The organism is Deinococcus puniceus (genome assembly GCF_001644565.1).
Taxonomy (GTDB): Bacteria; Deinococcota; Deinococci; order Deinococcales; family Deinococcaceae; genus Deinococcus; species Deinococcus puniceus.
In genome coordinates this window covers 2,525,001-2,700,000 of the sequence record NZ_CP011387.1, presented here as the reverse complement: position 1 = coordinate 2,700,000, position 175,000 = coordinate 2,525,001, and the positions used below count along the sequence as shown (strand labels likewise).

The following is a 175,000-nucleotide window of genomic DNA, read 5'->3' as shown; positions in this document are numbered from 1 at the left end:
GCGGCCTGGGTGCATCACCACGCCATACCGCGCGATCAGCTCCGCATCCATTGCGTCGGTTTTCCCCCGGCGCAGGACGGAACGGGCAAAATACTTGATCTGCGCGGGATTCACCACACTGACGACACAGCATAAAGATTGAAAATAGTGTGCACAACGTTCCCAGTAGACATTGGTGGCCTCCATCACCACGTGAAGCTCTGCAAGTTCAGTCCACTTGCGAACCCAGTCGCTCACCTGTTGAAGGCCCGCGGGTGTGTTGGCCACAGGGCCGCGCTGACCGAGCGAACGTCCTGTGGCGTCCTGCAGCTGAACAAATAATTCTCGTTTTCCAACATCAATGCCAAGCACCAACATGCTGTACCTCCTGAGGTGGGCCAAGCGTGTCAGGCACAGTCTTTCTCGGCACTGTTCTTGTGGTGCAGGCTCTTCGGCCTCAGATAGGGTTCAGCGTTGCAGAGAAAGAGCCCAGGTCGGCCAGATCTAAAATGCGGCCTTGGAAGGCTGGAAAAAATCACTGGCTTATTGACCTGGGAGAGACCTGACCATCCAGAGTGTGACGGATCTGGCCCAACACACAAAAAAATCGTTGGCGACGTACCGCTCGAAACACGGCACCAAATGATTATGGATGCGCGCAGCGCGCATCCCACGGTGTCGGTACGTCGCTTGTGTGAGCTGCATGCGGTCAGCCGGTCGTGGTATCTGGGTCAGCAGACTCGGACACCGGTAGACCCGGATCTTGGGCTGGCCAAAGAGATTGAGGCCATCGCGCTGAAGTGGAGTGGCTACGGGTACCGTCGCGTCACCCATGAACTGGCCCGTCGGGGACACCCAACCAATCACAAACGCGTGCTCCGGGTGATGAGAGCTGGGGGGTTGTTATGCCGTCCCAAACGGCGATTTCAGGCCACGACGGACTCAACGCACAGCGAACGTCGTTTTCCGAATCTGTTGCCCACGGTGGTGCCGACTCAACCCAACCAAGTCTGGCAAGTCGATCTCACCTACGTCCGGGTCAAGAGTGGTTTTGTCTACCTCGCCTGCGTCTTGGACAGTTTCACCCGAGAAATCGTGGGCTGGGCCATGTCCAGATGCATAGACGCAGCGCTGGCGTTGACAGCGCTGGGCAACGCGCTGCGAGCGCGTCGCCCAGCTCCAGGCTTACTGCACCATTCTGACCAGGGGTCTCAATACGCCAGTCGCGTCTACGTGGATCGGCTTCGGGAGGCCGGGTTGATTCCCAGTATGTCCAGAAAGGGCACTCCCTACGACAACGCCCGGATGGAAAGCTTTTACAAGACCCTGAAAACGGAGGAAGTTGATCTCCAGGACTATCTTGACTTCGACGACGCACAGCGCCACATCAACCATTTCATCGGGCAGCTGTATAACGAGGAACGTCTGCATTCCAGTTTGGGCTATGTCCCACCGACCGAGTTCGCTACCCGGTATCATTCCGCCTAGAAGTGACTTGCCTGCTGGCCCGGTACTTTGGGTTCATTCCACTGTACGACGCGGTGTATGGACAGCTCGGGTACGGGAAGCGGTGGCCGCGTGGGTGAGCGTGTGGGGTGAGACGTTCCCCCGCCCTGATCTGGGCGAGCAGTTCCGGCACATGGCCGAAGTGTCCGACGAAGAAGAGGAGGCCGCACAGCTTGAGGCGCACACACTCACCCGGCAGACTCAGGCCGCCCCCCTGACGCATGCTCAGCGCCCTGCTAAGCATCGAAGAGACGTTCGCCGCTCCACTACTCGCCCAGCTTGCCCGCCTAGAGGCGACTGAGGCAGGCTACCGCGCCGGCCTAAAAGAATGCGCCTAAGCCCATGAACTAAACCAAACGTCAACCGCCCAGCCCGCTTCCAGTTGGGGCGGGCGTTTCGTTTGCCGATCCGTTGCCGGAAGTTGTAACAGAGTGTTACAAGATTGCCCGCTGGAGGTCGTGATGTTTTGCCACATCCTGAGAGGTTGTCGGTATTCTTAAAAATTTAGCCGGACTGGGGGCATGGTGAATGTTCCTAACAGAGGGCAGGCGTCAAAGCCATAAGCAATTCGTAACCGTTGCAATCTATGTCATTGCGGCACACTTTGAGGAAACTTGAGGAGCAATCTGCAGATACGTCATATCTGCTTGCACATCTGAGATTGCTGTGAGAACCTCTACACAGGTCACTCACAGCAGATTCAAGACCGCTCTCAAAGAGCGGATCTGATTGTCTGTTGTATTGCCTAAATCTCTTGCTTCAGAGGAGTTCATTATGAAACCGAAGATCAAAGCTGTGCTGTTCCCCCTGACTGCTGCTCTCACCATCGCTGGTGGAAGCATGAGCGCCAACCTGACGGCTGAGAAAGCACCGACCCAAGACGGCAGCAGGGGCAGTTGGATTAGCTCGACTGCGCCCGACAAAGCACCGACCCAAGACGGTAGTCGCGGCGCTTGGGCAGGCTGAGCTTTTAATCGATCAAATCTGTTTCCAGAGAGCGGATCTGATTATCTGTTGTATTGCCTAAATCTCTTGCTTCAGAGGAGTTCATTATGAAACCGAAGATCAAAGCTGTGCTGTTCCTCCTGACTGCTGCTCTCACCATCGCTGGTGGAAGCATGAGCGCCAACCTGACGGCCAATACTGCGCCCGACAAAGCACCGACCCAAGACGGTAGCCGGGGCACTTGGGCAAGCTGAGCTTTTAACCTACTCAATTGAGGGTGCGCTTCTGCTGTTGTGGAGGCGCACCCTTTTCATATGCCCAGCGCCCCGGCTTGAGTGACGCTCGGTAACGCTTGCCCGTGTGGATTTATCATGGGGCCGCCTTCGCACTCAGTGTGGATGAGTCATGGGGGCGTTTCGATCAGCCACACCCTTGCAGCGGGCCTCCGATGCACGTGGGCCACGTCTTCAGGACTCAAGGGAGCGCACCGCTGGAGTACCCCGCGTACTGCCCGGAGCGGGTCGGACGGCTCAGGGGTGGGCGGTGAAGGGCTGGGCGTCCACAAGTTCAGCGATACCCCCGCATGATGGGCCAACTCTTCGTGGGCATGTTCTGGGCGGTAGCCGATGGCCTCCAGAAAGGTCAGGGCGTCCCCGCTCGCCCCGTCCCCACCGTGCCGCTTCCATCTCCAACAGCGTCAGCAGGGCTTCCATGAGCTTCATTCCGCCGCCCGCGTTGCCGGGGCGCTGGGCGTCTTGCTGGGCAAGGTGGAACAGGTGCGCTAGTTTGTGGGAAGTGCTCACCGGGGACGCGGTGGGCCGCTTCATTTTGCGCCGTCGTTCAGAAAGTCTTCGATGGCGGTCAGCGGAATGAGAATCCTGCGGCCTACGCAGATGCTGCGAAGCTCTCCGGAGCGGATCAGGTCATAGACGCTTTGCAGGGGCATACACCCGGCGCAGCCAGCTGTTTACATCCTGTTGCAGCCACTAAAGAAAGGATGAACTGAACAAGATGCTCGTTATCCGGCTCGCCTGCTGACGAAATTAGGTGAGAATAGGGATCATGCCATGGGAGGAAACGCTGCAGGAGCTGACCCGGTGCCTGCCGGAGCGTGTTCGGCTGTCCTCTTCCCGCGACGCTCCGGCTGTCGAGGTGCGCTACAGCGATTACCCTTTCAATGACGGCTGGATCACGGTGGGCCTGATTACGGACACCTTCCACCCCCTGACCTCCAGTGGGCTGCTGTTTTTTGAAGCGGCGCTGAGGGAAGCCTGCGAGGAACGCGGCTGGCCTTGGCAGGTCGGTGGCCGACGGCTGCAACTGGCCCACGCCCGCGTGACCTGTGCAGCCCCGCCACGCCCCGTGACGTATGGAGCAGACGCGGCTACACCCGTCGAAGCCTTGGCGCTGGCCTTGCTTCAGGCAGTTGTCACCAGTGGGGCCGACATAGACCGAACAGAGTGAGGCGTTGGGAGAATGGTGGCGTTAAAAGACTTCCGGCGTTTGCATGCAAGCAAGACGGCCTGCTGATCAGTCCAGCCGTATTCATTGCGTCGCCAAGAGTGAATATGGAACAATGGACTATGGCGCGATTCCAAGATGTTGTGAACGCACGCATGGATCAACAGGTCGATCAAGTCGGCACTCAGGACGAACTCCGGTCTTTTCTTCAGTCTATGACCAGTGGCATAGAGGCCGAAGTTGAACAACTGCGGGGCAGTGCGACTGTTATCCAGCAGCCGATCTGGCAAGATGGCCGCCTTCTCAGCAGTCTTCAACTCCAGTTCGAGGGCAGCACCCGCCTGCCCGCCGAGACGGTGTATCTGAGCTTAGGCAAAAACGCCGACACGTCTTACACCCTGTTCGTGAACCGCTCGGCAGACAACGTTCATACAGCGCAAGAAGGCATAGAAGCCTTTTTTGAGGCGCTGATTCCCAAGCCGAACTGAGCCAGACGGCCCTGCTCCAGCAGCTCCTCTGGTGGCCCTACACTGGCCGCATGAACAAAAGAGTGTTGATCCGCTTCGTTCCGCCTGCTCCGATTAAAATTGCGGTCAGCAAGGGCGTGAGCCGCACGCGCGACTGGAACACGGAAAAACTGGTGGGCTTTTTGCAAGAAGGGCTGGAAATTTGGGCTGCCGACGCCTATCCCGAACTGGAACTGAACGTGGTCGACTCGCGGCAGGCCGAGATCCGCTTTGAGGGATGGAAGCCCGACAAAGAGCTGGCCGCCGAGATGCGGGAAGCCATCGGGCAGCAGATGGGAGTGGTGCTGGAAGGCATCGAACCCGACGAGTACCTGAGCGAGTAAGGCATCAGCGCGGGTCAGGCACTGGCGGGGTGCGGCGGAAACTGTGCCATGCTGAGGTTCCATGTCACATATGCAATTGGTGCAGGAACACGTCGGTTCGGGCCTCACGTTGCGGGTTCATGCCCTGACGCGCGTGACCCGGTTTTCGCGCACGCCGGACGGCGAACTCGGTGAAACGCGCGAAATGGATGGGCGCTTTACCGTAGAAGCCGAGCTGAACGGTTCGGGCGTGTTGCTGGAACCCGGAGCCTTTCAGTATTCGGTGGGACAAATCGAGGCCAACGTGCAGCAACAGCAGCAGGGCGGCTTCCTGCGCCGCGCGATGGCCACCGCTGGGTCGGGCGAGAGTGCCTTTGCCACGCGCTTTACCGGGCAGGGCAAGGTCTGGACGGAACCCAGCCGCAAGCATTTCGTCATTGCCGAGATGTCGGGTGATCCCAGCGACGCCATGCTGCTCGATGACCGCGCTTTTTATCTGGCGCAGGACACCATGCAGCTCGGCACGCACACGCATTCCAGCATTTCCGGCATCCTGTCGGGCAACGGACTGCGCCAGCCCAAACTGTCGGGCCGGGGCGTGTTTGCCGTAGAAAGTCCTGTGCCCGTCAGTGAAATTGAGGTGATCGAACTGGAAGGCCGCCAAACGCTGACCGTAGACGGCGATTTGGCCTTGATGTACAGCGCCTCGCTGAACGTAGAACTGCGCCCGTTGGTGCGCGGGATGAGGAACGCTATGCGAACCGGAGAAGGCTTCGTGTACGTGTTTTCGGGCAAGGGGACGGTCTACCTCACGCCCACGCACCGCACGATTTCGGGCGCGTCGTTGTAGGCGGGGAGGCCGTTGGCCGAGTCTTGATCTCCACTTGAGACGACCTTAAACGCTTTGCCACACTGCAAAAATCGTTACAAAGCTAGGGCGTTGGCAGCAGCAGCATAGCGGCGGTGCGCCCTGTTCCATATGACGCCGTGAGCCTCTGGCGGAACCGCGCACCCTAACCTCACACTTTTTCAGCCTCCTCCTCATGGGTGAGGCTGTTTTGCTGCCCTACAGCAGCACTTCTACTGTCACCACGTCGCGCCAGAGGCCGTCAAGCTGGGCATGGCGCTGATGAATGCCCACCTCGCGGAAGCCGCAATGGACGTGCAGGCGGCGACTGGGGGTGTTTTCGGTCAGGATTCGGCTGGTGAGCTTGTGCAGGCCCGCAGCTTTGGCCGCTTCCATCAGCGCCCGGAGTGCCGCCGCCCCGTGCCCCTGACCGCGTGCTGCCCGCGCCACATACACCCCGTGATCTCCGATGCCCGCATAGACCTCACGGGCGCTGTAGGGGGCGCTCCACGCGAACGCCAGCACCTCGCCCGCCTCCACGATCACCACCGCCGGATGCTGGGCCGCCTGCGGGCTGCTGAGGCGTTCCCGAAGATCGTCGGCTGTGCGTTCACGGGTTTCGAAGGTGGCGATCCGGTCTGCTATGCCTTCGTTATAAATCCGGGCAATGGCGGGGGCGTCGGCAAGGGTGGCGGCACGGGCAGGCATGGGCTCAGTGTGAATCATCGGCATCCACGAAATGGCGACCAAAAAAAACAGGGAAACCCGGCCTGAAGCGGAGTTTCCCTGTGCGGTGTCGTGTGGTATCTGAGCGAAGAAAAAAAGCATTGCCGGTGAGCAACGGCACCCGCGAATCATCCCTTATGGCTGCTGCCTTCCGGCCCTGACCAGGTTCAGGCGTTCACGCTGCGCTGCGCCAGCAATGCGTCCGGGAGTGTAGCACAGGCGTGGGGAACCGCAAGAGGGCCAGAGAAAGCAGCAACACACAGACCCAAAATGAACGCCGCCGAAATCCCGTGAAGGACTTCGGCAGTGCGTTGGTGCTGGAGATGGGACTTGAACCCACACGCCTCGCGGCGCTAGCACCTCAAGCTAGTGCGTCTACCAATTCCGCCACCCCAGCAGGTGATGAAGCGGTAGCAATGATAGGGGCGGTAGGCAGCCATGTCAAGTTTGGCCGCATTTTTGGGGCTGTGCGGAGGCTGTGCAGCGTGCCCCCGCCTGTGCTACCCTAACGTTTGCCGCCGCGAGCGGTGGGGCCGCTGAAGCCAGGTCAACACCTGTTTCAGTCTTTACTCCAACTGCTGCGTGCGGGACTCCATAACACGAGAGGTTCACTATGATCGACAAGAAACAGACCATTCAGGACAACGCCAAGAGCGACAAAGACACCGGCAGCACCACCGTGCAGATCGCCCTGCTCAGCGCCCGCATCAGCAACCTGAGCGCCCACCTGACCGCCAACAAGAAAGACAAGCACGGTCAGCGCGGCCTGCAACTCATGAACGGCCAGCGCCGCCGCCTGCTGAAGTACCTTGAGCGTACCAACTACGACGAGTACATCACCCTGACGGACAAACTCGGCATTCGCCGGGGCCAGCGCATCGTTCGCTGATCTCCGTTTCACCAAGCGCCGCCTCCCTGTGAGGCGGCGCTTTTTTGGTTCTCTGCTGCTATTCGTCGTCTGGATCGGTTTCTATCTCAATAGCCCCCGATTTCACGGCCTGCTCCAGTACCGCGTGATCGCGTTCGGCCTGATCCGCGTAGAGGGTGGCGAAGCGGGCAATGGCTCCGTCGAACTTCTCTTTTTTGCCCAGATAGGTGCCGATGGTGGCGGCGTCTCCGGTACGGGCGTGGGCGCGGGCCAGTGCCCAACCGCACAGTTCCGCGATTTCTTCCAGAGAACGCGGCGTCACCTCTTCCAGATCGAAGCGGCCCTTCATGTCGCGCAGTTGGCGCACATAAAAACAGTGTTCGCCGCGTGTGGCCCACCCCAGAAAGGGATCGCTGGCGGCCTGCATGAGCTGTTGCCCCCGCACGATCCGGTGCGCCGAGTTGCGGGCCACCGTTTTGCCCGCAAAGGGTTCCAGTACGCTGGGCCGCGCTTCCTTCACCTGCAAAAAAATCACGTCGTCGCCGTCGGCGGCCAGCAGGAGCACCAGCACCCGCCGCCCGCAACTGCCCACGCCCGTCACTTTCAACGCCCAGTCCGTCAGGTGGTAGCGAGAGAGGAGGGCGCGGCGGTCTGCGGGCACGCTGTCGAAATAGCCGCTCCGCACTTCATCCAGCCAAGAGGCGGCTTCGGGGTCGTCGGTGTGGGTCAGCAGCGGCGGATCATCGCGCAGCATCCACTGTTTGCCTTCCTTGTGGGCCAGTTTGCTCAGCGTGTGCAGTTGCGTGCGCCCCTGCGCCTTGCGGAACATTTCTTGGCCCTGTTCGCGGGCGTCGGCGGCCATGTCCTCTAGGGCTTCGGTGGCGTCTATGCGGTCATACCACACGTCCAGATGGGTCATGCAGGCATAGTCGCGAAGGTGCAGGCGGTAGGCCCGCGCCGCGCTCTGGGCCGCAAAACAGGCGTCGGGTTCGCTGTGCCCGGCCCCCCGCGCCGCCAAGACCACGCTGGCCGCCAACCGCTTGATGTCCCATTCCCACGGCGCACGCAGCGTTTCATCGAAGTCGTTCAGATCGAAGACCAGGTTGCGCTCTCCGGTGGCGAAGGCCCCGAAGTTGGCGCAGTGGGCGTCGCCGCTGGCCTGCACGCGCTCCCCGGTGGTGGGCGTGTGTGCCAAATCTGCCGCCATGATGCCCGCCGTGCCCCGGAAAAACGCGAACGGAGACGCCACCATGCGCCCGTACCGCAGCGGAATCAGGCCCGGAATGCAGCCTTTTGCCCCCGCTTGCAGTACGTCCAGCACATTGACCCGGTCTGCGGCGGGCGTAAACGTGGCGTGGCTTTCACGGGGTACCTCGGCACGGTGGGCGCGTCCCTTCTCACGGCGCTCGGCACGCGACGGCAGGGCGTGGGCAGATAACGGCTGCGCTTGGATGTGGGCCATACCTGTAGCGTGACACATCAGGCGCTCATGTGTGCACTGCCCCGCAGCTCTCCCGCAGTTAGGCCCGCAGTGAGATTAGACCAGCGTCAGCCGCCGCTTACCTGTCGCTGGGCCGGGGGCGCATCCGGTCAGGGGCTTCTCGCCAGTCGCCGCTGGCAATGGCGTCGGCTCCGGGCTGCTCTAGGCGGTCTGAGCGGGCGTACAGATACACCCACGCGGGTAAGGGTTGGCCGCCTTGCACCTCCAGTTCCACACGTTCGCGGGTGTACAGCGGCGGCGTTTCTTCGGTGCCCTCCAGCGCGTCCAAAAAGGGCAGGGCGGCGTGCCAGTCGGCGGGGGCGTAGGTCAGGGCGTGCCCCAACACGAAGGTTTCGGGGCCGCCGGGAATGACGGCGGGGTAGGCTTCCGGCGTCAGGTGCAGCAGTCGGTAACCGCGCAAGGTGGCGGGCTGGGCCTTGAATGTGCCGCCCCGCGCCGCGACTCCCGCGTTGCGTTCACCGGGCATCAGGGTGCCGTACACGAAAACGGTGGTCAGCAGTTCGGGCGTGGGAACAGTCATGGGGCACATGCTAGCGGCGCGGCCCAGCAGGGGCCTAACTCCATCTATCTCTGGCTCATTTTAATCATGAAGATCAACTGTAATTCTATGCGGTCAGGAACGAAAGCAACCCCACACACCGGGGCTCGCTCGCCGTCCAAACTGACTTATGACCTCTCAGAACGCACGCGTCCGTCCTCTAGCTTTGGCCCTCTCTGCCGCGCTGGTTGGCGGCTCTGTGCTGTTCTCCGAGAGTATGGCGCTTCAGGCCGTGCCGAAGTTTGCCCAAGCGACTCCAGCTCAGGCGACTCCGGCTCAGGCCAGCCCCGCGCAAAACGCCACCCCTGCCGAACGCCGGGCCGCCAACACGCCCGCCCCCCTGACCACCACCGAAAAAGCGGCCCTGAACGCCCTGTTCACCAAGAGCCGCGCCGCCACCCTGCGGATAGAGCAGTGCCCGCCCAACAACTGCGCCGATTCGGACGGTGTGGGTACGGCCTTCCTGATCAGTGCCGATGGCTTGGCGCTCACCGCCTACCACGTGGTGTTTCAGGCCAAGAACCTGAGCGCCCAGACGTTAGACAAAAAGCGCTACGGCGTAGAAGTGATCGGGTACGACGATCAGTTCGATCTGGCCCTGTTGCGCGTGAATGTGCCCAAGGGCACGCCCTTTTTGCCGCTGGCCGCCGCTCGTCCGGCGGTAGGAGATTCGGTGCTGGCCATCGGCAACGGCGGGGGAGCGTTCCTGACCGCCAAAACGGGCCGCCTGACGGCGCTGGACGCCGCGGCAGGCCGCGCAGACTTTCCGGCGGGCACGCTGGAACTGAACGCCCAACTGATTCCCGGCGACAGCGGCGGCCCCATTCTGAACGCCAAGGGAGAGGCGACGGGTGTGGTCAGCTATATCAGCGTGCAGGGACAGGGCGGCCTGCGCCGGATTCAGTCTTACGCCGTGCCCGTGACCACCACCGACGCCCGCGTGGCGGCCCTGAAGCGCGGCGAGAAGCGTGACGCCCCGATCATCGGTATCGGTATCGGCGGCACGCTGGCGGCCCTGACCGATCTCAGCGAGAGCGACTTTGCCGAGGCCAACCGCGTGCTGGAACTGGATTTGGGCAACACGCCCGGCGCGTTCTTTACCAGCGTCTCGGCGGGCAGTCCGGCAGCCAAAGCGGGGCTGCAACCTCTCCAGTACAACGATGAAGGCAAGCGTGTACGCGGCGACATCGTGACCGCCGTGAACGGCAAACGCATCGTCAATTTCTTGGAATTTCAGTTCGCAGTGCGCTCGTATGCCCCCGGCGATACGGTCACGCTGAGCGTGCTGCGGGCGGGCAAACCCATTGAAGTGAAGCTGGTACTGACAGGCCGCAGCACGGTGGCCGCGAACTGATCGGCACACGACTCGGCAGGCAAGAGGGGTCAGCGCAACTGGCCCCTTCTTGACGCCCGGTATTCTGCTAGGTACAGAACTATTAACCTATAATTAAGCTTGACAATTCTGTGCAGAGCAGAATACTGTGACGTATGGACTCCGCACTCAAGAAAGCAGGCGCGATGCTGGCCCACCTCGACCTCTTTCACCACATGCTGCACCTGCGCGGGCTGCTGCAACTGGCCGCACACATGGAAGAGCGGGGAGACCGCGTGACCCTCATCAGCCCCGACACCATCACGCTGATCGGCAGTGAGCAGAGCGCCGCGCCGAACGTGACGACCACCAAGGGCGCGACCATCGCTTCGGCCAACGCCTACGCCGTGCTGCGTACCCTGAAAGGCCACGACGCCCCCGAATACGCCGTGACCCGCGAGGAATTGGGCGCACTGAACGCCCGCGCGGTGGCCGACATAGAGGCCGGAGACGCGCTGCGAGCCTTCACGGACACGCTGACCCGGATCACGGCTGGTACGGCGGCTGCGGCCCCGGTTGCCTCTGCGCCAACTAACGAAACGGCCCCCGCTCCCACGCAGAACGCCGAACGCGCTGCCCGCCCCCGCCGCACCGCCGAAGCAGACGCAGGCAACAGCGATCAGCCTGCCGCCTAAGCCACTTTCAAGCATCGAAACAAATGAGCCGTCCTGTATGGGGCGGCTTTCTTGGGTTGTGGGTGTGGAGGAGTTGTCAGGCTACGGAAGCGGCTGCTCTAGCTGTCATGACTCTCCCCGCGTTCCCGCCAATACGACGACGTTTCCGTGGCGGGCAACAGGCGCAAGCTCTCCCCGTCCGCCCGGTCTGCCAACGCTTGGGCTTCCTGTGCGGCGCGTTTTTGGCCCAGCCAGCCCTTCCAGTAGGCTTGCAAGGTCTGTGTTACCAAGTCCAGCGGCACGGTGTCCGAGCCATCTAGCGGCTGATACAGCAAATCCAAGTCGGTGAGTGGGCCACCGTTCGGGCCGCCTACAGGTTGCCAATACGGAATGTCTACGGTACGCAGGCCCCAAGCGTGCAGCGCGGCGCGGCGGGCAACGGCGCTGCTGCCAGCTTTTGCCTCGGCCTCCCGGTCTTCTGCATCCTGCCGCCCCGCATATACGCTGTCGGCAAAGATGCCCGCCAAGCCTGCCGCCCGCACTTCTTCCAGCTTGGCGGCGTGCAGCGCCCAGCCCACGCCCCGGCCTTGTGCCTGCCGTGCCACACCCGTAAACGACGTGAACCCAGCCCCCGCCATCAGATGAAACACTGTGCCGCCCAGCACTTGCCCGTGCTCATCCTCGGCCACCAGCACGCGGTTTCGCTCTGCTGTCACCAGTCGCGGAAACATCTGCGGCGGCATCAGCGTGTCGGGATCGTAGTAACTCTCGTCCTGCACGCGCCCAAAGGCAGGCAGGGCCGGGTCTGCCGGGTCAAGCACGCGGCGCACGGTCACGGGGAGGGGAGAGGACATAGGGGCAGGATAGCCGGGGCTTATACGGACTTGCTCTGATTCCCGAACATCCGCAACCCCACCGGATGTTCGTCCATCGCCGCCAGCCCGTACTTTTTGCCACTCGCTCTGCTCGGATGATTTTCGCAAATCATCGCAATTTGGTATTAGTTTCGCGTGCCGACCAAGCGCAGGGTGCGGTCTAGGCGCAGGTAGTTTCTAAGGGTGCCCCGAAAATAGACGAGACAGATCAGGGGATACACGATGGTCATAGGCATATCCGGTGTACCTTGACCGATCCACCACTCCATCATCCAACTCAACCATTGCGCGACATAGATGGCAGACACTGTCCAAGTCGAGCGCAGCAATTGACGTTTGGCAAGGGGCAGGCGGGATGTCCATCCCCAAATGACTCCTGAAAAAAGCAGCACCATCAATGGGCCTAGCAACTGGCCCATATTTTCTCCTTCTGAGTGCCACACTCTCCAGCCGCCCAGTAGGGTCATTCCTGCGAGGAAGATATGGACAAAGAGCGTCCAATTCCGTTGTGGCTGCTGCCATTTGCTCCAGAGTTCGGCGCTCCCATACAGCTTGCTCAACTGGGCATTGACCTCCGCCGGATCGCCCAACACGCCCCGCACGTCGTCTGGAGTGTCGGAATCCAGTAGGTGGGCGCGGTATTCGGTTTCTAAGCGCAGTTGTACCGGCTGCGGCAAGTCGGACAGGGCCAAGTACAGCCAACTGTTCAGGGTCATCTTGGAAGTCATGATTGTGCCTCCTGCTGCGGTAAGCCCAGCACGGCCTGAACGGCCCGGATTTGTGCTTGCCAGTCGGTGCGCGTGCGGGCCAGTGCCCCCAGCCCCGCTTCGGTCAGACGGTACTCGCGGCGCAGGCGTCCGCCCACCTCGCGCTCCTCGCTCACAATCAGCCCCTCACCTTCCAGCGCGTGCAGGGCCGGATACAGCGTGCCTTCGCGGGCCGTCAAGAGTCCCTCACTGCGGGCGTGAATGGCCTGCGCGATGGCGTAGCCGTGTTCGGGCTGACGCTCCAGCACCGCCAGAATCAGCAGGCGCAACCGCTCGCGGGTGTTCATGTGGTCAGTATGCCTCTAAAGTGGATGTATCGGAAGCCGAGGCATTCGAACTTGCCCCCTGAATCCTGCGATACTGCGTGCATGACAGCCTCGCCGCACCCAGATCAGTTGGCAGACCAATTGGCAGATCAGTACCCCATCGGGCCGATTCCTACCCTGCCGGGCCATGACCGGGCCACGCTGGAGGCAGTGGCGGCACGGATGCTGGGGGCGGCTCAGGCATGGCGCACGTTGCTGTCTGGCCTGACCGAAGCCGACTTGGGCCAACGCTACCGCCCCGGCAGTTGGACGGTGCACCAACTGGCCCACCACGCCGCCGACGCCCATCTGCACGGGCTGGTGCGCCTCAGCTACGGGTTGGCCGAGCAGCCCTACACCATCCAGCCCATGAATGAGCAGGCTTGGCTGGCCCTGCCCACGACTGCCGCGCCCGTGCAGGACGCCCTGACGCTGCTAGACGGCCTGAATCTGCGCTGGACTGCCTTGCTGCTGGGCACCGATCCGGGCGCTTTGGATGTGCAGATTATTCACCCGCAAGAAGGGCAGCAAACCCTCTGGCGCTTGATTGCCAAGCACGACTGGCACCTTCGCCATCACCTTGCACACGCCCAACTGGCGCTGGGGTTGGAGGTGGCCCGATGAAACGCACCCCGTGGATGGGCGTGGCCCTGATGGTGGTGGCGGGGCTGGCCCTGTCGGTGTTGTTGGCAGCCACACGAAACACGCCGCTGCTGTATGCGGGCCTCAATATCCTGATCTACGGCGGCTTGGGCTACTGGGCCTACACCCAATGGCGGCGGGTGCGCCACGCCCGCACCGGGCAAATGGGGCAGGCCCGCTGGCTGTATATGGGCCTGATGGGATTTAGTGCGCTGGTGATCGTGGTGCGCTTGCTGGAAGCCTTTTCGGGGGCAGGGGCAACCACCGGGGCAGGCGTTTGAGCGGAGGCATCTTGGAATCAGAACCTTTGCTGGGGCCGCTGCTGGTGCAAGATTCCCGCCTGCCCGCCGTGTGGGAGTGGGTGCAGGACAGCATGACCTTCGATGCCGCCCACGACACCGCCCACCTCGCACGGGTGGCCCGCTGGACGCTGCGCTGCGCCCCAGCCTTGGCCCCCGGCCTTGCGGTGGCCGCCGCCCTCACGCACGATGTCGTCAACCTGCCCAAAAACCATCCCCAGCGGGCACAGGCCAGCACCTTAGCCGCCGATGCGGTGCGGGCCGAACTGCCCAGCCTCGGTTTTGATAGGGCGGAAGCCGAAGCGGTGGCCGCCGCCGTGCGCGATCATTCCTATTCTCGCGGGGCCACACCGGAGACGCTGCTGGGGGCCGCCCTGCAAGACGCAGACCGCCTAGACGCGCTGGGCGCACTGGGCATTTTGCGGGCCGCAGCGGCAGGCGGCAGCATGGGCCGCGCTCTCCTGCACGCCACCGATCCCTTTTGCACCGCCCGCACGCCAGACGACGCCGCCTACACCGTAGATCACTTTTTTACCAAGCTGCTCAGGTTGGAAACGACTTTTCAGACCGCTGTGGGCAAGGCAGAAGCGGCGCGGCGCACAGCGGTCATGCGGGCATTCTTGGCGAATTTGGGGGAAGAAGTGGGGGCAGAGTTTTTGGGGTAATCGCTGACGCTCACTCACCCCCTCCCAACCTCCCCCCTCAAGGGGGAGGAGCAAACAGCCCTAGATTCTTGTTTTGCCCTTTGCCCTCGTCCCCTGTGGGAGAGGGGCGCTGCGCCAGCAGCGGGGTGGTGAGCAAAGAGGGTTGCCCTCCTTAGACCCTAGACCTTTAGACCCTTAGACCAAGCCCCTTCCAGCCCAGCCCCCTCATCCCTCCAAATGCGCGGCGTCGTTGTAGCCCACCAGCGTCCAGCGCCCGCCTTTGCGACTTAGACGGGTCAGGCCCGTGTGCGCCAACTGGTACGGAAAAGGCAGTACGTAGCCCGGTTGGGGCAGGGCGGGCCACCCGAACAAGCCGCACAGCAGAGCGCGAATGGCGGCCCCGTGCGAAAAGGCGATCACGCGCTCGCCCTCCAAGCCTTCGGCCCAGTCCTGCATGCGGTCAGCCACCACGCGCAGGCTTTCGCCGCCGCCGGGTGCAGGGAGCAGCCAAGGGTCGCGCTGCCAGTCGGCGTAGTCGGAGTCATGGGTCACAGCGCCCGTCGTCACGCCCTCGTATTGCCCAAAGTGCATTTCGCGCAGGCGCACGTCTAGGTGCAGGGGTGCGCCCGGCAAACTCAGCTCGGCGGTGCGGGCGGCGCGGCTCAGGTCGCTGCTGTACACGGTGTCGAAGGTCTGGCGGCTCAGGCGGGCGGCCAGCTTTTCTGCCTGAGACTCGCCCAGCGTGCCCAGCGGCGTATCTGTCCAGCCCTGCCAGCGGCCTATGCCGTTCCAGTCGGTGGCCCCGTGCCGCACCAGCGTCAGATGCAGGGCGTCGCCGGTCATGGGCGCTCCTCGAAGTCGGGATCGTTCTGGGCCAAATCTGCGCCGTCGTGCAAGGCGGGCACAGGGCGCGGCTTGCCCTGTTCGTCCAGCGCCACGAACACGAAATGCCCAGTGGTGGCCAGTTGCACCTCGCCGCTGGCCATCGTTTCGCGGTACACGTCCACCCGGATGGTCATGGACGTGCGGCCCACGCGCACCACGCGGGCGTCCAGCGCCACGGCGTCGCCCACCCGGATCGGCACATGAAAATCCACGCCGTCCATGCGGGCGGTGACCACACTGCCTCTGGAATGGCGCACGGCGGCCACGCTGGCGGCCTTGTCCATCAGAGACAGCACGAATCCGCCGAAGGCCGTGCCGTGGTAGTTGCTGTCTTTGGGAAACACCAGTTCCAGCATGCGGGCGCGGCTGCGCGGGGCGGGGGCAATCGGAGCGGGCTGATCGTTCATCGGGGTGCAGTATCGCGCCTAAAGCATTTGACAGAAGAAGCAGGTGCCATTTTCCTGTTCTTCTGTCCGAACAGAGTGAGTGAATTTGACGGAGCAGTGCAGACTTGAAAAGCTGCGACGCAGAGAATGGAGTGGACAGGGGTGGTGTTCCCCTGCACACGTAATTCGGAGAACTGCTCTACACGGGCCAGAATCACCCTGCCCTGCCCCAGATGAGCCATTTATGAGATTTGGGGGGCCAGTTCAAACATTGGGGGCAAAGGGGCCGATTGAAACAGAATGAATTGACACCCCTATTCTTGCGTGCCAGCATAGACATTACACACAACGCTTAACAAGAGTCTGGAGCAGCCAGTGCTACGTCGGTCAATTTTTTGCCCCACGACTGTCTGTACCCGGCAGGAGGATCACCTATGAAGCAACTTTCAGGCAACAGCAGTCGTCGGCGTCTCGGCCTCAAACTCGCTTCCCTCGCCGTGGCCCTCCTCGGCGCGTCGGCCCTCGGCCAGAAAGTGGTCAGCATCGGCTTCAGCGCTCCCCTCTCCGGCGGCGCGGCGTTTTACGGCAAAGACGTGCAGTCGGGCATCGAAATGGCCATCAACGAAATGAACAAGGCGGGCGGCATCACCGTGAAGGGCGAGAAAGTGACCTTCAAGCTCGTGAGCCTCGATGACCGCTACCTGCCCAACGAAACGGCCACCAACGTGCGCCGCCTCACCTCTCAGGGCATCGACTTTATTTTCGTGCCGCACGCCGGGGGCATTCTGACGGTGCAGCCGCTGGCCGTGCGTGACCCCGAATTCCTGCTGGTGGCCTACTCCAGCGAACCCGCCATTCTGGAAGCCAAGAACGCCATGACGTTCATGCTGCCTCCCCGCTACGACAACTACCTCCAGCCTTTCGTGTCCACCCAGATGAAGGCCTTCGGCAAGAAGCTGGGCATGATCGGCACCACCAGCGCCTACGGCAAGCAGTGGGGCGAAGCGATTATGGGCGAGTGGAAAAAGCAGGGCGGAACGGTGGGCACCAACAACGGCGTGGATTACAACACCACCGTGGATTACTCCTCCGCCGTGACCAAGGCGCTGGCCGACAAGCCCGACGTGCTGTTTATCGGCGGCCCCAGCCAGCCCACCGCGCTGGTGGTCAAGGCAGCCCGCGAGCAGGGCTTCAAGGGCGGCTTCATCGTCATGGATCAGGCCAAGTTCGAGCAGATGGACACCATCGTGCCCCGCTCCTACCTTGACGGCTCTGTGGGCGTGATGCCCACCAAGGAATTCCCCGGCACACAGGTCTTCGTGAACCAGTACCAGCGGGCCTACAAAAAGATTCCTACCAGCGAAGCGGGCCTGAATTACATGGGCATGAACGTGCTGGCCAAGGCCATGGAACTGGCCGGAACCACCGAAGACCCCAAAGCCGTGCGTGCCCAGCTGAACGCGGCGGCCAAGGCCCTGCCCCTCGGCAAAACCGTGTACAAGCTGCTGGGCGTCACAGCGGGCGGCCACGTAGACGCCGAGTTCATCATCGCCAGCGTGAAAGACGGCAAATACACCAAGCTGCGCGTGACCAAGGTCTACAAGTAAAGCCGGAGTAGAGGCGCACTGAGCAACCAAGTTCGGTGGGCAGCTGTGCCTCTGCCCGCTTGACCCAGAATCCATCGCCCGCGCCCTACATCCGTGTTGGGGCGCGGGTTATTTGATGAGCTTGCCTCCCTTTCACCGCGTCTTACGGATGAGAAGCTGAGTCGTTTGGGCTTCCCATCGGAATCTGCATCAGGAGAATCTGCCCTTGTCTACATTCTTGCAACAACTGTTCAATGCGCTGGCGCTGGGCGGCGTGTACGCGCTGGTGGCGCTCGGCCTCACGCTGGTCTACGGCGTGATGCGCGTGCCCAATTTCGCTCACGGCGGGCTGTACATGCTGGGCGCGTACCTCAGTTACGCCGTCCTGACGGGGCTGGGCTGGGGCTACGTGCCCGCGCTGATCATTTCGGCGCTGGGGGTGGCACTCTTGGCCGCCTTCATGGAGCGCGTGATCTTTTATCCGATGAGAAACGCGCCGCACGTGCATTCCATGATTGCCGCGCTGGGCATGTTGTTCTTCCTAGAAGCCGCCGTGCAGTTGGTGTGGGGGCCGGATTTCAAGCAGATTACCGAGCCGGTGCCGGGCATCGTGAACGTGGGCAGCGTCATCATCACTTGGCAGCGTCTGCTGGTCATCGGCGCGTCGGTGCTGACCATGATCGGCCTGAACTACTTCCTGAAACGCACGCTGACCGGAGCCACCATCGAGGCCATGAGCCAAAACCGCGAGGGTGCGCGGCTGGTGGGCGTGAATACCAACCGCGTCGGCATGCTCACCTTCGCCATTTCGGGGGCGTTGGCGGCGGCGGCGGCCACCCTGATCGCGCCTATCATTTCGGTATCTCCCAGCATGGGCGAGGTCATGAACCTGAAAGTCTTCGCCATCATCATTCTGGGCGGCATGGGCAGCGTACCGGGGGCCATCGTGGGGGCGTTCCTGCTGGCGCTAGCCGAAGTCTTCGGCGGCTACTACATCAGCCTCGATTTCTCCGATGTGATCGGGTTCGCCATGCTGGTACTCGTGCTGGCGCTGAGGCCGCAGGGTCTGTTTAAGAGGGGAAATTGATGCTCAGCAACACACAACCGGGAAGCGCGGGAGCGGGCCGCTTCAAAGTGGGCAGATGGGGCTGGGTGGCCGTATTCGCGGTGGCCGCGCTGGTGCCGCTGTTCGGGCCATCGGGATATCTGCTCGACATCGGCATCAACATCATGATTTACGCGATGCTGGCCTACGGCATGAACGTGCTGCTGGGCTACACCGGGCAGTTGCCGCTGGCCCACGCGGGCTTTTTCGGCATCGGCGCGTACACGGTGGGCATCCTGACCCTCAAGGCGGGCTGGAGTTTCTGGCTGGCATGGCCGGTGGCGGTGGCGCTGTGCGCCGTGCTGGGGCTGCTGCTGGGGCTGGTGGCCTTCCGCACCAAGGGCGACGCCTTTTCCATTTTTACCCTCGGCGTGGGCGTCATCATCATGCTGGTCATCAACAAATGGGACACGCTCACAGGCGGCAACGAGGGCCTGAACGGCATCAATCCGCCTGCTGGCCTAGAGGCCTTGTCTCAGGGCGTGGGCATCAAGCTGTCGGCTGGGTTTTACTATCTGGCCCTGATTTCCCTGATTCTGACGGTGCTGGCAGTAGCGCGGGCGCGGGGCAGCGTGTTCGGGCGTTCGCTGATCGCCATTCGCGGCGGCGAGGATTTGGCGCGGAGTGCGGGCATAGACGTGTTCACGCACAAGCTGCGGGCCATGATGCTGTCTACGGCCATCGCAGGCTTTGCGGGCGGTGTTTATGCCGTGTACGTGGGCTTTCTGGGTTCGGCGTCGGCTGGCCCGGTCATGACCTTCACGGTGCTGCTGTACCTGTTGGTGGGCGGGCTGGGCACGCTGGCCGGGCCACTCATCGGGCCTGCACTGATGTACACGCTGACCCAGAGCCTCAAGGGGCTGCAAGACTACCAATACATCGTGTTCGGGCCGCTGCTCATTCTGCTGATCATGTTCGCGCCGCAGGGCTTGGCGGGCCTGTGGATGAAGGCGCGGGCCAAACGCGCCATGTCGGCAGTGACGGGCAACAAGGGGGCCAAGCGTGCCTGAAGTCGTCCAATCTAAAGTCGTGCAGGCCGGTTCCGAACTGCTGCGCGTGGAAGGGCTGGGGATTCGTTTTGGCGGCCTGCACGCCGTCAAGGACGTGACCGCCACCATCCCCGCAGGCCAAATTACGGCCATCATCGGCCCCAACGGTGCGGGCAAAAGCACTTTCTTCAACCTGATTTCCGGGTTTTACCAGCCCACCACAGGCCGGATCATCTTTCAGGGCCAAGACATCACGCGCCTGAAAACGCATGAAGTGGTGGCGAGTGGCATGGCCCGCACCTTTCAGACCACCACCATCTACAAGGAACTGAGCGTGCTGGAAAACGCCATGATCGGCCACCGCGTGCGTACCCGCGCCGGGCTGCTGGACGCGCTGCTACGTACAGGCCGCGAGCGCCGCGACGAACAGGAAAGCCGCGACGCCGCCATGACCGCCCTGACCCGCGTGGGCATTGCCGCACATGCCGCCCGCCCCGCCGGAGCCATGACGCAGGAGGGCCAGAAGCGCGTGGGCATTGCTATGGCGCTCGCCAGCAACCCCAAATTGCTGCTGCTGGACGAACCCGCCGCCGGAATGAACCCCGAAGAAACCGTGAGCCTGATGGCCCTGATCCGCGAACTGGTGGCGGGCGGCCTGACCGTGATTCTGGTGGAACACAAAATGAGCCTCGTGATGAGCCTCGCCGATCATATTCTGGTGCTGCATCACGGCCAGAAAATCAGCGAGGGCGTGCCTGCACAGGTCAGCCGTGATCCGGCGGTCATCGAGGCCTACTTAGGCTCTCACGCGCACGGCGGGCAGATGGGCCAAGCGACCGCAGCCTCCGCAGGAGAAACGCCCCATGCTTGAAATCCGTGATCTGAGCGTGAATTACGGCCACTTTACGGCCCTGCACAGCCTGAACCTGACCGTCAGCCCCGGCGAAATCGTGGTGATGCTGGGGGCCAACGGCGCAGGCAAAAGCACCCTGTTTCGCACGTTGTCGGGTTTGCAGCGGCCTTCGGGCGGCACGGCCACTTGGAACGGGGTGTCTCTGACGGGGGGCAAGCCAGAATTCAACGTTGCCAACGGGGTGGCGCAGTGTCCGGAAGGCCGCCTGCTCTTTCCCGAACTGAGCGTAGAAAAGAATCTGCGGCTGGGAGCCTTCGTACACCGCAAAGACCCGGCAGGCACGGCCCGCGAACTGGAGCGCGTCTACGAACTGTTTCCGGCGCTCGTGGAAAAGCGCAACGTTCAGGCAGGCAGCTTGTCGGGCGGGCAGCAACAAATGGTGGCTATTGCCCGCTCCCTGATGGCCCGCCCCAAACTCCTGCTGTTGGATGAGCCGTCGCTGGGCCTCGCGCCACTGGTGGTCGAGCAGGTCTTTGAGGCCGTGCAGCGCGTAAACGCGGCGGGCGTGGGCGTGCTGCTGGCCGAGCAAAACGCTTACGCCGCACTGGGGATCGCCCACCGGGGCTATGTGCTGGAGGGAGGCCGCGTGAGCTTGCAGGGCAGCCAGCACGAACTCATGACCGATGACCGGGTGCGGAGTGCGTACTTGGGGGTGTGAGGGGGCAGGGGGGTTCTGAGGTGGAAGGTGAACCCCCAGTCTGCTGCGCAGCCAGCCCCCCTTAAAGGGGAGCGCAAGAGCTGTTAAGTCCCCACCTCTAAGGGGGGCATTGCAAAGCAATGGGGGGATTCCCCTTCCAAGCCGGAGTGTAAGCACAGCCTTACGCTCCGCTCCCTTTTTGCCTATCCAGTGCTGACCGTCTGCCACTACACTGGGTTCAGTTGCCCTCCTATTGGGGAGAACTCCGGACGAGAGAACCGCCGTACCCGGTCAGGACAAGACGGCGCACCTGCGGAGGTGTTGGAACATGGCATGGATACTGCTTGTCTTGGCTGGACTGTTGGAAGTGGGCTGGGCCATTGGCCTGAAATACACCGAGGGCTTTACGCGCCCGCTGCCCACTGCGCTCACATTGGCCAGCATGATTGCCAGCATCACGCTGCTGGGTCTGGCGGTCAAAACGCTGCCGATTGGTACGGCATACGGCGTGTGGGTGGGCATTGGCGCGGTGGGTGCGGCCATTCTGGGCATCGTGCTGTTCAAGGAGCCTGCCACCGCTGCTCGCCTCGGCTTTATGGCGCTTATGGTGGTGGCGATTATTGGGTTGAAGGTGACGAGTGGGCACTGAGGGAAGGGATTACAGCTAGGTTTTCTAGTTGCTCCCACGTTTTCCCCCACCCCCCAGCCCCCGCCCCCAAAGGGGTCAGGGGAGTTGGTCGCTCCGCTCGGGAGGATTGATCTTGCCGCGTCCAGACTCGGCTAAATCGTTCATCTGAAGCGGAATCGCTAGTCGTCTTTGATCTGGAATTGGCCCACCCGCTGCGCGGATGACGGCCTCACACGGAGAGGGGCGGGGACGGTATGGGTTTGCTGTTGGCCCTCTCCCCTTGCGGGGGAGGGCGCTGCAAAGCAGCGGGAGGGGGGAAGTGAGCGCCAGCGATTGCCCTTCTGCCCTTCCTTAGACCCCCCTCCCTTAGACTGCCCTTCCCGCCCCTCACTTGAACCCGGTGCAACCCCTAGACCAAGTGGCGTCTAGAATGGGGAGCAAGGAGTGTTCCCTGAATGGCGTTAGATCGTTTTTTTCGCAGACGCCGCCCGCAGCAGCAAGCGGGCAGCGACATGCCAGACCTGTGGACGCAGTGTCCTGCGTGCAAGGAAAGTGTCTATAACCGCGACTTAGAGGCCAGCCTTTGGGTGTGCCCCAAATGCAGCCACCACCTGCGCCTAGAGGCGGGGCGGCGTGTGGAGGTGCTGCTCGATGAAGGCTCGTTCGTGCAGTTGTCGGGCCGCGTGCATCCCACCGACCCCCTGACCTTTCAGGATACCGAAGCTTACGTAGACCGCCTGAGCCGCGCCCAGAAGAAGACGGGCCGCCCAGACGCGATTCTGACGGGTACAGGCAGCATTCTGGGCTTGCCCGTAACCTTGGCGGTCATGGATTTCGCCTTCAGTGGCGGCAGCATGGGCAGCGTGGTGGGCGAGGAAATCAGCCGCGCCGCCGAACATTCTGCCGAAATAGGCACGCCGTTTGTGCTGGTGGCGGCCAGTGGCGGGGCCAGAATGCAGGAAAGCGCGTTGTCGCTGATGCAGATGGCAAAAACGACGGTGGCCCTAGAGAGCCTGACGGCGCGGGGCTTGCCCTACGTCAGCATTCTGACCGACCCGACCACCGGGGGCGTGACGGCCAGTTTTGCCACCATTGCCGATGTGATCATGGCCGAACCCGGAGCCTTGATCGGCTTTGCGGGGCCGCGTGTGATTCAGCAGACCATCCGCCAGAGCCTGCCCGAAGGCTTTCAGCGGGCCGAATTTTTGCTGGAACACGGCATGATCGACGATGTGGTAGACCGCCGCACCCACCGCAGCTTTCTGGCCGGACTGCTGGGCGTGCTGACCCGCCGCGCTCCCGACGCCCCTCCCGCCGAACAGCCCGCCCCACCCTCCACCGAGGCCCCCGCGTAATGACGATCCCATCCATCGACCTCAAAGCCACCCTGAAAAAACTGGAAGCCCGCGTACACGACCTAGAAGTGACGGCGCGGGAAACCGGGCAGAATCTGGATTCCACGATTCATACCTTGCGGGCCGAAGTGGAGCGGCTGAGAATGGCCCCGGCAAACGCCGTGATGACGCGCTGGGAGCGGGTGCAACTGGCCCGTGCACCGGGAAGGCCCACCGCGCATGATTACACCGAGCGCCTCGTCACAGACTTTACCGAGCTGCACGGAGACCGCAATTTTGCCGACGACCACGCCCTGATCGGCGGGCCAGGGCGCTGGCAGGGCCGCCCCGTGATGCTCCTTATGCAGCAAAAAGGCCGCGACACCAAAAGCCGCGTGCGGAGGCGCTTTGGCATGAGCAACCCCGAAGGCTACCGCAAGGCCATGCGCCTGATGGATTTGGCCGACAAATTTGGCCTGCCGGTGGTGTGCCTGATCGACACTCCCGGCGCGTACCCCGGCATAGAGGCCGAGGAGCGCGGCCAAGCGTGGGCCATTGCCGAAAGCATTCAGCGGATGGTGCGCCTGAAAGTGCCTGCCGTGTGCGCCGTGATTGGCGAGGGCGGCAGCGGCGGGGCACTGGCGATTGGCGTGGGCAACCGCGTGCTGATTCAGGAAAATGCGTGGTACAGCGTCATTTCCCCCGAATCCTGCGCGGCGATCCTGTGGCGCGATTCGGCACAGGCCCCCAAAGCCGCCGAAGCCCTGAAGCTGACGGCCCCCGACTTGCTGGAACTGGGCATCGTGGAAGAAGTGATCCCCGAACCTGTAGGCGGCGCACATCTGGATTTGGACGCCGCTGCCGCCGCACTGGGCGAGGCGGTGGGCCGTCATCTGGACGAACTGGGCCTGCTGAACGAGGGGGAGCTGAAAGCGCAACGGGCCGCACGGTTCCGGGCGTTGGGAGCGTTTACCGAGAGTTGAGGCGCTTAGACAAAGCCTCTGCTTTAGTCGCAGTGAGTTTGGCGATAGAGCGGAGGCGATCTCTTTGTACCACAGACCTTGCTTTCCGATGCCCCTTGCCTTACGATGTCACCACAACATCGGAAAGCGATGGCTGCCCAAGCAGACGCCGAGGCAGAGAGGAGCCGTATGGACGCCCAACAATTGAAAGGCCACTTGGATTTGCTGCTGCTCGCTACCCTAGAGCAAGGCTCGCGCTACGGCGGGCAGATCATTGCCGACGTACAGGCCGCTACTGACGGCTATTTCAGCCTGCGCGAAGGCACGCTGTATCCGGCCCTGCACCGCCTAGAAAAAGCCGGGTGGATCAGCGGCGCATTCGAGCAGTTGCCGCGTGGGGGCAGCCCAGTCAAGTTTTACACCCTCACCCCCAGCGGCCAGCAGGAACTGAAAGCCCAACGCGAACGCTACGAACAGTTTCGCCGCGCTGTGCAGGGCGTCATCGGGGGGACGGTATGAAGGACGTGGAGCGCCAACTTGAAGGTTATGTTCGGCAGGCCACACGGGGATTACGCGGCCCGCGCCGTCAGGATGCCCAATTGGAACTTCGCGGCGCACTGGAAGACAAGATTCACCGTCACCGCTTGCTGGGGCTGGATGAACACGCGGCGCTGACTACTGCCCTGCGCGACTTTGGCAGCGCCTCCGCCGTCGCCCGTGACCTGAACGCCGTGCATACCTTGCCTACCGTGTACCGGGGGTTGTTGCTGGCTGGAATTGGCACGCTGTTGGGCTGGCAGGCCGTCGCACAAGTGCCGATGGTGCGGGCTATTCCTGATCCGCAGGAGTTAGCCCAGACTTGCCAACATGACGAAGCGATGTTGAGCCGAATGAGCCTGTCAGATGCAGCGGCACTGCGGCTCAAGCTGGCACAGCCGGGTGCGCGGGCAAAATTGGAAGCCGACTGCCGCGCCATGATTCCAGCGCCAGTCAACACCCTCTTGTCTCTGGCCGATCTGCTAGCCGCCTTGCGTAAAGGCGGAATTATCGTCAATACAATTCCCGGCTTTGACGGCTATCTTCAGTTGACGTTTCCGGGCCGGAAAGATATTCAGGGGCTAGACCTGAGCGGAAGTACCAAGATGATCGGTGGGCAAGCTTATCTTCAGGCGGCCCCACTGGTGAGCTTGCTCAGGCACATGTTGCCCTCTGATGTCACGCTGCGTCTCAGCGGCATTGACAATCCGGTGCTGGAAATTGGCCCCGCCCGCGTGCAACTGGGAACAGCAGCCACGCCTGTGAAGGCCACAGACTTCTATCTGTTCTTGCTGCTTGAAGTGGTGGAAACGCAACTCAAAAACTTGTCCCAAACGTCTGTAGAACTGGCCTTCGTTTTTGATAACAACGATCCTCAATCCCCAAAGCTCAAGCTTGGTGCCCCGGATCAAGCCTTGTTTGCCACCATCAGCAATGCGCGTCTGGTTGCCAAGTCCAATGCCACAGCCAAGGAGTACTACTTGCTGCGGGTGCGGGCAGTATCGGGGGGCCTGCTGGCTGCCCCTAAAGGCCGAATCGTCAACACACCCGCCGAACTGATTGCGGCCACCGCCAAAGGCCAAGAAGCACTGCTGGTCTACCGCCTCAACGCCGCCGACCTGCGGAACCTCAAGCTGACCCCAGTTCCGGCCAAGAGCCTTCAACCTGTTCCCTAAATCATCTTCCCCCGCCCTATCTTGTACTCACTACAAAGTAGGCAAGTGTGGCCCTCGCTCTCTCGCTGGGGCCACCAAAGGGGTGAATGGGTGAGAATTTTAGGACGGTTGGGAAGGGGTCTGCTGTGGCTGATTCTGGTCATTCTGGTGCTGGCGTTGGCGGCGGTGCTGTGGCTGCGGAGTACGTCCAACCCGCGTACTTCGGGCAGTGTGACGCTGCCGGGGGTATCGGGCCAAGTGACCATTACCCGCGATGCTTGGGGCGTGCCGCATATCCGGGCCACCGCCAGCGATGAGGACGCCGTGTTCGCGCTGGGGTTCGTGCATGCCCAAGACCGGGCGTGGCAACTGGATTTCCAGCGGCGTGTGACTCAGGGCCGTCTGTCTGAAGTGTTGGGCGCACCCGCACTGGGGCAGGATAAATTCCTCAGAACGTGGGGCTTTTACCGGACGGCTCAGTCGGCCCTGCCCGCCCTGTCGGAGCGCAGCAAGCGCATGGTAGCCGCGTACACGGCGGGCGTGAATGCTGGCTTCAAGCAGGGCAAAATGGCCCCCGAATTCCGCATTTTGGGCTACACCCCCGAACCGTGGACAGACGTAGACAGCATCGCGTGGAGCAAGCTGATGGCCTACGATCTGGGCGGCAACTACGAGGATGAAGTGCTGGGCGCACGCACGGTGAAGCGGCTGGGCCAGAGCGGGCTAGGCGAGATCATGCCGCCGTACCCCGAAAACGGCCCCACCATCCTGAGTGCTGACGAGTTGCCCGCGGGAACCACCGCGCAGACTCGCGCCCCAGCATTGGCGGCGGCCCCCACCTTGCCAGATTCAACTCTTGCCGCCCTGCACTCTCACCTGTTGGCGGCGCGGGAACTAGGTTTGCAGGCCGTACCGGGCAAAGGCAGCAACGACTGGGTGATGGCCGGAAGCCGCACGGCCAGCGGCAAACCCATTTTGGCCGACGATCCGCACCTGTCTCTGACCAGCCCGATGCTGTGGTATCTGGCCGACCTTCAGGGGCCGACGCTGAAATCCATCGGGGCCAGCATTCCCGGCCTGCCCGCCATCGTGATCGGGCGCAATGAGCGTGTGGCGTGGGGCGTGACCAACGTGAACCCCGACGTGCAGGATTTGTACATCGAACCCGCAGGAACCAAGCTGACCGAACGAACCGAGATCATCAAGGTCAAGGGTGCCGAAGACGTGCGACTCGTGGTGCGCGAGAGCAGTCACGGCCCGATCATCAGCGACGCGGGGGCCGCCGACGTGGGGCCGCGTGTGGCCCTGAAATGGACGGCGCTGCAACCCGGCGACACCACCATGGACGCCTTTCTGGGCCTGAATTACGCGCAGAACTGGGCCGAGTTCACGGCGGCCCTGAGGAGTTACGTGGGGCCAAGTCAGAACTTCGTGTACGCCGACACCGACGGCAATACCGGCTACTACGCACCGGGCCGCGTGCCGATCCGCAGCGGCTGGGACGGCTCCCTGCCCGTGTCGGGCGACGGTTCCCGCGAGTGGGCGGGCTACCTGCCGTTCGAGCAGTTGCCGCATACCTACAACCCCGCCGACGGTCTGGTGGTCACGGCCAACAACCGCGTCACACCCGACGAGTACCGCTTCGACCTTGCCAACGAGCGCAACTGGGCCGAGCCGTACCGCGCCCAGCGGATTACCGACCTGCTGACCGCCAAAGCGCAGGGCTGGACGGTGGATGAGGTGCGGAAGGTGCAACTGGACACCCAGAGTCTGGTGTGGCAAGACCTGAAACCGCTGCTGCTGGCCGCCCGCCCTGACGGCGACCTCAGCACGCGGGCGCTGGAGCAATTGCGCGGCTGGGACGGCAACCAAACGGTATCCAGCGTGCCTAGCCTGATCTTCGAAGCTTGGCTGATGAAACTGCAAAGCATGGCCCGTGACGAACTCGGTAACGAGACCCAGATCAACAGTCTGGCCGTGCTGAACCAACTGAAAACGGACGGCGAGCTGTGCCAAAGCGAGAGCGCGGGCTTAAGCACCTGCGCCGCCACGCTGACGGCCACCCTCAAACAAGCGGTAGACGACCTCAGCACCCGCCTCGGCTCCGATCTGGGCGGCTGGAGCTACGGCAAGCTGCACACGGTGGCCAGCAAGCACCGCGCTTTTGGCGATGTGGCCGAAGTATCTTGGCTGTTCAACCACAGTGCCCCCACCCCCGGCGGCACCAACACAGTCAATGTGGCCCGCCCCGAAGTCGGCACTTACCGCCAGACGCACGGGGCCAGTTACCGCCAGATCGTCGACCTCAGCGCCCCCAACCGCAGCCTGTACGTGGGCAGCCTCGGCCAAAGCGGCAACCCGCTGGGCAACCATGTCTCCGACCAGCAAAAAATGTGGGTGGCGGGCGAATATCTGCCCATGAGTACGGACGCGAAGGACTGGGGAAAAACGGTGACGTTGACGCTAGAAGCGGGGAAATAGCGGGCAGATTTCGAGTAAACCCCCCACTCTGCTTCGCAGCCAGCCCCCCTTAAAGGGGAGCGCAAATGCTGTTGTCCTCCCCTCAAGGGGGGGCGTTGCAAAGCAACGGGGGGGTTCACCCAGAATCTTAGCCTCATTGGAATTCACATCCCAAGTCAAACAAAAAGCGCGGCCCTGTCACTCCCGGCAGGGCTTGCGCTTTTGCTTGAGTTGTCTCTTGCCTGTTGCCCCAATCCGCGCACCTCGTCACCAACTGGGGCGGCTGCTCAACTCCGAGCGCCCAAACCTAGCGCCGGAACACTTCCCGATTGGCGTAGTTCTGGCGGCCACTCTTGTCTACAAACTGCGTCATGCTCTGCACGCTCATGGTTTTGTTCGGAAACAGGTTCATGACCAGCATGGTGTTGGAAAAACCCTTGTTGTACACCGCGCTGCCCAGCCAGTGATCGGTGTCGGCAACGCTGGTGCCGTAGGTCAGCACGCCCGCTTTGCCCCAGTCGCAGTCGGTGGGGCTGCACTTGCCGAACACCTGCACATTCAGCGTGCCGTCGCCGTTGGGGGTAAAAATTAGGCGCGTAATCCCGCGTGTGGCGGCGTTGGTGTTCGTCCACGTGCCCACAAAGTCGGAGGTGGCGGCTTGGGCCGAAGAAGCGAGCGTCAGGGCGGCGAGGGCGGTCAGGGCGAAACGGGGCAAGTTGGTCATGGTGAAACTCCTTTGGCCGTGTGGGGCCGGGCGCGGAAGAAGGTAGGTTTTGGCCGTCCCAGCGGGCGCTTATGCGTTGCTCCTTCTGGTAAATCAAGCGTACTCAGGCCCCCGTGAACGGCCCATGATCGGCAGGCGGCGCGGCGTGATCAGAGGTTGTGGCGGCGTCAGAGGGGCGTCAGAGAAGCCGCCGTGTTGACGACACTGGAACCGTTCCCACCCGGCGCGTCGTATGCTGTGAGGCGTGCTAAAGACGGACTTGGCGGCGCGGCTGAGGCCCGCTTTTGATGATGACCGCGATGCGGAAACCTTTCTGCTGCGGCTGGAACGCTACGGCGCTGACCTAGAGGGCAGTTTGCGGGCGGTGTACGGCGACGCCACCGACACGCTGATGGCTGAACTGTTGGAAGTGCTGATTCACGCGCACCACACCCGCGCCCCCGACCTGAAGCGGCTGGACGAGGCCCGCCTGCTGCGCCCCGACTGGCTGCAAGCGCCCGACATGATCGGGTACGTGGCCTACACAGACCGCTTTGCCGGAACCCTGCGCGGCGTGCAGGAGCGGCTGGAGTATCTGGAGGGCTTGGGCGTCAAATACTTTCACCTGATGCCGCTCCTCAAGCCCCGTGAGGGCGAAAACGATGGCGGCTACGCGGTGCAGGACTACCGCGCCGTGCGCCCCGATCTCGGCGACATGGACGATCTGTCGGCGCTGGCCTCCAAACTGCGCGGGCGCGGCATCAGTCTGGTGCTGGATCTGGTGTTGAACCACGTGGCCCGCGAACACGAGTGGGCCGCCAAAGCGCGGGCGGGCGATCCCGTCTACCGCGACTATTTCCATATCTACCCGGATCGCACCCAGCCCGACGCCTACGAGCGCACCTTGCCTGAAGTGTTTCCCGACTTTGCCCCCGGCAACTTTACTTGGGATACAGAAACGAGTGGCTGGGTCTGGACGACTTTCAATGCCTACCAGTGGGATCTGAATTGGGGCAATCCGGCAGTGTTCCGCGAGTTCACCGACCTGATCCTGCACCTCGCCAACCGGGGTGTAGAGGTGTTCCGACTGGACGCCATCGCCTTTATGTGGAAGCGCCTCGGCACGGCCAGCCAGAATCAGCCCGAAGTGCATCACCTGACGCGGGCGCTGCGGGCGGCCATCCGGATCGTGGCCCCGGCTGTGGCGTTCAAGGCCGAAGCCATCGTGGCCCCCGCCGACCTGATTCATTACCTCGGCACGCGGGATCATCACGGCAAGGTCAGCGACATGGCCTACCAGAACAGCCTGATGGTGCAGATTTGGAGCAGCCTCGCCAGCCGTGATACCCGCCTGTTCGAGACGGCGCTGTTGGCCTTTCCGCCCAAGCCCACCAACACCACTTGGGGCATGTATGTGCGCTGCCACGACGATATTGGCTGGGCCATCAGCGACGAGGATGCGGGGCGCGTGGGCCTCAGCGGGCCGGGGCATCGCCATTTTCTCAGCGATTTTTACAGCGGCGAGCATCCCGGCAGCTTTGCGCGGGGGCTGGTATTTCAGCACAACCCCGCCACCGGAGATAGGCGAATTAGCGGCAGCGCGGCCAGCTTGGCGGGTCTGGAAGCCGCGCTGGACGCAGGACACGCCGGATGGACAGACCACGCGGTACGGCGCTTGCTGCTGGCCCACGCCGTGACGCTCGGCTTTGGCGGCGTGCCCCTGCTGTACATGGGCGACGAACTCGCGCTCCTGAACGACTACACCTTCGAGGCCGACCCCGCCCACGCGCCCGACAACCGCTGGGTTCACCGCCCCAAAATGGATTGGGCATTGGCCGAAGCCGTGCAGGATGATCCGGCCACGCCAGCCGCACGGGTCAACGCTGGAATTCGCGCCCTGATCGCTGCCCGCCAGCGCACGCCGCACCTGCACGCCAGCGTCGAATCCCGCGCCGTGCCCAGCCCAGATTCCCGCGTGCTGCTGCTGCGCCGCGATCATCCTTTGGGCGTCATGCTGTGCGTGTATAACTTCAGCGAACACGAGGTGGCCTTTCCCACCTACCTGCTGCGCGATCAGTTGGGCGAACACGCCACCGACGCTGTGGCGGGCACGCACTTTACTTTGCAGCGGGCCACCACGCGCCTTGCTCCCTTCCGCGCCCTGTGGCTTACCCAATCGGAGGCTCCACGATGACCCACACGCCCCCACCCGGTCAGCGCCCGTCCCGCATCAAAATTCCCACCGAGGCCCTGCTGAACGCCGCCCGCAGCGCCGCCGGAAAACTGGCCGACCTGAGCCGTGACCCACAGGTGCGCGAAGAAGCAGACAACGTGGCCCGTGCCATTGCGAGGCTGCTTCAGGCCGTGAAGAACGCCCCCAAACACCGGGGCGGGGCAGGGGAGAAGAAAGGCTAGAGCAGGAGTCATACTGAAACCGACTTGAATCCTGCGCTTTTTGGGATTCAATCCGAGCGGACTGGCACAGCACGAAGTGAGCGAGTAGGAAAGAATACGGGCTACGCGTTATGGAGCCGTATTCGGTGCGGTTCCGGGTATGGCGGAATGGAGCGGAGTCCGTATGAAAGGGGGGCAGACCAATCGCGCGTCTGCCCCCCTTTTACTTCCGGCTATTTCACATTGACCCGGAAACACACGGTTCCTGTCTCGCCGCTTGCGGCTGTGCCGACCACGTAACTGAGTGCGGTCTCCAGCGTGCCCGCATCGCTGTCTGCGGCGTTGCTGGGATGGAGGGCATCGGGCGTGGGCGTCCGCGCTGGCGTTCTGACAAAGCGGATGCTGCTGCCGGGAAGGTAAGTGGCGTTGGGAGACTCCGGCGTTGAGGCGGACATGACTTTCGTGCTGGGGGGCAGCGGATCGCTGAGGGTCAGATTGGGCAAGGGCGCACTGCCGATATTGGTGTAGGTGACGCAGTATTCCAGCGTTTCGCCGGGTTTGCCCGAACTGGTGGTGCCCACGCCCCCGCCCGCCGAGATGTTCTCCACGGTCTTGCTGAGGGTCAGGTTCACGGTGTCGGTGGTGGCGGCGGCAGAGTTGGTGAGGTTCACGAGGGTAGGATCGGTGCGGGTGCTGGGGGCGGTGGCCGTGGCCGTATTCACGATCTGACCACCGTTGGCCGCTGTACCACTCAGCGTAATGGTCAGTTTGCCCAGCGCCGGAAACACCGGAATGGTGGTGCCTGCCTGCAACGTGCCCACCGTCAGGCCCGCCGGACAGGTGGCGTTGCCGCTGGACACGCAAGAGACGCCCGTGGCCGTGAAGGCGGCAATCGCAGGGTCTTGCAGGGCCGCGCCGTCGGCATCGGCTGGGCCAGCGTTGGTCACGGTGATGGTATAGCTCAGAGGCCCGCCGCCGCGCACCACCGCCGGGGCAGTTTTGCTGATCTGCACGTCGGCGCTGACGTTCACGGTGGTACTGGCCTGCGATTCGGAGTTGGTGCCGTCGTTGTTGGCGCTGTTGGGATCGGACACCGGGCTGCTGGCGCGGGAGCCGTTGACCAGCGTGCCGGACGTATTGGGCGCACCCAGCACCACCGTGTAAGTCTGGGTGGCTCCGCTGGCCAATGCAGCCAGTGTCCAAGTGATCGTGCCGCCGCCGCCCGCGCCCGCCGTATACGTGCCGCCGCCCAGATTTTGCCGAGTGGCTCCGGCAGGCAAAAGATCGGTCACGGTCACAGCAGTCGCAGGACTCGGCCCCGCATTCAGCACGCTGATGGTGTAGCTGATGTCTCCGTTCGGCAGCACTGTCGCAGGCCCAGTTTTGCTGACCTGCACATCGGCCACCGGAACAATGGCGGTGTTGGCGGTGCTGGAATTGTTGCCGGGGGTGGGATCGGTGCCCACGCTGCTCACAGAGGCTATGTTGCTGAGAGTGCCCGTGGCAGGCGTCAGCACGGTCACGGTGTAAGTCAAGTTGCTGTTTGGCCCGGTCACGTCGAGGCCCGCCGCCGTCCAAGTCACGGTGCCGTTGACTGCGTTGTAGACCCCGCCCCCGGTGTTGCTGACGTAGGTACTGGTGGGCGGCAGGGTATCGGTTACAGTCACGCTTTCGGCGGCACTGGGGCCAAAGTTAGCCACCCGCACCGTGTAGGTCAGGTTGGCGAGGGGGGCGAAATTGGCCGCGCCCTCCTTGCGAATTTCCAGATTGGCGCGGGGCGTGACGGTCAGGGTAGAAGCCGCGCTGTTGTTGCCCGTATTGCTTTCGGGTGTGGTGGTGCTCACAGTGGCGGTATTCACGACGTTGCCGTTCAGGGGCGGCGTGACCGTGACGGTGCGAGCGACAGGCGTTCCCACATTGAGGGCGAAGGCGGGCCAGGTGACCGTGCGGGTAGCCGCGTTGTACGCGCCGCTGTTGCTGGAGCTGACATACGTGACGTTGCTGGGGAGCGGGTCAGAGACCGTGACGCCCGCCGCATTGCTGGGGCCAGCCGTAGAGGCCGTTAGGGTATACACGATGTTCGTGCCCGCTGTGACCGCCGTGTCTGTCGGCGTTTTGGTCAGTTGCACGTCGGTGAGGCTGCTGGTAGGGACGGTGACGCTGCTGCTGTTGTTGGCGGAAGCCGAATCGCCGCCGCCGGAGATGGTGGCCGAGTTGGACACGGTGGCTCCGGCACCTTGGCCTGTCAGCACGGTCAGGGTTATCGGGTTGCCACTCGCCCCGGCCGCGATGGCAGCAGTGCTGCTGCAGGTCACGTTCTGCCCGGCGGCGCTGCAAGTCCAGCCGGTGCCGGAGCCACTCACGAAGGTCAGGTTGGCATCCAGGGGGTCTGTGATGGTGACCGTGCCTGTGGTGGGCTGCAACCCGATATTGCGTGGCAGCAGACTAAAGGTGCCGTTCTGCCCACGAATCAGGGCCGTACCCGTTTTTTCTACCACTAAATCGGGGCCGTTGGTGGGCTGCACAGTGGTGGTCACGGTGCTGCTGCTGTTGCCCCCCACTAGATCGGTCTTGTTGCTGGTAAAGCTGGCCGTATTCACGCTGTTTCCCGCCGTGCTGCGTACCTTCGACACCACCGTGCGGGTCACGCTTTGCCCGTTGGCAAGGGTCACGGCGGGCCAAGTCACCACGCCGCCTGCCGCCGTTCCGCCGTCGCTGGCACTCACGAACGTAGAATCGCTGAAGGTGTCGCGGGGCGTAACAGTGGCGCTGGTTGGCCCGTTGTTGGTGAAGACCAGCGTATAGGTGATGTCCGAGAGCGGCGCGGCAGTCGTGAAGCCCGTTTTGACCACGCCCACATCGGCCACGTCTATCGGCGCGACATTGGTGGCGGTGTTGTTGCTGAGGTTGGGGTCGGTGGTGTCTCTGCCGCGTGCAACGGTGGCCGTATTGCTGATGGTGCTGCTGCCGTAAGTGCTGCTCAGGGTGCCCACAACCGTAAAGGTGGCGCTGGTGCTGGGCGGCAGATTCACGATGGTGCTGATGGCATTGCCGCTGCCGCTGACCGGAGCGCAGACGGCGGCTCCTGTCGGCACACATGTCCAAGTGACGCCTGTGATCGCGGCGGGCACAGTATCGGTGACCCGGACGCCGTTGGCCCGCGCGAGCGCCGAAGTGTTGGTTACGGTGATGGTGTAGGTCACGGGTTGCCCCGGCACCAGCACGGCGGGGCTGTGTGTTTTGGTCACCGACACATCCACGATGCCGGGCGTCGCCAGATCCTGAAATAGGGGCCGCCCGGAGGGATACAGCGCCCACGTGTCGATGCCCCGATTGTCGCCGTAATTGTTGGGGTACCGGTGTGACCCACCCACGCTGCTGGTGCCCTGTGTACCCAGCGGTATGGTTCCAGAAACAACCGGACTCAGAGAGGTATCGTCCCAGTACACGGTGTACTTGTTGGCATCCGAAAAAGTCAGGCGCTCGATGATCAGACCGTTGGTGTTGGTTTCACCGTCTATGTAAGGGAAATGCACGTCGCCCGCTGCGAGTTCGGCCCGCACGCGAATGGTGGCGGTGGTGGGGGCGGCCACACCCTGCGCGTCTTTTCCGTCCCAGATCAGGGTATTTGTGCCAATTTCTGCCGTGCCAAACAGCACCCGGTCATTGGCGTTGCCGTAAATCCCGTCGTTGTTGAGGTCGAGAGCAAACTGCACCGTCCCCGTGCCGAGGGCGTTGTAAGAGAACGTGCCGCCTGTGCCGGGCGCAAACTGGCCGGGCGTGCCGTCTTGCCCCGTAAAGGTCACGTTGTTGATATCGCCGGGCACGGCAGTCGGGGGATTGAGCCAGATGGTGCCGCCGGGGGCCGCCGCCGTGGTAGGCAAGCTGGGATTAGGCGGATTGAAGAAAATCTTGTGAAACGAATTCAGGTCGGTGACGTTTTCATTGCCCACCTTGTAGCCTGTGGGAATGGTCGCGCCGTTGTCGGCCAGTTGTAAGGATTGAAAAGTGGGCTTGCCGTTCAGGGTGAATCCGGTGCGGTTGGCGACCAGAATAAAGCCGAATGGGTCTACACCATTAAAATCCACGCGGTACTGGTAGCCGTCCCGCGTTTGTACGAAGACGTTGCTGCTGAGTGATTGCCCGGTGTTGCCCATATTGACCGACAGGTAGGGCGTGAAGACCCGTCCGGTGAAGGCGACGGCTCCACTTCGTACCGTCACGTCCCAGGCGGTCACGGTATTGCCAGCGGCAGCAGTGGTGATCTCGGCAGTCGCGGCTTGCGGCGTCGGGTTGCCGCCTGTCGCCCCATGAAATTCGATGAGGTACACACCCGTTTCGGTAGCGGTGACCACGCAGGGTGTGTACCCGCCCGCGTTCGGCAGCGGCCCGGCGAGTTCTTTGGCACGGGTATCGATCAGGCCGAATCCCCCAGCCAACACGTCGCACACGCCTGTCTGTGCCCCCGATGGGCTGGTATACACGATGTCTTTGCTGTCACTGCTGTTGCTGACGCTGGAGCCGAGATGGATGGTTTCGCCTGCTTGGGCATACACCAAGATTCGGGTGCGCCGTGCCAGATCACCCCCCAACAAGGCGTTGGGATTCCACTCCAGAAACACGCGGTTGCCGCCGCTGCTGTTCAGTTCTTTGCTGCCCTCGGCATGGGCGGCGGGAGAGGCCAGAAGCAGGCTGCACAGCGCCACTACACAGCACCATTGGCGTATCAGAAGGGGAAAAAGGTTCAACTTAGACTCCAAAAAATCAGAACTGGGAAGGTAGAACGGGTAGCTGAGGGGCCGAAGAGCAGCGTCTATAGATTGAAAGTGAGCGATACGCGGGGTTCGATATGTACGAAGTAATGAAATGAATTTTATTCTTAGTGCCCATACGGTCTTATGACGCTCATCTGATCTGCGCTTTCCCGGTCTGGTACCCGATTGGGGGTCTGCACGGCGACCAGCGAGTCATGGAAATGTACGGTGATGCCCTGCTAGATCGACCACCCAGTCAAAGCAACAAGCAGGCATCCACCGATACGGGGACGCCTGCTTCCCGAACTGACTGTATAGGTTTTATGATCTGACCGTAAAGTCATAACCGTCTGCTCCCCCAATATCCGATGGAGAGTGCCTGACTTGTCACAGAAATCTGACAACTGATCATGCAAATAGCCCGTCAGTCAGAAATGTGATGCTGAAATCAGACCAACAGAGAAATAATGGCAAGAGGAAGGCCGCCAGAAAACGGTTCCGAGGCGGCCTTCAAAACTTCAGTGAGAACAGCTTCAGCGTCTGCGCCGTCCCATCAGGAACCAGCCCGCGGCGGCGGCCAGGAAGCCGACCCCCGCGTAAGTCCAGAGGTTGGGGCCGCGCTGTGCCGGGATGGCCTGCACGTTTCCGGTCTGCACGTTGTTGACCACCACATCGGGGGTGGCCGCGTTGGCGATGCCGCTGACCGCCGTGTAGATCAGGGCGTATCTGAAGATGTCTGCACCGATATTTCGGCTCTTGTAATAGCTCTGGGGGTACGGGTAATAGCGCCCATTTTGCAACTGGTACGGGTAGGTGCTGCTTCTGGCAGGGCTGTAGGTCAGGGCGCTGCGGGGCACGCCTGCCGGAAGCCTGACATTCCTCCACGCGCTGAGTTGCGTGGCTGTGACTTTGGGTATGACGGCGGTGTTGGGTGTGCGCGTAGGCGTGGCAGTCGTGCTGCGCTGCGTGGGGGCGGGAGTGCGCGTGGCCGGAGCCGGGGCACGGTATTGGGGAGCCGTGTTTTGCGGGGCGCGGTACTGCGGTGTCGGTGCCCGGTACTGCGGCGTGGGAGCGCGGTAGGTGCTGCTGCCACTGCTGCGGCTGCCGCCAAAGCCGCCCCCAGAACGCCGGGCAGCGTCGGCCACGCCGGAAGCCAGCGTCAGCGTGATCAACAGGGCAGAAAAGACAGAACGGGACGACTTCATATGCTTTAAATACGGTTGATTTGGCCCGGAAGTTCCTGTAGTCGCAGTGATTATGCGCCAGATGAAGGCTCTGTACTTCCGTGCCCGACTAGACCGCCCCGGCCCACCCACACGCGGCGCGGCGTACACTGCCCGGCATGAAGTTTTGCCTTGCAGCGTTTTTTTATTGGTTCGGGAGTCGCCGGGCCTAGCGTTGCATCGAGTGTTTCCCAGACCGCCCGGTCAAGCCAAGAGCTTCCGGGCGGTTCTTCTTACCCTCTCATTTCTGTCCCTCAGTGTTTAGGAGAATCCATGACCCCCACCGATCAAGCGCCACATCCGATTATTCAAGCGGGCCGCACCGAAAACCTGAACGTCACGGGCTTTACGCCGCTCCTGACGCCGCGTGCGCTGAAGGCCGCCTTGCCGCTGAGTGCCGCCGCCGAGCGCGTGGTACTGGCAGGCCGCCGCGCTTCGCAAGACATTCTGCATGGCCGGGATGACCGCCTGCTGGTGGTAGTCGGCCCCTGTTCTATCCACGATTTTGATGAAGCCCTGGCCTACGCCCACAAGTTGGCTGCCCTGCGCGAGCGTGTGAAAGACCGCCTAGAAGTGCAGATGCGCGTGTACGTGGACAAACCCCGGACGACGGTAGGCTGGCGCGGCTACCTGATGGATCCCGAGATGACGGGCACCAACGACATCAACAAGGGGCTGCACCTTACCCGTGACCTGATGATCCGGGTGTCGGAATTGGGCCTGCCCGTCGCCACGGAACTGCTTGATCCCTTTGCGCCGCAGTACCTCTTCGACGCGGTGGCGTGGGCCTGCCTCGGCGCACGCACCACCGAATCCCAAACGCACCGGGTCATGGCAAGTGCGGTCAGCGCCCCGATGGGCTTCAAGAACGGCACGGGCGGCGGCCTGAAATTGGCGGTGGATGCCATCGTGGCCGCGCAGAATCCGCACGCCTTTTTTACCGTAGACGACGATGGGCAGGCCTGCATCGTGCATACGCGGGGCAACCCCGACGGCCACGTGATCTTGCGCGGTGGGCGCGGCGGCCCCAATTACGCGCCGCAATTCGTGAAAGAAGCCGAGGGCCTGATGCGGGCCGCAGGGCTGGAACCCGCCGTGATGGTGGACTGTTCTCATGCCAACAGCGGCTCGGATCATACCCGCCAAAGCCTCGTGTGGCGCGACGTGATGCAGCAGCGTTTGGCAGGTCAGACGGCCATTCGCGGCCTGATGATCGAGAGCAACATCAACCCCGGCAAGCAGAATATTCCCGCTGACCTGTCTGACCTCAAAGCGGGCGTCAGCGTGACAGATGCGTGCATCGGCTGGGCGGAAACCGAGGGGCTGTTGCTGGAAGCGCACGCCAACTTTAAGTTGAGCCGCGTGTAAACCCCCCAGTCCCTCCGGGCCAGCCCCCCTTAAGGGGAGCGCAAAAGAGCTTTTGTCCTCCCCTCTAAGGGGGGCGTTGCGGAGCAACGGGGGGGGTTACACGCCAACCCCAACGCCCAAAACCTACCCACTTCCTTCATTCGGGCAGCAACCCCACCTTCCCGCGCCGCGCCAGCCGTCATATTGGCCCTATGGCAAGGCGCACGAGCGGAGAAAAAACAGCAGAAAAGACAATGGGTGGGGGCCGCAAACCCAGTGAACGGCCTTCTAAAATCTGCGTGGCCTGCGGGCTGCCCTTCAGTTGGCGCAAAAAGTGGGAGCGCGACTGGGAAGGCGTCAAATATTGCTCGGATCGTTGCCGCATGTCAGCAAAAGGTGCGGGCGCGGGGGCCAAGGCATGAGCTTGCACACTCCCGCGTATGGCCTCGTGTGCATGACCATCGGGCCGGAAGTGCGCTTCCGCACCATTACCCTCACGCGCTACCGGATGCTGAAGCCCGAAGAACGTGAAAGTACGCTGCTGAACCTGTACGCCGACAACATTACGCGGGTGCGGGCAGCGGCGGCTTTTTGCGCGGCGCGGGGCATCCGGCTGTACCGCCTCAGTTCCAGCCTGTTTCCGATGTCCGATCTGGTGGGCGACGACACGGGCGCGGCGGTGCTGGATCATTTGAAGCCGCAACTGCTGGAAGCGGGCCACGCCTTCGAAGACGCTGGAATCCGTGTGCTGATGCACCCTGAGCAATTCATCGTGCTGAACAGTGACCGACCCGAAGTGCGGGTGTCCAGTTTGCGGGCGATAGAAGCCCACGCGGGCGTGATGGACAGAATGGGACTGGCCCGCAGCACATGGAATTTGCTGCTGCTGCACGGCGGCAAAGGCGGACGCGGTGCGGAACTGGCCGCCCTGATTCCCGATTTGCCCGATGGCGTGCGGCTCCGATTGGCCCTCGAAAATGATGAACACGCTTACGGGGTGGCTGACCTCTGGCCCGTCTGTCAGGCGACGGGTGTGCCGCTGGTGTTCGATGCCCACCACCACGTCGTTCACGACAAGCTGCCTGACCTTGATGACCCCAGTGTGCGCCAGTGGACATTGGCCGCCCGCGACACGTGGACGCCCCCCGAATGGCAGGTGGTTCACCTCAGCAACGGCATAGACGGCCCGCAAGACCGCCGCCACAGCCACCTGATTTCGCACCTGCCCAGCGCTTATTCGGATGTGCCGTGGATAGAAGTGGAGGCCAAAGGCAAAGAGGAAGCGGTGGCGGCCCTGATGCGGGGAGAGTTGGCGGAGTTGGCAAGCGTGATTCAGCCCGTTGCCGTGCCAGCGGGAGCGGAAGACCTGTCTGCCGAAGCTGCGGCACAGGCCAGCGCCACCAAAAAGCCTACCAAGAAACGGGCCAAGAAGGGCGCGGCGATTTCAGAGGCTGCGATTTCAGAGACGGGGCTGCTGGAGCCTGCGAACTAGCTTCGGGGAGTCTGTTCCATCTCACCCGGCGAGTCTCCCCCTCCCATTCCCCGCCGCCTAGCCCCCAACCGCGCTCCCACCCACGCGCCCGCCGTATCAAAAAACCAATCTATGATTCCGGCTTCCCGGCCCGGCACGAAGGCCTGATGCACCTCGTCAATTGCCCCGAACCACACGGCGATGACCCACGCCACTTGCCAGCGCCCCGTTGCGCGGCCCAACGCAAAGGCCAGCGCCAGATAGGCCAGAAAGTGAGCGATCCAGTCCAGCGGATGGCGCAGCGGCGGCCCCGGCGTGTCGCTGCTGGCACTCAGGAGCCAGATCACGGCCATGATGATCAGCGACAGCACCCACCACAGGCCGCGCCGCGCTGGGCGGGGGTTGGCGGTCATTCGGCTGCGGGGTGTGCCGGGTGTTCTACCAGTTCTATCAGCGTGCCCGCGCCCCATTTGGGATGAAGAAAGGCCACCCGCGTCCCTGCCCGCCCCGGTGTGGGTGCGTCCTGCAAAAAGCGTGCGCCTAAGCCCCGCAGCCGCGCCATTTCTGTGTCCAAGTCGGCCACGCGGTAGGCGGTGTGGTGCAGCCCCGGCCCGCGCCGCGCAAGGAAGGTGGCAATCGGGCTGTCCTCGCGGGTGGGAGCCAGCAGTTCTATCAGCGTCTGCCCCGCCCAAAAGGCCCGTACCCGCACCCCCTGAGAGCCTACGTCTTCGTCGGGGCCTTCTGGGATAAGGCCTAGCGCGAGGTAAGGCAGGCTGCCTTCATTCAGGTCAGGCGTGGCGATGGCGACATGATCGAGCGTCAGGTCAGCGGGTGAATGTGAAGGGGGCGCGTGTGACATAGAGCAGCAGACTAGACCATCAGGCGGGAGCAGCGGCTGGGGCGGGTGCGGTCAAGTACGTCGGCATTATCATTCCGCTTTATTCCAAACGACGGGATAAAGTTCGATTCCCACGACAACGCACTTTCTTCGATATTCGCTTCGCTCGGTTCAGCTAGAGGTGAATTTCGACTTCCTTAAGCGGATCTTCAGGGCGTCGGTGTGCACCCGGTTCCGAGTGGAGCCTGCTTCAGAAACTGATTGCCGATACCTGTTGATTGGCTCCCTCTTGGTTGGACACCTCTTGGTTGGCCACTTCCCGGCTGGCCTTGCGTTCGCGCTTGTGGGCGTACATGCGCTGATCGGCGGTTCGCAGGGCAGATGTGGCGTCGGCGGCGTCGTGGGGCACGCCCGCTACCCCGGTGCTGGCACTGGCCGGATACCCCGCCTTGCGCACATGGGCCGAGGCCCGCGCGACCAATTCCAGCAGCAATCCTGTGCCCGTTTCGGCCCCTTGCAGATACAGCAGCGCGTATTCGTCGCCGCCTAGGCGGTAGGCCCGGACGGCGGGAGAATGCAGTTGAAGGGCGAATTCGCGCAGCAGCATGTCGCCGCTGGCATGACCGAGGGTGTCGTTGACCCGTTTCATGCCGTCCAGATCAATGATCGCCACCGTGTACGGCTGCCCCGACTGTGTGGCCTCGTCCAGCGCCATATCCAGTGCGCGACGGTTGCCCAGCCCGGTCAGCGAGTCGGTCAGGGCGGCCCGCTCCAGCGTCTGCATGTGCCCGGTGCGCTCCAGCACCACATGAACGCTGTGGGCGGCGGCTTCCAGCAGGGTGCGTTCCTCGGTGGCCCACGCCCCGCGTTCTCCGAATCGCACCAGCGCCAGCACGAAGGCCTGTTGGTGGGAGGAATGAGACAGATGCAGCCACGCCGCCTGCTGCACGCCCGCCGCGATCAGTTCCGCCGAAGCGTGTTCGTAGACCGGATAGTCGTCTATAAACCGCACGGGCTGCGTCAGGATCGCCTGAAGGGCCAGCGGCTGTAGATTCATGATGCGCTGGTGCAGCAGTTCCAGATGCTGCTGCCCTTGGCTGCTGGTCAGTTCATGCAGGCTGGTGCTGCCGGTGGGGGTCAGGCACATCAGGGCAAACCAGTCGAAGGTCAGCCGGTCTTTCAGGATCAGCATGGCCTGATGCGCGGTGTCTTCGGGGGTCATGGGCCGCTGCATCAGCTGGGCCAAATCTCGCAGAGTGGAAGCCTGATCGCGGGCCAGAGTCAGGTCACGGGTGCTGGAGCGCAGGGCCAGTTCGTCCATCACCACTTCGGCCAGTGCCGCCATCACGTCCAGTTCCCTTTGCCCAAACTCGCGCACTTTATAATCCAGCACGCAGAGGGTGCCGAGGCTCAGGCCCTCCTGCGTTTTCAGGGGCACGCCCGCGTAGGTGTGCAGGCCGGGGCCAGCGGGGGGCGGGGCCGCCATCGTGTCTGCAAAGCGGGAATCCCCGGCCATATCGTCGATGATCAGGGCTTGGCCGCCCTCCACCACCCAGTCGCACGGAGCAAATCCACGGGGCACGCTTCCGCGCGGCATCCCGTGACAGGCCTTGGCCCACTGCCGCGTGGCGTCCATGAAATTAATCGCCGCGTAGGGCACGTCCAGCACCCGCGCCACCAGCGCCGTTATTCGGTCAAACCCCGCCTCTGGAGGCGTATCCATGATCTGCTGGCGGGCAAGCGCCGTCAGTCGTTCAGCTTCCGAAGCGGGGATGGGATGAGACACCTCAGCAGTGTATCCAATCCCTCCAACGTTCCTCTGACGGCGCGGCGCAGCTCGGTTTATAAAGATCCGGGCGGACAGATCGGCGTCCCGGTCGCTGGGCGGTTCCGTGATCTCTGCGGCCCGAGCTTCTCTGCTTCGCCCCGGCGTTAAGCGTCTTCCCAGTCCTCCTCATCCAAGGGCTTCAGCTTGGGCAGCGTGGTGTAAATGCCGGGATCGCTGGGATTGCTCGCGGCGATCAGGCGGCCCACTTCTCCGGCGTCCGGTTCCGCCAGCACGCGCACAAAGTCCGAGGAGTTGAGTACCGTTTCGCGCACGGGCCAGTCGCGCTCGTGTGCCCACTTCACCAGTTCGGCCAACGCTTCTGCGCCGGGGCGGCCATAACGCGGGCCGAACGCGGGGGCAGCGATGACGGCCTGCCCAGCCTGAACGATCAGGGCCGCATACGCCGCGTTCTGGCGGTCTCCCTGACGGTCTGTGACCAGAATGAGGCGGCCCCCGGCCCGCGCCGAGTCTGCGAGGTGGGCCTGCACCGCGCCCCACGTTTCCTGCGGCGCACCGGGCACGCCCAGCGGGTCAGAGACTTGCAGGTCTGTGGGTGAACGGTGGATGGGCTGCATAGGAGCAGTGTAGCGGTGCGGCAGCCAGCGGATGAGCCAGCATGCCTATGAACTGTACCTATGAACCGTGCTTATGGGCGGCCAGCCCACTGGGGCGCTATCTTGCCCTCATGAAGCAGAAACTTGGCACATTGGTGGCGCAGGCGCGGGGCGGGCGCGTGGTTCGCACGCCATTTATGGACGGCGACGAGATAGACCGCCGCCTGCTGCAAGACGACGAGGTACGCCACAAGATCGCGGGCGGCTTTCCCGATGCCCGCCGCGTGATCCTCACGATCTATCCGGCCCATATTCCCGATGTAGACAGCGGCATAAGCGTGCTGCGCCTGATGCCCGAGGAAGCCGCGCCCGTATGGGACGTGCAAGACCTGACCGTGCAACTGCGCAAGCTGGAGCTGAACGAAGACCAGATCGGGGATGTGAGAGAAGACCGGGGCGCGTTTCTGATCGCCGCGACTGGCAAAGCCGCGCAGGCCCTTGCTGCCCTGACCGAACTGGGCGGGCGCGGCCTAGACGTAGAAGACGTGGGCGAAAGCGCGGGCAAAAGCAGCCGCGTGCGTGAAGTGGTGGTGCCGTCTATGCGCGTAGACGTGGTGGGAGCCAAAGGCTTCGGCGTCAGCCGCGCCTATTTTCAGCAGGGCATAGAGGGCGGCAAAGTGCGCCTGAACGGTCAGCCTGCCCGCTCCAGCAGCGATATTCGGGAAGGAGACAGCCTGAGTGCCGAGGGCTTAGGCCGAATTGACTTCAAGCGCGTAGTGAACGAGACGCGGCGGGGCAATTACAAGGTGGAGCTGGATGTCCATAGGTGAGGGCGACAGGTGGAGTGCCAACCGCAGCAACCGCCCCCACAGGCTGAGCCTCTGCCGTGATTGATCTGCTGGCCCGCAACCCCAGCCTCTCGCCGGAGGCCCTCACGGCGGGCCTGACGCCCAGTGCCCGCTTTCAGGGCGTGCGCTTCGAAAACTACCGGCCCAATCCCGATTTTCCCAGTCAGGCACAGGCGCGGGCCAGTTTGCAGGCGTTTCTTCAGGGGGCACAGGTGCGGCCCGGCGGCTTCCGGCTCTTCCGGCGGGCCACACCCGAAGGCCGGGGGCTGTATTTGGACGGCGGCTTCGGCGTAGGCAAAACGCACCTGCTCGCCAGCACGTATCACGCGGCACACGGCATCCGCGCCCTGATGAGCTTTCAGGATTTGATGTACATCATCGGGTCTCTGGGTATGGTGCGGGCGGTGGAAGCCTTTCGGGGCCACCAACTGCTCCTGATAGACGAATTTGAATTGGACGATCCCGGCAATACCCACATGGCGAACACCTTTTTGGGCCAACTCATGCCTGCCGGAACCAGCGTCGTCGCCACCAGCAACACCGAACCCGGCGCACTCGGTCAGGGCCGCTTCAATGCCTCCGATTTTCAGCGCCAGATTCAGGGCATCGCCAGCCGCTTCGAGACCCACCGCGTCGACGGCCCCGATTACCGTCAACGCGGCACGGTGTCCGAAGGCCCGCTGTCGCCCGAAGAATTCGCCGTGTGGCAGGTCAAACAAGACCCGGCAACGTTTGCGCTGGTGTCTCACCGTGACCTGAACCGACACCTGCTAGAAGTGCATCCCAGCCGTTTTACCCCGATGCTGGCGGGCGTGGGCGCGGTGGGCCTACACGATCTTGCCCCCATGTCCGATCAGAACGTGGCGCTGCGCTTCGTGCATTTCATAGACAAGCTGTACGACTTGGGCCTGCCCGCCGCCCTGACCGGAGTGCCCCTGAACGCCCTGTTCAGCGACGAATACCGCCACGGCGCGTATGCCAAAAAGTATAGCCGCTGCCTAAGCCGGGTCAGCGAGTTGCTGCGGGAAGCGCGGGCGGGGTAGGGAACGTAGATCGTAGAACGTGGAAACATCTTTGACCACGATCCACGATCTACCCTCCACGATCAGATCACTTCAGCGCTTTCGCCTGAGCCTCGTCCAGCGCCGCTTTCGCCGTCATTTTGCCCGTCGTGGCCTTCAAAATCGCGTCTTCCAAATACGTGGCCCACTGGCCCGAATCCGGCGTACTCAGGCGGGGCACGGCGCGGGCCAACTGGTCATGGGCGGCGCGGAGTTGGGGATTTTTGGCGTACCAGTCGGCCAGCAGCGGAGTCACAGCGCGGCGGGGCGGGGCGTAGGCGGTGGTCTTGACCCAATCGGCCAGCCTCGGCGCTTCCATCAGGTAAGCCCAGAACGCCAAGGCTCCGGCCTGCTCAGTGGCAGGCGTACCACGCGGAACCGCCAAGTTCGCCCCGCCCAGTGGTACGGTGCAGTTGCCCACCTTCTCGCAGGGAAACGGAGCGATGCCCAGGTTGAAAAAGGGCAGTTTCTTGGCATCCACCCAGTTGGCGACACTCGCCAGCACGAAGGTATTCTGGCCGCGTGCAAAGTCGAAGGCGGCGCGGGTGGCCTCGCTGAGGGTACGGGGTTGGGCCAGTCCAGCGGCGCTCATGCGGGCCAGTTGGGTCAGGGCTTCTACCGCGTCGGGGCCGTTCAGCGTGGGCTGCGTGCCGTTACTCAGGCTGCCGCCGCGTGCCAGTACGTTGGCCTCGAATGTCCAAGCATCGGCGGCCACCACCAACGGACGCTTGCTACCGCCTGCCAGTTTGCGGCTCGCGCTTTCCAGTTGTGTCCACGTATCGGGGGCAGTAATTTTAACCCGGTTCAGTGCGCCCGCGTTGTACATCAGTACGGGCACGCTCACGTTCCACGGCAGGCCCAAGCGCCGCCCGCCTGCCTCGCCCGCCTTCCAGACGGCGGTGGCAAAGTCGCGGGTGAGTGCGTCGGGCAGCGCGTCTACGGGTCTGGTCAGGTCAGCCAGTTGCCCATCCTCGGCCATGCGCGAAAACTGGGTGTATTCCAGTTGCACCAACGCCGGAGCCTTGCCCGTTTTCAGGGCCGTTTGCAGGCGTGGCAGCAACTCACGGTAGTTGCCCAGCGATGTCGGTACTACCTCATATTCCGTCTGAGAGCGGTTGAATTCGCGGGCATAGTCACCGACTTTGGCCTGCACGCCGTCCATCGCGTGCCAGAATTCCACCCGAACGGGCGCGGCGTGGGCAGAAGCGGCGAGCAACACGGACAGGGGTAGGGCGAAACGCAGCATGAACCGAGTCTAGCGGGGCAATGTGACGGGGGGTTGATGCCAGGGCGTTCAGATTTGGGGGGTGTGGGCGGCGGAGTTTGGTGGGGTTTGGTCAAAGGGTCTGAGGGTCTAAGCAGGGCAACCCTTTTTGCTCCTCACCCTTGAGGGGGGAGGCTGGGAGGGGGTGAGTGAGCGTAGCGAATGCCCTTCCTTAGACCTTAGACCACTAGACCGCCCCAACCCTCACCCGTGCGAATGCAGCAGCGCCACACTGCCCAAAATGATGGCCAAGCCTGCCCAAGCTGTTGGCGTCAGGCGTGTGCCGTCTAGGCGGCGGCTCAGGAGGGCGGTGGTCACGATGCCCAGCCCGCCCCACGCGGCGTAGGCCACAGCTACAGGCACTTCCCGCACCGCCACGCCCAGCAGCGTGAAGGCCAGCAGCACCAGCGCCACCGCCGCCATGCCCAGCCCCTTGTGCCGGAATCCATCCGAACGCTTGAGCAGCAGATTCGCCAGCACGTCCAGCGCCACCGCGCCCACGATCAGCAGCAGGGCAAAGGGAGTCATGCGCCCTCTCCATTGAGAGTGGTCAGGCGGGGAATGTTGGCAGGCTGGGCCTCATGTCCAACGGTGCCCCGGTGCAGCAAGGTTGCGCCCAGCAGCAGGCCCACCAGTGCCAGCAGATGCGTCGGCGTCAGGTGTTCGCCCAACAGCAGCACGCCCAGTCCGCTGATGAGGACGAGGCCCACCGCTTCCCACACGGCAAACGCCACCGCCACCGGAATCTGCCGGAAGGCTTTGGAGAGCAGCACATACGACGCGGCGAGGAACGCATAAGTGATGATGAGTTCCAGCCCCGGCGTATGCATAGAGAACAGCTTTAAAGACAATGTGCCCGTCACTTCAAATGTGATGGCCGTAAAGAGCGCGATCCAAGACCGCATAACTACACCAATCCTTTGCCTGAATCCTCGGTTGATGGGATTCTAGGCGACTTCTAAAAACGTTTGATAATTTTGTGTGCCCGCCGATTATCGTTGCGGCAGGCTTGACTGCAAGGTTAAAAACCCGCTAAGTCCAAGAATGGACGTAGAGCCAGTCAATCAGTGCAGCCGGGAACAGTGGTTGAGAACACAGTGGAACCCGTTCGTTCTGCTCAAAAGAGATTGTTACCAACACGTACTTTCACGCTTCCTTGTAGGCCATACCCGCAAACAGGGGCTTGGGCTGGAGGGGAGAGCAGACTACACAGTCTCACCGCACGTATTTCGTGCAGGAACGGTCACGGGGCTGGGCGCTGTATTGGCGCGTGACCCACGTGCAGCAGTCCGACGCCCTTATTCTAGCCAGTTGGTGTCAGGGCGCGGTGAGCCGAAGCTGATTTGAAATACATGTTGAGCAGTGTGCCGGGTGGCCTTGTTGGGGGCAAGCGGCTGAGGCGTAACTTATACGCCCGCTGCCCCATACCGCCTTCTGGCCCGTATCCTGATCTGATGGCCGCGCCCGCCTCCCTGTATTCGCTTTGCTCGGTCATCAAGCAGGGCAGTCCATGACCGATGTTTTAGAAGGCTTCCGCACTATTTTTGCCGGAGATTATCCGCGCCTGCTGCTGTCTGGGCTGGGGATTACGCTGGCCGTCAGCCTGTGTGCGTTGGGCGTGTCGGTGGTGGTGGGCACGCTGTTGGGCGTGGTGCGCGTGTTCCGCGTTCCGGTCTTGGGCGTGCTGGGCAACATTTACGTCGAAGTGGTGCGCGGTATTCCGCTGATCGTGCTGCTGTCGGTGGTGTATTACGGCCTGCCCGCGCTGGGCCTCACGCTGGACGGCTTTCCGGCGGCAGTGGTAGCGCTGGGCCTGTATTCGGCGGCCTACACGTCCGAAATCGTGCGCGGCGGCCTGAACAGTGTGCCGCTGGGCCAACTGGAAGCCGCCCGCAGCTTGGGACTGTCGCGGGGGCTGTCGCTGCGCTTCGTGGTACTGCCGCAGGCGTGGCGCGTGGCCCTACCCGCCCTCGGCAACGAATTCATCAGCCTGATTCTGGGCAGCAGCTTGGCGAGCGCCGTGACCCTGCAAGAACTGTTCGCGCAGGGCAAATACATCACGGGCGTCACCTACCGCCAGTTCGAGGTGTACGCCGTGCTGGCGGTGGTGTATTTCCTCCTGACTTTCATTCTCACGCGCCTGATTCGGTTGCTGGAGCGGCGGGTGAGCCGGGGGCAAGTGCTGGCGTCGCGCCGGGTGATTTAGGGGTTGTGGGGTGTGGTCAGGAGGAAAGGCAAAAGAGCAGGGCTGCAACTTGATTCTCGTTGCAGCCCCGCTTTTCCCACTCACTACTCACCACTGACCACTTACAGCTTTTCAGCCCACGCCTGTACCGCCGCATACTGATAGGCCGCCAATCCCGCCCGCGCCTTGTCAATATTCTTCGTGAATCTCGGATCGTTGACCCACATTTCGCTGACGTTGGAGAACATTTCGGGTGAGGAATCGTAGTACCAGCGGCACTGGTGCGCGTGGTGCCGGGCAACCATAGCGCTGGCTTCGGGCGAATCGGGCGGCGTTCCGGCGTCCATCAGGCCGATGTAAGCGGCGTTAATGGCACCCATTTCTGCCTTGATGCTTTCCCAGTCCTGCTTGGTGTACCGCTTCACGCGCTCGGTACTCTGCTTGTAGGCGTCGGTGTCGCCCCAGCGGTCTTTGGCTTCCTGCTCGTACTCGGCGGGATCGAAGCCGTCGAACAGTTTGCTCAGGTCTTCTTTGTTCATGTCGGTCATGGTCTTTGCTCCTTCGGCGGCGGCCAGTAGGGTGTCTAGGGCGTCCAGCATGGCCTGATTGCGTCTGGCCCGTTCCTGCAACAAACTCCGCTGAAGCTTCAGCGTTTCTATTTCGTCGGCGTCAGGATCGTCCAGCACGGCGCGAATCTCGTGCAGGGGCAATCCCAGTTCTCGGAACATCAGAATGCGGTGCAGGCGTTCTATATCGCCCGCCGAATACAGGCGGTAATTGCCTTCCGTGCGGGCCGAGGGTTTCAGCAGCCCCAGTTCGTCGTAATGGTGCAGCGTGCGAATGCTGACGCGGGCCAATTTGGACAGTTCGCCCACTGTCCAGCTCGAATCCGTTTCTGTAGTCTGTTGCGTGCTGATGCTCGTTCACCTCCTGACCACAGCGTAGGGGCTGACCCCGCGTGAGGGTCAAGTGGGCCGAATGGCTGAGCCTTGATAATTCGTTTGTTGATAAGATCAAGACGAGTGGTGACAATTTTATCATTAGCCATAGTGAAAGAAAATTGCGGCAGCCGGTTAAGAAATAGCTTCTAAACCTTACTAAGCGGTCAACGCCTTGTTTTTTAGAGGATTTGATATTACATACTGCTCTATCCCCGGAAAACTTTAATAAAATAGTGAGGCGAGCTGTAGATGAGCGAGAATATATTACGTATTGAGCTGGGAAACTATAAAGAAGACCTTGAATTGTATGGTGCTTATCAAGTGCTACTTAGAGCATTGATTGAATCGAAGTTTTCGGCACGTTCTTTTGATGACATGATAATTGGTAGCTCTACCCTTGCAGAAATGGCAAGCGAGTTGGTAGTTAAGATGGATCTATTGGGTGACAAAATAGGGATAGGGACAAACGGAGCACAGCGGAAATGGTTAACCGTGAAAGGGAGGGGTGATAGGGCATACAATACAATGCTCAGAAAATTAATTCAGCCTACGGATGCAAATAAAAGTTTGCTGGAATGGTTTAGAAGTATGAATCATAGCGACAGAGTGTTACATTTAAGCATAATATTTTCACCTTATATTATTCAGGGTGCAGCCGCTGAGCTTTTCCTTGCGGATCTAGGCGTAGATCTGAAATCTCTGACTAATCCATCTTCAAGCTAAACAGAGAGTAAGGTGGCTCGGCCTATCCACCCAACAGACCGGCTTACACTCTCGGTCATGACCTTGCCCACCCCTCCCTTACCCGCCTTCTGGCCCCCGTTCTGGCGCGGCTTTCGTGCCTTGATGCCCCTGTGGTTGGGCATGGTTCCCTTTGCGGTGGCCTACGCGGTCACAGCGCGGGCGGCGGGCCTCAGCGTGCTGGAAACGCAACTGATGAGCGTCACCGTCTTCGCGGGCGCGTCCCAATTTGCAGCGGCGGGTCTGTTTGTCAGCGGAGCCAACGCGCTGGGCATCATCGCCACCACTGCCCTCCTCAATGCGCGGCATGTGTTGTACGGCCTCAGCCTCTCGCGCACGCTGCCGCTGACCCGGCCCCAGCGCGTGCTGGCCGCTCAATTTCTCACCGATGAAGCCTACGGGGTGGCGGTGGTGCGCGGCCCGCAGGAACCCGGTGGCCTCAGCTTCGCCTTCCTGCTGGGCGCGGAACTGAGCCTGTATTTCATCTGGAATCTGTCTACGCTGGTGGGTGCATTGGCAGGCGCGGTGCTGCCCGATCCGGCGGCGTTGGGTGTAGCCGTCGTCTTTCCGCTGGCCTTTCTGGGTCTGCTGGTGCCGCTCCTCAAAGACCGCCTGACCGTGCTGGTGGCGCTGGCTTCTGGACTGGGCGCCTGGGGCCTGTCGCGTGTGCTTCCGGGCGGCTTGGTCATTTTACTGGCCGGAATCGGCGGGGCATTGTTGGGGGCCTTCCTGTCTACCCGCAAGCAGAACACGGAAACCCCAGCATGAGCGTGCTGCTCGTTATTTTTCTGATGTGGGCCGTGACCTACCCGGTGCGCTGGCTGGGCCTGAGCCTAGGCCGCCTGCATTTGCCCCCGTTCTGGCTGTCGTTCCTGCAATTTGTGCCCGTCAGCGTGTTCGCCGCCCTCGTACTGCCTGAAGTGCTAAGCAGCCCCGAATGGCCGCGCCGCCTCGTGGCCTGCGTGGTGGGCGGCCTGCTGATGTGGCGCACCGGAAGTCTGGCCCCCGGAATCTTGGGCGGATTCGCGGCGTATTGGGGAGCGCGGTTGCTGGGGCTGTAGGGGCGGTGAATCGGAAGCGTGTGAATCGTGGAGATGTGGAATGAATCTTTAGGGCTGTTGCCCCACGCCCTTCCCACGTTCCACGCTCCCCTGTGTGCCCACTCACCCCACCCTACTGACCACTCACGGTTCCCTGCGCTATGCTATTCCCCGCATGACTGGCCCGGAAGCGCGTTCACAATCAGACCTTGGGGCGCTGCCGCCTGTCGCAGTCATTGACGGCAAATATGAAGTCGTGCGCGAACTGTCCCGTGAGGGCAACGTCACGGTCAATGAGGTGCGGGCGGGCGAGGGCGTGACCCGGCGTGTGGCGTGGTTCGATGTGACCACGCCCGCAGATCGGCAGGGCTTTCACGCGTACCGAACGGCGCTCCGGGCGGTTCAGCCTGCGGGCCTGACCGACGTGGTGGCGCGGCCCGGAGCGTATTACGCGGTGTGGCAACCGGTGGCCGGACTGCCATTGGCCGATCTGCTGGCCCAGCCCAAAAAGCAGGAAGAAACGGTGGAAGCCCTGCGCGAACTGACCGCGAACTTGGCCGAAAACGGCTTTGCCCTCAGCGACGCCGATGTGGTGCTGGACGGCCTAGAGCCGCGTGTGGCTTACCTGCGCCCCGCCCCGCCTACCCGCACACCCGAAGAAGTCATTGCGCTGAATCAGACGACGTTGGCCCCCTTGTTGGGCAGCAAAATCAAGCGCAAGCGGCAACCGGGGGCGTGGCTTACCTTCATTCCCGGCCTGCTGTTTCTGGGCGGCGCGGGCTACTTGGGAGCGCAGGCGGCGCAGGTGTACCTCAACCCGCCCGTGCGCGAGGTCTCGGCGGTGACGGGCCAGAATGCCCAGACCGCAGCCACCGCGCTCGCCAAAGCCGGATTTCAGGTGGAATACACCGACGGCGAGAGCGCGGGCCTGCCAGTGGGCGCAGTCATTCGTCAAGACCCGGCTGCTGGAACCAATCTGCCTGTGGGCCGCCAAGTCGTCCTGACGGTCAACAATCCGCCGCCGCTGACGGTGCCCCGGTTGGAAGAACTGACGCCCGATCAGGCCCGCGCCGCCCTGCGTGACCTGTCGCTGACGCTGGGCAAGGTGGTCAAGGTCGACGGCAGCCTCACCAATACCCCCGAAGGCCGGATTATCGCGCAGCTGCCTGAACCCGGCGCGACCATGCAGCGCGGTCAATCGGTGCAGATCATGGTGTCTACGGGCGTGAAAGGCAAACAGACGTGGATTGCCGACCTGACCGGCATGACCTACGCGCAGGCCCGCGAACACGCCCGCGCCGCCGGATTGGTGGTCACCAAGGTGACGCAGCAGCCCAGTGACCGCACCGAAAACACTGTGCTGGAGCAGACGCCTGCGCCTTATGTGCGCGTGTCGGCGGGCAGCCCGGTGACCCTGACCGTCGCCACCGCCCGCTATACCGCCCCTAGCCTGCCAGCGGGCAGTTTGCCCCTGCCCCCGCCTTACGTGCCGCCTGTGCCCGTACAGCCCGAACCCCCGGCAGAAGAGCCTGTGCAGCCGGAGCCGACGCCTGAACCCGTGCCCGATCCTGTGCCCGAAGCGACACCCGATCCGGTCACGCCCGACGCCGAACCCGTGACGCCCGACTCCATCCCCGCCACCCCGCCCACCAACGAAATTGCCCCGGATGCCAACGCCCCGGCTTCCCGCAGCATCAACTTCCAGTACACCTTCCCCGCCGATCTGCCCGCCGGAAGCTACACCATCGTCGTGCGCGATCAGGACGGCGAGCGCGAGGTGTTGTCGGCCACCGACAGCGGGCAACTGGCCGGAGCCACCGCCAGCAAAAGCGACCTAGCCGTGCGCGGCGACACCGTGTTCGTGATCCGCCGCGACGGACAGGAATTTGCCACCGTTGCGCCGTAAAGTTTGGCGCAGACTAAAGCCCAGATGATTTACCTCGATTACGCGGCCACCCACCCCATGACCCCGGAAGCGCTGGCGGCCTACGCGCAGGCGGCGGCGTTGCCGGGCAATCCGGCCAGCGTGCACGGCGCGGGGCAGGCGGCCCGTGAGCGGCTGGAAGAAGGCCGGGCGCGGGTGGCCGCCGTCCTGAACACCGATCCGCGCAACCTGATCGCCAACAGCGGTGGCACCGAGGGCGATAACCATGTGCTGCTGGGCATGGCGCGGGCGTGGCAGGAACAACATGGCAGCCCCGGCCACCTGATTACCACGCCCACCGAGCATTCGGCGGTGCTGGCCCCTTCCCGCGCCTTGGCCGCGCAGGGCTGGGCCGTGACTTGGCTGGCCCCCGATTCGCATGGCCGCTACACCCCAGACCAACTGGCCGAAGCACTGCGCCCCGACACCGCGCTGGTCAGCATTCACCACGCCAACAACGAGATCGGCACCGTGCAGGACACGCCCGCGCTGGCCGCCGTCGCCGCTGCAAGGGGCGTGCCCTACCACTCCGACGCGGTGCAGGCTCCCGGCGTGCTGAAGCTGGATGTGGCCGCGTGGGGCGTGACTTTTGCCACCATCAGCGCCCACAAATGGGGCGGGCCGCGTGGCGTGGGCTTCCTGTACGTGCGGCGCGGCACGGTGCTGCCTGCCATCACGTTGGGCGGCGGGCAGGAAGGCGGCCTGCGCCCCGGCACGCAGGACACGGCGGGCGTGTACGCGGCGGGTGTGGCTCTCACTCAGGCCGAGGCCGAGCGGGACGCCACGTTTGCCCACCTGTCGGCCCTGCAAGCGCGGTTCATGGGGCGTATTTCAGCCATTCCCAACCTGCGCGTCAACCATCCACCTGACGGCAGCCCCAAAGTCGTGTCGGTGACACTGCCGGGGGCCGATGGAGAAGCCCTGCTGATGAATCTGGACATGTTGGGCATCGCCGCGAGTGCCGGGAGTGCCTGCGCCGCCGGAACCATGCAGCCCAGCCATGTGCTGAGCGCTATTGGCCTGAGTGAACCCGACGCCCGCGCCAGCCTGCGCTTTTCTTTTGGGCGGGCCACCACCGATGCCGAAGTAGACCAAGCGGCAGACGCTTTGGCACAGGCGGCGGCATGGAGCCGGGGTTGACCCTTCCGAGTGCTGCGCTGCCGAGTCCTGAGGTAGCCGAGCAATTGTTGCTGGACGCCGAAGCTCTGAACCCCGGCGCGTGGGTGCCGCACTCGCGCTATGTGGCGCTGGCCGCCCAGTCCATTGCCGAGCGGCATCCCACCCTAGACCCGGAGCGGATGCATACGCTGGGGCTGCTGCACGACCTAGGCCGCCGCACCGGGCCGAATAAAGACCGTCATATTCTGGACGGCTACGACTTTTTAACGGCGCTGGGCTACACCGACGCGGCCCGAGTTGCCCTGACCCATTCCTTCGTGATTCCCGAACTGGACACCCTGCAAGGCGCGTGGGACGGCACGCCGGACGATTTTGCGCGGCTGGGGCAACTGCTGGCTTCCCTCACCCTGTCGGAAGAAGACCGCTTGCTGCAACTGTGCGACATGTTGGCGCTGGCCGACGGCTTTTGCACCATGCAGGAGCGGATGATAGATGTGGCGCTGCGCTATACCGTCAATGACCGCACGCCGGAGAGGTGGCAAGCTCAACTGGCCCTCAAAACCCATTTCGATGGGGTCTGCGGCGTCAACATCTACCGCCTGCTGCCGGGACTGGTAGAGCGGTTTCTGGGGTAAGCGGGAGCTTCAAAACGGCAGATAGCCATCCATCAAATAGATGCTGCCAGAACGTCCGGGCTCCCTTTGCAACTGGTTGAATCCCTCAATCTGGCCGTCAATGCGGCAAAACTGTGTTCCCTCTCTCTGACTGCACTGCACGTCATGTCCCTTGCCGTCTGCCGTCGCCAGTCGTCCGGTAGAGAGTGTAGGAGCGACAAATGTATTGGCGAGCGCAAATTTTCGGGCCTCCGGTGAACTCAGAAACGCCTCTATTCCTATCCCTTTGCTTGCCAGATCACGGGCCAACATCGCCTTGCTGTCAGCGTCGGATGCGTTGACCAGAACAAAGGTCAATTCTCCGCTGAGACTGCCTGAGACGTTGTTCAGAGCTTTGCAGGCTACGGCGTCGTAGCCACGCGCACAGGACGCCACAAAGTCTCTGGAGTCGGGTGGAGTGTACAAATCAAGGCCGAGGCTACAGGCTCCCAACAGCAGCAGGGCCGCAACCGCAATAGAAAGACGTTTCATCGTTGCCTACCAGTCTAGGGCACCGGTGATTCATAGATTGATAAAGAGACCGGCTTCAAACCAAACAACCCCCGACACCTTGCGGCGCGGGGGCGTATCTGTACTGAAAATGCTTAAGCGAACTGCGCCAGCACGCCTTCCAACCGTTCTTTCTGCACGCCGAAGTCTTGTACCCGGCGCTGTTCCTCTTCAATCACCTCGGCGGGGGCGCGGGCCACGAATCCGGCGTTGTCCAGCTTGGCCTGCGCCTGCTTGATCTGTTTGTCCAGTTCCGTCAGGCGTTTGCGCTGCTTGCCCAGCCAGTCCTGCACGTCCACGGTGCCTTCCAGCGGAGCGCGAACCAGCACGCCTTGCTCCACGGCACTCAGGGTGCGGCCTTCCAGCGAGGGCACGAGCGTTACGCGGGCGATGGTTTCCACCACACGGGCATTTTGCGTGACCAGCGCGGCCTGCTCGCCCTCCACCGTCATGCCGAGGCGGTCTTGCGGGGCCAGTCCCAATTCAGCTTTCAGGCTGCGGGCGGCGCTCACGGCTCCGCGTAGGGCGGCAAAGGCGCGGGTGGCTTCCGGGTCGTGCAGCGCGGCATTTTCCTTGGGCCACGAGTGCAGCGCCAGTTGGCGGCGGTGACCCAGCGCGGCGTACACCTCCGAGGTAATGAAGGGCATAAAGGGATGCAGCAGCTTCAGAATATGCTCCAGCACGGCCTTGAGGGTCGCCAGCGTGCCAAGGTTGCCGCTGCTCAATGTAGGCTTGGCGGCCTCGATGTACCAGTCGCAGAATTCATCCCACGTAAACGAGTACAGCGTGCGAATGGCCGCGCCGATGTCGAAGGCGTCCAAGTGTGCCGCCGTTTCGACTGTCACCGCGTTCAGGCGGCTGATGATCCAGCGGTCTGCCAGCGTGAGGTCGGCGCGGGCCTTCAGCTTGGTCAGGGCGTCGCCGGAGCGCAGCGGGTCGGAGCCGTGCAGGTCGTTCTGCTCTGTCGCGCTCCGCACGTAGCGGGTCAGGTCGTCAGAGCCGGTCAGCGCGGGCGCGGCTTCCCCAATTCGCATCAGCGCAAAGCGGGCCGCGTTCCACAGCTTGTTGGCAAAGTTGCGCCCCTGCTCGAAGCGGCGCGGATCGTGCTTGATGTCCTGCCCGCCCGTGCTGAGGCTGGCAAAGGCGAAGCGGCAAGCGTCCACGCCGTACTGGTCGAACAAATCCACCGGGTCGATGCCGTTGCCCTTGCTCTTGGACATCTTCTGACCCTTGCTGTCCAAATACAGGCCGTGCAGCATCACCGTGCTGAAGGGCGCTTGCCCGGTCAGGTGGTATCCGGCCATTTCCATGCGCGTGACCCAGAAAAATAGGATGTCGTAGCCCGTCACCAACACCTGCGTCGGGTAGAATTTGCGGAAATCCTCGCTGTCGGTGTCGGGCCAGCCCAGCGTCGAAAAGGGCCACAGGTTCGAGGAAAACCAAGTGTCGAACACGTCAGGGTCACGGCGCAACGTCAGGTGGGCGTAGCGGGGGTCTTTGTCGCAGTCCAGTTCCGGGTTTTCCGGGTCAGGCACGTACACCTTGCCTTCCTCGTCGTACCAAGCGGGAATCTGGTGGCCCCACCACAGTTGGCGGCTGATGTTCCAGTCGCGGATATTCTCCAGCCAGTCGCGGTTCACCTTGGCGTAGCGCTCCGGCGTCAGCTTGATTTCGCCCCGGTCTAAGCCCTCCAGCACTTTGGCGGCCATCGGTTTCACGTTCACGTACCACTGCGTACTGATGATCGGCTCCACCGGAACCTTGGTGCGCTCGCTCAGGCCAATGGCGGTCACGTGGTCGCGCTCTTCGATCAGATCACCGCTTTCGATCAGGGCAGCAGTCACCGCTTTTCTCGCCGCGAAGCGTTCCATGCCTCGGAAGGCTTCGGGAACCAAGTCGCTGGTCAGGTTGCCTTGCAAATCGATGACGCTGGGGCGGGGGAGACTGTGCCGCTCGCCCACCTCGAAGTCGGTGGCGTCGTGGGCGGGCGTGATTTTCAGTGCGCCGACGCCGAAGCCCATTTCCACGGCCTCGTCGGCAATAATCGGAATCAGGCGGCCCGTGAGGGGAATGCGGGCTTGCTGGCCCACCAGATGCCGGAAGCGTTCGTCTTCGGGATGCACGGCGATGGCCTGATCGGCAAAGATCGTTTCCGGGCGCACGGTGGCGATCCGGATTTCGCCTATTTCACCGTTGCTGGCGGGCTGGGTCGGGTCTTGCAGCTTGTAGGCCAGCGTGGTCATCTTGCCCTTGCGTTCCTCGCGGTCGACTTCCAGTTCGCTCAGGGTGGTCTGGGCCGCCGGATCCCAGTTCACAATCCGCTCGCCTCGGTACGCCAGCCCCTCGTGATACAGCCGCACAAATTGGGCACGCACGGCGCGGCTCAGGCCCTCATCCATCGTAAAGCGCTCTCGCGTCCAGTCCACGCTGACGCCCAAGCGGGTCAGTTGGCTCAGAATCACGCCGCCCGACTGCCCTTTCCAGTCCCACACGCGCTTCAAGAACTCCTCGCGCCCTAGGTCAAAGCGCGACTGCCCCGCTTCCCGCAACTGCTTTTCCACCACCACTTGCGTAGAAATGCCCGCGTGATCCATGCCCGGCAGATACAGCGCCTCGAAGCCCTGCATGCGTTTGTAGCGGATCAGCGTGTCAATCAGGGTGTTGTCTAGCGCGTGCCCCAAGTGCAGGTTTCCGGTCACGTTGGGCGGCGGAATCACGATGGTAAAGGGAGGTTTGCCGCTGTTGGCATCGGCCCGGAAGGGTTCGCTGCGCCAGCGTCCGGCCCATGCGGGTTCAATGGCGGCGGGGTCGAATTGCTTGGCAAGGGCAGACGTGTTTTCGGGGGCTTCGGCAGTAGTGTCGGGGGCGGTATCGGCGGGGGCAGTGTCAGCAAGCGTGGGGTCAGTCATGGGCAAGGCTCCTGTTGGGGCGGTTCGTTTTGGTAAGGAAGGAATATAAGTGCGGGAGCGCGGCGTCCATCTCCCAATCCAGTTCGGGGCGGTTCAGGTCAGCCCAGCGGAAGGCGAACCGGTGGCCGTCTGCGTGCTGAATCCAACTGTGGGGCAAGTCGTCGGGTGCGGTAAATGCGAAGGCGTAGCAGACTTGGCGGGTGAACCGTTCGGGCGTCTGGGCTTCCCAGCGGTAAGCAGCCAGAAAGTGCGGGTTGCTGAGCGTCAGGCCGGATTCTTCTCGCAGTTCCCGCACGGCGGCTTCGGCTGGGGTTTCGCCCGCTTCCACGCCGCCCGCAGGGACTTGTACACCTGCGTCGGGGACATCTGCATGATCGAAAACCAATAGCTTTTGGCCGTCATGCACAAAGCAGAGGACTTTCTCGCGCAGGCCCAGAGCTTGGGCGTCGGCCCGCGCCTGTGCTTCAGAAGATTGGCCTTCGGAATTGTAGAATGTGACCACCGATCCACCTCCATCCTTTTGGCCCTCACAGACAACAAAAAACGCCTCGTCCGCCGGAATTTCTCCCGGACGCGGACGAGACGTGAAGCTCTGTATCCCGTGGTACCACCGCACTTCCCTGCTGAATGCAGGGCGCTCTTGCTGCGCTGTAGCGGGCGCACCCGGACGGGTCTACTGTTTCCACCGCTAGAGTGGAAAGTTCTACCGTCTTGCTCGCGGGCGACGTTCTCTGGTGGCCTAACCGCCCCGGCTCTCAGTCTCGGCGGGGCTTCCTGTGGGGGCCGAACATTCAAACAACAGCCAGATACTCTTCCCGGTCACTGCTCCATCAGTATACGGCGTGGGGCGGGCGAAAGACGTGCCTTTATTCCCCAGCGGGCGCAGAGGACGAATCAGCACTCGGCAAAGCGGCACTAGGTAAATCAGCACTCGGCAAATCGGCAATCTCGAAGCGGTACAGCAGCGGCTTTTTCATAAATCCACGCGGCACGGCCACCGTGACGGTGCGGTACGGCACACCTGTTACGGCGGCCCCCACCGGAAAAGTCAGCACTTCGCCGCCTACGCGGGCGCTCCTGTCTCCGATGTCCAATACGCCTTCAGCACGGCTCAGCACGTCATACGGGTGCTGAATCATCACCGTCAGCTTGACCTGCTGGCCCACCAAGCTCCGCAGCGGATTGGCGTCTTGTTCAAAGGCCGTGCGGATTTCGTCGGGCAGGCGCTCACGGGTCACCTTCACGGCCAGCGCGTATTCACCGATGGGGAACACCACTTCGCGGATCAGGGTCACGCCGTCGCCCTCGGCCTCCCGGAAAGCTTGTAGCAAGGCGGCGCGGCGGTTCTTCATCAGGGTCACGGGGGCGGTGGTGCCGCCGGTGCTGCGCTGTCCCATCGGAAAATCGCCGCGTTGAATAAAGCGTTCGGCTTGCAACAAGGTTTCTTCGCGGGTGCGGAAGGTGCGTTGCAGCACGGGTTCATGGGGTTGCCAGTGGCCGCCCGAACCGCGCTGCATCCAGTCCACCCAGAGTTCAAAACGGTCTTGGTATTGCCAACTCGGATGCGCGCCAGCAGCTGGCGTTGCCGCGCGCTCCGTCATTTCCTGTTGGGTCTTCGGCTCTGAACTGTGCGTGCCGGGTCTAGACGTGATCGCGCTCATGCGTATCCTCCACTCCCCCCATCATGCCTGAGCTTGCGGGCGCGTGGGCAAGAGCGGTTACATAACAAGCTCATCTTGGGGGGGCGGCTTGGCCCAGCAATCAATTTTTCGCAGAGTTCGGCACATTCACACACAGGCGTGATGCCCAAGTTTATCGGCCACCACGCCTGTCTCGCGCCCTACACCCTCCAGCCCACCACCCTACCGTCAGCCGACTTCGATCAGGCCCGCCGTCATAAAGGGTTTGAGGGTATCCATCACCTGACGGGGAGGCAGGCCGCTGCGGTCAAGCAAGACCCTCAACGTCACGCCGTCGGGAATGAGGCTCAGGGCGCGGTATTGGTTGCGGGTCACAGGCTGGGTATCGTTCCAGCGGGCCGTAAAGCGCACAGGCTTTTCCCAATCCGGAAAGGAGCGTAGCAAGACGATCCACGCTTCATTGTCGTCCAGCATGCGCCTGAGGGTGGCGTCGCGCCGCAGGGCCAGCGTGCGCGAGGGCGGAATCAGGTTCGGCTCGAATTGAAACTGGCCGCCGTCCAAGCTCGCCAGCATTTGCAGGGCCGCCTCGCCGCTCAGGCTCCCCGCTTGGGCGTGAATAACCTCGCCGGGATCAAGCCACAGCGCCCCGCCGCGTGGGTGCTCGACGCTAAAACGGCCCGCCCGCCCGCTCGACAGCAGCATCTGCATAACCGACAACAGGGGAAAAATAGCCAGATCGCCACGTACCATGAGTAAACGCATTCTAAGGGCTGGGGACTTGAAAGGGCAGGGGTCAGCTTGGGGTGGTAGGGGGGGTGGGGCAGAGATGAGCAGTGGACTCGGCGTCGGCGTGTAAACCCCCCTTGAAGGGAGCGCAACAGCCTATGTCTCCACTTCTAATACGGGACTCATCTGATTCCCGAATATCCAGAACTGCGCCGGATATTCGTCCATCTCCTGAGTCCCGTATGTTCTCGTACTCGCGTTGCTCGAATGATTCCAGACACTGCACTGGAATCATCTGAGTTTGGTATAAGGGGGGCGTCGCGCCAGCAACGGGGGGGTTCACCCACAATCCCGGAACACAACAAAAAGCGGGGCACTGTGCCAACTCGACACAGCGCCCCGCTTCGTTCTAGTGAAAACCTGTTCTCAGTCGATGCTGGCGCGCCAACGCCACTCGCTGGCCCGCTTCATCACGTGGGCGAGGCCGCCCGTAATCGCCAGTTTCTGGTTCCACGGCAGTTTCATCCAGCCCACCGCCATCAAGCCGCCGAGGCTCACGAATTCGCCCAGAGTGGTGGGTTCGTAGGCTTCGGCTTCTTCCCCTTTGGCAAGGCGCATCAGGTTTTTGCCCGTCAGGCGGCCCTGCTGTCCAGCGTGCTGCGCGGTAGTGGGCACCGGCTTGCCTTCTTGGTTCAGCGCGAGGCTCATGTCACCGATGATGAATACGTCGGGGTAGCCTTTGGCCCGCAGTTGGGCGTCCACCGCAATGCGTCCGCCGGGGCCTTTTTCAACCTTGTTGCCCTTCACGATGTCGCGGGCCTGAATGCCGCCCGTCCAGATGATCTTGCCCGCCGGAATGACCTTCTGCTCGCCGTCGGCGGTCTGCACGGTCACGCTGTCGGCGGTGGCCTGCATCAATCGGTGGCCCACCAGAATGTTGATGCCGTACTCTTCCAGCGTTTTCTGGGCTTTCAGGCGCAGGGCTTCGTCCAGAATGGGCAGAATCTTGGGGCCAGCTTCCACGAGGTGAATCTTGAAGGGAGGGAGGCCGCGCTCTTTGCTCAGCAGTTCGGCCCGCTGCGCGAGTTCGGTGACGAGTTCTACACCCGTCAGGCCCGCGCCGCCCACCACGATGTCGCGGTTGCCGTGGTAATCGTTGGCGAACACGCGGTTCACGTAATTGAAGATTTCGTCGGCGTCGCTGAGCTGCTTCAGTTCGCTGGCGTTTTCAGCCAAGCCCGGAATGCGGTAGAAGTTGGTCACGCTGCCGAGGCCTACGACAAGGGTGTCGTAAGTCAGCACGCGCCCGTCTTTCAGGGTCACTTCCTTCTCATCTAGGTTCACGCCTTCCACCTGCGCCTGCTCCAGATGCACGCCTGTGCCTTTCAGCAGGGGCGCAAGCGGCATGGTCACGCGGGTGTTGTGCGCGGCGGCTTCGTGCAGGCGCGTCTCAAAGGTATGAAAGGCGTTTTGCTCCACGAGCAGCGTTTCCAGATCAGGAAGGGGTTTCATTTTGGTGGCGACTGCGAGGCCTGCGTAACCAGCGCCGAGGATTAGGGTCTTCATATGCTTGCTCCTGTGGGGGAACCGCTGGGGCAACCCCCAAGATTCCTGTGAATTGATTCACGAGGTGGGTTTCAGGCAGACTCCCGCCTGTCTAACGTTCCACAGTGTACACCTTACACCAACTCTCCGGGCCTCCCTGAGAGGGGTGTTTTGGTTGCCTCAAGGCGACACGCGGCCACATATTCAGGGCCAAAACACTGTGTGGATCGGCGTTGTTCTTCAGCGCCTTCGCCTCAGCCCAGTCTAGATGCTGTTACGGCCAGCGTTGCAACTTTTGATGCAGTCCGGGGCCACAGCGGCAGGCGGGCAACGTCCCCGGCTACCGGGGGTCGCCCTTCCTCCCGCTCACGTTCCGCCCCTCAGTACTGGCGTCCGAAAATCACCCGTTTGCCATAGGCCGCAGGCTTCCCGGTATGCACGCACACGCCTTCTTCAGCCTCGGCAAAAAATTCGGCGTCGTCCAGTGGAATGTTGCGGGCGGTGGCTTTGGTGTCATCCTTAATGGCCTTTTCGCTTTCCGGATCGCCGCAGTGGAAGGCCCGCACCCATTTGCCCGCTTCTATGGCAGCCTTGAATTCCTCGTAGGTGTCTACGTTCACGGTGTTGTCCAGCATGAAGTCGGTGGCCCGTTTCAGCAGCCAACCCTGAATTCCGGCCAAACGGTCTGTCATGCCGCCTACGGCTTCGGCGCGGGGCAAGGTTTCCTTCTCGGCGCTGTTACGGTTCTTGACCACCACCACACCCGATTCGAGGTCACGGGGGCCAAGTTCCACACGCACGGGCACCCCCTTCAGTTCCCAGTCGTTGTACTTGAAGCCGTTGCTCACGCCGTCGCGCTTGTCCACCTTCACGCGCAGGCCCGAGGCCCGCAACTCGGCGGCCAGTTTCTCGCCTTCGGCCACCATTTCATCAAAGTTGTCTTTGCGGCCTACGGGGATCACCACCACCTGAATGGGGGCAATGTTGGGCGGCATCATCAGGCCCTGATCGTCGCCGTGCGTCATGATCAGTGCGCCGATAATCCGGCTGGAAATGGCCCAACTGGTCGTGTGCGCCCAGTCTTCCTTCTGCTCGCGGGTCTGGAATTTCACGTCGAAGGCTTTAGAGAACTTCTGGCCCAAGTAATGCGACGTGCCCGATTGCAGCGCCTTGCCGTCGCGCATCATGCCCTCGATGGAGTACGTGGCGAGTGCGCCTGCAAAGCGTTCGGACGCCGTTTTTTCGCCGCGCACCACAGGTAGGGCCAGAATGTCGCGGCAGAACTCGTGGTAAATGTCCAGCATCTGCCGCACCTCCGCCCGCGCTTCCAGCTCATTCACATGCGCCGTGTGGCCTTCGTGCCAGTAAAACTCGGAGGTTCGCAGGAAGGCTTTGGTTCGCAGTTCGGCCCGGAACACGCTGCCCCACTGGTAGTGCAAAAAGGGCAGATCGCGGTAAGAGTTCAGCCAGCCGCTCCACATATGACCGATGATGGTTTCACTGGTGGGGCGCATGACATACGGCTCGGTCAGGTCTTCGGTGCCGATCTTGTTCACCGTAAACAATTCGGGCGCAAAGCCTTCCACGTGGTCGGCTTCCTTCATGATGAAGCTCATGGGAATCAGCGTGGGGAACACCAACGATTCGTGTCCGGTGGCCTTGAAACGGTCATCCAGCCAGCGCACGATGTTTTCCCACAGCGCCGAGCCGTAGGGCTTGATGACCATCGCGCCCGCGACGGGGCTGTTGTCGGCCAAGTCCGCCTTTTTCACGACTTCGTTGTACCAGTCGTTAAAATCCACGCTCTGGGGCGTCACGCCGTATTGCTGCGCCTTCTTGTCGTTGCCTTTGTCGCTGTTGCCCTTGCCGTCCTTAGTCATTGGCAGCAGGATAACGGGTTCGGGGCTGTTCTAGGCTTCCCAGCTTAGCGAGGCGGGAGGCCGGGTGGGAATGAGGGGGGGGGCGGGCTGAGCTATTCAGCGGGTGCGGTGGTAGAATCCGCCGTTCCCCATGACGCGCCCCCCACGCAATGACCCCCCCCCGCCTCCGCCGCCGGAAGGCTCCCGCGCTGGCTCCAGCCTGAACGGCTCTGGTCTGAGCAGTTCCGGGCTGGGCAGTTCCGGCATCGGCGGGGCAACGCCCGGCGGCATTAAAAAGCCGCTGCTCTCACGCATCAGCCCGCCGCAATTGATCGCGTTGTCGTTCGCGGCGGCCATTTTCGTGGGCGGCTGCCTGCTGTCGCTGCCGATCATGCATTCGCCGGGACGCAGCGTCAACTTTTTGCAGGCCCTGTTTACGGCCACCAGTGCGCTGTGTGTCACGGGCCTGAATGTCATCGATCCCAGCAAGGATTTCAACCGACTGGGGCAGGTGGTCATCATGCTGCTGATTCAGGTGGGCGGACTGGGGATCATCACCTTCGGTACGGTCTTTGCTCTGCTCATTGGCCGCCGCGTCAACTATTCGGAGCGTATTCGCTTGGCGCAACAGGTCAGTGCCTTCGATGTCGGCGGCGTTCTCAGTCTTATTCGCAACATCTTCTTGTTTACCTTCCTGATAGAACTCACGGGCGCGGTGTTGCTGTCGTTCCGCTTCGTTCCCCTAGAAGGGTGGGGGCCGGGCCTGTTCTATTCCGTCTTTCATTCGGTCAGCGCCTTCAACAATGCTGGATTTGCCCTGTATTCAGACAATCTGGTGCGTTTTGTGGGCGATCCGTTGGTCAGTATGACTATTGCAGGCCTGATTATTCTGGGCGGCATGGGCTTTTTGGTGCAATTGAATGTGGTGGCCCATCTGGTCAATCCGCGCCGCAACCGCATGTTGGTGCACAGCAAACTCGTCCTCACCATGATGGGCGTCTTGCTGGCGGTGGGTACAGCCACCTACCTGCTGATGGAATGGAGCAATCCCAAAACACTTGCACCGTTGGGCTTTGGCGACAAACTTCTGGCTTCTTTCTTTCAGAGTGTCACCACCCGTACCGCCGGATTCAATACGCTGGACTACGGGGTCATGAATTACGCCACCCTGTTCATGACCATCATCCTGATGTTTATCGGAGCCAACCCCGGCTCGACAGGCGGCGGGATTAAAACGAGCACCTTCTACGTCATGATGGCAAGTGCGTGGAGCATGGTGCGCGGGCGCGGAGAGATCAATCTGTTCCGCCGCCGCATAGACCAAGACACGGTTATCAGAGCCATGACGGTGGGCCTCCTCAGCATCGGCCTCGTCAATGGCATGTTCGTGCTGTTGCTTGTCTTCAACATCAATCCTGAGATCACGTTCGTGCAGATGTTTTTTGAGACGGTCAGCGCCTTTGCCACGGTGGGTCTCAGCATGAATGCCACCCCGATCATGTCGCCTGCTCAGCATGTCGTTCTTATTTTGCTGATGTATCTGGGCCGCATCGGGCCACTGACGTTTGCTGTGGCTTTCAACTCCAGCCGCCGCGCCGATCTGGTCAAATATCCGCCCGAAAAAGACATCATCATCGGCTGAAGCGTGCTAACAGGCTTTATTTGATCAAAGGAACCTTTCTGCTATGAAAACCAAACAATGCCTTGTCATTGGCTTAGGCCGGTTCGGAACCGCCGTTGCCACCACCCTCTACGAAATGGGCCATGAAGTCGTGGCCATTGACCAACACGAAGAAAACGTGGAGCGCGTGATGAACCTCGTGACCCACGCGGCAGTCGTAGACGCCAGCGACGAGCGGGCGTTGCGGGCCATCGGCGCATCCGATTTCGATGTGGTGGTGGTGGCCATCGGCACCGATGTGCAGGCCAACATTCTGGCCACCATGAATGCCAAGAGCCTTGGCGCACCCTACGTGGTCACCAAAGCGATTGACGAAATGGCCCGCCGCGTGCTGGAGCGCATCGGGGCCGATCTGGTCATCCGGCCCGAACACGATATGGGCGTGCGTTTGGCCCGCCAGATTGCCACCCCCAACATCGTAGATACGCTGGACTTGGGCGGCGATTACGCCATCGTGGAAATTGAGGCCAATGAACGGCTGCGCGGCACGCTGCGTGACCTGAACCTCACGGGCCGCTTTAATGTGCAGATTATTGCCATCAGCCGGGGCGGCAAGGTAGAAGTGACCCCCCGCGCCGAGGATGATCTGCGTCCACACGACAAATTGGTGGTCATCGGCACGGCACATAATTTGGACGATTTGCGGCGGTATTTGGGAGAATGAGACGAGTGGATCGTGGTCGGTGGATCGTGGAAATGTAAACTGAATCTCTAAGGTCTTCCCACGGCTCACCACGATCCCCTACCGCTGTTCCTCCCGGATGATCCCGCACCTCAAATCCCCCCGTATTTCCAGCGCCTCGGCGATGCTCTGCGGCGGCAACTGGCCCTCCAACTTGGTGGCCTGAGAGAGAGGAATAGGGGCCAAGCCCGGCACCTGAAGACTGGCCCGCGTGGTGGACGTCATCAGGCGCAGCGTTCGCTCCAAGCAGGCGGCGTCGTTGGTGTTCAGCGTCACCGGGCGGGCGTCGGTGCCCCCATCTGCCGGATTGACCAGCGTGACGGTCAGGGGTTGGCTGCTGAAACCGCTGAGGGTCTGGTTGGCCCGCGCCTGCCCGGTCAGGGCCGCCGATACTGCCGCCAGCACAGGCAGCAGCGCCGCTACCGCCCACACCACCCCTGCCCGCGCCGCGCCCGGACGCAGCAGCAGCGTGCCCAGTCCTGCGGCACAGATCAGGGTGAGCAGGAGGTAGAACAGAGGCAGCGCGGCAAACGACATGACCGTCAGTGTAAGGCGCGGCGGCCCCCTCATACGGATTCCGATTGAACAGTTATGAAATAACTGCGAAATCCGACTGGAAGGACTAGGAAAAGTACGGATTCCAGAATGGAGTTAGCTTTCGGCGCTGTTCTGAAAGATAACGGAATGGCCGGCATCCGTATCAGTGGTTCCGATCAGCGGGCGCGTTCCCAGCCCAGTGCCCCCTCCCGAGTGTCGTCGGTGTGGTCAGACAGTTGGGGGGCGGGTGGGGCCAACAGGGAAGCGCTGAGTGGTTGCGGCTGTGTCCACGGCACCGGCCCGCACACGAAGCCGCCTGCTTTGCCCAGATACACCACTTGGCTGCCCGCGTCCAGCCGCCCGGTGCAGCCTTCCAGCCGCCGCCCAGCCTCGGCCAGAACTCCGGCCATATAGAGTTCGGCCTGAACGTGCAGCTCCCCGGATTGCAGCGCGGGAAGGGCGTACAGCGCGGTACACACGCTGCTCAGCAAGTCGCTGACCCCCTCCGGCCAAGGTGGGAGCCGCCGCATGGAGTCGGTGCTCAGGAGGAGGCCGCCGCCCGCCGCATCTTCGAGCAAAAAGACTTGTTGCACAACGCCCGCTTCTTGTTCGCCTGTGAGAAAATCGGCCATGCGTGCAGCTTAGGCCAGCTGGATGATCGGCCCGTGATCGGCAGCGCCGTTACAGTTCGGCAGTTCAAAGGCCCGGCTGAGCGGCCTTTCCCCAAGTTACTTAGAAGTGAGGGTAAACGTCAGCAGCGGCTCGGAATTTCCACCGGGGCCAGTGTCCACAAAACTGACCGGGATGGCGAAGCGGGCCGTGCCCTGTGTCAGCGCCTTTTTCACGTAGTACACGTAGGTCAAGGTGGAGCCAGCGCCGCCCACTACCGGAGGCGAACCCGCGGGCCGGGCGGGAGGTGGCGTGTTGGTTTTGTCGATCAGCACCAGATACTGGGCTTCCACCTCTACCGCCCGCCAGCTATAGCCGGTGCCCGCCTGCGTCGGCAAATGAAAGCGCAGCACGTCGCCCGCCTGCACGGTCAGGGTACGGGTGGTCTGGGTGGCCGAGATATCCAATGTGCGCGTCATGGTGGCCTTTGCAGGGGCGCTGGCTGGCTGTGCGGCGGCCAACAACAGGGGAGAAGTGAGGGCGAACACAGACAGCGCGGCCAGCAAAGGTTTCACCCCTTCATCCTGCCTGAGTTTGTGGGTTTGGATGTGTCTATACAGCACAACACCCCCATAACATGAGGGGGCGCTGCAACAGAGGGCGTGTTTGTGGTGCCGAGAACGGGACTTGAACCCGTATGGTCAAAGACCGTCCGATTTTAAGTCGGGTGCGTCTACCGATTCCGCCATCCCGGCCCAGACGACTGCTGCGAAATACGGACGCAGTATACCAGCAAAAATCGAAATTTTTATCCAGAAAGCCAGCCATTCAGCAGGCCAGCACAAAAAAACCCTGCCGGGAGGGGCAGGGCGGGTGGTGGAGGTGGGCGGAGTCGAACCGCCGTCCAAAGGTTCGTTCAACGTGCGTCTACGTGTGTATCCCGCTGTTTAATTGTCGGGTCTTGGGCCACCAGCGGGCGGGTTTCCCTTGACCGTAGTCCCACTTATTTTCGCCGTCAGCTATGGAACCTCGCTTGGGCTAGCCTTCTTTTGTTTCAGTTCGCGCCTCGCCAAAGGCCGGGCTAGACGGTCACTGTCTCACTTAAGCAGCGAGAGCGTAGTTCTGGTTGCCAGTTAAAGGCTTTGCCGTTTTTTTACGAGGCCCACGGCACCTCGACACGCAGCAGCGCCTTCAGTTCCCCTGTCGAAACCGGGTCACCCCCAGCGGGTGTTCTCGCCTCGCAACTCTGTTCGGGCTGGCCGTGCAGAGTCCCTCAGCGACGGCAAGTATAGCACTTTGACGCTGATCTGGGGCTGACGATTCATAGGGGCCAGCACTCATGCAAATGGCCTACGCTGAGGCGTGCGTCTCACTGTTCTCACTTCCCTGCTTGCTCTGAGTTTCACTGCCTGCGCCGCGCCGTCTGTACCGTCTGGCACGGCCCGCACCGCCTTTTGGCTGCGGCCCCCCGCCACCGCTGCCGAGCTGGAGCGCACCCTGAATGCCGCTGGGGCCGCCGGATTTACCGATGTGCTGCTGGAGGGTTTTTATCATGGGCGCGTGGCGTGGAACAGCACGCAGTTTCCGCGCAAGCTGAACTATGACGCAGTAAAAACGGCGCTGAACGTGCAAGAAAGGGGTGGGCCGCGTGTGAACGTGTGGATAGAAACGCTGTACTGGCGGCCCGATGCGTCGTTTGGCATTCCAGTCACGCCGCTCTGGAAAGACAGCATGGCGACCCTGAGCTTGGAGGGCCGCCCCAGCCTGAGCTTCAGCAAACTGGGCTTCGTCGACCCTGCCGACGCCGAGGTGCAGGCCACCCTGACCGCCCTGACCCGTGAGGTGGCGACCCTGTATCCCAGCGCGGGCCTGCATCTGGACTACTTGCGCTACCCGCGCGAAACCGACTTCGGGTATCACCCCACTGCCCTCGCCGGATTCGCCGCCCAAACGGGCCTGGACGCCCGCACCCTGAAACGCCAGAACGAGGACGGCACGGCCACCGAGGGCTGGCGGCTCTGGACAGACTACCGGGCGGGCCTGATTACCAAACTGGCTGGAACCCTCAGCAGCACCTACCGGGCGGCGGGCGGGCGCGGCCTGATCAGCGCCGCCGTGTTCTATACGCACGATCCGCTGCAACGCTGGCAGGCGTGGCCGGGGCTGGAAGCCGCCATGCCGATGGTGTACCTGCCCTATACCGCCCTCACGCGGCTGGCCTTGTTGCAATTTCCGCAGCGGCAATTGGTGTGGCCGGGCTTGCAAGTCGGGGCAGGGTCGCCCACGCTGGCCGCGCAACTCCAAGCCGTGCGGGCCAGCGGCTACGGCAACGCGGCAGTGTTCGGCTGGACACCGGGGGTGAAGTAGAGCCTCGCTGTCTCGCCGCAGTTATCCACGCCCCAATTTCCCACGCAGCACGCGCCATTGCTTGATGCCGTAAGCCTGCACCGGATGCGTCCAGCGCCCGCCCACCGTGCCTTCAGCGAGTGCGGCCAACAAGTCGGCGGGGGTATGAATGGGCCTAAACGGAGCTTCCACCCACGCCTCCCCGATGTCTTGCAGGGTATGGGCGTCGCTGCCCGCGCACATGGGCAGGCCGCGCTCCTGTGCCCACGCCGCCGCCGCCCGGTTCCAGCGGGGCCGCGACACACGCGAGTTGAAGACTTCCACGAGATCGATGGAATCGGCAATGCGGGCGGTGGCCTCAGGCTTCAGGCGGTAGCGTTTAAGGGGATCGAAGCCGTGTTGAAGCATGACCAAGCCGCCCTGAGCGTGAATGGCCTGCACGGTGTCTTCGGGCGACAGCCGGGGTGGAATGCGTTCCGTCAAAAACAGCCCGATCAGTTCGCCCTCAGCAGTCGTAATTTCTTCTCCGGCAATGATATTCAGGCGCTCCGACAGGCCCATGTCGGCCACGATGGCGGCCAATTCCGGGCCGCCGCGCTGCTGGTCGTGATCGGTCACGGCAATGGTGCGTGTGCCCCCGCTCAGCATCCACGCCGGAATATCGCGCAGGCGGGTGCGGCAGTCGTGGCTGACCTCGGTGTGCATGTGCAGGTCTATTTTCATCTGTGGTCTGTTCATCTGCGGTCTTTAGGGCTGGCGCTGGGGCCGCAGCATCTGCAACGCGCCCGGCCACGCTTCGATGCTGACCCTGCCGCCGGGGGCCGCCTGCCGCGTCTCGCCGTCCACATGAAAAATCTGGCCCACATAACTGATTTCCGTCACGCGGGCGTCGTGGCTTTGCACGCTGGGACGGTCTTCGAAGGTGTCGGTCAGCAGCGAAGTCAGGTAGGCCAGCATGCTTTCGCGGTCAGAATGCGCCACCCGGATCACGTCCAGCGTGCCCTCGGTGGGGTCGGCGTGCGTCGAAAAGCGCAGCGTGGGGCCAGTGGCGCTGGTGTTCATCACTTCCAGAATGGTGTAGGCGTCGTCGGGAAAGGCCCGCCCGTCCAGCGTCAGTGACACGGTGGGCGGCGCGAAGCCCGGCATGGCCCGGATCATGGCCTGCACTGCCCGCAACACGCTTTTGCCCTCGTCGGGGCCGTATTCGGCCATCACGTCGGCAAACAGGCCGCAGCCGCACGCTTCCAAAAACAGGTCTTGGCCCCAAGGCCCACGCACCCGCCCGACATCAAAGGGCACGGCCTGAGCGCCCGCGTAGGCCCGAATCACTTCTAACGGGTCGCCCAAGACACCGAGCGTGCGGGCCACATTGTTGGCCGTGCCCATCGGGATCACGCCCACCCGCAAGGCTGCCCGTTCTTCTTCGGGGCGGGCCAGCAGATGCAGCGCCACCGCCCGCAACGTGCCGTCTCCGCCCGCCACGAACAGCGTGCCGCGTGCCCCTTCCAGAGCTTGGGCAATATCGTCTGGACTGGCGGTAGCGCGGTAAATCGGACGGTAGCCGATGGCCGCTAGTTCCTCGACCAGATGGTCAGGGCTGGCCCGCTCGCTGGTGCCCGCCTTGGCGTTGTAGATCAGGGTGGCTTCGGTGGACTGCGCCAAAGACTGAGATGTGGCCTGAGCTTGAGGCTGTGCCGGGACGCCTACGGTGTGTGGAACGGGGTGCAGCGTCATGCTGCGAGTGTATAGGTTCAGACCGGAACCAGAGGCACTTATCATTCCTCTACTCTCCGGTTTGGGTCAGCGCGTACTCCACCAAGAGCGGCAGATGGTCACTGCCCGCGTCGGGCAAGACTTGCACCCGCACAGGCTGTAGCCCGCGTGCCATCGCATGATCTATTCGTAGGTACAGGCTGGGAAATGTCCACCCCGGCCCCCGTCCGGCCTGATCGTGGGCGCTGGGGCCGTAAGCGCGGGTCAGGCGGCGGTACAGGCGGCCACGCGGTGGGGTGTTCAGGTCGCCTGCCAGCAGCAGTGGCCCGGATTCTGCGGCAGCAATCTGCTCTAGCGTTCGCACCTGCTCTTCCCGCACGTCGCGGGTGCGGCCCACGCTGTCCCAGTCGCCCGCCAATGCACGCGACAGCAGCACTGTATTCAGATGGACATTGACCACGCGCAGGCGTTGGCCCCGCCAGTTCAGGGTCGTCTGCAAGTACTGGCGGTTGCTGCCGGGGGCCGCGAATGCTTGTGTGCTGAGTACAGGTAACCGTGAGAGCGTCATCACTTCACCCGCCGAATGCACCGCATACCCCGGCAGGCCCGCGAGCAGGGCGGCGCGGTAGCCGGTATCCATGAAACGGGTTTCTTGCAGCAGCACTACATCGGCGTTCATGGCCCGCAGGTTGGCGGCCATTTTATCGGCGCTGATGCGGGTGCCGCGTGCCGTATTGAAAGTCACGACGCGCAAGGTGTCGGCGGAGTTGGCCGGAGCGAGGGCAAACGCGCCGTCTGCCAGCCCAGCGCCCCACGCGGCCAGCGCACTTGCCAGCACCGCAGTGGCCCACCCGCGCCGCCGCCCATCCCGCCGAAGTAGCGTCCAGCACAGCACGGGCAGCGCAGGCAACAGCCACACCACCGGGGGAAGGTAGGCCAGCAACAGCGTCGGCACACTGGCTTCGGCTGCCCACTCGCCCAAGGCCCAAGCGAGGGCCACCACTGCCAAATACAACCAAGCCAACCGCGAACGCCACATAGAGAACACGCAGCCTGACCGATGGGGCGGCAGGCTGCGACAGTCTAAAGATGGAGAGTGGTGGGTGGATCGTAGATCGTGGTTGAGCTGTTTCCACGATCAACACTCCAAGTTCTACGTTCGGTTTACTGCCACTCCGCCGCCCGTTCCCGGACTTCTTCTCTCGCTGCCAATTCCTCGCGCTGCACCCGGTTAATCGCGTCTGCGAGGGCTTCCCGCAGTTCAGTTAGGCCTCGGTTGTTCAGGGCGCTGGTGGGAATAGACGGGGTTTCTTCGCCCACCGTGTCCAGAATGCGGCCCTGCTCGCGGCGCAGGGTGTCTTCATCGGTGGCGTCGGCTTTATTCAGGGCCACCACAGTCGGCATATCGCGGAAGCCGAGGTCTTCCAGAATGCGGTTCACGGCGTCGAAGCGGGTGTCTGCGCCGGGGCTGGCGGCGTCCAGCACATGCAGCAGCACGTCGGCGTCTCCGATTTCTTCCAGCGTAGACCGGAAGGCCCGCGTCAGGTCTTTGGGCAGGTCGCGGATAAAGCCCACCGTGTCGGTCAGCACCACCGGGCCAATGCCCTCGATGAAGCCTTGACGGCTGGTGGGCCGCAGCGTGGCAAACAGTTTGTTTTCGGCCAGCACGCGGCGTGGTTCGTCGGTGGCGTGCGTAAAGGCGTTCAGCAGCGTAGATTTGCCCGCGTTGGTGTAGCCCACGATAGAGACCACCGGAACCTCGTTGCGCGAGCGTTGTTTGCGGCGTTCCTCGCGGCGCATGGCGACGTTTTCCAATTGTTTTTCCAAGAAGCTCAGGCGGTCATTGATCCGGCGGCGATCCAGCTCCAGCTTGGTTTCGCCGGGGCCGCGAGTGCCGATGGCCCCGCCCGCCGCGCTGCCCCCGCCCCCGCCGATACGTGAGAGCTGTGCACCCGCACCTAGGAGTCGGGGTTTCATGTAACGCAACTGCGCCAATTCCACTTGCAGGCGCGATTCCACGCCCTGTGCGTGCAGCGCGAAAATATCCAGAATCAATTGCGTGCGGTCAACGATCTTCAGGCCCGTGGCAGCCTCGATTTCGCGGGCCTGCGCTGGCCCCAACTCTTGCCCAAAAATCAGGAGTTCGGCGTCCAGATGGTAGGCGCGGCTGGTCAGTTCTTCCAGCTTGCCCGCGCCCACCAGCGTGCCGGGTTTCAGGTTGCGCCGAAACACCAGTTCTTTGTGAACCACGTCTGCGCCAGCGGTGCGGGCCAGTTCGGCCAGTTCGGTCAGGCGTTCGTCGGCGTCAAATTCGCCCTGATCTATTTGCACCAAAATGGCGCGTTCGCGGTCTTTGGTGGCCTGCCGGGTGCGGGCGGCCCGCGCAATTTCTTCTTCCAGCGCCGACACCTGCGCCCCCAGATCAAACTCGTCGATCTGAAAGGACGGCACAGGCGGCAGGATGCGCCAGTCTTCTTCCTCGCCCACCGTGCCGGGCGGGGTCAGGTGGGCCGTGTGAACGAGTCCGGGCTGGCCCTCGCCGTTGGCAGCGCGAACCTCGATGGCGCTCATGGCGTCCAGCCGTTTCAGAAACAGCGTGGACAGGTCGCCCTTGCTGAGGCCGCCGCCTTTGGGGTGCGCGTGCAGCAGATGGAATCCAGCGAGGCGGTTCTCGCCCATGCGGAGTTCGGGCAGTTCGGCGGCTTTGGCATCGGCCACCGACACGCTGATGACGCGGCCCCGGCGGTCAATGAGGACGCTCACTTCACGGCGAATATCGAAAGCCAATTCGGCCAAGTTGCGGGCCAATTCCGGCGAACCCACGCGCCCCGGCTCGATGCGGCGGCGGTACAGGTTGCTCAGCGATTTCAGTTGTGCAGGACGCAGGCCGGAGGTATTCCCTAGGACTTTATCTATGTGTGGTCACTTCCTTAAAAGTTCCGTTTGAATTCTAGATTCAAACCGAGCAGGGCGAGTGAGAAGAGGAAGGCTTTCACGGAATGGACGGCTTTCCGGCGTTCTTCTGGAAGGCTGGGCATGCAGTGGAAGCCTATGGGGGAGGGTGTGGGGGTGAGACGTGGGACATGCCCCGTTCGGCGCAGGTGGCAGCAATCATCGTGTTGTTCAAAGCTCATGACTCAAAGCCGCCTGAAGGCCACCGGAACAGCGTTCGCGGGGCGGGGCACAGCACACGTCCGGGCATCGCCTCAGAATATCCGAGGGAGCCGCAGGGAAACGTGTGCTTTCACTTCAGGAAGTTGATCATCGTGTGGGCAGTTTAGCGGCCAGCCGGGGCGGGGGCATCGGCAAAGTGGCGTAGTAGGAAGGGGCGGAGTGGGAAGGGCCGAGTGGGGAGGGAAAAGACAGAGTCGTAAGCGCAGCTCTGCCAACCGTTAAGCCTATTCGGGGCGGCCATGACACAGTCCGTCTTTCCACCTTTATTCTCAAGTCCTCCCACCCGCTTCCGTCTGTGCTTTGCCCCGGCCCGCTAGGAGGAAGATGATGAAATCGAGTTTGCTGCTGGCTGCTGGTGTGCTGCTGCTGTCTGGCTGCGCCGCCGTCAAGAACGACTACGGCTTTCAAGGCACGTTCAGAGAAAGCTGGGACGGGCAACGTTGGATGATAGAAGGCGTGGGCACCCGCTTTGCCCGCGAGGGCGACATAGAACGGGCGCTGGCTTTTCGGGGCGCAGAACTGACGCTGGGCAACGGCCAGAAGTACTTTTATATGACTGCGCCGTTCAGCTTTCAGCATATAGAAACCACCACCGTTGCGGGCAGTACCACCATTTCGGCCATGCCCTTCGGCGCACTGATCAGCACCACGCCATACAGAACCCAGTCTTACAACGCTGGAGCCTATTCGCGGGTAGTCGTGGAACCCATCCCAGACAATGAACTTGATCGCTGGCGCTCCCCCCAAGACAGCGCCGGGGTCTACAACGCCCTCACGGTCTACAACACGCTGGGGCCGCTGGTGCGCGGGCCAACCTTCGTTCGTCGGTAGAAGCAGTTTTACCCCGTCCCACTCTGCCCCCGGCCTCTGCCGCCTCGCGCTACGCTACCCCATGACCCTCTACGCGGTACTCACGGTGGTGGCGGCCCTCTGGCTGGGCTGGACAGGCTGGCAGGCGTCCGGCGCGGCGCGGGCGCAAGTCGTCATGATTGCAGCGGGCCTCTCCATTGCGGGCGCGTCCATGCTGATTTTGTCGTACACAGCGGCCTTTGCCGTCGGCGTAGGCACACTGCGCGGTGGGCCGTTCGGATGGCCCAATCTGGTCACTATCGTGCCGCCTGTCGCTTGGCTGGCCTTCGGTTTAGTGGCGTTGGTACTGGCCGAGTCGTGGGCGGTGCGCTTTCAAATTTTCGGGCTAGGGGTACTGGGATTTGTGCTGGGGCTGGGGTTAGGCGGCGGATTTATCGGCTTGGGGGGCCGTTAGCGGGTAAGTTTCACTGCGTCCCCGTTTGATTTCTCGGTCAATTGCCTCACGCTAGCTTAGGCCATGACCATTCTGGCTCTGCTGCTTCCCGTCATCGCCGCTTGTTGGCTTGGTTGGGTAGGCTGGCATTCATCCGGGGCAAAACGATTGCGAGTGTTTCGGTGGACTGCCGGACTCTCTATCGCAGCCGCTTCTATGGTGATTCCAACGTTTGTTGTAATAGTCGGTCTCGGGATGGGTGCAAGCGGTGCAGAAGGGGTGCCAGATTGGTTGCTGCTTTCGTTTTTCTTGTTTGTTGCCACTTGGATTGCCTTCGGTTTGGTGGCTCTTAGGTTGGCCGACTCTTGGAAAACTGGCCTTCAAATCATCGGCTGGGGCGTGTTATGTGCTGTGCTGTGTCTTGTGCCGGGGCTACTTCTGCTGTTTGGTGCTGCGTAATTGGCCGCCATCTGACCTTCTTCACTCCCCCTGCAACGTCAGCACCAGCCGTCTGCTTCCGCCCTGATCGCGGTGTTCGCACAAATAGATGCCTTGCCACGTGCCCAGTGCCAGCTTCCCCGCCCGCACAGGCAGTGTCAACGATGGCCCCAGCAAGCTGGCCTTGATGTGCGCAGCCATGTCGTCTGGCCCCTCCTGAGTGTGTTCAAAGTCTGCCCAAGCGTCAGGAACCGCGTGGTTGAAATACCGCTCGAAGTCGCGCCGCACATCGGGGCTGGCGTTCTCATTCAGGGTCAGGCTGGCTGAGGTGTGCTGAATAAAGACATGCAACAGGCCCGTGCGGATGCTTGCCAGTTCCGGCATGGCGGCCACCACCTCCCGCGTAATCAGGTGAAAGCCCCGGCGCATAGGACTCAGCGTCAGTTCGTGTTGCGTCCACATAGGCTTAGGGTACGGCTTCTCACGCGCCCGCTTTAGCCTGACCACAATGCGCCGCCTGCCTCTCACCCAACAAACAAGAACAGTTCTCATGCCCGCCGTGTTGACTGCGCTCATGAGTGCCGCCCCCGCCGAAGCTGTGTCTAGCCTGAGTTTGCCCATTACCGTGCCGCTGGCGGGCGTGCAGGGCGCGGCCAATGCGCGGGTGCCCGCCGAGTTTGCGCGGGTGCAGCAGACCCAGAGCTTTCTGGGCGGCCTGCTCAGCGTGGACTTGGCGGGCACGGTCACGCGGGCCGGACACGTCAGCGTGAAGCCTGCGCCGGAAGGAGACGCATTGATCGTCAGCGTGCCTATTCGCGCCGACTTCCGGGCCGCCCCAGCGGGTATCGGTTCGTTTCTAGCGCGTGACTTTGGGGGCGCGGCCACCGTCAGTCTGCGGGTGTCGCCCTTCGTGACCCCGGACTGGGAGGCAGGCGCAAAGATTTCGGGCGACTATGCGTGGACAGACCCGCTGAGTGTGGAACTGACGCAGGGTGTGCGGGTCAGCGTGCAGAGCCTTGTGGACGGTCAGGTGCGTGCCCAACTGGACAAAGTGGCGGCAGATGTGGCGCGGGCCGTGCGCGACGGCGCGAATCTTCGCACACGGGCCGGAACCCTCTGGGCGCGGGCGCAGCAGCCTTGGACACTGCCCACTTCAGACCCCGCCTACGCCCGTGTCACGCCGCGTAACCTCAGTGTGTCGCCCTTCCGCTTCACGCCTGACGCCCTGAAACTGACGGTGGGGGCGGCTTTCGACCTGACGGTTGGGTTGGGTCGTGCGCCTGCGGTGGCCTCTGCGCCGTTGCCCGCGCTGACAGTGGCCGCGCCGCCCACATCCGGCGTGCAACTGAGTGTGCCCGTGCGCCTGCCCTACGCGGAACTCTCGCAGGCGGCCACCCGCGCTGCCGCCGCACAAGTGTTGCCGCTCCCCGTGCCGCTCAGTCCCAAACTCAAAATCAACCGTGTGACTGTCCAGCCCAAAGGCTCCAAGTTGCTCGTTACCGCCGAACTGACCATCACCGCGCTGGGCCTGAACGTGAATGCCACCGCCGACATCTCTGGAACTCCTGTGTTGGACAGGACGGGCCGCATCGTGACCCTGAGCGGCGTAACCGTGCAGACCCGCCGCAACGGAGTCACAGGCCGCGTGCTGGGCTGGCTGGCCGACAGCCGCGCCGAGGCGTATCTGGCCCGCGCCGCCCGCTTTGACCTTGGGCCAAGGTTGGATCAGGCCCGCACCGAAGCTCAGGCCCGTTTGCCGTATGCGCCCACAGCGGGAATCAAGCTAAGTGGCACAGTCGGCCCGCTGAAGCTGATAGCGTTGACGGTAGCCCCCGACGCCTTGACGGTGACGGCGGCGGCATCGGGGGAACTGACGGCGGGCGTGGATGCGGGGGCGATTCGGTAAAACGGAATTCAGGCTGTAGGCGGTAGGAAAACCACTGCCCACTGCCTACGTCCTACACTCTTACTTCACCCCAGTCAGATTCCGCAGGGGTAAATACTGCGGCGTCCAGATGCGCGAGCGGATCAGGCTTTCGAGTTCAGCGTCGGTCAGGTTGCGAATCCGGCGTTCGGCACACACGCCGTCCGTGATGGTCTGGCGGGCCACGCGCACCGCCACTTTGACGCTCACTTCGCGGATATGGCTGATGGGCGGATAGACCCGGTTGCCGTGTGGAATGGTTTCATCGGCCAGCGTTTGCGCGGCTTCCATGACCATGCCGTCCGTAATCTCGCGGGCGCGGCTGATGATTGCGCCGAAGCCCAGGCCGGGGAAAATGAAGGCGTTGTTGCCCTGCCCCACCGGGTAAATCTGGTCGCCGTAATGAATGTCGGCAAAGGGGCTGCCCGTCGCCACAATCGCCGCGCCGTTCGTCCAGCGGATCACGTCGCCGGGCTGAGCTTCCACGTTGCTGGTGGGGTTGCTGAGCGGGAAAATAATGGGCCGGGGCGTATGCTCCAGCATGGCCTCGATGGTGGGCTGGCGAAACAGGCCGGGCACTCCGGTTAGGCCCAGCAGCGCGGTGGCGCGGGCATTTACGACCGTCTCATGCAGGGTCGGATACTCGCCCTCAATTTTCCAACCCAACAGGTCGGCGGAGTGGCGAGCAAAGCTGAATTGGTGGTCTTCTAAACCGGGTTGCCCGTGCATCAGCAGGCCGTGACGGTCTACCACGTACACATGCGCGTTGGCATCGGCAAAGCTCAGGCCACTTCTCATCAGGCCGCTGCGAATGGCGCTCGCCACGCCAATCCCGCCCGCGCCCGCGCCTACCACCACGAACCGCTGGTCTTGTAGGCGCTCTCCCTTCAGGCGGGCTGCGCTCATCAGTCCGGCCAAAGCCATCGCGCCGGTGCCCTGAATATCGTCGTTGAAGCTGGGCACCACCCGGCGGTAGCGTTCCAGCACCCGGAAAGCCGTGCCACGCGCAAAATCTTCCCACTGAATGATGGCTTTGGGGTAGCGGGCCGAGACGGCCTCCACAAACCGGTCTAGGAACTCGTCGTAGGCTGGCCCGGTCAGGCGCGTGTGATGCACGCCCAAATACAGCGGATCGTCGATCAGGTCTTGGCGGTCTGTGCCCACATCCAGCTCGACGGGCAGCGTCTTGTCTGGCCCCACGCCGCCCGCCGCCGTGTACAGGCTCAGCTTGCCGATAGAAATTGCCATGCCGCCAAAACCCTGATCCCCGATGCCCAAAATGGCGCTGGAATCGGTGGCCACGATCATCCGCACATCGTTCAGCGGCACGTTTTCCAGCAGTTCGTCGGCGCGGTCTATGTCCTCGGTGCTCACCGCGAAGCCGCGTGGGTAGCGGTAAATGTGCGAGAACACCCGCACCGCCTCGCCCACTGTCGGCGTGTACAGGATGGGCAGCATTTCCTCCAAGTGGTCTTCCAGCATGGCGTAAAATAAAACCTCGTTGCGGTCTTGCAGCGCCCGCAAATACTCGTGCTTGCCGAGGTCGGTGGTCTGCTGGAGGTAACGCAGATAGGTTCGGTCTTTTTGCTCCTGCAAGGTGCTGGTATGCGGCGGAATCAGGCCTTCGATGCCCAGTTCGCGCCGTTCATCACGGGTAAAGGCCGTGGTTTTGTTCAGCAGCGGATTTTGCAGCAGGGCCAGCCCAGTCACGCGCACATCCAGATAACGCTGGCCTTGTTCGTCGCGCTTGACATCGTAATAACGGGACACGGGAAGCGGTTCGGGCATATCGCCCCAGCATAGCGGGACAGGAGTGAACGCGGTTCAGCGTGTCTGACTTGCCTGTGCTCCGGCCCACCGCACCCGCAACGCTTCAAAGTTGGCATCTATGCGGGTCTGGGGCAGAGCCATCTGGGTCGTTGTGCCCGTGCCGATGGGGTCGCCTAGCGCGTTTGCGGCTTCCATCCGGCACACCACGCGGCGGCCTTCCATACGCTCGAAGGTAGCGGTAATCGTTACGGTCATACCGGGCAGGGCGGAGGCGGTGTGCTGCACGTCTACCTGCGTGCCAATGCCGCCCTCGCCCTCTTCCAAAAAAGGCAGGATGATTTTGCGCCCCGCTTCCTCGAAATGCCGCGCCATCCAGTAGGTCGCGTACACCGGATGCACTGCGCCGAGTTCTTCAAATTGTACGGTCATGGCGTCAGTGATCAGCACGGTCAGGGTCTGGGAAAAGCCGGGTGGAATGGGCCGCATGGGGGAAGGCTAGCAGGGGAGGAGCGTCTAAGGGTCTAGGGTCGAAGGGAGGGCAATCGCTTTGCTCACTCACCCCCTCCCCGGCCCTCCCCCCTCAAGGGTGAGGGAGCAAAGCCCACAATTTTTGCCCTTTCTTTTCGCCCTCGCCCCTTGCGGGACTGGAACAGCTCGCAGAGAGAGGGGCGTTACCTAGCAGCGGGGTGAGGGGTGGTGAGCGAAGCGATTGCCCTCCCTTAGACAAAGCCTCCCTTCAACTCAGCCTCCACCCCAAACTCCACAGCCAATCACCCCGGTCATGCTCTACCCTCAGGCCATGCGCCCACTGCTGTTGCTGTTGCCTGTGCTGTTGCTGGGTCAAACCTCTGCCCAGACCGTGACTCCACGCGGCGCGGTGCAGGTGACCGGGCACGCGGCGGGCACCTTTGGGGGGGCAGGCAATATCGGCGGGCCATCGGGCGGGGTGGCGTGGGGGCCGAATGGCACGGCCTACACACTGGACGGCGCACGGGTGCTGTACCGCTGGAATGTGTCTACGGGCCGTTCCCTGTTCCGGCAGGTGCTGTGGCCGCCTGCCACCTTGCCGGGGGCGCGTGATCCGGCCTTCGGCCCGCGCCTGTTTTTAAACGCAACAAGTGCGGGGACTCTGGGTGCAGCGGGCCTGCTGGTACGGGTTGAAGGGGTTCAGAACGCTCAGCCTTACCGCACCGCCTTCACCCTCACCCCTGACGGGCGGCGTGTGCTGGGCGATCCCTGCCCTTCATCGGAACGGGTACCGAGGGGATGTGTTCAGGTAGGCGGGAGCAAGGTGCAAGACCGGACGCAAGCAGGCGCGACGGCCCCCCAAACGCCGCCGCTGGAACTGACTTACAAAGACCCGGCGACGGGAAAAACGCTCACGACTCGGCCAGAACCGCCCCCGGATGGAGCGCGATTAATTTTGGGTGAGTTGGGCAGCGGAGCCAGCCGGATTCCTTCCAGCACCGTGACCCTGCCACGCGGCGAAGTCCTGCGCGTAGTGCCCTCTCCCGACGGTTCGCGCACGGCGGTGTTGCGGTTGGTGGGCGAGTCTGGTGGTGCAGGCACGGCGTATGTGGATGTGGTGCAGCGCAAAGGCGGCAAGCGCGTTTTTTGGGCGTTACCGGGAACCACGCTGGCCGAGGACGCCGCACCCGACTTGCGCTGGGTGGGCAATTCGCGCCTGCTGACTGCTACCGCCGAGCAAGACCCTGTAACGGGCGGCGCAATCGGTGGCGGTCAGGTGGTAGCCCTGCGCGACGCCCTCACAGGCCGCGCCCGCTGGAAACTTTCCGCCACTGCTGGCTTAGTCGGTGCAGTTCCTTCCCCCGATGGCCGCCTGTGGCTGACGGTGCGCGGCGGCAGCGTACCCGAGGTGCGCCGGGTCAGTGACGGACAGTTTGTGCGGGCGCTGGGGCGGGCGGTGGTGGCGTGGGTTCCACTGGCGGGCGGTGCCTCGGTGGGCGGCGCGTCCAGCAGCGGGCGGGCAGCGGTGGCCCTCAGCGTAGGCGGCGGAGCCGGGGCACTGAGCTTGCTAGACCGGGCAGGCCGAGAAGTGCCCTTGGCCGGGGGCGCGGCCCGCTGGCGTTTTGCCGTTCCCAGCGTGCCCGACGCCCTCGCCGCTACCTCCGACGGCGGGCGATTTGCATTGGCGGTACCGGGGGCGCTGTATCTGCTGGACAGCACGGGTAGGCTGCGGCAAGCGCTGCCTTTGCCGGGGCTGAGGGTCAGCACATTGAGTTTTGCTCTAGGCGGCGTGCTGTCGGCGCGGGCCACCGATGCCGCGCTGGGCGGCGAACGCACCCTCGTTTGGAAGCTGGACGGGGCGGGCCAACTCAAACCCCTCACCCTGCCTCCCTTGCCCGACGGAAGCCGATACAGCCTGCCCATTTCTGCCCTGCTGCTGCGCGAAGATGTGCGCCGCTCTGCCCAGAATACGGCCCAGACTGGCCCGCTTCAGTCGCGCCTGAGTGTGCTGAACCTTGGGGGCGGCCTGCGCTGGCAAGAGGCGTGGGGAGCAGAAGCTGCCGCCCTTGCCAGCGCCGATGGACAAACGGTGCTGCGGGCCAGAGGAATAGCCATTCCCGGTCAGGCAGAAGTGGGGGCCTTGAAGCTCTGGCTGGCCGACGCCCGCACCGGACAGGCCCGCCCACCGCTGACTCTTGCTCCGCGTGCCCTGCAAGTTTACCGGGGCCTTGCTGTGGCCGACTTTGCCCCTAACCGCCGCCATGTCCTGCTGACCGAAGGGCAAGGCGACGGCTGCGGCGGGGCGCTGTACGGCGTGCGCTTGGCCGATCTTCAGATTCGGCAGGAAGTGCCCTTGCCCGCCGCGTTCGGCACAGGCCTGACCCGCTTTTTCGGCTGCGGCCACCCGCGCCCGGTGCCCGAAACCGCCTTCGCGCCGGACGGTAAACACATCCTGATTCGGGACGGCAACGCGCTGAACTGGTGGGCGGGGGCGTTCGGGGGCGGGCGTTAGAAAAAAATAGTTCTGATCTCTCAAATCCAGTACGTGGCCCCTGCTCTACACTGCCCGCGTGAAACCTGCTCTCACGCTGGCCGACTTGCTTACCCTGATCCGCGAATCGGCGCTGGCGTTTGGGCAAGACAAAGCGCCCCGGCTGGCGGCTGCCATCGCCTACTACGCCATTTTTGCGGTGGCCCCGATGCTGTTTTTTGCGTTGGCCGTCGCCAGCCGTTTTCTGGCAAATGTGGACGTACAGGAGCAGTTGTTCAGCTTTCTGTCTCAAAACATAGGGGCAGACGCGGTGGATTTTGTTCGCACCCTGATTCCCACCGACGATAGCCTGCAAAAGTCCAGCACCGCCGCCACCATCATCGGCTTCGTCACGCTGTTCTTGGGGGCCACCGGGCTGTTCGTGCAGCTACAAGACGCTCTGAACAGCTTGTGGGGCGCGGAGCCGGGGCCACCGGTGGGGCCGCTGGCGATCATCGGCTCACGCCTGCTGTCGTTCGTGCTGGTGCTAAGTTTCGGCGTGCTGATCATCGCTTTTCTGGTGGGCAATACCTACCTGTCGGCGGTGGCCGAGCGCATCGGTGACCTGATCGGCGCGGGGGCCTTTTTCGTGCGCGTGGGCACGTTTTTGCTGTCTCTGCTGCTGCTGACGCCTGTGTTTGCCAGCGTCTACAAGCTGCTGCCCAGCGTCAAACTCCAGTGGAAAGACGTGTGGGTGGGCGGGGCCGTGACCGCGCTGATGTTTACGCTGGGGCAACTGCTGATCGGCCTGTATTTTGGCCGTGCCGCACCCGGCAGCGTGTTCGGGGCCGCCGGATCGCTGGTCATTTTGCTGCTGTGGATCTATTACTCCAGCATGATTTTCTTTTTTGGCGCAGAAGTCACGTGGGTCTACTCCCAGAAGTATGGCACGCGGGCAGGCGGGGCCGCCAACGTGGCTAAAAAGCAGCAATTGGCTGCACAGGGCGCAGAAATTGACGCTGCCCCCAGCACGCAAGAACTGGAAAGCGCTGCACAGAAAGCCGCCCGCCCGCCCCGCCGTGTGTTTGGCCGCCCGCTGCCGCAGTTGCCCCAGTTTTTATCCAAAGTCGTCCGGCCCAAACCAGCCACACCCGACGTGTTGCCCAGCATCAGCGCCGCCGTCTGGAACGCGGTCTTGGCCCTGCTGGCAATTCCCGCCGTGATTGTTCTGAAGCTGATCGGGTGGCGGGGGGGGCCGCGTCAATAGGGGAGAGGCAGATTTGAGCGCAGGGGGTTGCCTTTGACCTTCCTTAGACCCTATGATCCTAGACCCTTAGACAACTCTTTTAAGTACGGCGCATTTAACATCCGCTACCCTACCCCCATGTCTTCTGCTCAACCGCGTACTTTCCGGGCCATTGCCGTGCAGCCCAAATGGAGCGCCGACGATTTTGTCAGTGCCGAGGCCTTCCGGGCGTGGATGCGCTCGCAACTGGAGCTGGCCCGCCCGCATCTGCACCCCACGCGGCCCAATCTGGTGGTGCTGACCGAACTGAACGGCCTGCCGCTGGTGCTGCGCGGTTCGCCGTTGGCGGCGCGGGCCGGAACCTTCGAGCGGGCGGCGTTGCTGCTGTTCCTGAGCCGCTTGCCCAGTGTGCTGCCTGTGCTGTTGCGGGAACGGGTGTCGCCGATTCGGGCGCTGCAACTGGCGGCGTGGCCCATCAATACGCGCCTGTACCTGCATACCTGCCGTGATCTGGCGCGGGAATACGGCGTGTACCTCTGCTGCGGCTCCACGCCCATGCCGCGCCTGAGTCTCCGGGCGGGCCGGATAGTGCGGGAAGCGGGCACCCTAACCAACCAGACCGTCATCCTCGACCCCGAGGGCCGCCTGATCGGGGCCACCGACAAGGTTCACCTCACGCCCGCCGAGGGAGCGGGCGGGGTAGACCTGACCCCCGGCCCCCTCTCCGAACTGCGCGTGTTTCCCACCCCTGTCGGTGATTTGGGTGTGGGCATCAGCCTAGACGCCTTCCGCGCCGACGTGATCGGCAAGCTGGAAGCGCAGGGCTGCACGGTGCTGCTGCAACCCGATGCCAACGGCGCACCGTGGACGAGTTTGGAAGGTCTGCCGCCCGACCCAAACAATGTGCGTGACCAAACGGTGGCTTGGTTGGAATCGGCATGGACGGCCACCACGTCTGGGAAATCCATCCGCTACGCCGTGAATCCGATGGTGGTAGGGAATCTGCTTGATCTGTCCTTTGACGGCCAAAGTGCCATCACCGGACGAGCTGAAGACGCGCCCAAGCTGCAAAGCTACGTGCTGACCGATCCTCGCCCCGGCTTTCTGGCGCTGGCCCCGTGGGTACAAAATTCCGGCACGCCCGAAGAACTCCGCCAACTGGGGCTGAATCTCGCGGTCCGCAGCGGCCATCCCCGCGAGAATGCCTACCGCACCGACCTGCTGCACGCCGACCTGACCCTCTCCGCCATGACGCTTACTCCGCCGCCTCGTACCTCGCACGAACTGGCATTGGAAGCCCTGCTGGACGAAGCTTCTGCGCCTGTGATGACAGCTGGGCGCTGGCTGCCGCTGGCCATTGTGGCCGGATTGACGGCGCTGTTGCTGAGGCTCTGGCGGCGCAGACGTTGACAACCGGGGAGGGCGTCCGTATACTTCCTATCGCGCTCAGGACGCCCAAGCCTCTCACCGGGTAAGGACACGCCGAAAGTGCGCCCGCCGTAAGGGGGGTTGGCCGAGTGGTTGAAGGCAACGGTCTTGAAAACCGTAGTAGGGCAACCTACCGGGGGTTCGAATCCCTCACCCCTCGCCAAGACATGACAATCGGTGCCTCATGGAGAGGTGGGTGAGCGGCTTAAACCAAGCGTTTGCTAAACGCTCGTAGGCCAAAAGCCTACCGCGAGTTCGAATCTCGCCCTCTCCGCCACCGCACCGACTGTTCATGACCAGTTTCACCCTCATCACCAAACACCGTGTGCCTGTAGCTCAGCTGGATAGAGCGTCTGACTACGGATCAGAAGGCCAGGGGTTCGAATCCCTTCAGGCACACCACCACAAACCTCGTCTCCGGGCGGGGTTTTTCGTTGGCTGTACTGGCCTGCCTTCCTCACGATCCACTCTCAACAATCAAGGTTCCGTGCACCCTATTGATCCCCACTTCTCAACTGCCCAGCCCAAGTCTGCTAGCATTGGGGGATGATCGCCACCCGCACCACCCGTCAACGTGATGTGATTGCCCACGTGCTGGAGGGCGCGGAAGGCCCGTTGGCCGTAAACGACGTACATGGCCGGGCGCTGTCCGATTTGCCCGGATTAGGTATTGCCACGGTGTACCGTACCCTCAAACTGCTGACCGAACAGGGCCGGATTCACCCGGTTACGTTAGACGGCGAAACCCTGTACGAGGCCAGCGGCAAGGGGCACCACCATCATTTTTCCTGCACCCGCTGTGGGCGCGTGTTTACCCTGCACACCTGCCCGGTGGCCCTGCCGCGCGGCACGGTCTATCCGGGCGGATTTATCGTGGAGGCGCACGAGGTCACGCTGTATGGGCAGTGCCCGCAGTGTGCCGCCGCCCCCGCCTGAGCCACATGCTTGCCCATCCCCTTGTCAGCTCCGCCCCGACTTGATACCTTAAGTCAGCTTCCGCGTGAAGCTACCCCAATCCAGAGCGCCCGAGAGAACTGGCTCGTAGACGGCGCGGCAACCGGACTTCATTACGTCACGGTGCCAAGGCCAGCCCAACGGCGCGTTAACGATGACTGCGCCCGCCGGGAACGATCCGGGAAGGTCACGCGATGAATATTTTCGCCCCTTCTCTTTTTCCCCAAGAGAGGGGCGTCGCCTCTGTGTAGGCCGCCCCACCCATTTCAGACACTTGCTGTCTGGCCGGAGGGCCGCACAATGACTACCCCCAAAAAGCTGCACTTTGACACCCTGCAAGTTCACGCCGGACAGCGCCCAGACCCCACTACCGGCGCTCAGGCCGTGCCTATTTACGCCACCAATTCCTATGTGTTCGAGTCGCCGGAACACGCCGCCAACCTGTTCGGGCTGCGGGCCTTCGGCAACATCTACAGCCGGATCATGAACCCCACCAACGCGGTGTTGGAAGAACGGATCGCGGCGCTGGAAGGCGGTGTGGGCGCACTCGCGGTTGCCAGCGGGCACGCGGCCCAGTTCCTCGCCATCACGAATGTGGCGCAGGCCGGAGACAACATCGTTTCCACGCCCAACCTGTACGGCGGCACGGTGAACCAATTCCGGGTGACGCTGCGGCGATTGGGCATAGAGGTTCGCTTTACCGGCAAAGACGAGCGCCCCGAAGAATTTGCGGCCCTGATCGATGACCGCACCCGCGCCGTGTATCTGGAAACCATCGGGAATCCGGCGCTGAATATTCCCGATTTCGAGGCGATTGCGGCGGCGGCCCATGCTCAGGGTGTGGCGGTGTTCGTGGACAACACCTTCGGGGCCGGGGGGTACTACTGCCAGCCCCTCCAGCACGGCGCGGATATCGTGCTGCATTCCGCCAGCAAATGGATCGGCGGGCACGGCAACGGCATCGGCGGCCTGATCGTGGACGGCGGCAAATTCGACTGGGGCAATGGCCGCTACCCCCTGATGACCGAGCCGAGTCCCAGCTATCACGGCCTGAATTTCTGGGAAGCTTTTGGCGAAGGCAACGCGCTGGGGCTGCCCAACGTGGCCTTCATCACCCGCGCCCGCACTGAGGGCCTGCGCGATCTGGGGCCGACTCTGGCTCCTCAGCAGGCGTGGCAATTCCTGCAAGGCCTGGAAACCCTGAGCCTGCGGGCCGAGCGCCATGCCCAGAATGCCCACGCGCTGGCGGTGTGGCTGGCGGCCCACCCCGACGTGTCCCGCGTGACCTATCCCGGCCTCAGCAACCACCCGCACTATGACCGTGCCCAGACCTATCTGCCGCGTGGGGGCGGCGCAGTCCTCACCTTCGAGCTGCGCGGCGGGCGTGCGGCGGGCGAGGCCTTCATCAGTTCGGTGGGGTTGGCCCAACACGTCGCCAACGTCGGAGACACCCGCACGCTGGTCATTCATCCGGCCAGCACGACACATTCTCAGTTGGATGACCAACAGCGCACGGCGGCAGGCGTCACGCCGGGGCTGGTGCGTGTGTCGGTGGGCATCGAGCACATAGACGACATCCGCGAGGACTTCGCGCAGGCCTTGGCCGCCGCCCTCGTGGACGCGGAAGGCGTATGACCGCCGTGAGTTTTGGCCCGGAACTGTTGCCCCCGCCGGAAGCATTTCAGCCGGACGAGGCCGCCCCGGAGCGATGTCTGCCGCGCCGCCACACCGTCACTCTGTTTCGCAAAGAGCCGCTGTTGCTGGATTGCGGCCAGCCCATGAACCATGTGCGCGTGACCTATCACACCTACGGCGAGGCCCGCCCAGACGCTACTTTGGTGCTGCATGCCCTGACTGGAACCAGTGCGGTTCACGAGTGGTGGCCCGACTTTTTGGGTGAGGGCAAGCCGCTTGACCCCAGCCGCGACTTCGTGGTGTGCGCCAACGTGTTGGGTGGCTGTGCGGGCAGCAGTGGGCCGTCCGAATTGCCGACAGTGGGCGGCGAACCGGTGGCCCTGACCCTGCGCGATATGGCCCGCGTGGGCCGCGAACTCCTGCGGCATCTGGGCGTGGGCCGCGTGCGCGTGATCGGCGCGAGCATGGGCGGGATGCTGGCCTATGCGTGGCTGCTGGAGTGCCCCGATTTAGTCGAGCGGGCCGTGATTATCGGCGCACCCGCCCGCCATTCGCCGTGGGCCATCGGCCTGAACAGTGCCGCCCGCAGCGCTATTGCCGCTGCACCGGGCGGAGAGGGGCTGAAGGTGGCCCGCCAGATCGCCATGCTCAGCTACCGCAGCCCCGACAGCTTGGCGGCCACCCAGAGCGGCCCCAGCACGCGGCGGCCCGGCGTGCCTGCCATCACGTCCTACCTCAGTTATCAGGGCGAAAAGTTGGCCGAACGCTTTTGCGAGCGCACCTATGTCACCCTTACCCGCGCTATGGACGCCTTCCAGCCGGGCGACGCCGAACTGGCCTGCATCGGCGTGCCTGTGTTGGTAGTCGGTATCAGCAGCGATGTGCTGTACCCGGCGGCAGAAGTGCAGGCCCACGCGGCCCAGTTGCGGCGCGGCACCTACTGGCAACTCGATTCTATTCACGGCCACGACGCCTTCCTGATGGATGCGGGCGAATTGCCGGAGAAGGTTGGAGCGTTCTTGCGGGTGTAATCGGGCGTTTCGGGGGCTTTGTCTAAGGGTCTAAAGGTCTAGGGTCTAAGGTGCTGGGGCGGTTGGGGGTTTGGGACGGCAGAGATTGACCCCCCGGTTGCTTTGCAACGGCCCCCCTTAGAGAGGGGCGGGAGAAGATGGGTCTTGACGTTATTAGACCCTTCGACAGCCCCTCACTCCACCGCCTCCCCCCGCTGCATCTTCACGGCCCGCACCAAATTCTGATACATCAGGGCGCTGGTCAGTGGGCCGACGCCGCCCGGCACAGGTGTGAAGGCCCGCACCACCTCGGCCACTTCAGGCGCGGCGTCCCCGACTACGCCGTTGGGGGTCACGTTGATTCCCGCATCCACCACCACATGATGCGGCTGCACCTGCTCTGGGCGCAGCAATCCGGGTTTGCCCACCGCAACTACGATGGCGTCTTGCGGGGCCAGCACCGCCGCAAGGTCGCGGGTATGTTCGTTGCACACGGTCACGGTCATGCCCCGGTTGCCCAGCATCCACGTCAGTGGGCGGCCCACAGTGCGCCCCGGCCCGATCACGGCCACGCGCAGGCCGCGCAGGTCGTCGCCCAGCACCGAACGCAGCAAAAAGCGCACCGAGCGCGGCGTGGGCGGCAAGATCGCTTCAGGTTCGCGCCCCGCCGTCACGAGGGCGAGGTTGGCGGGCGTCAGGCCTTCTACGTCTTTGCGGTGGGCCAAGTGCAGCAAGCTCAGGTCAGGGTCTAGCCCCGCTGCCAGCGGCAATTCCAGCACGATGCCTTGCACGTCGTCCCGCTCCGACAGCGCCCGCAGTTCGGCATTCAGGGCGGCTTGCGTCAGCCCCGGCCCCAGCTCCGCGCCCAAGTCGCGCACCGTAAAACGCACGCCCAGTTGCCCCGCCCGCCGCGCCTTGCTCTGCACATACACCCGCGAGGCCGGGTCGTCGGAGGCCAACACACTGACCAGATGGGGCTGGAAGCCTTCTTGCTGCCAGATGGCGAGGGCCGACTTGACACCCTTGGTCACGGTGTCGGCCAGCGGTTTGCCGAGGATGAGGGTTGACATGGTGGCTCCTTATTCGCAGGGGTTGGAGGTGGAGGTTTTGGGGCTTCTCCCACGCTTTCCCCCACCCCCCCCAGCCCCCGCCCCCAAAGGGGTCAGGGGAGTTGGTCGCTCCGCTCGGGAGGATTGATCTTGTCGCATCCAGACTCGGCTGAACCGTTCACCTGAAGCGGAATCGCCAGTTGTCTTAACGCTGGAATTGGCCCGCGCGTTGCACGCACGACGGCCTCACACGCATTCGGGCGGGGACGATGTGGGGTGGCGGTGTCGTGGGTTTGCTCCCTCTCCCTTGAGGGGGACTCGCAGAGCTGCGCAGCAGAGGGGGTGAGTGAGCAACGCGATTGCCCGTCCTTAGACCCTCAGACCCTAGACCCTTAGACCTTCCGCCACCCAACTTAACCTAGTGCCGGAAGTGCCGCGATCCCGTGAATACCATGCTCAGGCCCAGTTCGTTGGCCGCCGCGATCACTTCCGGGTCACGTTTTGCGCCGCCGGGTTGCAGGATGCTCAGCACTCCCGCGCCCGCTGCCAGTCGCACCACATCGTCGAATGGGAAGAAGGCTTCCGAGGCCAGCACCGCGCCCGCCGAACGCTCCCCGGCATTGGCGACAGCGCGTTCAGCGGCCCAGATGCGGCTCACGGCTCCGGCCCCTAGGCCCACCGTCACGCCGCCGCGTGCCAGTACCACCGCGTTGCTGCGGGCATGCTTCACCACGCCCCAGGCAAAGCGCAGGTCGGCCCATTCGGTGTCGGTGGGTTGGCGGGCGGTGACCACTTCGGGGCAGAGGTCGGCCCAGGGGCGGGCGTCACGCTCCTGCACGGCGAATCCGCCTGCGATGGGGCGCAAATCCAGCACACTCACGGCGGCGGCGGAGGCCGCGATCAGCACGCGCAGGTCGGGCTTTTTGGCCGCGAACCATTCCACCGCTTCCGGCGTCACGTCGGGCGCGATCAGCACTTCCAAGAAGGTGCCGCGCATGGCCTGAGCTGCGGCCAGATCCACCGTGCCGCTGACGGCCACAACCCCGCCAAATACGCTGAGGGTATCGGCGTCGCGGGCCTGCTCCCACGCGGCCTGCACGCTGTCTGCCACCGCCACGCCGCAGGGGTTGCCGTGTTTGACGGCCACGCACACCAGCCGGGGGTCGCCCGCCTCGGTTTCCTGCGCGGCCAGTTCGCTGCACAGGGCGTAAGCGGCGTCTGCATCGGCGTAATTGTTGAAGCTCATGGGTTTCCCGGCCACCACGCGGGCATCCAGCACTGGCCCCCGCGCCGCGCCCCAGCGGTAAATCGCGCCCGGCTGGTGGGGGTTTTCGCCGTAGCGCACTTCGGCCACCCGCGAGAGTTCGAGGCTCAGCGTTTGCGGCAACCGAGTAGGAATCGCATCCGATGTGCCGTCCAGATAGGCCGTAATCGCCGCGTCGTATTCGCTGGTGTGGCGGTAGGCTTTGGCGGCGAGGCGGCGGCGGTCTGCCTCCGTCACGTCGTCCTGCAAGGCTAATTCGTAATCTGCCGGGTCAACCAAGATCAGCACGCCTGCATGGTTTTTGGCGGCGGCCCGGATCATGGCGGGGCCGCCGATGTCTATGTTTTCTATCGCTTCGGCAAACGCGGCCCCACGTGCCACCGTCTCGCGGAAGGGGTAGAGGTTCACGCACACCAGATCAATCGTGCCGATGCCGTGCGCCTCCAGTTCGGCCAGATGGCCCGCGTCGCGCCGCGCCAAAATACCGCCGTGAATGCTGGGGTGAAGGGTTTTGACCCGGCCATCCAGAATTTCCGGAAAGCCCGTGATGTCGCTGACGGCGGTGGCTGCCACGCCCGCACCCGTGAGGGCCGACAGCGTGCCGCCCGTGCTCAGCACCTCCCAGCCGCGCTCCACCAATGCCCGCGCAAAGTCCACCACGCCCGCCTTGTCGCTCACCGAAATCAAGGCCCGTCTCTTTGTCTGATTGTTCGCTTGTGCCGTCATGTCCAGCCTCCCGTTCCAGCAAAAATCGGACGCTCACTCGACTACACAGGTTCAACCCATGCAGCGGTGATGCGTCCGACCCAGGCGTGCGATCCAGTCTTGCGTGGGCGGCTTCCCCGTGGTAGACCCCACGTTCAGCGCCAGTTGCCGCCCGCTGTGGCCGCAGCATACAGGCTGCCTGCGGCGCGGCGAGAAGTCGTCCAGATCCCTTGGACAGACTTCAGCGTTCCAGCACGCTTACGATTTCGATGTGGCTGGTCTGCGGATAAAAGTCGTGTGGAATGACCGCGCCCAGTTTCCAGCCGCGCCGGGTCAGGTCGCCTACGTCGCGTGCCCACGTGGCCGGGTCACACGACACGTACACCAATCGGTCAGCGGTAGAGGCGTGAATATGCTCGCGGGCTTCGGGTTCCAGTCCGGCGCGGGGCGGATCGACCACGATCACGTCGGTGCCCAGTTCGCTGAAGCGGGCCGCGTCACCACTGCGGTAGGTCACGTTCTTTTCTCCGCTGAGGGCCACATCCTGACGGCCCCGCGACAAGGCTTCAGGCGAGGAATCCAGCACCGTGACCTTGCGGAAGCTGGGCGACAGGTGGCGGCCAATCGCGCCCGCGCCGCCGTACAAGTCCACGGCATGTTCCCCTTTTCCGGCCAGTTCTGCGGCCCGGATATAGGCCAAGCCCGCCGCTTCGGGGTTCACCTGTGCAAACCCGGTGGCGCTCACGCTGACCTGCACTAGCCCAAACTGCTCCCGAATCTCGGACTCGCCCGCAATCAGGCGCACGCCTGCGCTGAAGCGTTTTCCGGCAGGCTGGGCCAGAGACACGCCTACCACGCCCGCTTCCATCAAGTGATCGGAGGCCCGCAGGAAGGCCCGCGTTTCGCCCGCGCCGATCACGGCGGCCACCACTTCGCCGGTCAACAGGCTGGCGCGGAAGGCAATTTCGGTGGCGGGGGCCAGCCGACTGGTGTCCAGCTTGTCCATGATGGCCTGAATCTGCGGCATCACGAGGGGGTCAGCGCCCACCACCAACGGGCCAGTGCCCCGGCGTTCGCGGTAGGCAAACCCTTCGGGCGTCACCAGATACTGCGCGGTGTTGCGGTAAAACCACTCGCGGGGGCTGGGTACGGTGTCGTGCACGGTGTGGCGCACCTTGGCAATGCGGGTCAGGGCTTCTTCCACAAAGCCGCGTTTGAAGACCAGTTGGGCGGCATACGAAGCGTGGGCAAGGTCGGCGGTGGGCAGGGCAGTGGCCTCTACCCGGTCAGGGCTGGCCCGCAAGACTTCGCGGGTCACGCCTTGGCGCACGCCCCGGCCATCGCGCAGAGCGGCGGTGACTTGCTCTCCGGGCAGCGCTCCGCGTACCAGCACCACACCATCGGCGTCGCGGGCCAGTCCCAGCCCCCCGGCAACCAGTTTTTCTATTTCGAGTGTGACCAACCCAGTGTGTGCTGGGGTGGCGGGAGTGTGTGCGGCGTCAGACATAACCTACAGGGTAGCGCAGGGCGGCGCGGGGAAAAGGGAGCGAGCAAGGAACGGGCTGGAAAATGAAGAAGGGCGGCCCCTTCCCACTGGCCGCCCCACTCCCTTTTTCCCTCTTCAGCCCTCTTCCTCGTACTCCAAATACGTATAGCCCAGCAGTTCCTCGCCGTAGTCTTCCAGCAGCTCGGTTTCCTGCTCCGGCGTCAGCATTTTGGCTTTAATCGCGGCGTCGGCCTGATCTTCAATGGCGTCGCGCAGCATGGGTTCCTCGTAGCCCATCGACTCGATCATGCGGCGGGCTTTCTGGCCGCGCACGAACAGGTCGATGTGATAGCGCCCGCCCGGACGCACCGTAATGTGCGCCTCGCTGACCTTGCCGAACAGGTTGTGGGAGCTGCCCAGCACGTCCTGATACGCGCCCATCAGGAACACGCCGAGGTAGTACGGCTTGCCCCCCGGCTCGTGCAGAGGCAGCGTGGCTTTCACGTCGCGCAGGTCGATAAACTTCTCGATTTTGCCGTCGCTGTCGCAAGTGATGTCGACAATCGTGCCTTGCCGTGTGGGGCGCTCGTTCAGGCGGTCTACGGGCACAATCGGGAAGAGGGCTTGAATCGCCCAGTTGTCGGGCAAGCTCTGGAACAAAGAGAAGTTGCAGATGAACTTGTCGGCCAGCACTTTTTCGAGGTCTTCCAGTTCGTCCGGCACATACTTTTCGTGCTGAATCATTTTGGCGATCTTGCGGAGGATGGCGTTGAACAGCGCCTCGCCGCGTGCCCGGTCTGCCAGCGTCACGTAGCCGAGGTCAAACAGGTTGTGCAGCGTCTGCTTGTCGCCCACCGCGTCGTTGTACGTTTCGCGGTAGTTGCGGGCGGTGATATTCGCCAGCCCTTCTTCCAAATCCTTCACGATCTGGTGGCTGTCGCCTTCGGGCGGCGCGAGGTCTTCAAGGTCACGGGTTGGCCCGGTCACGTCCAGCACAGGCATCACCAAAACTGCGTGGTGGGCGGTCAGGGCGCGGCCCGATTCGCTGATGATCACGGGTTCGGGCACCTGACGGGCGCGGCAGACTTCCTGCACCGTGTACACGATGTCGGCGGCGTACTCGCGCACGGTGTAGTTCATGGAGGCGTAGAAAGTGGTCTTGGAGCCGTCGTAATCGACGCCGAGGCCGCCGCCCACGTTCAGGTATTTCAGTTGTGCGCCCGCAGCGATCAGGCCCGCGTAGGTCTGGGTGGCTTCCCGCACGGCCACCTTCACGCGGCGAATATCAGTGATTTGCGAGCCGATGTGGGTGTGCAGCATGACCAAGCTATCGAGCATGTTTTCGGCCCGCAGGCGCTCCACCACGCGCAGGAGCTCGTAGGCGTTCAGTCCGAATTTGGCCTGATCGCCGCCCGACTCTTCCCACTGCCCCGATCCGCGTGCATGCAGCTTGAAGCGCACGCCGATGGCAGGCTTCACGCCCAACGCTTTGGCCTGCTTCAGCACGCGGTCAAGTTCGCTGTACTTCTCCAGCGTGATGACCACGTTTTTGCCCAACGTGCGGCCCCACAAGGCCAGCTTGATAAACCCGTCGTCCTTGAAGCCGTTGCAGCACAGCAGGGCGTCGGGGTGCATCCGCTGGGCCAAACACAGCGCGAGTTCGGCTTTGCTGCCTGCCTCTAGGCCGTGCGCGTAGTCGTACCCGGCGGCGGCCACCGTTTCCACCACAGCGCGGCGTTGGTTCACCTTGATCGGGAATACGCCCTGATAATGTCCGCCGTAGCCGTATTCGGTGATGGCCGCGCCAAAGGCTTCATTGAGGTGCTTGACCCGTCCGGCCAGCACTTGCGGAAAGCGCAGGATCACGGGCAGGCTTTCGCCGCGCTCCACGATTTCGTCGATGATGGCCCGCAGCGGCGCGTGCAAACCGGGGCTGGGGGTGACTTCCATCTGGCCTTTGTCGGACACGCGGAACCAGCCGCCACTCCAGTTGGGCACCTGATAAAGTTCGGCGGCGTCGACGGTGGTAAAGGGTTGTCCGGGGTTCAGGGGCGTCGTAGTCAAGGGGCGTCCTCCTCCAAGGTGCAGTGGGGTAGGCTCGCCGTGCGCGGGGTTCGGAGTATCGGGCCTGCCGGGGGCAGATCAGCACTCAACGGACGCCGTGCGAAACCGGGGGGCATAATACGGCACAGCGCGGCCACAAGTAGGGGGAAGAATGGCATTTGCGGCGGGCTGACACAGGGCGGACATTCGTCTCACGCAGCTGGACATAAAAAAGAGCGAGGGCTTAAGCCTCACTCTCTTTGTCTTCTGGCGGTCCGGACGGGATTTGAACCCGCGACCTTCTGCGTGACAGGCAGATATGCTAACCGCTACACTACCGGACCAACTCTGACTGACATCAAGTGGCAGACCAGCGGACAAGAGATTAAAGGCCAGCGGGCGGGAAGTCAAGCGGCGGTGTGGGCGAGGAGGCTGAAAAGGCCGCCGCAGACAGCTTATACACGTATTCGTCGCTGACGCTGCCCTTGAAGTGATCGGCCCCCAAGATCAGGTCGGTCTGAACAAAACCCAGCCGCTGTGCCAGTCGCCGCGACGCCCCATTGCGCGTGTCGAGGTGCGCCACGAATTCTTCTACCCCCAGCCCAGCGTGCAAAAAGCCCAGCATGGCCCGCATCGCCTCTGCCGCGTGGCCTTTGCCCCACGCTCCCGGTGCGAACACGTAGGCCACATCTGCCGTGCGTTGGGCTACATGCACAGTGGCCTGCACGGTTCCCAGTACTGTTTGCCCGCTATACACGATCCAGTTCAGCCACAATTCCCGGCCATCCGGCGAGCGGCGAGATTCTTGGTGGGCGAAGCGCCGCCGCAGCGCCTCTGCATCGGTGGGCGGCGTGCCGGGAATGTAGAGGTAGATACGCGGATCGGACAGCGCCGCCAACACTGCGGGCGCGTGGGCCGCCACTTGCGGTTCCAGCCGCAGTGTGGGCGTGGTCAGGAGTGGGTTGACTTCAATTTCGGCGGGCATGGCAGGCAGTGTAAAGCCCAGTCTTTGTTCTCAGCCGTGATGGCCCGCGCTCATCCAGAGCCCCCATCATGTGGGGTGATGAACAGGCCGGGAACAAAGAGAATGGTGCGGGTGGGTGTGCTGGCGGGCATGCTGCTGGGGTTGACCTCGTGTGCGGGGGCTGAGGCCCTGAGCGTGCAGCGCGTGACTTCGGGCGGAATGTTGTACACGGTAGCGGTGGTGAACTTGGCCCAAGACCGCCTAGAACTGCACTGGAACAACCCCGCCACAGGCAAGCCGTACCAGACCTTCGACGCCGTGCAGCAGCGCCTTAACAGTCAGGGGAAGGCCATGCTCTTTGCCACCAACAGCGGCATCTACGCCCCCGGCCCGCGCCCGCTGGGGCTGCACGTTCAGGGCGGCAAGACGTTGGTGGGCCTCAACAATGCCCGCTCTGGCGGCAACTTTGCCCTGCTGCCCAACGGCGTGTTTTGGGTCAAGGGCAACCGCGCAGGCGTGACCGAAACGCAGGCTTACCGCCGCCTGAACGTGGCCCCCACTTACGCCACGCAGTCGGGGCCGCTGCTCGTGTCGGGCGGCACACTGCACCCCGCCTTCAACCGCAGCGGCACCAGTTTTAAAACCCGCAGCGGCGTCGGCGTATGCAGCGACGGGCGGGTGCGGTTTGCCGTCAGTGCTGGCCCGGTCAACTTCTACAGCTTCGCCGTCTTTTTCCGCGACACCCTCAAGTGCCCCGACGCCCTGTATCTGGACGGCAGCATCAGCGCTTACGCCACGCCCGAAGCCAATACGCAACTTGCAGAGTTTGGCGGGATTTGGACGGTTTCGCGGTAAGGGTCTAAGGGTCTAAGGGTCTAAGGGTCTAAGGGTCTAAGGGTCTAAGGGTCTAAGGGTCTAAGGGTCTAAGGGTCTAAGGGTCTAAGGGTCTAAGGGTCTAAGGGTCTAAGGGTCTAAGGGTCTAAGGGTCTAAGGGTCTAAGGGTCTAAGGGTCTAAGGGTCTAAGGGTCTAAGGGTCTAAGGGTCTAAGGGTCTAAGGGTCTAAGGGTCTAAGGGTCTAAGGGTCTAAGGGTCTAAGGGTCTAAGGGTCTAAGGGTCTAAGGGTCTAAGGGTCTAAGGGTCTAAGGGTCTAAGGGTCTAAGGGTCTAAGGGTCTAAGGGTCTAAGGGTGGCTCGTGAAACTTGGCGTTTGCTGCATGACTTTAGCTCCGGCTTTTGCTTTTCTTAGACCCTCGACCCTTAGACTGTTCCTGCACCACCGCCCACACGGCCCCGCTTGCCACCTGCACACGCGGTATTCTGAAGCCCATGACTTCCAGCACGCCGCCCACCCCGCCCGGTGCTCATCAAGCCAATGCGAATCAGGCCAATCCCAAGGGCGACCTGATTGCCCGTCTGATCACGCTGGGAGCGGGTGCGCCCACATTTCAGGTGTCGTCTGACGGCCCCGCACACGAGCGCACCTTCCGGGTACGGGTGCTGGTGGGCGGGCGAGAACTGGGCGAGGGTGGCGAGAGCCGCAGCAAAAAAGACGCCGAGCGGCTGGCCTCCGAGGCGGCTTTGAGGGTGCTGGACGGACGGCAGGAGGCAGGCAACGGGCCGGAAGTATCAGGGCCAGAAGCCGAGCGTGACGAAGACGCCCAAGGCCAGTGGCCTATTTACGCGGCGGTGCTGGCCGAAGCCTTAGATGTGGCGTTGGATTTGGCCGACGAAGACGCCAGCGTAGACGATGTGCGCCGGGAAGCGGGCCGACTCTACCGTGACCTCTTGGCCGACTTGGGGCACGGGCCGGAGTGAGTTCTAGCCATATGAACCTGACCCTGCCTACCCGTCCGGCGGGCGTGCTGTTCGATATGGACGGCGTGCTGACCGCCAATAATCTGTTTCACCGGCAGGCGTGGCAGGAAGTGGCGCTGGAGGTGCTGGGCCTGACCCTGTCCGAACACGACTTGGACACCAAAGTAGACGGGGGCCGCAATCCCGAAATTATCGAGCGGCTGACCGGAAGCTACCCTGACGACGCTCTGGCGCTGCGCTTTCATGACGCCAAAGAGGGCCGTTACCGCCAACTGGCCGCAGGCGCACTGACCGAAGTGGCGGGCCTGAGCGCTTACCTAGACGCGCTGGAGGGGCGCGGCATTCCCTTTGCTCTCGTGACCAGTGCCGACGCTGTGAACGTGGCGTTTGGCATGGAGGCGCTGGGCTTCGGCCACCGCTTTGGCCCGCGTGTGCTGGGCGAGGACGTGACGCGGGGCAAGCCGCACCCCGAACCGTTCCTGCTGGGCGCGGCGCGGTTGGGCCTAGAGGCAGCCGACTGCGTGGCCCACGAAGACGCCGTGAACGGGGTGCTGAGCGCGGCGGGCGCGGGCTGCACCGTCGTTGCCCTGACCACCACAGCCCCTGCCGAAGCGTTGGTGCGGGCCGGGGCGGCGCTCACGGTTCCAGACTTTAGGAACTTTGGACTCTGGCTTGACTAGCGTTATCCCCACGTGAAAGGAGCCGACGCCGAAGCCCGTGCCGCGCGGTATTTGCAAGGGCTGGGGCGAACGGTAGTGGCCCAGAATTACCGCATCCGGGGCGGCGAAATAGATCTGGTCACGCTGGACGGCCCGGTGCTGGTGTTTACCGAGGTGCGCCACCGCTCCAGCCTTCGCTACGGCGGGGCCGCCGCCAGCATCACGCCGCAGAAGCTGGCCCTGATGTCCCGCGCCGCCCAGACCTACCTGCTGCGCGAACATGGCCGCGAAGACCTGCCCTGCCGTCTGGAAGTGCTGACCATAGACGGCCCCGCCGAAACAGGGCTGGTCACGCTGATTCCGGTGGAATAGGAGTGGGTGGTGCTAAGAGACGCCTTGAACGCCAGCGCCCTTACTCTCCAGCCGGGGGCAATTCATTGAACACGCCCTCATCGGCAGGGAAGTCATTGAACGAGTCGTCGGGCAGGGGTTCGGGGTTTTCGGTGGGCAGCGGCTCGGGCTCTATCGGCGTTTCGGTCACGGTTCCGACAGCATCGGGCTGGACGGGTTCGGGCGTCGGCTCTGGCTCAGTGGGCAGCGGTTCGGGTTGGGTGGGTTCGCCGGGGACAGGCTGCGGCGTGACGACTTCACTGGGTACAGGCACGGTCACAGGTTCAGGCAAGGCTTCTTCGGGGACAGGTTCCACAGGCACGGTTTCGACTGGCAGCGTTTCTTCTGGCACGACTTCCGGCTCTGCTTCCTGCCCACCCTCTGGCACGGGTTCCGGTACGACTTCCGGCTCTGGAATGACGGCGGGCGTGGGGGTGGGCTGCTGCACCGGCTGGGGTTCGGGCTGTGGGGCAGGAGTCCGGCGCGAGAAAAAGCCGCCCCTGCTGCTGGTGCTTTCGCCGTCGCGGGCCACCGGTTCAGCGTCGGCGTTGCTGTCTAGGAAGGCCATATTCACCTGACGCACCACGCGGTAGGTGATGCCGCCCGGTTCGGCAAAAGGGGTGCTGGGTTTGCCCGCCACCGCTCCCGACACCGCCGCCTGCCAGATCGGGGTGGGAATCTCTCCGCTGTAGGCCCACGACGGCAGCGGCCCGCCTTCCTGCTTGCCCACCCACACGGCCCCGGCCACCGTGGGGGTCACGCCTGCAAACCACAAGTCTTTAATTTCGTTGGTGGTTCCGGTTTTGCCGCCCACCTGCACGCCGGGAATGCGGGCACGTACCGCCAGCCCGCCCTGCGAGGTATCCAGATCGTTGACCACGCCGCGCAGCATATCTAAGCCCAGCCACGCGGTTTGGGCGTCCCAGACACGCTTGGCTACAGGCGCAGGGCGGGTATACAGCACCTTATCGCGGGTGTCCTGCACGCGGCGTACCAGTGTGGGCGCGTAATACAAGCCGCCGTTGGCAAACGTGGCATAGGCGGCGGCCAGTTGCAGCGGGCTGGCTTCCAGCGTGCCGATGCTCAGGCTCAGGCCTGCGTTGGGCGGCGGCGTCAGGCCCAGTTCACGCAGTTTGGCCTCAAATTCCTTGATGCCGACGGCCTGAGCCGTGCGCACGGTGGTCAGGTTCAGGCTGTGATCCAGCGAATAGCGCATGGTCACGTAGCGGCCCGTCCAGCGCCCATCGTAGTTTTTGGGCTGATACTCGCCGCGAATGGGGGCGTCCAGCACGGTGTCGCTCTGTTTCCACCCTTGTTGCAGGGCCAGCGTATAGAGCAGCGGCTTCACCGAACTGCCCACCTGCCGCCGCGCCTGCGTGGCATTGTTCCAGTCGCTGGGGCGCTCTCCGGTCAGTTTTTGGCCCACCAGTGCCAGCACCTCGCCGTTTTTGGGGCTGACCAGCGCGATGCCCAGCGTGGCTCCGTCGGGCAACTCGGCAGTGCGGCTGGCACGTTCGGCAGATTGCTGCGCCTGCAAATCCATGCCCGTAAAAATCTTGCCGCCGCCGTACAGGGCTTTGCGGCCAATAATCGGCGTCAATTCCTTTTCTACGGCCTGCAAATAGGCCAGATATTGGTAGCGGTTGCCCCCGCGTGCGGCCTCGGCCTCGTTCAGGTTGGATTGCAGGCGGCCCGGATTTTCCAGCACGGCACTTCTCAGGCTGCCGTCTGTGTTCCAGCCGATGCGCCAGCCCGCCGGATAAATCGGCGTGCGCCACGCGGCGTCGGCTTGTGCCTGCGTAATCCGGGCGTCTTCCACCATGCGCGACAGCAGGTCTTTCATCAGGGGCCGGAATGCCTGAAAGCTTTTGTAACGGCGGTTGGGGGCCGGAATAATGGTCGCCAAGTACACGCTTTCGGCCAGATTCAGTTCGCTGGCCCCCTTGCGGAAATACGCCCGCGCCGCCGTTTCCGCGCCCACGATGTCGCTGCGGCCCCCGTCGCCCCAATAAATGACGTTCAGGTAGGCGTTCAGAATCTGCTTCTTGTCGAAACTGCGCTCCAGTTGGTAGGCCAGCACCGCTTCCTTGAATTTGCGCTCGGCGGTGCGGGCGCTGTTCAGCTCGGCCAGCAGCGTGTTTTTCACCACCTGCTGCGTAATGGAACTGCCGCCCTCCAAGTCGTTTTGCAGCACGCCCTTCACCAGACCCCGCGCAATGCCGATGTAATCCACGCCGTTGTGCTTGAAAAAGCGTCGGTCTTCGCTGGTCACCACGGCGTCTTGCAGCCAAGGACTGATCTGGTTCAGCTTGATCAGGTCGCGGTTCACGCCGCCCGAACTGCTCAGGCTGGGCGTCAGGGTGCCGATCAATGCATTGTTGCGGTCATAGACCCGCGTCTGGCCGCTGAATTCCAGTACGTCCAGATCGGACACGTTGGGCAGGTCGCGGCCCCACGCATACCACAGGCCGCCCGCCCCCGCCGCACCCACCAACAACAGCACCCCAACGCCCGTGAAAAACCTCATCAGGCCAACTCTAGCGGGATTTGGTGAGTGCGCCGGGAAGCCGGGTCACGGTCACGGGCGGGGGGCAGGTGCATAGCGGCAGCCTAACCCCCCAGCGGGGGCCGGGTCATCCACCCTTTGCATGAGGAAAGCTAGGAGAAAAACTTCATGTCTCGGGTGCATGTTGCCCCTGCCAGCGCGAATACAGCACAGACCCGGAGATGTTGGCCTGACCGAACGCGCCCAGCATCGGCCCATGAAGCTCTTCCGTTCTCTCTTGGCTTTAGGTCTGGTTCCCCTGATCTGCGGCCCTGCACAGGCCATCGGCATAGAGGGCAAAGTCAGCAACGCCCCCGCTCTGGCCCGCGCTTTCGGCTCCGACAACGTGCGAATCCTGCTGACCAGTCTGGCTCAGGGCCGCATCGTGGGCCTCGGCACACTGGCGGGCGACGGTTTTCAGATCCAGATTCCCAATTCCTTTAAGCCGCCCGTGCAGCCCGCCGCCTATTGCCCCGGCGTCCGCAGCGTGCCCAGCGAGCCGCGCACCTACACCGCCGAAAGCCTGATGGTCTATCACGCGGGCCGCAACACCGCCGCGCTACTCAGTCAGGCCGATCATCCCACCGAACCCACCCGCCGCAGCCAGTGGATGTACAGTGACCGCGCGGCCACCGTCAGCGGGCGCTGCACGGGCCTGAATACCAGCTACAACCTCACGCTCCGCAAGGGCTGGAACGCGGTGATGACCGTCAGCGAACCGGGAAGTTTCCTGATTCGCAATGCCACGCCGGGGCTGCCGTACTGGGTGCAGGGCACGCCGATTGCGGGGGCGCGGCAGGTGTTCCCAGCGGTGTTCGACGGGAAGTAAAGCGTTCTGTCAGTGGTGAGTGGTCAGCCGTCAGTGGGAAAAGCGTGCTGACTCCGAACTCTGTGCGCTGCCAAAGTGCTGGCTTGGACGCTGTTGGTGGTGGCCTTCCTGATCGTATCGGGCCTGAAAACTTGGGAAGGACGGAGAAGTGGGGCTAAGCCCTAAATCAGCTTCCCCAGCGCGGCGTAAAATGTGTTCCTGTCGGCCCGTTCGGGCAATCCGGCCACTTGTCCATCCCCCAATTCCATGATGCGCCACTGGCCGTCCGTGTGTTGGGCAATGTCCACCGTAAAAAATCGGCTCTGAATTTGCCGCCCTACAGCCTCAAACAGTTCGAGTGGCACGGCCCCGGCGGGGTAGTCGCCCTCTTCCCAATACTCGTCGGCGCTGATGATCTGTCCGTCGGCAACAAACAAGCGGTACTCGCGGGTCAGTGGCATCCCGCTCTTGGAATGCTGGGCGAGTGGCATGAAGGATTCAAATGCTCGCAGCACCACGCCGCCCTGAAATTCGCTGCCTTGTCTGCTCACGAACGTCTGGATAACCTTGAGCGCCGCCGCCGTCTCCGAGGCGTCTGGGATGAAACAGGCGTCGTTCCACTCGTGCTTGCGCGACTTGACGTAATCCTTGACGATCACGGCCCGCGCTCCAAAAGTTGCCAGCAACTCGTCTAAGGCGGCAGGGTCGATCTCTTCTCCCGACTGGGCCGGAAGCCAGCGCGTCAGCGGCGAGTGGGCGGCGATCAGTGGGTAAGATTCAGGCAAATAGTGCGTGTGGCGGTATTGCGCGGGTGTGTTGACAAGCTGCCAATTCTTGTCCAGCAAAGCTCCGTACAGCGCCGCGTACACCTCTGGCCGCAGCATCCAGCCCCGGTAAAGGGCGGGGGCCAAAGCTTCTGCCGCCTTCACCCCACGCAGGGCGCGGCTCAGGTGGCCTTCCAACAGGGCTTCTATGTCCAGCAGCGCAGTGGACAAACCCAAGCCTTGGGCCGCCGCTCGCTCATCCTCATAGGCCTCGTCTGACACGCGCTCTGCAAAAGGCTGGGCGGGGAAGAGCAGCATGGGGCGAGTATAGGGCGGCACTCACAGAACGGGTCTTAGAACAACGCCCCATCTTCCGCCGGGTCAGGCGTCTTCACTTCTATGCCGCGTGCGTTCAGAGCGTCGCGCAGCATCGGAATATTTTTCAGCGCATGGCCTTTCGTCGTATTTTCGAAAAACACCCACAGTTCCGACAAGTCCTCAGTCACTACGGCTATTTTCTCGGCCCATTCGTCCATTTCGGCGCGGTTGTACAGGTAGTCGTGGCGTTCGGCGGCGCTCTCGCCGTTCCACCAATTGCCGCTGTTGCGTCCGTGCAGGCGCAGATACCCCACGTCGGTGGTGGCGTGCAGTTGCGGTTCGGGCATCCCCCCCACCGGCGGGTAATCCGGGCTGACCCAAATCAGGCCATATTCGCCCATCGCCGCCCGCACTTCGGGTTTGTCCCAACTGGCGTGGCGCAACTCTACAGCCAATTCGTGTCCGGCAAAGCGTTCAGCCAGATTCAGCAGGTACTTGCGGTTCTCGGCAGTGCGGTGAAAGGAGTACGGAAACTGGGCCAGATACGGCCCCATCAGCCCAGCTTCCACCAGCGGCGCGGGGCTTTGCAGCATTCGGTCAAAATCGGTGTCGGTGGGGGCGCGGTCATGCGTGAAGACCTTGTTCACTTTCACGGCAAAGCGCGTGCGCCCGCCCGATTTGCGGGCCATGCCCTCGAACGCCTTCAGGCCCGGAATGCCGTAAAAGGGACTGTTCAGCTCCACCGCGTCGAAGTGCCGGGCATAGGCGTCGAGGTAGGCGTCCTTCTTCACGCCGTCATAGATCAGGCCGGGAGCCGCCCAATCGTCGTTGCTGTAGCCGCCGCATCCGATCCACACACGCATAGGGTCACGCTAGCGCACCGGGCCTGCCGTCATCTTTGGCTTGGGTTTAGATCAGGGGGTTGGGTTTAGATCAGGGCGATGTGCCGTGCAAGCCTTCCAGCACCGCCCGCAAGTTGGCAGGCAGAGGCACGGGCCGCCGCGTCTCCCGGTCTACGTACACATGCACAAAATGGCCCTGAGCGCAGGCCGTGTCGTTGTCTGCTTGAAAGACCGCCAGTTCGTAGCGCACGCTGCTGTTGCCCAACTGGGCCACACGCACGCCCACATGCAGCACTTCTGGGAAGCTGGCGGCGGCAAAATAAGTGCAGCCCGTTTCCACCACCAGCCCAATCGTGGCCCCCGAATGGATGTCCAGCACGCCCCGCGCCAGCAGCAGCGCATTCACCGCCGTATCGAAGTAGGCGTAATAAGTGACGTTGTTGATGTGCCCGTACACGTCGTTGTCGGCCCAGCGCGTGGGCGTGGGATGCAGGTAGGGAAAGCTCTGGCGCGGCCAAGGCTGGGGGCGGGTCATGGAGGTAGGGTAACGCGGGCGAACCCCCAGTCTGCGTTCGCAGCCAGCCCCCTTAAAGGGGAGCGCAACAGCTTTTGTCCCCACCTCTCCTGCGGAGCTTTTCAAGTCTAAGGGGGGGCGTTGCGCCAGCAACGGGGGGGTTGCTCTGCCCATCCCGCGTTACCCTACTCCCCATGACTGATTCAACTCCGCTGTTCGTCGCCATCCAGACGGGCGACGTGGACACCGTGCGGGCGCTGGTGCAGGCGACTCCGGGCCTGTTGTCGGCGGCCAGTCCGATGGGGGTTTCGCCGCTGCTGTTTGCCACCTATTACCGGAAAACGGAAGTGGCGCGTGCATTGGTTGAGCTACACACGGAATTGGGCGGCCCACCCCTGACCATCTTCGAGGCGGCGGCCACAGGCGAACTGAAGCCTTTGCAGGCGCTGCTGGACAGCGATTCTGCCCTTGTGAATGCCGTCAGTGCCGATGGATTTACTCCGCTGGGGCTGGCGGCTTTTTTTGGCCGGGAGGCGGTGGCCGCCGAACTCTTAGCACGTGGGGCCAACGTGAACGCGGTCAGCACCAACGCCATGAATGTTCAGCCTCTGCATTCCGCTGTAGCGGGCAACCACGCGGGATTGGCAGGTTTACTTCTGGCACACGGGGCCGACGCCAACGCCGCGCAGCAAGACGGATTCACGCCCCTGATGGCGGCAGCCCAGCACGGCAACGCAGAATTGGTACAAGACCTGCTGACCGCTGGAGCCGATGCCGCCGCCCAAACCCTTGATGGACGCAGCGCCGCCAGCATCGCGCAGGAGGAAGGACACTCGGAATTGGCGGACTTGCTCAGCCCTCCAGTCAACACCTTTCTAAGCACTTCAGAAGACAAGGCCCAAGAAACCCGGAATGCAGCGCCCGCCGCGCCGCGCCACACTGGAAGCATGACCACTCCCAAAAGCGACCATGACGACCTGCAGCGCCCGGTAGTTCGGGAAGCGGGGGCTGACAGGGCAGTAGCGCATGAGGATGGCCGCCCCGCCGACCACCGCACGGGATTTCAGATGCCTGACCCCAAAGACGACCACCAGCCGTTTTACACCACCACGCCCGCCGACAGCCGCGTGAGTAGTGCCGACCACAGCACCTACGAACCCGTTCACATGCAAGACCCGCACGAAATCACGGCGCAGTTCGATCACCTTGCCACCCGCGACCCCGCGCAGATGGAACACACGTTGCAGGCCCCCGAATTCGCCGGAGCGCAATCGGTGGCGGGTTTGGGCGGCGAGTTGCTGGATACGGTGGCTCCCTCAGCGGGCCTCGGCATGAACAACACCGCGCTGCTGGCAGGCGATTCTCAGCGCCTTGCCGCCGACCCCAACCCCGGCTACACGCCCCCCAGCGAGCAAGGCCCACCCCACGTCAGCCAGCGCCCCGGCGATTTGCCGCAGGGCATGACCGAGGAACTTCAGAGCGAAGTGTCGGGGGATGACCGGAGATAGGCTTGATTCAGCGGAAAGCCTGCGCCCCCGATGCTAGGGCGCAGGCTTTCTTTTGGAGACGGGTTTTATACGGGGTTGCTTTGATTCCCGTTCATCCGGGAAACCACCGGATGCCCGTCCATCGTCGCAACCCCGTATTTTCTTCTACTCGCTTCGCTCGAATTCGTCTTCGACTCATTTTAAGTTCGTATTACAGCGCCAGCACGTACACTTCTCCGTCTTCCACCAGCGTTTTGAAAATCTGCACGGCTTTCACGGCAGGCAGGGTTTTGGCCTTCCCCGTTGCCAACTCAAACTTTGCGCCGTGCTTGGCGCAGGTGATGCGGCCCATGCTCACGTCGCCGCCCAGCAGCGGGAAATCTTTGTGGGTGCAGTTGTTCCGCAGGGCGTAATACTGGCCCTCGTAGCTCACCACAACGACAGGCACGCCGCCCACCAGCACCTCGGTTTGGCTGCCGTCGGGGAGGGCGGTGACTGCGCCTACATGCACGCGCTCCGGCGGGGTGGGGGCAGATGGGGAAGAAGAAGACAGGCTCATACGGGCGAGTTTAGCGGGGCCGGGGCCGCCCGAATGCGGTCTGCGATTTCATCGGTGGTGGCGGCGTCTACCCAGTCCCAAAAATCTGGGCGGGCCGTGAATGCCTGCATGAACAGGCCCAAGAGTTTGCCGCTCAGTTCAGGACGCAGGGCCATGACGAGGCGGCCACTGAACTTGCCGCGCCGCACCCGGTCACGCCCGGCGGCAATAGCTTCGGCCCCCAAAAAGGCTGCCAAACCCGATTGGGGAAACAACTCGAACAGAACTTCGGGCGGCTGATTCGGCTCGCGTTCCAAGGGGGCCACCCAGCCTGCCCCCTCCAGATAGTCGGCAAAGCGTTGCAGGCCGGGGCGTTCCAGAATGCGCCGCCCAAAATCGCCTTCCGGCGACAGGTACGGGCGGGCGCTGAAGCGGGACGCCCCCGCCGCCCAGCCGAACATGGCCGCCTCCGTCTCAAATCCAGCGTGCCAGTGCGCGGCGTCCAGTCCGGCAGCCTGCATCACAGCGTCAATGCTCAGGCTCACCGTGTAGGTGCGGAGGTAGTGCGCCTCATCGGGGCGGCGGTACACGTACAGCAGGCCGCTTTCGCCCCATTTCAGCCCCAGCGGGCGCATCATGCGGCCCAGAATGTTGCCCAGATCGCCCCAGCTCATAAACTCGAATCTTGTTCGCAGTTCGGCGGGCGGTGTCGCCATCAGATCTACTTGAAAGCCACCGAAATCATGCGACTCGATGCCCTTGACGCGCCGCGTTTGCGTGATGCCCAAGCGGGCGCGGAACTCGGCCAGAAAGGGGGCCGTCAGGGCGTCACGGCTGACCAGCACATCTAAATCCCCAAAATCGGGCTTGTCGGCGTGAACATGCGGAATGAACCACTGCGGGCCAGCAGGCGTGGCGGGCAAAAATTCGTGTAGCACAGCCCGGACTTGCCCTTCGCGCTGCAAGTACTCGGCACGGGGTAAACGCGGAAAGTGAAAGAGGTGGCCGCCCATAGGGGCAGTCTAGAGAGTGCGGAGGGAAAGAGAATGCCCTGTTTGGCTTACTGCTGCGCCACTTCGCGCACGGTCAGGCGGTTGCCCCAAGGATCATGCAAAGTCAGGGCGTCGCCGCTGTCTTGCACGCCCTCCTGCCCGCTCAGGTGGGTTCGCAGGCCGCTCAGGTCAGGCGTCAGGATTTCCACGTCGCCCAGTCCGGTTTCTAGCGTGCTGGCCGCACTTTGCCCGCGTGAGTGCCACTCGTTCAGGCCAATGTGGTGATGGTAGCCGCCCCAAGACAGGAAGGCCGCGCTGCCCATGTCGGCCACCACATCCAGCCCCAAGGTTTGGGCATAAAACTGGGCCGCCTGTGCCGCGTTCCCCACTTTCAAATGCACGTGACTAACGGCGGTTCCGGCGGGTGCGCCCTCAAACATCGTGTCTCCGGCGGCGGCCAGCAGGTCTTCCACGTTTACGGCTTTGGTGTCCATTTTCACTTGTCCGTCTTCCCACGTCCACGCATCGCGGTTGCGGTCACGGTAGACCTCTATCCCGTTGCCTTCAGGGTCATTCAGGTAAATGGCCTCGCTGACCAGATGATCGCCTGTGCCGAGGCGCAGACCCATTCCAGCTGCGTTCAGGCCCGCCGCGTACCGCAGCCAGCGCCCCAAATCGGCGCGGCTGGGCAGCAAAAAGGCCGTGTGGTACAAGCCGGGGCGAGACAGGGGCGCGGGCGGCAGGCTGGCGTCGCCTTCCAGATGCAGCAGGGGCGTGCCGTGTGCGCCGAGTGTGATGCGGTTGTGGCCTTCGGCAAGGCGTGTGAGACCCAGCAGGGTGCCGTAAAACTCGGTCAGGCCGGGCAAATCGCGCACCCGCAGCGTCACGGCTCCGGTGTGGGTTTGGGGCGGCAAGATGGGGAAGGAGGCAGTCATACGTCATCATCCTCCTTATGCTTTAAAAAGTCAACTGATTTGCTATGTATTCCTGCTTCTCAACAAGAGGAAGGCTGGCCCTGTTTGTCCCGGTGCGCCCAAACCCGCGTAAGGCGCGTCGGCAAAGGCGATCACGTCTGGCACGTCTTCTTGGCCGTTTTCCCGCTGTTGCCCCAGGGCCTGCACCTCGGCAAAAAACAGGTTGGGAATGCCGCGCCTGCACACCCGAACGGTATGTGGCCCCCGCGCCGTATCGAGGGCAAAGACTTCGCACCCACCGTCTTCCCCGGCATACCGCACTGCCAAAATGCCTGTGCCCATCTGCATTTCCAGCAGCGGTTTAAGGGTTCCCGGCAGGGTTGGAAGGCGGGAAGACTGGGGCATGGGTCATCTTGACAGATGAGGTGTGTGGGCAGGGAAAGATCGTATTCGCCTTGCAACTTCACCGCCCTCCACCCAAAGGAGGATGAGTGTCATACACATGTTGAGGTATGACCTCAGGTAAGCTTCCTACTTCCCAACTCATCCCTACTGCTGCACCGCTCGCCCGGAGGTTTTCTCTATGGTTCAGACTGCCCTGAATGCCTTGCTGGACGCTCTTTCCTCTGTGTTGGCATTGGCGAGGCCGTTGGCGGTCATTGCCGCTGGCTTGCTCGTGGCCCTGCTGTTGGTGGGCCTGCTTGACCGCGAACGCTTTCGGGCGGGCCTGAGTTGGCTGGGGGCGCGGTTGCCCGTGCTGGGGCGTTGGGCATTGGTGGCCTTGGCCATCGGCACAGGTGCGCTGGCCCTCAACGTCACGCGCCGTGCGGTGGATGCCCGCTTGGGAGCGCAGCAATCGGCCCGCTACGCCAACGCCGCCGACCCGGACGGGGGCCAGACCACCCAGCAGGCTCCCCGCGCCAGCCTGCTGAAAAGCACGACTTACACGCGCTCTATCACGCTGCCCGCCGAAGTCTATGCCCGCCTTCAGGTCAACGGCGGTTGGGAAACATTGCTGCCCTACTTTGGCAACCCGGACGGCCAGACCGTGCAGGACTTCCGCGAAGGCTTTACGCGCCGGGGCCGCAACCTGACCTACACCCGCGATGTGACGTTGCAGACCGAAGAACCCGTGAATCTGGACACCAGCACAGTGCTGGCCGACCTGAAATTCGTAGACCCGGCGGGCGGGCGCAGCACGTACTACAACGCGGTTTTCAACGCCGATTACACCTTCACCAACCCGCAAGCGGAGGCAGCCACCCTGCGCTTCGCCTTCCCCCTGCCCGACGGAAGCGGCACCCTCAGCGGCTTCAAACTGACCGTGAATGGGCAGGCTTACCGCGCCTCCGATCTGGCGGGCGGAAGCGTCTGGACGGGCGAAGTAGCGGCGGGCCAAGCCGTGAAAGTGAATGTGACCTACCGCCATCAGGGGGCCAAAGGCTGGAGCTATCTGCTGGGCCAACGCCGCGAAAGCGTGAAGAATTTTGACCTGACCATCAACGCAGACCGGCCTGCCAAATTTCAGCGCTATACCCTGTTCCCCACCAGCCAGACGCGCACGGCACTGGGCATGGCACAGGTCTTGCGCTGGCAACTGGAGGATGTGATTACCGCGCAGGATGTGGCGGTGGTGTTCACGCAGGGCAGCATCCGCGAAACGCTGGGCAAACTGGGCCTCGTGGGGCCATTGGCCGTGCTACTTTCCGCGTTGCTGTGCGCGGGTTGGGCCATATCGCGCCGCCTGAAGCTGCTGCCTTTGCCGTTGGCGGGTGCGGTGCTGGGCCTCAGCCTCGGCTTGGTGTTGGGCGGCGTCCTGACCTTCTATCTGCCCGTAATCGTGGCGCAACTGCTAGGTGTGGTGGTTGGCCTCGCGCTGGCGGTGACTGCACTGGGACGGCCTTACCTCGTGCCGCTGGTGTTGGCCGCCGTGATTCCGCTGGTGTTCCTGAGTGGCGGTCATGCGTCGCTGTTGCTGGTGCTGCTGGCGGGGGCGACGTTGCTGCTGTTTGTGCGGCGGGAAGGGATGTCTAAGGGTCTAAAGGTCTAGGGTCTAAGGTACTGGGGCGGGAGCGTGGAGTGCGGGGAAGGTATTTCCGCCCACGCTCTTTCCGTCTTTTTGCTCCCCTTGAAGGGGGCCGTTGCGAAGCAACCGGGGGGTTTACCTTGAGGTAAAAAGGCAACCCCCCGCTTTTCCCACGTTCTACGATCTACCGACCACCTTCCGCTTGCGGTGCAGCACCGCCGCTCCCACCACCCCCGCCACGAATCCGAACAGGTGCGACTCCCACGAAATCTCTGGATTGCCCGGCAGCACGCCCCACAGCGCTCCACCGTACAGCAGCAAAGCGACGACAGCGGCGATGATGGCCGACGCCGAGCGTTCCCACCAGCCTGCGCCCAGCAAGTAGGCGAGGTAGCCGAACACTAGTTCGCTGGCCCCCAGATGTACGCTGCCGCCGCGTCCGAACAGCCAGACCAGAGCGCCGCCCAGCGCCACGATAATCAGCGTGGCAAGGGCAAAACGCCACAGCCCGCGCAGGGCCGACATGAAGGCGAGGACGGCCACTGGCACGGTATTCGCCAGCAGATGATCGAAGCCGCCGTGCAAAAACGGGGCGCTGAAGATGTGACTCAGGGCATCTGGATTGCGCGGCTGAATGCCGTACACGTCCAGTGCGCCGCCGAACGCGAATTGATCGGTGATTTCTTGCAGCCACAGCCCGGCCACCAACAGCGCCGTGACTACGCCAGCTTGCACCACAGGCGGGCGGCGGGTGGGGACAGGCGGTGCAGTCGGGGGATAAACGCTGGGCGGCGGGCGGGAGCGCATGGGGTCAGTCTAAAGACCCTGCCGCCTGACTACGCAGAGGGGGCTTTCATGCAGAATAATTTTGCTGAGTTGGCGCTGACGCGGCCCAGTTCCCCGCACATCATCTGATCCGTCCCTCACACACGTACACCCAATGGAACCGCTCCCAGCGCGGCTTTTTGGGTTCGGCATGTTACGGTCAAGGTATGACGACACACAAGCCGGGGCAACGTGGATCAGGTCAGGGTGGGGCGGCAGAAGCTCATTTTGAACATGCGCTGGTGCTGGAAACGGCCCGCGTGACCGAGGGAGCGGCGCTGGCGGCCAGCCGATGGGTGGGCATGGGCGACAAAAACGCCGTGGATGCGGCGGGCACCGAGGCCATGCGCGGGCTGCTGAACAGTCTGGATATTCGCGGTACGGTGGTGATCGGGGAAGGCGAGATGGACGAGGCCCCCATGCTGTACATCGGGGAACAGGTGGGGCAGGGCAAATACGAGGTGGACATCGCCGTAGACCCGGTGGAAGGCACGGTGGTCACGGCGAAGGGGCTGCCCAACGGGCTGGCAGTCATCGCCCTCAGCGAGCGCGGCGGCCTGATGCACGCGCCCGACTGCTACATGGACAAGTTGGTGGTGCCGCCCCCAGCAGCGGGCCGAGTCAACATCGACTGGCCGGTAGAGGCCAACCTCAGCGTGATTGCCCAGAGTCTGGAGCGCGATGTAGAAGACCTGCTGATTACGATTCTGGATCGGGAACGCCACGCCGACCTGATTGCGCGGGTACGCGGCGCGGGCGCACGGGTCAAGCTGATCGGGGACGGCGATGTGGTGGCGAGCCTTGCGGTAGGCGTGCGCGGCACGGGCGTTCACGCGCTGATGGGGTCAGGCGGCGCACCCGAAGGTGTCCTGAGTGCGGCGGCCCTGAAGTGTCTGGGAGCCGAGATTCAGGGCAAATTTATTGCCGAAGACGACGCCATGCGCGAACGCTTCAAGACGATGGGCGTGGAAGAAGGCCGCGTCTACAAGACCAACGACCTCGCCCCCGGCAACCAGATGGTGTTCAGCGCCACCGGAATCACCTACGGCGAATTGCTGAACGGTGTGCGGCGATTCGGCGGCGGGGCACGCACCCACACGCTGGTCATGGGCTACGCAACGCGTGTGGTGCGCTTCATAGACACGGTGCATCTGGAAGACGACGGAGCGCGGGTGACGATTCGGGTGTAGAGAGCAGTTGAAACGAAGAGTGTGGATCGTGGGCAAAAAACAAACCACGATCCACGATCTACCTCCCACTCACGGTTCTCCTCAGTTCAGGCGCATCCAGTAATAGTCGTATTTGCCCAGCGTCATCGGGTAAGCGGCCTCGGTGACAGGCGGGAAATGGCTGCCGCCTGCCAACGTGACTGGCATCCGGCCCACGTAATCGGTCAGATCGAGGGTGGCGGCCTGCGCGTTGCCTGCAAAGTTGCTCACGATCAGCAGGGTTTCGGACTCGTGCTGGCGGATGAAGGCCAACACTGCCGGGTTCGCCGTGTCCACGAAGGTCAGGTCGCCGTGTGCAAAAGCGGGGTGGGCGCGGCGCAGTTCCAGTTGGCGGGCCGTCCACTTCAGCAGGCTGCTGGGGTCGCGTTCCTGACTGTTCACGTTCACGCGCTGATAGCCGTACACCGGGTCGGCAATAGGCGGGAAAAAGCACTGGTCAGGCGTGGCCGTAGAAAAGCCGCCGCTCATGCCCGCGTTCCACTGCATGGGCGTGCGAACCCCGTTCCGGTCTGCCAACGTCAGGTCGTCGCCCATGCCGATCTCGTCGCCGTAGTACAAGATTGGGCTACCGGGCAGGGCCAGCAGTACGGTATTCAACAGCTCTATGCGGCGGCGGTCATTGTCCAGCAGGGGAGCTAGGCGGCGGCGAATGCCCACGTTGATTTTCATGCGCGTGTCGGGCGCGTAGGCGGCGTACATAAAGGCCCGCTCGTCGTCGGTGACCATTTCCAGCGTCAATTCGTCATGGTTGCGCAGGAAGGTGGCCCACTGCCCGAATTTGGGAATGGCGGGCAAGCGGCCCATGATCTCGCGGATGGAGGTCGTGTCTTCTTTCTTCAGGCTCATGTACAGGCGCGGCATGACCGGAAAGTTGAAGCACATGTGAAATTCGGGGTCGGCATCGGTGCCGAAGTACTCGGCCACTTCTTCGGGCCACTGGTTCGCCTCGGCCAGCAGCAGGCGTCCGGGGTATTCGGTGTCCACCATGCGCCGCATGCCCTTCAGGATGTCGTGCGTTTCGGGCAGGTTCTCGCAGTTGGTGCCCTCGCGCTCAATCAGGTAAGGCACGGCGTCGACCCGGAAGCCGTCCAGTCCCAAGTCCAGCCAGAAGCGGGCGGCGGTCAGCAACTCCTCCTGCACTTTGGGGTTGTCGTAGTTCAGGTCGGGCTGGTTGCCGAAAAAGCGGTGCCAGTAGTAGCGCCCACACTGCTCGTCTTTCGTCCAGTTGCTGGTTTCGGTATCGGTAAAAATGATGCGTGCGCCGCTGTATTCGGTGCCAGTGTCGCTCCAGACGTAGTAATCGTGGTACTCGTTGGGCGTGCCGTCGGGAAGCACCGGGCCGCGCCGCGCCGCCTGAAACCAAGCGTGGTCGGAACTGGTGTGGTTGGTCACGAGGTCGCCCACCACTTTCAGGCCGCGTGCATGGGCCTCACGCAGAAACACCTTGAAGTCGTCCATAGTGCCCAGATCGGGGTGAATGCCCACGTAATCGGCCACGTCATAACCGTCGTCGCGCAGCGGGCTGGGGTAAAAGGGCAGCAGCCACAAGCAGTCCACGCCCAGACTTTTCAGATAGTCCAGCTTCCCGGTCAGGCCCGGAAAATCGCCCTTGCCGTCGCCGTTGCCGTCTGCAAAGGTTCGCACAGACAGTTCATAAAAGACGGCGCTCTTGTACCATTCGGGTGTTGCTGGAGCTGAGGCTGGAGTTGGGGCGGGCTGCGTCATGTGCGCGAGTTTAACCGATTCAGAAGGGGGGGCTGGGGCGGGAGGATCGGCACTCGTCTGCACTGGCCGTTGAGGGTGCGCCGGTCTGCGGTCTGGGCAAGTGACCTACACGGCGTGAAATATTTAACTCTAAAAAATGTAAGAATTTACACATGGACAAGTCGTTGCCCGCTGCCCTGCGCCCCTTGCCCGCGACGTGCAAGCTGGTGTGGCTCTATATCCATCAATATCCCGGCTACCACAGCGTCCGCAGCTTGGAGGCCGCACTGGGCAGCACGGCGGGCCGCGCCCTTCCCAACCTGTTGCAAGCGGGCCTGTTGGTTCAGGAAGAAGCCCCGGTGGGCAGGCGCTCCGGCAAATACCGCACGGCCTATTTGCCGGAGCAGTCGCCACCGAGCGAGAGCAGCGTAGCCGTCGCTGACACGGTGCTTGCTTCTAATACGGTGACGCGTCCCAACACGGTGCTTGCTGAAATCGCGGTGGGTGCCCTCCACAGCGACAGCAATTTTTCCTATCTGCACCACCTGTGGCAACGTGCCAACGATTCGGGGGTACGGCGCGTGGTGTTGCAGTTGGAAGCGGAATCCCCGATCTATGCCGATGACGACAACAAGTTGAATGTTCGCGTGCTGGACACTGAACACTGGCCCAATTGGTCTAGTCTGGATGACGAACAGACGCGGGCTGTGGCCAAGGTGATCGCTCGGCGGGCAGAACTCGATACGTTCCTTACTGCCGCCCTTCAGAAGAAGATGGAGAGGGTGACGGAGCAGCGAAACCGGATGGGCTTCTGGTTTTTAGAGGACACGAAGCAGACGCCGGTGCCTGACCCAGAGCAGATGAACTGAAGTTGTGCAGATACACTGAAGTTGTTAAGCCTGTCTTGCCTGCCACATCTGCGCCTCCAGCCCCTGCATGTACGCCTGCCAGTGCGGCAGCGTGCGCCTGATCGGGGCGGGCAGGGCGTGGCTTCCGAGTTGAGATTCGCGCCAATGCGGGCCGTGCGTTCCCAGAATGCGGGCCTCGTGATCGTGCAGGAAGGGGCGGGCCAGTTCGCGGCCCCGCGCAGGCAAGATCGGTTGACCGTCTAGGGTAAACCGCCCGGTGCGCCGCTCGTAGTTCAGTTCGCCTTCCGGCAACGAGAGGGTCAGGCCCGTGCTGTGCAGCGTCAGGCTGTGGCGATCTATAAAATTGAGGGTGTAGGCGCTGCTGCCTGTGGGCATCGGCGTTTTGCGGTAGCCCAAGCGGGTCAGGTCGCCGCGCCGGGCGTCTAGGCCCAGCAGCCAGAACTGCACGGCGAGTGGGCAGCGGGGGAGAGTGTGGAACCTTGCCATAAACTTGATAATAGCTTATCATTATCAGCTATGACCAGTCTTGCCCCCATTGACCCGCGCCATCCCCCTACCGCCTCGGTGCCTATTACTGTGCTGTGCGGCTTCCTCGGCGCGGGCAAAACCACGCTGCTCAATCATCTGCTGACCCAAACGGAAGGCCGCAAGATCGCCGTGATCGTCAATGAATTTGGCGCAGTGAACATAGACGCGAGTCTGGTGGTCAAGACCGACGAGAAGACCATCGAACTCAGCAACGGCTGCATTTGCTGCACCCTGCGCGGCGACCTGCTGCACGCTGTTCATGACCTGCTGGAGACCCGCCAGCTCGATCATATTCTGATCGAATCCACCGGAATCGGTGAGCCATTGCCGATTGCCCAGAGCTTTTGCCTGACGCCCGAAGAACTGGAAATCGAGCCGGAACCCGGTCAAGCGCCGATTCCCAACCTGCTGGGCCGTGTACACGTGGACGCGATGATCACGGTGGTGGACGCCGCGCAGTTTTTCCCGCTCTGGAACCTCTCCGAGAGTATTCCGGGCGATGAGCAGGAACGCGGTTACGGCGAACTGTTGGCCGAACAGATCGAGTTTGCCGACCTGATCGTGCTGAACAAGCTGGATCTGGCCTCGGCGGACGATGTGCAAAGCCTGCGCGAACTCGTCGCCATTACCAATCCCCGCGCCCGTGTGCTGGAAGCGGTGCGGGGCAGGGTAGAGGCCGACGCCGTGCTGAACGTGAATCTGTTCGACTTCGACGCCGCCAGCCAACTCGATTCTTGGATGGAAGAACTGGAAAAGGAGCACACGCCGGAATCGGAGAGCTACGGTTTGGGTACGCATATCTACCGCCGCCAGCAACCCTTCAACGCCGACGCCTTTCACCGCGCACTGACCACCGGACTGCCGCACAACGTCATTCGCTCTAAGGGTTGGATCAATCTGGGCGACGGCGTGGCGACGTTGTGGAACCACACGGGCCGCCAACTGGCGCTGGAACAGGCCGGAGAGTGGCTGAGCGACGAAGGGGCCTTCAGCGAAATCGTGTTTATTGGCCGCGACTTGGACGGCGCGGCGCTGGACGCCCTGCTGGACGGCGCGTTGCAGGCCTGACCCGGACAACCCTTATCCGGACAACCTTGGGCCTCATCAGCCTGCACCTTACAAAGTGGCCCGCCTCTCCATTTCCTCCTCTCTGAATATGATAAGGATGTATCAATATGAGCCGTGAATGCTACCTGACTGGAAAAAAGAACCTTGTGGTGAACGCCGTGACGCGCCGGGGGAAAGCGCGTGCAGCGGGCGGCGTGGGCCGTAAAGTCACGGGCGTGACCAAGCGCACCCAGAAAGCCAACCTGCAAAAGAAAGCCATCCGTGAACACGGCGTAGAAAAAACCGTGTGGCTCAGCGCCCACGCCATGCGCACGCTCGCCAAGGGCGGCTTTCCGGGCGTGGAACTGGCATGAAGTTCCTCCTGACTGCCGGACTGTTGGCGCTGGGTACGGCTCAAGCCGCGCCACTCCCGGTGAGTGCCACCACCACCATCCTCGCTGATTTCGTGCGTGTGGTGGGCGGAAACCGCGTGGCCGTGAATGTGATCGTGCCTGCGGGCGGCGACACCCACACCTTCCAGCCGTCCACTGCCGTGATTCGTGGGCTGGCGGGCAGCCGCGCCCTGTTCGTCAACGGCGCGGGGCTGGAACCCTGGCTGCCCAAGCTGACGGCCTCTGCGCCGGGAGTGCGGGTCGTCACGCTGACCAAAGGCCTGAAACTGCGCGAGGGTGCAGAGGAGGAGCATGAGGGCGAGGAACACGCCGGGGAAGCCGAGCACGCCGGAGAAGAATACGGCGCGTTCGATCCCCATGCGTGGTGGGACGCGGGACTGGTGGCCGGATACGTGCGGAATGTGCAGGTGGCTCTGACTGCCCTCGATCCTGCCGGGAAAGCCGTGTACACCAACAACGCCGCCGCGTACCTGAAACAGCTGAACGCCGCCGACGCCTACGCCAAAGCGCAGTTTGCCAAGATTCCGGCGGCCCGCCGAACCATCGTCACCAACCACGACGCCCTCGGCTATCTGGCCGCCCGCTACGGCTTGAAGATCGTGGGGGCCGTTATTCCCGGCCTCAGCACCGAGCGCGAGCCGAGTGCGCGGGAACTGGCAGGCTTGGCCCAAACGGTCAAAAAGAGCGGCGTGCGCGTTATTTTTACCGAAAATACCGTGAATGCCCGCTTGGCTCAGACGCTGGCCCGCGAAACGGGCGCGGTCATTGCCCCGCCGCTGTACACCGACGCCTTGGGGCCAAAGGGCAGTGTGGGTGACAGCTACCTGAAAGCCCTGCGCTTCAACGTGGATACGATGGTGAAGGCGCTGAAGTAGAAGGGATTTGAGCTGGTGTTGAAATATCTCTGATCAATGGAAGTTATATAGAATCAGAGCATTATACCCTTCTGCCATCCTTCGCCTAGCTATGATACTGCATGTCTTGTGTCGCATCTTATGGCTAGGAGGATCCTATTTACAAAAATAAAATCAACTAAACCGGAAGTGACTATTTCGTCTGGCTGGTCATCGCTCGCAATAAACCAGTTTATAAAACCAGACTCTGTCCTCTGTATTGCCGAGTATAGATTCCTATGGTCAAATTCAAGGATAGGAATACCGTGTGTTACACCTACTCCTCTCAAATTTGGCTCAGGTCTATCTACACGTTTTTGAAATTGAGATTCAAATTCAATAAATTCCCCTAAAGAGTTGGTACAAATCAAACTTGTGCCACAGAAGATGTACCGCTGGGAACAATAAACGAGTTCCTGAGGTTCGGCATAAACAGAGTAGGAGTCAACCTCATAGTTACTTTTACCAACCAGCTCAAATTCGGTATCACGAGCTATACCAGTTAGTATGAACATTAGTGCAATCCTTTGAGCTACAGCCTCGTCCTTCTACCCAGGAGGATAGGCTGTTTTGTCCGAGATGTAGACCATCGGCCCTCTTGATTCCGCCTTCGCATTATCAGTCTGTACGCGCTATGCTGGCCGGATGCTTGGCGTAGACCACCTGACCGTACACTACGGTTCCCATACGGCGCTGGAAGACGCCACCGTGCGCTTCGAGGCGGGCCAATTCAGTGCCGTCATCGGCCCCAACGGTGCGGGCAAAAGCACGTTGCTGAAAACGATGGTGGGCCTGCTGCCTGACCCCAGCGGCAGCGTGCGCTTCGATGCGGGCCACACCGCCCAGAGCTGTGTGTCTTATGTGCCGCAGCAGCAAACGCTGGACTGGGGCTTCCCCGTGACCGTGTGGGACGTGGCGATGATGGGCCGCACCGGACGGTTGGGGTGGCTGCGCTGGCCCAGCAAAGCAGACCGGGCGCGGGTGGTGGCCGCCCTGAAGGAAACAGGCGTGTACGAACTGCGGGGCCGTCATATCGGCGCACTCAGCGGGGGGCAGCGTCAGCGCGTGCTGCTGGCCCGGATGCTGGCCCGCGACGGCCACCTGCTGCTGCTGGACGAACCCCTGACCGGAGTGGACGCCGCCACGCAGGAGCAACTGATGGGCCTGCTGCGCGAACAGGCCAACCGGGGCCGCGCGGTGGTCATGGTCACCCACGATCTGGAGCAGGCGCGGCGCTGGTGCGATCATCTGGTGTTGGTGAACCGCCGAATCATCGCCGACGGTACGCCCGACGAGGTCTACACGCCGCGCAACATCGAAGCCACCTTCAGCAGCAGTCATCTGGGCCACACGCACGCGGAAGCTTGATGGGGGCGGGAAAAGATTGTCTGAGGGTCGAAGGGTCTGAGGGGCTAAGAACCCCGGCAGCCCGATATGGCGTTGGCGTCAACGGTTTTTGTCTAAGGGTCAAAAGGTCTCAGGGTCTAAGAACAGATCCCCCCCAGATGCCCGGTGCTTTTTTCCTTAGACCCTCCGACCCTAGACCCTTAGACCAAGCCCCCAGCCGCGCAACCGCCCACCCACTCACCCACAAGGCAACCCAATGGACTGGCTGACCGATCCCCTGCAATTCGGATTTTTCGTGCGGGCGCTGCTGGCTGTCGTGCTGGTCAGTGTGCTGTGTGCGCTGGTGGGCGCGTGGGTCGTGCTGCGCGGCCTCAGCTACATTGGCGACGCCATGAGCCACGCTGTATTTCCCGGCATCGTGGGGGCCTTCTTGGCGGGCGGCAATCTGTTGGTGGGAGCGCTGATCGCTGCCGTCTTCACGGCTCTGGGCATCGGCGCGGTGGGCAGACGCAGCGGCCTAAAGCAAGACAGCGCCATCGGGATCGTGTTCGTGGGCATGTTCGCGCTGGGCGTGGTCATGCTGTCGCGTGCGCCTACGTTTACCACCGATCTCAGCAACTTCCTGATCGGCAATCCGCTGGGCGTCACGCCTGCCGACTTGTGGGGCGCGTTGGCGGTCACTTTGGTCGTCGGCACCATCCTGACCGCCATGCAAAAGGAACTCTTGCTGGCCTCCTTCGACCCCACCGAGGCCCGCGCCATCGGCCTTCCGGTGCGCCGCCTAGAGAGTCTGCTGCTGATTTTAATTGGGTTGGTGGTGGTGCTGACCGTGCAACTCGTGGGCACCACCCTCAGCGTCAGTTTGCTGATTACTTCCAGCGCCTCGGCCCGGTTGCTGGCCCGCAGCCTCCGCACCATGATCGGGTTGGCGGCGTTGCTGGGCACGTTGGGCGGCGTGGCGGGCCTGTATCTCAGCTATTACATCAACACGGCCCCCGGCGCGACCATCGTGCTGGTCAATACGGCGCTGTTTTTGGGGGCGCTGGCCTTCCGCAAGCGCGAATAAAGGTCGGAGGAATTCAGGCTCTCGGTTCCAGCCAAGCAAACACATCCACGCTACTCCCGTCCGGGTCGGTCACGGTGGCGTAGCGCTGGCCCCAAAATGCGTCGTAGGGAGCGGCTTTTACTTCGTAACCCTGCGCCTGCAACCGCTGGCACGCGGCGTCTACCTCTGCCGGAGTGCTGGCCTCCAGCGCCGTACCTATGCGGGCCTGACCCTTGGGCGGAGCCGTCCAGCCGGGGTAGACCTGTCGAACCAGCGCCTCCGTTTCCCACGCGATTCGCAGGCCATTTTGGTCAATCTCTACATGTCGTTCCGGTTCACCCTCTGCATTCAGGTGCGCCCCGGCAGGAATCGGCAGTCCCAGCGTGCGGTAGAAGTCGAGGCTGCGCTCCATGTCGGCCACCACGAAGGAAAGGTAATTGAGAATGAGGGGCATGGGGAGATTCTGTCATTTTGAGTTGGGAATTTTAGTCGGGACGCAGCAGGACTTTGCCGTTTCCTTGCCCACTTTCGATCCACTGGTGTGCTAAAGCAGCGTCGGCCAAAGCAAATTCCGCTCCGATATGAACCTTGAGTTGGTTCGTCTCTAGGGCTGCCCAAACTACCTCCACACTGGGCCGCAGGCATTCCGGGCGCAGCTTCCGGAGGTTGCCTGTGCTGTACCCGATGACGGCCTTCCCCTGTCGGTGCAGTGTGGGCGTGGTGATGTGAGCGGGTTTGCCACTGGCGTGTCCGAAGATGACCAATCGTCCCAGCGGAGCCAAGCAGGTCAGTCCACGCTCTGTCACGTCGCCGCCGATGGAATCCAGAATCACGTCGGCCCCGCTGCCGCCTGTGAGGGTATTGACCGCAGCCGCAAAGTCTTCGTGCTGCCGCTCGATGACCTCATCGGCGCCCAAGGAACGCACGAAGTCGGCCCGCGCCGCCGATCCCACGACAGCCACTATGCGGGCGGCTCCCGCCAAGCGGGCCAATTGCACCGCTAAATGGCCTACACCCCCGGCGGCGGCATGAATCAGCACCGTTTCTCCGGGTTGCAGCCGTGCAGCTTGGTGCAGCGTGTTCCAAGCGGTCACGAGCATGGTCAGGGCAGCGGCACTTTCGTCCGACACACTGTCCCCAAGCGGATAGATCATGTGGGCGGGAGCCGTGACATGCGTGGCGTAGCTGCCGCCTGCCGGAAAGCAGGCCACACGTTGCCCTACCTGCAACTCGGTCACGCCCCCACCCAATTGGTCTATGACTCCGACTGCGTCTAGTCCGGGCACGAAGGGCAAAGCGCCCCCCGCGTCATAGCCCCCGCGCCTTGCCTGGACATCAGCAAAATTCACCCCTGTGCAGGTCACCTTCACGCGCACCTGTCCGGCGGCTGGCACAGGCAGAGGCCGGGGCTGCCACCTCAGGACATCAGGATTTCCGTGCTGCGAAACAACGATGGCGTGGCTCATAGCTGGAGTGTAGAACGCTGCCCCTTCACAGCCTCTGCTGAGAGCCAAAAAAGCCGCCCCACAAAGGAGGCGGCCAACGAAGAAGGTGCGGTTTGGGTTGAACTCAGTAGAACTTGGTGATGCGCTCGACGCTGTGGCGGTGGTGGGGGAAGCCTTCTTCGGCACGCTTACCGATGGGCAGCAGGCCAGCGATCTGCACGTGTGCGGGCAACCCGAGGAGGTCTTTGACTTGCTGGGGATTGAAACCGAGCATAGGCACGGTGTCGTAGCCGAGGCCGCGTGCAGCGACCATCATGAAGCCGAAGGCGATGTTGGCCTGAGACAGACCCCACGCGCCGCGCTGGGCCACGTCCTGAGCGCCGAACACGCCGTCGAAGGTCTTGCGCTGGCCGTTGCGTCCGGCGTCGCCCATGCCGGGGTGGGCGGTTTCTTCCACGGTGTTCAGGGTGTCTTCCATATCGCTGTACACCACGATCACGGCGGGCGCGTTGGTGATCTGGCCTTGGCCGTAAGCCGCTTCTTGCAACTTGGCCTGCACCTCTGGGTTCTGAATCACGGCAAAGCGCCACGTCTGGGCATTCCAAGCACTGGGAGCGAGGCTGGCGAGGCGCAAGACTTCGTGCAAGTCGGCGGCGGGAATGGGTTCCTGCACGAACTTGCGGATGCTGCGGCGGGTCTCGATGGCTTCGGTTACGGTCAGGGCGCGGGTGGCTGTAGCAGTCATAGGGCAACGATATTGCAAGTACTTTAGATTGTCAAGCGGTGTAATCTGCGCCGCAGTGTGTCTGGCGTTTAGGTGTAAAGTACTGTCATGACCCTTGCCGCGCCTCCGCAGGTCGCTGCCCCCAGTGGCGCGGCTGCCACCACCACAACCGCTGCCATCACAACTGCTGCCACTCCCGCTGCTGGATTCTGCCCCGTGTACCGTGCTATCGGTGTGTTGCAGGAAAAATGGGTGCTGCATATCGTCCGGGCATTGCTGGACGGCGAGAAGGGCTTCAACGAACTGGCCCGCGCGGTGGGCGGCTGCAACAGCGCTACCCTCACCCAGCGCCTAGAGCACCTAGAGACACTGGCACTGATCGGCAAACGCACCGAAGATACGCACGGCAAACTGGCCCGCAGCGTGTATTCCCTGACGCCCGCTGGCCGTGAACTACAGGGCGTCATTCAGGCCATCGACATGTGGGCGCGGGAGCATCTGCACGAAGATGAGAACAGGGTGGAAGGCTCTGCTGGCTGCGGTTCAACGGTCTGATGATGACCGCCGTCCTCATGTTCATCGTGCTGCCCGTTCTTCTGATCGTGGCAGCGTTCTTCATCAAACCACTCGTGCAGCGAGACAGGCGTTACGGCGATCCCTTGGGAGAGGGGCTGGCGGCGGGTGGCGTCTTCGGCGGGCATGGGTTATCGCCCGATGAGCGCGTGGTGCCGGAAGACGCCGAGAGTGTGAAGTTTGATTTCGGCGGGCAGAAGGCTGACCGAACCAGCTCAACGCCCCCTGAATAAACGCTCCTTTACACTCCCGTCATGCTCGCCCACACAGAACTGACAGCGTGGCCTTTACCCTGACCACATGAGTCTCAAAGACAGCTTTACCCCCGAAGAATGGTTCAAGATCATGACGGCCCCCGGACGTGCGGGCGGCGTGATCGTGGCGGCCAGTCCCAGCGGCGTAACGGGGATCGTGGCTGAGGCCCGCGCTATCGGTGAGGCCATCCGCGAACAAGTCAGCGGGCCGGGCCGCACGCCGCTGCTGGAAGCGATGGCCGCTGACCTGATCGGCAAGGCCACCGACCCCAGAACCATGCCCCCTCAAGAGCGTGCCCGCACCATGGAGGAAGCCCGTCAGATGGGGATGGAGGCCGTGCGTCAGGCCATCTGGTTGGTCAGTGCCAAAGCCAGCCCCGAGGATTCGGTGGCCTACAAGAATCTGCTGATGGTCGTGGCCCATCGCACCGCCGAGGCCGCCAAAGAGGGCGGATTCTTGGGCATCGGCGGCGAACTGGTGAATGACAAGGAACGCGCTGCTCTGGCTGAACTGCGGGAGTTGCTGCGGCTGGATGAGATTGCGCCCGCAGTCACGCCCACCATCAACCCGGATGGATCGGGCAACAGTCCGTAAGGTCTGCTGAACTCCAACAGATTGAATTTCCTTCATGCCTGCGCCCCCTCCCCGCGCTAGCCTGCCGCCTGTGATCTGGGTTCGGACATTGGGGTTTTTGGTGCTGTCGCTGGGGCTGGCAGGCTGTCAGGATCGGCAAGCACGCAGCGACAATGCGCGGTTGACGGCCCGAATTTCGGCGCTGGAGCAGCAAGTAAACCGGTTGCAGCAGGCTCAGGCCGAGACTCCCGCGCCCACTGCCCCGGATGGATTTATGGCCCGCGCCGCCGCCCAGAACTGTGCCAACGATCTTTCGCGCACGCTGGAAACGTACCGCCGAGACAGCATCGACGACAGTTATCCCACGCCCGCCCGCCTGATGCTGCCCGATTCCTGCATAGACCAGCGGGTGCAGTGGCTGACGCTGACGGCGCAGGCCTACGCTTTTGCCCTGACCGATGAGAACGGCGGTGTGCTGGTGCGGGGCAGTGGGCCGTGAGATCGAGCCTTAAAAAGCTAGACTTGCCCCCGGCCCCCGCACCGTCTATACTTCTAAAGTTTGGTCTGCCAGCATTGGCCGCCAGCGTAGGTTCATGAATGCCTCTGCCCGTACAGCGGGATTGTGGGGCAGTCCGCTGACCGAAGGAGTTCCCATGACCGCTATCGTAAAAGTGAACCGCGGCGCAATCTTGCGTTCCGTCGAGCAGCCCCACATCAAAGACAACCTGCCTGATTTCCGCCCCGGCGACACCATCCGCGTGGAAACCAAAGTGGTGGAAGGCACCCGCACCCGCAACCAAGCGTTCGAAGGCGTGGTTATCGCCATCAACGGTTCGGGTAGCCGCAAGAGCTTTACAGTTCGCAAGATCAGCTTCGGCGAAGGCGTGGAGCGCGTGTTCCCCTACAGCACCCCCCTGATTGCCAAAGTGACGATCTTGGAACGCGGTAAGGTTCGCCGCGCCAAGCTGTACTACCTGCGCGAACTGCGCGGCAAGGCTGCACGCATCAAGAACGACCGCAGCCGCGTAATGAAGGACGCCGCCCGCGCCCAGCAGCAGAAAGCCGACGCCGCTGCCGCCGCCGCCGCTCCTGTGGCCGACGCCCCCAGCGCCGACGTTGCCAGCACCGAGCAAGAGTAAGCCTCAGCCTCTCGCTCAAGCCGCTTGCCCTCACGGGTGGGCGGTTTTTTGTTTCTTGCCGCATTCTCCGGCTCTACAATGCCCCGCATGACCGCAACTCAAAGTAGCTCTCTGCTGGCCGACTGGAAGCCCGCGCCCGCCGGATTCAAGCATGTGGTCAGCGTGTCTATCGGCAGCAGCAAGCGCAACGCCCGCGAAGAAATCTCGGTGCTGGGGCAGCCTTTCATCCTGGAGCGCATCGGCACCGACGGCGATACGGGCAAGGCTGCCGAACTGTTCCGGGCGCTCGATGGCCGCATCGACGCCTTCGGGCTGGGCGGGGCTGACATTTACGTGATCGCAGACGGCAAACGCTACACCTTCGGCAACGTGAAAAAGCTGGTGGCGAATGCCAAAATGACGCCCGTACTGGACGGCAGCGGCCTGAAAAACACGTTGGAACGCGACGCCATAGCCCAGCTTGATTCGGTGATGAGCTGGCGCACCAAAAAAGTGCTGATGGTGAGTGCTGTAGACCGCTTCGGAATGGCTGAAGCGTTGGCAACGGCAGGCGCGGACATCGTGTACGGTGACATCGTGTTCGGCCTGAACATAGACCGCCCGCTGCGTTCCATCGCCTCTTTGCGGCGGGTGGCGCGGTTGGTGTTGCCCGCCATTACCAAACTGCCGCAAGACTGGTTTTATCCCACCGGGGCCAAGCAGGAAAGCAGTGTGGCAGGCAAGGGAACCCGCTATTACGCGTGGGCCGACGTGATCGCCGGAGACACCCACTACGCCAAACGCTACGCCCCGCATGACCTGAGTGGCAAAACCATTCTGACCCAAACCATTACTGAAGCAGACCGCGTGTGGATGAAAGAGCGCGGCGTGTCCCGCCTGATCACCACGACGCCGCGCATGGGCAGCCGCAACTTTGCCACCAACGTGCTAGAGGCGTTTTTTGTGGCCCTCAGTGGCAAAAGGGAGGCGCTCAGCGAGGCGGAATATCTGCGCTACGTGCGGGAAGTGGGGTTTCAGCCGGAAGTGAATGAGCTGTAGGGGATCAAGGCAGAAGGCACGCGGCACGGTCTATCTTCTGTCCCGTCTGGCTGCCCCTCTGCCTGTAGGATTGCCTCTATGCAAGCTCTTGTAGACGCGATTCGGGCGCAAGGGGTCATTTTGCCCGGCGGATTCCTCAAGGTAGACGGGCTGGTCAATCACCAACTCTTGCCCGCCCTGACCCGTGACATGGGCGAACATTTTGCCGAATATTTTGCGCCACTGAAGCCCAATAAAATCCTGACCATCGAAGTCAGCGGCATCGCCCCCGCGCTGGCAACGTCGCTGGTGATGGGCATTCCGATGGTATACGCCCGCAAGAAAAAGCCGATTACCATGAAAGAACCCGCGTACACGGCCCAGTCCATCAGCCGCACCAAAGGCGGCGTCGTAGACCTGTTCGTGTCCAGCGAGTTTTTGGGGCCAGATGACCGCGTAATCGTCATTGACGATTTTCTGGCGTCGGGCGGCACGCTGCGGTCACTGAATACCATTATCGAAGCGAGTGGCGCAGAACTCTTGGGCCTCGGCTGCGTCATCGAAAAGGGGTTCGAGGAAGGCCGCCTGAAACTTGCAGACCTGAACATTCCGATTCATACGCTGGCGAATATTGTGCGGATGAGTGAGGAAGAAGGGATTGTGGTGGAGGTGGGGCGGTAGAGCGTCTAAGGGTCTAAGGTGTTGGAGCGGTGGGGTTCTTGGTGGGCAGACCACCCAGAATAAACGTTCTGTACAGCCGTCGCCGTTCTTAGACCCTTGGCCCTCAGACGCCTTTGCCCAGCCGCTTCCAGTACAGCAACGTCCCCGTCAGCCCGCCGAACGGTTTCAGGGCAAAGTCGGGGATTTCTCCGGCCAGCGTGTAGCCCATTTTTTCGTACAGGCCCGCCGCGCCGCCGTCTGTGGCGGTGTCCAGCACCAATAGCGTCCGGCCCTCCTGTGCCGCCATTCGCTCGGCCTCCTGCAATAACGCAGTCGCTACGCCCTGTCCCCGGTGGCCCAGCCGGGTCATCATCTTGGCAATTTCGGCGCGGTGGGGCTGATTGGGTGGAAAGTCCAGCAGCAGCGTCACGGTGCCGATCAGCGTGCCGTCTTGCCAAGCCCCCAACACGATGCGTTCGCCCCGGCTGGCGGCGGCCAGCGAACTCGCCCAGAATGCGGCGGCAGCGTCGGGGGCCAGCGGATGCATAAAGCTGACCGATTCTCCGTTGGCGACAGTTTCAATCAGCAGCGTACACAGTTGGTCGGCAGTGTGGGAGTCAGTGTTCAGGGCGCGAATCTGGAAGGGCAGTGTGGGGTTGGTCATCTCAACTCCGGGCCAGCACCACGAGGTAGGTGCAGGGCTGGGCGGCGGGATTGCGGAAGGTCACGTCATGCGGCGGGCCAAAAGCGAGGCTGTCTCCGGGGGCCAGTTCGTGAAGCTCTGGCCCTTCCTGAACCGTCAACGCTCCGGCCTCCAGCAGCACCACCTGACGAATCCGGGCATACGAAGAAGCGGGCAAATTGACGTGCTGATGCGGCGGCAGCGTGACCCGCACCACCTCCAACGGGTGATCGGGACGCATGAAGATCTGCTGGCGTTCATAGCCGGAGCCGGGATCGCGCCAGCGCGGCTGATCGGCGGCCCGCACCAAGCGCCCGGTGTGTCCCTCGGCCCGCAGCAGCAAGCCCGCCAGCGTCAGGCCATAGGCCCCCGCCAAGCGCACCAGCGTTCCCGCCGTCGGACTCATCTCACCGCGTTCTATTTTGCTGATGCTAGCCTTAGAAACCCCGGAATGCTGCGCCAGATCGGCCTGAGACCAGCCCCGCGCCTCCCGCTCCAGCCGGATACAGTGGGCCAGTTGTTCTCCAGCGTCGGCCTGTGCATCTGTGCCGTCTAGGATAAGAGTCATGTGGATAGTATAGGGGATTCGGCTGTGAACTCTGGGCCATGAGCCTTGACACTGGCTTGCCACTCCCATGCCTCAATTGCTTTCGATTGTCCTACTCACCACTGACTACGGACGGTTCCCCACATCCTAACGAGCGTTTGGATAGATTGGGGCATGACTCAACTGGCCCTCGAACTTCAGGAACTCATTGCCACGATGGAGCAGCGCCGCGCCAAAGTGGAACTCGGCGGCGGCCTAGAACGCCAAAAAAAGCAGCGGGCAGGGGGTAAACTCACGGCCCGCGAGCGCATAGACACCTTGCTGGACGCAGGCAGCTTTCTGGAACTCGGCACCTTCGTGGAGCATGGGGGCGGGCGGCTGATGCAGGGCGTAGAAGCCCCCGGCGAAGGCGTGGTCACGGGCAGCGGCACGATAGACGGGCGGCAGGTCTTCGTGTTCAGTCAGGATTTTACGGTGCTGGGCGGCAGCCTCGGCAAAATGAACGCCGCCAAAATTACCAAAGTCATGGACTTGGCGGCCAAAACGGGGTGCCCGGTCATCGGCCTGAACGATTCGGCGGGCGCACGCATTCAGGAAGGCGTGGACAGCCTCAGCGGGTACGGCGAGATTTTTTACCGCAACGCGATTTATTCCGGCGCGGTGCCGCAAATCAGCGCCATTCTCGGCCCCTGCGCGGGCGGCGCGGTCTATTCTCCGGCCCTCACCGACTTCATTCTGATGAGCGGCGGCAGCAGTTATATGTTCATTACTGGCCCCGAAGTCATCAAAAGCGTGACGCGCGAGGACGTGACCTTTGACCAGTTGGGCGGCGCAGACGTGCATACCCGCAAATCGGGCGTGGCGCATCTGGAATACGACGGCGATGAAGCCGTGCTGCGCGGCATCCGTGACCTGTTGGGCTACTTGCCGCAAAGTGCCCGCGAGAAGCCGCCCGTGCAGCCCACATCCGATCCTGCCAACCGCCGCAACGACGCCTTACTGAACATCGTCACGCCCGATCAGCGCAGGCCTTACGACATGCATGACGTGATTCATGAACTCGTGGACGACGGCACGTTTCTGGAAATTCAGCCCAATTGGGCCAAGAATATCCTGATCGGATTTGCCCGACTGAACGGCCAAAGCGTAGGCATCGTCGCCAACAATCCGCGTGTGATGGCCGGAACGCTGAACATTGACGCCTCAGACAAGGCCGCCCGCTTTATTCGCACCTGCGACTGCTACAACATCCCCATTCTGACGCTGGTAGACGTGACGGGATTCCTGCCGGGAGTAGCGCAGGAACACGCCGGGATTATCCGGCACGGCGCAAAAATGCTGTATGCCTATGCCGAGGCCACCGTGCCCAAAATCACGCTGATCACGCGCAAAAGCTACGGCGGCGCGTACCTCGCCATGAACAGCCGGGATATGGGCGCGGACGTGGTGTACGCGTGGCCTACCGCTGCTGTGGCGGTCATGGGCGCGGAGGGGGCAGCCAATATCGTGTACCGCCGCGACATCCAGAACGCCGAAAACCCCGAAGCGATGCGGGCCGAGAAGATCCGCGACTACAAAGACGCCTTCGACAATCCTTATGTGGCCGCCAGCAAAGGCTACATAGACGACGTGATTCCGATGGAAGACACCCGCGCCCGCCTGATCCAGACCTTCGCCATGCTGCGGGAAAAGCGGGAAGAGAGGCCGTACAAGAAGCACGGAAATATGCCGCTGTAAGGGGGCGTGAAAACAACCCCCCCAGTCTGCTTCGCAGCCACCCCCCTTAAAGGGGAGCGCAAAAGCTTTTAGTCCTCCCCTTAAGGGGGGGCGGTGCGAAGGCAACGGGGGGGTTTACAAGCCAACGCCGCCTACAACCCCAACTTATCGCCGTCCGAAATCCTGCACCCAGTAATGGCTGTAACTTCCGCCCGCCGCGTAGCCCACGCCGAGTTCGGTAAAGCTGGCGCTCATGATGTTGCGGCAGTGGCCGGGGCTTTTCAGCCAGCCGTCGACTACGGCTTCGGGCGTGGTCTGTCCAGCGGCGATGTTTTCGCCAATACTGCGCCAAGCGTACCCGGTGGCCGAAACGCGCTGGGCCATCGTGCGGCCATCCTGACTGGTATGGCTGAAGTAATTCTTGGCGGCCATATCGGCGGCGTGGCCCTGCGCGGCCTGACCGAGTTGCGCGTTGGCGGTCAGCGGCGCGGCGGCGGGAAAGCTGGTGGTGCCGCAGGTGCGGGCCTGAGCGCGGGCGGCGTTGGTAAGGGTCAGCACGCGCCCTGCAAAGGTTCCGGGTGCGGGGGCAGGGGCCGGAGCGGGCGTGGTTCCAGCCGCCGTCACCGTCAGCGTGAACTCTATAAACGCGCCGGGATTGGCGGTCAGTGCCGTGCGAATGCTGGTGCTTCCGGCTCCTTTGGCGGTCACGAGGCCCGTTTGAGACACGGTGGCGACAGCCGCATTGCCCGTTGTCCACGTCAATTCGCCGGGTTGCGGGGCGCGGCCACTGACGGTCACGTTCAGTTGGCGGGTCTGGCCCACCGTCAGGCTTCCGGCGCTGGCCTGCGCTTTCAGGCTGTCGGCGAGGGCCGGAGCTTCCGCCGGATTTGGGCCAGAATTGGGCGTACTTCCGCAGGCCGCCAGCGTGAGTGCAAGAAGGAGAAAAGCCGCTGGAGCAGCGGGCGAGCGCCGGGGTTGGCCGAAAGGCAGAGGCTTAAGCATGTGCCTTCATTAGAGTGTCCTACTCCTCTTGCTGGCGTGAGGCTCGTGCGCTCATTTCTCACAGTTCCGTAAAGGCTGTACAGCACCCCCAGCACGTGCTGTATGTAGAAAATCTGATCTTAAGGAAACGACATGCTTCTCATGGAGAGAGCACGATAGTTCACGGCAACAGGGTAAAACCGACGATTTTCGTATGTGAAAGATGAAGGGGCGAAGTGTCGGGCAGACTCACCCGGAGAGTGCCGCCTGACAGTTCGGCAGCGGCATTCAAGAGGGGCGCGTCGGCGGCGGCATCCAGCGTTCCCCATAGGTGCGCCGCGCCCACATCGTTCACGTCGCGCCACAGCAAAGACCCGATGGCCTCGCCACCCGCGTAAGCCATCAACAGCACACTCTTGGGATCACCTTCCAGCGGCCCCGCAAAGTGACGGGCCAACGTTTCGGCCCACTCTGCCGCACCGTAAGCCTCCGCCAGCACGCCCGCCCAAGTCGCCAGATGCAGCCGCGAAACCTGCTCCACCACGATCACGCCGGGGTCAGGCACAAGTGAGAATGTGCCCACGCGCAGGCCGCCCACATCCTCGCCCACCACCGCACTCACGGAGGCCACCAACGGCGGCGCGTCTTGCCCCAAGTGCCATGCCCGAACCAGCGGCAGCACATCGCCCGCATCTTCCGGCAAATACGAGGCATTCAGCGCCAGCACATTGATTCCCGGCGTGTGCAGGGTCACTGTGCCTCTAAAGTCGCGCCGTACAGTCGAAAACGGCTCGAAATAGGCCACGAGTTCGGCCAGCACGGGCGGCAACGTGGGAGCAGGGGAGGGCATGGTGCAGGCTAGGCGCTGGGGGCCACAAAAAACAACCGCCGAGGCTTGGGCGGTTGTTTTGGGTATTCGGTTGGAGATGTGGGCAAGGTCTAAGGGTCTAGGGTCGAAGAGTCTAAGAACGGCGAATGTTGTGCTAGACGTCAATTTCAAATGTACTGCCCACCGCAAATCTCACCGCTCCAACACCCTAGACCTTTAGAGCCTTAGACCGCCCTCCCCATCAACGTTTACGGATACAACCCGCGCAACGCCCGCGCTTCCAGCACGCGCGTGCAGGCCACGATGTAGGCCGCCGTCCGCAAGGTTACGCCGTGCTTTTCCTTCACGTCCCAGAGGCTCATGAAGGCTTCTCCCATGATGCGGTCAAGGCGCTTGTTGATCTCATCTTCCGTCCAGAAGAACGAAGAAAAGTCTTGCACCCACTCGAAGTAGGACACGGTGACGCCGCCTGCGTTGGCGAGGACGTCGGGGACGATGGTGATGCCGCGCTCGGCCAACAGGTCGTCGGCAGCGGGCGTGGTGGGGCCGTTCGCACCCTCTACGATCAGCTTGGCCCGAATGCGTCCGGCGTTGGCCTCCGTAATCTGTTTTTCCAGCGCGGCGGGAATCAGGACGTCGCAGTCCACGTCCCAGAAGGCGTCGCGGGTCAGTTCGTCAGTGTCGGCCAGCCCAGTGATCTTGCCCGATTGTTTCAAGTGGGCAAAGGCCGTGCGCGGGTCGATTCCGCCGTCGCTGTGGATGGTTCCGGTCACGTCCTGAATCGCCACGATTTTTGCACCGTGATCGTGGAAGATGCGGGCAGCAGCCTCGCCCACGTTGCCGAAGCCCTGAATGGCGATTCGTGCGCCTTCCAAGCGGATGCCCAGCTTTTTCAGCGCTTCGGCACCTGTCACAAATACCCCGCGTCCGGTGGCGTCGGCGCGGCCCAGAGAGCCACCCAGTGCCACAGGTTTGCCCGTGACCACGCCTGTCGCGGTGCGGCCCACGTTCATTGAGTAGGTGTCCATCATCCATGCCATCGTCTGCGGGTTGGTGTTCACGTCGGGGGCGGGAATGTCTTTTTCTGGCCCGATCACGAGGCCAATTTCGGTGGTGTAGCGCCGCGTCAGGCGTTCCAGTTCTCCGGTGCTGTATTTGCGCGGATCGATGCGGATGCCGCCTTTGCCGCCGCCGTAGGGCAGGTTCACGGCGGCGTTCTTCACGGTCATCCACGCGCTGAGGGCCATCACTTCGCTCAGCGTCACGTCTTGGTGGTAGCGCACGCCGCCTTTGGCCGGGCCGCGCGACGTGTTGTGCTGCACGCGGTAGCCCTCGAAGTGCGCCACCGTGCCGTCGTCAAGGTGAATCGGCACATCCACGACCAGAATGCGTTTGGGCCGCTTGAGGGTTTCCACCCAGTAGGCCAGCTTGCCGAGGTAAGGCGTCACCCGCTCCACCTGCTCCAGATAGATGGCGTATGGCCCAAGGTCGTTGGGGTCGAGGTAGCTGGGAATGGCGTGGTGGCCGAGCTTGGACGTATCCTGCGCGGCGGTATTGAGATTGGGTTCGGTGGTGGTCATGTGGTGGGAACCTCCTTTGGAGGGCAGATGTATGTTGTGGGTTGTCGGGCGTGGGGAAAGGCAATCGCTGGCGCTCATTCACCCCTCTACTGCGTAGCTCTGCGAGGCCCCCGCAAGGGGAGAGGGAGCTGAAACACAGGGCGTCTGGGGTGTCCCTTAGACTCTTAAACCTTTGACCCTTAGACCAAACCCTGAGCACCTCAGCCCAGAGCAACTCAGTCCTGAGCAATCAAGCCCAAAGCAACCCGGCGTCACGGATAAACCCCGCGCATCACGCTGGCTTCGTGCAGTCTGTTCAGGGCCATCGCATACGCCGCCGTCCGCATATCGGTTTGGCGGGTTCGCATGAATTCCAGCACGGCGTCTACTGCCCGGTCTACGCGCAGGTCAATGGCTTCTTCAATCTCGGTCTCTGTCCAGAAGAAATTGCTGGCGTCCTGCACCCATTCCAGATAATTCACGATCAGGCCGCCGATGGAGGCCACCAGATCGGGCAGCACGGTCACGCCCTGCAATTTCAGGAAGCGTTCGGCTTCGGGCAGCACGGCGCGGTTGGTGGCTTCCACCACGTAGCGGGCGCGGACGGCGTGGGCGTTTCCGGCGTTCACGGCCCCGTAGTCGTAGGCCAGCATCAGCACGTCCACATCCAGTTCGATCACTTCGTCGGCGGTGATGTCGGTGGCAAAACCCTGCACACTGCCGTGCTGCTCGCGGTAGGCGGCGAGGGCTTCTAGGTCTAGGCCACCGCTGGCAAAGGTGCCGCCGTCCTGATCACTCACGGCAATGACGAGTGCGCCCTCTGCGGCCAGCGTCCGGGCGGCCTTGCGGCCCACATCGCCAAATCCGTACACGGCGGCGCGGGCGCGGTTCAGGCTCTCGCCCTGCTCCTTCAGCACGCGGCCCGCCACCAGTGCGGCGCTGCGGCCCCGTGCATCCTTGCTGGCGTAACTGCCGCCCAGCGGAATGGGTTTGCCCACGACCACGCCGCTCACGGTTTCGCCCGTGTTTTCGCCGTAGGTGTCCAGAATCCACGCCATCGTCTGCTGATCGCTGCCCACGTCGGGGGCGAGAATGTCTTCGTTTTTGCCGATCAATTCCACGAGTTCGCTGGTATAGCGGCGCGTCAGGCCTTCCAGTTCTCCGGGCGACAGCGTAGCGGGGTCAACGTTCACGCCTCCTTTTGCCCCGCCCAGAGGGAGGTCGGCCACCGCCGCTTTCAGGGTCATGATGGCGGCCAAGACCTCGCATTCGTGGGCATTCAGGCCCGCCTTAAACCGGACACCGCCCATGCTGGGGCCACGTGCCGTGCTGTGAACCGTGCGGTAGCCCCGGAACACGCGAATCTGGCCGTCATCCATCCGAACGGGCAAATTCACGCTCAGGGTGCGTTTGGGGTACTTGAAATAGGCCAACGACTGATCGCTGACCGCGCAGTAGGGCAAAGCGTCTTGGAGTTGCTCCATGAGGCCTTGCCAATTGAGTCCTGATGCCCTCATTCCAGAGTTCTCCTTGGGGATAAGTTAACGGCTTAGTTCTTGAGGCAACCAGAGCATACACGCATAGACAAATGGGCAAGCGTGAAGGCCGGGGCCTGCCCCCAACGTTTGCCCCCACTGCCGCGCCCGGTCTGGCAGAACCCAAAAAGCTCCACACACACGCAAAAACGTTGAAGCGTTTCCAGAGCGTGTGAGTGCGAAGCCAGCCCTCGCCGCCGCCTTCCAAACGGCAAGGGCGGCGGGTCAGTCTGGCCTAAAAAGGCTGTCCGGTCAATTGGGACAGCATGATTGGATGACTGAAGGCGGAAGGGTAGCTGTTCCTAGTGACTCCGCTCGATCTCTTTTTGCGCCAACGCGGCCAACGCGCTGCGGGCCTCGCTGGGGGGCAAGGTGTCCAGCGCGCGCACGGCCAGCCCGGCACGGCGGCGTATTTCGTCGCGGGTGCGTTCCAACGTGCCTTCTGCGGCGGCCAACTGCTGCACGCGGGCCACGTCGCCCTCGTTCGCGGCGCGGCGTTCCAGAATCTCGCGCACCTCGCCCTCGTAGGGGCCGTCCAGCAGGTACAGCACGGGCAGGGTGGCTTTGCCTTCGCGCAGGTCGCCGCCCACCGGCTTGCCGATGCTGCTTTCCTCGCCCGCGAGGTCTAGTAAGTCGTCTTGCATCTGAAAAGCCATGCCGTATTGGCGGCCAAACGTGGCGAGGGCTTCCCGCTGGGCGTCGGGAGCCGAAAGCAGCAGGGCGGGCGCACTGGCGGCCAGCTCCACGAGTGCCGCCGTTTTGCCGTGAATCACGTCCAGATAGTGTTCCAGCGAGTACTCGGCGTAGGCGGCCACCTGAAATTGCAGAACCTCGCCCTCACAGATCACGCTGGCGGTTTGGCCGAATGCCCGCGTGAGGGCCGCGCCTCCCGGCAGATTGGAGAGCAGCATCAGCAACCGCGCCAGCATAAAATCGCCGCTCATCACGCTGACCACGTTGCCGAAGCGCCGGAATGCGGAGGGCTTGCCGCGCCGGGTGTCGGCGTCGTCGATCAGGTCATCGTGCAGCAGGCTGGCCGAGTGCAGCAGTTCCACGCACACGCCCACGTCGACCACATCGCTCCAGTCCGCCCGCCCCGGCTGTGCGCCCAGCACCTGCGCGGCCAAAAACGAAATCAGGGGCCGGGTACGTTTGCCGCCCGCCGCCACCAGATCATCCCCGATCAGCTCTATAAATTCTACGCGGGAGCGCAATACCTCACGCAGCCGCCCCTCGAAGGCCACGTTCGGCACCGCTACGTCTACCACGCCAGTCATCTTGTCAGTATAGGAAGTGCAGCGCGGTGTGCTAGGGCCGAAAGTACCCCGGCCCCCGGTACACCCGCCTTGCAGAAGGTCTGCTCAACGCTCCCGGAAGTTTGTCCCTCACATCGGGGGCGGCTCTCATGCTAAAAAGACAGCATATGGAAAGTGTCATTGCCGTCTTTAGAGAGCCTACACAGGCCAAAAGCGCCCTTGAAGCCCTGAAGGCGCGTGGCTTTGACCGGGATCACCTCGGCTTTGCCCTGACCGATGTGGTCATGGAAGATGACATCGCGCAGGCCACCGGCGTCGGCCCCGAAGCAGGCGCACCCGGCGGCAGCGCCTCGGTCATTCGCGGCACCATCGGCGGCACGTTGGCAGGCGTGGCCCTCACGCTCCCCATCTGGCTGCTGCTGCTCATCATTCCCGAAACGCGCATTTACCAGTTGGGCGGCATCTACGGCATGCTCTTCGGAGCCCTGGGCGGCGCGGGCCTCGGCGGGCTGTTCGGTGCGCTGGCCGGTTCCGATCACGGCGACTACGTGAAATTGCTGCGCCGAATGGGTGTGCCCCCCGTGCAGGCCGAACGTTTTTATGACGCCATGAAGAACGGCCACACGCTCGTTATTGCCCGTGACCCCGACAGCAAGCGCGCCGACGAAGCCTTGAGCATCATGCGGAAAAACGGAGCTACCCAGATTGACGACGCCAGTGGCAAAGGCCGCCTGAGCAGCGAACGAATCGGGCAGGACGGCAAGTAAGGGTTGAGATAAGAATAAAATTTTAGTAGCCTGCTGGTCATCCGAGAGGATTGCCAGCAGGTTTTCTTGTGGGAGGCGGTTGCAACGAACAGAGATCAAGAAATAAAATATTTTAAGACACTTACTCTACAACTCGGGTTGGCTCTGCTTATTATACTCGTGGCAGTATTTGCAACTTCATTTCTGATGAGGAAGAGCGACTCAAACGATATATACCTCTATATCACTCTATTCTACGCTGTCATTTATAATATTTTCTTTTTCAAAAAACAGCTTGCATGGCACAAGCTGTCTCAAAAGATGTTGCATTCGTAGAAGTGGCAATAAAGCTATTGCTTGACCAAACATAAAAGCTTTTGAGTATCTCTTACCGCAAACCCCACCGATTCCAGCAGGCCTTTATCTTTTTCTTCGGCATGAGTATGAACTTCTGCGGCTGGGTAGACAGCATATATTTTTGCCATCAGCGTGTGCAGGAGCTTGCGCTTGCTGTTTTCAGGGCCACACAGGGCCGCTACTGTAAAAATAATTTCATTGTCGGCATGATGGGCGGGATGGTTCGCACCGATCATGCCGCCTTCGTTATCCAACAGCCAGAATTGGGGCGAGAATCCACCGCCCATATGGTTTTTGGCTATGTCGTAACTAAAAGCAAACTCGCCCGAACATTGCCTGTAAATGTCTTGGAATGTTTGATCCAGCTCCTCAGACCAAACTTGAAATGTCGCATCTTCTGTATACAAACTGCCAAACAGATCGCGCTTCATGTCGTAGATAGTTTGGCTTTTCAGACCTTTCGACTCCAGCAGCTCTTGAATTTTTTGGCTTTCTGAGGGTTTGAATCCGTTCAGATATGTTGCTAACTCACCTGTAGTATTAATTAATGTATCTATGATCTTCGCGAATCCCTCTAAGTGAGTATCAGGCCATCCATCTTGCAGAAATTTGCCTTGATACAAGCAGATACCCGCAATGAATTGGCCCTGACAGAGAGCAACAGTAAATAGGTCTGCGACTTGCTGAAGATCCTCAGGCGTGTAGTCTTCTAACTTCGTCGCTGCGAAATCCTCTGGGTTCTGGACATTATGGTATGAGTAATAAGCCGCCAAGTAGTTTTGTACTTCGTGTGCTCTAAGCTGCCTAATTTCCATACAGCTATTATATGTGACCAATGTGTCAACAGACAAATATTTAGAGTTGTCGCCAACGCTGGGCGCATGCATTACCCTAAGCCCATGACACAATCCATTGACCGGGCCAGTACCCTGACCGAGCAACTCGTGGCGTGGCGGCGGCATCTGCACCAGAACCCAGAAGTGGGCTTTGCCGAGCATCAGACGGCGGCGTATATAGAGACCGAGCTGGGGCAAATGCCGGGGCTGAGCGTGTCTCGCCCCACAGAAACCAGCGTGCTGGCCGTGTTGAAGGGCCACAAAGCAGGCCGCACCGTGCTGCTCCGTGCCGACATAGACGCGCTGCCTATTCACGAGGAAAATACGTTTGAATTTGCCTCGCAGACCCCCGGTGTGATGCACGCCTGCGGCCATGACGGACACACCGCCATTCTGCTGGGCGTCGCCAAACTGCTGAGCGAGCGCCCCGAAGAAGTAGCCGGAGAAATCCGCATGATTTTTCAGCACGCCGAGGAAATCGGGCCGGGCGGGGCCGAAGAATTGGTGATGGAGACGCCGCTGATGGACGGCGTAGACGTGGTGACGGGCCTGCACCTGAATTCCTCGCTGCCTGCGGGCGTGGTGGCGGTGAAGCCGGGGGCGTTTATGGCCGCGCCCGACACCCTCACGCTGACCATTCGCGGCAAGGGCGGGCACGGCGCACACCCCGAACAGACCGTAGACCCGATTGCGGTCGGCGCACAGGTCGTCACCAATTTGCAGCACGTGGTCAGCCGGAACGTGGCAGCACTTGACGCCCTGGTGGTGTCTATTACGCTGTTCCAGAGTGGCAGCACCCACAACGTCATCCCTGATACGGCGCTGCTGCAAGGCACGGTGCGAACCTTCGACGCCGACTTGCGGGCACGCGCCCCCCAACTGATCGAGCGCGTGATTAAAGGCGTCTGTGACGCACACGGCGCAACCTATGACCTGGACTACGAGTTCGGCTACCGCCCCGTCATCAACACCGATTGGGTGGCTACCCGCCTGCGAGAGATTGCGCTGGAGACGGTTGGCCCTGACCTCTATCAGGACGCCAAACCCACGATGGGCGGCGAAGATTTCAGCGCCTACCTGCAAAAAGCGCCCGGAGCTTATTTTAACGTGGGTAGTGCCAGCGACAGCGCCGACAGCCACTGGCCGCACCACCACCCCCGCTTTACCATCGACGAAGCCAGCTTGGAGACAGGCGTGAAGATGCTCTATGCCGCCGCGCTGAATTTGGGTCAGGGGGAGTAGATCAGGGCACGGGTCACCCGGCTAGAAAGGCTCTACCATGCCCCCATGACCCTTCACCCTGACATCCAACTCCCCACGCCCGAAGACTTTGCCCGCCTGTCACCTGAAGAATTGGCGGGGCGCATGGGGGGCCTAAGCGGCACACTCGGCCAACGCCTCGGCATACAGCTGCTGAGCGTGACCCGTGAGCGCCTGACCGCCCGCATGCCTGTAGAGGGCAACCGTCAGCCCACCGGACGGCTGCACGGCGGCGCAAGCTTGGCACTGGCCGAAGAACTGGCGAGCCTCGGCAGTTTTCTGAACGTAGACCCTAGAACGCAGTTTGGCGTGGGCGTCGACCTGAACGGCACCCATGTTCGCGGCATCTCGGAGGGCTGGGTCACGGCAGAGGCGCTGCTGGTCTACCGAGGCCGCACGGTGATGGTCTGGACGGTGGAATTGAAAGACGAACATGGCCGCACGACGACGCTGGCCCGCTGCACCTGCAATGTGGTGACGCACAGGGGGTAACGCAACAGATTGGAACACTGAACGTGGAGTGCAGATCGTGGGTTGGCCTTCCCCACGTTCCACACTCCACGATCTCTCCGCCTTCTTCTAGCTGCTCAGCGCCCGCGTAAAGCTGTTCTCTGCCCGCTCTTTCATCTCGGCCACCGCGTTCCAATCGGGCGCGGTGCGGGTATAAGCCTGCTGGCACACGTCCTGCGGGTCTAGGGCGATGGGATGAAAGGGTGCGCCAGCATCGGCGCAAAAGCCCTGCACCTTGGGATCGTAGGCCACGCCCGCAAACGGTACGCCCGCAGCGGCAGCCAGAATAATGGCGTGCAGCCGCACTCCGATCACGAAGCCGCACGAAGCGATGGCGTCTAAGGCCACTTGTGGGTCTACCGTACTCAGCACCTCATCGGCCCCCAAACTGTGGGCGGCGGCGTCATCGTGGGCAGGCATGAAGCTGAGGGCCAGCACACGGCGGCCCTGTGCCTGCAAGCTTGCCGTCACCGTTTTTAGGCGCTCGGTGGCCTCGGTCACGTCGCCGCGTGGGGCAATGATGACCTGATCGGGCTGGCGCACAAGGCTGGGGCTGGGGTGCAGCAGCAACGCTGGATCGCCGCCCAATTCGCCCGAAATCCCCAACGCCTGTAACGTATCCAAACTGCCCCGGTCACGCACGATCACGCGCAGGCCGCGTAGGGCAGAGGCCACTTTGCGCCCCCCTTCCGGACTGAGTGGCCCGATGCTCTGGTTGAAGATCACCACGCGCTTGCCCAGCAGCCGCGCCGCACGAATGACGCCGAGGTAATAGGTGAGCGTGCGGGCGCTGGTTTTGTCTTGTAGCAGGCCGCCGCCGCCCGACAGCAGCACCTCCGAGCGGGCGATGGCCGAGAGCAGTCCAGCGGGTTTCATGCGCGGCGCACTCTCGCAGCCGTAGGTTTCGGCGGTCTGTTCGGGTGTCTGGGACAGCAGCAGCGGCCTGTGCCCCCGCTGCTTCAGTTCACGGGTAATGGCAAGTGCAATAGCCTCGTCGCCCGTGTTGCCGAAGCCGTAATAGCCGCTGACGGTGACCTTCATGCCTGAACCGCACGGCGCGTGCCGTAGGTATTCCATATTCGGATGCCCTGTTTCACGGCCCAGATCGCCACGTATCCGGCCACCAAGCCCACGCCGAGGCCGATGAAGCAGCGGGCGGCGCTGATGAGGAGGGGCGTGTGGAAGTGCGAAAAGGTGTTGAGGATGCTGGCCTGACCGATGACGCCGCCCAGCAGAATCAGGGTGCTGAAGTAGCCCGGCAAGACCCCGCTGAGGCCCACCAGTGCCAACGGATGCCCAGCCAGTTCCTTGAAACGCGGGCGAACGATAGAGTCCTGAAGGTTCTGGCGCACTTCTTTTTCGGCGTCGCTGACCCCCACCGAACTGGTGTTGCCCCGGCGCAAGAAGACCAGCGCGAACACGGCAATGCCGAGGCCCATCACCACGATGTCGCCCAGTTTGATGGGAGCGTTGTAGATATCCTGCGCGGTTTTGCGGATGTCTTGGCGCGGCAGGAAGCTTGCGCCCACCAGCACGAGGGGCAGCAGCAGCGTGAGGCCCACGCCCCGGAACGGCTCTAGGCCGATCATGGAGTTGCCGTTGGCCCCCAGCGCCGAGACGAACAGCACCCCCGCCAGACTCAGGCCCGTGGCGAGGAACCAGTCGGACACGCGCCGACGCCGCAGCACCAGCCCCAACGAAGGGAACGTGACGGCAGCGATCAGAGCGAGACCTTCCAGAGGTTTGATTCCGTCTGGGCCGAGGCTGTTGAGGCCGAACGCCAAGAGTGCCGTGAGGGCCGAGGCCAGCAGCCCCAGCCGCACCAGCGGATAGCTGAGGCCCAGCAGCAGCAGGGCGGCGAGTGGCCCCACCGCGCTCAGGAGTTGCAGCAGCGGGCTGGGTTCGTAGCGCGTGATGGTGGGGTTCGCCAGCTTTACGCCCGCGTCGCCCAGCAGTTTGGTGGTGCGGGCCAAGAAAATCTCGGTTTCACCGATGGTGGGAAAGGTTCGCAGGTACAGCAGGCGGTGGCCCCGTTCGCGGGCGGCGAGGGCGAACTTGGAGGCGGTTTCTTCCGGGTCAAGCAGGTTTTGCCACGCCGCACTGATCGAGAACATGCGGGCCGCGCCGTGCCGTTCCACGAGTTCTTCTATGCCGCGCTGGGGCGTCGCCTCGATCAGGGTGGGAATGCGGCCTTCCATGCGCTCGTTGATTTTGTCCAGTAGGTCGGGGTTGCGTGCGCCGATCACTTCGGTGCTGGGAAAGGAGATGAACGGCACGTCAGGCCAGTCCGCGCCGGGCCGCAAAACGGCGTCGTCTGCGTAAGGGCGGTACACCAGCGTCATGCCCTGCGCCTTCAGGTCATTGATGAGCGCCGTGTTGGGGCCAGCGGGCAAGAAGCGCGGATCGGTGGCCCACTCTACCCACTGGTTCCCCCCGATCTGCACCAGCCGGGTAGGGATGGTGTAGCGGGCAGGCAGGCTTTCGGCCACACCGGGCTTAAGGGAGCGCAGGTAGGACTTTTGGGGCTGTGCGCCCTGACCGGGAAACTGCACCGCCAAATCTGCGCCGTCCTGAAAGTACACCTCACCGCGCTGCTGCAGGCTGCCAATCGTGTCTTCGTACACGGCCACACCGTTAAGGCCCAGTGCCTTATAGCGGTCTAACAGCGCCTGTGGTTCCTGACCGTACCGCTGCGCCTGAGACACCAGATTCGGGTAATCCATCACATACGACGTGGTTTTCTCGGATTGCTCGAAGGTCACGCGCTGATACGCCAAGAGAAAGGCCGGAATCAGCGAGAGCAGAATCAGGCCCAACAGCACAGGGGTAAGGCGGTGGCGGGTGGGCACGGGCAGCGTTTCCAGCGAGAGGGCCGCCTGAGGGGGAATGGGCGGCTGGGAAACGGAAGGGCCGCCCGGTGATTCGGGCAGGGAAGAACGGGCGGCGGGATTCGGATCAGTCACAGGGCACATCCTAAAGGGGAAAGCGGCAAGGGTTGAGGCAAGGCGGCAAAACGGGCCAGCCTACCTTCCGCCAGCCCGCCGAATCGTCCCCCTATCGGATGAGAGGGTCTGTTCTGGCCGTTGCCTAGACCGTAGACCGAATCCGGGCCGCCAACATGTCCAGCGCGGGTTCGTTCATGCCGCCGTGCGGAATGATCACGTCGGCGTAGCGTTTGGTGGGTTCCACGAAGCTCAGGTGCATGGGCCGCACATAGTCCAGATACTGCTGAATCACGCTTTCGGGGGTGCGCCCGCGTTCCTGCGTGTCGCGCAGCAGGCGGCGAATGAAGCGCACGTCGGCGTCGGCGTCCACGAAGACTTTCAGGTGCATCCGCTCGCGCAGTTCTTCGTCGTAGAGGGCAAAAAAACCTTCCAGCACCACCACCGACCCCGGCAAGACCCGCGTGGTCTGGTCGGAACGGGTGTGCTTGGTGAAATCGTATTCGGGCATGGCAATCGGCACGCCCGCCAAGAGCGCATCCACATGTTCGCGCAGCAGCGCCCAGTCGAAGGCCGCCGGGTGGTCGTAATTGGTTTTCAGGCGGGCCTCGAACGGAATGTCGGACTGGTCGCGGTAGTAGTTGTCCTGACTCAGCACGGCCACACCGTCGCTGCCCACCGTTTCGATGACTCGCCGGGTCACGGTGGTTTTGCCGCTGCCGGAGCCGCCCGCCACGCCGATTACGAAGGGTTCGGCTTTGCTGATGCTCATTTGCCGTGTCCCAAGCTGCCGATCAGATCAATCCGCCGTTCCGCCATGCGGCGGGCCACGATATGCACGGGTTTGCCGTACTGCTCGGCCACCGCCGTAATCCGGTTGATGATCGTATACACGCGCTCGGCGGCCTGTTCGGGCGTGGTGCCCTGCGCGGCGGCAATGAGGCCAGCCGCGTTGATGGCGTAATCGGGCATATAGATGATTCCGGCTTCTTTCACGGCAGACTCTCCGCGCCGCGTGAGGGGGTGATGCTCGCCGCCCGCGATCAGGCGGCACTGCAAGCGGGGCACATCTTCGGAGCGGATGGAATGGCCGTAGGCGCAGGGGGCGAAAATGTCGCAGGGCGAATCGAGGAGCTGATCGGCGGCCACCACCTGTACGCCGTCAAGCTGGTCAGCCAAGGCTTCGGCCCGGTCTGGGCGTCGGTCAGCCACCGTCAGGCGAGCGCCCTCGCGGTGCAGATGCCCGGCCAGCGTGCGGCCCACCGCCCCCACGCCCAAAATCGCCACCCGCACGCCGCGCATGCTCTCGCTCCCCAGTGCAAAACGGGCGGCGGCCTTCATGCCCCGGTACACGCCGTACCCGGTGACGCTGCTGGTGTCGGTGTTCACGCCCAACGTGGCAGGCGTTTCCTGCGCCACAAACGCAATATCGGCGGGCGATACGCCAATGTCTTCGGTGAGGACGACCCGCGATTCCAGCGGACGCACCTGCCGCCCCAAGGCCCGGAACAGGGCTTCGCGGGCGTGTGGGTCGTCTACGCCCGCTTCGGGCATCATCAGGACGCACGCACCGCCGCCGTAATTCAGGCCCGCCAGCGCCGCCTTCAGGGTCAGGCTTTCGCTGAGGGCCAGTGCGCCGCGCACCGCCAACTGCTCGTCTTGTGCGCCGAGCCGCACGCCCGCAATGGCTGGCCCCAGCACCGTGGAATGAATGGCGAGGGCCGCCCGCAGGCCGCTGGGCGCGTGGTGCAGCAGGGTCAGCGCCTCGTGGCCCCGTGCCTGCATTTCTTCGAGGATCAACATAAAACCTGCTCCTGCACAGTACTTTCTCGGACTTCCTGCATGGTGACTCCTGACGCGCTTAGGCTGCGCGGTAATGCCAAGCAGGGTAGCACCGCGCCGCCGGGAGGCTGTGACCCTGCCTGTCTTCTTGGCCTGCCAAGAGACGGCGGAACTGACCCGAAATCGTCTCAAAACACGGGGTTCTGGCCTTAACGCAAGGCTGACACCCCCATTGCCCCCCGCGTACCCCGCCCTCTAGCACGAAAATTGCACGCGTTAGGCGGGTCTGTTCGCTAGAATGCCCCCTAAGAATGTCACTTACACTGCACGCCCAAGGGGGAAGTTGATGATGGATAGGATTGCTCCGCTCGCCAAGATTCTGGCAGAAGCAAACGGGATTGACTGGCAGAGACTCAACGGCACGGGCGAGGGCGGGATGATCGTGGAGCAAGACATCCTGAACTACCTGTCACGCGTCATGAGCGGCGAGGAAGAGCCGCCCGAAACCCCCGTGGACTTGCCGCCGCCCGATTGGGAAGGCGACCTCGCCAACAGCAACTTCGACATGGCCGCGCTGAGTGCAGCGGGCGTAGACAGCGACATCACCTCGTTTATCGAGCAGGCCCGGCCCTCTGCCCCGCAGGTTCCGGCCACCCCCGCCGCTAGCTTTCAGGACGACGCGATGGAATTCGAGATGGACGACGGCGAGGACGACGGCGAGTCGCTGCTGACCACCGAGCCGCCCGTGCTCGTGCCCGCCGCCGAGCTTGAAGTGCCGGAAGTCGCCGCCGCCCTGCCTGAGCCTGAGGTACAGCCTGCCGCCGCCGTGATTCCCGAACGGATCGTGGTGCCGGAGCCTGTACAGCCCGAACCTGTACAGCCCGAACCCGCGCAACCCGAACCTGTTCAGATTCCTGCTGCTGCCGCCGCTGTGGTTCCGCCCGCTGCCGCTGCTGCCAGCAAAGGCGGCTTGGGCGGGTTGCTGTCGCGCCTGTACCAAAACCGCGCCGCGCCGCAGGACACGCCCGTCGCGCCTACGCCCGCCCCCAGCATGGTTGGCCCCGCGTTCGCCACGCCCAAGGACGATGTCGCCGCAATGTCTCCCCCGGCAGTTTCCACGCCGGAAGTGGCTGCGCCGAACATCACCGTGCCGGACATCGCTGCCCCCAGTATTGCTGCTCCTATTGTTCCCGATATCGCCATGCCCTCGTTGGCTGCCGCAGAGGTGGCCGCCCCCGAACTGACCGCCGCAGACCTGAGTATTGAAGCCGAGCAGAACACGCCCGACTTCAGCGCCCCGCAAGTGGACGCGCCCTTGGTCAGCGGCCCGGTGACAAGCGACGCCGCACAGCCTTGGGCCAGCAAAGACGACGTGGTGCCGATGGTGGCCGCCGCGACGCCAGCAACCCCAGAAGTGCAGCCTGTCCTCACGCCCGATCCGGTTGCTGCTGCGATGGCCGGAGCCGCCGCCACTGCTTCTCTCGGCACCGCTTCTGCCAACGATGCTGCCGCCTTGCCCCGAGACGCCGTGTGGTTCGGCACCTACCTGCGCCGCGACGCCCATGTGGCTGCTGCCGCCGATCTGCGCGAGCAACTGAGCGAAGCCCTAAGCCGCGACGTGCCGCTGGCCCTCTTGGTGGCCCGCGCCGCCCAGCACCACGCCGCGATTCTGGACTTGGGTGCAGTTGCCATCCAAGACCCCAGCGTGGGCCGCACCCGTAGCGCGAAACCCGGCAGCCTCCGTGACGCCGTGACCGCCCTCGATACCGACCACGACGGCACGCCCGACCTGCTGATCGTAGACGCCGGACTGCTGGACTTGGACGACCTGCACTACCCGCACGCCCTGACCCTCAGCGTGGGCCGCGTGCAAGGGGGCCGCGCCGCCCTAACCCTCAACGGCAACGTGGACACCGAACGCGCTGCCCGCTTCCTTGCGAGTGTGGCCCAGACGCTCGAAAAACCAGTAATTCTGGTGGTCTGAGCAAGCTAGAAATTTGAACGTGGAGCGTGGGGGGTGGATCGTGGTGATCCCCTCCCGCGCTTTTTATCTATCTGGGAGGCTGGCCCGTAGGTTGTCGCCCTTGCCCTTCTTAGACCCTCGACCCTTAGACGCCTTCCCCCACTTCTAGCTCTCCCCGCCCACATTTTGCTCCCAGCCGGGGTACACTGAATTACGGTGCTGTGCGCCGTGCTTTTTTTTGTCTTGCCGCAGCGTCGGTGTGGGCAAAAAGGGCAAGTCTGCGCGTGCGGCAGGAGGCTGAAATGCCCGGAATCGCAATTATTGGTGCCCAGTGGGGAGACGAAGGCAAGGGAAAGATCACCGATTTCCTTGCCCCCCGCGCAACATTTATCGCCCGTTATCAGGGAGGCGCGAACGCGGGCCACACCGTGACGGCCAAAGGTCAGACCTTTAAGCTGAACCTGCTGCCCAGCGGCGTCCTGCACGAGGGAACGGTGTCGGTGCTGGGCGACGGCATGGTCATCGACCCCCAGAAGTTTATGGAGGAACGCCAGAATTTGCTGAATGCGGGCCTGAATCCTGATCTCCGAATCAGTGACCGGGCGCATCTGGTGTTGCCTCACCACAAGTTTGTCGATGGACGCAAAGACTTCGTGGGCACGACGGGGCGCGGGATTGGCCCCGCCTATGCAGACCGGGCGCGGCGCGTGGGCATCCGCTTTGGCGATTTGGCCGACGACGGCGTGCTGCGTGAGCGCGTAGAGCGGCTGCTGGAAGCCAAACCCAACAGCACCCGCGACGCAGGCTGGACAAGCGTAGACGTGGCCCTCGACGCCCTCGCGCCCACCCGCGAAGCCCTGCTGCCCTTCGTGCAGGACACGGGCGGGCAACTGCGCCAAGCCATCAAGGAAGGCCAGAATGTGCTGTTTGAAGGCGCTCAGGCCACCTTGCTGGACTTGAATTACGGCACGTACCCCTTCGTGACCAGCAGCCACCCGACGGTGGGCGGCGTGTTGGTGGGGGCGGGCGTGAACCACAAGGCCATCCACCGCGTCTACGGCGTCGCCAAAGCCTTCAATACCCGCGTGGGTCACGGCCCCTTTCCCACCGAAGTCTTCGGGGATATGGAACTGCGCCTGCGCGGCGACGGCTCCAAGCCTTGGGATGAATTCGGCACCACCACAGGCCGCGCCCGCCGCGTAGGCTGGCTGGATCTGGAACTGCTGCGCTACGCCGTAGACGTGAACGGCCTCGACGGTCTGGTCATCAACAAAATGGACATTTTGGCGGGCCTGGACACCATTCCGGTGTGTACCCACTACGACGCGGACGGCCAACCCGTGTACCGTCAGATGCCCGGTTGGGCCACCACCGACGGAGCCGACAGCCGAGCCACCTTGCCCAAGCAGGCGCAGGCGTATCTGGATTTGATCGAAGAGACGGTGGGTTGCCCCGTGGTCATCTTCTCGTGTGGCCCGGCCCGCGAGCAGACGTATGGGGCAGTGGACTGGGTTTAGATTGGGTGTGAGGTGTCGGCAGAGCGTCTAAGGGTCAAGGGTCTAAGAACGGCATAAAAACGCCTGCTTAACGGCGTTGCCCTCGCTCGTAGGAATGAGGGGGCAATTCAGCCACCGTCCCCGCCCCAGCACCTTAGACCCTAGACCCTTCGACCCTTAGACTCCGCACCAATAACCTCAGCCCCCCACCCCGCCCCTGACCTGCGCCTGACTGCCCCCAGCGCACTGCCCCCACTTCCACCCCCCCGCCTGAAATCCATCAGACAATTGCCGTGAGTGGCTAAGGCCTACACTCGCGGCATTCGATTTGTCGGCCCTCCGCATTCGTATTGGCGGAACGACACTGGAGCCTGAACTGTGACCACGACCAAGCCCACTGACACTGATTTCGACCTTCTTGATTCTGATCACAGCGACGCCGACCACAGCGCCTCTGATCACGTGGGAGCCGTTCGGCCTGATCTGAAGCTGCTGACCCACGACTGGCTCTCGGCCATCGGGGAAGACCCGGAGCGCGAAGGCCTGCTGAAGACGCCCGAGCGCGTCGCCAAAGCGTGGGGCTTCCTGACAGGCGGCTATACCCAAACGCTGACGGGCGTGACCAACGACGCCGTGTTCGAGGCCGAGGGCAGCGAGATGGTCATCGTGAAAGACATCGAGTTCTATTCGATGTGCGAACACCACATGTTGCCGTTCTATGGCCGCGCCCACATCGCCTATATCCCAGACGGCAAAATCTTGGGCCTCAGCAAGTTTGCCCGCATCGTAGACCTGTACGCCCGCCGCCTTCAGGTGCAGGAGCGGATTACGACCCAAGTGGCCGACGCGGTGCTGGAACTCTTGGCCCCCAAAGGCGTGGCGGTCTTAATGGAAGGCGTGCACCTCTGCATGGCGATGCGCGGCGTGCAAAAGCAGAATTCCAGCACCACCACTTCGGCCATGCGCGGCCTGTTCAAGGATGATGCCCGCACCCGCGCCGAGTTTATGAGCGCCGTGCAGGGCACGCTGCGGAGCCGCTAAAAGGGCAGAGTGTTGTGTATTGTTTCACGTTTAACCCTGCTCCTTAAGCATGGCTCAATGGCAGATGGACAGCCTATGAAAATCGCATTGGTCGATGACCGCAGAGTAAATTGAGAGTGTAGACTGTCTTTCAATGTCGCTCGAACCAGAATGGCACGGTGGGCTGGCGATGAGGGGCTTGACTGAAGTCCTGTTCAATTTGTCTCTACTGATCACCTGCACTTTTGGTCTGAGCCTCACTTTCCGCGAATGGCCGGTGCGCCGCCGAATTCGTGAAGATGCCCTCCGGGTGGGCTTGGCCTCTGCCTCTTCGCTCTTGCTGATGGTGTTCGCCTTTCGGGAAAGCGGCCCTCCCCCCGATCTGCACCTTGATTTCTGCTTGGTGCCGCTGGTATTGGTGGCAAAGCGTTACGGCGTGGGCCTAGGGGCACTGGCCGCCCTACCGATGCTGCTGTGGGGCTTCACAGAAGAAGGCACGCAAGCTGGAATCAAGGCCGCTGTGGATGTGGCGGCTCTGCTGCTGATTACGGGCCTGCTGCGGCCCAAGTACGACATTTTGATGCTGACAGCCCGTGATCTGTGGCTGCTCCCCATACCGTTCTTGGCAGTCAATCTGGTGCTGCTGGCCTCTGCGGAAGGCCGGGCGGTGTTTTGGCAAGTGTACCTGTTGGGCCTGCTGATCAATGCCGTAGGTCTGGGCATCGCGGCCATGATTCTGCTCTCACGGTATCAATTGTTGCGGGTGACGCAGGCGTTCCGCACGCAGGCCCACACCGACCCGCTGACCAGTCTGGGCAACCGCCGACAATTCGACGCCGACCTTGCCGCACTTGATGTCGGCGCGCAGTTGGTGCTGCTGGACTTGGATCATTTTAAGATCGTGAACGATCAGTACGGGCACGCTGTAGGCGACCAAGTGTTGCAGGGCGTGGCGCGGCTCTTGGGGCGCGATGAACGGCAGCAAGTGCGGGCCTACCGCATAGGTGGCGAAGAATTTGCGCTGCTGACCGATGTGGGTAGTGAAGGCCGTGCCCGCACATGGGTCGAAAGCCTGTTGAAGGAAGTGGCGCGGCAAGGCATGACGCTGGCTGGAATTTCGTTTCCAGATTCAAATGGCTCGCTGCCCGCCACACTGACCCTCTCGGCAGGGCTAGCCACCTGCCGCCCCCACGAAACGCCGCACGACCTGTTTCGGCAGGCCGACGAAGCGTTGTATCTGGCCAAAACCAATGGTCGCAACCGCTTGGTGTGCAGTACCGATGTTCCCGCATCCGCCGCAAAAAAGACCGCTCGCACGGCGGCCCGCACGCTCCCGAAACCGGCTCAAGTCGGCGGCTCGGGCGCGGTCAAGGGGGGTGCTGCCTCTGGGGCATTGGGCGCAGTCAAGCTCGCTTCTCTCTCAGCCGCAGCAGCCGACGACAAAACCCTGAGCATTCAGCCCCGCTTTACCCTGTGGCAGTCGCTCCGAACCACTGTAGAATTGTTGTCCCAGCGCCGCAGCATGACCGACACAGACTGGTCAGAGTTGCTGCGGTTGGCGATTGCCTGTGTAGACGGTGCCGAGGCCGGATCGCTGAACATGCGCGAAGGGCGGGAATTCCGGCTCTGTGCAGTGCAGGGCTACGGGGCGGCACTGGTGGGGTTGCCCCTCAGCGAGCAGTCACAGTTTCTGTGGTACGGCCACGACCGGGCCGACTGGCAAGCGGGCAAGGCACGGGTCATCAATTCGCAGGAACTGCAACTGGTTGGCAAGCAGTCGGACGCACTGCACGCCGCCGGACAGACACAGTTCTTTCAGGAAGCGGGCAGGCGCGACGAGTTGCAGGCCAACTTGTGCTTACCGGTGGTTCTGAACGGCGAAGTGGTGGCCCACCTGAATCTGGACTCGTTCTCTTCGGTGCACGCCTTTGCGCCGGAAGCTCTTGAGGTGGCAGGCCTGTTCGCCCAACAATTGGCCGCCTTGCTCCAATTTCAGCAGCGTTGGCGCGAACTGGATTTATTGGCCGAGCTGCACCTGCACCTTCAGACCGATGACGGACTGGCTGCCGCTCCTGCTGGCCCGCTTTCCTCCGGTAGTTCCCCAAACGAACCCCGCTTGGAAGCCCGCCTGACCGACACCGCGCTGGACTTGTTGCGTGCCCACCAAGCGACCCTGCTGCGCTACGACGCCGATCTGGATCTGCTGACTTCCCGCGCCGCCGCGGGGCGTGACCGGCAGCTTGGCCCGGCGCAATTGCCGCGTGGGCAGGGGTTGGCGTGGAGAGCCCTAGAGACCGGGCAAATTATGAGAAGCGCCGATCTGCGGCCCAAACCCGGACTGTATAGACCAGAGCAGGTGGAGCATGACTGCATGATGGCTGTGCCCCTGTTTGGACAACATCACGATCCTTTGGGCGTATTGGTCGTGACCCGCGCCGCCAACCGACCTTTTCAGATCGTCGACGAACATTTGGGCCTGATGCTGGCGAGCGTCGGGTCACGCCTGCTGGAACGTCACGCCCATGTGGCCGACTTGCAAGAAGCCCTCGAAGCCGCACTGAACACACTGGGGGTGGCGCTAGAAGTGCGTGATTTCGAGACGCAGGGTCACACCCAGCGCGTCCGGCATCACGCCCATATCTTGGGGCGGGCGCTGAACTTACCCCCTGACCTGTTGGTGGCCCTGCGGCACGGCGCGGCCCTGCACGACATCGGCAAATTGGCCATCCCCGACGCCGTGCTGCTGAAACCCGGACGCCTGACGCCTCATGAGCGCCGAACCATGGAAACCCACGCGGCTTTGGGATCGGTGCTGGCCGCCCGCATTCCTTACCTTCACCCCGAAGCCCACGCGGTGATCCACTCTCACCACGAACGTTGGGACGGCGCGGGCTACCCAGACCGGCTCGGCGGCGAGCAGATTCCGCTGCTGGCCCGCCTCTTCAGCCTCTGCGACGTGTACGACGCGCTGGTGAGCGTCCGGCCTTACAAGCAGGCCATGTCCCCCGAACAGGCGCTAGAAATCATTCGGGAGGGGTGCGGCAGCCAGTTCGACCCTGCGCTGACCGACCTGTTTGTGCGGCTGTGGGAAACCGGAGAGATCCGCTGATCTGGAGTTGATTCTCCACGCTCAGAGCAACACTGAATGGGGATGCTCTAGGCCACCGCTTCTTCGATCACACACGCCTCGAATGCCGCTGCATATTCCGCCCGGTCTAGCCCGCGCCCGATAAACACCAGTTCGGTGTGGCCGTCGCCCGCTTCCCATGCATCGGCGGTAAACAGGTCGCGCACCGCCTGAAACAGGATGCGCTGCGGGTAGCCGTACAGGTCGACAAAGCCCTTCACACGCAGCACTTCGGCGGGGCGCGACAGGATCAGGTCGGTCATAAAACGCTGCCAGCGGTAGGGATCGAGGGGACGGGTGGCCCGCAACGTGAAGGATTTCAGCCCCGGCGTATGCTGCGCGGCGGTATCAGCCCCGTCCAGCACGCGGGGATCGAAGTCGTCGCGGGCTAGGAGTGCGTCGGCGTCCAGTTGGCCCTGCTCTACCCGCACCATGCGGGCCAAGGGATTCACGCCGCGCAGCACGCTCTCGGCGTGATCCAGCAGGCCGGGGTCAGACAGGTCGGTTTTGTTCAGCACCACCACATTCGCGTAGGCCAGTTGCCGCGCCGCTTCCGGGTGGTCGCGCAGGGTGTGCAGGGCGTGGCGGGCGTCTACTACGGCTACTAGCGTGGTCACGCGGAAGGCGGCCCGCACGGAGCGTTCCAGCAGAGTTGCCAGCACGGGCGTCGGGTCGGCCACTCCCGACAACTCCACCACCACAGCGTCGGGCTTTTGCTCACGCATGGCAATAGTGACCAACGCCCGCAGCAGGTCGTCACGCCCGGTGCAGCACAGGCAACCCGCCGTCAGTTCGGTCACGTCATCGTTCAGGCGCTCTATCAGGCCGCCGTCTACGCCCGCTTGCCCAAACTCGTTCACGATGATGCCTAAGCGGTGCGGCAAGGAGCGGATCAGGTGATTGACCAGCGTGGTTTTGCCCGCCCCCAGAAAACCGCCGATCACGATGACAGGCACGCGTTCATCGGTGCGGGGCGCGGGAGTGGGGGAGAGGTTGGGCATGGGGGGAGAATAGCGGGCAGGGAAAGGCTCAGATAGAGGAACTGCCCCAAAGCTCGTAAGTAAGGGGGCCGTCCTCTGGCACATTCAGCGCGAGGTCGTAACCAAGATAATCATCGTGTTGTTGATCTGCTGAATTAGCGTGACCTAAAAAATGCAGCATAACTGTCATAAAGGAATCATCACTGGAATTAATGTCAGAAATGTAATACTCGCCTGTCAGTTCCAAACGGCTGGGGAAGAAGTTGTCGTCCACATGGCCGGAGCCGCTTCCATCATTGACGGCTTCCATCGCGGCCTCTTGCAAGCAGGCCAACACTTCAGGCCAACGGTGTTCTAAGGTCAGGTAGTCTTCATCTGATAGCCTTCCTCTCGCAATCTCACCGACAGTCAGTGTTCTAACAAGTTTGAACTTAAGATTAGAAATTTTGCTGTCGTAATCGGTATCATGAGCAAGAATGGATTGACCCTGTTTGGTTGTAGGATTCCAGAGAAGCGTAACTAAGTAGCGTGTATACACCGACGGAAGATTCTTGTAATCAATTCGCGTCAGACTTAGTTCAGTTTCTACGAGGATAGAACTAGGTTGCTCGGAACTGAACTCGAGATGTCGACAGCCAACAAAATAGTTTCCATTTACGCCTTCTGAGTAGTAGCTGAATGGCTGAAATTTTGCTACAGCAACAGGATCGGTCAATGCCCACTGCAGGAAATCTTGAGATTGCTGAATAATTTCGCCCGAAGATGTCTCCAAGATTTTTTCTAACTCCGCCTGCCGTTCGCCGTAAGTTACGCCCTGAACGGCCCATTCCGGCGTCGGGATGCGCTGAAGCTGGAATAGTTCGGGATCGAATCCATATTTCATAGTGGTCACTCTTTCATGGCTTGCCACAGGGACGGGCCGAGTTTGAGTTTTCTGCTCTCACAGCCCCCCACGCGGGTTCACGTCTACCCGCACTCTGGCCTTCACGCTGCGGTCTACCGTTGCCAGCAGTTGGGCCAGCCGGGCATCGTCGCGGGCACGCAGGAACAGGTGATAGGGGTACACGCCGCGCAGGCGGGCCACCGGACTGGCGGCGGGGCCAAGCACTTCCTGCGCGGTGGCTCCTGCGCCGTGCAGGGCGTCGGCCACAGCCTGCGCGGCAATTTTGGCCTTTTCGGGGTCGCGGGCAGCAATTTCCACTTGGGCAAGGCGGGCGTGCGGCGGGTAGCCCAATTCCTTTCTGACCCGTTCCTCGGCGGCGGGGTAGGCCAGCGCGTCGCGGCCCTCTATCAGCACCTTCAGCGCCGGATGGTCGGCCTGAAAAGTCTGCACCACCAGCAGCGGGGCGCGGTCTGGGTGCCATTCGGCCAGTTGCCTCAGCAGGCGGTGATAGCGTTCCGAGGCCCGGAAATCGGACACGTTCAGCCACGTATCGGCCAGCGTGACGCCCAGCAGGGCCAGATTGGGCGGCGCGTCGTGCGAGAGCAGCAGTTGCGTGCCCACCACCACGCCACTCTCTCCGGCGTGCAGGGGCGAGAGGTCGTCTTGGCGGTCTTTGTCCAGTCGGTACACTTTCAGCCCCGGCACCAGCTTTTCCACCATCTGGGCAATCCATTCGGTGCCGGGGCCGCGTGCCTGCCACATGCGCTCGCCGCAGTTGTCGCAGCGTTCAGGAATGGGTTCGTGGTAGCCGCACTGGTGGCAGGTCAGTTGGCGGGTGTCCTGATGAAACCTGAGCGGCACGTCGCAGTTGCGGCACTGGGGCACATGCTCGCAGGTGGGGCAGCGCAGCAGCGCGGAATAGCCACGCCGGGGCGCAAGCAGGGCCGCCTGTCTGCCACGCTCGTGGACTTGGCGCAGGAGCCTCACCAAGTCATGGCTTAGCGGGTAGCCCAAATCGGCGGGCGTGAGGTGGGCACCGCTCAGCGGCCCCAGTTCGGCCTGTTCGGGCGGGTTGGCATAGTCCACCACATGCACGCGGGCACGCGGCGGGGGCAGCACGGCCCCCACGTAGGGCACACTTTCGGCGGCGGGGGCGGCCCCCACCATCGCCAGTGCAGCGTCGTGCGCGGCGGCCACCCGTGCGGCCACATCGGGCACAAAGGCGCGGCAGCCCGACTGCAACTTGTAGGCGTCGCTGCCCTCTTCCAGCACCACGATCAGGGCGGGGTCGTGCAGCGGGGCAGTCAGGGCCAGATAGGAACCGATCACCAGCCGCGCCTCTCCTGCCCCGACTAAGGCCCAACTGTGCGCCCGCTGCACGTCGCTCAGGTGCCCGCTGATCTGAATGGCCCGCGTGCCTGCCGCCTCGGCCAGCCCCGACAGGTGTTCCCACGCCCGCCGCAAGGTGGCATGATCGGGGGCCAGCACCAACACGCCGCGCCCCTGAGTCAGCAGGCGGCCAATGCGCGGGGCCAGCGTGCGGGCGCGGCTGGCAGGGCGTCCACCGTGCAACCGCCAGACCGCGGCTTCGGGCAAGAGGTCGGGATCGGGCGCTCTGGGCGGGCCAGCGGGCGTAGGCGCGGGAAGTGGGGGTGGCGGCGCAGGCTTTTGCACCGTGTCGGCCCAGCCCTTGGCCGCCAGCGTTCCGGCCACCGTAGGCGTCAGATGCACCCCGGCGAGGCTCGCGCCATTGGCCCATGCGGTCAGCGATTCCACCGGGCCATGCTCTTGCAGCCACGTCCACGCGGCGGGCGGCGGCGCGAGTTCGGGCACATAGGCTGCCGCGCCCGCGTTCAGCAGCGCAGTAACGGCAGCGGCACTCACGCCCGCACCTTTGGCCCACCCGCTCAGGCTGGATTGAGGTTCGTGGGCAGCCAGCCAGTGCCACGCCGGGGGCGCTTCCCGTTCGTGCTGCACGGCCCGCGTGCCTCCTTTAGCGGTGACGCCGTTCAGCACGCTTGTGCCGACGCCTGTGCTGTGCGCCCACTCGCTCAGGCTCCTCACCGGGCCGTTGGCATTCAGCCAGCCCCACGCGCCCGCCTGTTTGGGGGTCAGGGCTGCCGGGTCGGGCGGTGGCACGGCTTCCAGCCACGTTTCTAGGCGCACGCTGGCGTCGGCCTGTGCCCAAGGTTCGGCCCTCAGCAGGGTGGTCAGGCGGCTGGCCTGCGGCACGTCGTCCAGCACCCGTGCCTGCACTACCCCGCGCATTTTGGGCGTCAGGCGGAAGGCTTCTTCCAAGAGTCCCTGTTCCCGGATGGCGTCCAGCAAATTGGGGGCAAACGCCGAAGCATCGGCCCACGCCAGCCCCGGCACTGTCCAATTCATCCCTATGCGCCCGAAGGCCAAGAGGTCGGCGTCTTTCACGGCCCGCACGCGGTGGTCATAGGTGGCGTCCCAGCCCACGCCCAACAGGTCGCCCCAGACCAACCCGGCGGGCAACTGGGCATCTGCCGCCCAGCCACCAATTCCGGCAGCGGTGGAGGCGGGTACCCAAGGTTGCTCGGGGGTGTCCAGCACCGTTACCACGTCGCGCACCCGGTGGGCACTGACCGGATTGCCCGCACCCACCACCAGCCCCACCGTCAATTCTCCACGCCAAGGCACCAGCACGCGGCAGCCCAGCGGAATTGGCCCTGTCCAGCCGTGTGGCACGGCAAAATCCAGCGCCGGAACAGGCAGCGGCACCGCCACCAGCCACGGAATCAGAGAAGGGGTGGCGGGCGGGGTCACAACCTTTAAGCTACCCCGCCCGCCGATTTGCAAAGCAGAAGGGGGCTACAGACAGGGGCAGGCGGGGGTGTTCGCGGCCTTGGTCAACCTGGGAATGTCGGGCGGGTCAGTTCCGCTAAGCTGTGGCTATGGCTCCCGCCAATGCCCAATTGCTTGCCACCGCCACCGAGCCGACGCCGCGCTCGTGGCCTCTGGTTCGCTGGAGCTTCGTCGCCATTTTTGCAAGCATTTTGACTTTCACTGCTTTGCCCTCTCTGCAAGCCCGCCCGGTGTACGAGGTGCGCGGCGGCCAGATCATCGCCCGTTCGGTGACCTCCAGCCGGGTCATTCCAGCCGGGACGCCTGTAACGTCGGAGCAGCTCACGCGGCTGCGAAAGGTAATGGGATCGAATACAACGGGCTACGTGGTGGGGCGGTTTTCGGTGCCTCGTTACCGAATGGCTGACCTGTACACCGACGGCTCCAACCCCATGCTGGTGTTTCTGACCCGGCCCCGCGTGACCGTCCTGACTCCTGCCGATCCAGAAGCCCTGTTGGCGACTTGGCGGACAGGTGGGACAGGTGTGTTTCGCCCGGCGCGTTCGCCTTCGGTTTCTACCGAACTGATTTTGGCAACGCTGATTCTGACTCCTCTTTTGGCCTTTTTGATGCGCCCACCCCGCATGACCTACCGTCTGACCCCCGATGCGCTGGAAGTGCGAACAGGCCTGCACAAGCATCGGTTTCCCTTCGCGGCAACCCGAGCCGAACTGACTTGGGACGGGCTAGGTATGCGGCTGTTCGGCACGGCGATTCCGGGCTACTACACGGGCAGCTTTTCCACCAAAGCGGGCGGGGTGAGTCGGATACAGGCGTTGGCTACGGCATATCAGCCCTCTCAGGCGGTGGTTCTCAAGCTGGACGGTGTTGCCTATTACCTCACCCCGGCAGACCCGGCGGCGTTGGCAGCCTATTTTGAGAACAGTGCCACTGCCTGACCCCTCAGGCGTTACGCTGCCGGGCGTGTCTGCTCCCCGCGCCGTTCCCCCTGCCCAAGCTGTGGCCGCGCCGTCTGCCCGCTCCGGCGTGTTGCTGTCGCTGCTGTCGGCCCTCAGTTTCAGCACGCTGGGCATCTGGGGCAAGCTGGCTTCAGAAGTCGGATTGAACAGTTTTACGGCGCTGGCATGGCGTTTCGTGGGAGTGGCGGTGTTGCTTCTGCCCTTCACTTCTCGCGGGCTGACGTGGCAGGCGCGGGGCAAGATGGCGGGCGTGGGCGTGGTGTACGCGCTGGCAACGACGCTGTATTTCGGCGCACTAGACCGCATCAGCGCGGGAACCACCAGCCTGCTGCTGTACTTGGCCCCAGCTTTTGTGGTGTTGCTGGGGTGGATGTTGCTGGGCCGCAAACCGGGCGGCAGACAATTGGGCGCGGTGGCGTTGGCCGGGGCGGGCCTCGCGTTCGTCATCGGCATTCCCGGCGCAGGCGATCAGAATGCACTGGGGCTAGGGCTGGCAGCAGGCGCGGGGTTCCTCTACGCCGTGTACCTGTTGGCCTCCGAACGCTGGCTGCTGGGGGTCAGCCCTTTGGCGGCCACCGCGCATATGGCGCTGGTGTCGGGCGTGTGGTTTACGGTGCTGGCGGGGGCCGGGGGGCAACTGGGCGTGCCGAACACTTGGCCGCAATGGGGCGTCATCGGCGGCATGGCGTTGGTGTCTACCATCGTGGCCGTGCCTGCCCTGTACGGCGCAATTGCCCGCTTGGGGGCCGCCCGTGCCAGTTTGCTGGGTACGCTGGAGCCACTGTTTACGGTGCTGCTGGCCTTCTTGATTTTGGGCGAACCTTTGCGGCCTGCGGTGCTGCTGGGCGGCCTGCTGATTCTGGGCGGCGCGGTGCTGGCGCAGGGGCGGCGGGGGAAGGGCTGACGATGTCGTTCTGGCTGTGTGGGGGCGGGTCTAAGGATCTAAGAAGGGCAATCGCTGCGCTCACACCCCTCACCCCGCTGCGATGCAGCGCCCCTCTCTTCGAGCTGTTCCAGTCCCACAAGGGGCGAGGGCTAAGGGCAAGACCTAGAAACTTAGGCTTTTACTCCCTCACCCTTGAGGGGGCCTCGCAGAGCTGCGGAGCAGTGGGCTGGGGAGGGGGTGAGTGAGCGCCAGCGATTGCCCTTCCTTGGTCGCTCAGTCCCTCGACCCTTAGACCCTTTTCTGCCGTCCCACATCCCAAATCCCCCTACGGCAAGCCCACCAACCCAAACCCGTTGACTAGTGCCACTGGCACGCCCAACGCCTCCGCTTTGGCGCTGTCGGGCACTCCGGGCAGGCCGGGGAGGATCAAGGTGGGTCGCGCATCCAACCCCACGCCGCCTGTGTCGTCTAAGCGGGTCAGCACGGCGGCGAAGGTCCAATCGGTTGTCCAGAGGCGCTTGAGGGCGTGCAGGGCGGCGGTTCCGGGCGGCGTCACGTGGGCAGATTCGGTATGCAGTTCTCCGGGGCGGCGCAGATGCACGTCCCGAATAGCCACCCCGGCGGGGCCGGATCCAGCCAAGCCAGCGTTCGCCAGAGCGCGGTAAAACACCTGCACGGCGTCGTCCAGCAAGTAACTGGTACGCACCACTTCCTGCGCCCGCACACACAGCGCCTCCAGATGATCTTCATCTATCCGCGCCGGGTTGATCACCGAAAACAGCCGCCGAATCTGTTCGGGTAGGTTCGCGCCCCGGTAAAACCCTTCCTCGAAGCCTGCCGGAACCACCATGCCCCCTGGCAGGTCGGGTGCGCGCGCGGCCAATCGGTGAGATTCGGCTCCTACACGGCTTTCTGGTTGCCGTGCCGCCTCTGAAAACGTGAGCATACGGGCAGTGTAGCGGTAGGCCAGCGGCGACGGATTAAGGACGAGCTTGAATTTTCTTTGTGCCCTTCGGTTAAGGGGGGGCATTGCGCCAGCAACGGGGGGGTGACACGCGGCGCAGCCACTCCCAACCCCCAGCTCCATCCCCAGTTACGCCTCTCCCAACCTGTCGCGCAGCCACGCCTTCACTGTGCTGGCCCCCGGCGTATCGCGCACCAGCACGGCCAAAAAGCCGGTGGGCACAGCCGTCACCACCAGCACGCGGTCTGAATATTCCACTTGAAGGGCGCGGGGCGGGGTGGGCGTGCCGATGTGTGGGCCGCTTATTCTGGCGGCCATGACCAGTACGCGCACCGATGGGCCGAGTTCGCTGGGCAGCGCCGCGCCTTGGCTCTCTTGCACCGCGCCCTGAGCGTCATACTGCGCCACCGCCGCCACGCCCGGCAGCAGGCCGAGGGCCGTCATCAGGGCGCGGTTCACCTCTGGATCGAAGGGGTTGGGAGCCGGGGCCAGAGCGTCGGCAGATGCCGTGGGTTGTGCCTCAGGCGCTTCCACTGCCTCGATCACGCTGGCCGGAATCACGGTTTCCAGACCGTCTCCCAGCCAGCCGCGTAGGGCCGGAAACAGCGTGCCGGGCGTAATAGGTTTCCTCAGCACGTCCAGCACACCGAGTTCCAGCGCCTGTGCCCGCAGATCGTCTTCCACTACGCCCGTCATCAACACGACGGGCAGGTCAGGCCGCTGCTCGCGCAACATCCGGGCCAAGTCCAGCCCGCTTTCTCCCGGCATCCTCACGTCCGACAGCACCAGCGCCGTTTCCGGCGTCAGGGCATCGAGGGCGCTGCTGGCTCCATCGGCCAACCGCACCGACAGATGTGGGGCCAGCAGGCGGGCCAGCATCAGCCGCATGCCAGAACTGTCATCCACGATCAGAATGGTGCGCGGCGGCGTTGGGGCAGACATATGGCCGAGCCTACCGGGCCGTCAGTGACTCAGACCTTACGTGTCAGTTATATTTAGTGCTGTTTATCACTGTTACGCCGCCTGACCGGTCAGCAAAGCAGGCCCGCCCGTAGGGTAAGCGGGGCGGGTATTCTGCGTGTCATGACCGTCCCTGACCCCACCTCTACCCCTGCTCCTGCCCCCAACGCGGCGCGTGTGGCCCCCAATGCGGTGATCGACAACTTCATCACCGAGATCATCGAACGCGATCTGGCTGCTGGCAAATACCCCCAAGTCGTCACCCGCTTTCCGCCCGAACCCAACGGCTACCTGCATTTGGGCCATACCTTCGCGTCGTTTCTGGATTTTCAGACGGCGGTGCAGTACGGCGGGCGCTACCACCTGAGAATGGACGACACCAACCCGGAAGGCGAGAGCGAGGAATTCGCGCAGGGCATTCAGGATGATCTGGCGTGGATGGGCTGGCAGTGGGGCGAGCATCTGTACTACGCCTCCGACAACTTTGAGCGGTATTACGAGTACGCCGTGAAACTGATCCGGCTGGGCAAAGCCTACGTGGATTCGGTCAGCGGCGACGAAATGGCCCGGTTGCGCGGCACCACCAGCGAGGCAGGCACGCCCAGCCAGTTTAGGGAGCGCCCAGTCGAAGAAAACCTAGACCTGTTCGCCCGGATGCGGGCCGGAGAATTCCCCGAAGGCGCACACGTGCTGCGGGCCAAGATAGACCTAGGGAACGCCAACATGAAGCTGCGCGACCCGGTGCTGTACCGCATTTTGCGGGCCGACCACTACCGCGCCGGGAACGTGTGGTGCATCTATCCCATGTACGACTTTCAGCACCCGCTGCAAGACGCGCTAGAGGGCATAACGCACTCTATGTGCAGCCTCGAATTCGTAGACAACCGCGCCATTTACGACTGGTTGATGGACACGCTGGGCTTTAGCCCCCGCCCGCACCAGTACGAATTTGGGCGGCGCAGCTTGGAATACACCATCGTGTCCAAGCGCAAATTGCGGCTGTTGGTCAATGAGGGCCATGTGTCGGGCTGGGACGATCCCCGGATGCCCACCCTGCGTGCCCAGCGGCGGTTGGGCGTGACGCCGGAAGCGGTGCGGGCTTTTGCCGCCCAGATTGGGGTCAGCCGTACCAACCGCACCGTAGACCTCGCCGTGTACGAAAACGCCGTGCGGGGCGACCTGAACCACCGCGCCCCCCGCGTAATGGCGGTGCTGGAGCCGTTGCCCGTGACCCTCAGTGGGCTGGACTTCGAGCGTGTCCTCCCCATTCCCTACTACCCGCATGACGTGGTGCAGGCCAGCGAAGACGGCTTGGTGCCCTTGCCTACCGGACAGCGCGTTGCCCCGGAACAGGCCGTGCGCGACGTGCCCCTCAGCGCCGAACTGTACATAGAGCAGGACGATTTCAGCGCCGATCCGCCCAAAGGCTTCAAGCGCCTGACTCCCGGCGGCACGGTGCGGCTGCGCGGTGCAGGCATTATTCGGGCAGACCGCTTTGATGTGGATGCAGACGGCAATGTGACCCGCGTGTACGCCACGCTGCTAGGCGAGGAGGCCAAAGCGGGCGGCGTGATTCACTGGGTCAGCGCCGCACACGCCCTGCCCGCCGAATTCCGGCTGTATGACCGCCTGTTTTCCGTACCCAACCCGGAGCGCACCGAGGCCGCCGACGAGGACGCGCCGGAACTGGAAGAGGACGCCGCACCCGTGGACGCCGCGTTCCTGCGCCACTTGAATCCCAACAGCCTGAAAATTACACAGGGTTTCGTAGAGGGCAGCGTGGCCGCCGATCCCGCAGACACCCGCTACCAGTTCGAGCGGCAGGGGTACTTTTGGCGCGATCCGGTAGACAGCCGCGCAGACAAGTTGGTCTTCGGGCGAATTATTACGCTGAAGGATGCTTGGGCCAACCAGAGCAGCGAGGCAGCCAAAGTGGAGACGCGCCGGGGGAAAGCTGAGGCCAAAGCTGCCCCACAACCCACAACCCACGCCCCACAGCCCACAATCTTGACGCCCGAACAGACTGCCGAAGTTGCCCGCCTGACCGCGCTGGGGGTGGCCGACGCCGACGCCCGCACGCTGGCCCGCGATCCTCAACTGCTGGTCTTTATCAACGCCGCGCCCACCGACAGCACGCTGGCCCAAGTCGCGTCGTGGACGGTCAACGACCTTGCTGCCGCCATCCGAGAAGGCCGCGCCCGCGTGCAGCCCGCCGACCTCGCGCCTTTGGCTGCCTTGTTGGCCGCCGGAACCGTCACCAGCCGCATTGCCCGCGATACGTTGGCCCGCGCCGCCGAATCGGGAGAAGCACCCGCCGCCATCATCGAGCGCGAAGGCCTGAGCGCCCGCCTAGACCCCGCCGAACTGGCCCGCGTAATAGCCGAAACGGTGGCTGCCAACCCCGACAAAGTCGAGGCTTACCGGGGCGGCAAAGTGGGCCTGATGGGCTTTTTCACCGGTCAGGTCATGCGGGCCACCGGGGGCAAAGCCGAGCCATCAGCGGTGGCAGAAGGGCTAAAAGCGGCGCTGGAAGGCTGAATGGGCACTTGGATCAGCCATTTCCGGGTGGCGGAGCTTCTGCTGGAGTATCTGCCTGATGTGGACGCCCAGATGTTCGTGATCGGCAACGTGGCCCCCGATTCTGGTCGGCCCAACCACGACTGGACGAGTTTTGACCCGCCCAAATCGATCCTGCATTTTTTGCAGACCGGAGAAGATGAAGGTCGGATTCGTGACTTAGCCTTCTACCGGGAGTTCGTGGAGCCAGCGCGGGGTGGCGATTTCTCTGAGTTCAGCTTCAAACTGGGGTATTTCACGCATCTGGTCACCGACAATCTGTGGATGCATCTGATCGGCCACAGCACCCATCAGGCGTTTGCCGCCGAATTTGCCGAAGACAAAGCAGCCACTTGGGGCCGGGTTAAAGACGACTGGTACGGGCTAGACCACAAATACCTGCGCGACTTTCCAGACAACGCTTTCGCCCGCTGGGTGGTGAACGCGCCCAATCCGCCGTCGCCGTTCTCGTTTCTGCCCTCGGAGGCGTTGGCCTACCGTCTGGACGACTTGCGTGAGTTTTACAGTCACCCCGAAGAATTCGTTCTAGACCGCGAATATCCGTATTTCAGCGAGGCCAGCATGAACCGGGCCGCGCTGGACTGTGCCCGCGAGATCGCTGCACTGCTAGAGCAGTTGGAGGCCGGAACCGTGTCCGCCGACGCCCGTATCTCGCTGCATGTGATGAACTTGCCGCCACCGTATCTCCTGCCCTAATTTTCTCCCTCCTGCACGCCACTTCGCCTACCCCGCCTCTGCCCCTTGGCTGATGCGCGGTGGGCGGTGTGGCTTTTACAGTAGGTGTACTTCAACGCACGGAGGTTCAAGCATGAAACAACCCCAACCCGACAGTCGTTTTACCCTCCCCGCTTCCCGCTAAGGACGCGCTTTCTGCGGTCTGACCATGCTTTGCATTCATCTGCTGGGGACTGGTCAGGCCGCTTCACTTCGGAAGGCGCTCCTGCCGAGGTTTTCCCCATGACTATTCACACTGCTGGCTCTGTTTCCGGAGCCGTTCAGCATCTCCAGCGTTCCTTCGCCCGCTTGGGCATGCGCGTGCTAGCCGCCCCCACACACCTGCCGCGCTGGGGCCGCCGCGCTTCTACCTTCGATATCGATGTGGCCCGCGACGCACGCGGCGAACACTTTCTGATTCGGCTGCCCGAAGAGGCCGCGCCCGAACTGCTGACGCTGGACGTGCGCCCCGAACTGCGCCAACTGCTGCTGCTGGCCCGCGTGGGCGAGCGCAAAGACAAGTTCCTGTGCGGCTTCGACGAACGGCACCTGTTTACCGCCGCCGTGCCCGGCCAGAGCGTGCGCGACGTGGTGGGGGCCATGCACGCGCTGAAGCCCACGCCTATTCAGGTCAGCGAGGCCCAGTTGCGGGTGCGCGGCAAAGACCGCTTGCGCCGCCGCAATGCTGCCTTCATCCGTCAAGGCGAATGGTTTTTTGCCCCTGTGCCCGACCTGATCGTGCCTGCCGAGCGCGTCCGCCGGGGCGAACCCCTGACGCGGGGCGCGGGCAGCAAACCCCACATTTGCGCCGAGGCAGCCCGCTTGGGCGGCGAACCCGTGATGGCCTGCGACAAGCACCGCAACGGGATTTCTATGCAGCGGTACACCCACATACTCAAATCCAACCCCAAGGCCCGCAACTGGAACTGGCAATCTTTCCAGCGCAACCCCGAACTGTATGTGCGCGGCGACATTCGCCACAAGGATCACGCCACGCTGCACCTTCCTATGTGGCACCGCGTCCTGATGAACACCGAAAACGAATCGGCAGGCCGGGAGTTCGTGGCCTTCCTCGACTGAACAACCACACACCAGCAGGCGCGAATTGAAGATGTCTCGCGCCTGCTGTCCGTTATTGCCCTTGCCTAGAGCGTGCCCAGCAGATTCACGCTCTGGGTCGGAATGGCCTCTCCGAACGCGCTGTAGCGGCGGGCCACAGCCGGATCGCCGCGCCCACACAGCACCGTGATATCGGGTGTGGCCTGCACATTCACGTCCAGCAGGGCCAGTCTGCCCGTTTCATACGCGCCTAGGTCGATGTACACATGGCGGTACAGGCGTGTAGGCGTCCGAACCGGCGTATGCCCATGCACGCTGTACACCACGCCGTCGGGCATGGCAAACGGCCCCTCGAATGGCCGCAGCCACAGCGCCGCCGAAAGCGGATTGGGATACTGCCGATGCTTCACGGGCGGCGCGGCGTGAGACACCAACACACTGGGTTCGCTGGGCGGTTCGTCGTGAATTTCTCCGTCTGTGGTCACGTAAACCACACGCTTCAGTTGATCCAGATAAGCCGACAGCAGCGGCGGGAATTTCTCCAGCGTCAGGCTGCCGAGTTCCTTGCGCACGCTGTCTCCACCGTTGCCCATCCACCACTGATACCCTTCCATCGCCTTGCGGTAATCGCCCAGATCGTGCGTGCCCGTGTAGCGCGTGTACCATTTCAGGCCTTCTCCGGCCATGCGCTCGTGGTTGCCCATCAGCAGGGTGGCGCGGCCCTGGTCTTTCAGGTTCAGCAGCAGTTGCACGGTTTCCATGCTGTGCCTGCCCCGGTCTATGGCGTCACCGAGGCTCAGAAAGTGGGCGTCCGGGTAGCGTTCGGCGGCGGCGATCAGCAGGTCTGCGCGTCCGTGCAGGTCGGGCACGATCAGGACTTGGCGGCTCATTCGTCCCTGCTTTGGGGGCCGTCTTCCAGCTCATCACTGCCGTGCTCGTCACTGAAGTCCAGCAACGTCTGTTTGCTGCGTTCTCTCAGCAGGCGTGCGCCGTCGGCATCGGGTACAAAGGTCACGCGGCCCCCCGACACTTCTACGCGGTAGGCGGCCCCGTCGGCGGCTCCGGGCAGCCACTCGGCGGGCAACTGAAAGGTGCGGCCCTGCGAATCCTCCACGTCGGCCAGTCCTGCTTCCTCGTCCAGCACGTCAATGACCAGAAGAGTTGGGGTCAGTAGGTTTTCGGGGGAGGCAGCACCAGACATAGGCGGCAGTGTAGCGCCCGGTACAGGTTTCAACTCTGAACTGGGTCAAGAAATTTGCCGCGCAGATCACGGGACGGGCTTCGGTACCTGCCCTCCTGTCTGTTAGGGCCAACTTCTGGAGGACGCCCCGCCGCGCCCGCCTGCCCTAACCTGTGCGCGTGTCCGACCTCCCTCCATCATCCACCGTGCCCAACTCTTCCCGCCGCCGCTTCCTGCGTGGGCTGCTGGGCAGCGGCGCGGCGGTGGGGCTACTCGGCGGCGCAACGGTGGCCCAGAGTTACCGGCACGGCGTCACGCGCCACACACGCCCTTTGCCCGGACTGCAAGCGCCGCTGCGGGTGGCCTTCCTCACCGACCTGCATTACGGCCTGTTTATCCATGAAAACAACGTGCAGGGGTGGATAGACGCCACCAACGCCGAGCGCCCCGATCTGGTGCTGCTGGGCGGCGACCTGATGGATTACCGCACCGACGGCCCGCCCACGCCGCTGCTGGCGCAATTGGCACGGTTGCGTGCGCCGCTGGGCGTGTACGGCGTGTGGGGCAACCACGATTACGGCAGCTTCGGCTACTACGGCAACCGGCATTACGGCTCCAAGCGCTCCGATTGGCAGGCCCGGCGTGAGGAATTGCGGGTGGCGTTTGCGGCGGCGGGCGTGACCCTGCTGCGAAATGAGGGCCGCACCCCGCGTGCCGACCTGCACATTGGCGGCGTAGACGACCTGTGGCACGGCCAGCCCGACGCGGCGGCAGCTTTGGCCGAAGCGGGGGGCCGCGCCACGTTGTTGGTCAGCCACAATCCCGACCTGTTGCCCGATTTGCTCGCTCCGGTGGGCTTGGTGCTGTGCGGCCACACGCACGGCGGACAGGTGCGGTTCCCGCTGCTGGGGGCACCCATGGTGCCCAGTCGCTACGGCCAAAAGTACGCGATGGGCTGGGTCACGGGGGCGCACGCTACACCTGCTTACGTCAGCCGGGGCTTAGGCGTCAGCGGGCTGCCAGTTCGCAACCTGTGTACGCCAGAAATCACGATGCTGACGCTGAATCCGGCGTAGGGAGCGTGGTCTAAGGGTCAAGGGTCTAAAAGTCTAAGGTGCTGGAGCGGGGAGGTTGCGGGGTGGCCCTGCTGCACCGTAGTTCTGCGAGTGTCGCAAGAGGCAAGGGCGAACGGCAAAACCTAGAAACTTGGTTTTAGCTCCTCACCCTTGAGGGGGGAGGCTGGGAGGGGGTGGGTGAGCAACGCGATTGCCCTCTTCCCAAGGTCTGCCGCTTCGTCCCGCGTAGTCTGCCGCCAAGTCGAACGCCACCGCCAGTCCCAACGTATCGGCCAGCGGGCCACCCAGCAGTAGCGATACGTCTGGCAACACGCGCTGATGCAGCGGCGGCGCGTCTGTTTGGCCCCTCGGCAAGGCCAGCCACGCGCCCGGCACATCGGCTAGGCTGCGGCCCGTCTCCAGCGCCTCCGTTCCCAGCACAGGCAGGGCGTCCATCAGGCCCACCCAATCTTCCAGCGTTTCGCGGCGCAGGCCCACCGGAACTCCGGTCAGGCGGCCCCCGGTGGGCACGTAGCCGTGTGGATCGCGGTGATGAATGCGCGGATACAGCGTGTAGCCCCCGTTCTGCGGGCGTACCATCAGACCATTCACCCGCAGAACGGGGGAGAGGTCGGCCCCGCTCTCGCCGCCGCCTTCGCTGGGTGCATTCAGGCGCGGCGTCTGGCGGTAGGCGCGGGCGTGGGTGGTATGAATGCCTAGGCCCTGCTCCAGCAGTTCCGGCCCTTCGGCTCCAGCAGCCACCACCACGAATCCGGCCCGGATGGTGTGGGTTTCGTGCGTCACGATCTGGTGCGTATTGGTCACGGTCAGGCGGTCTAGGCGCACGCCGCCGGGGATGGGGTGCGCCCCAGTGTTCAGCATCAGGTCAGCGCCCGCCCGCACCGCTGCCCCCGCCTGAGCCGCCGCCAGCGCACCGGGTCTGTAGGTGGCCGCCGTGGGGTCAGGCTCGGCAAAGGGGAGCAGATCGGCGTCCAATAGGGCCAGCGAACCCGGAGACGCGGCCAAAGCCTCCGCCGTCCGTACCCGCCCCGGCCCCCCTGTGGAGTGCAGGCTCAGCAGCAGGTGCGTCTGAAACTGAATCCCGTCCTGAACAGCCAACTGTGCCCTTGTCCAGTCGGCCCGCGCTGTCCACAGTTGGCCTTCTTTTCCCTCTGGAATGTCCTGCACCGTCCAGACGCCCGCCGCCAGAATCGTCGCGCCGTCTTCGTTGGGCAGGCCGCCCTGCTCCACGATCAGCAGCTTGGAACCCGGCATCAGTTGCCGCAGATACAGCGCACAGGCCGCGCCCATCCGTCCGGCCCCGATGACTACGATGTCGTATTCCGTTTTCGAAAAAGATTGCCCGACGTGTGCCCAGACCTGTCCCGCTGCCGCTGCCGTCATGGGGCATGATGGCGTGTTTGGGCTGTGGGTTGTGGCGCGTGGGCTGCGGGAAGGGCGTCTAAGGGTGCTGTGTCTACGGCTCAAGGGTCTAAAAACTGATGACAGGCTCTGGCTCAAGCTGTTGCCCTGCGGAGTCCGGTACTTGCGGCACGACAAGAGAGCAGCGAGGTATGCCCTTGCTCTTCCTTCGACCCTAGACCCTTAGACGCCTGACCTCCGCCGATCTGCTCTCCCTACAGCCGACCTTTCTCATGGCCCACAAAGGGGGGGCTGCGTATACTCGCCGCACATGTCTGCACCGCGTTTCTGTTCCCGGCTGCCCGCACACGTCTTGATGTTGGGCGGGTTGCTGTGTTGTTCTGCGGCCTCGGCCCTGAATGTGCGTGTGCTGGTGCTGGCCGCGCCCAGCCTGACGGTGCGGGTTCCGGTGGCGGCCCCTCCGGTAGCGCCCCTTCCGGTCTATCCGGCGGTGCCCACCCCCGCGCCCCTGCAATTGGCGGCGTGGCGCGTGGGCGTGCAGGGCAGCGGCGCAGGCGCACGCCTCACGCTGAACGGGCAGGATTCCGGCAACGCCACCCTGTATTTGCCGCCGACCCCCGGCAGTGTGGTGGAAATCGGCGGCAAGGCCTACCGGGGCGGCGTGTTCCTGCGAACCGAGCGCGGCGGCGTGCAGGCCATCAACGTGGTGAATGTGGAGGACTATCTGCGCGGCGTCGTGGCGTCCGAGATGCCGAGTTCCTGGCCCGCTGCGGCGCTGGCGGCCCAGGCCGTGATTGCCCGCACCTACGTCGCCGCCCGCGTGAATCCGGCTCTGCCCTACGACACCTGCGCCACCGAAAGCTGTCAGGTCTACACCGGACTCTCTTCTGAAAAACCTGCCACCGATGCCGCCATCGCCGCCACCGCCGGGCAAGTCGTGGCCTACGCGGGCAAGGCGGCCAGCACCTATTTTTCCAGCGATTCGGGCGGGTTCACGGCGTCCAGTGCCGAGGTCTGGGGCAAAGACGTGCCCTACCTGACCGCCAAAGCCGATCCCTTTTCGGCGGGTGGGCCGCGTGCGCAGTGGCGTTTAGAGATTCCGCTGAGCAAAGTACAGGACGTCGCGGGGCGCTACCGCGTGCGCGTCGGCACCCTTCAGGCCGTCACGGTTACCAGTGTCAGCGCGTCGGGCAGACCGCAAGAAATCAGTTTCACGGGTGCGTCAGGAGTGGCCCGCATTTCGGGGGCCGATGCAGGCGGCTTCGTGCGTTCGCTGGGCGCAGTCAGTAGCCGGGCCACGTTGTCGGGCCTGAACCCCCTCATCGTGGAGGGCGCGGGCGCGGGGCATGGCGTCGGCCTCTCTCAGTACGGGGCGTTGGGGCTGGCGCGGCAGGGCTATGACCATCTGCACGTGCTGGGCTTCTATTACCCCGGCACGTCGCTGAGTGCGCTGGCAGGTGGGGCAGAGGAAACGCGGCCCGTGCTGGCGCTGGTTCGCCCGCTGCCTTCTCCCGCCTCTCCGGGTATCTTCGCCCGTTCCCCCGCCGCTCCTTCTTGGATGACCCAATGAAACGGGCGGGTGCATCCGGCACAGTCAGAAGGCGGAAGAACAGGCTGGCAGGCCTGCTGCTGGGCGCGGCACTCACCTTCGCCGGACTCGTGGGCGGCGCAGAGGCCCGCACCGTCAAGATCATCAGCGCCGATACGCTGGAGCTGCGGCAACTGGACGGCCAAGAAATCGTACTGATCAGTGGCGCACAGGAGTCGGGCGGCGTGGAACTGCGGGTAGACGACGACATCGTGAAAGCCCTGCGCGTGGAGTACAACCGTACCCGCCGCACGCTGACGCTGGTGGGCAAGGCCAGCTACTTTTCGGCCTCTGACGCGCAAACACTGACCGGAGAAAACTTGGTGGTGGATTTGGGCACCGAGGAACTCACCGGACAGGACGTGCTGATCAGCGACGCCGACTTGGAAATTCGGGGTTCGGAGGTTGACCGGATTCCGGGGCAACTGCGGGCCAGTAACGGCTATTTCACGCCCTGCGCCAAGTGTGGCCGCACGCCCAACGACTACGCCTTCCGCGCCGAACGCCTGATCGTGTATCCCGGAGACCGGCTGGTGGCTTACCGCGCCCAACTGCTGCTGGCCGACTTTCCGGTGCTGTATCTGCCCGTGCTGGTGCTGCCCCTCAACGACCCCGAACGTCAGCCGCGCCTCTCGATTGGGCAGGCGGCGCAGGACGGTTACACCGTGGAGGCCGATTTGCCCTTCAGCATCGGCTCCACCACGCTGGGCACGACGCTGCTGCGCTACTACCAGAACCGCAACCCCAGCTTCGGCGTCGGCGTGTCGTTGCGTTCCTATCAGCCGCTGCCGTTCATAGACCGCCTGAATCTGTACGTCCTCAACAACCCGCGCCCCTTTTTGGCCGATGGAACGTTGCAGCCCGGCACCGATCTGGACATCAATTTCAGCGCCAAGGGCCGGATTCCGCTCGTGACCGCCGTGCGCGACCTCGATTACAGCCTGAGCGTTACCCGCAGCGATCTGGGCCGCGCCTCTACCGATCCGGAGCGCGGCGTCACCAACGTCAATTTTGGCGTGAACGTGGAGTATCCGCTGTTCAGCGGGCAGTTCAATTACGTAGACCGCTACGGCCCGGAGGGAGTCACGCGGCTGACCACGCCCCTCAAGCAGCCCGAAGTCGTCATCGACCCCAAACCCTACGTACAGGGCGGCCTCAGCGCCGATTTCAAGTTCACGGTGGGGCAGTACACGGGCCAAAGCAATCCGCTCTCACGCAGCGCTACCTTGCAGGGCATCAACATTTCCACGTCGCGCCTAGAGGAACAGCACACCCTCGGCTATACCGCCAAGCCGTGGACGAACGCCGACCTGACCCTCAGCAATACCTTTACCGGGCGCTACTACGGCACCGGGGCCAGAACCGTGCAACTCAACCTCGGCGCACAACTGACCCAGCGCTGGAATACCACCAACACGTTCACCGTCAGCGGCGCGTACACCCGCATCGAGGGCACAAGTCCTTTCGCCTTCGATGCTCTTTCGGGCCGCCGCGTCAGTGCGCCCATCGGCCTGACCGTCAACACGGTACCCGTCAAGGACGTGACCTTTGGCGTCTCGCTCACCCGCGACCTGATGTTGGGGCCAGAGGCGCAGGCACCTGCCAATTTCAACCTGTCGGTAAACCGCGTACCGCTGAGCGCGTCGGCGTCGTTGTCGCACAACTTCTATACCGGAGTGGTGGAGAGCGCCAATTATTCCATCACGCTCAGCGACCCGCGTACCGACGAGCAGATCGCGGCGGCGAACCGGGCCAACGCGAGTCAGACCAGTTCGGGCCAAACTAATACAGGCCAGAGTCAGGCGGTTCCCACTGCCAGTCAAATCCCCGCCAACTCGGGCGCAGCGCAAACCGGGACAGCGCAAACTGGAACGGGTGCGGGCAGTTCAGCAAGCGGCACTGCGGCTGACGGTACGGCAACCACAGCTGCCCAGACGACAGCTGCCCAGACGACAGCTGCCCAGACGACAGCCACCCAGACGACAAGCAGTCAGACCACGACGACTCCGCCCGCAGCGTCCAGCACGGCAACCACCAGCACGCCTGTCACGCCCCCCGCCCCCCCGCCTATTCGCCGCCTGTGGCCCGCGCCCAATCTCGCGCTTTCGGCCACTGGTGGCTACACGCGCTCCGGGGGGTATTCGCCGTTCACGGTGCGGGCCACTGTGACGGGCGACGTGCGAACCAACAACTTCAACGTGTTCGTCACGCACGCCGTCCAGACGCCCAATATCAGTGCCATCGGTGCAGAATTTAATGCGACGGGCACGCGCGACACGGTGCTCAATCCCTTCACTGTCAGCGCCCGCGAAACGCTGACCTTTCCTACCGACGCGGCCACTTTATCGGCGCAGGCCACGCCCCGGCTCAACGGTAGTGCCAGTGTGACTTGGCGCGGGGCTTACACGCTGTCTACGACACACGATCTGCTGATCAACCAACCCGCCAACGTCAAGGAAAGTGGCACGGTGAGCTTCAGCGTGGGCACGGTGGCGGGGCAGGCCACCAACTGGCAGGTGACCTACGGCGGCCCCTTCGATGTGGCCCGCTTCGGCTTTACTCGCCCCAGCCTAAACGCCAGCCTCCGCACCAGCCGTCCGGGCCAGAGCATCGGCGCGACGGCCCTGTTCAATGTGAAGGGCCTCGATCAGCAGCGCACCGAACTCGCCCGCGCCGACCTGACGGCCAACTGGCAATTCGGCACCCGGTTCTCATTGTCTGGCACGGCCAATTACAGCCGCACGCGCACAGGCACCTTCCCCGACGACAAGGCCACCGACAGCCTGACCCTGAACCCGCTGCGGCTGGGGCTGGCGCTGGGCAACGGCCCCAAACCCGGCGCGTACCTCACGGCCAGCCTGCGCCAAACGTTCACTTGGCAAGATGGCGTGCGCCTTAATCCCACCCCGCTCGCGCCGGTCATCGGCCTCACCATAGACCGTTGCTGCTGGGCACTTCAGGCCGAAATAGACCTGAGCATCCAGCGCTACCGCCTCGCCATCGGGCTGCCCGGCAGCACCAATTATCCGCTGTTCGACATCGGTTCCGGCGGCCTGACGCCCCTGCCCACACTGTTGCCGGGCGTCCGCTGATGCTGTTTGTCCCTCTGAGGTCAGTATGTTGAAACGGAACTTGATAGGGCGGTTCGTGGGTGGTCAGTGGTTGGCGGTCAGTGGAAAGAGCGTGGGGGCCGCCCCAATTCGGCCAAAGCGTCTGCCCTTCCTCCTTCTGCCCCTGCTGCTCGCCGCCTGTACCGGCACCGAAGAAGGGTTGCCTGTGCTGCGGCTGGCTGTCCTGACCGATGGCGGCGCGACCCTGCGTACTGTCACCACGGGCGGCATATCCGGCCAACCTGCACCCACCGAGGTCACGGTTCCGGTCACGGGCGGTGTCAGTCTCGATACCTTGCCGGGGGGAGGCCGCGCCATCCTCACGCTAGCGGCGGGGCTGGAAAGCCGGGACGCCAATCTCGCCACACCTCAAGCTTTTGCCGCGCCGCCGTTTACCCCTGTGTGCCTGACCAGCACGGCCACCAGCGCCACCCGTGACCGCCTGCTGACCCTCAGCGCCTGCCCGAACGGGCCTCAGCAATTGGCCCTGTACCGCAGCGACGGCACTCTGATCTGGACGGCCACCCTGCCCACGTTTACCCCCCCGATTCCCGGCCCGGACACTCCCCCGGTTCGGCTGGCGGTATTGGGCGAGACAGGCATGGTGGCCCGGCCTGCACTG

At 63.1% G+C, this 175,000-nt stretch carries 165 protein-coding genes, 6 tRNA genes, 2 other RNA genes, 1 pseudogene and 3 riboswitches (2 of these 177 only partly in view); of the genes and pseudogenes, 92 read left to right on the top strand and 82 right to left on the bottom strand.

Annotation, left to right across the window (positions count from 1 at the left end; translation table 11 throughout):
* Nucleotides 1–357 carry the beginning of an IS110 family RNA-guided transposase gene (locus SU48_RS12510; RefSeq protein WP_064015529.1) on the bottom strand. It extends 672 nt beyond the left edge of the window, so only the first 357 of its 1,029 coding nucleotides appear in the window; it begins with the start codon at nucleotides 355–357; its stop codon lies beyond the left edge, outside the window.
* Nucleotides 358–627: 270 nt separating this feature from the next.
* Between SU48_RS12510 and SU48_RS12505 the strand changes: the two genes are divergently transcribed.
* From SU48_RS12505 to SU48_RS14215, 3 genes are all read left to right on the top strand, one after another.
* Complete coding sequence (locus SU48_RS12505) at nucleotides 628–1,467, top strand: IS3 family transposase (RefSeq protein ID WP_197474647.1); 840 nt, start codon at nucleotides 628–630, stop codon at nucleotides 1,465–1,467.
* A gap of 792 nt (nucleotides 1,468–2,259) precedes the next feature.
* Nucleotides 2,260–2,451 (top strand): hypothetical protein, encoded by a 192-nt coding sequence (locus SU48_RS14220; protein ID WP_157451166.1) that lies wholly within the window; start codon nucleotides 2,260–2,262, stop codon nucleotides 2,449–2,451.
* Between the two features lie 86 nt (nucleotides 2,452–2,537).
* A complete protein-coding gene (locus SU48_RS14215) occupies nucleotides 2,538–2,684 on the top strand; it encodes a hypothetical protein (protein WP_157451165.1) in 147 nt (48 codons plus the stop codon).
* A 569-nt stretch (nucleotides 2,685–3,253) separates the two neighbouring features.
* On the opposite strand, the gene SU48_RS12500 is transcribed toward SU48_RS14215, so the two are convergent.
* Nucleotides 3,254–3,376, bottom strand: coding sequence for a helix-turn-helix domain-containing protein (locus SU48_RS12500; RefSeq protein ID WP_082869767.1), 123 nt, complete (start codon nucleotides 3,374–3,376; stop codon nucleotides 3,254–3,256).
* 116 nt (nucleotides 3,377–3,492) lie between these two features.
* Between SU48_RS12500 and SU48_RS12495 the strand changes: the two genes are divergently transcribed.
* The 4 genes from SU48_RS12495 to SU48_RS12480 all read left to right on the top strand — a co-directional run bounded on the left by SU48_RS12495 (nucleotide 3,493) and on the right by SU48_RS12480 (nucleotide 5,570).
* A complete protein-coding gene (locus SU48_RS12495) occupies nucleotides 3,493–3,894 on the top strand; it encodes a hypothetical protein (RefSeq protein WP_064015528.1) in 402 nt (133 codons plus the stop codon).
* 104 nt (nucleotides 3,895–3,998) lie between these two features.
* Complete coding sequence (locus tag SU48_RS12490; protein WP_157451164.1) at nucleotides 3,999–4,379, top strand: hypothetical protein; 381 nt, start codon at nucleotides 3,999–4,001, stop codon at nucleotides 4,377–4,379.
* 50 nt (nucleotides 4,380–4,429) lie between these two features.
* On the top strand, nucleotides 4,430–4,741 hold the full coding sequence (locus SU48_RS12485; RefSeq protein WP_064015526.1) for a hypothetical protein: 312 nt from the start codon (nucleotides 4,430–4,432) through the stop codon (nucleotides 4,739–4,741).
* A gap of 61 nt (nucleotides 4,742–4,802) precedes the next feature.
* Entirely contained in the window at nucleotides 4,803–5,570 is a 768-nt protein-coding gene (locus tag SU48_RS12480) for an AIM24 family protein (protein ID WP_231881628.1), read from the top strand.
* Between the two features lie 216 nt (nucleotides 5,571–5,786).
* Here SU48_RS12480 and SU48_RS12475 read toward each other — a convergent pair whose 3' ends face one another.
* The 3 genes from SU48_RS12475 to SU48_RS12465 all read right to left on the bottom strand — a co-directional run bounded on the left by SU48_RS12475 (nucleotide 5,787) and on the right by SU48_RS12465 (nucleotide 6,690).
* The gene (locus tag SU48_RS12475; protein WP_064015524.1) at nucleotides 5,787–6,275 is read right to left on the bottom strand and encodes an arsinothricin resistance N-acetyltransferase ArsN1 family A; all 489 of its coding nucleotides are present in this window, start codon (nucleotides 6,273–6,275) and stop codon (nucleotides 5,787–5,789) included.
* A 116-nt stretch (nucleotides 6,276–6,391) separates the two neighbouring features.
* Nucleotides 6,392–6,490: signal recognition particle sRNA small type (gene ffs / locus SU48_RS12470), an RNA gene on the bottom strand.
* Nucleotides 6,491–6,605: 115 nt separating this feature from the next.
* A tRNA-Leu gene (locus tag SU48_RS12465) sits at nucleotides 6,606–6,690 on the bottom strand.
* 216 nt (nucleotides 6,691–6,906) lie between these two features.
* Here SU48_RS12465 and rpsO point away from each other — a divergent pair.
* A complete protein-coding gene (rpsO, locus tag SU48_RS12460; RefSeq protein WP_019010671.1) occupies nucleotides 6,907–7,182 on the top strand; it encodes a 30S ribosomal protein S15 in 276 nt (91 codons plus the stop codon).
* A gap of 58 nt (nucleotides 7,183–7,240) precedes the next feature.
* Here the strand turns inward: rpsO and SU48_RS12455 are convergent, their stop codons facing one another.
* A complete protein-coding gene (locus tag SU48_RS12455; protein WP_064015523.1) occupies nucleotides 7,241–8,623 on the bottom strand; it encodes a DUF2252 domain-containing protein in 1,383 nt (460 codons plus the stop codon).
* Nucleotides 8,624–8,720: 97 nt separating this feature from the next.
* Nucleotides 8,721–9,182, bottom strand: a complete 462-nt coding sequence (locus SU48_RS12450) for a gamma-glutamylcyclotransferase family protein (protein ID WP_064015522.1) — start codon at nucleotides 9,180–9,182, stop codon at nucleotides 8,721–8,723.
* Nucleotides 9,183–9,330: 148 nt separating this feature from the next.
* On the opposite strand from SU48_RS12450, the gene SU48_RS12445 reads away from it, so the two are divergent.
* Both SU48_RS12445 and SU48_RS12440 read left to right on the top strand, forming a co-directional pair.
* Nucleotides 9,331–10,554, top strand: coding sequence for a S1C family serine protease (locus SU48_RS12445; protein WP_064015521.1), 1,224 nt, complete (start codon nucleotides 9,331–9,333; stop codon nucleotides 10,552–10,554).
* 134 nt (nucleotides 10,555–10,688) lie between these two features.
* A complete protein-coding gene (locus SU48_RS12440; RefSeq protein WP_064015520.1) occupies nucleotides 10,689–11,207 on the top strand; it encodes a hypothetical protein in 519 nt (172 codons plus the stop codon).
* A gap of 98 nt (nucleotides 11,208–11,305) precedes the next feature.
* Here the strand turns inward: SU48_RS12440 and SU48_RS12435 are convergent, their stop codons facing one another.
* From SU48_RS12435 to SU48_RS12425, 3 genes are all read right to left on the bottom strand, one after another.
* A complete protein-coding gene (locus SU48_RS12435; RefSeq protein WP_064015519.1) occupies nucleotides 11,306–12,040 on the bottom strand; it encodes a GNAT family N-acetyltransferase in 735 nt (244 codons plus the stop codon).
* A 146-nt stretch (nucleotides 12,041–12,186) separates the two neighbouring features.
* On the bottom strand, nucleotides 12,187–12,789 hold the full coding sequence (locus tag SU48_RS12430; RefSeq protein WP_064015518.1) for a hypothetical protein: 603 nt from the start codon (nucleotides 12,787–12,789) through the stop codon (nucleotides 12,187–12,189).
* A complete protein-coding gene (locus tag SU48_RS12425; RefSeq protein ID WP_064015517.1) occupies nucleotides 12,786–13,115 on the bottom strand; it encodes a PadR family transcriptional regulator in 330 nt (109 codons plus the stop codon). The genes SU48_RS12430 and SU48_RS12425 overlap by 4 nt, the downstream gene beginning before the upstream one ends.
* An 81-nt stretch (nucleotides 13,116–13,196) precedes the next feature.
* On the opposite strand from SU48_RS12425, the gene SU48_RS12420 reads away from it, so the two are divergent.
* From SU48_RS12420 to SU48_RS12410, 3 genes are read left to right on the top strand one after another with little or no spacing between them, the layout of a single operon-like run.
* Entirely contained in the window at nucleotides 13,197–13,757 is a 561-nt protein-coding gene (locus SU48_RS12420) for a DinB family protein (RefSeq protein ID WP_064015516.1), read from the top strand.
* The gene (locus SU48_RS12415) at nucleotides 13,754–14,056 is read left to right on the top strand and encodes a hypothetical protein (RefSeq protein WP_064015515.1); all 303 of its coding nucleotides are present in this window, start codon (nucleotides 13,754–13,756) and stop codon (nucleotides 14,054–14,056) included. The genes SU48_RS12420 and SU48_RS12415 overlap by 4 nt, the downstream gene beginning before the upstream one ends.
* 11 nt (nucleotides 14,057–14,067) lie before the next feature.
* Complete coding sequence (locus SU48_RS12410; protein WP_231881627.1) at nucleotides 14,068–14,739, top strand: HD domain-containing protein; 672 nt, start codon at nucleotides 14,068–14,070, stop codon at nucleotides 14,737–14,739.
* Between the two features lie 204 nt (nucleotides 14,740–14,943).
* Here SU48_RS12410 and SU48_RS12405 read toward each other — a convergent pair whose 3' ends face one another.
* Both SU48_RS12405 and SU48_RS12400 read right to left on the bottom strand, forming a co-directional pair.
* The gene (locus SU48_RS12405) at nucleotides 14,944–15,561 is read right to left on the bottom strand and encodes a histidine phosphatase family protein (protein WP_064015514.1); all 618 of its coding nucleotides are present in this window, start codon (nucleotides 15,559–15,561) and stop codon (nucleotides 14,944–14,946) included.
* Nucleotides 15,558–16,010, bottom strand: a complete 453-nt coding sequence (locus tag SU48_RS12400; RefSeq protein ID WP_064015513.1) for an acyl-CoA thioesterase — start codon at nucleotides 16,008–16,010, stop codon at nucleotides 15,558–15,560. Before SU48_RS12400 ends, SU48_RS12405 begins: the two co-directional genes overlap by 4 nt.
* Nucleotides 16,011–16,423: 413 nt before the next feature.
* Here SU48_RS12400 and SU48_RS12395 point away from each other — a divergent pair, with 413 nt between their 5' ends.
* The 11 genes from SU48_RS12395 to SU48_RS12345 all read left to right on the top strand — a co-directional run bounded on the left by SU48_RS12395 (nucleotide 16,424) and on the right by SU48_RS12345 (nucleotide 28,315).
* Nucleotides 16,424–17,596, top strand: a complete 1,173-nt coding sequence (locus tag SU48_RS12395; RefSeq protein ID WP_064015512.1) for an ABC transporter substrate-binding protein — start codon at nucleotides 16,424–16,426, stop codon at nucleotides 17,594–17,596.
* Between the two features lie 205 nt (nucleotides 17,597–17,801).
* Complete coding sequence (locus tag SU48_RS12390; RefSeq protein ID WP_064015511.1) at nucleotides 17,802–18,662, top strand: branched-chain amino acid ABC transporter permease; 861 nt, start codon at nucleotides 17,802–17,804, stop codon at nucleotides 18,660–18,662.
* Nucleotides 18,662–19,690: a branched-chain amino acid ABC transporter permease gene (locus SU48_RS12385; RefSeq protein ID WP_064015510.1), complete on the top strand. Its 1,029-nt coding sequence runs from the start codon at nucleotides 18,662–18,664 to the stop codon at nucleotides 19,688–19,690. Before SU48_RS12390 ends, SU48_RS12385 begins: the two co-directional genes overlap by 1 nt.
* The gene (locus SU48_RS12380) at nucleotides 19,683–20,540 is read left to right on the top strand and encodes an ABC transporter ATP-binding protein (RefSeq protein ID WP_231881626.1); all 858 of its coding nucleotides are present in this window, start codon (nucleotides 19,683–19,685) and stop codon (nucleotides 20,538–20,540) included. Before SU48_RS12385 ends, SU48_RS12380 begins: the two co-directional genes overlap by 8 nt.
* Entirely contained in the window at nucleotides 20,533–21,240 is a 708-nt protein-coding gene (locus SU48_RS12375) for an ABC transporter ATP-binding protein (RefSeq protein ID WP_064015508.1), read from the top strand. Before SU48_RS12380 ends, SU48_RS12375 begins: the two co-directional genes overlap by 8 nt.
* A 220-nt stretch (nucleotides 21,241–21,460) precedes the next feature.
* Nucleotides 21,461–21,530, top strand: a riboswitch (guanidine-III (ykkC-III) riboswitch).
* Between the two features lie 17 nt (nucleotides 21,531–21,547).
* Nucleotides 21,548–21,868, top strand: a complete 321-nt coding sequence (gene sugE / locus SU48_RS12370; protein WP_064015507.1) for a quaternary ammonium compound efflux SMR transporter SugE — start codon at nucleotides 21,548–21,550, stop codon at nucleotides 21,866–21,868.
* A 434-nt stretch (nucleotides 21,869–22,302) separates the two neighbouring features.
* Complete coding sequence (accD, locus tag SU48_RS12365) at nucleotides 22,303–23,202, top strand: acetyl-CoA carboxylase, carboxyltransferase subunit beta (RefSeq protein WP_064015506.1); 900 nt, start codon at nucleotides 22,303–22,305, stop codon at nucleotides 23,200–23,202.
* On the top strand, nucleotides 23,202–24,164 hold the full coding sequence (locus SU48_RS12360) for an acetyl-CoA carboxylase carboxyltransferase subunit alpha (RefSeq protein ID WP_064015505.1): 963 nt from the start codon (nucleotides 23,202–23,204) through the stop codon (nucleotides 24,162–24,164). Before accD ends, SU48_RS12360 begins: the two co-directional genes overlap by 1 nt.
* Before the next feature lie 168 nt (nucleotides 24,165–24,332).
* Nucleotides 24,333–24,662: a PadR family transcriptional regulator gene (locus SU48_RS12355; RefSeq protein WP_064015504.1), complete on the top strand. Its 330-nt coding sequence runs from the start codon at nucleotides 24,333–24,335 to the stop codon at nucleotides 24,660–24,662.
* On the top strand, nucleotides 24,659–25,855 hold the full coding sequence (locus tag SU48_RS12350; RefSeq protein WP_157451163.1) for a permease prefix domain 1-containing protein: 1,197 nt from the start codon (nucleotides 24,659–24,661) through the stop codon (nucleotides 25,853–25,855). Before SU48_RS12355 ends, SU48_RS12350 begins: the two co-directional genes overlap by 4 nt.
* A gap of 90 nt (nucleotides 25,856–25,945) precedes the next feature.
* Nucleotides 25,946–28,315, top strand: coding sequence for a penicillin acylase family protein (locus tag SU48_RS12345; RefSeq protein WP_064015502.1), 2,370 nt, complete (start codon nucleotides 25,946–25,948; stop codon nucleotides 28,313–28,315).
* A 286-nt stretch (nucleotides 28,316–28,601) separates the two neighbouring features.
* On the opposite strand, the gene SU48_RS12340 is transcribed toward SU48_RS12345, so the two are convergent.
* Nucleotides 28,602–29,018: a hypothetical protein gene (locus SU48_RS12340; RefSeq protein ID WP_064015501.1), complete on the bottom strand. Its 417-nt coding sequence runs from the start codon at nucleotides 29,016–29,018 to the stop codon at nucleotides 28,602–28,604.
* A 244-nt stretch (nucleotides 29,019–29,262) separates the two neighbouring features.
* Between SU48_RS12340 and SU48_RS12335 the strand changes: the two genes are divergently transcribed.
* Together SU48_RS12335 and SU48_RS12330 are read left to right on the top strand one after the other, a co-directional pair.
* Nucleotides 29,263–31,191, top strand: a complete 1,929-nt coding sequence (locus tag SU48_RS12335) for an alpha-amylase family protein (RefSeq protein WP_064015500.1) — start codon at nucleotides 29,263–29,265, stop codon at nucleotides 31,189–31,191.
* A complete protein-coding gene (locus SU48_RS12330) occupies nucleotides 31,188–31,412 on the top strand; it encodes a hypothetical protein (protein ID WP_064015499.1) in 225 nt (74 codons plus the stop codon). The genes SU48_RS12335 and SU48_RS12330 overlap by 4 nt, the downstream gene beginning before the upstream one ends.
* Before the next feature lie 212 nt (nucleotides 31,413–31,624).
* Here the strand turns inward: SU48_RS12330 and SU48_RS12325 are convergent, their stop codons facing one another.
* The gene (locus SU48_RS12325) at nucleotides 31,625–36,097 is read right to left on the bottom strand and encodes a DUF11 domain-containing protein (protein WP_064015498.1); all 4,473 of its coding nucleotides are present in this window, start codon (nucleotides 36,095–36,097) and stop codon (nucleotides 31,625–31,627) included.
* A gap of 581 nt (nucleotides 36,098–36,678) precedes the next feature.
* Nucleotides 36,679–37,350 (bottom strand): hypothetical protein, encoded by a 672-nt coding sequence (locus SU48_RS12320; protein WP_064015497.1) that lies wholly within the window; start codon nucleotides 37,348–37,350, stop codon nucleotides 36,679–36,681.
* Nucleotides 37,351–37,641: 291 nt separating this feature from the next.
* Between SU48_RS12320 and SU48_RS12315 the strand changes: the two genes are divergently transcribed.
* From SU48_RS12315 to uvsE, 3 genes and pseudogenes are all read left to right on the top strand, one after another.
* Nucleotides 37,642–38,736 carry a 3-deoxy-7-phosphoheptulonate synthase gene (locus SU48_RS12315; RefSeq protein ID WP_064015496.1) on the top strand — a complete coding sequence of 365 codons (1,095 nt, stop codon included), beginning with the start codon at nucleotides 37,642–37,644 and terminating at the stop codon, nucleotides 38,734–38,736.
* Nucleotides 38,737–38,927: 191 nt separating this feature from the next.
* Complete coding sequence (locus SU48_RS14470) at nucleotides 38,928–39,137, top strand: DUF2256 domain-containing protein (RefSeq protein WP_197474646.1); 210 nt, start codon at nucleotides 38,928–38,930, stop codon at nucleotides 39,135–39,137.
* Nucleotides 39,134–40,015 (top strand): annotated as a pseudogene (uvsE, locus tag SU48_RS12310) (UV DNA damage repair endonuclease UvsE); the annotation flags it as partial. The gene SU48_RS14470 and the pseudogene uvsE, both read left to right, overlap by 4 nt.
* Before the next feature lie 188 nt (nucleotides 40,016–40,203).
* On the opposite strand, the gene SU48_RS12305 reads toward uvsE, so the two are convergent.
* The 4 genes from SU48_RS12305 to SU48_RS12290 all read right to left on the bottom strand — a co-directional run bounded on the left by SU48_RS12305 (nucleotide 40,204) and on the right by SU48_RS12290 (nucleotide 43,427).
* Complete coding sequence (locus SU48_RS12305; RefSeq protein ID WP_064015494.1) at nucleotides 40,204–40,599, bottom strand: VanZ family protein; 396 nt, start codon at nucleotides 40,597–40,599, stop codon at nucleotides 40,204–40,206.
* A complete protein-coding gene (locus SU48_RS12300) occupies nucleotides 40,596–41,045 on the bottom strand; it encodes a VOC family protein (protein WP_064015493.1) in 450 nt (149 codons plus the stop codon). The genes SU48_RS12305 and SU48_RS12300 overlap by 4 nt, the downstream gene beginning before the upstream one ends.
* 229 nt (nucleotides 41,046–41,274) lie before the next feature.
* A complete protein-coding gene (locus SU48_RS12295) occupies nucleotides 41,275–42,810 on the bottom strand; it encodes a sensor domain-containing diguanylate cyclase (protein WP_064015492.1) in 1,536 nt (511 codons plus the stop codon).
* A 146-nt stretch (nucleotides 42,811–42,956) separates the two neighbouring features.
* Nucleotides 42,957–43,427, bottom strand: a complete 471-nt coding sequence (locus SU48_RS12290; RefSeq protein ID WP_082869763.1) for a DUF3197 domain-containing protein — start codon at nucleotides 43,425–43,427, stop codon at nucleotides 42,957–42,959.
* 110 nt (nucleotides 43,428–43,537) lie between these two features.
* Between SU48_RS12290 and SU48_RS12285 the strand changes: the two genes are divergently transcribed.
* The gene (locus SU48_RS12285) at nucleotides 43,538–44,236 is read left to right on the top strand and encodes a S4 domain-containing protein (RefSeq protein ID WP_064015491.1); all 699 of its coding nucleotides are present in this window, start codon (nucleotides 43,538–43,540) and stop codon (nucleotides 44,234–44,236) included.
* 56 nt (nucleotides 44,237–44,292) lie between these two features.
* Nucleotides 44,293–45,297, top strand: a complete 1,005-nt coding sequence (zapE, locus tag SU48_RS12280) for a cell division protein ZapE (RefSeq protein ID WP_064015490.1) — start codon at nucleotides 44,293–44,295, stop codon at nucleotides 45,295–45,297.
* A 67-nt stretch (nucleotides 45,298–45,364) separates the two neighbouring features.
* Here zapE and SU48_RS12275 read toward each other — a convergent pair whose 3' ends face one another.
* The 3 genes from SU48_RS12275 to SU48_RS12265 all read right to left on the bottom strand — a co-directional run bounded on the left by SU48_RS12275 (nucleotide 45,365) and on the right by SU48_RS12265 (nucleotide 47,484).
* Complete coding sequence (locus SU48_RS12275) at nucleotides 45,365–46,561, bottom strand: ABC transporter substrate-binding protein (protein WP_064015489.1); 1,197 nt, start codon at nucleotides 46,559–46,561, stop codon at nucleotides 45,365–45,367.
* A 222-nt stretch (nucleotides 46,562–46,783) separates the two neighbouring features.
* Nucleotides 46,784–47,107, bottom strand: coding sequence for an SMR family transporter (locus SU48_RS12270; RefSeq protein ID WP_064015488.1), 324 nt, complete (start codon nucleotides 47,105–47,107; stop codon nucleotides 46,784–46,786).
* A complete protein-coding gene (locus SU48_RS12265) occupies nucleotides 47,104–47,484 on the bottom strand; it encodes a DMT family transporter (protein ID WP_064015487.1) in 381 nt (126 codons plus the stop codon). Before SU48_RS12265 ends, SU48_RS12270 begins: the two co-directional genes overlap by 4 nt.
* 605 nt (nucleotides 47,485–48,089) lie before the next feature.
* Between SU48_RS12265 and SU48_RS12260 the strand changes: the two genes are divergently transcribed.
* The gene (locus SU48_RS12260; protein ID WP_064015486.1) at nucleotides 48,090–48,785 is read left to right on the top strand and encodes an amino acid ABC transporter permease; all 696 of its coding nucleotides are present in this window, start codon (nucleotides 48,090–48,092) and stop codon (nucleotides 48,783–48,785) included.
* Nucleotides 48,786–48,886: 101 nt separating this feature from the next.
* Here the strand turns inward: SU48_RS12260 and SU48_RS12255 are convergent, their stop codons facing one another.
* Nucleotides 48,887–49,639 (bottom strand): MerR family transcriptional regulator, encoded by a 753-nt coding sequence (locus tag SU48_RS12255; protein WP_082869762.1) that lies wholly within the window; start codon nucleotides 49,637–49,639, stop codon nucleotides 48,887–48,889.
* Nucleotides 49,640–49,954: 315 nt separating this feature from the next.
* On the opposite strand from SU48_RS12255, the gene SU48_RS14210 reads away from it, so the two are divergent.
* From SU48_RS14210 to SU48_RS12230, 6 genes are all read left to right on the top strand, one after another.
* Nucleotides 49,955–50,428, top strand: a complete 474-nt coding sequence (locus SU48_RS14210) for a hypothetical protein (RefSeq protein WP_157451162.1) — start codon at nucleotides 49,955–49,957, stop codon at nucleotides 50,426–50,428.
* A 123-nt stretch (nucleotides 50,429–50,551) separates the two neighbouring features.
* Nucleotides 50,552–51,214 carry an AzlC family ABC transporter permease gene (locus SU48_RS12250; protein ID WP_064016041.1) on the top strand — a complete coding sequence of 221 codons (663 nt, stop codon included), beginning with the start codon at nucleotides 50,552–50,554 and terminating at the stop codon, nucleotides 51,212–51,214.
* Complete coding sequence (locus SU48_RS12245; protein ID WP_064015484.1) at nucleotides 51,211–51,507, top strand: AzlD domain-containing protein; 297 nt, start codon at nucleotides 51,211–51,213, stop codon at nucleotides 51,505–51,507. Before SU48_RS12250 ends, SU48_RS12245 begins: the two co-directional genes overlap by 4 nt.
* A 154-nt stretch (nucleotides 51,508–51,661) precedes the next feature.
* A complete protein-coding gene (locus SU48_RS12240) occupies nucleotides 51,662–53,392 on the top strand; it encodes a PASTA domain-containing protein (RefSeq protein WP_064016040.1) in 1,731 nt (576 codons plus the stop codon).
* Between the two features lie 24 nt (nucleotides 53,393–53,416).
* Nucleotides 53,417–54,550, top strand: a complete 1,134-nt coding sequence (locus tag SU48_RS12235) for a cysteine desulfurase family protein (RefSeq protein ID WP_064015483.1) — start codon at nucleotides 53,417–53,419, stop codon at nucleotides 54,548–54,550.
* Complete coding sequence (locus SU48_RS12230) at nucleotides 54,547–55,164, top strand: HD domain-containing protein (RefSeq protein ID WP_231881625.1); 618 nt, start codon at nucleotides 54,547–54,549, stop codon at nucleotides 55,162–55,164. Before SU48_RS12235 ends, SU48_RS12230 begins: the two co-directional genes overlap by 4 nt.
* Before the next feature lie 9 nt (nucleotides 55,165–55,173).
* Here SU48_RS12230 and SU48_RS12225 read toward each other — a convergent pair whose 3' ends face one another.
* The 7 genes from SU48_RS12225 to proS form a co-directional block, all read right to left on the bottom strand.
* Nucleotides 55,174–55,674, bottom strand: a complete 501-nt coding sequence (locus SU48_RS12225; protein WP_064015481.1) for a hypothetical protein — start codon at nucleotides 55,672–55,674, stop codon at nucleotides 55,174–55,176.
* Nucleotides 55,675–55,787: 113 nt separating this feature from the next.
* Nucleotides 55,788–58,601 (bottom strand): valine--tRNA ligase, encoded by a 2,814-nt coding sequence (locus tag SU48_RS12220; RefSeq protein WP_064015480.1) that lies wholly within the window; start codon nucleotides 58,599–58,601, stop codon nucleotides 55,788–55,790.
* Entirely contained in the window at nucleotides 58,594–59,103 is a 510-nt protein-coding gene (locus tag SU48_RS12215; protein WP_064015479.1) for an NUDIX hydrolase, read from the bottom strand. The genes SU48_RS12220 and SU48_RS12215 overlap by 8 nt, the downstream gene beginning before the upstream one ends.
* Before the next feature lie 364 nt (nucleotides 59,104–59,467).
* On the bottom strand, nucleotides 59,468–60,262 hold the full coding sequence (locus SU48_RS14410; protein WP_231881624.1) for a hypothetical protein: 795 nt from the start codon (nucleotides 60,260–60,262) through the stop codon (nucleotides 59,468–59,470).
* Nucleotides 60,263–60,469: 207 nt separating this feature from the next.
* Nucleotides 60,470–60,991 (bottom strand): DUF4388 domain-containing protein, encoded by a 522-nt coding sequence (locus SU48_RS12205; RefSeq protein ID WP_064015478.1) that lies wholly within the window; start codon nucleotides 60,989–60,991, stop codon nucleotides 60,470–60,472.
* A gap of 402 nt (nucleotides 60,992–61,393) precedes the next feature.
* The gene (locus SU48_RS12200) at nucleotides 61,394–62,533 is read right to left on the bottom strand and encodes an NAD(P)/FAD-dependent oxidoreductase (protein WP_064015477.1); all 1,140 of its coding nucleotides are present in this window, start codon (nucleotides 62,531–62,533) and stop codon (nucleotides 61,394–61,396) included.
* Between the two features lie 359 nt (nucleotides 62,534–62,892).
* Nucleotides 62,893–64,392 (bottom strand): proline--tRNA ligase, encoded by a 1,500-nt coding sequence (proS, locus tag SU48_RS12195; RefSeq protein WP_064015476.1) that lies wholly within the window; start codon nucleotides 64,390–64,392, stop codon nucleotides 62,893–62,895.
* A gap of 130 nt (nucleotides 64,393–64,522) precedes the next feature.
* On the opposite strand from proS, the gene SU48_RS12190 reads away from it, so the two are divergent.
* Nucleotides 64,523–66,013: a TrkH family potassium uptake protein gene (locus tag SU48_RS12190; RefSeq protein ID WP_231881623.1), complete on the top strand. Its 1,491-nt coding sequence runs from the start codon at nucleotides 64,523–64,525 to the stop codon at nucleotides 66,011–66,013.
* Nucleotides 66,014–66,056: 43 nt separating this feature from the next.
* Nucleotides 66,057–66,716 carry a potassium channel family protein gene (locus tag SU48_RS12185; RefSeq protein WP_064015475.1) on the top strand — a complete coding sequence of 220 codons (660 nt, stop codon included), beginning with the start codon at nucleotides 66,057–66,059 and terminating at the stop codon, nucleotides 66,714–66,716.
* 78 nt (nucleotides 66,717–66,794) lie between these two features.
* Here the strand turns inward: SU48_RS12185 and SU48_RS12180 are convergent, their stop codons facing one another.
* The 5 genes from SU48_RS12180 to ssrA form a co-directional block, all read right to left on the bottom strand.
* Nucleotides 66,795–67,271, bottom strand: coding sequence for a hypothetical protein (locus SU48_RS12180; protein ID WP_064015474.1), 477 nt, complete (start codon nucleotides 67,269–67,271; stop codon nucleotides 66,795–66,797).
* A 176-nt stretch (nucleotides 67,272–67,447) separates the two neighbouring features.
* Nucleotides 67,448–67,903 (bottom strand): hypothetical protein, encoded by a 456-nt coding sequence (locus tag SU48_RS12175; protein WP_064015473.1) that lies wholly within the window; start codon nucleotides 67,901–67,903, stop codon nucleotides 67,448–67,450.
* A 96-nt stretch (nucleotides 67,904–67,999) separates the two neighbouring features.
* A complete protein-coding gene (locus SU48_RS12170) occupies nucleotides 68,000–68,455 on the bottom strand; it encodes a protease inhibitor I42 family protein (RefSeq protein WP_064015472.1) in 456 nt (151 codons plus the stop codon).
* Between the two features lie 94 nt (nucleotides 68,456–68,549).
* Nucleotides 68,550–68,635 (bottom strand) — tRNA-Leu (locus tag SU48_RS12165).
* Between the two features lie 119 nt (nucleotides 68,636–68,754).
* Nucleotides 68,755–69,102: a transfer-messenger RNA gene (ssrA, locus tag SU48_RS12160) on the bottom strand.
* A 140-nt stretch (nucleotides 69,103–69,242) separates the two neighbouring features.
* Between ssrA and SU48_RS12155 the strand changes: the two genes are divergently transcribed.
* Complete coding sequence (locus SU48_RS12155) at nucleotides 69,243–70,247, top strand: glycoside hydrolase family 10 protein (RefSeq protein WP_064015471.1); 1,005 nt, start codon at nucleotides 69,243–69,245, stop codon at nucleotides 70,245–70,247.
* Between the two features lie 21 nt (nucleotides 70,248–70,268).
* Here the strand turns inward: SU48_RS12155 and SU48_RS12150 are convergent, their stop codons facing one another.
* The 4 genes from SU48_RS12150 to hflX all read right to left on the bottom strand — a co-directional run bounded on the left by SU48_RS12150 (nucleotide 70,269) and on the right by hflX (nucleotide 74,855).
* Nucleotides 70,269–70,964: a PHP-associated domain-containing protein gene (locus SU48_RS12150; protein WP_064015470.1), complete on the bottom strand. Its 696-nt coding sequence runs from the start codon at nucleotides 70,962–70,964 to the stop codon at nucleotides 70,269–70,271.
* Nucleotides 70,965–70,973: 9 nt separating this feature from the next.
* Nucleotides 70,974–71,960, bottom strand: coding sequence for a diacylglycerol/lipid kinase family protein (locus SU48_RS12145; RefSeq protein WP_064015469.1), 987 nt, complete (start codon nucleotides 71,958–71,960; stop codon nucleotides 70,974–70,976).
* A gap of 49 nt (nucleotides 71,961–72,009) precedes the next feature.
* Complete coding sequence (locus tag SU48_RS12140) at nucleotides 72,010–72,978, bottom strand: endonuclease/exonuclease/phosphatase family protein (RefSeq protein ID WP_064015468.1); 969 nt, start codon at nucleotides 72,976–72,978, stop codon at nucleotides 72,010–72,012.
* A 125-nt stretch (nucleotides 72,979–73,103) separates the two neighbouring features.
* Nucleotides 73,104–74,855 (bottom strand): GTPase HflX, encoded by a 1,752-nt coding sequence (gene hflX, locus SU48_RS12135; protein WP_064015467.1) that lies wholly within the window; start codon nucleotides 74,853–74,855, stop codon nucleotides 73,104–73,106.
* Nucleotides 74,856–75,437: 582 nt separating this feature from the next.
* Between hflX and SU48_RS12125 the strand changes: the two genes are divergently transcribed.
* From SU48_RS12125 to SU48_RS12115, 3 genes are all read left to right on the top strand, one after another.
* Nucleotides 75,438–75,944: a hypothetical protein gene (locus SU48_RS12125; RefSeq protein WP_157451160.1), complete on the top strand. Its 507-nt coding sequence runs from the start codon at nucleotides 75,438–75,440 to the stop codon at nucleotides 75,942–75,944.
* Nucleotides 75,945–76,005: 61 nt separating this feature from the next.
* Complete coding sequence (locus SU48_RS12120; RefSeq protein ID WP_064015464.1) at nucleotides 76,006–76,377, top strand: hypothetical protein; 372 nt, start codon at nucleotides 76,006–76,008, stop codon at nucleotides 76,375–76,377.
* A gap of 63 nt (nucleotides 76,378–76,440) precedes the next feature.
* Nucleotides 76,441–76,815 carry a hypothetical protein gene (locus SU48_RS12115; protein WP_157451159.1) on the top strand — a complete coding sequence of 125 codons (375 nt, stop codon included), beginning with the start codon at nucleotides 76,441–76,443 and terminating at the stop codon, nucleotides 76,813–76,815.
* A 21-nt stretch (nucleotides 76,816–76,836) separates the two neighbouring features.
* On the opposite strand, the gene SU48_RS12110 is transcribed toward SU48_RS12115, so the two are convergent.
* Nucleotides 76,837–77,256, bottom strand: coding sequence for a secondary thiamine-phosphate synthase enzyme YjbQ (locus tag SU48_RS12110; RefSeq protein ID WP_064015462.1), 420 nt, complete (start codon nucleotides 77,254–77,256; stop codon nucleotides 76,837–76,839).
* Nucleotides 77,257–77,368: 112 nt separating this feature from the next.
* Between SU48_RS12110 and SU48_RS12105 the strand changes: the two genes are divergently transcribed.
* Nucleotides 77,369–78,700 carry a DUF4403 family protein gene (locus SU48_RS12105; protein WP_331710189.1) on the top strand — a complete coding sequence of 444 codons (1,332 nt, stop codon included), beginning with the start codon at nucleotides 77,369–77,371 and terminating at the stop codon, nucleotides 78,698–78,700.
* 60 nt (nucleotides 78,701–78,760) lie between these two features.
* Here SU48_RS12105 and SU48_RS12100 read toward each other — a convergent pair whose 3' ends face one another.
* Both SU48_RS12100 and SU48_RS12095 read right to left on the bottom strand, forming a co-directional pair.
* Nucleotides 78,761–80,506 carry an NAD-dependent malic enzyme gene (locus SU48_RS12100; RefSeq protein ID WP_064015461.1) on the bottom strand — a complete coding sequence of 582 codons (1,746 nt, stop codon included), beginning with the start codon at nucleotides 80,504–80,506 and terminating at the stop codon, nucleotides 78,761–78,763.
* Nucleotides 80,507–80,542: 36 nt separating this feature from the next.
* The gene (locus SU48_RS12095; protein WP_064015460.1) at nucleotides 80,543–80,974 is read right to left on the bottom strand and encodes a thioesterase family protein; all 432 of its coding nucleotides are present in this window, start codon (nucleotides 80,972–80,974) and stop codon (nucleotides 80,543–80,545) included.
* 313 nt (nucleotides 80,975–81,287) lie between these two features.
* On the opposite strand from SU48_RS12095, the gene SU48_RS12090 reads away from it, so the two are divergent.
* The 9 genes from SU48_RS12090 (at nucleotide 81,288) to SU48_RS12050 (ending at nucleotide 89,720) form a co-directional block, all read left to right on the top strand.
* Nucleotides 81,288–83,468 (top strand): hypothetical protein, encoded by a 2,181-nt coding sequence (locus tag SU48_RS12090; protein ID WP_157451158.1) that lies wholly within the window; start codon nucleotides 81,288–81,290, stop codon nucleotides 83,466–83,468.
* 58 nt (nucleotides 83,469–83,526) lie between these two features.
* Complete coding sequence (locus SU48_RS12085; RefSeq protein ID WP_064015458.1) at nucleotides 83,527–84,693, top strand: YihY/virulence factor BrkB family protein; 1,167 nt, start codon at nucleotides 83,527–83,529, stop codon at nucleotides 84,691–84,693.
* A 117-nt stretch (nucleotides 84,694–84,810) separates the two neighbouring features.
* On the top strand, nucleotides 84,811–86,082 hold the full coding sequence (locus SU48_RS12080; protein WP_064015457.1) for a nitrilase-related carbon-nitrogen hydrolase: 1,272 nt from the start codon (nucleotides 84,811–84,813) through the stop codon (nucleotides 86,080–86,082).
* 93 nt (nucleotides 86,083–86,175) lie between these two features.
* Nucleotides 86,176–86,263 (top strand) — tRNA-Ser (locus SU48_RS12075).
* Nucleotides 86,264–86,286: 23 nt separating this feature from the next.
* A tRNA-Ser gene (locus SU48_RS12070) sits at nucleotides 86,287–86,377 on the top strand.
* A 48-nt stretch (nucleotides 86,378–86,425) separates the two neighbouring features.
* Nucleotides 86,426–86,502 (top strand) — tRNA-Arg (locus tag SU48_RS12065).
* 144 nt (nucleotides 86,503–86,646) lie between these two features.
* Nucleotides 86,647–87,036 carry a Fur family transcriptional regulator gene (locus SU48_RS12060; RefSeq protein ID WP_064015456.1) on the top strand — a complete coding sequence of 130 codons (390 nt, stop codon included), beginning with the start codon at nucleotides 86,647–86,649 and terminating at the stop codon, nucleotides 87,034–87,036.
* A 76-nt stretch (nucleotides 87,037–87,112) separates the two neighbouring features.
* Nucleotides 87,113–87,215, top strand: a riboswitch (SAM riboswitch).
* A gap of 139 nt (nucleotides 87,216–87,354) precedes the next feature.
* The gene (locus SU48_RS12055; protein ID WP_197474645.1) at nucleotides 87,355–88,689 is read left to right on the top strand and encodes an O-acetylhomoserine aminocarboxypropyltransferase/cysteine synthase family protein; all 1,335 of its coding nucleotides are present in this window, start codon (nucleotides 87,355–87,357) and stop codon (nucleotides 88,687–88,689) included.
* The gene (locus SU48_RS12050; protein WP_064015455.1) at nucleotides 88,686–89,720 is read left to right on the top strand and encodes a homoserine O-acetyltransferase family protein; all 1,035 of its coding nucleotides are present in this window, start codon (nucleotides 88,686–88,688) and stop codon (nucleotides 89,718–89,720) included. Before SU48_RS12055 ends, SU48_RS12050 begins: the two co-directional genes overlap by 4 nt.
* Nucleotides 89,721–89,893: 173 nt before the next feature.
* Here SU48_RS12050 and SU48_RS12045 read toward each other — a convergent pair whose 3' ends face one another.
* The 6 genes from SU48_RS12045 to SU48_RS12020 form a co-directional block, all read right to left on the bottom strand.
* On the bottom strand, nucleotides 89,894–90,769 hold the full coding sequence (locus SU48_RS12045; protein ID WP_064015454.1) for a bifunctional 5,10-methylenetetrahydrofolate dehydrogenase/5,10-methenyltetrahydrofolate cyclohydrolase: 876 nt from the start codon (nucleotides 90,767–90,769) through the stop codon (nucleotides 89,894–89,896).
* Between the two features lie 397 nt (nucleotides 90,770–91,166).
* Nucleotides 91,167–92,738, bottom strand: coding sequence for a bifunctional phosphoribosylaminoimidazolecarboxamide formyltransferase/IMP cyclohydrolase (gene purH, locus SU48_RS12040; protein WP_064015453.1), 1,572 nt, complete (start codon nucleotides 92,736–92,738; stop codon nucleotides 91,167–91,169).
* 71 nt (nucleotides 92,739–92,809) lie between these two features.
* Nucleotides 92,810–92,896: riboswitch (ZMP/ZTP riboswitch) on the bottom strand.
* A 62-nt stretch (nucleotides 92,897–92,958) separates the two neighbouring features.
* A complete protein-coding gene (locus tag SU48_RS12035; RefSeq protein ID WP_064015452.1) occupies nucleotides 92,959–94,224 on the bottom strand; it encodes a class I SAM-dependent RNA methyltransferase in 1,266 nt (421 codons plus the stop codon).
* A gap of 114 nt (nucleotides 94,225–94,338) precedes the next feature.
* Nucleotides 94,339–96,267 (bottom strand): biosynthetic arginine decarboxylase, encoded by a 1,929-nt coding sequence (gene speA, locus SU48_RS12030; RefSeq protein WP_064015451.1) that lies wholly within the window; start codon nucleotides 96,265–96,267, stop codon nucleotides 94,339–94,341.
* A gap of 247 nt (nucleotides 96,268–96,514) precedes the next feature.
* Nucleotides 96,515–96,590, bottom strand: a tRNA-Asp gene (locus SU48_RS12025).
* A gap of 41 nt (nucleotides 96,591–96,631) precedes the next feature.
* Nucleotides 96,632–97,231, bottom strand: coding sequence for a GNAT family N-acetyltransferase (locus tag SU48_RS12020; protein WP_064015450.1), 600 nt, complete (start codon nucleotides 97,229–97,231; stop codon nucleotides 96,632–96,634).
* Nucleotides 97,232–97,333: 102 nt separating this feature from the next.
* On the opposite strand from SU48_RS12020, the gene SU48_RS12015 reads away from it, so the two are divergent.
* The 4 genes from SU48_RS12015 (at nucleotide 97,334) to SU48_RS12000 (ending at nucleotide 100,055) form a co-directional block, all read left to right on the top strand.
* Nucleotides 97,334–98,065, top strand: a complete 732-nt coding sequence (locus tag SU48_RS12015; protein WP_064015449.1) for a phosphodiester glycosidase family protein — start codon at nucleotides 97,334–97,336, stop codon at nucleotides 98,063–98,065.
* A 470-nt stretch (nucleotides 98,066–98,535) separates the two neighbouring features.
* A complete protein-coding gene (locus SU48_RS12010) occupies nucleotides 98,536–99,024 on the top strand; it encodes a putative dsRNA-binding protein (RefSeq protein ID WP_064015448.1) in 489 nt (162 codons plus the stop codon).
* A gap of 11 nt (nucleotides 99,025–99,035) precedes the next feature.
* The gene (locus tag SU48_RS12005) at nucleotides 99,036–99,704 is read left to right on the top strand and encodes an HAD family hydrolase (RefSeq protein WP_064015447.1); all 669 of its coding nucleotides are present in this window, start codon (nucleotides 99,036–99,038) and stop codon (nucleotides 99,702–99,704) included.
* A gap of 12 nt (nucleotides 99,705–99,716) precedes the next feature.
* On the top strand, nucleotides 99,717–100,055 hold the full coding sequence (locus SU48_RS12000) for a YraN family protein (RefSeq protein ID WP_064015446.1): 339 nt from the start codon (nucleotides 99,717–99,719) through the stop codon (nucleotides 100,053–100,055).
* A 40-nt stretch (nucleotides 100,056–100,095) separates the two neighbouring features.
* Here SU48_RS12000 and SU48_RS11995 read toward each other — a convergent pair whose 3' ends face one another.
* Nucleotides 100,096–102,600 (bottom strand): transglycosylase domain-containing protein, encoded by a 2,505-nt coding sequence (locus SU48_RS11995; protein ID WP_064015445.1) that lies wholly within the window; start codon nucleotides 102,598–102,600, stop codon nucleotides 100,096–100,098.
* 235 nt (nucleotides 102,601–102,835) lie between these two features.
* Here SU48_RS11995 and SU48_RS11990 point away from each other — a divergent pair, with 235 nt between their 5' ends.
* On the top strand, nucleotides 102,836–103,447 hold the full coding sequence (locus tag SU48_RS11990) for a hypothetical protein (RefSeq protein ID WP_064015444.1): 612 nt from the start codon (nucleotides 102,836–102,838) through the stop codon (nucleotides 103,445–103,447).
* A 161-nt stretch (nucleotides 103,448–103,608) separates the two neighbouring features.
* Here the strand turns inward: SU48_RS11990 and SU48_RS11985 are convergent, their stop codons facing one another.
* The 3 genes from SU48_RS11985 to SU48_RS11975 form a co-directional block, all read right to left on the bottom strand.
* On the bottom strand, nucleotides 103,609–104,508 hold the full coding sequence (locus SU48_RS11985) for an ATP-grasp domain-containing protein (RefSeq protein ID WP_064015443.1): 900 nt from the start codon (nucleotides 104,506–104,508) through the stop codon (nucleotides 103,609–103,611).
* Nucleotides 104,509–104,543: 35 nt separating this feature from the next.
* Nucleotides 104,544–105,371, bottom strand: a complete 828-nt coding sequence (locus tag SU48_RS11980) for a DUF72 domain-containing protein (RefSeq protein WP_064015442.1) — start codon at nucleotides 105,369–105,371, stop codon at nucleotides 104,544–104,546.
* A gap of 70 nt (nucleotides 105,372–105,441) precedes the next feature.
* Nucleotides 105,442–105,885, bottom strand: a complete 444-nt coding sequence (locus tag SU48_RS11975; RefSeq protein WP_064015441.1) for an acyl-CoA thioesterase — start codon at nucleotides 105,883–105,885, stop codon at nucleotides 105,442–105,444.
* Nucleotides 105,886–106,058: 173 nt separating this feature from the next.
* Between SU48_RS11975 and SU48_RS14405 the strand changes: the two genes are divergently transcribed.
* Complete coding sequence (locus SU48_RS14405; RefSeq protein WP_231881622.1) at nucleotides 106,059–107,372, top strand: ankyrin repeat domain-containing protein; 1,314 nt, start codon at nucleotides 106,059–106,061, stop codon at nucleotides 107,370–107,372.
* A gap of 190 nt (nucleotides 107,373–107,562) precedes the next feature.
* On the opposite strand, the gene SU48_RS11965 is transcribed toward SU48_RS14405, so the two are convergent.
* The 4 genes from SU48_RS11965 to SU48_RS11950 are packed head-to-tail and all read right to left on the bottom strand — an operon-like array spanning nucleotide 107,563 to nucleotide 110,200.
* Nucleotides 107,563–107,910 (bottom strand): Rieske 2Fe-2S domain-containing protein, encoded by a 348-nt coding sequence (locus SU48_RS11965; RefSeq protein ID WP_064015440.1) that lies wholly within the window; start codon nucleotides 107,908–107,910, stop codon nucleotides 107,563–107,565.
* The gene (locus SU48_RS11960) at nucleotides 107,907–108,902 is read right to left on the bottom strand and encodes a hypothetical protein (protein ID WP_064015439.1); all 996 of its coding nucleotides are present in this window, start codon (nucleotides 108,900–108,902) and stop codon (nucleotides 107,907–107,909) included. The genes SU48_RS11965 and SU48_RS11960 overlap by 4 nt, the downstream gene beginning before the upstream one ends.
* Before the next feature lie 47 nt (nucleotides 108,903–108,949).
* Entirely contained in the window at nucleotides 108,950–109,816 is an 867-nt protein-coding gene (locus SU48_RS11955) for a VOC family protein (protein WP_064015438.1), read from the bottom strand.
* A 42-nt stretch (nucleotides 109,817–109,858) separates the two neighbouring features.
* Nucleotides 109,859–110,200: a hypothetical protein gene (locus SU48_RS11950; RefSeq protein WP_064015437.1), complete on the bottom strand. Its 342-nt coding sequence runs from the start codon at nucleotides 110,198–110,200 to the stop codon at nucleotides 109,859–109,861.
* 178 nt (nucleotides 110,201–110,378) lie between these two features.
* On the opposite strand from SU48_RS11950, the gene SU48_RS11945 reads away from it, so the two are divergent.
* Nucleotides 110,379–111,845 carry a hypothetical protein gene (locus tag SU48_RS11945; RefSeq protein ID WP_064015436.1) on the top strand — a complete coding sequence of 489 codons (1,467 nt, stop codon included), beginning with the start codon at nucleotides 110,379–110,381 and terminating at the stop codon, nucleotides 111,843–111,845.
* Between the two features lie 153 nt (nucleotides 111,846–111,998).
* Here the strand turns inward: SU48_RS11945 and SU48_RS11940 are convergent, their stop codons facing one another.
* Nucleotides 111,999–112,628 (bottom strand): rhomboid family intramembrane serine protease, encoded by a 630-nt coding sequence (locus tag SU48_RS11940; RefSeq protein ID WP_064015435.1) that lies wholly within the window; start codon nucleotides 112,626–112,628, stop codon nucleotides 111,999–112,001.
* A gap of 185 nt (nucleotides 112,629–112,813) precedes the next feature.
* On the opposite strand from SU48_RS11940, the gene glpX reads away from it, so the two are divergent.
* Nucleotides 112,814–113,836 carry a class II fructose-bisphosphatase gene (gene glpX / locus SU48_RS11935; protein ID WP_064015434.1) on the top strand — a complete coding sequence of 341 codons (1,023 nt, stop codon included), beginning with the start codon at nucleotides 112,814–112,816 and terminating at the stop codon, nucleotides 113,834–113,836.
* Between the two features lie 81 nt (nucleotides 113,837–113,917).
* Here glpX and treS read toward each other — a convergent pair whose 3' ends face one another.
* Nucleotides 113,918–115,600, bottom strand: coding sequence for a maltose alpha-D-glucosyltransferase (gene treS, locus SU48_RS11930; RefSeq protein ID WP_064015433.1), 1,683 nt, complete (start codon nucleotides 115,598–115,600; stop codon nucleotides 113,918–113,920).
* Nucleotides 115,601–115,752: 152 nt separating this feature from the next.
* Here treS and SU48_RS11925 point away from each other — a divergent pair, with 152 nt between their 5' ends.
* Nucleotides 115,753–116,448, top strand: a complete 696-nt coding sequence (locus tag SU48_RS11925; RefSeq protein WP_064015432.1) for a MarR family transcriptional regulator — start codon at nucleotides 115,753–115,755, stop codon at nucleotides 116,446–116,448.
* A 24-nt stretch (nucleotides 116,449–116,472) separates the two neighbouring features.
* On the opposite strand, the gene SU48_RS11920 is transcribed toward SU48_RS11925, so the two are convergent.
* Nucleotides 116,473–116,934, bottom strand: a complete 462-nt coding sequence (locus SU48_RS11920; RefSeq protein WP_157451157.1) for a hypothetical protein — start codon at nucleotides 116,932–116,934, stop codon at nucleotides 116,473–116,475.
* A gap of 30 nt (nucleotides 116,935–116,964) precedes the next feature.
* On the opposite strand from SU48_RS11920, the gene SU48_RS11915 reads away from it, so the two are divergent.
* From SU48_RS11915 to SU48_RS11895, 5 genes are all read left to right on the top strand, one after another.
* Nucleotides 116,965–118,044 (top strand): CobW family GTP-binding protein, encoded by a 1,080-nt coding sequence (locus tag SU48_RS11915; protein ID WP_064015430.1) that lies wholly within the window; start codon nucleotides 116,965–116,967, stop codon nucleotides 118,042–118,044.
* Between the two features lie 107 nt (nucleotides 118,045–118,151).
* Nucleotides 118,152–118,397, top strand: a complete 246-nt coding sequence (gene rpmB / locus SU48_RS11910; RefSeq protein ID WP_064015429.1) for a 50S ribosomal protein L28 — start codon at nucleotides 118,152–118,154, stop codon at nucleotides 118,395–118,397.
* On the top strand, nucleotides 118,394–119,311 hold the full coding sequence (locus SU48_RS11905) for a metal ABC transporter solute-binding protein, Zn/Mn family (protein ID WP_064015428.1): 918 nt from the start codon (nucleotides 118,394–118,396) through the stop codon (nucleotides 119,309–119,311). The genes rpmB and SU48_RS11905 overlap by 4 nt, the downstream gene beginning before the upstream one ends.
* A gap of 663 nt (nucleotides 119,312–119,974) precedes the next feature.
* Complete coding sequence (locus SU48_RS11900) at nucleotides 119,975–120,697, top strand: metal ABC transporter ATP-binding protein (RefSeq protein WP_064015427.1); 723 nt, start codon at nucleotides 119,975–119,977, stop codon at nucleotides 120,695–120,697.
* 235 nt (nucleotides 120,698–120,932) lie between these two features.
* Nucleotides 120,933–121,742 carry a metal ABC transporter permease gene (locus SU48_RS11895; RefSeq protein WP_064015426.1) on the top strand — a complete coding sequence of 270 codons (810 nt, stop codon included), beginning with the start codon at nucleotides 120,933–120,935 and terminating at the stop codon, nucleotides 121,740–121,742.
* Nucleotides 121,743–121,755: 13 nt separating this feature from the next.
* Here SU48_RS11895 and SU48_RS11890 read toward each other — a convergent pair whose 3' ends face one another.
* The 3 genes from SU48_RS11890 to SU48_RS11880 all read right to left on the bottom strand — a co-directional run bounded on the left by SU48_RS11890 (nucleotide 121,756) and on the right by SU48_RS11880 (nucleotide 123,911).
* Nucleotides 121,756–122,175 carry a VOC family protein gene (locus SU48_RS11890; protein WP_064015425.1) on the bottom strand — a complete coding sequence of 140 codons (420 nt, stop codon included), beginning with the start codon at nucleotides 122,173–122,175 and terminating at the stop codon, nucleotides 121,756–121,758.
* Nucleotides 122,176–122,206: 31 nt separating this feature from the next.
* Nucleotides 122,207–123,187 carry a quinone oxidoreductase family protein gene (locus tag SU48_RS11885; RefSeq protein WP_064015424.1) on the bottom strand — a complete coding sequence of 327 codons (981 nt, stop codon included), beginning with the start codon at nucleotides 123,185–123,187 and terminating at the stop codon, nucleotides 122,207–122,209.
* A gap of 103 nt (nucleotides 123,188–123,290) precedes the next feature.
* Nucleotides 123,291–123,911 carry a nitroreductase family protein gene (locus SU48_RS11880; protein ID WP_064015423.1) on the bottom strand — a complete coding sequence of 207 codons (621 nt, stop codon included), beginning with the start codon at nucleotides 123,909–123,911 and terminating at the stop codon, nucleotides 123,291–123,293.
* Between the two features lie 87 nt (nucleotides 123,912–123,998).
* Here SU48_RS11880 and SU48_RS11875 point away from each other — a divergent pair, with 87 nt between their 5' ends.
* The 7 genes from SU48_RS11875 (at nucleotide 123,999) to xpt (ending at nucleotide 128,128) form a co-directional block, all read left to right on the top strand.
* Entirely contained in the window at nucleotides 123,999–124,445 is a 447-nt protein-coding gene (locus SU48_RS11875) for a winged helix-turn-helix transcriptional regulator (RefSeq protein ID WP_082869760.1), read from the top strand.
* Between the two features lie 2 nt (nucleotides 124,446–124,447).
* Nucleotides 124,448–124,696: a hypothetical protein gene (locus SU48_RS11870; RefSeq protein ID WP_064016034.1), complete on the top strand. Its 249-nt coding sequence runs from the start codon at nucleotides 124,448–124,450 to the stop codon at nucleotides 124,694–124,696.
* 67 nt (nucleotides 124,697–124,763) lie between these two features.
* Nucleotides 124,764–125,312, top strand: a complete 549-nt coding sequence (locus SU48_RS11865; protein ID WP_064015422.1) for a hypothetical protein — start codon at nucleotides 124,764–124,766, stop codon at nucleotides 125,310–125,312.
* 34 nt (nucleotides 125,313–125,346) lie between these two features.
* On the top strand, nucleotides 125,347–125,790 hold the full coding sequence (locus tag SU48_RS11860) for a hypothetical protein (RefSeq protein ID WP_231881621.1): 444 nt from the start codon (nucleotides 125,347–125,349) through the stop codon (nucleotides 125,788–125,790).
* Between the two features lie 154 nt (nucleotides 125,791–125,944).
* Nucleotides 125,945–126,430 (top strand): 50S ribosomal protein L19, encoded by a 486-nt coding sequence (gene rplS, locus SU48_RS11855; RefSeq protein WP_064016032.1) that lies wholly within the window; start codon nucleotides 125,945–125,947, stop codon nucleotides 126,428–126,430.
* Between the two features lie 87 nt (nucleotides 126,431–126,517).
* A complete protein-coding gene (locus SU48_RS11850; RefSeq protein ID WP_197474644.1) occupies nucleotides 126,518–127,468 on the top strand; it encodes a quinate 5-dehydrogenase in 951 nt (316 codons plus the stop codon).
* A gap of 78 nt (nucleotides 127,469–127,546) precedes the next feature.
* Nucleotides 127,547–128,128 (top strand): xanthine phosphoribosyltransferase, encoded by a 582-nt coding sequence (xpt, locus tag SU48_RS11845; RefSeq protein WP_064015420.1) that lies wholly within the window; start codon nucleotides 127,547–127,549, stop codon nucleotides 128,126–128,128.
* Between the two features lie 103 nt (nucleotides 128,129–128,231).
* Here xpt and SU48_RS11840 read toward each other — a convergent pair whose 3' ends face one another.
* Both SU48_RS11840 and SU48_RS11835 read right to left on the bottom strand, forming a co-directional pair.
* Nucleotides 128,232–128,771 (bottom strand): GNAT family N-acetyltransferase, encoded by a 540-nt coding sequence (locus SU48_RS11840; RefSeq protein WP_157451156.1) that lies wholly within the window; start codon nucleotides 128,769–128,771, stop codon nucleotides 128,232–128,234.
* Nucleotide 128,772: 1 nt separating this feature from the next.
* Nucleotides 128,773–129,357, bottom strand: a complete 585-nt coding sequence (locus SU48_RS11835; RefSeq protein ID WP_064015419.1) for a helix-turn-helix domain-containing protein — start codon at nucleotides 129,355–129,357, stop codon at nucleotides 128,773–128,775.
* A 153-nt stretch (nucleotides 129,358–129,510) separates the two neighbouring features.
* Here SU48_RS11835 and SU48_RS11830 point away from each other — a divergent pair, with 153 nt between their 5' ends.
* Nucleotides 129,511–131,073 (top strand): acyl-CoA carboxylase subunit beta, encoded by a 1,563-nt coding sequence (locus SU48_RS11830; protein WP_064015418.1) that lies wholly within the window; start codon nucleotides 129,511–129,513, stop codon nucleotides 131,071–131,073.
* 144 nt (nucleotides 131,074–131,217) lie between these two features.
* On the opposite strand, the gene SU48_RS13955 is transcribed toward SU48_RS11830, so the two are convergent.
* The 5 genes from SU48_RS13955 to SU48_RS11805 form a co-directional block, all read right to left on the bottom strand.
* Nucleotides 131,218–132,054: a CAP domain-containing protein gene (locus SU48_RS13955; RefSeq protein ID WP_082869759.1), complete on the bottom strand. Its 837-nt coding sequence runs from the start codon at nucleotides 132,052–132,054 to the stop codon at nucleotides 131,218–131,220.
* Nucleotides 132,055–132,214: 160 nt separating this feature from the next.
* Nucleotides 132,215–132,883: a hypothetical protein gene (locus SU48_RS11820; RefSeq protein ID WP_064015417.1), complete on the bottom strand. Its 669-nt coding sequence runs from the start codon at nucleotides 132,881–132,883 to the stop codon at nucleotides 132,215–132,217.
* Nucleotides 132,884–133,110: 227 nt separating this feature from the next.
* Nucleotides 133,111–134,442 (bottom strand): Glu/Leu/Phe/Val family dehydrogenase, encoded by a 1,332-nt coding sequence (locus SU48_RS11815; protein WP_064015416.1) that lies wholly within the window; start codon nucleotides 134,440–134,442, stop codon nucleotides 133,111–133,113.
* A gap of 251 nt (nucleotides 134,443–134,693) precedes the next feature.
* Nucleotides 134,694–135,938 carry a Glu/Leu/Phe/Val family dehydrogenase gene (locus SU48_RS11810; RefSeq protein ID WP_064015415.1) on the bottom strand — a complete coding sequence of 415 codons (1,245 nt, stop codon included), beginning with the start codon at nucleotides 135,936–135,938 and terminating at the stop codon, nucleotides 134,694–134,696.
* Between the two features lie 320 nt (nucleotides 135,939–136,258).
* Nucleotides 136,259–137,233 (bottom strand): polyprenyl synthetase family protein, encoded by a 975-nt coding sequence (locus tag SU48_RS11805; RefSeq protein ID WP_064015414.1) that lies wholly within the window; start codon nucleotides 137,231–137,233, stop codon nucleotides 136,259–136,261.
* Between the two features lie 128 nt (nucleotides 137,234–137,361).
* Here SU48_RS11805 and SU48_RS11800 point away from each other — a divergent pair, with 128 nt between their 5' ends.
* The gene (locus tag SU48_RS11800; RefSeq protein ID WP_331710188.1) at nucleotides 137,362–137,979 is read left to right on the top strand and encodes a hypothetical protein; all 618 of its coding nucleotides are present in this window, start codon (nucleotides 137,362–137,364) and stop codon (nucleotides 137,977–137,979) included.
* Between the two features lie 329 nt (nucleotides 137,980–138,308).
* Here SU48_RS11800 and SU48_RS11790 read toward each other — a convergent pair whose 3' ends face one another.
* Nucleotides 138,309–139,130, bottom strand: coding sequence for a hypothetical protein (locus tag SU48_RS11790; protein WP_064015411.1), 822 nt, complete (start codon nucleotides 139,128–139,130; stop codon nucleotides 138,309–138,311).
* Between the two features lie 84 nt (nucleotides 139,131–139,214).
* Here SU48_RS11790 and SU48_RS11785 point away from each other — a divergent pair, with 84 nt between their 5' ends.
* Together SU48_RS11785 and SU48_RS11780 are read left to right on the top strand one after the other, a co-directional pair.
* Entirely contained in the window at nucleotides 139,215–140,393 is a 1,179-nt protein-coding gene (locus tag SU48_RS11785) for an amidohydrolase (RefSeq protein ID WP_064015410.1), read from the top strand.
* Nucleotides 140,394–140,438: 45 nt separating this feature from the next.
* Nucleotides 140,439–140,903: a PaaI family thioesterase gene (locus tag SU48_RS11780; protein WP_064015409.1), complete on the top strand. Its 465-nt coding sequence runs from the start codon at nucleotides 140,439–140,441 to the stop codon at nucleotides 140,901–140,903.
* Between the two features lie 87 nt (nucleotides 140,904–140,990).
* Here the strand turns inward: SU48_RS11780 and csaB are convergent, their stop codons facing one another.
* The 4 genes from csaB to SU48_RS11760 form a co-directional block, all read right to left on the bottom strand.
* A complete protein-coding gene (gene csaB / locus SU48_RS11775) occupies nucleotides 140,991–141,962 on the bottom strand; it encodes a polysaccharide pyruvyl transferase CsaB (protein ID WP_064015408.1) in 972 nt (323 codons plus the stop codon).
* Nucleotides 141,959–143,893 carry a DUF5693 family protein gene (locus SU48_RS11770; RefSeq protein WP_407919259.1) on the bottom strand — a complete coding sequence of 645 codons (1,935 nt, stop codon included), beginning with the start codon at nucleotides 143,891–143,893 and terminating at the stop codon, nucleotides 141,959–141,961. The genes csaB and SU48_RS11770 overlap by 4 nt, the downstream gene beginning before the upstream one ends.
* Nucleotides 143,894–144,008: 115 nt before the next feature.
* The gene (gene udk / locus SU48_RS11765) at nucleotides 144,009–144,635 is read right to left on the bottom strand and encodes a uridine kinase (protein ID WP_064015407.1); all 627 of its coding nucleotides are present in this window, start codon (nucleotides 144,633–144,635) and stop codon (nucleotides 144,009–144,011) included.
* Entirely contained in the window at nucleotides 144,632–145,666 is a 1,035-nt protein-coding gene (locus SU48_RS11760; protein ID WP_064015406.1) for a Glu/Leu/Phe/Val dehydrogenase family protein, read from the bottom strand. The genes udk and SU48_RS11760 overlap by 4 nt, the downstream gene beginning before the upstream one ends.
* 325 nt (nucleotides 145,667–145,991) lie before the next feature.
* Here SU48_RS11760 and SU48_RS11755 point away from each other — a divergent pair, with 325 nt between their 5' ends.
* From SU48_RS11755 to SU48_RS11740, 4 genes are all read left to right on the top strand, one after another.
* Nucleotides 145,992–147,629: an E3 binding domain-containing protein gene (locus tag SU48_RS11755; RefSeq protein WP_231881620.1), complete on the top strand. Its 1,638-nt coding sequence runs from the start codon at nucleotides 145,992–145,994 to the stop codon at nucleotides 147,627–147,629.
* A 281-nt stretch (nucleotides 147,630–147,910) separates the two neighbouring features.
* On the top strand, nucleotides 147,911–149,125 hold the full coding sequence (locus SU48_RS11750; RefSeq protein ID WP_064015405.1) for an adenylosuccinate synthase: 1,215 nt from the start codon (nucleotides 147,911–147,913) through the stop codon (nucleotides 149,123–149,125).
* Nucleotides 149,126–149,566: 441 nt separating this feature from the next.
* A complete protein-coding gene (gene folE / locus SU48_RS11745; RefSeq protein ID WP_064016027.1) occupies nucleotides 149,567–150,145 on the top strand; it encodes a GTP cyclohydrolase I FolE in 579 nt (192 codons plus the stop codon).
* Between the two features lie 133 nt (nucleotides 150,146–150,278).
* A complete protein-coding gene (locus SU48_RS11740) occupies nucleotides 150,279–153,233 on the top strand; it encodes an HD domain-containing phosphohydrolase (RefSeq protein WP_064015404.1) in 2,955 nt (984 codons plus the stop codon).
* Nucleotides 153,234–153,280: 47 nt separating this feature from the next.
* On the opposite strand, the gene SU48_RS11735 is transcribed toward SU48_RS11740, so the two are convergent.
* The 3 genes from SU48_RS11735 to priA are packed head-to-tail and all read right to left on the bottom strand — an operon-like array spanning nucleotide 153,281 to nucleotide 157,904.
* The gene (locus tag SU48_RS11735) at nucleotides 153,281–154,252 is read right to left on the bottom strand and encodes a CobW family GTP-binding protein (protein WP_064015403.1); all 972 of its coding nucleotides are present in this window, start codon (nucleotides 154,250–154,252) and stop codon (nucleotides 153,281–153,283) included.
* Nucleotides 154,253–154,280: 28 nt separating this feature from the next.
* On the bottom strand, nucleotides 154,281–155,114 hold the full coding sequence (locus SU48_RS11730; protein ID WP_064015402.1) for a hypothetical protein: 834 nt from the start codon (nucleotides 155,112–155,114) through the stop codon (nucleotides 154,281–154,283).
* 57 nt (nucleotides 155,115–155,171) lie between these two features.
* Nucleotides 155,172–157,904, bottom strand: coding sequence for a replication restart helicase PriA (gene priA / locus SU48_RS11725; protein WP_064015401.1), 2,733 nt, complete (start codon nucleotides 157,902–157,904; stop codon nucleotides 155,172–155,174).
* 128 nt (nucleotides 157,905–158,032) lie between these two features.
* Between priA and SU48_RS11720 the strand changes: the two genes are divergently transcribed.
* On the top strand, nucleotides 158,033–158,881 hold the full coding sequence (locus SU48_RS11720; protein WP_064015400.1) for a PH domain-containing protein: 849 nt from the start codon (nucleotides 158,033–158,035) through the stop codon (nucleotides 158,879–158,881).
* A 25-nt stretch (nucleotides 158,882–158,906) separates the two neighbouring features.
* The gene (locus SU48_RS11715) at nucleotides 158,907–159,806 is read left to right on the top strand and encodes a DMT family transporter (RefSeq protein WP_064015399.1); all 900 of its coding nucleotides are present in this window, start codon (nucleotides 158,907–158,909) and stop codon (nucleotides 159,804–159,806) included.
* A 307-nt stretch (nucleotides 159,807–160,113) separates the two neighbouring features.
* Here SU48_RS11715 and SU48_RS11710 read toward each other — a convergent pair whose 3' ends face one another.
* Nucleotides 160,114–160,734 (bottom strand): hypothetical protein, encoded by a 621-nt coding sequence (locus tag SU48_RS11710; protein WP_064015398.1) that lies wholly within the window; start codon nucleotides 160,732–160,734, stop codon nucleotides 160,114–160,116.
* Between the two features lie 147 nt (nucleotides 160,735–160,881).
* Nucleotides 160,882–161,694 (bottom strand): response regulator, encoded by an 813-nt coding sequence (locus tag SU48_RS11705; RefSeq protein WP_064015397.1) that lies wholly within the window; start codon nucleotides 161,692–161,694, stop codon nucleotides 160,882–160,884.
* A gap of 141 nt (nucleotides 161,695–161,835) precedes the next feature.
* Here SU48_RS11705 and SU48_RS11700 point away from each other — a divergent pair, with 141 nt between their 5' ends.
* The 3 genes from SU48_RS11700 (at nucleotide 161,836) to SU48_RS11690 (ending at nucleotide 166,083) form a co-directional block, all read left to right on the top strand.
* Complete coding sequence (locus tag SU48_RS11700) at nucleotides 161,836–164,250, top strand: glutamine--tRNA ligase/YqeY domain fusion protein (RefSeq protein ID WP_064015396.1); 2,415 nt, start codon at nucleotides 161,836–161,838, stop codon at nucleotides 164,248–164,250.
* Nucleotides 164,251–164,985, top strand: a complete 735-nt coding sequence (locus SU48_RS11695) for a zinc dependent phospholipase C family protein (protein ID WP_064015395.1) — start codon at nucleotides 164,251–164,253, stop codon at nucleotides 164,983–164,985.
* Between the two features lie 261 nt (nucleotides 164,986–165,246).
* On the top strand, nucleotides 165,247–166,083 hold the full coding sequence (locus tag SU48_RS11690) for a hypothetical protein (protein ID WP_064015394.1): 837 nt from the start codon (nucleotides 165,247–165,249) through the stop codon (nucleotides 166,081–166,083).
* A gap of 65 nt (nucleotides 166,084–166,148) precedes the next feature.
* Here SU48_RS11690 and SU48_RS11685 read toward each other — a convergent pair whose 3' ends face one another.
* Together SU48_RS11685 and SU48_RS11680 are read right to left on the bottom strand one after the other, a co-directional pair.
* Nucleotides 166,149–166,952: a metallophosphoesterase gene (locus tag SU48_RS11685; protein ID WP_064015393.1), complete on the bottom strand. Its 804-nt coding sequence runs from the start codon at nucleotides 166,950–166,952 to the stop codon at nucleotides 166,149–166,151.
* A complete protein-coding gene (locus SU48_RS11680; RefSeq protein WP_064015392.1) occupies nucleotides 166,949–167,263 on the bottom strand; it encodes a hypothetical protein in 315 nt (104 codons plus the stop codon). Before SU48_RS11680 ends, SU48_RS11685 begins: the two co-directional genes overlap by 4 nt.
* Before the next feature lie 152 nt (nucleotides 167,264–167,415).
* Between SU48_RS11680 and SU48_RS11675 the strand changes: the two genes are divergently transcribed.
* Complete coding sequence (locus tag SU48_RS11675) at nucleotides 167,416–168,318, top strand: metallophosphoesterase (RefSeq protein ID WP_064015391.1); 903 nt, start codon at nucleotides 167,416–167,418, stop codon at nucleotides 168,316–168,318.
* 144 nt (nucleotides 168,319–168,462) lie between these two features.
* Here the strand turns inward: SU48_RS11675 and SU48_RS11670 are convergent, their stop codons facing one another.
* The gene (locus SU48_RS11670; RefSeq protein ID WP_064015390.1) at nucleotides 168,463–169,701 is read right to left on the bottom strand and encodes an FAD-dependent oxidoreductase; all 1,239 of its coding nucleotides are present in this window, start codon (nucleotides 169,699–169,701) and stop codon (nucleotides 168,463–168,465) included.
* Between the two features lie 289 nt (nucleotides 169,702–169,990).
* Between SU48_RS11670 and SU48_RS11665 the strand changes: the two genes are divergently transcribed.
* The 3 genes in view from SU48_RS11665 to SU48_RS11655 are tightly spaced (at most 25 nt apart) and all read left to right on the top strand, a layout consistent with a single transcriptional unit that may run on beyond the window.
* Complete coding sequence (locus SU48_RS11665; RefSeq protein WP_064015389.1) at nucleotides 169,991–171,250, top strand: SpoIID/LytB domain-containing protein; 1,260 nt, start codon at nucleotides 169,991–169,993, stop codon at nucleotides 171,248–171,250.
* A complete protein-coding gene (locus SU48_RS11660) occupies nucleotides 171,247–174,360 on the top strand; it encodes an LPS-assembly protein LptD (protein WP_064015388.1) in 3,114 nt (1,037 codons plus the stop codon). Before SU48_RS11665 ends, SU48_RS11660 begins: the two co-directional genes overlap by 4 nt.
* A 25-nt stretch (nucleotides 174,361–174,385) precedes the next feature.
* A protein-coding gene (locus SU48_RS11655) for a hypothetical protein (protein WP_231881619.1) crosses the window boundary here: on the top strand, nucleotides 174,386–175,000 show its 5' portion. The gene runs 522 nt beyond the window's last position; the window shows 615 of its 1,137 coding nt (coding positions 1–615); it begins with the start codon at nucleotides 174,386–174,388; its stop codon lies beyond the right edge, outside the window.

Bases quoted from the DNA above. Each gene is read 5' to 3' on its own strand.
- SU48_RS11850 (WP_197474644.1), top strand. From the start codon at position 126,518: ATGACCGCAACTCAAAGTAGCTCTCTGCTGGCCGACTGGAAGCCCGCG.
- proS (WP_064015476.1), bottom strand. From the start codon at position 64,392: ATGACTAAGGACGGCAAGGGCAACAGCGACAAAGGCAACGACAAGAAG.
- SU48_RS12430 (WP_064015518.1), bottom strand. From the start codon at position 12,789: ATGACTTCCAAGATGACCCTGAACAGTTGGCTGTACTTGGCCCTGTCC.
- SU48_RS11990 (WP_064015444.1), top strand. From the start codon at position 102,836: ATGAAGCTCTTCCGTTCTCTCTTGGCTTTAGGTCTGGTTCCCCTGATC.
- SU48_RS12115 (WP_157451159.1), top strand. From the start codon at position 76,441: ATGACCATTCTGGCTCTGCTGCTTCCCGTCATCGCCGCTTGTTGGCTT.
- SU48_RS12315 (WP_064015496.1), top strand. From the start codon at position 37,642: ATGACCCCCACCGATCAAGCGCCACATCCGATTATTCAAGCGGGCCGC.
- SU48_RS12080 (WP_064015457.1), top strand. From the start codon at position 84,811: ATGTCTTCTGCTCAACCGCGTACTTTCCGGGCCATTGCCGTGCAGCCC.
- SU48_RS11830 (WP_064015418.1), top strand. From the start codon at position 129,511: ATGACTCAACTGGCCCTCGAACTTCAGGAACTCATTGCCACGATGGAG.
- SU48_RS12480 (WP_231881628.1), top strand. From the start codon at position 4,803: ATGTCACATATGCAATTGGTGCAGGAACACGTCGGTTCGGGCCTCACG.
- SU48_RS12405 (WP_064015514.1), bottom strand. From the start codon at position 15,561: ATGACCGGCGACGCCCTGCATCTGACGCTGGTGCGGCACGGGGCCACC.
- treS (WP_064015433.1), bottom strand. From the start codon at position 115,600: ATGACGCAGCCCGCCCCAACTCCAGCCTCAGCTCCAGCAACACCCGAA.
- SU48_RS11810 (WP_064015415.1), bottom strand. From the start codon at position 135,938: ATGAGGGCATCAGGACTCAATTGGCAAGGCCTCATGGAGCAACTCCAA.
- SU48_RS12400 (WP_064015513.1), bottom strand. From the start codon at position 16,010: ATGAACGATCAGCCCGCTCCGATTGCCCCCGCCCCGCGCAGCCGCGCC.
- SU48_RS12350 (WP_157451163.1), top strand. From the start codon at position 24,659: ATGAAGGACGTGGAGCGCCAACTTGAAGGTTATGTTCGGCAGGCCACA.
- csaB (WP_064015408.1), bottom strand. From the start codon at position 141,962: ATGAAGGTCACCGTCAGCGGCTATTACGGCTTCGGCAACACGGGCGAC.
- SU48_RS11925 (WP_064015432.1), top strand. From the start codon at position 115,753: ATGGACAAGTCGTTGCCCGCTGCCCTGCGCCCCTTGCCCGCGACGTGC.
- SU48_RS12050 (WP_064015455.1), top strand. From the start codon at position 88,686: ATGACCGCCGTGAGTTTTGGCCCGGAACTGTTGCCCCCGCCGGAAGCA.
- SU48_RS12275 (WP_064015489.1), bottom strand. From the start codon at position 46,561: ATGCTGCGTTTCGCCCTACCCCTGTCCGTGTTGCTCGCCGCTTCTGCC.
- SU48_RS12495 (WP_064015528.1), top strand. From the start codon at position 3,493: ATGCCATGGGAGGAAACGCTGCAGGAGCTGACCCGGTGCCTGCCGGAG.
- SU48_RS12270 (WP_064015488.1), bottom strand. From the start codon at position 47,107: ATGACTCCCTTTGCCCTGCTGCTGATCGTGGGCGCGGTGGCGCTGGAC.
- SU48_RS11680 (WP_064015392.1), bottom strand. From the start codon at position 167,263: ATGTCTGGTGCTGCCTCCCCCGAAAACCTACTGACCCCAACTCTTCTG.
- SU48_RS11870 (WP_064016034.1), top strand. From the start codon at position 124,448: ATGACCGCCGTCCTCATGTTCATCGTGCTGCCCGTTCTTCTGATCGTG.
- SU48_RS12185 (WP_064015475.1), top strand. From the start codon at position 66,057: ATGAAAACCAAACAATGCCTTGTCATTGGCTTAGGCCGGTTCGGAACC.
- SU48_RS11880 (WP_064015423.1), bottom strand. From the start codon at position 123,911: ATGACTGCTACAGCCACCCGCGCCCTGACCGTAACCGAAGCCATCGAG.
- SU48_RS11805 (WP_064015414.1), bottom strand. From the start codon at position 137,233: ATGACTGGCGTGGTAGACGTAGCGGTGCCGAACGTGGCCTTCGAGGGG.
- SU48_RS11685 (WP_064015393.1), bottom strand. From the start codon at position 166,952: ATGAGCCGCCAAGTCCTGATCGTGCCCGACCTGCACGGACGCGCAGAC.
- SU48_RS14470 (WP_197474646.1), top strand. From the start codon at position 38,928: ATGGCAAGGCGCACGAGCGGAGAAAAAACAGCAGAAAAGACAATGGGT.
- sugE (WP_064015507.1), top strand. From the start codon at position 21,548: ATGGCATGGATACTGCTTGTCTTGGCTGGACTGTTGGAAGTGGGCTGG.
- SU48_RS12020 (WP_064015450.1), bottom strand. From the start codon at position 97,231: ATGCCCGCCGAAATTGAAGTCAACCCACTCCTGACCACGCCCACACTG.
- SU48_RS12420 (WP_064015516.1), top strand. From the start codon at position 13,197: ATGACAGCCTCGCCGCACCCAGATCAGTTGGCAGACCAATTGGCAGAT.
- SU48_RS11965 (WP_064015440.1), bottom strand. From the start codon at position 107,910: ATGAGCCTGTCTTCTTCTTCCCCATCTGCCCCCACCCCGCCGGAGCGC.
- SU48_RS12140 (WP_064015468.1), bottom strand. From the start codon at position 72,978: ATGTGGCGTTCGCGGTTGGCTTGGTTGTATTTGGCAGTGGTGGCCCTC.
- SU48_RS12395 (WP_064015512.1), top strand. From the start codon at position 16,424: ATGAAGCAACTTTCAGGCAACAGCAGTCGTCGGCGTCTCGGCCTCAAA.
- SU48_RS11665 (WP_064015389.1), top strand. From the start codon at position 169,991: ATGTCTGCACCGCGTTTCTGTTCCCGGCTGCCCGCACACGTCTTGATG.
- SU48_RS11705 (WP_064015397.1), bottom strand. From the start codon at position 161,694: ATGTCTGCCCCAACGCCGCCGCGCACCATTCTGATCGTGGATGACAGT.
- SU48_RS12100 (WP_064015461.1), bottom strand. From the start codon at position 80,506: ATGCCCGAACCGCTTCCCGTGTCCCGTTATTACGATGTCAAGCGCGAC.
- SU48_RS12105 (WP_331710189.1), top strand. From the start codon at position 77,369: ATGAGTGCCGCCCCCGCCGAAGCTGTGTCTAGCCTGAGTTTGCCCATT.
- SU48_RS11995 (WP_064015445.1), bottom strand. From the start codon at position 102,600: ATGAGGTTTTTCACGGGCGTTGGGGTGCTGTTGTTGGTGGGTGCGGCG.
- rplS (WP_064016032.1), top strand. From the start codon at position 125,945: ATGACCGCTATCGTAAAAGTGAACCGCGGCGCAATCTTGCGTTCCGTC.
- SU48_RS11835 (WP_064015419.1), bottom strand. From the start codon at position 129,357: ATGACTCTTATCCTAGACGGCACAGATGCACAGGCCGACGCTGGAGAA.
- SU48_RS11945 (WP_064015436.1), top strand. From the start codon at position 110,379: ATGGTTCAGACTGCCCTGAATGCCTTGCTGGACGCTCTTTCCTCTGTG.
- SU48_RS11740 (WP_064015404.1), top strand. From the start codon at position 150,279: ATGTCGCTCGAACCAGAATGGCACGGTGGGCTGGCGATGAGGGGCTTG.
- SU48_RS11980 (WP_064015442.1), bottom strand. From the start codon at position 105,371: ATGCGTGTGTGGATCGGATGCGGCGGCTACAGCAACGACGATTGGGCG.
- purH (WP_064015453.1), bottom strand. From the start codon at position 92,738: ATGACGGCACAAGCGAACAATCAGACAAAGAGACGGGCCTTGATTTCG.
- SU48_RS12095 (WP_064015460.1), bottom strand. From the start codon at position 80,974: ATGCGGCCCATTCCACCCGGCTTTTCCCAGACCCTGACCGTGCTGATC.
- SU48_RS11700 (WP_064015396.1), top strand. From the start codon at position 161,836: ATGACCGTCCCTGACCCCACCTCTACCCCTGCTCCTGCCCCCAACGCG.
- SU48_RS11720 (WP_064015400.1), top strand. From the start codon at position 158,033: ATGGCTCCCGCCAATGCCCAATTGCTTGCCACCGCCACCGAGCCGACG.
- SU48_RS14220 (WP_157451166.1), top strand. From the start codon at position 2,260: ATGAAACCGAAGATCAAAGCTGTGCTGTTCCCCCTGACTGCTGCTCTC.
- SU48_RS12250 (WP_064016041.1), top strand. From the start codon at position 50,552: ATGCCCCTGTGGTTGGGCATGGTTCCCTTTGCGGTGGCCTACGCGGTC.
- SU48_RS11690 (WP_064015394.1), top strand. From the start codon at position 165,247: ATGACTATTCACACTGCTGGCTCTGTTTCCGGAGCCGTTCAGCATCTC.
- SU48_RS11800 (WP_331710188.1), top strand. From the start codon at position 137,362: ATGCTAAAAAGACAGCATATGGAAAGTGTCATTGCCGTCTTTAGAGAG.
- SU48_RS11760 (WP_064015406.1), bottom strand. From the start codon at position 145,666: ATGTTGATCCTCGAAGAAATGCAGGCACGGGGCCACGAGGCGCTGACC.
- SU48_RS11730 (WP_064015402.1), bottom strand. From the start codon at position 155,114: ATGAAATATGGATTCGATCCCGAACTATTCCAGCTTCAGCGCATCCCG.
- SU48_RS12435 (WP_064015519.1), bottom strand. From the start codon at position 12,040: ATGTCCTCTCCCCTCCCCGTGACCGTGCGCCGCGTGCTTGACCCGGCA.
- SU48_RS14210 (WP_157451162.1), top strand. From the start codon at position 49,955: ATGAGCGAGAATATATTACGTATTGAGCTGGGAAACTATAAAGAAGAC.
- SU48_RS12180 (WP_064015474.1), bottom strand. From the start codon at position 67,271: ATGTCGTTTGCCGCGCTGCCTCTGTTCTACCTCCTGCTCACCCTGATC.
- SU48_RS12500 (WP_082869767.1), bottom strand. From the start codon at position 3,376: ATGCCCCTGCAAAGCGTCTATGACCTGATCCGCTCCGGAGAGCTTCGC.
- SU48_RS12290 (WP_082869763.1), bottom strand. From the start codon at position 43,427: ATGCAGCCCATCCACCGTTCACCCACAGACCTGCAAGTCTCTGACCCG.
- SU48_RS11865 (WP_064015422.1), top strand. From the start codon at position 124,764: ATGAGTCTCAAAGACAGCTTTACCCCCGAAGAATGGTTCAAGATCATG.
- SU48_RS14215 (WP_157451165.1), top strand. From the start codon at position 2,538: ATGAAACCGAAGATCAAAGCTGTGCTGTTCCTCCTGACTGCTGCTCTC.
- SU48_RS12150 (WP_064015470.1), bottom strand. From the start codon at position 70,964: ATGAACAGACCACAGATGAAAATAGACCTGCACATGCACACCGAGGTC.
- SU48_RS12285 (WP_064015491.1), top strand. From the start codon at position 43,538: ATGAAGCAGAAACTTGGCACATTGGTGGCGCAGGCGCGGGGCGGGCGC.
- SU48_RS11860 (WP_231881621.1), top strand. From the start codon at position 125,347: ATGCCTGCGCCCCCTCCCCGCGCTAGCCTGCCGCCTGTGATCTGGGTT.
- SU48_RS11950 (WP_064015437.1), bottom strand. From the start codon at position 110,200: ATGCCCCAGTCTTCCCGCCTTCCAACCCTGCCGGGAACCCTTAAACCG.
- SU48_RS11790 (WP_064015411.1), bottom strand. From the start codon at position 139,130: ATGGAAATTAGGCAGCTTAGAGCACACGAAGTACAAAACTACTTGGCG.
- SU48_RS12260 (WP_064015486.1), top strand. From the start codon at position 48,090: ATGACCGATGTTTTAGAAGGCTTCCGCACTATTTTTGCCGGAGATTAT.
- SU48_RS11890 (WP_064015425.1), bottom strand. From the start codon at position 122,175: ATGCCCCTCATTCTCAATTACCTTTCCTTCGTGGTGGCCGACATGGAG.
- SU48_RS11750 (WP_064015405.1), top strand. From the start codon at position 147,911: ATGCCCGGAATCGCAATTATTGGTGCCCAGTGGGGAGACGAAGGCAAG.
- SU48_RS12240 (WP_064016040.1), top strand. From the start codon at position 51,662: ATGACTGGCCCGGAAGCGCGTTCACAATCAGACCTTGGGGCGCTGCCG.
- SU48_RS14405 (WP_231881622.1), top strand. From the start codon at position 106,059: ATGACTGATTCAACTCCGCTGTTCGTCGCCATCCAGACGGGCGACGTG.
- SU48_RS12305 (WP_064015494.1), bottom strand. From the start codon at position 40,599: ATGACCGCCAACCCCCGCCCAGCGCGGCGCGGCCTGTGGTGGGTGCTG.
- udk (WP_064015407.1), bottom strand. From the start codon at position 144,635: ATGAGCATCAGCAAAGCCGAACCCTTCGTAATCGGCGTGGCGGGCGGC.
- SU48_RS12300 (WP_064015493.1), bottom strand. From the start codon at position 41,045: ATGTCACACGCGCCCCCTTCACATTCACCCGCTGACCTGACGCTCGAT.
- SU48_RS11960 (WP_064015439.1), bottom strand. From the start codon at position 108,902: ATGGGCGGCCACCTCTTTCACTTTCCGCGTTTACCCCGTGCCGAGTAC.
- SU48_RS12125 (WP_157451160.1), top strand. From the start codon at position 75,438: ATGATGAAATCGAGTTTGCTGCTGGCTGCTGGTGTGCTGCTGCTGTCT.
- SU48_RS12200 (WP_064015477.1), bottom strand. From the start codon at position 62,533: ATGAAGACCCTAATCCTCGGCGCTGGTTACGCAGGCCTCGCAGTCGCC.
- SU48_RS12485 (WP_064015526.1), top strand. From the start codon at position 4,430: ATGAACAAAAGAGTGTTGATCCGCTTCGTTCCGCCTGCTCCGATTAAA.
- SU48_RS11785 (WP_064015410.1), top strand. From the start codon at position 139,215: ATGACACAATCCATTGACCGGGCCAGTACCCTGACCGAGCAACTCGTG.
- SU48_RS11815 (WP_064015416.1), bottom strand. From the start codon at position 134,442: ATGACCACCACCGAACCCAATCTCAATACCGCCGCGCAGGATACGTCC.
- SU48_RS12005 (WP_064015447.1), top strand. From the start codon at position 99,036: ATGAACCTGACCCTGCCTACCCGTCCGGCGGGCGTGCTGTTCGATATG.
- SU48_RS11975 (WP_064015441.1), bottom strand. From the start codon at position 105,885: ATGACCCGCCCCCAGCCTTGGCCGCGCCAGAGCTTTCCCTACCTGCAT.
- SU48_RS11885 (WP_064015424.1), bottom strand. From the start codon at position 123,187: ATGAGCCACGCCATCGTTGTTTCGCAGCACGGAAATCCTGATGTCCTG.
- SU48_RS12035 (WP_064015452.1), bottom strand. From the start codon at position 94,224: ATGTCTGACGCCGCACACACTCCCGCCACCCCAGCACACACTGGGTTG.
- SU48_RS12415 (WP_064015515.1), top strand. From the start codon at position 13,754: ATGAAACGCACCCCGTGGATGGGCGTGGCCCTGATGGTGGTGGCGGGG.
- SU48_RS11755 (WP_231881620.1), top strand. From the start codon at position 145,992: ATGATGGATAGGATTGCTCCGCTCGCCAAGATTCTGGCAGAAGCAAAC.
- SU48_RS12060 (WP_064015456.1), top strand. From the start codon at position 86,647: ATGATCGCCACCCGCACCACCCGTCAACGTGATGTGATTGCCCACGTG.
- rpsO (WP_019010671.1), top strand. From the start codon at position 6,907: ATGATCGACAAGAAACAGACCATTCAGGACAACGCCAAGAGCGACAAA.
- SU48_RS12450 (WP_064015522.1), bottom strand. From the start codon at position 9,182: ATGACTGTTCCCACGCCCGAACTGCTGACCACCGTTTTCGTGTACGGC.
- SU48_RS11660 (WP_064015388.1), top strand. From the start codon at position 171,247: ATGAAACGGGCGGGTGCATCCGGCACAGTCAGAAGGCGGAAGAACAGG.
- SU48_RS12145 (WP_064015469.1), bottom strand. From the start codon at position 71,960: ATGACGCTGCACCCCGTTCCACACACCGTAGGCGTCCCGGCACAGCCT.
- SU48_RS11695 (WP_064015395.1), top strand. From the start codon at position 164,251: ATGGGCACTTGGATCAGCCATTTCCGGGTGGCGGAGCTTCTGCTGGAG.
- SU48_RS11905 (WP_064015428.1), top strand. From the start codon at position 118,394: ATGAAGTTCCTCCTGACTGCCGGACTGTTGGCGCTGGGTACGGCTCAA.
- SU48_RS11920 (WP_157451157.1), bottom strand. From the start codon at position 116,934: ATGGCAAGGTTCCACACTCTCCCCCGCTGCCCACTCGCCGTGCAGTTC.
- SU48_RS12090 (WP_157451158.1), top strand. From the start codon at position 81,288: ATGCGCCCACTGCTGTTGCTGTTGCCTGTGCTGTTGCTGGGTCAAACC.
- SU48_RS12375 (WP_064015508.1), top strand. From the start codon at position 20,533: ATGCTTGAAATCCGTGATCTGAGCGTGAATTACGGCCACTTTACGGCC.
- SU48_RS11940 (WP_064015435.1), bottom strand. From the start codon at position 112,628: ATGCGCTCCCGCCCGCCGCCCAGCGTTTATCCCCCGACTGCACCGCCT.
- SU48_RS12340 (WP_064015501.1), bottom strand. From the start codon at position 29,018: ATGACCAACTTGCCCCGTTTCGCCCTGACCGCCCTCGCCGCCCTGACG.
- glpX (WP_064015434.1), top strand. From the start codon at position 112,814: ATGACGACACACAAGCCGGGGCAACGTGGATCAGGTCAGGGTGGGGCG.
- SU48_RS14410 (WP_231881624.1), bottom strand. From the start codon at position 60,262: ATGAGCGCGATCACGTCTAGACCCGGCACGCACAGTTCAGAGCCGAAG.
- SU48_RS12320 (WP_064015497.1), bottom strand. From the start codon at position 37,350: ATGAAGTCGTCCCGTTCTGTCTTTTCTGCCCTGTTGATCACGCTGACG.
- accD (WP_064015506.1), top strand. From the start codon at position 22,303: ATGGCGTTAGATCGTTTTTTTCGCAGACGCCGCCCGCAGCAGCAAGCG.
- SU48_RS11900 (WP_064015427.1), top strand. From the start codon at position 119,975: ATGCTTGGCGTAGACCACCTGACCGTACACTACGGTTCCCATACGGCG.
- SU48_RS11820 (WP_064015417.1), bottom strand. From the start codon at position 132,883: ATGCCCTCCCCTGCTCCCACGTTGCCGCCCGTGCTGGCCGAACTCGTG.
- SU48_RS12475 (WP_064015524.1), bottom strand. From the start codon at position 6,275: ATGCCTGCCCGTGCCGCCACCCTTGCCGACGCCCCCGCCATTGCCCGG.
- SU48_RS12385 (WP_064015510.1), top strand. From the start codon at position 18,662: ATGCTCAGCAACACACAACCGGGAAGCGCGGGAGCGGGCCGCTTCAAA.
- SU48_RS11780 (WP_064015409.1), top strand. From the start codon at position 140,439: ATGACCCTTCACCCTGACATCCAACTCCCCACGCCCGAAGACTTTGCC.
- xpt (WP_064015420.1), top strand. From the start codon at position 127,547: ATGCAAGCTCTTGTAGACGCGATTCGGGCGCAAGGGGTCATTTTGCCC.
- SU48_RS11895 (WP_064015426.1), top strand. From the start codon at position 120,933: ATGGACTGGCTGACCGATCCCCTGCAATTCGGATTTTTCGTGCGGGCG.
- SU48_RS12010 (WP_064015448.1), top strand. From the start codon at position 98,536: ATGACTTCCAGCACGCCGCCCACCCCGCCCGGTGCTCATCAAGCCAAT.
- SU48_RS12045 (WP_064015454.1), bottom strand. From the start codon at position 90,769: ATGTCAACCCTCATCCTCGGCAAACCGCTGGCCGACACCGTGACCAAG.
- SU48_RS12505 (WP_197474647.1), top strand. From the start codon at position 628: ATGGATGCGCGCAGCGCGCATCCCACGGTGTCGGTACGTCGCTTGTGT.
- SU48_RS12120 (WP_064015464.1), top strand. From the start codon at position 76,006: ATGACCCTCTACGCGGTACTCACGGTGGTGGCGGCCCTCTGGCTGGGC.
- SU48_RS12455 (WP_064015523.1), bottom strand. From the start codon at position 8,623: ATGGCCCACATCCAAGCGCAGCCGTTATCTGCCCACGCCCTGCCGTCG.
- SU48_RS11955 (WP_064015438.1), bottom strand. From the start codon at position 109,816: ATGACTGCCTCCTTCCCCATCTTGCCGCCCCAAACCCACACCGGAGCC.
- SU48_RS11670 (WP_064015390.1), bottom strand. From the start codon at position 169,701: ATGACGGCAGCGGCAGCGGGACAGGTCTGGGCACACGTCGGGCAATCT.
- SU48_RS12265 (WP_064015487.1), bottom strand. From the start codon at position 47,484: ATGCGGTCTTGGATCGCGCTCTTTACGGCCATCACATTTGAAGTGACG.
- rpmB (WP_064015429.1), top strand. From the start codon at position 118,152: ATGAGCCGTGAATGCTACCTGACTGGAAAAAAGAACCTTGTGGTGAAC.
- SU48_RS12490 (WP_157451164.1), top strand. From the start codon at position 3,999: ATGGAACAATGGACTATGGCGCGATTCCAAGATGTTGTGAACGCACGC.
- SU48_RS11735 (WP_064015403.1), bottom strand. From the start codon at position 154,252: ATGCCCAACCTCTCCCCCACTCCCGCGCCCCGCACCGATGAACGCGTG.
- SU48_RS11915 (WP_064015430.1), top strand. From the start codon at position 116,965: ATGACCAGTCTTGCCCCCATTGACCCGCGCCATCCCCCTACCGCCTCG.
- SU48_RS12445 (WP_064015521.1), top strand. From the start codon at position 9,331: ATGACCTCTCAGAACGCACGCGTCCGTCCTCTAGCTTTGGCCCTCTCT.
- SU48_RS12110 (WP_064015462.1), bottom strand. From the start codon at position 77,256: ATGTGGACGCAACACGAACTGACGCTGAGTCCTATGCGCCGGGGCTTT.
- SU48_RS13955 (WP_082869759.1), bottom strand. From the start codon at position 132,054: ATGCTTAAGCCTCTGCCTTTCGGCCAACCCCGGCGCTCGCCCGCTGCT.
- SU48_RS11770 (WP_407919259.1), bottom strand. From the start codon at position 143,893: ATGTGCCCTGTGACTGATCCGAATCCCGCCGCCCGTTCTTCCCTGCCC.
- SU48_RS12235 (WP_064015483.1), top strand. From the start codon at position 53,417: ATGATTTACCTCGATTACGCGGCCACCCACCCCATGACCCCGGAAGCG.
- SU48_RS11985 (WP_064015443.1), bottom strand. From the start codon at position 104,508: ATGCTGCTCTTCCCCGCCCAGCCTTTTGCAGAGCGCGTGTCAGACGAG.
- SU48_RS12190 (WP_231881623.1), top strand. From the start codon at position 64,523: ATGACGCGCCCCCCACGCAATGACCCCCCCCCGCCTCCGCCGCCGGAA.
- SU48_RS12175 (WP_064015473.1), bottom strand. From the start codon at position 67,903: ATGGCCGATTTTCTCACAGGCGAACAAGAAGCGGGCGTTGTGCAACAA.
- SU48_RS12245 (WP_064015484.1), top strand. From the start codon at position 51,211: ATGAGCGTGCTGCTCGTTATTTTTCTGATGTGGGCCGTGACCTACCCG.
- SU48_RS12015 (WP_064015449.1), top strand. From the start codon at position 97,334: ATGGTGCGGGTGGGTGTGCTGGCGGGCATGCTGCTGGGGTTGACCTCG.
- SU48_RS12220 (WP_064015480.1), bottom strand. From the start codon at position 58,601: ATGACTGACCCCACGCTTGCTGACACTGCCCCCGCCGATACCGCCCCC.
- SU48_RS12225 (WP_064015481.1), bottom strand. From the start codon at position 55,674: ATGAAACGTCTTTCTATTGCGGTTGCGGCCCTGCTGCTGTTGGGAGCC.
- SU48_RS11710 (WP_064015398.1), bottom strand. From the start codon at position 160,734: ATGCTCACGTTTTCAGAGGCGGCACGGCAACCAGAAAGCCGTGTAGGA.
- SU48_RS11840 (WP_157451156.1), bottom strand. From the start codon at position 128,771: ATGACCAACCCCACACTGCCCTTCCAGATTCGCGCCCTGAACACTGAC.
- SU48_RS11875 (WP_082869760.1), top strand. From the start codon at position 123,999: ATGACCCTTGCCGCGCCTCCGCAGGTCGCTGCCCCCAGTGGCGCGGCT.
- SU48_RS12055 (WP_197474645.1), top strand. From the start codon at position 87,355: ATGACTACCCCCAAAAAGCTGCACTTTGACACCCTGCAAGTTCACGCC.
- SU48_RS12205 (WP_064015478.1), bottom strand. From the start codon at position 60,991: ATGGTACGTGGCGATCTGGCTATTTTTCCCCTGTTGTCGGTTATGCAG.
- SU48_RS12360 (WP_064015505.1), top strand. From the start codon at position 23,202: ATGACGATCCCATCCATCGACCTCAAAGCCACCCTGAAAAAACTGGAA.
- SU48_RS12330 (WP_064015499.1), top strand. From the start codon at position 31,188: ATGACCCACACGCCCCCACCCGGTCAGCGCCCGTCCCGCATCAAAATT.
- SU48_RS12355 (WP_064015504.1), top strand. From the start codon at position 24,333: ATGGACGCCCAACAATTGAAAGGCCACTTGGATTTGCTGCTGCTCGCT.
- SU48_RS12425 (WP_064015517.1), bottom strand. From the start codon at position 13,115: ATGAACACCCGCGAGCGGTTGCGCCTGCTGATTCTGGCGGTGCTGGAG.
- SU48_RS12440 (WP_064015520.1), top strand. From the start codon at position 10,689: ATGGACTCCGCACTCAAGAAAGCAGGCGCGATGCTGGCCCACCTCGAC.